At 38.3% G+C, this 230,686-nt stretch carries 184 protein-coding genes, 2 tRNA genes and 18 pseudogenes (2 of these 204 only partly in view); 78 read left to right on the top strand and 126 right to left on the bottom strand.

Annotated features, from left to right (window positions below; genetic code table 11):
* Both N824_RS06925 and folK read right to left on the bottom strand, forming a co-directional pair.
* Nucleotides 1-297, bottom strand: the 5' portion of a protein-coding gene (locus N824_RS06925) for a histidine phosphotransferase (protein WP_048904397.1). Its footprint begins 81 nt before the window's first position; 297 of the gene's 378 nt are visible here — the first part of the coding sequence; its start codon is at nucleotides 295-297; its stop codon lies beyond the left edge, outside the window.
* 16 nt (nucleotides 298-313) lie between these two features.
* A complete protein-coding gene (folK, locus tag N824_RS06920; protein ID WP_255327418.1) occupies nucleotides 314-781 on the bottom strand; it encodes a 2-amino-4-hydroxy-6-hydroxymethyldihydropteridine diphosphokinase in 468 nt (155 codons plus the stop codon).
* Between the two features lie 85 nt (nucleotides 782-866).
* On the opposite strand from folK, the gene sppA reads away from it, so the two are divergent.
* Nucleotides 867-2,639, top strand: a complete 1,773-nt coding sequence (gene sppA, locus N824_RS06915) for a signal peptide peptidase SppA (protein ID WP_048904395.1) — start codon at nucleotides 867-869, stop codon at nucleotides 2,637-2,639.
* Between the two features lie 79 nt (nucleotides 2,640-2,718).
* On the opposite strand, the gene N824_RS06910 is transcribed toward sppA, so the two are convergent.
* A complete protein-coding gene (locus N824_RS06910; RefSeq protein ID WP_152542004.1) occupies nucleotides 2,719-3,360 on the bottom strand; it encodes a hypothetical protein in 642 nt (213 codons plus the stop codon).
* 129 nt (nucleotides 3,361-3,489) lie between these two features.
* Here N824_RS06910 and N824_RS06905 point away from each other — a divergent pair, with 129 nt between their 5' ends.
* Genes N824_RS06905 through N824_RS06880 form a run of 6 tightly spaced genes read left to right on the top strand, consistent with a single transcriptional unit; the run spans nucleotide 3,490 to nucleotide 8,767 of the window.
* The gene (locus N824_RS06905) at nucleotides 3,490-5,175 is read left to right on the top strand and encodes a DNA polymerase/3'-5' exonuclease PolX (RefSeq protein WP_048904393.1); all 1,686 of its coding nucleotides are present in this window, start codon (nucleotides 3,490-3,492) and stop codon (nucleotides 5,173-5,175) included.
* 44 nt (nucleotides 5,176-5,219) lie between these two features.
* Nucleotides 5,220-6,200: a D-glycero-beta-D-manno-heptose-7-phosphate kinase gene (rfaE1, locus tag N824_RS06900; RefSeq protein WP_048904392.1), complete on the top strand. Its 981-nt coding sequence runs from the start codon at nucleotides 5,220-5,222 to the stop codon at nucleotides 6,198-6,200.
* 5 nt (nucleotides 6,201-6,205) lie between these two features.
* Nucleotides 6,206-6,760, top strand: coding sequence for a D-sedoheptulose 7-phosphate isomerase (locus N824_RS06895; protein WP_048904391.1), 555 nt, complete (start codon nucleotides 6,206-6,208; stop codon nucleotides 6,758-6,760).
* Nucleotides 6,761-6,762: 2 nt separating this feature from the next.
* Nucleotides 6,763-7,263 carry a D-glycero-beta-D-manno-heptose 1-phosphate adenylyltransferase gene (gene rfaE2 / locus N824_RS06890; RefSeq protein ID WP_048904390.1) on the top strand — a complete coding sequence of 167 codons (501 nt, stop codon included), beginning with the start codon at nucleotides 6,763-6,765 and terminating at the stop codon, nucleotides 7,261-7,263.
* A gap of 12 nt (nucleotides 7,264-7,275) precedes the next feature.
* The gene (locus N824_RS06885; RefSeq protein ID WP_235207014.1) at nucleotides 7,276-8,256 is read left to right on the top strand and encodes a glycosyltransferase family 9 protein; all 981 of its coding nucleotides are present in this window, start codon (nucleotides 7,276-7,278) and stop codon (nucleotides 8,254-8,256) included.
* Between the two features lie 10 nt (nucleotides 8,257-8,266).
* Nucleotides 8,267-8,767, top strand: a complete 501-nt coding sequence (locus N824_RS06880) for a histidine phosphatase family protein (protein WP_048904388.1) — start codon at nucleotides 8,267-8,269, stop codon at nucleotides 8,765-8,767.
* On the opposite strand, the gene N824_RS06875 is transcribed toward N824_RS06880, so the two are convergent.
* From N824_RS06875 to N824_RS06850, 6 genes and pseudogenes are all read right to left on the bottom strand, one after another.
* Nucleotides 8,764-9,627, bottom strand: coding sequence for an AMP nucleosidase (locus tag N824_RS06875; protein WP_048904387.1), 864 nt, complete (start codon nucleotides 9,625-9,627; stop codon nucleotides 8,764-8,766). The genes N824_RS06880 and N824_RS06875 overlap by 4 nt on opposite strands.
* Before the next feature lie 252 nt (nucleotides 9,628-9,879).
* Nucleotides 9,880-11,122: pseudogene (gene clpX, locus N824_RS06870) on the bottom strand (ATP-dependent Clp protease ATP-binding subunit ClpX).
* A 2-nt stretch (nucleotides 11,123-11,124) separates the two neighbouring features.
* On the bottom strand, nucleotides 11,125-11,820 hold the full coding sequence (clpP, locus tag N824_RS06865) for an ATP-dependent Clp endopeptidase proteolytic subunit ClpP (RefSeq protein WP_048904386.1): 696 nt from the start codon (nucleotides 11,818-11,820) through the stop codon (nucleotides 11,125-11,127).
* Nucleotides 11,821-12,038: 218 nt separating this feature from the next.
* A complete protein-coding gene (gene tig / locus N824_RS06860; RefSeq protein ID WP_048904385.1) occupies nucleotides 12,039-13,385 on the bottom strand; it encodes a trigger factor in 1,347 nt (448 codons plus the stop codon).
* 70 nt (nucleotides 13,386-13,455) lie between these two features.
* A tRNA-Leu gene (locus N824_RS06855) sits at nucleotides 13,456-13,537 on the bottom strand.
* Between the two features lie 456 nt (nucleotides 13,538-13,993).
* Nucleotides 13,994-16,132 carry a prolyl oligopeptidase family protein gene (locus tag N824_RS06850; RefSeq protein WP_084498218.1) on the bottom strand — a complete coding sequence of 713 codons (2,139 nt, stop codon included), beginning with the start codon at nucleotides 16,130-16,132 and terminating at the stop codon, nucleotides 13,994-13,996.
* A 131-nt stretch (nucleotides 16,133-16,263) separates the two neighbouring features.
* On the opposite strand from N824_RS06850, the gene N824_RS06845 reads away from it, so the two are divergent.
* Entirely contained in the window at nucleotides 16,264-18,723 is a 2,460-nt protein-coding gene (locus tag N824_RS06845) for a M1 family aminopeptidase (protein WP_084498217.1), read from the top strand.
* A gap of 45 nt (nucleotides 18,724-18,768) precedes the next feature.
* Nucleotides 18,769-19,293, top strand: a complete 525-nt coding sequence (locus N824_RS06840; RefSeq protein ID WP_048904383.1) for an OmpA family protein — start codon at nucleotides 18,769-18,771, stop codon at nucleotides 19,291-19,293.
* A 41-nt stretch (nucleotides 19,294-19,334) separates the two neighbouring features.
* Here N824_RS06840 and N824_RS06835 read toward each other — a convergent pair whose 3' ends face one another.
* The 14 genes and pseudogenes from N824_RS06835 to N824_RS06765 form a co-directional block, all read right to left on the bottom strand.
* Nucleotides 19,335-20,132 (bottom strand): ABC transporter substrate-binding protein, encoded by a 798-nt coding sequence (locus N824_RS06835; RefSeq protein WP_048904382.1) that lies wholly within the window; start codon nucleotides 20,130-20,132, stop codon nucleotides 19,335-19,337.
* A 68-nt stretch (nucleotides 20,133-20,200) separates the two neighbouring features.
* Nucleotides 20,201-22,579 (bottom strand): ABC transporter permease, encoded by a 2,379-nt coding sequence (locus tag N824_RS06830; RefSeq protein ID WP_048904381.1) that lies wholly within the window; start codon nucleotides 22,577-22,579, stop codon nucleotides 20,201-20,203.
* A gap of 16 nt (nucleotides 22,580-22,595) precedes the next feature.
* Nucleotides 22,596-23,285, bottom strand: coding sequence for an ABC transporter ATP-binding protein (locus tag N824_RS06825; protein WP_048904380.1), 690 nt, complete (start codon nucleotides 23,283-23,285; stop codon nucleotides 22,596-22,598).
* Nucleotides 23,286-23,310: 25 nt separating this feature from the next.
* Nucleotides 23,311-25,707: pseudogene (locus N824_RS06820) on the bottom strand (ABC transporter permease).
* 20 nt (nucleotides 25,708-25,727) lie between these two features.
* A complete protein-coding gene (locus tag N824_RS06815) occupies nucleotides 25,728-28,100 on the bottom strand; it encodes an ABC transporter permease (protein ID WP_048904378.1) in 2,373 nt (790 codons plus the stop codon).
* Between the two features lie 148 nt (nucleotides 28,101-28,248).
* Nucleotides 28,249-30,612, bottom strand: a pseudogene (locus N824_RS06810) (ABC transporter permease).
* A gap of 25 nt (nucleotides 30,613-30,637) precedes the next feature.
* Nucleotides 30,638-32,998 (bottom strand): ABC transporter permease, encoded by a 2,361-nt coding sequence (locus N824_RS06805; RefSeq protein ID WP_048904376.1) that lies wholly within the window; start codon nucleotides 32,996-32,998, stop codon nucleotides 30,638-30,640.
* Nucleotides 32,999-33,014: 16 nt separating this feature from the next.
* The gene (locus tag N824_RS06800) at nucleotides 33,015-34,004 is read right to left on the bottom strand and encodes an ABC transporter permease (protein ID WP_052334071.1); all 990 of its coding nucleotides are present in this window, start codon (nucleotides 34,002-34,004) and stop codon (nucleotides 33,015-33,017) included.
* A 28-nt stretch (nucleotides 34,005-34,032) separates the two neighbouring features.
* A pseudogene (locus N824_RS06795) lies at nucleotides 34,033-35,385 on the bottom strand (ABC transporter permease).
* A gap of 17 nt (nucleotides 35,386-35,402) precedes the next feature.
* Complete coding sequence (locus tag N824_RS06790; RefSeq protein WP_048904375.1) at nucleotides 35,403-37,775, bottom strand: ABC transporter permease; 2,373 nt, start codon at nucleotides 37,773-37,775, stop codon at nucleotides 35,403-35,405.
* A gap of 16 nt (nucleotides 37,776-37,791) precedes the next feature.
* A complete protein-coding gene (locus tag N824_RS06785) occupies nucleotides 37,792-40,170 on the bottom strand; it encodes an ABC transporter permease (RefSeq protein ID WP_048904374.1) in 2,379 nt (792 codons plus the stop codon).
* Between the two features lie 5 nt (nucleotides 40,171-40,175).
* Complete coding sequence (locus N824_RS06780) at nucleotides 40,176-42,254, bottom strand: FtsX-like permease family protein (protein WP_048904373.1); 2,079 nt, start codon at nucleotides 42,252-42,254, stop codon at nucleotides 40,176-40,178.
* 339 nt (nucleotides 42,255-42,593) lie between these two features.
* Nucleotides 42,594-43,292 (bottom strand): annotated as a pseudogene (locus N824_RS06770) (ABC transporter ATP-binding protein).
* Between the two features lie 133 nt (nucleotides 43,293-43,425).
* Nucleotides 43,426-44,670, bottom strand: a complete 1,245-nt coding sequence (locus N824_RS06765; protein WP_048904717.1) for an efflux RND transporter periplasmic adaptor subunit — start codon at nucleotides 44,668-44,670, stop codon at nucleotides 43,426-43,428.
* Nucleotides 44,671-44,852: 182 nt separating this feature from the next.
* Between N824_RS06765 and N824_RS06760 the strand changes: the two genes are divergently transcribed.
* From N824_RS06760 to N824_RS28900, 3 genes and pseudogenes are all read left to right on the top strand, one after another.
* Nucleotides 44,853-46,223 carry a sigma-54 dependent transcriptional regulator gene (locus tag N824_RS06760; protein WP_048904370.1) on the top strand — a complete coding sequence of 457 codons (1,371 nt, stop codon included), beginning with the start codon at nucleotides 44,853-44,855 and terminating at the stop codon, nucleotides 46,221-46,223.
* Nucleotides 46,223-47,230, top strand: a pseudogene (locus N824_RS06755) (PAS domain-containing protein). The gene N824_RS06760 and the pseudogene N824_RS06755 overlap by 1 nt, the downstream one beginning before the upstream one ends.
* Nucleotides 47,170-47,589: pseudogene (locus N824_RS28900) on the top strand (ATP-binding protein). The pseudogenes N824_RS06755 and N824_RS28900 overlap by 61 nt, the downstream one beginning before the upstream one ends.
* Here the strand turns inward: N824_RS28900 and N824_RS06750 are convergent.
* The 8 genes and pseudogenes from N824_RS06750 to N824_RS06715 all read right to left on the bottom strand — a co-directional run bounded on the left by N824_RS06750 (nucleotide 47,590) and on the right by N824_RS06715 (nucleotide 58,002).
* A pseudogene (locus tag N824_RS06750) lies at nucleotides 47,590-48,855 on the bottom strand (glucose-1-phosphate adenylyltransferase).
* A 12-nt stretch (nucleotides 48,856-48,867) separates the two neighbouring features.
* The gene (locus tag N824_RS06745) at nucleotides 48,868-50,274 is read right to left on the bottom strand and encodes a glycogen synthase (protein ID WP_048904368.1); all 1,407 of its coding nucleotides are present in this window, start codon (nucleotides 50,272-50,274) and stop codon (nucleotides 48,868-48,870) included.
* 450 nt (nucleotides 50,275-50,724) lie between these two features.
* Nucleotides 50,725-51,975 (bottom strand): sulfate adenylyltransferase subunit 1, encoded by a 1,251-nt coding sequence (locus N824_RS06740; RefSeq protein ID WP_048904367.1) that lies wholly within the window; start codon nucleotides 51,973-51,975, stop codon nucleotides 50,725-50,727.
* The gene (gene cysD / locus N824_RS06735; RefSeq protein ID WP_048904366.1) at nucleotides 51,975-52,880 is read right to left on the bottom strand and encodes a sulfate adenylyltransferase subunit CysD; all 906 of its coding nucleotides are present in this window, start codon (nucleotides 52,878-52,880) and stop codon (nucleotides 51,975-51,977) included. The genes N824_RS06740 and cysD overlap by 1 nt, the downstream gene beginning before the upstream one ends.
* A 14-nt stretch (nucleotides 52,881-52,894) precedes the next feature.
* Nucleotides 52,895-53,599: a phosphoadenylyl-sulfate reductase gene (locus N824_RS06730; RefSeq protein ID WP_048904365.1), complete on the bottom strand. Its 705-nt coding sequence runs from the start codon at nucleotides 53,597-53,599 to the stop codon at nucleotides 52,895-52,897.
* A gap of 2 nt (nucleotides 53,600-53,601) precedes the next feature.
* Complete coding sequence (locus N824_RS06725) at nucleotides 53,602-55,116, bottom strand: TSUP family transporter (protein ID WP_048904364.1); 1,515 nt, start codon at nucleotides 55,114-55,116, stop codon at nucleotides 53,602-53,604.
* 5 nt (nucleotides 55,117-55,121) lie between these two features.
* Nucleotides 55,122-55,913 (bottom strand): uroporphyrinogen-III C-methyltransferase, encoded by a 792-nt coding sequence (gene cobA / locus N824_RS06720; protein WP_048904363.1) that lies wholly within the window; start codon nucleotides 55,911-55,913, stop codon nucleotides 55,122-55,124.
* A gap of 4 nt (nucleotides 55,914-55,917) precedes the next feature.
* Nucleotides 55,918-58,002: a HEPN domain-containing protein gene (locus N824_RS06715; protein ID WP_048904362.1), complete on the bottom strand. Its 2,085-nt coding sequence runs from the start codon at nucleotides 58,000-58,002 to the stop codon at nucleotides 55,918-55,920.
* A 404-nt stretch (nucleotides 58,003-58,406) separates the two neighbouring features.
* On the opposite strand from N824_RS06715, the gene N824_RS06710 reads away from it, so the two are divergent.
* Complete coding sequence (locus N824_RS06710; RefSeq protein WP_048904361.1) at nucleotides 58,407-58,718, top strand: hypothetical protein; 312 nt, start codon at nucleotides 58,407-58,409, stop codon at nucleotides 58,716-58,718.
* Nucleotides 58,719-58,832: 114 nt separating this feature from the next.
* Here the strand turns inward: N824_RS06710 and N824_RS06705 are convergent, their stop codons facing one another.
* On the bottom strand, nucleotides 58,833-59,831 hold the full coding sequence (locus N824_RS06705) for an alkaline phosphatase family protein (RefSeq protein WP_048904715.1): 999 nt from the start codon (nucleotides 59,829-59,831) through the stop codon (nucleotides 58,833-58,835).
* A 227-nt stretch (nucleotides 59,832-60,058) separates the two neighbouring features.
* Here N824_RS06705 and N824_RS06700 point away from each other — a divergent pair, with 227 nt between their 5' ends.
* From N824_RS06700 to N824_RS06645, 12 genes and pseudogenes are all read left to right on the top strand, one after another.
* The gene (locus N824_RS06700) at nucleotides 60,059-61,000 is read left to right on the top strand and encodes a metallophosphoesterase (RefSeq protein ID WP_084498239.1); all 942 of its coding nucleotides are present in this window, start codon (nucleotides 60,059-60,061) and stop codon (nucleotides 60,998-61,000) included.
* Between the two features lie 110 nt (nucleotides 61,001-61,110).
* Nucleotides 61,111-62,307 carry a metallophosphoesterase gene (locus tag N824_RS06695; RefSeq protein WP_048904359.1) on the top strand — a complete coding sequence of 399 codons (1,197 nt, stop codon included), beginning with the start codon at nucleotides 61,111-61,113 and terminating at the stop codon, nucleotides 62,305-62,307.
* A gap of 49 nt (nucleotides 62,308-62,356) precedes the next feature.
* Nucleotides 62,357-63,052, top strand: coding sequence for a hypothetical protein (locus N824_RS06690; protein ID WP_048904358.1), 696 nt, complete (start codon nucleotides 62,357-62,359; stop codon nucleotides 63,050-63,052).
* Nucleotides 63,052-63,462: a GtrA family protein gene (locus N824_RS06685; protein ID WP_048904357.1), complete on the top strand. Its 411-nt coding sequence runs from the start codon at nucleotides 63,052-63,054 to the stop codon at nucleotides 63,460-63,462. Before N824_RS06690 ends, N824_RS06685 begins: the two co-directional genes overlap by 1 nt.
* A gap of 272 nt (nucleotides 63,463-63,734) precedes the next feature.
* Complete coding sequence (locus N824_RS06680; RefSeq protein WP_084498216.1) at nucleotides 63,735-64,538, top strand: alkaline phosphatase; 804 nt, start codon at nucleotides 63,735-63,737, stop codon at nucleotides 64,536-64,538.
* 300 nt (nucleotides 64,539-64,838) lie between these two features.
* Nucleotides 64,839-65,423: pseudogene (locus N824_RS06675) on the top strand (helix-turn-helix domain-containing protein).
* 252 nt (nucleotides 65,424-65,675) lie between these two features.
* Nucleotides 65,676-68,843 carry a SusC/RagA family TonB-linked outer membrane protein gene (locus N824_RS06670; RefSeq protein ID WP_084498215.1) on the top strand — a complete coding sequence of 1,056 codons (3,168 nt, stop codon included), beginning with the start codon at nucleotides 65,676-65,678 and terminating at the stop codon, nucleotides 68,841-68,843.
* Between the two features lie 11 nt (nucleotides 68,844-68,854).
* Nucleotides 68,855-70,345 (top strand): SusD/RagB family nutrient-binding outer membrane lipoprotein, encoded by a 1,491-nt coding sequence (locus N824_RS06665; protein ID WP_048904354.1) that lies wholly within the window; start codon nucleotides 68,855-68,857, stop codon nucleotides 70,343-70,345.
* 134 nt (nucleotides 70,346-70,479) lie between these two features.
* Complete coding sequence (phnA, locus tag N824_RS06660) at nucleotides 70,480-71,721, top strand: phosphonoacetate hydrolase (protein ID WP_048904353.1); 1,242 nt, start codon at nucleotides 70,480-70,482, stop codon at nucleotides 71,719-71,721.
* A gap of 35 nt (nucleotides 71,722-71,756) precedes the next feature.
* Nucleotides 71,757-73,205, top strand: coding sequence for a phosphonoacetaldehyde dehydrogenase (gene phnY, locus N824_RS06655; protein WP_048904352.1), 1,449 nt, complete (start codon nucleotides 71,757-71,759; stop codon nucleotides 73,203-73,205).
* Between the two features lie 2 nt (nucleotides 73,206-73,207).
* Complete coding sequence (locus N824_RS06650) at nucleotides 73,208-74,368, top strand: TIGR03364 family FAD-dependent oxidoreductase (protein WP_048904351.1); 1,161 nt, start codon at nucleotides 73,208-73,210, stop codon at nucleotides 74,366-74,368.
* A 32-nt stretch (nucleotides 74,369-74,400) separates the two neighbouring features.
* A complete protein-coding gene (locus tag N824_RS06645; protein WP_048904350.1) occupies nucleotides 74,401-75,702 on the top strand; it encodes a DUF5690 family protein in 1,302 nt (433 codons plus the stop codon).
* Nucleotides 75,703-75,819: 117 nt separating this feature from the next.
* On the opposite strand, the gene N824_RS06640 is transcribed toward N824_RS06645, so the two are convergent.
* The 11 genes and pseudogenes from N824_RS06640 to N824_RS06595 form a co-directional block, all read right to left on the bottom strand.
* On the bottom strand, nucleotides 75,820-76,572 hold the full coding sequence (locus N824_RS06640; protein WP_048904349.1) for a phosphatase PAP2 family protein: 753 nt from the start codon (nucleotides 76,570-76,572) through the stop codon (nucleotides 75,820-75,822).
* Between the two features lie 67 nt (nucleotides 76,573-76,639).
* Nucleotides 76,640-77,893: a HAMP domain-containing sensor histidine kinase gene (locus tag N824_RS06635; RefSeq protein ID WP_048904348.1), complete on the bottom strand. Its 1,254-nt coding sequence runs from the start codon at nucleotides 77,891-77,893 to the stop codon at nucleotides 76,640-76,642.
* The gene (locus N824_RS06630) at nucleotides 77,890-78,567 is read right to left on the bottom strand and encodes a response regulator transcription factor (protein WP_048904347.1); all 678 of its coding nucleotides are present in this window, start codon (nucleotides 78,565-78,567) and stop codon (nucleotides 77,890-77,892) included. Before N824_RS06630 ends, N824_RS06635 begins: the two co-directional genes overlap by 4 nt.
* Before the next feature lie 44 nt (nucleotides 78,568-78,611).
* Nucleotides 78,612-81,635: an efflux RND transporter permease subunit gene (locus tag N824_RS06625; RefSeq protein ID WP_048904346.1), complete on the bottom strand. Its 3,024-nt coding sequence runs from the start codon at nucleotides 81,633-81,635 to the stop codon at nucleotides 78,612-78,614.
* Nucleotides 81,632-82,600 (bottom strand): efflux RND transporter periplasmic adaptor subunit, encoded by a 969-nt coding sequence (locus N824_RS06620; protein ID WP_200869826.1) that lies wholly within the window; start codon nucleotides 82,598-82,600, stop codon nucleotides 81,632-81,634. The genes N824_RS06625 and N824_RS06620 overlap by 4 nt, the downstream gene beginning before the upstream one ends.
* A complete protein-coding gene (locus tag N824_RS06615) occupies nucleotides 82,588-83,850 on the bottom strand; it encodes a TolC family protein (RefSeq protein WP_048904344.1) in 1,263 nt (420 codons plus the stop codon). Before N824_RS06615 ends, N824_RS06620 begins: the two co-directional genes overlap by 13 nt.
* An 89-nt stretch (nucleotides 83,851-83,939) precedes the next feature.
* Nucleotides 83,940-85,700: an ABC transporter ATP-binding protein gene (locus N824_RS06610; protein WP_048904343.1), complete on the bottom strand. Its 1,761-nt coding sequence runs from the start codon at nucleotides 85,698-85,700 to the stop codon at nucleotides 83,940-83,942.
* The gene (locus tag N824_RS34055; RefSeq protein ID WP_235207012.1) at nucleotides 85,690-86,646 is read right to left on the bottom strand and encodes an ABC transporter ATP-binding protein; all 957 of its coding nucleotides are present in this window, start codon (nucleotides 86,644-86,646) and stop codon (nucleotides 85,690-85,692) included. Before N824_RS34055 ends, N824_RS06610 begins: the two co-directional genes overlap by 11 nt.
* 13 nt (nucleotides 86,647-86,659) lie before the next feature.
* Nucleotides 86,660-87,442, bottom strand: a pseudogene (locus N824_RS34050) (ABC transporter transmembrane domain-containing protein).
* Nucleotides 87,443-87,539: 97 nt separating this feature from the next.
* Nucleotides 87,540-88,205: pseudogene (locus N824_RS06600) on the bottom strand (DUF1080 domain-containing protein).
* A 19-nt stretch (nucleotides 88,206-88,224) separates the two neighbouring features.
* On the bottom strand, nucleotides 88,225-89,532 hold the full coding sequence (locus N824_RS06595) for a Gfo/Idh/MocA family protein (RefSeq protein WP_048904342.1): 1,308 nt from the start codon (nucleotides 89,530-89,532) through the stop codon (nucleotides 88,225-88,227).
* 194 nt (nucleotides 89,533-89,726) lie between these two features.
* Here N824_RS06595 and N824_RS06590 point away from each other — a divergent pair, with 194 nt between their 5' ends.
* On the top strand, nucleotides 89,727-90,068 hold the full coding sequence (locus N824_RS06590; protein ID WP_048904341.1) for a YciI family protein: 342 nt from the start codon (nucleotides 89,727-89,729) through the stop codon (nucleotides 90,066-90,068).
* A 92-nt stretch (nucleotides 90,069-90,160) separates the two neighbouring features.
* Nucleotides 90,161-91,408, top strand: a complete 1,248-nt coding sequence (locus tag N824_RS06585; protein ID WP_048904340.1) for an RNA polymerase sigma factor — start codon at nucleotides 90,161-90,163, stop codon at nucleotides 91,406-91,408.
* 28 nt (nucleotides 91,409-91,436) lie between these two features.
* On the opposite strand, the gene N824_RS06580 is transcribed toward N824_RS06585, so the two are convergent.
* The gene (locus N824_RS06580; protein WP_052334070.1) at nucleotides 91,437-92,654 is read right to left on the bottom strand and encodes a VCBS repeat-containing protein; all 1,218 of its coding nucleotides are present in this window, start codon (nucleotides 92,652-92,654) and stop codon (nucleotides 91,437-91,439) included.
* Nucleotides 92,655-92,806: 152 nt separating this feature from the next.
* Between N824_RS06580 and N824_RS06575 the strand changes: the two genes are divergently transcribed.
* The 3 genes from N824_RS06575 to N824_RS06565 all read left to right on the top strand — a co-directional run bounded on the left by N824_RS06575 (nucleotide 92,807) and on the right by N824_RS06565 (nucleotide 96,923).
* Entirely contained in the window at nucleotides 92,807-95,200 is a 2,394-nt protein-coding gene (locus N824_RS06575) for a TonB-dependent receptor (RefSeq protein WP_084498213.1), read from the top strand.
* A gap of 2 nt (nucleotides 95,201-95,202) precedes the next feature.
* Nucleotides 95,203-96,345 (top strand): PepSY domain-containing protein, encoded by a 1,143-nt coding sequence (locus N824_RS06570; protein WP_048904339.1) that lies wholly within the window; start codon nucleotides 95,203-95,205, stop codon nucleotides 96,343-96,345.
* Between the two features lie 62 nt (nucleotides 96,346-96,407).
* Nucleotides 96,408-96,923, top strand: coding sequence for a cupin domain-containing protein (locus N824_RS06565; protein ID WP_235207011.1), 516 nt, complete (start codon nucleotides 96,408-96,410; stop codon nucleotides 96,921-96,923).
* 52 nt (nucleotides 96,924-96,975) lie between these two features.
* Here the strand turns inward: N824_RS06565 and N824_RS06560 are convergent, their stop codons facing one another.
* The 5 genes from N824_RS06560 to N824_RS06540 all read right to left on the bottom strand — a co-directional run bounded on the left by N824_RS06560 (nucleotide 96,976) and on the right by N824_RS06540 (nucleotide 103,075).
* Nucleotides 96,976-99,606, bottom strand: coding sequence for a carboxypeptidase-like regulatory domain-containing protein (locus tag N824_RS06560; protein ID WP_048904338.1), 2,631 nt, complete (start codon nucleotides 99,604-99,606; stop codon nucleotides 96,976-96,978).
* Nucleotides 99,607-99,611: 5 nt separating this feature from the next.
* Nucleotides 99,612-100,388 (bottom strand): GLPGLI family protein, encoded by a 777-nt coding sequence (locus N824_RS06555; protein WP_048904337.1) that lies wholly within the window; start codon nucleotides 100,386-100,388, stop codon nucleotides 99,612-99,614.
* 162 nt (nucleotides 100,389-100,550) lie between these two features.
* A complete protein-coding gene (locus N824_RS06550; protein WP_152542003.1) occupies nucleotides 100,551-100,817 on the bottom strand; it encodes a hypothetical protein in 267 nt (88 codons plus the stop codon).
* Nucleotides 100,818-101,225: 408 nt separating this feature from the next.
* Nucleotides 101,226-102,170, bottom strand: a complete 945-nt coding sequence (locus N824_RS06545; RefSeq protein WP_048904335.1) for a nitrilase family protein — start codon at nucleotides 102,168-102,170, stop codon at nucleotides 101,226-101,228.
* 98 nt (nucleotides 102,171-102,268) lie between these two features.
* Entirely contained in the window at nucleotides 102,269-103,075 is an 807-nt protein-coding gene (locus tag N824_RS06540; protein WP_048904334.1) for a helix-turn-helix domain-containing protein, read from the bottom strand.
* A 136-nt stretch (nucleotides 103,076-103,211) separates the two neighbouring features.
* Between N824_RS06540 and tnpB the strand changes: the two genes are divergently transcribed.
* The 3 genes from tnpB to N824_RS06530 are packed head-to-tail and all read left to right on the top strand — an operon-like array spanning nucleotide 103,212 to nucleotide 104,788.
* The gene (gene tnpB / locus N824_RS38245; RefSeq protein WP_084498212.1) at nucleotides 103,212-103,406 is read left to right on the top strand and encodes an IS66 family insertion sequence element accessory protein TnpB; all 195 of its coding nucleotides are present in this window, start codon (nucleotides 103,212-103,214) and stop codon (nucleotides 103,404-103,406) included.
* The gene (locus tag N824_RS06535) at nucleotides 103,388-103,615 is read left to right on the top strand and encodes a hypothetical protein (RefSeq protein WP_048904333.1); all 228 of its coding nucleotides are present in this window, start codon (nucleotides 103,388-103,390) and stop codon (nucleotides 103,613-103,615) included. The genes tnpB and N824_RS06535 overlap by 19 nt, the downstream gene beginning before the upstream one ends.
* Before the next feature lie 36 nt (nucleotides 103,616-103,651).
* Nucleotides 103,652-104,788, top strand: a complete 1,137-nt coding sequence (locus N824_RS06530; RefSeq protein ID WP_048904332.1) for a hypothetical protein — start codon at nucleotides 103,652-103,654, stop codon at nucleotides 104,786-104,788.
* Nucleotides 104,789-105,570: 782 nt separating this feature from the next.
* On the opposite strand, the gene N824_RS06525 is transcribed toward N824_RS06530, so the two are convergent.
* The gene (locus N824_RS06525) at nucleotides 105,571-106,320 is read right to left on the bottom strand and encodes a hypothetical protein (RefSeq protein ID WP_152542001.1); all 750 of its coding nucleotides are present in this window, start codon (nucleotides 106,318-106,320) and stop codon (nucleotides 105,571-105,573) included.
* A 169-nt stretch (nucleotides 106,321-106,489) separates the two neighbouring features.
* Here N824_RS06525 and N824_RS06520 point away from each other — a divergent pair, with 169 nt between their 5' ends.
* On the top strand, nucleotides 106,490-106,681 hold the full coding sequence (locus tag N824_RS06520) for a hypothetical protein (RefSeq protein WP_048904330.1): 192 nt from the start codon (nucleotides 106,490-106,492) through the stop codon (nucleotides 106,679-106,681).
* A 242-nt stretch (nucleotides 106,682-106,923) separates the two neighbouring features.
* Here N824_RS06520 and N824_RS06515 read toward each other — a convergent pair.
* From N824_RS06515 to N824_RS06475, 9 genes are all read right to left on the bottom strand, one after another.
* Nucleotides 106,924-107,003 (bottom strand) — tRNA-Leu (locus N824_RS06515).
* A gap of 45 nt (nucleotides 107,004-107,048) precedes the next feature.
* Nucleotides 107,049-107,348: a DUF3817 domain-containing protein gene (locus N824_RS06510; protein WP_048904329.1), complete on the bottom strand. Its 300-nt coding sequence runs from the start codon at nucleotides 107,346-107,348 to the stop codon at nucleotides 107,049-107,051.
* Between the two features lie 85 nt (nucleotides 107,349-107,433).
* Nucleotides 107,434-107,967 (bottom strand): iron-sulfur cluster co-chaperone HscB C-terminal domain-containing protein, encoded by a 534-nt coding sequence (locus N824_RS06505; RefSeq protein ID WP_048904328.1) that lies wholly within the window; start codon nucleotides 107,965-107,967, stop codon nucleotides 107,434-107,436.
* A 6-nt stretch (nucleotides 107,968-107,973) separates the two neighbouring features.
* The gene (rseP, locus tag N824_RS06500) at nucleotides 107,974-109,305 is read right to left on the bottom strand and encodes an RIP metalloprotease RseP (protein ID WP_048904327.1); all 1,332 of its coding nucleotides are present in this window, start codon (nucleotides 109,303-109,305) and stop codon (nucleotides 107,974-107,976) included.
* Between the two features lie 39 nt (nucleotides 109,306-109,344).
* Entirely contained in the window at nucleotides 109,345-110,496 is a 1,152-nt protein-coding gene (locus N824_RS06495; protein ID WP_048904326.1) for a 1-deoxy-D-xylulose-5-phosphate reductoisomerase, read from the bottom strand.
* The gene (locus tag N824_RS06490; protein WP_048904325.1) at nucleotides 110,493-111,992 is read right to left on the bottom strand and encodes a GH3 auxin-responsive promoter family protein; all 1,500 of its coding nucleotides are present in this window, start codon (nucleotides 111,990-111,992) and stop codon (nucleotides 110,493-110,495) included. Before N824_RS06490 ends, N824_RS06495 begins: the two co-directional genes overlap by 4 nt.
* A 9-nt stretch (nucleotides 111,993-112,001) precedes the next feature.
* On the bottom strand, nucleotides 112,002-112,790 hold the full coding sequence (locus tag N824_RS06485; protein ID WP_048904324.1) for a hypothetical protein: 789 nt from the start codon (nucleotides 112,788-112,790) through the stop codon (nucleotides 112,002-112,004).
* Nucleotides 112,787-113,755, bottom strand: coding sequence for a glycosyltransferase family 2 protein (locus N824_RS06480; RefSeq protein WP_048904323.1), 969 nt, complete (start codon nucleotides 113,753-113,755; stop codon nucleotides 112,787-112,789). The genes N824_RS06485 and N824_RS06480 overlap by 4 nt, the downstream gene beginning before the upstream one ends.
* Nucleotides 113,756-113,758: 3 nt before the next feature.
* A complete protein-coding gene (locus N824_RS06475) occupies nucleotides 113,759-114,712 on the bottom strand; it encodes a glycosyltransferase family 2 protein (RefSeq protein ID WP_048904322.1) in 954 nt (317 codons plus the stop codon).
* Nucleotides 114,713-114,957: 245 nt separating this feature from the next.
* On the opposite strand from N824_RS06475, the gene N824_RS06470 reads away from it, so the two are divergent.
* Entirely contained in the window at nucleotides 114,958-115,728 is a 771-nt protein-coding gene (locus tag N824_RS06470) for a DUF1080 domain-containing protein (RefSeq protein WP_084498238.1), read from the top strand.
* Nucleotides 115,729-115,836: 108 nt separating this feature from the next.
* Here the strand turns inward: N824_RS06470 and N824_RS06465 are convergent, their stop codons facing one another.
* From N824_RS06465 to N824_RS06410, 12 genes and pseudogenes are all read right to left on the bottom strand, one after another.
* Nucleotides 115,837-116,724 carry an AraC family transcriptional regulator gene (locus N824_RS06465; RefSeq protein WP_048904321.1) on the bottom strand — a complete coding sequence of 296 codons (888 nt, stop codon included), beginning with the start codon at nucleotides 116,722-116,724 and terminating at the stop codon, nucleotides 115,837-115,839.
* Between the two features lie 8 nt (nucleotides 116,725-116,732).
* Nucleotides 116,733-117,737 (bottom strand): aldo/keto reductase, encoded by a 1,005-nt coding sequence (locus N824_RS06460; protein WP_048904320.1) that lies wholly within the window; start codon nucleotides 117,735-117,737, stop codon nucleotides 116,733-116,735.
* A 197-nt stretch (nucleotides 117,738-117,934) separates the two neighbouring features.
* Nucleotides 117,935-118,480, bottom strand: a complete 546-nt coding sequence (locus N824_RS06455; protein ID WP_048904319.1) for a DUF4199 domain-containing protein — start codon at nucleotides 118,478-118,480, stop codon at nucleotides 117,935-117,937.
* Between the two features lie 52 nt (nucleotides 118,481-118,532).
* A complete protein-coding gene (locus N824_RS06450; RefSeq protein ID WP_048904318.1) occupies nucleotides 118,533-119,210 on the bottom strand; it encodes a hypothetical protein in 678 nt (225 codons plus the stop codon).
* Nucleotides 119,203-120,465 (bottom strand): dihydroorotase family protein, encoded by a 1,263-nt coding sequence (locus N824_RS06445; RefSeq protein ID WP_048904317.1) that lies wholly within the window; start codon nucleotides 120,463-120,465, stop codon nucleotides 119,203-119,205. Before N824_RS06445 ends, N824_RS06450 begins: the two co-directional genes overlap by 8 nt.
* A complete protein-coding gene (locus tag N824_RS06440; RefSeq protein WP_048904316.1) occupies nucleotides 120,462-122,507 on the bottom strand; it encodes a BatA domain-containing protein in 2,046 nt (681 codons plus the stop codon). Before N824_RS06440 ends, N824_RS06445 begins: the two co-directional genes overlap by 4 nt.
* Before the next feature lie 21 nt (nucleotides 122,508-122,528).
* On the bottom strand, nucleotides 122,529-124,106 hold the full coding sequence (locus tag N824_RS06435) for a L,D-transpeptidase family protein (protein ID WP_235207010.1): 1,578 nt from the start codon (nucleotides 124,104-124,106) through the stop codon (nucleotides 122,529-122,531).
* 81 nt (nucleotides 124,107-124,187) lie between these two features.
* Nucleotides 124,188-126,812, bottom strand: coding sequence for an outer membrane beta-barrel protein (locus N824_RS06430; protein ID WP_048904314.1), 2,625 nt, complete (start codon nucleotides 126,810-126,812; stop codon nucleotides 124,188-124,190).
* 183 nt (nucleotides 126,813-126,995) lie between these two features.
* Nucleotides 126,996-127,574 carry a hypothetical protein gene (locus tag N824_RS06425; RefSeq protein ID WP_048904313.1) on the bottom strand — a complete coding sequence of 193 codons (579 nt, stop codon included), beginning with the start codon at nucleotides 127,572-127,574 and terminating at the stop codon, nucleotides 126,996-126,998.
* Nucleotides 127,562-128,488 (bottom strand): annotated as a pseudogene (locus tag N824_RS27860) (carboxypeptidase-like regulatory domain-containing protein). Before N824_RS27860 ends, N824_RS06425 begins: the two are co-directional and overlap by 13 nt.
* The gene (locus N824_RS06415) at nucleotides 128,489-129,637 is read right to left on the bottom strand and encodes a FecR family protein (protein ID WP_161662268.1); all 1,149 of its coding nucleotides are present in this window, start codon (nucleotides 129,635-129,637) and stop codon (nucleotides 128,489-128,491) included.
* A 108-nt stretch (nucleotides 129,638-129,745) separates the two neighbouring features.
* Nucleotides 129,746-130,366: an RNA polymerase sigma factor gene (locus N824_RS06410; protein WP_235207009.1), complete on the bottom strand. Its 621-nt coding sequence runs from the start codon at nucleotides 130,364-130,366 to the stop codon at nucleotides 129,746-129,748.
* 449 nt (nucleotides 130,367-130,815) lie between these two features.
* On the opposite strand from N824_RS06410, the gene hisG reads away from it, so the two are divergent.
* The 10 genes from hisG (at nucleotide 130,816) to N824_RS06360 (ending at nucleotide 139,639) form a co-directional block, all read left to right on the top strand.
* A complete protein-coding gene (hisG, locus tag N824_RS06405; protein ID WP_048904310.1) occupies nucleotides 130,816-131,667 on the top strand; it encodes an ATP phosphoribosyltransferase in 852 nt (283 codons plus the stop codon).
* 68 nt (nucleotides 131,668-131,735) lie between these two features.
* Nucleotides 131,736-133,025 (top strand): histidinol dehydrogenase, encoded by a 1,290-nt coding sequence (hisD, locus tag N824_RS06400; protein WP_048904309.1) that lies wholly within the window; start codon nucleotides 131,736-131,738, stop codon nucleotides 133,023-133,025.
* Nucleotides 133,026-133,145: 120 nt separating this feature from the next.
* Nucleotides 133,146-134,186, top strand: coding sequence for a histidinol-phosphate transaminase (gene hisC, locus N824_RS06395; RefSeq protein WP_048904709.1), 1,041 nt, complete (start codon nucleotides 133,146-133,148; stop codon nucleotides 134,184-134,186).
* Nucleotides 134,186-135,319: a bifunctional histidinol-phosphatase/imidazoleglycerol-phosphate dehydratase HisB gene (hisB, locus tag N824_RS06390; protein WP_048904308.1), complete on the top strand. Its 1,134-nt coding sequence runs from the start codon at nucleotides 134,186-134,188 to the stop codon at nucleotides 135,317-135,319. The genes hisC and hisB overlap by 1 nt, the downstream gene beginning before the upstream one ends.
* Nucleotides 135,320-135,377: 58 nt before the next feature.
* On the top strand, nucleotides 135,378-135,971 hold the full coding sequence (gene hisH / locus N824_RS06385) for an imidazole glycerol phosphate synthase subunit HisH (protein ID WP_048904708.1): 594 nt from the start codon (nucleotides 135,378-135,380) through the stop codon (nucleotides 135,969-135,971).
* A gap of 1 nt (nucleotide 135,972) precedes the next feature.
* Nucleotides 135,973-136,722, top strand: coding sequence for a 1-(5-phosphoribosyl)-5-[(5-phosphoribosylamino)methylideneamino]imidazole-4-carboxamide isomerase (gene hisA / locus N824_RS06380; protein ID WP_048904307.1), 750 nt, complete (start codon nucleotides 135,973-135,975; stop codon nucleotides 136,720-136,722).
* A gap of 3 nt (nucleotides 136,723-136,725) precedes the next feature.
* Nucleotides 136,726-137,481, top strand: a complete 756-nt coding sequence (hisF, locus tag N824_RS06375) for an imidazole glycerol phosphate synthase subunit HisF (protein WP_048904306.1) — start codon at nucleotides 136,726-136,728, stop codon at nucleotides 137,479-137,481.
* Nucleotides 137,482-137,612: 131 nt separating this feature from the next.
* Nucleotides 137,613-138,203 carry a bifunctional phosphoribosyl-AMP cyclohydrolase/phosphoribosyl-ATP diphosphatase HisIE gene (gene hisIE / locus N824_RS06370; protein ID WP_048904305.1) on the top strand — a complete coding sequence of 197 codons (591 nt, stop codon included), beginning with the start codon at nucleotides 137,613-137,615 and terminating at the stop codon, nucleotides 138,201-138,203.
* Entirely contained in the window at nucleotides 138,203-139,105 is a 903-nt protein-coding gene (locus N824_RS06365; protein ID WP_048904304.1) for a WD40 repeat domain-containing protein, read from the top strand. The genes hisIE and N824_RS06365 overlap by 1 nt, the downstream gene beginning before the upstream one ends.
* A 57-nt stretch (nucleotides 139,106-139,162) precedes the next feature.
* Nucleotides 139,163-139,639 (top strand): OsmC family protein, encoded by a 477-nt coding sequence (locus N824_RS06360; protein ID WP_048904303.1) that lies wholly within the window; start codon nucleotides 139,163-139,165, stop codon nucleotides 139,637-139,639.
* 27 nt (nucleotides 139,640-139,666) lie between these two features.
* Here the strand turns inward: N824_RS06360 and N824_RS06355 are convergent, their stop codons facing one another.
* The gene (locus N824_RS06355) at nucleotides 139,667-140,446 is read right to left on the bottom strand and encodes a C40 family peptidase (RefSeq protein WP_048904302.1); all 780 of its coding nucleotides are present in this window, start codon (nucleotides 140,444-140,446) and stop codon (nucleotides 139,667-139,669) included.
* Nucleotides 140,447-140,528: 82 nt separating this feature from the next.
* Between N824_RS06355 and N824_RS06350 the strand changes: the two genes are divergently transcribed.
* A complete protein-coding gene (locus N824_RS06350; RefSeq protein WP_048904301.1) occupies nucleotides 140,529-140,984 on the top strand; it encodes a universal stress protein in 456 nt (151 codons plus the stop codon).
* Nucleotides 140,985-141,039: 55 nt separating this feature from the next.
* On the opposite strand, the gene N824_RS06345 is transcribed toward N824_RS06350, so the two are convergent.
* Nucleotides 141,040-141,390 (bottom strand): 4Fe-4S dicluster domain-containing protein, encoded by a 351-nt coding sequence (locus N824_RS06345; protein WP_048904300.1) that lies wholly within the window; start codon nucleotides 141,388-141,390, stop codon nucleotides 141,040-141,042.
* A gap of 77 nt (nucleotides 141,391-141,467) precedes the next feature.
* Here N824_RS06345 and N824_RS06340 point away from each other — a divergent pair, with 77 nt between their 5' ends.
* Nucleotides 141,468-142,487 carry an acyl-CoA reductase gene (locus N824_RS06340; RefSeq protein ID WP_048904299.1) on the top strand — a complete coding sequence of 340 codons (1,020 nt, stop codon included), beginning with the start codon at nucleotides 141,468-141,470 and terminating at the stop codon, nucleotides 142,485-142,487.
* A 71-nt stretch (nucleotides 142,488-142,558) separates the two neighbouring features.
* On the opposite strand, the gene N824_RS06335 is transcribed toward N824_RS06340, so the two are convergent.
* From N824_RS06335 to N824_RS06315, 4 genes are all read right to left on the bottom strand, one after another.
* Nucleotides 142,559-143,545 carry a DUF5007 domain-containing protein gene (locus tag N824_RS06335; RefSeq protein WP_048904298.1) on the bottom strand — a complete coding sequence of 329 codons (987 nt, stop codon included), beginning with the start codon at nucleotides 143,543-143,545 and terminating at the stop codon, nucleotides 142,559-142,561.
* A gap of 27 nt (nucleotides 143,546-143,572) precedes the next feature.
* Entirely contained in the window at nucleotides 143,573-143,755 is a 183-nt protein-coding gene (locus N824_RS06330) for a hypothetical protein (protein WP_048904297.1), read from the bottom strand.
* Nucleotides 143,756-144,256: 501 nt separating this feature from the next.
* Nucleotides 144,257-145,789 (bottom strand): RagB/SusD family nutrient uptake outer membrane protein, encoded by a 1,533-nt coding sequence (locus tag N824_RS06320; RefSeq protein WP_048904295.1) that lies wholly within the window; start codon nucleotides 145,787-145,789, stop codon nucleotides 144,257-144,259.
* Between the two features lie 39 nt (nucleotides 145,790-145,828).
* The gene (locus N824_RS06315) at nucleotides 145,829-148,990 is read right to left on the bottom strand and encodes a SusC/RagA family TonB-linked outer membrane protein (protein WP_048904294.1); all 3,162 of its coding nucleotides are present in this window, start codon (nucleotides 148,988-148,990) and stop codon (nucleotides 145,829-145,831) included.
* A gap of 852 nt (nucleotides 148,991-149,842) precedes the next feature.
* Here N824_RS06315 and N824_RS06310 point away from each other — a divergent pair.
* From N824_RS06310 to N824_RS06285, 6 genes are all read left to right on the top strand, one after another.
* Nucleotides 149,843-151,762: a gliding motility-associated C-terminal domain-containing protein gene (locus tag N824_RS06310; protein ID WP_048904293.1), complete on the top strand. Its 1,920-nt coding sequence runs from the start codon at nucleotides 149,843-149,845 to the stop codon at nucleotides 151,760-151,762.
* 48 nt (nucleotides 151,763-151,810) lie between these two features.
* Nucleotides 151,811-152,014 carry a hypothetical protein gene (locus N824_RS06305; RefSeq protein ID WP_048904292.1) on the top strand — a complete coding sequence of 68 codons (204 nt, stop codon included), beginning with the start codon at nucleotides 151,811-151,813 and terminating at the stop codon, nucleotides 152,012-152,014.
* A 2-nt stretch (nucleotides 152,015-152,016) separates the two neighbouring features.
* The gene (locus N824_RS06300; protein ID WP_048904291.1) at nucleotides 152,017-152,700 is read left to right on the top strand and encodes a cell division ATP-binding protein FtsE; all 684 of its coding nucleotides are present in this window, start codon (nucleotides 152,017-152,019) and stop codon (nucleotides 152,698-152,700) included.
* A gap of 129 nt (nucleotides 152,701-152,829) precedes the next feature.
* The gene (locus N824_RS06295; RefSeq protein ID WP_048904290.1) at nucleotides 152,830-153,429 is read left to right on the top strand and encodes a nucleotide exchange factor GrpE; all 600 of its coding nucleotides are present in this window, start codon (nucleotides 152,830-152,832) and stop codon (nucleotides 153,427-153,429) included.
* 4 nt (nucleotides 153,430-153,433) lie between these two features.
* Nucleotides 153,434-154,597: a molecular chaperone DnaJ gene (dnaJ, locus tag N824_RS06290; RefSeq protein WP_048904289.1), complete on the top strand. Its 1,164-nt coding sequence runs from the start codon at nucleotides 153,434-153,436 to the stop codon at nucleotides 154,595-154,597.
* Nucleotides 154,598-154,695: 98 nt separating this feature from the next.
* Nucleotides 154,696-155,589 carry an exopolyphosphatase gene (locus N824_RS06285; RefSeq protein WP_235207008.1) on the top strand — a complete coding sequence of 298 codons (894 nt, stop codon included), beginning with the start codon at nucleotides 154,696-154,698 and terminating at the stop codon, nucleotides 155,587-155,589.
* On the opposite strand, the pseudogene N824_RS06280 reads toward N824_RS06285, so the two are convergent.
* The 13 genes and pseudogenes from N824_RS06280 to N824_RS06220 form a co-directional block, all read right to left on the bottom strand.
* Nucleotides 155,578-156,147, bottom strand: a pseudogene (locus N824_RS06280) (Maf family nucleotide pyrophosphatase). The gene N824_RS06285 and the pseudogene N824_RS06280 sit on opposite strands and share 12 nt — an antisense overlap.
* A gap of 68 nt (nucleotides 156,148-156,215) precedes the next feature.
* The gene (locus N824_RS06275; protein WP_048904288.1) at nucleotides 156,216-156,617 is read right to left on the bottom strand and encodes a periplasmic heavy metal sensor; all 402 of its coding nucleotides are present in this window, start codon (nucleotides 156,615-156,617) and stop codon (nucleotides 156,216-156,218) included.
* 116 nt (nucleotides 156,618-156,733) lie between these two features.
* On the bottom strand, nucleotides 156,734-157,261 hold the full coding sequence (locus tag N824_RS06270; RefSeq protein WP_048904287.1) for an HAD family hydrolase: 528 nt from the start codon (nucleotides 157,259-157,261) through the stop codon (nucleotides 156,734-156,736).
* 6 nt (nucleotides 157,262-157,267) lie between these two features.
* Complete coding sequence (gene iscX, locus N824_RS06265) at nucleotides 157,268-157,510, bottom strand: Fe-S cluster assembly protein IscX (RefSeq protein ID WP_048904286.1); 243 nt, start codon at nucleotides 157,508-157,510, stop codon at nucleotides 157,268-157,270.
* A gap of 27 nt (nucleotides 157,511-157,537) precedes the next feature.
* Nucleotides 157,538-157,870, bottom strand: a complete 333-nt coding sequence (locus tag N824_RS06260) for a 2Fe-2S iron-sulfur cluster-binding protein (protein WP_048904285.1) — start codon at nucleotides 157,868-157,870, stop codon at nucleotides 157,538-157,540.
* A 40-nt stretch (nucleotides 157,871-157,910) separates the two neighbouring features.
* On the bottom strand, nucleotides 157,911-158,672 hold the full coding sequence (locus tag N824_RS06255; RefSeq protein ID WP_048904284.1) for a Rossmann-like and DUF2520 domain-containing protein: 762 nt from the start codon (nucleotides 158,670-158,672) through the stop codon (nucleotides 157,911-157,913).
* Nucleotides 158,672-161,143: a cytochrome c biogenesis protein CcsA gene (ccsA, locus tag N824_RS06250; RefSeq protein WP_048904283.1), complete on the bottom strand. Its 2,472-nt coding sequence runs from the start codon at nucleotides 161,141-161,143 to the stop codon at nucleotides 158,672-158,674. The genes N824_RS06255 and ccsA (N824_RS06250) overlap by 1 nt, the downstream gene beginning before the upstream one ends.
* Before the next feature lie 5 nt (nucleotides 161,144-161,148).
* Nucleotides 161,149-161,559: a cytochrome c maturation protein CcmE gene (locus N824_RS06245; RefSeq protein WP_048904282.1), complete on the bottom strand. Its 411-nt coding sequence runs from the start codon at nucleotides 161,557-161,559 to the stop codon at nucleotides 161,149-161,151.
* 124 nt (nucleotides 161,560-161,683) lie between these two features.
* Nucleotides 161,684-162,343 (bottom strand): peptide-methionine (S)-S-oxide reductase MsrA, encoded by a 660-nt coding sequence (msrA, locus tag N824_RS06240; protein WP_052334069.1) that lies wholly within the window; start codon nucleotides 162,341-162,343, stop codon nucleotides 161,684-161,686.
* Between the two features lie 129 nt (nucleotides 162,344-162,472).
* Nucleotides 162,473-163,894, bottom strand: coding sequence for a Glu/Leu/Phe/Val dehydrogenase (locus N824_RS06235; RefSeq protein WP_048904281.1), 1,422 nt, complete (start codon nucleotides 163,892-163,894; stop codon nucleotides 162,473-162,475).
* 149 nt (nucleotides 163,895-164,043) lie between these two features.
* Nucleotides 164,044-164,262 carry a CcmD family protein gene (locus tag N824_RS06230; RefSeq protein WP_048904280.1) on the bottom strand — a complete coding sequence of 73 codons (219 nt, stop codon included), beginning with the start codon at nucleotides 164,260-164,262 and terminating at the stop codon, nucleotides 164,044-164,046.
* 1 nt (nucleotide 164,263) lies between these two features.
* Entirely contained in the window at nucleotides 164,264-164,923 is a 660-nt protein-coding gene (gene ccsA, locus N824_RS06225; protein WP_048904279.1) for a cytochrome c biogenesis protein CcsA, read from the bottom strand.
* Between the two features lie 52 nt (nucleotides 164,924-164,975).
* Nucleotides 164,976-165,638, bottom strand: a pseudogene (locus N824_RS06220) (heme exporter protein CcmB).
* 101 nt (nucleotides 165,639-165,739) lie between these two features.
* On the opposite strand from N824_RS06220, the gene N824_RS06215 reads away from it, so the two are divergent.
* Complete coding sequence (locus N824_RS06215) at nucleotides 165,740-166,255, top strand: DUF421 domain-containing protein (RefSeq protein WP_048904278.1); 516 nt, start codon at nucleotides 165,740-165,742, stop codon at nucleotides 166,253-166,255.
* A gap of 4 nt (nucleotides 166,256-166,259) precedes the next feature.
* Here the strand turns inward: N824_RS06215 and N824_RS06210 are convergent, their stop codons facing one another.
* The 3 genes from N824_RS06210 to N824_RS06195 all read right to left on the bottom strand — a co-directional run bounded on the left by N824_RS06210 (nucleotide 166,260) and on the right by N824_RS06195 (nucleotide 168,624).
* On the bottom strand, nucleotides 166,260-166,673 hold the full coding sequence (locus N824_RS06210) for a hypothetical protein (protein ID WP_048904277.1): 414 nt from the start codon (nucleotides 166,671-166,673) through the stop codon (nucleotides 166,260-166,262).
* Between the two features lie 5 nt (nucleotides 166,674-166,678).
* Entirely contained in the window at nucleotides 166,679-167,014 is a 336-nt protein-coding gene (gene gldC, locus N824_RS06205; RefSeq protein ID WP_048904276.1) for a gliding motility protein GldC, read from the bottom strand.
* A gap of 287 nt (nucleotides 167,015-167,301) precedes the next feature.
* A complete protein-coding gene (locus N824_RS06195; RefSeq protein ID WP_048904274.1) occupies nucleotides 167,302-168,624 on the bottom strand; it encodes a DEAD/DEAH box helicase in 1,323 nt (440 codons plus the stop codon).
* Nucleotides 168,625-168,793: 169 nt separating this feature from the next.
* On the opposite strand from N824_RS06195, the gene N824_RS06190 reads away from it, so the two are divergent.
* From N824_RS06190 to dnaK, 4 genes are all read left to right on the top strand, one after another.
* On the top strand, nucleotides 168,794-170,128 hold the full coding sequence (locus N824_RS06190) for a dihydroorotase (RefSeq protein ID WP_048904273.1): 1,335 nt from the start codon (nucleotides 168,794-168,796) through the stop codon (nucleotides 170,126-170,128).
* On the top strand, nucleotides 170,128-171,201 hold the full coding sequence (locus N824_RS06185) for a DUF3810 domain-containing protein (protein WP_048904272.1): 1,074 nt from the start codon (nucleotides 170,128-170,130) through the stop codon (nucleotides 171,199-171,201). The genes N824_RS06190 and N824_RS06185 overlap by 1 nt, the downstream gene beginning before the upstream one ends.
* A gap of 39 nt (nucleotides 171,202-171,240) precedes the next feature.
* On the top strand, nucleotides 171,241-172,425 hold the full coding sequence (locus tag N824_RS06180; protein WP_048904271.1) for an ATP-binding protein: 1,185 nt from the start codon (nucleotides 171,241-171,243) through the stop codon (nucleotides 172,423-172,425).
* A 92-nt stretch (nucleotides 172,426-172,517) separates the two neighbouring features.
* The gene (gene dnaK, locus N824_RS06175) at nucleotides 172,518-174,377 is read left to right on the top strand and encodes a molecular chaperone DnaK (RefSeq protein WP_048904270.1); all 1,860 of its coding nucleotides are present in this window, start codon (nucleotides 172,518-172,520) and stop codon (nucleotides 174,375-174,377) included.
* A 17-nt stretch (nucleotides 174,378-174,394) separates the two neighbouring features.
* On the opposite strand, the gene N824_RS30065 is transcribed toward dnaK, so the two are convergent.
* The 9 genes from N824_RS30065 to N824_RS06135 form a co-directional block, all read right to left on the bottom strand.
* Entirely contained in the window at nucleotides 174,395-174,655 is a 261-nt protein-coding gene (locus tag N824_RS30065; RefSeq protein WP_152542000.1) for a hypothetical protein, read from the bottom strand.
* 13 nt (nucleotides 174,656-174,668) lie between these two features.
* Nucleotides 174,669-175,325: a DedA family protein gene (locus N824_RS06170; RefSeq protein ID WP_048904269.1), complete on the bottom strand. Its 657-nt coding sequence runs from the start codon at nucleotides 175,323-175,325 to the stop codon at nucleotides 174,669-174,671.
* An 81-nt stretch (nucleotides 175,326-175,406) separates the two neighbouring features.
* Nucleotides 175,407-176,090: a DUF4397 domain-containing protein gene (locus N824_RS06165; RefSeq protein ID WP_048904268.1), complete on the bottom strand. Its 684-nt coding sequence runs from the start codon at nucleotides 176,088-176,090 to the stop codon at nucleotides 175,407-175,409.
* A gap of 75 nt (nucleotides 176,091-176,165) precedes the next feature.
* On the bottom strand, nucleotides 176,166-177,290 hold the full coding sequence (dnaN, locus tag N824_RS06160; RefSeq protein WP_048904267.1) for a DNA polymerase III subunit beta: 1,125 nt from the start codon (nucleotides 177,288-177,290) through the stop codon (nucleotides 176,166-176,168).
* A gap of 34 nt (nucleotides 177,291-177,324) precedes the next feature.
* On the bottom strand, nucleotides 177,325-179,007 hold the full coding sequence (gene gldG, locus N824_RS06155; RefSeq protein ID WP_048904266.1) for a gliding motility-associated ABC transporter substrate-binding protein GldG: 1,683 nt from the start codon (nucleotides 179,005-179,007) through the stop codon (nucleotides 177,325-177,327).
* Nucleotides 179,001-179,729 (bottom strand): gliding motility-associated ABC transporter permease subunit GldF, encoded by a 729-nt coding sequence (gene gldF / locus N824_RS06150; RefSeq protein ID WP_048904265.1) that lies wholly within the window; start codon nucleotides 179,727-179,729, stop codon nucleotides 179,001-179,003. Before gldF ends, gldG begins: the two co-directional genes overlap by 7 nt.
* A gap of 10 nt (nucleotides 179,730-179,739) precedes the next feature.
* Complete coding sequence (locus N824_RS06145; RefSeq protein WP_048904264.1) at nucleotides 179,740-180,261, bottom strand: hypothetical protein; 522 nt, start codon at nucleotides 180,259-180,261, stop codon at nucleotides 179,740-179,742.
* A gap of 428 nt (nucleotides 180,262-180,689) precedes the next feature.
* Nucleotides 180,690-181,211, bottom strand: a complete 522-nt coding sequence (locus N824_RS06140; protein WP_048904263.1) for an outer membrane beta-barrel protein — start codon at nucleotides 181,209-181,211, stop codon at nucleotides 180,690-180,692.
* A 119-nt stretch (nucleotides 181,212-181,330) separates the two neighbouring features.
* The gene (locus tag N824_RS06135; RefSeq protein ID WP_048904262.1) at nucleotides 181,331-182,038 is read right to left on the bottom strand and encodes an ATP-binding cassette domain-containing protein; all 708 of its coding nucleotides are present in this window, start codon (nucleotides 182,036-182,038) and stop codon (nucleotides 181,331-181,333) included.
* 105 nt (nucleotides 182,039-182,143) lie between these two features.
* Between N824_RS06135 and N824_RS06130 the strand changes: the two genes are divergently transcribed.
* The gene (locus tag N824_RS06130) at nucleotides 182,144-183,625 is read left to right on the top strand and encodes a glycine--tRNA ligase (RefSeq protein WP_048904261.1); all 1,482 of its coding nucleotides are present in this window, start codon (nucleotides 182,144-182,146) and stop codon (nucleotides 183,623-183,625) included.
* Nucleotides 183,626-183,699: 74 nt separating this feature from the next.
* Here the strand turns inward: N824_RS06130 and N824_RS06125 are convergent, their stop codons facing one another.
* From N824_RS06125 to N824_RS06075, 11 genes and pseudogenes are all read right to left on the bottom strand, one after another.
* Entirely contained in the window at nucleotides 183,700-184,446 is a 747-nt protein-coding gene (locus N824_RS06125; protein WP_048904260.1) for a succinate dehydrogenase/fumarate reductase iron-sulfur subunit, read from the bottom strand.
* 8 nt (nucleotides 184,447-184,454) lie between these two features.
* Complete coding sequence (locus N824_RS06120) at nucleotides 184,455-186,371, bottom strand: fumarate reductase/succinate dehydrogenase flavoprotein subunit (RefSeq protein ID WP_048904259.1); 1,917 nt, start codon at nucleotides 186,369-186,371, stop codon at nucleotides 184,455-184,457.
* Nucleotides 186,362-187,045 carry a succinate dehydrogenase cytochrome b subunit gene (locus N824_RS06115; protein WP_048904258.1) on the bottom strand — a complete coding sequence of 228 codons (684 nt, stop codon included), beginning with the start codon at nucleotides 187,043-187,045 and terminating at the stop codon, nucleotides 186,362-186,364. The genes N824_RS06120 and N824_RS06115 overlap by 10 nt, the downstream gene beginning before the upstream one ends.
* Nucleotides 187,046-187,055: 10 nt before the next feature.
* Nucleotides 187,056-188,486 (bottom strand): anion permease, encoded by a 1,431-nt coding sequence (locus tag N824_RS06110; protein WP_048904257.1) that lies wholly within the window; start codon nucleotides 188,484-188,486, stop codon nucleotides 187,056-187,058.
* 29 nt (nucleotides 188,487-188,515) lie between these two features.
* The gene (locus tag N824_RS06105; RefSeq protein WP_048904256.1) at nucleotides 188,516-189,634 is read right to left on the bottom strand and encodes a porin; all 1,119 of its coding nucleotides are present in this window, start codon (nucleotides 189,632-189,634) and stop codon (nucleotides 188,516-188,518) included.
* 203 nt (nucleotides 189,635-189,837) lie between these two features.
* A complete protein-coding gene (locus N824_RS06100) occupies nucleotides 189,838-192,282 on the bottom strand; it encodes a PQQ-binding-like beta-propeller repeat protein (RefSeq protein WP_048904255.1) in 2,445 nt (814 codons plus the stop codon).
* A 10-nt stretch (nucleotides 192,283-192,292) separates the two neighbouring features.
* A complete protein-coding gene (locus tag N824_RS06095) occupies nucleotides 192,293-194,092 on the bottom strand; it encodes a RagB/SusD family nutrient uptake outer membrane protein (RefSeq protein WP_048904254.1) in 1,800 nt (599 codons plus the stop codon).
* 17 nt (nucleotides 194,093-194,109) lie between these two features.
* Nucleotides 194,110-195,993: pseudogene (locus N824_RS06090) on the bottom strand (SusC/RagA family TonB-linked outer membrane protein).
* Nucleotides 195,994-196,158: 165 nt separating this feature from the next.
* Nucleotides 196,159-197,553, bottom strand: a pseudogene (locus N824_RS06085) (carboxypeptidase-like regulatory domain-containing protein).
* 131 nt (nucleotides 197,554-197,684) lie between these two features.
* Nucleotides 197,685-198,599, bottom strand: a complete 915-nt coding sequence (locus N824_RS06080; RefSeq protein ID WP_048904253.1) for a FecR family protein — start codon at nucleotides 198,597-198,599, stop codon at nucleotides 197,685-197,687.
* Between the two features lie 54 nt (nucleotides 198,600-198,653).
* Entirely contained in the window at nucleotides 198,654-199,196 is a 543-nt protein-coding gene (locus N824_RS06075; protein ID WP_048904252.1) for an RNA polymerase sigma-70 factor, read from the bottom strand.
* A 533-nt stretch (nucleotides 199,197-199,729) separates the two neighbouring features.
* Here N824_RS06075 and N824_RS06070 point away from each other — a divergent pair.
* From N824_RS06070 to N824_RS06045, 6 genes and pseudogenes are all read left to right on the top strand, one after another.
* Nucleotides 199,730-200,236: a CAP domain-containing protein gene (locus N824_RS06070; protein ID WP_235207006.1), complete on the top strand. Its 507-nt coding sequence runs from the start codon at nucleotides 199,730-199,732 to the stop codon at nucleotides 200,234-200,236.
* A 98-nt stretch (nucleotides 200,237-200,334) separates the two neighbouring features.
* Nucleotides 200,335-202,263, top strand: a pseudogene (locus N824_RS06065) (LTA synthase family protein).
* A gap of 4 nt (nucleotides 202,264-202,267) precedes the next feature.
* On the top strand, nucleotides 202,268-202,750 hold the full coding sequence (locus N824_RS06060; RefSeq protein ID WP_048904250.1) for a GtrA family protein: 483 nt from the start codon (nucleotides 202,268-202,270) through the stop codon (nucleotides 202,748-202,750).
* 85 nt (nucleotides 202,751-202,835) lie between these two features.
* Nucleotides 202,836-204,623 carry an aromatic amino acid hydroxylase gene (locus N824_RS06055; RefSeq protein ID WP_048904249.1) on the top strand — a complete coding sequence of 596 codons (1,788 nt, stop codon included), beginning with the start codon at nucleotides 202,836-202,838 and terminating at the stop codon, nucleotides 204,621-204,623.
* The gene (locus N824_RS06050; RefSeq protein ID WP_048904248.1) at nucleotides 204,623-205,324 is read left to right on the top strand and encodes an SDR family oxidoreductase; all 702 of its coding nucleotides are present in this window, start codon (nucleotides 204,623-204,625) and stop codon (nucleotides 205,322-205,324) included. The genes N824_RS06055 and N824_RS06050 overlap by 1 nt, the downstream gene beginning before the upstream one ends.
* 62 nt (nucleotides 205,325-205,386) lie before the next feature.
* Nucleotides 205,387-205,929: a C40 family peptidase gene (locus N824_RS06045; RefSeq protein ID WP_048904247.1), complete on the top strand. Its 543-nt coding sequence runs from the start codon at nucleotides 205,387-205,389 to the stop codon at nucleotides 205,927-205,929.
* On the opposite strand, the pseudogene N824_RS06040 reads toward N824_RS06045, so the two are convergent.
* Nucleotides 205,924-206,760: pseudogene (locus tag N824_RS06040) on the bottom strand (flavin reductase family protein). The gene N824_RS06045 and the pseudogene N824_RS06040 sit on opposite strands and share 6 nt — an antisense overlap.
* Nucleotides 206,761-206,857: 97 nt before the next feature.
* On the bottom strand, nucleotides 206,858-207,856 hold the full coding sequence (locus tag N824_RS06035; RefSeq protein WP_048904245.1) for a fumarylacetoacetate hydrolase family protein: 999 nt from the start codon (nucleotides 207,854-207,856) through the stop codon (nucleotides 206,858-206,860).
* A gap of 330 nt (nucleotides 207,857-208,186) precedes the next feature.
* Between N824_RS06035 and N824_RS06030 the strand changes: the two genes are divergently transcribed.
* Genes N824_RS06030 through N824_RS06020 form a run of 3 tightly spaced genes read left to right on the top strand, consistent with a single transcriptional unit; the run spans nucleotide 208,187 to nucleotide 211,483 of the window.
* Nucleotides 208,187-209,353 (top strand): homogentisate 1,2-dioxygenase, encoded by a 1,167-nt coding sequence (locus N824_RS06030; RefSeq protein WP_048904244.1) that lies wholly within the window; start codon nucleotides 208,187-208,189, stop codon nucleotides 209,351-209,353.
* 38 nt (nucleotides 209,354-209,391) lie between these two features.
* Nucleotides 209,392-210,522, top strand: a complete 1,131-nt coding sequence (gene hppD / locus N824_RS06025) for a 4-hydroxyphenylpyruvate dioxygenase (protein WP_048904243.1) — start codon at nucleotides 209,392-209,394, stop codon at nucleotides 210,520-210,522.
* A 34-nt stretch (nucleotides 210,523-210,556) separates the two neighbouring features.
* Nucleotides 210,557-211,483 carry a YihY/virulence factor BrkB family protein gene (locus N824_RS06020; protein WP_235207005.1) on the top strand — a complete coding sequence of 309 codons (927 nt, stop codon included), beginning with the start codon at nucleotides 210,557-210,559 and terminating at the stop codon, nucleotides 211,481-211,483.
* On the opposite strand, the gene N824_RS06015 is transcribed toward N824_RS06020, so the two are convergent.
* Complete coding sequence (locus N824_RS06015) at nucleotides 211,480-211,761, bottom strand: hypothetical protein (RefSeq protein ID WP_048904242.1); 282 nt, start codon at nucleotides 211,759-211,761, stop codon at nucleotides 211,480-211,482. The genes N824_RS06020 and N824_RS06015 overlap by 4 nt on opposite strands.
* A gap of 111 nt (nucleotides 211,762-211,872) precedes the next feature.
* Nucleotides 211,873-212,460, bottom strand: coding sequence for a porin family protein (locus tag N824_RS06010; RefSeq protein ID WP_048904241.1), 588 nt, complete (start codon nucleotides 212,458-212,460; stop codon nucleotides 211,873-211,875).
* A gap of 155 nt (nucleotides 212,461-212,615) precedes the next feature.
* Here N824_RS06010 and N824_RS34045 point away from each other — a divergent pair, with 155 nt between their 5' ends.
* Nucleotides 212,616-213,632: a histidine kinase N-terminal 7TM domain-containing protein gene (locus N824_RS34045; RefSeq protein WP_235207004.1), complete on the top strand. Its 1,017-nt coding sequence runs from the start codon at nucleotides 212,616-212,618 to the stop codon at nucleotides 213,630-213,632.
* 155 nt (nucleotides 213,633-213,787) lie between these two features.
* Complete coding sequence (locus N824_RS34040; RefSeq protein WP_235207003.1) at nucleotides 213,788-214,387, top strand: sensor histidine kinase KdpD; 600 nt, start codon at nucleotides 213,788-213,790, stop codon at nucleotides 214,385-214,387.
* 35 nt (nucleotides 214,388-214,422) lie between these two features.
* Here the strand turns inward: N824_RS34040 and N824_RS06000 are convergent, their stop codons facing one another.
* Nucleotides 214,423-214,722, bottom strand: a complete 300-nt coding sequence (locus N824_RS06000) for a hypothetical protein (protein WP_048904240.1) — start codon at nucleotides 214,720-214,722, stop codon at nucleotides 214,423-214,425.
* A 181-nt stretch (nucleotides 214,723-214,903) separates the two neighbouring features.
* Between N824_RS06000 and N824_RS05995 the strand changes: the two genes are divergently transcribed.
* Nucleotides 214,904-216,049, top strand: a complete 1,146-nt coding sequence (locus N824_RS05995) for a tetratricopeptide repeat protein (protein ID WP_048904239.1) — start codon at nucleotides 214,904-214,906, stop codon at nucleotides 216,047-216,049.
* Nucleotide 216,050: 1 nt separating this feature from the next.
* Here the strand turns inward: N824_RS05995 and N824_RS05990 are convergent, their stop codons facing one another.
* The 3 genes from N824_RS05990 to N824_RS05980 are packed head-to-tail and all read right to left on the bottom strand — an operon-like array spanning nucleotide 216,051 to nucleotide 219,175.
* Nucleotides 216,051-216,635, bottom strand: coding sequence for a riboflavin synthase (locus N824_RS05990; protein ID WP_048904238.1), 585 nt, complete (start codon nucleotides 216,633-216,635; stop codon nucleotides 216,051-216,053).
* A 5-nt stretch (nucleotides 216,636-216,640) separates the two neighbouring features.
* On the bottom strand, nucleotides 216,641-218,125 hold the full coding sequence (accC, locus tag N824_RS05985) for an acetyl-CoA carboxylase biotin carboxylase subunit (protein WP_048904237.1): 1,485 nt from the start codon (nucleotides 218,123-218,125) through the stop codon (nucleotides 216,641-216,643).
* Nucleotides 218,126-218,134: 9 nt separating this feature from the next.
* The gene (locus N824_RS05980) at nucleotides 218,135-219,175 is read right to left on the bottom strand and encodes a low specificity L-threonine aldolase (RefSeq protein ID WP_048904236.1); all 1,041 of its coding nucleotides are present in this window, start codon (nucleotides 219,173-219,175) and stop codon (nucleotides 218,135-218,137) included.
* A 433-nt stretch (nucleotides 219,176-219,608) separates the two neighbouring features.
* Here N824_RS05980 and N824_RS05975 point away from each other — a divergent pair, with 433 nt between their 5' ends.
* On the top strand, nucleotides 219,609-220,466 hold the full coding sequence (locus tag N824_RS05975; RefSeq protein WP_048904235.1) for an N-acetylglucosamine kinase: 858 nt from the start codon (nucleotides 219,609-219,611) through the stop codon (nucleotides 220,464-220,466).
* A gap of 82 nt (nucleotides 220,467-220,548) precedes the next feature.
* Here the strand turns inward: N824_RS05975 and N824_RS05970 are convergent, their stop codons facing one another.
* Nucleotides 220,549-221,238: an NUDIX domain-containing protein gene (locus N824_RS05970; protein ID WP_048904234.1), complete on the bottom strand. Its 690-nt coding sequence runs from the start codon at nucleotides 221,236-221,238 to the stop codon at nucleotides 220,549-220,551.
* A 422-nt stretch (nucleotides 221,239-221,660) separates the two neighbouring features.
* On the opposite strand from N824_RS05970, the gene pfkA reads away from it, so the two are divergent.
* From pfkA to gap, 3 genes are read left to right on the top strand one after another with little or no spacing between them, the layout of a single operon-like run.
* On the top strand, nucleotides 221,661-222,647 hold the full coding sequence (gene pfkA / locus N824_RS05965) for a 6-phosphofructokinase (RefSeq protein ID WP_048904233.1): 987 nt from the start codon (nucleotides 221,661-221,663) through the stop codon (nucleotides 222,645-222,647).
* A 2-nt stretch (nucleotides 222,648-222,649) separates the two neighbouring features.
* Nucleotides 222,650-223,492: a hypothetical protein gene (locus tag N824_RS05960; RefSeq protein ID WP_048904232.1), complete on the top strand. Its 843-nt coding sequence runs from the start codon at nucleotides 222,650-222,652 to the stop codon at nucleotides 223,490-223,492.
* 4 nt (nucleotides 223,493-223,496) lie between these two features.
* On the top strand, nucleotides 223,497-224,495 hold the full coding sequence (gap, locus tag N824_RS05955; protein WP_048904231.1) for a type I glyceraldehyde-3-phosphate dehydrogenase: 999 nt from the start codon (nucleotides 223,497-223,499) through the stop codon (nucleotides 224,493-224,495).
* 100 nt (nucleotides 224,496-224,595) lie between these two features.
* Here gap and N824_RS05950 read toward each other — a convergent pair whose 3' ends face one another.
* The 3 genes from N824_RS05950 to N824_RS05940 are packed head-to-tail and all read right to left on the bottom strand — an operon-like array spanning nucleotide 224,596 to nucleotide 225,900.
* Complete coding sequence (locus N824_RS05950) at nucleotides 224,596-224,949, bottom strand: DUF6717 family protein (RefSeq protein WP_048904230.1); 354 nt, start codon at nucleotides 224,947-224,949, stop codon at nucleotides 224,596-224,598.
* The gene (locus N824_RS05945) at nucleotides 224,946-225,443 is read right to left on the bottom strand and encodes a GNAT family N-acetyltransferase (protein WP_048904229.1); all 498 of its coding nucleotides are present in this window, start codon (nucleotides 225,441-225,443) and stop codon (nucleotides 224,946-224,948) included. Before N824_RS05945 ends, N824_RS05950 begins: the two co-directional genes overlap by 4 nt.
* A 10-nt stretch (nucleotides 225,444-225,453) precedes the next feature.
* A complete protein-coding gene (locus N824_RS05940; RefSeq protein WP_048904228.1) occupies nucleotides 225,454-225,900 on the bottom strand; it encodes a protein-disulfide reductase DsbD domain-containing protein in 447 nt (148 codons plus the stop codon).
* A 100-nt stretch (nucleotides 225,901-226,000) separates the two neighbouring features.
* Between N824_RS05940 and N824_RS05935 the strand changes: the two genes are divergently transcribed.
* Nucleotides 226,001-226,810, top strand: coding sequence for a hypothetical protein (locus tag N824_RS05935; protein ID WP_048904227.1), 810 nt, complete (start codon nucleotides 226,001-226,003; stop codon nucleotides 226,808-226,810).
* A gap of 92 nt (nucleotides 226,811-226,902) precedes the next feature.
* Complete coding sequence (gene dcp / locus N824_RS05930; protein WP_052334067.1) at nucleotides 226,903-229,047, top strand: peptidyl-dipeptidase Dcp; 2,145 nt, start codon at nucleotides 226,903-226,905, stop codon at nucleotides 229,045-229,047.
* A 21-nt stretch (nucleotides 229,048-229,068) separates the two neighbouring features.
* Here dcp and N824_RS05925 read toward each other — a convergent pair whose 3' ends face one another.
* Nucleotides 229,069-229,704 carry a Pr6Pr family membrane protein gene (locus tag N824_RS05925; RefSeq protein WP_048904226.1) on the bottom strand — a complete coding sequence of 212 codons (636 nt, stop codon included), beginning with the start codon at nucleotides 229,702-229,704 and terminating at the stop codon, nucleotides 229,069-229,071.
* Nucleotides 229,705-229,853: 149 nt separating this feature from the next.
* On the opposite strand from N824_RS05925, the gene N824_RS05920 reads away from it, so the two are divergent.
* A protein-coding gene (locus N824_RS05920; RefSeq protein ID WP_048904225.1) for an alpha-L-fucosidase crosses the window boundary here: on the top strand, nucleotides 229,854-230,686 show its 5' portion. Its footprint extends 955 nt past the window's final position; only the first 833 of its 1,788 coding nucleotides appear in the window; the start codon lies at nucleotides 229,854-229,856; the stop codon falls past the right edge of the window.

The raw sequence follows: 230,686 nt of genomic DNA, 5'->3' as shown, positions 1-230,686 counted from the left end.
TGCCTGAGGCAATGCCTCTACATCAATAAGCTCGCGGGCATTATGTTCAATCATTTGCATGTGCAATTTAGCATCTTCCCTTCCAATATAAGCAAAGGTAGGTTTCATTCTATGTGCGCAGGTTGATACCAATGGCCAGTTTCTAGCAGCTACGGCGCTTTCAAGCTCAGAAAGGTATACTGGCGTTTGAACTTTAAAAAGGTCTATCATCTCTATGATAAACTCCGCATTATCTGCAGACATCTCTCTTAAGTAAGAAAGATCTAAAGGTTCATCATTTTTATTTACGTTAATCATTGGAACAAAAATATAATTAAATTTTAGATACAGATAAATTATCACGTAATCTTTCTAATACTTCGCTAACTGTCATTTTTAAAACCGGATGCACGTAATCAGGCGCTATCTCAGCCAAAGGCTCTAAAACGAACTTTCTGTATTGCATTTGAGGGTGAGGTATTTGTAATTCAGCCCCCATGTCTACAACAATATCATCATAAAAAATGAGATCAATATCGATTAAACGGGAACCCCATTTTTCATGCCTAACCCTTCCCAGTTCCAATTCAATTCCCAAGGCTTTATTTAGCACCTCAGTGGGTGTAAATTTAGTTTCAACCCCTAATGCGATATTCAAAAAAGAGGGCTGATCTTCATTGCCCCAGGCTTCAGTTTCGTAAACTGATGATCTTATCAACACCTCTCCTATTTCATTAGCAATTTGTTTAATGGCATCTTCAATCAACTGTTCCCTATCGCCAAGGTTGCTACCCAGTAACAAATAAACTTTTTTAGTATCAAATATCATATAAAAGCCTCAGGCTATTTTTTTACTTATATTTACAAAATAAATATTAAACCACCACATGAGAGAATTTTTCAAGTATGTTTTTGCAACCGTTGTTGGAGTTATCATTTCACTTGTCCTTTTTACCCTGTTATTTGTAGTAGTTATTGTTGGTGTTGTTTCCTCTCTCGAGAGTGATAAAACTGTTAGTGTAAGCAGCAATTCTGTACTTTATTTAAATATGGATCAAGCAATTAAAGAGCGAACTCCAGATGATACTTTTTCAAATCTACCGATTGTTGGTGGAGATGGCGAGAAAAGTATAGGATTTAATGATATTCTTAAATCTCTTAAAAAAGCAAAAACAGACGATGATATCAAATGTATTTATCTTAATGTAACCTCTCCAAATGCGGGCTTTGCAACATTACGCGAGGTAAGAAATGCTTTAATAGATTTCAAAACCAGCAAAAAGAAAATTATAGCTTATAGCGAGGTTTATACTCAAAGTGCTTATTACCTGGCCTCTGTGGCCGATAAAGTTTATCTGAACCCTGAAGGTGCGCTTGAATTTAAAGGTTTAAGCTCTCAGATCATGTTCTTTAAAGGAGCACTGGATAAATTAGGCATTGAGGCACAAATTATAAGAGTAGGCTCTTACAAAAGTGCAATTGAGCCATTTATTAACGATAAAATGAGCGATAAAAATCGTGAGCAGGTTACTGCTTATTTAACCGGAATGTACAATACATTTCTTGACGGAATCGCTGAAAGCAGACACATCAGTACGCCAACCTTACATCAGATTGCGGATGATTATAAAATTCAGCAACCCAAAGACGCACTTGCTTATAAGCTGGTTGATGGTCTTAAATTTAAAGATGAAATTCTTGATGAGCTTAAATCTTTGACAGGTAAAGACAAGAAAAGCAATATCAGCAGCATAACCATAAACGATTATGCTAAAAATATAAATGCAGATAAAAGTGAAAGTGGCAAAAACAAAGTAGCTGTAATTTATGCTGATGGAGATATCGTTGGCGGAGAAGGCTCTAATGAACAGATTGGTTCTGAGCGCCTTTCCAGAACCATTAGAAAGGCCAGATTAGATTCAAGCATCAAAGCTATTGTATTGAGAGTAAACTCACCGGGGGGCAGCGCACTTGCTTCTGATGTGATTTGGAGAGAAATCATTCTGACCAAAAAGGTTAAACCGGTAATTGCCTCATTTGGTGATGTGGCGGCATCCGGAGGTTACTATATTGCCTGCGCAGCAGATTCAATTTTTGTTCAGCCAAACACAATCACTGGTTCTATTGGTGTATTTGGTGTGATCCCTAATTTCCAGAAATTACTGAACTCCAAACTAGGAATTACATTTGACGGTGTTAAAACCGGAAAGTATGCTGATATCATGAGTACTAACCGCCCCTTAACTGATGGTGAAAGATTAATTATCCAAACTGATGTAAATAGAGTTTACGATACGTTTATTACTCATGTATCCCAAGGACGTAAAAAGTCTAAAGCATATATTGATAGCATTGGAGGTGGCCGTGTGTGGGTAGGTACTGATGCAGTAAAAATAGGACTTGCAGATAGAACCGGAAGCTTTAATGATGCAATTGTTTCTGCAGCAAAAAAAGCAAAAGTAAAAGAATACAGAGTAGTGGAATATCCTGAAATGATAAGTCCATTAAAATCATTTATGGAAAATAGTACCGATAAAGTAAAAACCTATTATGCTAAGCAAGAACTTGGTGATGGCTATCCAATTTATCAGCAAATAAAATCAGCCATTTCAAAATCGGGCGTGCAAACGCGTATGCCATTTGAAATTAAAATAAATTAAAAGATCATCAGCTTTATTCTATAGAATATGCCGTCATCTCTCCTATCGAGATGACGGATGGCTTTAAACAAAGCGCTCATTACTGAACTTTATTCCAACCCGGATGTATCGTTAAATATGTACTATTTACCGATACTTTTTTTGGATGCACTGTAATAGCAGTAGTAAAAAAATGATCTCCTTTATTCCTTACATCAAATGCAATTCCTTCATCTTGTGCATCATAAACAATTAGAGTATCTTTTTTAACTGTACTCACATAAATCTCTGCCTTTTTCACATTCGGAAAAACTGCTTTGATCTCGTCAAGAGATACTCCAATCCTCAAACCCTTATCAGTCCTGTAATTGGAAGCACTTACCACGATCTGTTTTACATCTTTGGTAACCATCGTACTATCCTTGTAAGAAGAATAAACAGACAACTCCCCTTTTTTGGTATCAGTTGAATCTCTAAGGTACCAGATACCCCATGCCTTTCCCATGGCAGCATCACCATCATTTGGATTCCCTAAAATCTTAAAAACCTCCTGCATATCCTGCCCTAAAAACACTTTATCAATCGACTGGCCCGGAACAATCATCAGATCTCCGGAATACTCGGGAAATGCACCGGCAGGAAGACGGGCCTCTTTGTCCTCTTCTGTCTTTTTTTTATTTGGTTCATTGCAGCCCAAAACCACAGCTAGCAAAAAAACACTTAAAATATTGAATTGTCTCATAGTAACATAAGGTAAAAAAACCATGCCAATAATAGTTTAATCAAAAAACCGAGCGTTTTTATTTAATTTAGCAACGATGGAATTATCCTAAAAAATAGCTCCATTACTGTTAAGGTAAAAAATAACTCAATGGAAAACAAGACCATCGCCCGTACCCTCCGTCTCCTGTCTCAATTGATGGAACTACATAATGAAAACCCTTTTAAAATTAAATCAGTAGCTAATGCCGCTTTTAAGGTAGATAAACTGCCCTTTGCCATTAGAGATAAAACGTTCGAGGAAATTGCACTTATAGATGGCCTGGGCAAAAGTATATCGGCAAAAGTATGGGAGTTGCTGCAGACGGGATTCATGATTGAACTTCAGACCATCCTGGCCGAAACACCCGAAGGAATTGTAGAAATGCTTGGCATTAAAGGTATTGGTCCTAAAAAAATATCAGTTATCTGGAAAGATCTCGCTATCGAAAACATTGGCGAGCTTTATTATGCCTGTAATGAAAACCGACTGATTGAAGCAAAAGGCTTTGGTCTGAAAACACAGGAAGAGATCAAGAAAGTCATTGAATTTCAGATGGCAGCGCATGGCAAGTTCCTGTATGCCCAGGCAGAAGGTTTTGTTAACACACTATTTGAAGACCTTGCCGTATGGCTTAGAAGCATCAGTGGAGAGCCGCTTTTAGGCGTTGCAGGAGCATACCGACGCTGTCTGGAAATTATCGAAGAAATAGAATTCGTAATTGGTGCCGAGAGCATCGACGAAATAGTTACAAGAATATCAGAATTTGAACCTTTACAATTTGAAGCGCAGGGCGATGATGCACTTATAGCACACAGCCCCACAGGCCTTAAAATCAAACTTTATGTGGTAGCCAAACACGATTTCCACCTCAACTGGTTTAAATTAACCGGCAATGAAAAGCACGTCACCGAAGTTTTAGCTTTAGCAGGTAACGGCCCCTTTAATGATGAGCAATCTATTTATCAAAAAGCTGGTTTGGCATTTGTTGAACCGGAACTTAGAGAGGGATTAAATGAAATAGAATTGGCAAAGGCAAACAAACTGCCTCATTTAATTACATACAATGACCTGAAAGGAAGTTTACATAACCACTCTACCTGGAGTGATGGAGTGCACACCCTGGAGCAGATGGCACTTTATTGTAAAGACAACCTGCAATTGGAATACCTGGGAATTTGCGATCACTCAAAATCAGCATTTTATGCCAATGGCCTAAATGAACAACGTGTGTACGCACAACACCAGGAAATTGAGGCATTAAATGCTAAACTTGCTCCGTTTAAAATATTTAAAGGAATAGAAAGCGACATCCTTTTTGATGGTTCATTAGATTATAGCGACGACATCCTTAAAACATTTGATTTTGTAGTCGCATCGGTACACAGCATCCTGCGTATGGACGAGGAAAAAGCTACTTCCAGATTAATAAAAGCGATAGAAAACCCATATACTACCATATTAGGACATCCTACCGGCAGATTATTGCTTAGCAGAAAAGGCTACCCAATAGATTATGCCAAAGTAATTGATGCCTGTGCTGCAAATAATGTGGTTATAGAAATCAACGCAAACCCTTTGCGCTTAGATCTGGATTGGCGCTGGCATCGCTATGCGCTTGAAAAAGGCGTTATTTTGTCTATAAATCCGGATGCCCACAGAACAGAAGGCTTCCATGATATGAAGTACGGCGTGTTAGCAGGCAGAAAAGGAGGCCTGCAGGCTAAACAATGCTTAAATAGTTATTCTGTAAATGAAATAGCAGATCATTTTAAAAACAGGATCAACAATATTTAATCATTATAAAAGCCATTATGCTTACCTTTGACCTATAATAGAGCATGCTAAAAGAAAAACTACATAATGCACATCACAATAATCCCGCTCCGGATATATTAGTTATAGGCGATCTCATGTTAGATCATTACATCTTCGGGTCGGCCACCAGATTATCACCAGAAGCACCAGTACCGATCCTAAATGCCCATAGAGAATCAAAAATTATTGGTGGTGCAGCAAACGTAGCCAGCAACCTGATTGATCTTGGAGCTAAAGTTCATCTTGCCGGAATTGTTGGCAATGATCTGTTTGCGGCCGACGTAATAGAGATATTAACAACAAAAGGCATAGATAATCGATTGATTTTAAAAGATGACAGCAGGGTAACCACTGTAAAAACACGGGTGATTGCCGGCAATCATCAAATTGTTAGAATAGACAAAGAGGATATCCATAACATCTCTACTGAACTGGAAGAATCTTTTTTTGCTTTCATTACCCCTTATATAGAAAAAGCAGATATTGTAGTCCTTTCAGATTACAACAAAGGCTTACTTACCCCAACCCTATCCTTAAGAATCATTGGTTACTGCCAGTCGCTTGGTAAAAAGACCCTTGTAGATCCAAAAGGAATGGATTATAGTAAATATGAAGGTGCTTTTCTTATTAAGCCGAACAAAAAGGAACTGGCAGAAGCTGCTAAAGCAGAAAAAATCAATTCTGATGAGGATTTAATTAAAGCGGCTCACGTTATTTTGGATGCCACCAAGGCGACCTATCTGATTGTAACACTTTCGGAAGCGGGAATTGCGATTATCACTAAAGAAGACTATAAAATCATACCTGTAGCCGCTACCGAAGTTTACGATGTTACCGGAGCCGGCGATACTGTAATAGCCACTTTAGCCTATTGCCTTTCATTAGGCTTTAGTGTTGAAGAAGCGGCAACTATCGCCAATTACGCGGCATCAATTGTGATCAAACATATTGGCAGTGCAACTACCAGCATTGAAGAAATCATTGCATCTTTAAAAACCAATTAACATTCATGGTATTAGACGAATTAAATCATCATAAGCTAACCATTGAGAAAGTCATTTCCAACCTTGTACCTCAAATAGAGAGCAGCTGTAAACTGATTACAGATACCCTGCTTTCAGGTGGTAAAGTATTGTTAGCCGGAAACGGGGGAAGCGCTGCCGATGCACAGCATATTGCCGCAGAGTTGACCGGCAGGTTTGTTAAAGAGCGCAAGGCACTGCCTGCAATTGCACTTACGGTTGATACTTCGGCACTAACAGCAATAAGCAATGATTATGGTTACCATAGCGTATTTGAACGCCAGTTGCATGCGTTAGCCAACCCTTCAGATCTGTTTATTGCGATATCTACAAGTGGCAACAGCGCAAACATTATAAACGCCTTAAAAGCAGCAAAAGAAATTGGTTGTAAAACACTAGGCCTTTCTGGCAGAGACGGTGGCCAGATGAATGAGCTTTGCAATATAAATATTGTCATCCCCGAAGACAATACTGCCAGAATACAGGAAATGCATATCCTGATTGGGCATATTCTTTGCACCGCAGTAGATCAATCGTATTAATTATGGCAAAAGATTCAAAACAGACTCTTGTACAAAAAATAGTATCCAGAGCTACTTTAATTGATAAAGCCCATAAGTGGAAAACTGAAGGTAAAAAAATAGTATTTACAAATGGCTGTTTTGACATCATACACCCTGGCCATATCGCCTACCTTGGCGAAGCTGCCGATTTGGGAGACATACTTGTTGTTGGTTTAAATACCGATAATTCTGTATGCAAGCTGAAAGGAGAGAACAGGCCAATAAATAATGAATTTAGTCGCACACAACTTATTGCATCCATGTTTTTTGTTGATGCTGTTGTCCTTTTTAGTGAAGACACCCCACTTGATTTAATTAAAGTAGTTCAACCTGATGTATTGGTTAAAGGTGGAGATTACAACCTCGATAATATTGTGGGTGCAAAAGAAACAATTGCTAATGGAGGTGAGGTTAAAGTGCTTAACTTCCTGCCGGGTTATTCATCAACAAGTATTATAGAAAAAATAAAAGGTTCACAATAAGCAATTATTGATTTGAAAACACCTAAAAAGATTATTGTAATAAGGTTCAGTTCCATGGGGGACATCATTTACACAACCCCGGTAGTGAGGTGCCTTAAAGAGCAACTACCCGATTGCGAAATACATTTCCTTACCAAACCTGCATTCAAATACATATACCAGAACAACCCTTATTTAACTAAGCTTCATACACTTAAACCAAAGTTATCTGATACCATTAAAGAGATTAAAGCCGAGAATTTTGACCTGATTATAGACCTGCACAATAACCTGCGCACTTCCATTATCAAGTTCAAAACCGGGCTACCCTCTTCTACTTATAAAAAAGATAGAATAAGCAAATGGCTGGCATTAAAATTCAAGTGGAATAAGCTCATTTCTGGAAAACATCTGGTAGACAGATACCTTGAAACTGTGAAGTTTCTTGGTGTAAAAAATGATGATAAGCCTATTGATTATTATACCTCTAAAGAATATCATTTGTCGGAATTTCTACCTCCATCTCATCAGGAAAAGTTCGTTGCATTTGTTATCGGAGCAACTCATTTTACCAAAAGGTTGCCTAACGATAAGATTATTGAAATATGTCATGAAATAAATCTTCCGGTGGTTTTATTGGGAGGCAATGATGTAAAGGACAATGCCGATATAATTAAGGAAGCTACTGGCGATAATGTATACAGTACATGTGGGATTACAAACCTGGATCAATCTGTTTTTCTAATCTCTAAGGCCCATAAGGTAATTGGTTTTGATACCGGACTGACGCACATTTCAGAAGCCTTTGACAAGCCCTTGGCATCTGTATGGGGCGGTACCACACCTGATCTGCTAGGGGTGCATCCTTATAAAATATCACACTCATTAATTGTGGGAGAAGACCTATCGTGTAGGCCCTGTTCAAAGTTTGGTTTAGAGAAATGTCCACTGGGACATTTTAAATGTATGAAAAACATTCATACCGATAAGATTGTTAGTTTTATAAACTCATAAGAACGCTTATATGAAGCAATTGCTATTAGTAAGACACGGTAAATCAGACTGGGGCAATTCCCATCTTTCAGATTTCGACAGGCCATTAAATCCAAGGGGACACAGAAACGCACCAGAAATGGCGGCAAGGATATTTCAAAAAGACCTTGTTCCGCAATTATTGGTAAGCAGCCCTGCTTTAAGAGCAATTACTACCGCTAAACATTTCTCGCAAGTTTGGCACAAATCTCCCGATCAGATAAAAGAAGAAGCTGCTATTTATGAGGCTGATGTAAACACCCTTTTAAAGGTGGTGAACAAGCTCAATAATAAATATAACAGAGTAGCCATATTTGGGCACAACCCGGGATTTACAGATTTTGCAAACTACTTAAGTGATGCAAGTATCTATAATATCCCTACCTGTGGAATTGTAATGATAGAATTCCCTACAGATAACTGGGCTGAAGTTAGTCACTTTAGTGGAACGCTGATTGAATTCGATTCCCCCAAAAGTGCTGATGGGGACTAAAAATGAAGGTGCTTAACTGTAAGCCCGTTATTAACTAGTTGCATTAGCGAATCCACCCCTATTCTTAAATGAGTTTCCACATAATTGGTGGTTACACTGCTATCGCTTTCCGCAGTTTTTACACCTTCAGGAATCATTGGCTGATCGGAAACCAGCAGCAATGCTCCGGTAGGAATTTTATTGGCAAATCCTGTGGTAAAAATAGTTGCCGTTTCCATATCTACGGCCATTGCACGTAAGCTTTTCAGGTATTTCTTAAAGCTCTTGTCGTGTTCCCAAACCCTGCGGTTGGTGGTATAGCAAGTTCCTGTCCAATAATCTCTTGAGTGATCTCTTATTGTTGTTGATATCGCTTTCTGCAAAGCAAACGCAGGTAATGCCGGTACTTCTGCAGGAAGGTAATCGTTTGAAGTCCCCTCGCCTCTTATAGCTGCTATAGGCAAAATCAAATCGCCCAATTGGTTTTTCTTTTTTAGCCCTCCGCATTTTCCTAAAAACAAAACAGCTTTAGGGGAAATTGCGGTAAGCAGATCCATCATAGTAGCCGCCATCGGACTTCCCATACCAAAATTGATAATGGTAATTCCATTTGCTGTTACACTTTGCATCGGTTTGTCTAACCCTAAAATAGGTGCATTGCCGTTCCACTCAGAGAACATTTGCACATATTTACTAAAATTGGTGAGCAGGATGTATTGTCCAAATTCTTCTAAAGGTCTGCCGGTATATCTTGGCAACCAGTTCTTAACAATTTCTGATTTAGATTTTAAACCACCTTTTACAGGAGATTCAACTTCTTTAGTTCTTTTTGCTTTTGCTACTGCTTTTTCATCTTTTTTTACGTCTTTTTCTTCGTTCATATATTTATCCTTTCTTTATTATTCTTTTTTTGAGTTGTATGCTAAACTCCTGCTATTCATTTAAGTCTAAGCCCGTCATCTCGACGTTTGGAGAAATCTATTGAAGTAGCATGATCAAGATCTCTCCTAACATCGAGATGACGAATTCACTACTGCTTATGCATTCCCAATGCTCAAATCCCGGTATAACAAACCACTTACCTAAATAACAAGTTAAAAAAAAATNNMYRRTAAARCCGGGGATTTAAATTTCTAAGCAGCTTTTAACTTTTTAAAGTCTGCTTTCTCAAATTTCTCCACGGCGTAGTCGAGTGAAATACTCAATTCCTGGACGCTGGCGTCCGATGGCACTTCAAACATCGCATCAAGCATAATTGCCTCGCAGATAGAGCGTAATCCCCTTGCACCAAGTTTATATTCCATTGCCTTATCAACAATAAAATCTAAAACTTCATCTTCAAATACAAGCTTTACATTCTCATATTCGAATAGTTTCACATACTGACGCAACAATGAATTCTTAGGCTCGGTAAGTATGTTGCGTAAAGCTTGCTTATCTAATGGGTTAAGGTGTGTTAAAACCGGCACACGACCAATAAGTTCTGGTATTAATCCAAATGATTTTAAATCCTGAGGAGTGATATATTTGTACAGGTTTTTAAGATCTAACTCTTCGTCATCCTTTTTAACTTTATAACCTACAGCCTGCGTACGCAATCTGTTTGCTATTTTACGTTCAATACCATCAAATGCACCACCACAAATAAACAAGATGTTATTCGTGTTTACAGGAATCATTTTCTGATCCGGATGCTTACGACCACCCTGAGGTGGAACGTTTACGACAGTACCTTCTAAGATCTTCAGCAAGGCCTGTTGTACACCTTCTCCCGATACATCTCTGGTGATTGAAGGGTTATCACTTTTACGTGCCACCTTATCAACCTCATCGATATAAACGATACCACGTTCAGCCGAAGCCACATCATAATCAGCAGCTTGCAATAAACGTGTTAATATACTTTSGASAWSSTSTNMCANAYANGCCCGCTTCGGTAAGCACCGTTGCATCACATATACAAAAAGGCACATGCAATATTTTTGCAATGGTTTTAGCCAGTAAAGTTTTACCTGTCCCGGTTTCACCTACCAGCATGATGTTGGACTTTTCAATCTCAATCTCGTCGGCTTTATCAATCTTCTGACTCAACCTTTTATAGTGGTTATACACGGCCACAGAAAGTACTTTTTTAGCATCGTCCTGACCAATAACATACTGATCAATATGCGCTTTAATTTCCTGCGGTTTTAATAAGGTGATCGAAGGATCCAAAGCCTTACCTTTTTTGCTGCCCAACTCCTGTACCAGAAGCTGATTCGCCTGAGCCACACATTTATCACAAATGTATGCATCAAGCCCTTCGATAAGCATTAAAGTATCCTGCTTACCTGAGCCACAAAAAGAGCAACGCGATTCTTTATTTTGTTTAGCCATTTTTAATCTTTCTTACTACTGGCAACCAGTACTTCATCAATCATTCCAAAACCTTTTGCCTCCTCAGCTTTCATCCAGTAATCACGGTCTGAAGCCTTTTCTACCCACTCATAAGGTTGTCCGGAATGATTAGCTATGATATCGTACAGTTCCTTTTTTAATTTTAGCATCTCCCTAAGGTTGATCTCCATATCAGAAGCCACACCCTGAGCACCACCAGAAGGCTGGTGAATCATTACACGTGAGTGAGGTAATGCAGCACGTTTTCCTTTAGCTCCTGCTACCAATAAAACCGCTCCCATTGAAGCCGCCATACCGGTACAAATTGTAGCTACATCAGGTGTGATGTACTGCATGGTGTCGTATATACCTAAACCGGCGTAAACTGAACCACCTGGTGAATTGATATAAATCTGAATATCTCTATTGTTATCTGTCGATTGTAAAAACAACAATTGGGCTTGTATAATGTTTGCATTTCCGTCATAAATAGCATCACCTAAAAAGATAATCCTATCCATCATCAAACGAGAGAAAACGTCCATTTGCGCTACATTAAGCTGGCGTTCTTCAATGATATAAGGTGTCATGCTTTTTGGAGAGTTGTTTGTTGCTCCAATAAAACGATCAACATTTAAACCGTTTATACGGTGATGTTTAACTGCATATTTTCTAAACTCGTCTTTATCTATTTTCATAAGTTCTTATTTTTCTTTTTATCGGTTATGAAGCTTCCTCAGGAGGTTTCATAAGTTCTTATTTTCTAATATTTGTCACCAAAGTAGCTAAACTAAATTGGTAATTTATTGTGGCATTGTAAAATTTGAATATCTTTTATATAAATAAGGCGGCCTTAATAAAGCCGCCTTATTCTTAATACTATAAAATTAATTGTATTTGCTGTTACCAGCCTTTATTATTTTAATTCTATAAATTTATTATAAGCTATTTCTTTTTGGTCTAAAGTAGCAACCGATTGAATGTGTTCAAAAACTTTAATCGCTTTTACTTCATCAAAAATACGGTTAGCGTTGTCTTTCTCTTTAAGGAAAGTAGCAGTGTACTGAGCCAATTGATCTTCCGGCATCGGAGCTGGGCTGTACATTCTAAATTGTGCGTCTAAACGTTGTTTTGCTGTTTGGAAAACATCTTCGTATTTAATCTCGATGTTATTGTCTTTAATCAATTTGTTTTCGATTAAAGTCCATTTTAAGTTTTTAGCGAAATCGTCATAACCTTCAGCTAATTCTTCGTCAGTTAGTTTTTCGTTAGTAGCTTTTAACCATTTACGTAAAAACTCATCTGGCAAATCAATTTTAACACTGTCGGTAAGTTTAGTGTACATATCGTTTTGTAATTTACGATCTGCGTCTTGCTTAAACATGCTTTCGATTTCTTCTGTAATTCTGGCAGTAAAACCAGCCTCATCAGTTACTTCACCTGCACCAAATAATTTATCAAAGAACTCTTGATTTAAATCAGCTTCCTCTAAACGGTTTACATTTTTAACCGTTACCTGGAATTTAGATTGTAGGTCTTTGGCATCCTCTTCGCTGATGTTTAACAATTTGGCTATAATAACCTCATTTTTATCAAAAGCTTTTTGAACGTCAAGTGTAACTACATCATCCTTTTTTAAACCAATTAAAGATTTTAAAATCTTTTTATCAGTAACCTGATCTAAACGAATAGATCCTGTTTGTGTAATGCCACCTTCAAAAACTGAACCATCAGCAGAAAGTTGTGCTAATTCGGCATAAAGTACGTCTTCTTCTGCCGAAACTTCAGGGTTTGTCATTTTGCCATAGCTTTTGCGGATGTTTTTGATACGCGCAGCTAAAGTTTCTTCGTCAGCTTTTACAACATATTGAGTAAACTTATCTTTAGAAGAAAGGGTTAAATCAATAGCTGGTGCTAATCCTAATTCATAATCAAATTCAAACTCGTCTGTATAATCCCATTTGAATTCTTTAGAATCATCCATCACAGGTAAAGGCTGACCAAGAATTTCTACTTTATTATCAGTTAAGTGTTTGTTTAAAGTTTCGCTTAACAGATTGTTGATTTCTTCGACAAGAATACTTCTGCCATACATTTTTTTGATGTGAGCAGGAGGAACCATTCCTTTACGGAACCCAGGAAGGTTTGCTTTTTTAGCTTGTTCTTTTATAGTCTTATCAACCTTTTCAGTATAATCTTCAGGTGCAATTTTAATTTTTACAACTGCGTTTAAGTCGTTAATTTTTTCCTGTGTAATGTTCATCTTTCTGAATCAATATTTTTATAACCGTCTTTATATAAAAATTCCCCCGTGTTGCGGGGGAATTTTTGTGTGCGGAAGAAGGGACTCGAACCCCCACGCCGTGAAGCGCCAGATCCTAAGTCTGGTGCGGCTACCAATTACGCCACTTCCGCAGTTAGGATTGTTTTAGGACTGCAAAGATAGAGATAGTTTTCAATTCTCAAAACCCTTTTGAAAATATTTTCAATAAATATTTAATACCCCTCTGCCCTATTCTCATTACTTACTCACCATCAAAATTTCACCCTTCTGATAACCAGCAAAATACATTTAAAACTTTGAATGCATCAATAAATTTCATGAACGAAAAAAAATTAAAATATTTTTTCATTTTCCTGTTTTCCGGCAACGCCATTTCTAATTTTCGATCAAAATACCACAAAGACACTTATTATCCTGAAATCATGCTACTGCACTATCCTCGTGACGAGCGTATAAAAATGATGCTTATTAAATGCAATTCACCCGGACGTAACCGCGATATGACCCGGATATAAGCCGGGCATAATCCCTTTGAAATTTCATTGAACCAGGGATCAAAAACCCACGTTATATATTCACGTAATATATTACTTATATCCCAGGCCCATATTGTAGAATAAAAACGCCCATTTATCGGCAATCTCTTCAATAGCTTTATCTGTCGGTTTACCTGCACCATGCCCGGCGTTGGTCTGTATACTGATCAGCACCGGCGCATCACCTCCCTGCCGCTCCTGCAATGTTGCCGCAAACTTAAAAGAGTGCGCTGGCACAACCCTGTCGTCATGATCAGCAGTGGTTACCAATGTTGCAGGGTATTTACCTCCTGCTTTTAAAGCATGCACAGGCGAATATTGGTGTAAATATTCAAACATCTCTTTTGAATCTTCCGACGTTCCGTAATCATAGCTCCAGCCTGCTCCTGCCGTAAATTTATGGTAGCGCAGCATATCCATTACCCCAACGGCCGGAAATGCCACCTTAAACAGCTCTGGTCGCTGTGCCATGGTAGCCCCTACCAGCAATCCTCCATTTGAACCACCCATTATTGCCAGGTAATCTTTAGAGGTATATTTAGTTGAAATCAAATACTCGGCCGCAGCAATAAAGTCGTCAAATACATTTTGCTTTTGCAATTTGGTTCCTGCAAGATGCCATTTTTCGCCATACTCGCCACCCCCACGCAGATTTGGGACTGCATAAACACCTCCCTGCTCCAGTAAAACGACTATAGAAGTACTAAATGCAGGAGTTAAACTGATATTAAAACCTCCGTAACCATACAAAACAGTGGGGTTTTTGCCATTTAGCACAATTCCTTTTTTATAAGTAATGATCATTGGTACCTTAGTACCGTCTTTAGATGTGTAAAATATTTGCTTAGACTCGTATTTTGAAGGATCGAAATCAATACCTGGCTTTTTATAGTCTTCCGATTGGCCCGTAGTTACCGAATATTTAAAGATGGTAGTTGGGTAAACATAGGATGTAAAGGTATAGAATAGCTCCAATTCCTTCTTTTTACTGCCAAAGCCAACAGCCGTACCTATCCCGGGCAACTTAATTTCATGTTCCATTTTACCATCCATATCATATTGCAATACCATAGACACGGCATCCTTAATATAGTTCGCAAACAATTTGCCTCCTCCGGTTGATGGGCTTAATACATTCTCTGTTTCTTTAATCAGATCTTTCCAGTTTGCAGGTTTGGGATCGGCAGCGTCGACAGTAACGATACGTCCATTTGGCGCGTCAAGATTTGTGTATATGTATAATTTGCTGCCAATATTATCAATAATGCTATGGTTTTGTTCAAAATTATCAACCACCGGAATAATGTCAGAATCGGGAACAGAAAGATCTTTTATGTACAATTCATTGCCCGATGTAGAGTTGGCAGCAGAGATAATCAAATAATGTTCATCTTCTGTTAAGCCTGCACCGATATACCTGCGTGGGGTTTTTGCACCGCCAAATACCAGCTGATCGTCTTTTTGTGGTGTTCCCAGTTTATGGAAAAACAATTTGTGCTGTTCTGTTAAGCCTGACAACTGGCTTCCCTCCTTAGGTTTGTCGTAGCTGCTGTAATAGAAGCCGGTATTGCCTTGCCAGGCTATACCAGAGAATTTTACGTCAATAAGTGTATCCCCAATAATTGATTTGTCAGCCGAATGCATCACAACAACGCTGGTCCAATCTGAACCTCCTGCCGATAGCTGATATGCTACTAAACTACCATCTTTAGAAAAACTGATGTCTGCCAATGAGGTCGTTGCATCTTTAGAAAATGTGTTTGGATCAAGAAATACTTCAGGTTGGCCGCCTTCCTTTTGGCGATACAGAAGGCTTTGGTTTTGCAAGCCAGTGTTTTTATAGAAATAAGTATAATCACCTTCTTTAAATGGCTGAGAATACTTTTCATAATTCATCAACTTTGTTAATCGTTCTTTTATGGCTTTTCTGTAAGGAATTTGGCCCAGGTACTTTTGGGTTACTGCATTTTCTGCTTTCACCCATGCTTTTGTATCCTCGGCACGATCATCTTCCAGCCAACGGTAAGGGTCTTCTACTACGGTTCCAAAATAGGTATCTTTTATGTTTTCTTTCTTTGTTTGCGGATAAGTTATCGCCATTTTTTGTAATGTATTGGTTTTTTGAGCCTGAACAAAAATAGGGAACATAATGACAAGTGCGATCAGGCTGTTTTTAAATGTTGTTTTCATAGCCAAAATTGTTTTACCTAAAATTTAATATTGAGATTATGCTCATAAAAATAAACAAAAAATACGCACACAACACTGTTACTTTTCTTTATTACTACGAATACGTAACTTGGGCGCTTTAATTAGCTTTAATGAAGAACTTATTTTGCAAATCGGCCAGTGTTGGACTGGCACTCATGTTAACTTCCACTGGTGTTTGGGCCCAGGTAAATAAAGACACTCCTTACCATGCATCATCTACAAAAATAAATGCGCTGGTACATACAAAATTAGATGTAAAGTTCGACTACTCAAAACGCCATCTAATTGGTAAAGAATGGGTAACGTTAAAACCTTACGCCTATCCTACAGATTCGCTAACTCTGGACGCACAGGGCATGGATATCAGAACTATTGCTTTGGTAAATGGTAAAAACCTGCAAACATTAAAATACACTTACGATGCGGAGCAATTAAAAGTACAGCTGGGAAAGAAATTCTTACCAGGCGAAACCTACACCATTTTTATTGACTACACCGCAAAACCTGATGAATTAAAAGTAAAGGGCAGCGCTGCCATAACCGATGCAAAAGGTCTTTATTTTATTAATCCCGACAGTGCAGTTAAAGGGAAGCCGGTACAGATCTGGACACAGGGCGAAACAGAAGCTTCTTCTGCATGGTTTCCTACTATAGACAAACCAAATCAAAAAACTACAGCCGAAATTAGCATTACCGCGCCGGCTAAATACGTAACCTTATCAAATGGAAAACTGGTAAGTCAGCTAAAAAATGCAAATGGAACCCGTACAGATACCTGGAAAATGGATCTGCCACATTCTCCTTATTTATTTATGATGGCAGTTGGCGATTTCAAAATCTATCGTGATAAATGGAATAACAAAGAAGTAAACTATTATCTGGAACCTGCCTATGCGCCTTATGCTAAACAAATTTTCGGGCTTACCCCTGAAATGATTGGCTTCTATTCTAAAACGCTTGGTGTTGATTATCCCTGGAATAAATATAGCCAGATTGTAGTTCGTGATTATGTTAGTGGCGCAATGGAAAATACCACTGCTACCTTACACGGTGCTTATGTACAACGCACACCAAGAGAAATGCTTGATGAAAATTTCGGACAGGCAGAAAGCACTATTGCACATGAATTGTTTCATCAATGGTTTGGCGATTACGTTACGGCTGAAAGTTGGAGCAACTTAACTGTAAATGAATCATTTGCCAACTATAGCGAATATTTATGGGCGGAACATAAGTATGGAAAAGATGCTGCCGATGCGCACAATTATGAAGACATGAGCCAATATTTAGGTTCTAAAAAAGAAGCTTTAAAGAACCTGGTGCGTTTTCATTATGCTGATAAAGAAGAAGTTTTTGATGCGGTATCCTATCAAAAAGGCGGTCGCATTTTAAACATGATGCGCAACTATTTGGGCGATAAGGTTTTCTTTAAAGGTTTAAATATCTACTTGAAACAAAACGCCTTTAAAAATGGAGAAGCGCATCAACTACGCTTAGCTATGGAGGAGGCTAGTGGACAGGATATGAACTGGTTCTTTAACCAGTGGTATTTTAATGCCGGTCACCCGAAAATAAGTATAGATTATGCATGGGATGAAAGTGCGAAAACACAAAAAGTAACACTTAAACAAACTCAGACGGGAGATCCATTTACTTTACCTATGGCCATAGATGTGTATACCGGAGCCAATAAAAAGCGTTATCAGGTAACACTTAAAGATGCTGCACAGACTTTTACATTTGCCAGTGCAGCCAGACCTGATCTTGTAAATGTTGATGCCGACAAAGTTTTATTAGCCGAAAAAGACGATCATAAATCCTTAGCTGAGTTTGCATTTCAATATGCGCATGCTCCCTTATTTATGGACAGACTTGAAGCGATAGAAGCTGCAGGAAAAAGTAAAAAAGATACAGAAGGTGCAAAGGTTTTACTTTCGGCATTAAACGACAAGTATTACACGTTAAGAATGCAGGCGCTTGATTCCATCGCTGCTGATGATTCAGAACTTTTTAAAACTGCAATGCCTGCGATTCAAAAACTTGCTACCTCTGATCCGAATACCCTTGTACAGGCACAGGCAATTTCTATTATAGGCGGCAATAAAAGTGCTGCTGATTTAGCATTGTTCAAAAAAGGGCTTGAAAGTAAATCGTATGCCGTTCAGGGATCATCATTAATGGCCCTTGCTTTGCAACAACCTGAAGAGGCCCTCACTATCGCGAGAACGCTTGAGAAAGACAACAAAGCATCACTTACACAAGCAATTGCATTTGTCTATTCTAAATTTGGCACAGAGAAAGAATTGCCTTTCATTAATGAGAAATTTACAGCAATGTCTGCTCAGGAACAAATAGAGATGATTCCTGCTTATGTAAACATATTAGGCAAGGTTAGTGATATTAATGAGCTAAAAAAGGGAGTTGACCTTGTTAAAGCCATCGGATTGAAATACAAAAGCTATGGCTACAATAAATATGTAACTAACTTCCTGCTGCAACTTAAAAAGCAAAAACAGGGAGATCAGGCTGCCTCAAGCTATATTGACAGCGCAATTGATGAATTGAAATAAAGCGACAAATTGAATTAACACAAACTTTATATACAAACCACACAAATGACAAAGAAAACCATCTTATTCCTGGCGCTTTTAGTTAGCGTAGCACTCTCGTGTAAAACCGTTAAAAAAGTTATTCAGGCCCCTCCTTCCCCTGTAGAGAAACCAGCCGGCGACACTGAGCTTGACAACATTAAAAAGGACCTTCCTGAAAGTCAGGTAGAGCGTACAAATGCCGGAATTAAATTCACATTTAGTTCAGAGATATTGTTTCCTACCAACTCTTCGTATTTGAATGAAGGTTCAAAAAAGAGTATTGCTGATGTTGCACAAGTTTTAAAGCAGAAGGATGCCAACCGTCAAATTCTTATTGAAGGACATTCTGACAAAACGGGAACCGCAAAATACAATCAATGGTTATCAGAAAAACGTGCCGTATCTGTTAAAACTTACCTGGTTAGTTTAGGTATTAACGGAGACAGAATTCAAACTTCGGGATTAGGTGATACACAACCTATTGCAGATAACAAAACTAAAGAAGGACGTTTAAAAAACAGAAGAGTTGAGGTTACCTTGTTGAAGTAACGACAACTGTTAAAGATAAATAATTCAACCCAGCCGGCCGGTTAATAAAGTTCCTTTTGAAGCTGAAACAGATATTGAACTGCTTTAACCAGTCGGCTACCATACCAGGAGAACATTTCTCCATCAACCAGCATTACTTTAGCCTCAGGTATTACCGTCCTTATTTCTTCAAGGTGCGATTCCTTGAAAGGATAAGGTTCTGAGGATAAAAATATCAGATCTGGCTTTAATTTAGCCAGTTCATTCAGTTCAATTTCAGGATATCTTCTTTCCTTAATTACATTACTAAGGCCATTTATTGCTAATATATTATCTATAAAGGTATCTCTACCAGCCAACATATATGGGCTTTTCCAGATCAGATAGGCAACTTTTTTATTGATTCCGTTTTGCACGGCTAAAGTTTGAAGGTCATTAAAGCCTGCGTTGATCAGGTGATTTAAATAAGATGCTTCCGGCTGCCTGTCTACCAGTTCACCTATTTGGGCTATGGTTTTTTTGGCATCTTCCAGTGTATAAATATCGCTCATCCATACCGGATAATCCTCCATCAGTTCTTCGATCTGCGACTGCTCATTCTCTTCTTTATTACCGATGATGAGGTCGGGATTTAAATCCCTTATTAGCTGGATATTTAATTTCTTAGTCCCTCCTATTTTGGTACGCTCTGCAAACTTTTCAATGGGATGAATACAAAACTTAGTGAGCCCGATGATTTCCTGATCAAGCCCAAGTTCAAACAACAGCTCTGTTTGAGAAGGCACTAAAGAGATGATCCGTTTTGGTGGATAATTGATTAAAATTTCTCTGTTCAGCTGATCGGTAAAACTGCGTTGCATGATGCAAAGATAATTTCATTATGCGTAATTTAAAGCAATCGCCGAGGACCAGGCCGCAACAAAATGACTTATTCATATTTCAATGCGTCCACAGGATTTGACTTTGCAGCACGGTAAGCCTGCCAACTCACAGTAAACAACGCAATCAAAATGCTCGATACTCCGGTAAGAATGAATACAGCAGGGCCAATTGAAATGCGGTAATCAAACTGCATCAGCCAATTATCCATAATCAAATACCCTATTGGCATGGCCAACACCATCGCTATCATAACTGTTTTAACAAAGCTTACTGACAATAGGGCAATGATACCAGTAATGGTTGCACCCAGTACTTTGCGTATGCCGATCTCTTTTGTCCGCTGCTCGGCACTAAAGGCTGACAGTCCAAATAAGCCAAGACAGGAAACAAATATGGAAAGGCCTGCAAAGAGATTCGATATTATAGACAACATCTGTTCATGCTCGAATTTCTCGGCTACCAGGCTGTCTACAAATTTGATCTCTACAGGGAAATCAGGATTTAATTCTTTTGTAATTTTTGTGATCTGATCAATGCTTTCCCGTATATTCCTTGTAGTGTTTAACCGCATCGTGATTACATCGCTGTTTTCAGCATTGAATACAATGGCCATTGGGTGCAGCGTTCTGGTAGGTTCATCCCACAGTACATCGGCAAATATGCCCACTACTGGTCTTTGTTTCCCATTGAAAAGCACATGCTGACCAAGAGGTTCTCTAAGCCCCATTTGTTCTACAGCGGTTTCGCTGAGCATCAGTGCCGAAGAGTCTGAGGCACGGCCTTTACTAAAATCGCGTCCGGCAATTAATCTGATATTATTTGTTTTTAAGAAATCATAAGTGGTCTGAATAAGATCGAATGAAATTTTCTTATCTCCTTCTCTCATGCCCTGCCATTCAAGTCCGCTGGTATTTGAATTTTGAAAAGCTATACTTCCTGATGACTGCGTTACTGCAGTTACTGCCCTTGAGTTGAGCAGCCTGTCTTTGAAAAGGTCAAATTTAGGATACAGGTTGCCTTCATGAGGCATTTCGATCAGTGCATTGCTATCGTATCCCAGGGGTCTGTTCTTTAAATATTGTAACTGCTGATAAAGGATGAGTGTTGCCACGATCAGAACAATTGCAAAGCCGAACTGAATGATAACGAGCATCTGCCTAAAGCTGAGACTAAAATTGCTTTTAAATGCTATCGTTTTCTTTAAAGCCTGAACCGGGTTAAATGAAGAAAGGAAAAATGCTGGGTAGCTACCAGCAATCAAGCCGGTAAACAGAATCAGGCCGGTCACTGCCAGCCAGTTCCCTGGATGATCATAACTAATCTGCAATTTGGTATTCAGCAGACCATTGAATGCTGGCAGGAATAGTTCAACCAAGACTATTGCAAGTACCACACTAACTATGGTGAGGATAAATGATTCGAGCAGGAACTGCATTATTAATGATGTGCGACTGGCCCCTATTGTTTTCCTTATACCCACTTCTTTTGCCCGTTTTTGGGATCTGGCAGTAGACAGGTTCATAAAATTGATACAGGCTATTGCCAGGATACCCAAGGCAAGTATAATGAAAATGCGTACTTGTTCGATCTGACCGCCATCGGCTATACCGTTACTAAAATGGCCATATAGATGGTATTTTTCGAGAGGATATACAAAAGGGGCTGCCTCAATCGTTTTCGTTACCGTATTCCTGGCAATGGTGTTTTTTATCTTTTGGTTAAACGCATTTGGATCGGTGCCATTCTTAAGTGTAAGCAGTGTGAAGTAGGAATAATTGCCCCAATTAGATTCAGCCGGCCATCCGTTCAGGTTCTCGTAAAGTTTCCAGGATGTCAGACATTCGAATCCATAAGTAAAGTTTGGCGGAAGATCCCTTATTACCGCAGTAACCTTCAGGTTGGCCTGGTTCTCAAACCTAACCGTCTTATTGAGCACATCCACACTACCAAATAACCGTTTTGCAATGGTTTCTGTGAGTAAAATAGAGTTTGGATCGTCAAAGGCTTTTTCAGGATTGCCACTCAGATAGTCAAACTTAAATATTCTCAGCAGATCAGGATCAGCATAGCGTCCTTCTATCTTAAAAGAATTCTGACCATTGGCCACTAGTCGCCTGCTAGCCCATAACACCCTGCTGATGTTTTCTATCTCAGGACTTTCTTCTTTTAGCACCAATGGAAGCACATTGGAAACCTGTGGTGTGGTTCCGGTAATGCTCTTATCGGTACCATAAAAATTAACCATCAGGTGATAAGTGTTTTCACTATTCCCAAATTGCTTATCATAGCTCCACTGGTATTGTACGTACAGCAATAACAATAAGCTCGCTGCAAGACCAATGGCAAGCCCACTGATATTGATCAATGAGGCAGTCTTGTGCTTTAATAAGTTCCGAAAAGCAATTTTAAGATTGAGTTTAAACATCGCTACCAGTTATTATTTAAACCGTTTGCTGAACAGCGACATCTTCCTTTATAACCCCATCCAATAAATGCAGGATACGACTACCATAGCCGGCGTTAACTTCAGAATGGGTAACCTGAACAATGGTAATTCCCTCCTCTTCATTTAGCTTTTTAAACAGATCCATGATTTGCAATGCCTGGGTAGATTGCAAATTACCGGTAGGCTCATCAGCTAAAATAATAGACGGCTGTGCGACCAAAGCACGTGCAATGCCCACCAATTGCTGCTGACCTCCTGATAACTGATTAGGAAAAAGATCACTTTTGGCCACCATATTAAATCTGTCCAGAATATCAGCTACACGGCTTTTACGCTCAGAGCCAGGTACTTTTTTATACAATAATGGCGCTTCGATATTCTCGGCTACCGTCATTTCATCAATAAGGTGATAAGCCTGAAATACAAAACCAATATGGTTACGGTACAGCTCTATGCGCTTGCGTTCGTTTAGTGAAACCACATCTTCGCCCATAAACTCATACTGTCCGTAGGTTGGTTCTTCGAGCATTCCTAATATATTAAGCAAAGTTGATTTTCCGGCACCAGATGGCCCCATTATAGAAACAAATTCACCTTGTTTTATACTTGTAGTTACGTGACGAAGGATGTAACTTTTTACCCCTTTGTTAGCGTAATATTTCTCTATATTTTTTAATTCTATCATGAGATTATGTTTTTATGTTTTAATTCTATTCGTATTTTAAGGCATCAATTGGGTTGGTACTGGCAGCTTTGTAGGACCTCAGACTTACAGTGATAAGGRTAATGACAATGGAAAGCAGCATGGCGATCATAAAGGGCCAGACACTGAGTGGCGCTCTGTACTCAAAACCTTGAAGCCACTTGGAAACAAATATATAAGAAACAGGCCATGCGATGAGGTTGGCGATCAGTACCATCCAGAGAAACGARCTSTTCMGNNCWTNSCTAATGAGTTCTGCAGTGGATGCTCCAAGTACTTTTCGGATGGCTATTTCTTTGGTCCGCTGTGTGGCGATGAAGGAGATCAATCCAAACAGGCCTATGAAGGAGATGAAGATGACCACCCCTGCAAATACTTTAAAAAGTACGCTCATAACCCGCTCTGTCTCATAAAATGAGCTGATCTGATCGTCCATAAAGCTGGAGCTGTACACATAATCAGGAAATGTCCCGTTCCATTCGCTTTCAATGGTTTTCATGGCCTGAAGAAGCTGGCCCGGTTCCATTTTCACGGCCATAAGGTTGTAGACACTTTTGTAGGAGAACAATGCTGTGGGCTCTATTTTATCATGCAGGGAAAAATTGTTAAAGTCTTTAACGACACCAACAACCGGCATCCTACGGCCTTGAGTCTCTATAAATTTCCCAAGGATTTCATTGGGGTTGCTGATGTTGAGTTTTTTTAGCAGGGTTTCATTGACGACAGTTTCTTTAAGGGTATCTGTTTTGGACAGGGTTCTCCCTGCAATCAGTTTCAATGAAAATGTGTTGATGTAGTCGCGGTCTGTCGATTTTACGCACAGCTGGAAGTTTTCATCCTTGGTACTGTTGTATTTAAAGCTGGAGGTGTTGTTGCTGTTTGACGAAGGGGCTGCATTGCTAAAACTGACTGCTTTCACACCATTGATATGGAGTATTTTCTCCTTTAATGTGTTGAATTTTAGCTGGCTCAGACTATCGGATGGTACATCCACCAGGGCAATGGCGTTGGTGTCAAACCCTAAAGATTTGGCCCTCATGTAGCTCATTTGATTGATCACTACCAGAGTGCCTACGATCAGCACAGACGTGATGGCAAATTGGATAACCACGAGCGCCCTTCTGAGTCCGAGTGCTCCTGCATTCGCCGCACTGATCTTATTTTTTATCGCCAGCGCCGGACTAAAACCTGACACGATCATTGCAGGGTAAAAGCCAGCTAGGAAACTCACCACCAAAACCAACAGGGTCATGAAGATGAATATCACGGGATGCCCAAACAGGCTAAAAGAAATATCCCCACTGAACAGGTTTCTCATTCCCGGAAGGGCTAGTTCTGTAAGCACACTTGCAATAAGCAGTGCAATGATGGTGATCAGTGCGGTTTCACTTAAAAACTGCCATACCAATTGTTTCCGCCTGCTTCCCATTACTTTGCGGATACCAACTTCCTTAGATCTGCTCACTGCTTGCGCGGTAGCCAGATTAATAAAATTGATACAGGCAGTAAGCAATAAAAATGAACCAATAACGATCAACCCGATGATTTGACCCTCCGGCATGACCTTATTATTAAAGTTGCTGTATTTTTCATTGTAATGAACATCACTTAGGGGCTGAAAATAGTGATGTTCCTTGCCTACGTTTCCTTTTTCATAGTATTTATCGATAAGTTTCAATACAGGAGCTTTAAGCGCCGATGCATCGGCACCTTTTTTTAACAGTACATAGCATTCGGAACTCGAGCTTACAGATTGCCAGCTATGCAGGCTTTCGTCTTTGTAGGTCAGGTAAGAAATAACTACCTTGAAAGGGAAACTACTGTTATCCGGAAAATCTTCAAAAATGCCGGTGACTTTGAGGTCTAACCTGTTTTCAAACCTGATGTGCTTGCCAACGGCATCCTGCCATTTTCCAAAATATTTATCTGCCGTTTTTTTTGACAGGGTAACGGTGTTCGGGACTGATAGAGCCTTGCGGGGCTCTCCTTCAAGCCACTTGATCTTAACGATATCAAAGAACTGGGGTTCAATATAATAAACACTTGATGCTTCTTTGACTTCCGGTCTTGCACTGGTGGCCGCGACCCTGATGATACCTCCCGATTCCTGAACCGCAGCAACCCGCTCTGCTTGAGGAAAGTCATTACGCACTGCCGCTGCGAGTGGTCGTGGCACCCCTTTGGTATAAAATTCGTTTTCACCCGGATATGTCCAAGAAGTTACGACCCGGTAGATCCTGTCTTCATTTTCGTAACCCTTGTCAAAGCTCAACTGGTATCTTAAAAAGATAAAAATAAGCAGGCACGCGGCCAGTCCGATGGATAACCCTGCGATATTTATGAAGGTGTATCCTCTATATTTCCAAAGGTTTCTTAGGGCGATTTTTAAGTTCAGTTTAAACATCTCAATTCTTATTAATCTGGTTATTCGTATTTAAGTGCATTAATTGGATTTGATTTAGCTGTTCGGTAAGCCTTATAGCTTACAGTAAGCAAGGATATTGTTATTGTACCAAGGGCAGCCAACGCAATTATCCACCATGAAATTGTAGTATGGTATTCAAAATTATCCAACCATTTAATCATCGCATAGTATGCAATAGGTGCCGCTAATACAGTTGCGACAAGAATCATTTTCACAAACGACAGCGATAATAGCTGCATTAAGCTTGCTACCGAAGCACCCAGGACTTTTCTTATTCCAAACTCTTTAGTACGCTGCTCAGCACTGTAAGATAACAGGCCGAACAAGCCTAAACAAGATATAAAAATAGCCAAACCTCCAAACAGATTAGATAACAATCCCAAGGTTTTTTCCTTACTAAGTTTTTCGGCATATATAGAATTCATAAACTTGATTTCTACAGGATAAGCCGGGTTTATTTCTTTAGTAATGCTTGTAATGGTTTCTATGTTTTGTTGCAGGTTATTGTTCTCGTTTAAACGCATTGTAATTGCCCCTGTACCACCTTTGTTAAAATAAACGATCATAGGATTATTTGATTGATATGGCGAGTCCCATACATAATCGTCAAAAACGCCAATGATGGTGCAATTGCTATTAAACATTTTAACGATTTCGCCAACTGGCTTTTTCAGGCCCATTACTTTAACTGCAGAGGCGCTAACAAGAACTGCAGAAGAATCAGAAGCATATTTCTTGTTAAAATCGCGACCGCTGATCAGTTTAATTCCATTAGTACTGATATAATCGTAAGTAGTTCCAACTCTGTTGAACATCACTTTGTTTTCAGGATTTGGCATCCCGGGCCATTCTATACCAGTAAAATTAGACCCATGATGTGATAAGTTGACAGATGACTGATACATGTTTGTAACGGCCCCAGATTTTATTAATCTTGTTTTAAGCAACTCAAATTTCTCTTTCAGCTGCCCATCTTGTGGCATTTCAATCAATGCATTTACATCAAACCCAACTGGCATATTTTTTATAAACTGAATCTGCTTATAAATAACCAGCGTTGAAATGATGAGGATAATTGTGAAACAAAACTGTACAATTACCAACACCTTTCTTAAGCTCAGCGAAAAGAAGCTTCTGCCCTCTACATTTCTTTTGAGCGATTGTATAGGGTTAAAAGACGACAAATAAAATGCAGGATAACTACCCGCAATAAGCCCGGTAAGTAAAATAACAGATAAAAGTCCTAACCAGATGTAAGAGTTAAAATAAGGAATGCTCATTTTAATATTCAACAGGTTATTGAATATTGGCATAAACGCTTCAATTAATGCGATAGCAATGATTACACTAATGAATGTAAGCACCATTGATTCGGCAAGGAATTGAATAATTAAGGACCTCCTGTTTGCACCTATCGTTTTCTTTATACCAACTTCCTTTGCCCGTTTTTCAGACTTTGCTGTTGCCATATTCATGAAGTTGATACAGGCAATTAAGAGTATACCTATAGCCAAGGCAGTAAAAAGCCAGATCTGTTCAATATCTCCGCCTACACTTTTACCTTCTTCAAATTTTCCGTAGAGGTGCATTTTACTTAATGGGAAAAGAAAATTAGGCTGAGAGACCTCTTTGTTGTTTCTTTTAATGGCCTCATAAATTTTCTTATTAACCAGATCAAGATTTGCATCTGGCCTTAGGGTAACCAATGTTACGAAGCTAAAATTACTCCAGTTTAAATCTCTGGCGCCCTCATCTACTATTTCATACAGAGACCAGGGCATTAAATAATCAAATCTATTTGAGCTGTTTTCAGGAAGATCTTTTATAACTGCTGTCACGGTCAAATTCTCTTTTTCCTGATACTTAACAGTTTTGTTTAGTACATCAGTTGATCCAAATAAAGTTCTAGCCGTACTTTCTGTAAGTATTACCGATCTGGGATCTTTTAAAGCTGTTTTAGGATCACCATGGATGAATTTATAATCATACATTTTTAAAATGTCCGGTTCAGCAAACTTGGAATTCCTTTTAAATCCGTTCATTCCATTTGCAATCAACCCAGTATTACCATAGTCCATCCGGCATATGTATTTTACCTCAGGAATTTCTCGTTTAATCAGTGGAGCAAAAGCAGTTGTCGACCCATTAAAGGTTACGAAGACCTTTTCTTTGTCGTCAAGAACATTAGTCATCACTACATGTACATTTTTCGAATCTTTTGACTGTTTATCAAAGTTCAGTTCATACATTACATATAGCAATAGCATTAAACATGCTGCAAGGCCTATAGCTAAACCAACAACATTTATTATGGAAGATACCTTGTTCTTCCAAATACTCCGCAATATGATTTTAAAATTCAGTTTGAACATTTTGCCATGATTTCCTTTCAGGTTGCTAATCGTATGCCAAATTAAAAATAACCACTCATAAGGCTCATAATCAAATATTTAACATCTAAAAACAAGCTTCACCTGTCCATTATCGAACAGGCTTCGTACAATAATGAACAATATTCCGTTATTCGTATTTCAACGCATCTACAGGATTAGATTTAGCCACTTTAACAGATTGTATGCTCACGGTTAAAATGGCAATCAGAAACGATAAACCAATGGCAATAGCGAATGGCAATAYAGAWRKMRATMMTSKAAAACTATAAGCCGACAACCAGTGATTTATAATGATATAGGCAAGTGGAAAGGCGATGAGATTTGCCATAGCAACCAGCTTGATAAAATCTTTATTTAATAGCGTAAGGATATTTGCTGTACTGGCACCTAAAACTTTACGAATACTGATTTCTTTTTTACGCTGTTCTGCCATAAACAAGGCAAGACCTAATAAACCCAGGCAGGAAATAAATACGGCAAAGCCACCAAACCAGTTAGACAGCGTTCCTAACAGTTTCTCATTTTGAAGTTTTGATTCGAAATCATCATTAACAAATCTGTGGTCTACCGGAAAATCAGGGTTAAACTCCTTAATGATATTGTCTATGGTACTAACTGAAGAACTCAGATTCTGATCAGGATTTAGCCTTGCTATGATGTAATTATAATTGCTTGTTGGGTTGTACATCACCAGTGGATTAACTTTTTGATAGGGAGATTCCATTACAAAATCTTTCATTACACCAACAATTGTTACCGGAGTATCATCCCATTTTATTACTGTGCCCACAGGTTGTTTCAGCCCCATTATCTTCACTGCCGTTTCGTTAACCAGAACATTTACCGTATCGACAAACCGGGATGAAAATTCTCTGCCGGCAATAATTTTGGCACCAGTAGTTTGAGTAAAATCATAACCCGCGCCTCTGTAGTTAAATAAGATCAGGTCTTTAGGATTTTTACCTGGCCAACTAAAATCAAAGGTGGCATCGCCAAACTGATTTAAGCTATGACTAAAATAGGTGACTGAGGTAGCAGCACCTGATTTTAAAAGCTGMTMYWYKACRMTMTYCMGTTTTTCTTTTCCTTTTAGATTGCCCTGAACCGGTATTTCTACGAGGCCATTTCTATTGTAACCTATGGGTTTGTTCTTAATGAAATTTAACTGCTGATAGATTACGCCAGTACAAACAATTAAGCATGCTGCAAATACAAACTGAAAAACAACCAGCACCCTTCTTACCGAAAGTGATGAGCCGCCAATGGCAGCAAAACCCTTTAATACTTTTACAGGTTCAAATGAAGAAAGATAGAAGGCCGGGTAACTTCCGGCAATAAAACCGGTAATTATGGTTAGACCTACCAGCATACTCCAGAACTTCCAATCTTGATAATTAATAACCAGTTGAATATTGAGCAGGTTATTAAAATACGGCAAGCTTATCTCTATCAAGGTAAAAGCAACCAGCATTCCTATAAGGGAAAGCACCATAGATTCCAGAAGGAATTGCCCAATAAGTGATTTTCTTGAAGATCCAATAGCCTTACGTACGCCAACTTCTCTTGATCTTTTCTCGGACCTTGCGGTAGAAAGATTCATAAAATTAACACAGGCTATCAGAAGAATGCAAAAAGCAAGAACAATAAAAATTCTGATCTGATCTATTTTACCCCCGGTTGATTTCCCGTTTTCAAACTTATCGTACAAATGCCACTTAGACAACGGATGCATTAATCCCTCATTTTCGGAATTTTTCCAATTACGTTTATAAATGCCTTTTATCTGACCACTAACATTATCCAGGTATTTATTATCCCTCAGTTGTATTAAAGTAAGAAACGCATTGCTTCCCCAGTTGGCGTTTTTCACCCAGGTATTTAATTTTTCATTCAATGACCACGGCATCAGATAATCAAACTGAATGGTCGAATTTTTAGAAACATCTTCAATTACCGCTTCAACTTTTAATGGTTCATTGTTCTGAAATTTTACGATCTTATTAATCGGGTCTTCATCACCAAATAAATTTCTTGCCATTGTTTGGGTCAGTATAACTGAATTTGTCTCCTGTAACACCTTCATCGGATTGCCTTTGATAAACTTATAATCCAATATTTTAAGAAAGGAGGGATCTGCGAAAATAGCGGCCTTCTTAAAGTTGTTTTGCTTATAGCTTAATAATTCATTAGTGGGGGTTGAAGAATGTGAGGCATAAGCTACACCTTGAATTTTCTCTCTGATTTCCTTTGCCATTGGCGCCGGGGTGACACCATAACTAACGATATCAGTACTGCTTACCGAATTAAGATATACAACGTATGTTTTATCATAGTCCTTAAACTGCTTATCATAACTCCATTCATACGCAACATACAGTAGCAGTACCATACAGCTGGCCAAACCAATGGCCAACCCACCTACATTAATTAATGTATACCCTTTGTTTTTCCAAAGGTTACGTAGTGCTATTTTTAAGTTTAATCTGAACATGAGTTTAACATTTAAAGGTTATCTGTTATTCATATTTCAAAGCATCAATAGGATTTGCTTTTGCCACTTTAACTGATTGTACGCTGACTGTGAGTATGGCTACAATAAGGGATAGCACCGCTGCTATAACAAAAGGCAGAGCTGAAATACCAACTCTAAATTCATAAGCGGACAGCCATTTGTTAACGATGATATAAGCAAGTGGAAAAGCAATAAGATTAGCAATACTTACCAGTTTAACAAAGTCTTTATTTAACATCGTCAAAATATTTGCAGTACTAGCACCTAGAACTTTACGGATACTGATTTCTTTTTTACGTTGTTCTGCAATGAATAACGCTAAACCTAACAAGCCCAGACAAGAGATAAATATTGCAAAACCGCCAAACCAATTGGAAAGGGTGCCAAGGAGTTTTTCATTTTGAAACTTATATTCATAAGTATCTGCTACAAACCTCCTATCTATAGGGAAATCAGGATTTAAAGCTTTAACAATTTCATCAATCTTTTCAACGGAGGCACTTAAATTTTGGGCAGGATTTAGCCTGATGATAACGTTACTAAACTCTTCAGGCCTGTTATAAATAATCATCGGCTTCGATGTTTGGTAAGGCGATTCAGTTACTACATTTTTCATTACCCCTATAATCGTAACTTTGGATCCATTAAAATCGATCTTTGTACCAATAGATTGTTTTAATCCCATTACTTTTATTGCTGCCTCATTAACGAATACATTAAGTGAATCGGCTTTTCTTAAGAATTCCCTCCCACTAATCATCTGTGCCCCGAGCGTCTTAGTAAAATCATAGCCAGCACTACGGTAATTAAACAGCACCTTATCATTTACATTTTTACCAGGCCATTCAACACTGAATGTATTATTTCCCTCATCACCTAATGGGGTGCTGAAGTAAGTTACACTTGTCGCCGCCCCTGATTTTATAAGCTGATCTTTAAGAACATCCAGTTTCTCACTGTTAACGAAATTGCCCTGTGCTGGCATTTCTATTAACCCACCATTATTATAACCAATTGGCTTATTCTTAATGTAGTTTAACTGCTGATAAATAACTGCAGTGCAGATAATTAAACAGGTTGCAAAGCTAAACTGAAAAACAACTAATATTTTACGAATTGAAAGTGAAGAGTTGCCAACATTGCTAGCCCCTTTTAATACTTTAACCGGCTCAAAAGAGGACAGATAAAAGGCTGGATAGCTCCCGGCAATAAAACCTGTTGCTAAAGTTAAACTGACTAACGCCACCCAAAACTTCCAGTCCTGATAATTTATAGCCAAACTGATATTTAACAATCCGTTAAAGTATGGCAAACTGACCTCTATTAAAATAAAGGCGATAACCATACCCATTGTTGCGAGCAACATTGATTCTGTCATGAACTGACCAATGAGCGATTTTCGGGAGGAACCTATCGCTTTGCGTACACCAACTTCTTTCCCCCTTTTCTCCGATCTGGCAGTAGAAAGGTTCATGAAATTTACACAAGCGATTAAAAGAATACAGAAAGCAAGGATAAAAAAGATTTTGATTTGGTCTATTTTGCCTCCTATTGACTTCCCATTCTCAAATTCACCATATAAATGCCATTTTGATAAAGGATGAAGCAGAGCTTCGCCATTGGCGTCTTTTGAATTCCTGGAATAAATCCCCTTCATAAGCCCATTCGCTTTTTCGAAAAAACTGTTGTCTTGTAATTGCACCAGTGTTAAACAGAAATTGCCGCCCCAACCTGCATCTTTTACCCATGGGTTTTGATTGGCATAGAGTGCCCATGGCATTAAAAAATCGAATCTGATACTATTGTTTGCTGGGATATCCTCAATAACGGCTTCTACCTTCAGGATGTCTTTGTTGTTAAATTTTACCGTTTTATTTAATGGGTCTTCATCGCCAAACAGATTCTTCGCCATGGTTTCTGTCAGGATCACTGAATTAACCTCTCTTAGTACCTTATCAGGATTCCCCTTTATAAATTTATAATCCAATATTTTGAGAAAAGAAGGCTCAGAATAAACCGCACTTTTTTTGAACTTCTTTTCTCCGTTACTAATTAACTGATCATTAGGATATGTAGAATGCGAGGCATACGCTGCGCCAGGTATTTTTTCTTTAATTTCATTGGCCATAAGACCTGGTGTCCATGCCCAGCTAAATACCTGCGTATTGGCTTTGGAGTTATTATATACCACATAGGTTTTATCATAGTTCTTAAACTGCTTATCGTAACTCCACTCGTAAGCAACATACATCAGCAATACCATACAGCTTGCTAAACCAATAGCCAGGCCACCTACATTAATCAATGTGTAAGCCTTGTTTTTCCAAAGGTTTCTTAATGCGATTTTGAGATTGAGTTTAAACATTTTGGTTAAGTTTAGGTTATTCGTATTTCAAGGCATCAATTGGGTTTGCTTTTGCCACTTTTACTGACTGCACACTGACAGTGAGAATCGCTATAATAAGTGATAGAATTGCTGCTATTACAAATGGGACAACAGAAATAGACACTTTAAATTCATAGCTAGACAACCATTTATTAATAATGATATAAGCCAGTGGAAATGCAATTACATTGGCAATAGCTACCAATTTTATAAAATCCTTATTTAGCAGTGTTAGTATATTGAAATTGCTGGCACCTAAAACTTTACGGATGCTGATTTCTTTTTTACGTTGTTCTGCCATATAAAGTGCCAACCCTAATAAGCCCAGGCAAGAAATAAACACTGCGAAACCGCCAAACCAATTGGATAAAGTACCCAGCAATTTTTCATTTGCAAACTTATCTTCAAAAGAATCGTCCACAAATGTTCTGTCTACCGGATATTCAGGATTAAGTGTCTTTACAATATTATCTATTTTAGCTACCGAAGCACTAACATTTTGGTCAGGATTTAACCGCGCTATAATAAATCTGGCTGAACCTTCACTCATACCAATTAAGACCGGTTTAGCCTTTTGGTATGGAGATTCCATTACATAATCCTTAAGCACCCCAACGATAGTTACATCTGAATTACCCCATTGTATCTTGCTCCCTACCGGCTTAGACATCCCCATAATCTTTACAAGAGCCTCATTTACCAAAACATTGGCAGAATCAGCAAACTGAGGACTAAAATCTCGACCAGCCGCTAGTTCCATGGCAGTTGTTTTAACCAGGTCGTAATTTGTAAACCTAAAATTTATCAGGATCTTATCGTTTAAATTTTTACCTGGCCACCTTACATCATACCCGTTATTGCCACCACCAGTTAATCTTTGCGAAAAATTAGTTACTGATATTACGGCACCTGATTTAAGTAATTGGTCTTTGAGTATTTCTCTTTTAGCCGGAGTTTTCAAATTCCCCTGTATCGGAATTTCCACCAGGTTATTTTTATTGTATCCAATTGGCTTATTTTTWAWGWWMKKMAATTGCTGATAGATAACGATGGTGCAAACAATTARACRSKCTKCMRATMYWARCTNNAWARSYWCSAGNCMKKWRSGSMCWGRYARKGMAGNNWAYKAYSSRATMAANGNTWAWKSCCTTAANGNNYAYKYTWATTNGMSYWWRWGATGAAAGATAAAAAGCAGGATAACTACCCGATAACAAACCCGTTAAAACTGTTAAACCGAATAGTGTAGTCCAGAATTGCCAGTTGCTGTAATCAATGGATAATTGAATTCCTATTATGCTATTAAAATAAGGCAAACTAATCTCTATCAATACAAAGGCAATAAGCATACTCATTAAGGCCATAAGCATTGATTCCATCATAAACTGCCCTACCAGGGCCTTCCTGCTGGAACCTATAGCCTTACGTACCCCAACCTCTTTGGCTCTTTTCTCAGAACGGGCTGTAGATAGGTTCATGAAGTTTACACAGGCAATAAGGAGGATACAAAAGGCAAGTAAAAAGAAGATTTTCAATTGGTCAATTTTGCCTCCAACAGGCAAACCATTTTCAAATGTGCTATACAAATGCCATTTAGATAATGGGTATAAAAAAAGCTCACCATTGCTGGTTTTATCGTGAGATTTGATCATACGATGAAACTGTTTATTGGCATTTTCGAAGAAAGAATTGTCTTTAAACTGAACAAATGTTAAACAAAAATTAGTACCCCAGGATGCATCTTTTGTCCATTGATTTAGTTTTTCATACAAAGCCCATGGCATCAGAAACTCATATTGAATACTGCTGTTATTTGGCACATCAGCAATAACTCCTTCGACTTTTAACTCTTCGCTATTATCAAGCTTTAATGTCTTATTCAAAGGATCTTCATTCCCAAAAAGATTTTTTGCCAGTGTTTCTGTAAGCACTATGGAATTGGGGTTTTTCAGAAACTCAGCAGGATTTCCTTTAAGCACCTTTAGGTTGAATATCTTAGTGAAATCTGCATCTACAAACACGCTTGCTTTTTTAAAACTGTTTTGCTTATAGGTGACTAACCTGTCAGTTGGATAATCTAACCTTGCAATCTTTTCTATCCCAGGAACCGTTTGTTTTGCCTCAGATGCCAACACTCCGGGAGTAGCAGCAAAACTGAAAGTTTCGGTAGGTGTTTTCTGATTGTTATAAACAATATAGGTTTTATCGAAGTCTGTAAATTGCTTATCATACCCCCATTCATAGGCAACATAAAGTAATAAGATCATGCAACTGGCCAGTCCAATACCCAAGCCACCAATATTTATAAGTGTAAACCCCTTATTTTTCCAAAGGTTGCGTAACGCAATTTTTAAATTCAGTTTAAACATTTTAGGTTAGGTTTAGGTTATTCGTATTTTAATGCATCAACAGGATTGGCTTTTGCGGCTTTATATGCTTGAAAACTTACCGTTAAAAAGGCGATTAGGCTTGTACCAAAAATCGCTACGGCTATAATCCACCACGAAATTGGGGTGCGGAATTCAAAATGTCCTAACCATTTCTTCATGAGATAATAGGCAACCGGTACACCAATGATAACTGCTACCAAAATCATTTTCATAAACGATACGGAAAGCAGTTGCATGATACTGGCTACCGATGCCCCCAAAACTTTACGTACACCAAATTCTTTAGTGCGCTGTTCTGCACTGTATGCTGCCAGCCCAAATAACCCTAAGCAGGATATAAATATAGCCAGCCCGCCAAATAGATTCGATAAAATACCGAGAACTTTCTCTCCCTGTAGTTTTTTGGCATACAGATCATTAACAAACTTCAAATCAACCGGATAAGCCGGGTTTATTTGTTTAGTTACCTGGGTGATCAATTCAACATTTTTGGTCAAACTATTATCTGGGTTAAGGCGCATGGTAATCTGACCACCCCATCCCTGACTAAAAGCAACTACCATTGGCCGGTCAGTATAATATGGGGAGCCCCAAATGAAATCTTTGAATACACCAACTACAGTAAAATCATTCCCATGGTATTTTACAGGTGTACCAATTGGGTTTTTAAGTCCCATCAATTTCACTGCAGTACTACTCAACATCAGCGCGGCAGTATCTGAAGCAAATGATTTAGAGAAATCACGTCCGGCAACCAGTTGTATTCCATTTGTTTTGGTAAAGTCGTAGGTAGTAGCAATTTGGTTAAAAATTACATCCTTATCTGCCTTGGTCATACCAGGCCATTCAAAATTCCAAAAACTGGAACCACTATTGGATAAACTTCCTGATGATTGACATAGGGCCGTAACTGCGCCTGATTTTAACAGTTCTGTTTTAAAAAGATCAAACTTCTTGCCCAGTTCTCCTTCCTGTGGCATCTCAGCCAAAAGATTAAGGTCATAACCTACTGGCCTGTCTTTGATAAATTGGACCTGCTTGTAAATAACCAGGGTAGCAATAATGAGGATAATTGCAAAACTAAACTGACCAATAACCAGTACCTGCCTTAAACTAACAGGAATAGCTTTTGTTCTTGTAATTTTTCTTTTTAGGGTTTGTATAGGATTAAAAGAAGAAAGATATAAAGCAGGATAACTTCCAGATAATAACCCCGTTAACAGGATTATAGTTGTAATACCAACCCAATAGCCGGTACTGTAATAATCAATACTAAGTTTTATATTAAGCAGGTTATTAAATGTTGGGAGTAGGATTTCGACCAATACAATGGCCACCAATACACTAATAACAGTTAGTAAAATCGATTCTGTGAGGAATTGAGAAATTAAGGAAGCCCTGCTTGCCCCTATTGTTTTTTTAATACCTACTTCTTTTGCCCTTCTTTCGGATTTGGCTGTTGCCATATTCATAAAGTTAATACAGGCAATAAACAGGATACCTAACGCCAAGGCAACAAATAGATAAATGCGTTCAATATCACCACCCACACTTTTCCCATTGTCAAATTTCCCGAACAAATGTCTATCGGATAGTTTAAATATAAAGGATTCATCGGTTGAATTGCCGCTGTTCTTTTTTATAATTCCTTTCATCTTTGAATTTATCAAAGGAATGTTTGCCTGTTCATTTACCCGAACTACGGTTTGCCAGTTGTAATTGCCCCAGTCGGGTCTTTTTACCCAATCAGATAGTGCTTCAAATAAAGACCATGGCATCAGAAAATCGAATGTATTTGTGCTATTGGCGGGCAAATCCTTAACAATGCCTGTAACTGTTAAATCTGCTTCGTTGTTATAACGTACTGATTTGTTAAGTGCATCGCCATCCTTAAACAACAATTTTGCCATTCCTTCGGTTAAAACCACCGATTTAGGTGTATTTAAAGCAGTAAGCGGATTGCCAGCTATAAATTCATAATTAAATATTTTAAGAACATCCGGATCGGCATATTTAGATTCTTTTTTAAAGCTATTTTCACCATTAGCTATTAACTGTTGGCCATTATTACTGATACGGCTAATCGCCTCAACATCCGGAATTTCTTGTTTTATAACCTGGGCTATCGCATTGCTTGTTAGATCTACGGTCCCCTTGATGCTACCTTTAGCATCAACAAAATTGGTCATTACCTGATAAACATTTTCCGAGCGCTTAAATTGCTTATCAAAACTCCATTCATAGGATACATATAGCAGCAACAAAAGGCATGAAGCGAGTCCTATTGCTAAACCAACAACATTAATTATTGATGAGGTTTTATGCTTCCACAGGTTTCTTAAAGCTATTTTTAAATTGAGTTTGAACATTTTGTGTTATTTAAGGTTATTCATATTTTAATGCATCAGCAGGATTTGTTTTCACCGCCTTTCGGGCCTGAATGCTCACGGTAAGTACAGTGAGAACCGTGGATAATAATGCGGCAATAAAGAAAGGAAAAAGAGGAATGTCTATTCTATAGGCAAAGGTTTCTAACCATTTCTTTGCCAGTACATACGCCAGGGGCCAGGCAATAAGATTAGCAATCAATACTATTCCAATGAAAAAGGTATTTAGCATTTTAAACATCTGAAAATCTGTTGCACCAAGTATTTTCCTGATAGATATTTCTTTAATTCTATTGTTGGTTGTAAATGCAGAAAATGCAAAGAGCCCCAATACCGCGATAAATATGGTTAGCATTGCTGCAAAGAAAAATACGGACTGAAGTTGCTCCTGTTTTTTAAATAGCTTACCATACAACTCATCCAAAAATTCATACCTGAAATCTTCACCATCAAGCGTATTAATTTCAGACCATTGCGACTTAAGTGCTGCAAGCGCAGAAGTCATATTACTTTGGTCGATACTTACCATTATCTTTACTTTCTTGTCATTGCATGGATTCTTTATCGCATATATTGTTGGTGCTACAGCCGCTTCAAAACCCTGAGCTTTAAAGTCCTTTACAACACCAACTATTTTATAATCCATATTGCAACCTCTAATTATCTTACCTACAGGATTAGTTACTCCGTAACGTGCCACTGCAGTTTCATTCAGAACCGCCGAAACGGCTGTATCAGCAATAAAATCTCTGGAAAAAAAGCGCCCGCTTTTTAACTTAATACCCAACGTTTCAAAGTAATCAAAGTTCACATCCAGAAAGTCCATTGATAATTCCTTACTTTCTAATTTGTAATTATTTGTGCCGGGATTAGATCCATCGGGTATGTCTGAAGCTACAGTTACGTTGTTCACTCCAGGTATTTTCATTATTTTGTTTCTTGCACTTTCAAAATCTTTAGGCTTGTTATAGAACTGGATATTTTTAATAAAAACAACTTGAGATGGTTTAAATCCTTTATCTTCTGCTTTCATGTATTTTAGCTGATTATTTACAATCAGCAAACCGGCAATAAAGATGATGGCGATTACAAACTGACCTGCTAAAAGAGAATTCCTTAGCCAAAGCGTTTTGTAGCTGGTTTGTATATTACCCTTTAAAACTGATGCCGGTTTATAGCCGGAAAGTACCAGTGCAGGATAAATACCGGAGATCACCGTAACACCTAGTAATATTAATAGAAGTTGGCCAAAAAGAGTTGTATTCCCATACCAGATAGACAATGGAATACCAAATAAATTATTAAACAAAGGGAGCAGCATTTCGGCTAGAATAAGCCCTAATATTAAAGCCAGCAAACATTGCATAAATATCTCTGTAAGAAACTGAAACGTAAGGTTAAAGCGATAAGCCCCCAGCACTTTTTTTACTCCAACTTCCTTTGCCCGTTTAGTAGCCTGAGCAATAGTAAGATTTGTAAAGTTGATGCAGGCTATAATGATAATCAGGATACCTAAGCCAAAAAGTGCGACTACAATCTTATAATTAGTATCGTTGCCCGCCATTGGTTTTAAATGCAGGTTCTTTAAAGGATCCAGAAAGATAACAGAACGCCCTGCAATTCTACGGTCGTTTGCAGGCATACCTCCTTTAACAAGCTCTGCCTTGTATAGCTGATCTATCTTTTCCTGAAGTGCTTCAATATTTGCTCCATCTTTAACCTGTATAAAGGTTTTAAAATTATTTGTGCCGTAATCCTTATTGCCAAAACCTATATCCTTTGAAAGCGATACAAGATCAAATTTTATATTAGAATGTTCATCTGTCCTTTCTATTGTACCAAATAATTTAGCTGATTGTGCAGCGTTTTTGGGGCCAAGGCCAACTATTATAGGAAATACCACTTTCTGGTTTGGAAATAGCTGCTGAACAAATAGCTTCGGCATATATGCCTGCAACCCGGGGTCGTTCTCATCAACTGACTTTGTATCTGGCCAGATGTTAAACATCTTTGCAACTTTAAAATCCATCAACAAAGCTTTAGTAGACCAAATCCTGCCCTTGTCTGTATTGAGCGGAAATTCAAACCAAGTAGGAGTCATTTTTCCAGCGACCTCTACTTCCGGAAAATTATCTTTAATTAATTTCGCCAGAGGTGCAGGTGTATATTCGGTTTTAAAATCGGGCAAGCTTCTGCCTACCTGATAAATTCTGTCATAGTTTGGCACGTCTTTATCATAGCTCGTTTCATAAGTAACATATAGAATAACTAATATAAAAGCCGCCAAAGCAATAGCAAGTCCGCCAATATTAATTGCGGTATAAACCTTGTTTTTCCAAAGGTTCCGTAGGGCTATTTTGAGGTTGAGTTTAAACATGCTGATTATTCGTATTTAAGTGCATCAATTGTGTTTGCCACTGCGGCCTTATATGATCTTAAACTCACAGTAATTAGGGTAATCAGCATGGAAATACTCATGGCCAGCACAAAAGGCCATATCGTTAGATCCATACGGTAGGCAAAACCAGACAACCATTTATTGACAAATAAATAAGCCAGTGGCCAGGCAATTAGATTTGCAATGAAAACCATAATCAAAAAAGAGCCGTTCAACATTTTCACTAATTCAATGGTCGAAGCACCTAAAACTTTTCTGATTGCTACTTCACGAGTCCTTTGGGTAGCGACAAAAGAAATTAAGCCGAACAAACCGATAAATGAGATGAAAATAATTACGCCTGCAAAAACTTTAAACAATGCACCGGTTACTTGTTCGCTCTCATAATATCCGTTTATTCTGTCGTTAACAAAACTTGCCTGATAAATACCGTTTGGAAAAGTGTTGTTCCAAATTCTTTCTACCTGTTTCATTGCAGGCATAATTTGTTTAGCATCTATTTTAATAGCGACATTCCAATATTCTTGTTTGCCAGGAAAAATTGCAATTCCTGAAATACTTTCTTTTAGTGATTTATCATTATAATCTTTAATTACGCCGGTAATTGGTAGGATGTTGCCGCTTGCATCTATAACTTTACCTATCACCTCCTGAGGGTTTGTGACATTAATTTTTTTCAGAAATGTTTCATTTACCACACATCCATTAGCCGTATCACTTTTCAGAAAAATCTTACCTGCAATTAGTTTGAGGTCAAAAAGCTTGAAATAACTTTCATCTGCTCTTACAGTTCTTAATTCAAAATCTTTATTTTTTATTCCGTTATAGGTGAAATCAGTTGAATTTACATCGCTTGATAATGGTGCTGACTGGCAAAAACTAAGGGACTCAATCCCAGGGACCTGCAATATCTGCTCTTTAAATGTATTATATTTAGTCTTGCTTGTGCTATCGGTCAAAATGCCAACCATTGCAACTGCGTTCGGGTCAAAGCCTAAAGATTTTTGTTGCACATATTTCATTTGCCTGATGATTACCAATGTCCCGATAATCAAGACCACAGTTATTGAAAATTGAACGACAACTAAAATTTTACGAAGGCTTAAACTGCCACCATTTAAAGAAATTTTATTTTTTATAGCCAACACAGGGTTTAATCTGGAAATGATAAGTGCAGGATAAAAGCCTGCAAGAAAACCCACAAAAACAACCAAAAGCGCCATGAATACTAAAATGCTCATGTGGCTGAAAAGACTAAATTCAATTTGGTCTTTAAAAAGATTTTGCATTGACGGTATTGCCAGTTCGGCAATAACACAGGCAATTAACAACGCCATTAAACTTTGAGCAAAGGTTTCGGTTAAAAACTGTGCAATAAGTTGTTTCCGCTTGCTACCCATAACCTTGCGAACACCAATTTCTTTTGAGCGATTTACCGATTGAGCAGTGCTTAAATTTACAAAATTGATACATGCTGTTAGAATAAGGAACAGGCCAATTATTGCTAACCCATAGATTTCGCTTTTACCAATAGTAGATTCAAGGAAATTATCATATTGTGTACTAAAGTGAATATCTCTTAATGCCTGAAGTTTATTGTTTTGATTACCAGCAATTTTTTGAATCGGATAATACTTTTTATTAAACTTATCTAAAGGCACCTGCATATCAGCAAGGCTTACTCCGTCTTTTAAAAGAACATAACTTGATGAGCTGGAATTAACAGAATCCCAGTTCGTGATATTCCGGCCGTAATATGTCTGATAACTGATAACGATCCCAAGCGGAAAACTGCTATTTTGAGGCATGTCCTGTATTACGCCTGTTACCTCAAGGTTTGTTTTGGTACCTAATGTAATGGTTTTGCCAACGGCATGTTCTGCTGTCCCGAAAAACTTAATTGCAAATGCTTCGGATAAAACGACGGTATTAGGCTTAGATAGTGCTTGTTGGGGATTGCCATATTGCCATCTGATATCATTAAAAACTTCAAAAAAATCAGGGTCCGCATAATATACCGCTTCCTGTGTTTTAATGACCTCTCTTCCTGTCTGGTCTTTCACATGCAAAATACCACCACGCTTTANTNYCGARSCNANNTTTKCNAANYYWRSWWTTTCRKKWNNNNCAGCAGNANNAAAAGGAACAGGAACTCCTGCAGAGTAATCATCAAANNGGCAKTNTNNTTCCRMTTGGKWWCNRYTMTSARWWWTMTTTCTTCATTTTTATATCCCTCATCAAAACTCAGCTGGAAACGGATAAACATAAAAATAAGGATACAGCTGGCCATTCCAATTGAAAGACCAAGCACGTTTATAAAAGTATATCCCTTGTTTTTCCAGAGGTTCCGCAGTGCTATTTTAAGATTCAGTTTAAACATAGTAGCCTAATTGTTAAGGTGATTAGATCAATTCCTCCGTGCGCCCTTTATTTATTTTTTCAGAAATAACATGTCCATCTTTTAAGTTGATGATCCTGTTAGAAAAACTGGCATCATGTGAAGAGTGCGTTACCATTACAATGGTAGTTCCTGTTTCGTTCAGCTCACACAATAACTCCATTACTTCATTCCCATGAGAGCTATCCAAATTACCCGTAGGCTCATCGGCAAGTACCAGTTTAGGTTTGGTTACCAATGCTCTGGCAACAGCAACACGCTGTTGCTGTCCTCCAGAGAGTTGTTGTGGGAAGTGTCCGCTTCGGTTTACAATATTCATTCGTTCTATAATCTCATTTACAAGGCGCTTGCGTTCGCCCGCAGCAACTTTATTATAGATCAGCGGCAGTTCAATGTTTTCAAAAACTGTCAGTTCATCAATCAGGTTAWASYTCNRKMWTACGAATCCCATATTGCGTTTTCTGAAGTTAGAGCGTTCTCTGTCGTTCAGTTTCAAAAGCTCAGTATCAATAAATTTATAACTACCACTTTCCGGCTTATCCAGCAAACCCATTACATTTAATAAGGTAGACTTGCCGCAACCGGAAGGCCCCATTATAGAAACAAACTCTCCTTCTTTTACATGAAGATTAATACCATTTAAGGCAGTTGTTTCTATTTCTTCAGTTTTGTAAACTTTTTCCAGATTTTCAATTTTTATCATGGTTATATTTTTATGGTGTTAATCTATTTTATTTATGCTATTTTTTCATTTTAGTAATAGAAAAGTTTCTCTGCTCCTCGCACAGATCCAGAGAAGGTCTTTTCTATTTAACTAACTAAAACTAAACTAATTTCTATTTACTAACTTCAATTATATCGTACTGATTGAACTGATCGTAAGATGAGGTAATTACTTCCTCATTCTTTTGTAAGCCTTCCAGTACCTCATAATACAAGTGGTTTTTACGTCCAATCTTTATATTTCTTTTTGTTGCTTTTCCATCCTTAATTACAAATGCCCATGATCCACCAGTACTTTGAAAAAACTGTCCTTGTGCAAGAAGTAACGATTTACTGTTGTCAGACAAAGTTAGTTTTACCTGCAACGACAAACCTCTTCTTAAGCCATCTGGCGATGCACCATCAAATGTTAATTCAATCTGGAACTGGCCGGCAGTTACCTCAGGGATTACCTTTTTAACCGTTAAGCGGTAGGTTTTACCGTTAAATTCACAATTTGCAGACTGGCCTTCTTTTACCCTGTTAATGTAATATTCGTCAACGCCGGCCTGTAATTTATAACCCTGTAACACATCAATTTTACCAAGCATTTCATTGGCATTATATGATTTACCTGTTACCGGATCATATGATGATAAGCGACCGGCAACGGGAGCTTTAATGGTCATATTCTCAATGTTCTGCCTAATGGTTTCTAAACTTTCGTTCATTCTGCTTATAGAGAAATCTATTTGTTGCAATTGCATCGTACGACTCTGGTTCTCTTGCTTTACAGCTTCTCTCAGGATTTTTTTACGACCTTGATAATATTCGTAATCCTGACTTGATATATTAAACTCCTGCAAAGTGATCACCTTTTTCGAAAACAATACACTGTCTATTTTATACTTGCGGCTTGCTGTTCTCAAACTATTTTCAATTTCCATCATATCCTGGCTCATCACCCTTTGGTTCTGTTCAAGGTCTAACCTAAGCTTGCGCAGCTGATTGATCTGTTCAATTATGCTGGTTTCACTCGAAGTGTAATTAGATAATGCATTAGGGTTTGTTATTCTTAAAAGGGGTGTTCCTTTTACTACACTGGCTCCATTTTCAGTAAAGATCTCTGCAACAGTACCACCTTCAGGAGAACTGACAATTACTGAAGTTAAGGGAACAACACTGGTATTTAATAAAACTACATCTTCAAAATCTCCATAAAGTACTTTATTGATGGTGATCTTATCGGGATCGGCATTGTATACTTTGTTTAAAGATAAACTGTAACCATATGCTACAAGACCCACAAAGATCACTCCTCCTACCAGCATAAGGATTGTTTTCTTATTGAATCTTTTTTTCTCTATTTTCTTATCCATTTTATTTTCTACGCTTAACACTTACCGCTAAGCCAAGTATATGCCAACTGCTCAAATAACTTTTACATACCTGTAAATCAACCAATTAAATATAACACAAAACAAAATATGTTCAAAATCGGACACTCGATGTACATCATCGAACACTTTTACTATTTTTGGTTAACAAATTTTTTATTACAATGATAGATGCAACCGTTTTAGTCATTGATGATGATGATGATATCCTTTTAAGTGCAAGATTATTTTTAAAGCAGCATTTTAGTCAGGTAATCACTTGTAAATCACCAAAAGAAATTAATGTATTATTAAGCCGTAATGAGGTAGATATTATTCTGCTTGATATGAACTATCAAAAGGGGGCAAGTGATGGACGAGAAGGAATTTACTGGCTGGAACATATTCTTTCTATAGATAAAGACTATGTAGTAATATTAATGACGGCCTATGGCAATGTTGAACTCGCTGTACAGGCCATTAAAAAAGGTGCCACAGACTTCATATTAAAGCCATGGGAAAATGAAAAGCTGTTTGCCACACTATCTGCCGCTTCAAGGTTAAGGCAGTCTAACAAAAAAGTAAAGAAGCTTGAAAGAATTCATTCTTCTTTGCAAAAGGACATCAACAGGCAATTTGAAAATATTGTAGGAAATTCAGAACCTATAAAGCATTTACAAAACACGCTTGTAAAAGTAGCGCCTACAGATGCCAACGTTTTGATTCTGGGCGAGAATGGTACAGGCAAACAGGTATTTGCCTATGAATTACATAAACTCTCGCACAGGAAGAACCAGATATTTATGCATGTAGACCTTGGTTCTTTGAATGAAAACCTGTTCGAAAGTGAATTATTTGGCTATGCCAAAGGCGCCTTTACTGATGCAAAAGACGACAAGCCAGGACGATTTGAAATGGCTGAGGGTGGAACAATATTTCTGGATGAGATTGGCAACCTATCCTTGCCCTTGCAAGCAAAGCTGCTAAGTGTAATTCAGAACCGTACGGTTAACCGTTTGGGCGAAAGTAAGGAGCGTAAAATCAACGTGCGCCTGATCACGGCAACCAATATGCCACTTAATGAAATGGTCTCAAAAGGTACATTCCGTCAGGATTTACTTTTCAGGATAAATACAGTTGAACTGCTTTTACCAGGATTGGCACAACGTGGAGATGATATTCTGCTTCTGGCAGGCCATTTCTTAAATACTTTTAGTACCAAATACCACAAAAGCATTCTGGATTTCGAAGCCAAGGCCGAAGCGATGTTACTAAGTTACCACTGGCCAGGCAACGTTCGTGAGTTGCAGCATGTAGTTGAGCGAGCTGTAATCATGTCCGACAGCCTTAAAATCGGAGTAAACGACCTGCAGCTTAGTCCACAGAAATTTGGTAGCAACACACCTATCCAATCGGACATGGGATTGGAAGAAATGGAAAAATTAATGGTGCAAAAGGCAATAGATAAACACAAAGGAAACATATCAAGGGCCGCAGCAGATCTTGGGCTAACACGTGCAGCACTTTACAGGCGCATAGAAAAATTCGATTTATAATGTTTTACAACCGTTTTACTTTCCGTTTAATAAGTCGCCTGCTGATCATCAATGCACTGGCCGTTCTGTTGTTTTTTCTCATCAAAAAAACGGAACTATGGTTTACCATAATAGGCTTAAGCATCATATTAATTGGCACAATGTTAAGCCTTTACTATTACATTAACCAGATCAGGGATGATATCAACAGGTTTATTCTGGCAGTAAAAACGCGCGACAATACCTTAAATTTCAAAAACAAAGCAACCAGAGGTAGTTTTCCGGAATTGTATGAATCATTTAACGATATCATACAGGTCCAAAAGGATATACAGCTTGAAAAGGATTCTATGTTTCAGCTTATAAAAACAATTTTGGAGCAGGTTCCTGTAGGTGTGATTGTGATAAAAGATGAAAGAGAAGACACCAAACATGAAGAAATTGTATTCTTTAATCAGGCTGCTGCCCAGTTATTAAATGTACCTGCATATAAATACTGGCATAGGTTAAAACAACATATCCCCCAATTTGCCACCGAGATAGAATCCATTGGCAAAGGTGGTAAACGGTTTATGGAACTTAAAATACAGGATAAGCTAATCCAGTTATCTACAGAAGTAATCCCATTAAACCTTTACAATACTGACTACACCATCATATCCTTCCAAAACATTAAGGACGAGATTGAGCAAAAAGAATCAGAAGCATGGAACAGGCTCATTGGGGTTATCTCACATGAAATACTGAATTCCATTACCCCTATCAGTTCACTTTCTAATACGGTTGACGGTATGATTGCCGATAAGCAGAGCTTAAATTTTGAAGAACTGGAAGACTTAAAGCCTGCAATAAAAACCATAAGGAGAAGATCGGAAGRKYKKCNTGKANNKKGWAARAGWKTASMKYTYRRTRGYYGMSSTRYCMWYAMMARAAWWAMAWAACCWTACCAWTNSMRWAWTCNTRYWKYATAKTWRMGNSTTNANNNAGCCTKTWRYSAKWGKSMRGRWYAWYMYWCNNTTWAANNGTAGAACAAACATCGTCAAAAATCAGTATAAACATAGACTTAAAACTGGTAGAGCAAGCATTAATCAACCTGGTTACCAACAGTATTTATGCACTTGAGGGTACAATAGATCATCCGGTTATTGAAATTAGCTACAGGCTTGATCAGAATAAGCTATATTTTGAGGTTAGTGATAATGGTAAAGGCATTGAACCAGAGCTATTGGAAAAGATCTTTGTACCCTTCTTTACCACCAGGAAAAATGGTTCGGGTATTGGCTTAACCATTACCCGAAACATTATGAAAATGCACCAGGGAAGCTTGGAAGTAACGTCGGTTCCTTTAGAAAGAACTACTTTTTCTCTGGTGTTTAAATATCAGTAATTAAATTACGGTCCCGTCTGGTACTATAGCGCCTTTTTTCACTACTACGATACCATCCTTAACAGTATAAAGTGCATGATCGCCATCAGGTAAATGTGCCCCCCCAATAATCGTCACATTGTCACCTATCCTGCTGTTTTTGTCAATAATTGCGTTTACAATTTTACAGTTGTCGCCAATACCTATTAGTGGCTTTGTACCTTTTTCTTTCTCTATTTCTATCAGGGTCTGGTACTTATCACTACCCATTATGTAACAGCTTTCTATGTGGGTACCAACGCCGATTCTTGAACGGATGCCAATTACAGCATGTTTTATACATTTAGCCTGTAAAATACAGCCTTCGGCAATAATGGTCTTATCTAAAGTTGTACCTAATATCTTTGATGGCGGCAACATACGGGCACGTGTAAAAATACTGTGGCTGCTATCAAATAAATTGAATTTAGGAATGTCATCAGTTAAGCCCAGATTAGCTTCAAAAAACGAAGATATATTACCTATATCTGTCCAGTAGCCATCGTATTGATAGCTTAACACGTCATATTCAGTAAGCATTCTTGGGATGATCTCTTTTCCGAAATCTTTCTCGTCTTCATTTTCTGCAAAAATCTTAATTAAAAGATCCTTATTGAAAATATAAATACCCATGGAAGCCAGATAATCACGACCCTCCGCATGCATCTCCGGACCCGTATCTGAAACCCAGTCTCCCAGATTAGTTTTAGGTTTTTCAATAAATGAAGTGATGATATTTTGTTCATTTGCCTTAAGAATCCCAAAATCAGGAGCGTCTTTAGCATTTACAGGTATGGTTGCAAGGGTAACTTGTACCCCACTATCGATATGTGCCTGCACCATCTCTTTAAAGTCCATCTGATATAACTGATCTCCCGATAAGATAAGTACATATTCAAAGTCGTGGTTCAACAAGTGATGCATGGTTTGTCTTACCGCATCAGCAGTTCCCTGAAACCAAGTTGGATTCTCGGGCGTTTGCTCAGCTGCCARRWTAYCNMYWRMRRCCAKACTAAAGTGGCTAAAGTGATAAGTGTTTTTAATGTGTTTATTTAAAGATGCAGAGTTGAACTGCGTTAAAACAAACATGCGGTGAATACCGGAATTTAAGCAATTGGAGATTGGAATATCAACCAATCTGTATTTCCCTGCAATAGGCACAGCAGGTTTAGAGCGAGTTTGTGTAAGAGGGGCTAACCTAGAGCCCTGGCCGCCGCCAAGAATTACACCCAATACTTTGTCAGTCATGTTCATTCATATTTAAATTTGGTAAAGATCAATATACTGTTGTGCCGCATTATCCCAGGAATGATCGAGCTGCATCATAAACTTACGAATTTCTTTCACTTTTTTCTTATCCAAATATAATTCATACGCACGCCCCATAGCATGGTTCACATCCCATACACTGGTTTGGTCGTGGCATATCCCAAAACCGGCATCACCAATATCGATTACCGTGTCTTTAAGCCCTCCAATGCGCCTTACAATAGGTATTGTACCATATCTTAAAGCATACATCTGATTTAAGCCACAAGGCTCCACCCTACTTGGCATAAGCAAAAAGTCTGCTCCCGCATATATTTGATGAGAAAGTTGTTCATTATACCCTATATAAGCATTGTAATTTCCGGGAAAAACATCTTTTAAATGATTTAGTCTTCCCTCAACCTGTGGATCACCGGAGCCTAATACCAGTACATTTATATCACCATTTGCCTGATGCAAAGCGTTGTAAAATATATCTGGCAACAGATCTGCTCCTTTTTCTCCAACCAATCTACCAATAAAGGTATACAAAGGTTTTTCCGGATCCAGGTTAAAAACACTGCAAAGTGCTGCTTTGTTTGCCTTTTTACCAGCTTCAACTGTTTTAACTGAAAATTGCTTTTCGAGCATGGCATCTGCCGAAGGATTCCAAACATCATTGTCAATCCCATTTAAAATCCCTACAGATTTCCCACGCTCCTGCGCCAGCAAATCCTCCAATCCGTTTGCCCTAAAGCTTATTTCGTCAAGGTAACTTGGAGATACGGTAGTTACCCTCCAGGAGCATTTAATTGCTGATGCCAGTGGGTTAATAGCGCCTCTCCAATCAAGCTGACCTGATTTCCATAAGTCGAAGGACGGAATGTAATGAAGTTTGTCCCAGCCAAACTGCCCTTGATATTGGGCATTATGAATGGTTAATACAGTAGGTACGTTACTAATATTTCTAAACTGTTGGCAGTATGCCATCATAAAAGGAACCAGTCCGGTATGATGATCATGGCAATGAATAACATCGGGACGGTGCTCCCATTGGCAGATCCAATCTAAAACGGATATCTGGTAAGCTAAAAAGCGCTCTGTATCATCGTCATAACCGTAAACCTTTTCCCGGTCCATAAGGCCGGAAATGTGTACCAGATAAAGATCAAAACCAAGCTTGTTGGTTTTCTCTCTGAAGATTCTTACAGGAAAGTTATGGAAGCCCAATTTACTCCAGCCATCATACACCACCTCAAACTCATTCTCCTGCATAAATTTGGTCTGATAGGCAGGCATAACAACCTTAGCTACATGTCCAAGTTTATTTTGATACTTAGGCAAAGCGCCAACAACGTCCCCCAAACCACCTACTTTCGCAATAGGATAGCATTCGGCACTAAGGTGTATAATTTCCATAATCTGAGGTTTTAAAAATCACTCTCAAATTAGCGATTACAATAGGGAAAGCAAATAATTAAAGGAAAAAAATTTAATAAAAATGAAGTTGGTTAGTTTTTAAAAAAAATAGCATACTATTCATAGTCTGGAATCAGTTATGCTGAAGAAGCGTAAATAATTCCCAGGTCTCTTCAGCGCATATCCATTTTTTTCCAAGCGCAAAAACCAAGCAGCATTATTTTTATTGAATTTATAGAGGGGGAACGTAAAGGTATAGAGCAGAGAAGGGAGAGAGTAAGAGGCCTGATAAAGGAATGGAGGAAAAGCGAGGGAACATTTGCCAGGGTAAGTGTCTGGCAAAAAAATCAATTGTACTGCGAGGAGACCTAGGAACTTTTACCCTTTTTCAGGGCAAAAGGTTCCAGACTCTCAGTAGTATATTATTTTTTTTAAAAGCAATTAAGAAAACTAATCTGCAATTGCTCTGAACATCAACGCAGCAACGGTTAAATTAGTTCTGCTGTCAATTAAAATGGCGGCGCCATTGGCTTTGTTATCCGTGTAAAAGTCAAAAGCAAGCGCATCAGCAGTTTTGATTACAATACGGCCTATGTCGTTTAATTTAAAGTCGTAAGCTTCCTGTTTTTCAAGAGTATTGATATCAACTTTGTGTATGATCTCACGAACTTTACACTTGGTAACTTTGCTATTGTGTTGTAATAAATAAGTAATACTCTCATCAAGAGGACGTTTATCCATCCAGCATACATCAGCTTCGATCAGCTGAGAGTTTTGAGGTAAATGATCAGAATTTACCAATACATCACCGCGACTAATATCAATATTATCCTTTAGGTGAAGCGTTACCGACTGACCTGCATGAACTTCTGAAGGAGTTTGATCAAATATCTCTATACGTTCAATAACTGAACTTGTACCTGAAGGCAATACCGTTACTTTATCATTTACGTTAAATGAACCACTAAGCACGCGACCAGCGTAGCCCCTGTAATCATGAAGCTCATCGGTCTGTGGTCTAACCACCCATTGCACAGGCATGCGGGCAAGGTTATAATCCGGTCCGGTCTCTACATCAACATTCTCCAGGAAATGAAGTAAGCTCTGGCCTTTATACCAAGGCATGTGTTCCGATTCATTCACTACATTATCGCCTTTTAAAGCACTAATAGGAATAAAAGTAACATCCTTTAGGCTCAAATCAGCAGCAAGTGTTTTATACCTGTCAGTAATCGTGTTAAATACCTCTTCACTAAAATCAACCATATCCATTTTGTTCAGGCATACCACAACATGCTCAATACCCAATAAAGAAACCAGGTAAGAGTGCCTGATGGTTTGCTCAATCACACCATTACGTGCATCAATTAAAATGATGGCAAGCTTGGCGGTAGATGCACCGGTAATCATGTTACGGGTATACTGAATATGTCCTGGGGTATCAGCTATGATAAACTTACGTTTCTCCGTCTGAAAATATTTATAAGCCACGTCAATGGTAATTCCTTGCTCTCTTTCAGCTCTTAGGCCGTCAGTTAAAATAGCAAGGTCGATTGATCCATCATCGTTTTTACGGTTAGACTGCTGTAAAGCCTCTAACTGATCAGCTAAAATGGAATCTGTATCATACAACAACCTTCCAATAAGTGTGCTTTTACCATCATCAACACTACCGGCTGTAAAAAATTTAAGTAAATTCATTAAAAGTATCCTCCTTTTTTGCGGTCTTCCATTGCAGCTTCCGATACCTTATCGTCCATGCGGGCTCCGCGTTCACTAATCTTTGATGCGCTGATTTCAGCAATGATATCTTCCAGTTGATCTGCGTCAGACTCAACCGCAGCAGTACAGCTCATATCACCAACCGTACGGAAACGTACTTTTTTGTGCTCAACAATGTCCTCTTCATCCATATTTAGGAACGGAGAAGCAGCCATTAGCTGACCATTACGTGTAATTACATCTCTTTCATGAGCAAAATAAATAGAAGGCAGTTCAATGTTCTCACGACGGATGTAATTCCAAACATCTAGCTCAGTCCAGTTACTGATAGGGAAAACACGAACGTTCTCACCTTTGTGGATTTTTCCATTATAGATGTTCCACAGCTCCGGGCGCTGACGCTTCGGATCCCATTGTCCAAACTCATCCCTTACCGAAAAGATTCGTTCTTTAGCGCGTGCTTTTTCCTCATCTCTGCGGGCCCCACCAATACAAGCATCAAAACCATGTGCAGCAATGGTATCCAAAAGTGTAACTGTTTGCAGAGAATTTCTGCTGGCATTTTTACCTTTTTGCTCTACCACTTTACCCTGATCTATAGAATCCTGAACTGAACCAACAATCAGCTTTTCACCAATTCGTTCAATCATTTTATCCCTGTAGGTAATGGTTTCCTCAAAGTTGTGCCCGGTGTCAATATGCACCAAAGGGAAAGGAAATTTACCTGGTCTGAAAGCCTTTTCAGCTAAACGTACCAATGTAATTGAATCCTTACCTCCCGAAAACAACAAGGCAGGTTTTTCAAATTGCCCTGCAACTTCACGTAAAATGTGAATTGCCTCGGCCTCTAATTCGTCTAAATAATCTAAATTATACTTACTCATTTTCTTTGTTGCAATTACGAAGTGGCATGTAAACCACATTCTTTTTTTGATTGATCTTCCCACCACCAGCGGCCAGCTCTAAAATCCTCGCCTTCTCTTACTGCTCTTGTACAAGGAGCACATCCTATACTAGGGAAACCCTTATCATGTAAAGTGTTGTAAACAATATTATTCTTTTTAATGTATTCCTTCACCTCATCAAGCGACCAGAAAAAGATCGGGTGAAACTTGATCAACTGATTTTGCTCATCCCACTCCAGGTTGGTCATATCGTGCCTGTTTACAGATTGCTCAGATCTGATCCCGGTAACCCATAGCTGATTACCGTTTAAAGCACGCCTTAAAGGCTCCAGTTTACGAATCCCACAGCATTCTTTCCTATTCTCTACTGATTCATAGAAACTGCTCGGACCTTTTTTATTCACCATTTCCTGCACAGCTTCTGCCTGCGGGAAATAAGCCAGTATTGGTTTCTTATAAATTTCTAAAGTACGGTTCCACACATAATACGTTTCTGGAAACAACCTTCCGGTTTCCAATGTAAAAACCTCAATAGGAATATCATTTGCAAAGATCATGTGTGTAATCACCTGATCCTCCCAGCCAAAGCTGGTAGAAAAAACAATCTTACCAGGATACTCGCTTGCAAAAAATTTAAGTGCATCAACCGGATCAAGTCCTTTTATTTTTTCTGCTATTTCTTCTAATTTTTCCTTCATGACTAAACTAATTTGAGGATAAAGTTGATGATGCTTCTTAAACTTACCAGAATGACAAGAATACCTACCGAAACCATAATAGTTTTAGCAGAGATCTTGTTAGATACCCTTGCCGCAATTGGCGATGCAAGTGCACTACCGATAACCAAACCTCCTACCGCTTCCCAATGTGCCCCATTTAACATGGTTATAAAGGTTAGCGAGCTCATCAACGCAATAAAAAAGCGCGTTATCTTTACTGTTCCTAATGAGAACCTGGCATTTCTTCCGCCGGCTATTAAGCTCGACAAAACAATAGAACCCCAGCCTCCGCCACCAACAGCATCAATAAAGCCACCAAACAAACCCAATAAAGAAACCTTCTTTATCTTTTTCTTTGGGCCTGTTGTTTTGGCATTTGCTTTATACGCTTTAGAAAGGATTACAAACCCCAGTATTAAAGTATATAAAGAAACCACCGGCTTGGTATAATTGCTATAATGCTCCAATGATGATAATAAGTATGCTCCTGTTACCGCACCCACAATTCCGGGAAGAAGCAATAACCTAAACAATTTCCAGTTTACATTACCAAAGCGATAGTGCATCCAGCCAGCTATACCGTTACTCAAAATCTCCGAAAGATGGACCCCCATACTGGCCGAAGCCGGCGGAACGCCCATTGCCAAAGAGAATGAGGTGGTAGTAACACCATACGACATTCCAATCGCACCATCAATCATTGCAAAAACAAAACCTCCCAGCAAGAACCAGTAGAACATCGGGTTTAGATTTTCAATATAAGCCTGAAATTCCGGTTCTTTATGCCAAAATGCAGTCACAACAATTACAAAAGAAAATACGATTGCCAGCCATATCAGCCATTTCATCTTACCCCTTTTGCTTTTCTCTTCCTTATCTTTAACTAACGACGATTCTTCATCTTTGGTTAAAGACAATTTTTCAGTAACCAATAATGATGTTACTTCATTCAGTTTTTTAACCTTCGAAGCAAAATCACCATTAAGCGTATTTCTAAGTGCCTCCATTTGCTGCAAAGTATCATTCAACTCCTCAGGCAAACTATCATTTAACACTTCTTTCAACCTTTTTGCAATGGTTGGCGATTTACCGTTGGTTGATATTGCTATCTTAAGGTCGCCCTTTTTAACAATAGAACCCAGGTAAAAGTTACACAGGTCAGGTTTATCAGCAAAGTTAACCAGCAAATTACGCTGGTCGGCCTGTATCCTGATCTCCTGATTCAGCAATTCATTATTTGTAGCTGCCACAACCAGATCTGCACCATCAAGATCGGTGGCAACAAACTCTTTTTGAAATACTGTTACACCCTCATGCTTATCAGCAAGTTCCTGCAGTTCAGGTAAAATCTCCAACCCTATAACGGTAATCCTGGCATCAGGACTATTACCTAATATTGCTGTTAACTTTTCCAAACCAACCGGGCCGGCGCCAACAAGTATGGTATGTATGGTATTCAATTTTATGAAGACAGGAAATAACTGATTGCCTTCCATAAAAACTACAACTCTTCTTTTAAAGCCTGATAAAAATTCTTGATTGGCTGAAAAGAAGGATGTAAAGAAACCACCTGACCAAATATCAATAAAGCCGGTGCCTCAATACCTTTTTCTTCTACCAGTTCCACAATCGTATCTACAGTACCCACGGCTAATTTCTCATTCTCTGTTGATCCGCTTTGAATAGCAGCAACAGGCAATAAGTTCTTACCCTCGTTCTGAAACAGCTTTACAATCTCTTTAAGCTTACCCAATCCCATCAAAACCACTACGGTAGCTTTTGATCGTGCAGCCTCATAAAGGTCATTAGATATTTTTCCGGAAGAAGTAGTACCAGTTACCACCCAGAAGCTTTCGCTAAGTCCGCGGTGTGTAACCGGGATTTGCTGCAAACCAGGTACAGATATGGAGCTGGATAAACCAGGCACAACCGTTACCGGCACACTATAACCCACAGCAAAGTCCAATTCTTCGTATCCCCTGCCAAACACAAACGGGTCGCCACCTTTTAAACGAACCACATGGCCGTAATTAAGCGCATAATCGATCATCAGTTTGTTTATTGCATCCTGACCATATGAATGTTCACCAGATCTTTTACCAACATATACCTTAATGGCATCAGGGTTGGCATAATCTAAAACTCCTTCATTAACCAATGCATCATACAAAACCACATCAGCAGTTTTAAGTGCATTGGCACCTTTCATTGTGATCAGTTCCGGATCGCCGGGACCAGCGCCAACAAGCGTGATTCTGGGCTCTCTGTTATATATATTTTTGTGAGTGATCATTACGTTACTCCCCTCTTGTTCCTTTAATTGAGTTATAAAAACGCTCAACATCAGCTAAGTAAGCAGTTGCGAACGCTTCTGTAGGCTCGTTTTTATTAATTTGAAGTACCAGGTCGTTAAATGAGCCTTCAAGTACAACTTCTCCGGTTTCAACATAGTTTTTATCGAACTCTCTGATCACGCCAATCTGAGTGCTGCTGTTCACACCTTTATCAAGCAATAAAGCTTTGGCTGAACCCACAAATACCGCATAAGTGTGATAAATGGCATCAGACCATGCCCCGGCTTCGTACGATGCTTTGGCCCAACCTAGTTTCTCCTCGGATTCTAGTAACAAAGTAGCCACAAGATCTATTACTACACCGGCACATTCACCAACACCAATAGCAGTTTCAAAAATTTCTTCATGGCCCCAATCTACATACTCTTCATCCTTAAGATTGGTAAGATCAGCAAGTGGTTTCAACAACTGGTAAAAATAATCTTTACCGTTTCTGTCATAATACTTATTAAAGCCTTCTTCTTTTTCAGCTTTAGCGCCAAAGTCATTTAACAAGGTTCTTAAGACATCGGTAGCACGTTTAGATGGCGCTTTAATTACACGCTCAGCTACCCGGCCTTCGCCGTTACCAACTGTACCGCCGCCAAGCATTACCTGTACTGCAGGTACAACTTTGCCATTAGCCTTTACCGAGCTGCCATGAAAACCAATGTGGGCCAAACCATGTTGTCCGCAAGAGTTCATACATCCACTGATCTTTATTTTAAGGTCTTTGTCGTAAATCAATTCCGGATATTCTTCATAGATCACATCTTCCAGCGCAACAGAAAGCGACATACTATTCGATATGCCAAGGTTACAAGTATCTGTACCAGGGCAAGTAGTTACGTCACCTACACTATCAAATCCAGGTTTGGCAAAACCTAAAGCTTTAAGTTCAGCATACAAAGAAGGTAAAGCTCCTTCTCTGACATATTTCAATAATAAACCCTGATTCTGGGTAACACGGATCTCATCAGCGGCAAAAGGACTAATTGCATCAACCAGCTTACGGGCAAGATCTGTTGGGATATCACCTTTAGTTACTTTGATGTACGCACCATAAAAACCTTCTTGCTTTTGAGCAAAAACGTTAGTAGCGCGCCAGTGTCTGTAATCCAATGAATTTACCACATCATCCAAAGCAGGATAATCCAATAATTCAGGCACCTGAGGATCAAGTACAGCATCACGGTCTATTTTAAAAGACTTTGATTTATTGGCAACACGCTCTTCTTCAATAAGCCTTACCACTTCTTCTAGGCCAAGTTTCTGAACCAGGTATTTTAAACGCGCTTTATTTCTGTTGGTTCTTTCCCCGTAACGATCAAACACCCTGAGCATTGCTTCAGCATAAGGAATGATCTGGTCTTCGTGCAGAAAATCGTGAACAGGTTCAGCTAAAAATGGCTGAGCTCCTAACCCACCACCTAAAACAACTTTAAAACCACGCTCGCCCTGTCCGTTAATTTTCGGAATAAAACCAAGGTCATGGATGTAACTAAATGCCGTATCGGTTTCATCAGATGAGAAAGAGAATTTAATCTTTCTGCCCATCTCCTGGCAAATAGGGTTACGTAAAAAATATTTAAAGAATGCATGCGCATAAGGCGATACATCAAATGGTTCTTTTGGATTTATACCTGCATCCGGAGAAGAAGTCACGTTACGAACAGTGTTTCCGCAGGCTTCGCGAATGGTAACATCATCACGTTGAAGTTCTTCCCAAAGCTGGGGAGTCCTATCTAAGCTTACATAGTGAATTTGAATATCCTGGCGGGTTGTCAGGTGTAAGTTCCCGCTTGCATATTCATCAGATACATCTGCAATACGTAAAAGCTGATTGAAAGTTACTTTACCAAATGGCAGTTTAATACGTACCATTTGAACGCCAGGCTGTCTTTGGCCATAAACACCACGTGCCAAACGCAAGCTTCTAAATTTCTCATCATGGATTTTACCCTCGCGGAATTCCCGGATCTTCTTTTCAAGATCGATTATATCTTTTTCGACAATAGGATTTTCTAACTCTGTTCTAAAGCTCTGCATCTTTTGTTAGGTCTAATTTAAAAAAAGCTTCTTTGTCGGGGAGACTGAAGAAGCTTTTAAAAGTTTTGTTCCAAACAGTCTGTAGCACTACCCTTTCATGCATTGCATGATCATGTAATTAAAGCTACAATTCACTGTTTTCATAAAGCAAATATATAAAGTATATAGGTTTGGTAGTACATAGAATTGTAAAAAAAGAATTAATACACTAATTATCAATCAGTTATTTTGCAATTTAAAACCATTCAAGATTAGCTAAGTAAGTGCATCATAAAAGGTTACGCCGCTACAAATAAACATACCCAGCTTTACTTCGTGTTAAGCAACGAACAAATGTTAACATAATGATAATATGAAATTTACACTATCTTTATGTTGTTTTGTAATTCTTAAAAGAATATGTCATGAAAGATAAAAAAAAGGGATCTGCTATCAAATCTGCAATCAAGGAACTTCGTAAATCACTAAACACTCAAATAGCCACAGGAATTGAAGCAGTAGTTACAGGATTGGACTACAACCCTAAAGATGCCAAAAAAGAAATCAATAAAGCAGCAGCTAAATTAGCCAAAAAACTGTCTAAAAAACTTAAAGTAAGCAGCTCTGATCTAATTGAAGCAAGCACTGTAGCTAAAAATGCAGAGGCCCCAGTTAAAGAGACCACTACCACTGCTAAAGTTAAAAAAGTTGCTACCAAAGAACCTGCTAAAAAATAACGCTGTATTTAAGCGTTATTTAAAAGAGGAAACAGACTCAACTCTCTCTCCTACCGGGTGATTGGCAGTAAACTTAAAGCCAAGAAGATGAGCTAACGTTTGCGCAAACTGTTCCTAGTAAATTTGCCCTTCAGCATTCATTTCTCCTTTAGGAAGAGTATCTGGCCCTATAACAGCAAACCAGGTTTCATTTGAATGAGCAGTTTCTGATCCATGACTAACCCAGCCTTTATCTATGCCGCGACCATGATCCGGACAGATCATAATAGTGGTATTATCCTTATAGAAAGGATCGGCCTGAAGACTTGCCCAAAGACTTGCAATCATTTTATCCAGATAATGACCAGCATCAAGGAAAGAATCATATTGTCCGGAGTGTCCAAACTCATCAGTATCTATAAAATCTATATAAACCAGTCGTGGGTGATTCGCTGCTATATAGGTTTTAGCCAGCGCATAAGTTGTTAAATCGAAGCGTTCTGAGGAACCAAATGTATTAGGTAAAAGGTATTGCAATTCATTAGCCAGCTTTTGAGCTTCAGTTAAGCTTGCACCTTTTACATCCTCGTAAGGATTATACAAAGGCATTTTATTCCTATTACGGTTCACTATGTTTCCTACCGCAGCCCAACCTGCAAAAGTTACCACCTTATTTTGATAGCCTTCTTGTTTATCCACAAACTCAAGCACGTTTTCATTTGGATTATCCGGGTAGCTGTTCGAATTAATTGCCGGATCATAGTAACCACAAAGTGTTTCACTCCTGCCAGGGTAAGAGAACCAATATTTGTTTTTAACATTCACATAATTCTTTAGGTCGCGGTTGCCGTATAGTTGTCCTTGCTTAGCAATGGTATTCCAAAAAAAGGGCATCAACTTTTGCCGCCGCTCATTTGCGGTAGCTGCCCAATACTTTTTAACAAGTTCTGCTGAATCCTGCTTGCGATATTTTTTTTGAAACAACAACGAAGAGTCTGCACCCTTGAAAATTTCCTGCCAACGATACCCATCAATAGAAATAAGGATCACATTTTTTGTCTTACCTTTTTGAGCAAAGGAAGAGGCAATTCCAGTGATAAAAACCAATGCAAATACAAATAATTTTGCTTTCATAATTTTTAGTATATATAAACTTTAAGATTTAATAACAATAATTTAACAATTAGATATTCTTAAATTAAAATCACACAAAACACACTATATTAATTAGATACAGATGCAAAACAAACATACTTATATTTTAAAATGTTTACAAATATTAAAAATATGCTTCATTTATTGCAATTTTTATTTTACAATTGTATTCTAAGAAAAACCGTCCCGAACTTCAACTTACAGACATGAAAAGACGCAACTTTTTAATCAGCACATTGATTGGCACTGGCAGCCTTTCCGGAATACAAAATCTGTACGCAAAAACAGAAGCCTCCGCAACTTTATCCAGCAAAAAAACTTTGGTGCGTATCGGTATTTGCACAGACCTTCATCAGGACCTGATAAAGGATGGCGAAAAAAGATTACATTCTTTCATCACAGAAATGAACCAGAGCAAGCCTGATTTCATTATTCAAATGGGAGACTTTTGCGTACCCAAGGAAAAGAACAAAAATCTCATGGAAATCTGGAACCAGTTTACCGGGCCAAAATACCACGTAATCGGAAATCATGATACTGATGGCGGTTTTACGCATGACCAGGTTGTTGATTTTTGGAGCGCCAAAGGAAAATACTACTCCTTTGATCACAACGGCTACCATTTTGTAGTACTAAACGGCAATGAAAGACCTGATGGGGACACTTCTAAAGGATACCCAAGATCTATGAATCCAGCGCAGACAAAATGGATGAAACAAGATTTGGAAGGAACCAATTTACCAACCATTGTGTTTTGCCATCAAGGTATAGATAATGATCAGGATGGCCTAAAAGAAGGAGCCTTGACCCGTTTGATATTTGAAAGAATAAACAAAAAAGCAGGATTTAACAAAATTCAGTTTGTTTTTAGCGGCCACCATCATGAAGATGACCACAATGTCTACAATGGCATTAACTATGTGCAGATCAACAGCATATCATACCAATTCACCCACCCCGTTACAGGCTACGATTTTGCACATACAAAAGAACCACTGTGGGCATTCTTAACAATTTACACTAATGTCACTGCGGAGATCAAAGGTCGAAAATCGGAATACCTGGGGCAACAAGCCGCACAAAACGACCCCGACTACAACGGATACCCCAATGTACCCTATATTTCAGACAGGGTAATTAAGGTTTAATTTGCTAAACCATTCTTAAAAGCTCCAACAATACATAGTAATGTCATATTGAGTAACATACCAAACACTTTGGCATCCAAGCTGTAATTTTAATTCGTTTATAAAATTACATGAAGAGAAGAATCAGTGTTTTACCACTAGCTATAATAGCAATACTACTTTTTGTTCTGAATTGGTACGTGCTTTCGGGCATCAGAACAATAAGCTCAAACTCGTTTACCACTCCACTTTTCTGGGGTTTTATCGCCCTCACCACTGCAGCCCTTATTTACTCCATTATAAGAATGCGCGACAATGGAATGGATTTGCTCTTTAAAATAACCACCCACGTTTTTCTGATCCTGTTTGTCACAGAGGTGATATTTTCCGCATTCTTGCTGTTGGGAGATATATACAGATTAATAACTCAAGGCCCTAGAAATGTATATTGGGTAGAATTTGCCCTGCTGATTGTCCTTCTTGTCATCCTGATATTCATTTACGGCATAGTTAAAGGGAAATACGCCTACAGGGTAATTAAACACACCTTATTTTTCGAAGATCTGCCTTCAAATTTTGATGGCTTTACCATCACACAAATCTCTGATATACATGCCGGAAGCTTTAAAAATCCAACAGCAGTACAAAAAGGCATCGACCTGGTCAAAGCACAAAATTCTGACCTGTTTGTATTTACAGGTGATCTTGTAAATAACAAAGCTGAAGAAATTAAACCCTGGATTGATCATTTCAAACAAGTAAAGGCACCATACGGACAATTTTCTGTTTTAGGAAATCATGATTACGGTGATTATGTACCCTGGAAAAACGATGCTGAAAAGAATGCAAACCTGCAACAACTAAAAGAATACCATAAAGAGCTAGGCTACAAATTACTGCTCGACGAGGATGTAACCTTACATAAAGACGGACAAAAAATAGTGTTGGCCGGAGTAGAAAACTGGGGAATCGGTTTTGGCGAAAGAGGGGACTTAAACAAAGCTTTAGCAGGCACCGAGCTCAATGACTTTAAAATATTACTTTCACATGATCCATCACACTGGGATGCAGAAGTAGTAAAACACCCTTCAAAAGTACACCTTACACTCTCGGGACACACACATGGCATGCAATTTGGAATAGAAGCATTTGGCATCAAATGGAGCCCTGTAAAGTATCGCTACGCACATTGGGCTGGTATAACAAGCAGAAATGGTCGGTTTTTAAACATCAACAGGGGCTTTGGCTTCCTGGGATTTTCTGGCAGGATTGGCATATGGCCAGAGATAACTGTAATAGAATTGAAAAAATCGTCCGAAATAAGTTAAAATACCTACTTTTGTACCTCGTTATAAAAAGCATATTTGCAACCCCTGAATGGAAGAAACACAAGATCTGAAAAGGATATTTCAAGACAGAAAAAGAACTAACATCTTAAGAAATGCCGAGCAAAACACCATTTCTTACCTCGTAAAACGGGTTCCTTCATTCATCACCTCAGACATGCTAACCTTTGCCGGTACTTTTGGATCATTACTGGTTCTTGCCGGTTTTATTTTAGCGACATACGACAACCGCAGCTTTCTATTACTTGGTATATTAGGCTTAGCGATCAACTGGTTCGGCGACTCGCTTGACGGAAGGATAGCCTATTACAGAAACATTCCAAGAAAATGGTACGGTTTTTCTTTAGACATCATAATGGACTGGGTAAGCACGGTACTTATTGGACTGGGCTATATGGTATATGCCAGAAACGAATACGAACTTATCGCATTCGTTTTTGTGGTTTTATACGGCTGGGCAATGATCATTTCGCAGTTACGTTATAAGATCACAGACATCTACAGCATTGATTCGGGCGTTGTAGGACCTACCGAAATCAGAATTATACTAGCCCTAATCCTTATTGCAGAGGTTCTTTTCGGGCACTTAATAGAATATTTTGCGGCAGCAATCTGTATCACGCTCTTTATCATTAACTTTTTAGATACTAGAAAACTGCTAAAACTTGGCGATATTCGTGACAACGCAGAGCGAGAAGCTCGTTTAGCTAAAAAAGATAGTGTTTAATGAGTAAAAAGAATGCCGTATTTGTTTTTGCCAAAGCCCAGCTTTCTGCCTTTACCGGCGGGATAGTTGACTATCTGGTAATGATATTATGTACAGAACTATTAGGCATTCATTACACCATTTCTATTGCTATCGGCGGAATAGTTGGGGCGGTGGTTAATTTCTCTGTAAACCGCTACTGGACTTTTACCACCGCAAATGCGAACAAAGCCCCGGTTGGACAACAACTGGCTAAATTTATATTTGTTGTTGGCGGCAGTATTTTATTAAAATCATCAGGCACCTATCTATTTACCACCTGGCTAAAGATAGACTACAAAATTACCCGAATCATGGTTGACATCATTGTATCTCTAGGCTTCAACTACGTTTTACAGAAATACTGGGTATTCAGACGAAAGTCTCTTTAGGGCACCAAAATCAATCTTATCTCTTCATTAAGAATTTGTAATATTTTAAATGTTTAGTTTTACTAAACAAATATTTACATATATTTAACGCCGTCATCTGGGACGTATGTGAGATGACGACAACCTTAAGACGACAGATTGTTTCAGTAAAATTTTAAASSWYWRRYANWYWARCAWMKGRWANNRSATWARYTNYYRMMTTCRGYYTRTTNSYATYTWWYKKTRSWGNTSANMWGMGNNCAGRWAAAAANAGRTNRRAACASRYTGTTTTAATTGGATGCGACGGATTTGGAGCTTATGCAGTACCCGATGCTAAAATGCCAAACCTGAAAAAGTTAATGGAAACAGGATCATGGTCGCTAAAAGCCAGATCCGTACTGCCTTCTTCAAGTGCGGTTAACTGGGCATCTATGCTTATGGGTGCCGGACCAACTGAACACGGCTTCACAGAATGGGGCAGTAAAACTCCAGAAATTCCTTCGGCTACTACTACAAAATACGGTCTGTTCCCATCTATTTTTAGTGTGATCAGAGATCAGAAACCCAACGCTAAAACTGCAGTAATCTATAGCTGGCCGGGCATCGGACCACTAGTAGAAAAAGATGCCATCAGCATTGTTGTGCCAGGCAATGATAATGATGATTTTTGTGCAGATACTGCCGCCGCTATTATCAAAAGAGACAAACCTTATTTCACTTTTGTACATCTGGATGAGCCAGACGGCACAGGCCACGGCATTGGACACAGAACCCCTGCCTATTACGAGCAGCTTCAAAAAGTTGACATAAGAATAGGCAAGATTGTACAGGCAGTAAAAGATGCAGGCATAGAGAACGAAACCATCATTATATTATCTGCTGATCATGGCGGAACGGGCAAAGGACATGGCGGAAAATCTTTAGACGAGGTACAAATTCCATGGGTAATAAATGGCGCAGGAGTTAAAAAGAACCACGAGATTAAAGATGTAATCATTACTTATGATACCGGCGCAACCATTGCCTGGATACTTGGCTTAAAAGCTCCTCAAAGCTGGAGAGGAAAAACTGTGGCAGATAGCTTTTCAGGGATATAATATCTTCACATCCCAGTTCATATAACCGTATTGTAATAAGGTATAAGTACATAATGAACACATAAGTACAGGGTTGGAATACCCTTGCATCACCCTTGGGATACCCTAAGATGCCGTTGAATTACTGTTCAGGTATTTCAACGGTATCCCAAGAGTATCGTATAGTAACTTAATTCTGCTTTTATACCGTATGCATATAGTTACTATAATATATTCAATAGTAACTACACAATAATTGATGGTAAGTTACACCCCTGTGAATTCCAAATTTTATTTACTTTTGGATAAAACGCGAAAACCATGGAAGACGATATTATCCTAAAGATCAGCTACAGAATAAAAGAAATACGAAAAGAAAAAAACATCACCATACAAGAGCTCGCCAATAGAGCCGGAGTAAGCAAGGGTTTGATCTCACAGATTGAAAATAACCGTACCATTCCATCGTTACCTGTTCTAATGAACATTGTACACTCTTTAAATCTTGATCTGACTGGTTTCTTTAAAGACATCTCCCCTGCCAATCACCAGGAAAAGGTTTTTGTAATTCGCGCCAACGACTATAAACCACTCAAAAAAGAAGCAGCCAAGGGATTTAACTATCAGCGCATACTTGCCCGCAACATTCATGGMSGCYCTKYMGATYTTNGYWKTRYWSSWWYTTWAARWWSSWRYAMKWCRWAATNWAMAKGGYMRCCAYSRAYGNYSYKKGMANASWAATACCTGATAAAAGGAAAAATTGAATACCTGATAGAAGACAAGAACTATATCCTGGAAGAAGGAGATTCTATTTTCTTCGATGGGAGGCTAGGCCACAACCTATCTAATATTGGCGACTCTGACGTGCTCATGTTGGTTGTTTATTATTTCATCACAAACGACTAATCAACAAGCCCTTTCTTATAAATAGTTTATAAATACTAAATACAAAATCAGTGTATTTAAGCTATTGTGAACTATTTATCTTGGAATATATCGTTTAAATACAATAAATGACATAAGTAGTAACTTTTATATAATTTTTTGCCTAAAATTATATATTTAAAAGTTTAGCATTTCTTAACATATTGTTTATATAAAGTATTTACATTTGTATAAACACTAAACAATAGTATAGCCAAACTAAACTTTTAAAACATGAAAATTTGTTACTTATTAAAAAAGACAAGCCTGCTCACGATAGTGATGTGGCTTTTAACTTTTGGCGTTACCTACGCTCAAAGTACAATTACAGGTTCTGTAGTTGATGAGAACAACCTGCCACTGGCTGGAGCTTCTGTAAAGATTAAAGGCAATAAAAGTGGAACGACTACAAACACTGAGGGTAAGTTTAGCATTTCTGCGCCCTCAAACACCATTCTTGTAATTAGCTTCATTGGCTATGCACCAAAAGAAGTTAATATTGGTTCGCAAAACTCAGTAAACGTAAAGCTTGATCCTGACCAGAGTGCTTTAGATGAAGTAGTTGTAACCGCTCTCGGAATTAAAAAGGAGAAAAAGCGGGTTGGTTATGCTGTACAAGAGGTGAAGGGGGAATCTTTACAAAAGGCGATTGCACCGAATGTGCTGGAGTCGCTTACAGGAAAGGTAGCCGGCCTAACCATTACCAACAATGGTGGCGACTTTTTCTCTGATCCTGGTATTTATTTAAGAGGCCGCAAACCGCTACTGGTTGTTGACGGGGTTCCGAATGATACCGATATGTGGAATATAAGTTCGGACGACATAGAAAACGTTACTGTACTAAAATCTGCAGCCGCCTCGGCGCTTTATGGTTCCCGCGGAATCAATGGTGCAATTCAGATCACATTAAAATCCGGAAAATCAATAGATAAAGGCACAACAGTTTCTATCAATTCCTCTACAACCTTTCAGGGCGATTTTATCCGTATTCCCAAAGCACAAAGTCAGTATGGTCCAGGAAATGCCGGACAATACTCGTTTGGTACAGGAGCCGCAGGTGGCGGTGGTACAAATGATTTCGATTATTCCATCTGGGGACCAAAGTTTGATGGCAGATTAATTGCTCAATATGATTCGCCAATTGACCCTAAAACAGGTAAAAGAATTCCTACCCCATGGGTTGCCAGATCAACTGATAATCTTGGTAATTTCATGGAAACCGGAATAGTAACCTCAAATAATTTCTCAGTACAAAATCAGGGCGAGCACGGAAACTTTGTAATCTCTAACACCTACAAGTATTCAAAAGCTTCTCAACCAGGGTCTAAATTAAATATTAACATTACCCGTTTACGTGGCGAATTTAAAATATCTAAATTAATTAGTCTTGAGGGCTCATTACAATATGACTACCAAAACTCAAACAATCGCTTACGGGCCGTATACGGGCCAACATCGATCATTTACAACCTTGCTATTTGGGGAGGTGCTCATTTTGATGTAAGAGACTTTAAGAATTACTGGGTACCGGGCAAAGAGGAAGTTCAGCAATACTTCGTGGAGAACTGGAGATACAATAACCCTTACGCCTTAGCTTATGCATGGCAAAAACCTTATGAAAAGAACGACATACTTGGAAACTTAAAACTAAACTTCAACATAAACAGCAAGCTTAATGCGTTCATTAGAACCACATTAAATACATATTCATTAACTGACGAGGAGAAAATAGCCGTAAGTATTTACAACTATGATATTGGTGACCGCGGCGGTCGTTATCGTTATAGCCACGACAAGATAGCGGAATCTAACACTGACTTTTTACTTAGCTACTCGGACAATTTTTTTAACAAAGACTTTAGTGTAGAAGCTACCCTTGGTGCAAATCAACGCTTTCACAATGCAGATTTCTACGATGCTTCTACTACGCAATTGGTAGTACCTGGAATCTATAAATTAAGCAATTCTGTTGATCAGGTTACACCAACCAGCTCAAAGTATAAAAAAGGTGTATACAGCGGCTATGGATCAGTTGATTTAGCCTATAAAAATTGGGTTTTCTTTGGATTTACCGGCCGGGTTGACAATTCATCTACACTACCTAAGAAAAATAGCACTTTCTTTTATCCATCGCTTTCACTCAGCACAGTGCTGACAGATGTTTTCACCTTTCCTAAGGCCATCAGTTTTTTAAAGCTCAGGGCTTCATATGCTAAAGTGGGCGGCGATTATGACATCAGCGGCGGTACTTATCAATTTTATAATGCTACCAATGCTTATACTACCGGAAGCCGGTATCGTAATTTGCCAACAGCAACATATCCAAATATACTGGACAATCCTGATATTTCACCTGAATTCAACAAGACCTATGAATACGGAGCAGAAGCACGCTTCTTTAATAACAGGTTCGGCTTTGAATTCTCTTATTATGAAAATAATTATGGCCCGCAGATCTTTACACAACGCTTTTCTGAAACCTCTGGATATACCGGAATTCAATTAAACGGAAGAACCACCCAAAGAAGAGGAACCGAAGTTTCTATAAACGCTATACCTGTTAGAACAGACAATTTCACCTGGTCAACGCTTGTAAACTTTGACATGGGAAAAAATTATCTGACCTCATTACCGCCCCTACCTGACGGCTCCCCTCAAACTCAGGAAGGAAGAACTAAGGTAGGTGCACGATTAGATGATTACTGGTATAATGAATGGGAAAGATCTCCGGATGGTCAATTAGTTATTCAGCCTAATGGCTTGCCAAGAAGAACAGATGTAGTGCGCTTGGTAGGAAACACACAAGCCAATTTTACATTGAGCATGGGTAATACATTTACCTACAAAGATTTTTCACTTAACTTTTTAGTGGATGGCAGATTTGGCGGGATAACTTACGATAGTTATGAAAGGGATCTATGGAGATCAGGCTCACACCCGGATGCAATACATCCTGAAAGGGAACTTTCGAACATCGCGTATGCAAATGGTGGGGATCCTAAAACCATGCAAATACCAGGTGTAAAAATAGTAAGCGGAGAGATTACTTATGATCCGGAAGGAAAAGTTTTGACAGACACCAGAAAATTTGAGGCCAGCACTTATAAAGTAGATTATCAAAACTGGGCAGGTAGCTATAAAGGTGCCTGGGAAAATAATGTTATCGAAAAAACTTTTGTTAAACTGAGAGAGCTGACATTAACCTATAGCTTACCGGCCAAGTTCTTAAAACAACGCTTTATCAAAAAAGCATCATTATCACTTGTAGGCAGAAACCTGCTGTACTGGACCAAGGATAAGACCTATGGCGACATGGATACCTATACGTTGAGCACAGGAGATACTGCTCTACAGCATCCGGCACAGCGGACATATGGTTTCAATTTAAACTTTAATTTCTAAAACTTTTGATGATGAAAAATTATATAGCAAAATCAATAGTAGTATTGATAATCATAAGCCTGACAAGTGGCTGTAAGAATTTCGACGACCTAAGGGACAACCCTAACAATCCAAATAAGGTTCCACCAAGTCTACTGTTTACAGCAGTTATACCGACACCCGTATCGTCTTTTTCTGATGAATACATAAATGCCCAGTACCACCTTTGGTCGGCTGTTGATAATGCCTCGGCAGTAAGTTACCGTTTTGGCAGTGGAACATTTAGCTATTCCACACTTCGTAACATTGACAAGATGGAAAAGGAAGCGGCAACAACAAATGCACCAGTTTACAGTATTATGGCCAAGTTTCTGCGGGCTTATAACTACGTAGAAATGACAACAAGGCTTGGAGACATCCCTCTCTCAGAAGCCATGAAAGGGGCTGAGATACCACAGCCAAAATACGATACACAGAAGTCGGTATATATTCAATGCCTGAACTGGCTAACAGAGGCCAACAATGAATTAGGTGCGTATATCAGCACACATCCAGGAGAAAAAATAGCCGGCGATTTCTACTATAACGGCGATTTAAAGAGCTGGCAAAAAGCAATAAATGCTTATACCATAAGAGTATTGATATCTCTTAGTAAAAAAGCAGATGACGCGGATCTAAAGATAAAAGATCGTTTTTCAGCGATCATCACCAACCCAGCCCAATACCCACTAATGAATGGTCTGACTGACAATATGCAGATTACTCATAGAGATGAAGATGGTTTTCGAGGAAATTACAATCCAAATGCAGCAGTTTATAGAGTAAGTGTGGTTTTGGTTGATACTTATGTAAACTTGCTGAAAGCTTATATGGATCCTCGTTTACAAAAAGTAGCAGATCCAACACCTAAAGCATTGGCTGCAAATCCAACAAACGAAACAGCAGTAAGAGAAGATTTCAACTCCTATGTCGGCGCTGATATCTCTGCAAGCGGGGCAACGAATGTTTCCCGAAAGCTGAATGGAGAAATATCTTATCCTAACGAGAGGCGCTTTTGGAATTTTATAGGACAGCCATCTATTTTAATTGGCTATTCTGAACAAGAATTAAACATTGCCGAAGCCGCACATTTGGGCTGGATAGGTGCTGGGGCAAAAACCCATTACGACAATGGCATAAAAGCATCAATGGAGTTTTATGGTGTGGATGGCAGTGTAGCCGCTACTTATTTGGCAAACAACGCTCCATATCTGTTAGGTGCTGCCGGTTTAAAAAGAATACATGAACAAATGTATTTGGCCCTTGCAGAAAACTCGGGCTGGGAATCATTCTTTATGACCCGTAGAACAGGAGTACCTACATATAAATTCTCAACTGAAAATAGTGTCACCAAAATTCCGGTTCGATGGGCATACCCTACTGCGGAAGATACGGACAATAGAGAGCATTACCGAGCAGCGCTAAGGTCACAATTTGGGACAGAAGTAGATGACAGAGACCAAATAATGTGGTTGTTAAAATAATGGTTGGTTAGTTGATGAAGGGCCGTTTAAAAGCGGCTCTTTTCACTAATTTTATATAAACCAATACAACCATTTAAACAGCAACCCAAACAACGCCTTGAAAAACAGATAAAAACAATAAAAACAACGTAATAATGAATAATATATCAACTCAGCCCTTTTCAGTTAATGGTAAAACGTATACACCACCGGCAAAACCTATTGTGGTAATTTGCATGGATGGTTCTGCAGATGAATATCTGGATACTACTATGGCTCACGATCGAATGCCTAACCTCAAAAAAATGGCCTTACAAGGCTACAGAGGCATGGTGCGTGGAGCATTGCCATCATTTACCAATGTAAATAACTCATCCATAGTTACAGGTGTTAGCCCTGCAGTACATGGTATTTGTGGTAACTTCTTTTATGATACGGCAAAGGATCAGGAAGTGATGATGAATTCATCGGAATACCTTAGAGCCGAAACGTTACTTGCCGCAGCTGCAAATGCTGGCCGTAAGGTTGCAGTGGTTACTGCAAAGGAAAAACTGCGCGACATCCTTTCTTATAAACTAAATGGCATCGCTTTTTCAGCAGAAAAAGCAGACCAGGTAAAACTGGATACCCATGGTATTGAAAATGCAGAGCAGGTTATTGGTCACAAAACCCCTGCTATTTACAGTGCTGAAGCCAGTTTATTTGTATTGCGTGCCGGGGTTGCATTAATACAGAACGGAATGGCCGATTTCTTATACTTATCCTTAACTGATTATATGCAGCATACTTATGCACCTGATACTGAAGAATCATTGGCATTTTATGAAGCACAGGATGTTGAACTAGGAAAAATGCTTGAGCTTGGTGCTGTTATTGGTGCCACAGCAGATCATGGCATGAATGCAAAAGTTAAAGCCGATGGCACGCCTAACGTATTGTTTATTGAAACCATGCTTACCGAGAAATTTGGCAGTGGCTTTAGGGTGATTTGCCCAATTACTGATCCTTATGTAAAACACCATGGCGCTTTGGGTTCTTATGTGGCCGTGCATATGGAAGACACATTGAAGGTTAACGAAGTAAAAAACTGGCTTGCTGTACAACCGGGAATTACCGAGGTATACGACAAAGAAACTGGATGCCGCATATTGGAGCAACCTGCCGACAGAACAGGAGATCTGTTTGTATTGTCGGCCCGCGATGTGGTTGTTGGTAAAACCGCAGCTCACCATGATTTAAAAGCACTAGATGGCACACTGCGCTCACATGGCGGCAGGTACGAAGAAATGGTTCCACTGGTTGTTTCTCATCCGCTAAATACGACCTACAAAATGAAAACACAGGGCGATCCCCGCAATTTCGATGTGTTCGATTTCACCGTTAACGGAACCCACTAAATACACGTACTTACAGTTGAATTTATAGCAGTAAAATGAAAGAAGAAGATATTAATAACGCGCGCAATATTTTAAAACTGGCATCACTAGTTGCCGGCAAGCCTGTTTTGTCAGGCAATCAATTGGCTGTACACAATCCTTACAATGGCGAACTGGTAGGAACTGTGGAAACAGCTGACTTAAATGACACCAATAATGCTATTGAAACCGCCCTTAAAGGTGGTGTTGCGATGACCCGTTTTGAAAGATACACTGTGCTTGACAAAGCCAGAACATTGCTTTTAGAAAGAAAGGAAGAATTTGCACAACTGATCACTTCCGAATCTGGCCTTTGTATCTCTGAAAGCACTTATGAAATTGGAAGGGCGCATGATGTGCTGCTGTTTGCCGCTATTGAATGCCTTAAGGATAATGGACAAATCTATTCATGCGACATATCGCCCAACGGCAAACAACGCAAAATATTTACGACTTACGAGCCCCTAAAACTGGCGGTAGCCATCACCCCTTTTAATCACCCGCTAAATCAGGTTGCACACAAGATTGCTCCTGCCCTTGCAGCCGGAACTCCGGTAATTTTAAAGCCATCAGAAAAAACACCTTTAACGGCCATTCGCTTTGTGGAGTTATTGTATGAAGCGGGCTTACCTCCGTATATGTTAAGTGTGCTTTTAGGGGACACCAAAGTGGTTTCAGAAATACTGGTACAAGATCCAAGGATTGATGTGGTTTCTTTTACCGGGAGCGTTGCTGTGGGTAAACTGATCGCCAAAACGGCCGGCTACAAAAAGGTAATTCTGGAGCTCGGCGGAAATGACCCACTGATCGTTCTTGAAGATGCCGACCTTGAATTGGCCGTAGAACTGGCCGCTGAAGGATCATTTAGAAACTCAGGTCAGCGCTGCACCGCAGTAAAACGAATTCTGGTGCACGAAAGCATATCTGAAGAATTCACCAAACGTTTTGTCGAAAAAGCTAAAGGATACACCTGTGGCAATCCTTCTAGTCCGGCAACCAGAGTTGGGACAGTTATTGATGAGCAATCGGCCATGTACCTGGAGGATGTTGTAAACAAAGCAGTTGCTCAGGGTGCAAAAGTTCTGCTTGGTGGTAAACGTACCGGTGCCTTATTGGAGCCAACCGTAATTACCAATGTACCAAGAGACGCTCAAATGGTAGTACAGGAATCTTTCGGCCCCCTTGCTCCTATTTTAACTTTCAAAGATATAGCCGATGCAATTGAACTTTCAAATTCTACTGCCTTCGGCTTGTCATCAGGAGTGGTGACCACAAACATGGAGCATGCCATCCGTTTTGTAAAGGAACTTAAAGTAGGTACAGTAAATATTAATGAAGTACCCGGATACCGCATAGAAAACTCTCCGTTTGGAGGAATTAAGGATTCGGGTTTAGGTATAAAAGAAGGAGTAATTGAGGCCATTAAGTGCTTCTCTTATGTAAAAACATTTTCAATGCCCTGGTAATTATGACAAAGAATATTCAATATGATTTAATAGTGGTGGGCTCAGGTATACTGGGTACTTTTCACGCGTTACATGCTTTGAGGTTAGGTAAGACAGTACTGCTTACAGAAAAGGATCAATATCCTGTAAATGCTACGGTACGGAATTTTGGACAGGCAGTAGTATCTGGTATGTCGTCTGATTGGTTTGACTACGCCAGAAGATCAACCGAACTGTATCAGGAAATTCAGCAGGAAGCCGACATCAGTGTTCGGAACAACGGCACTGTCTATCTTTCTTCTGATGACGATGAAACCCAATTACTGCACGAGCTAAAAGACAGGATGGACGCCATAGATTATGAGGCTGATATGTTATCTGTCGATGATTGTTTAGCGAAATGGCCTTCATTAAAAAGAGAATACTGTAAAGGTGGGCTGTTCTTTCCACAAGAAGTAAGTATAGAACCAAACAAGCTGATTTACCGGTTAATTGAATATGCTGTTGCTAAATATCCTAAACTTACTTACATGCCTTCAACAGCAGTTTTAGATTGCGTTGTGGCAGGTGATCATGTTGAAATTACCACTGCTGCACGGCAGACTTTTACTGCAGAAAAGGCTATCATTTGCAATGGAGGGGAGTTTAAACTGCTGTTTGCAGACCTGTTTAAACAAAGCGGGATCATACTAAGCAAACTTCAGATGATGAAAACTGTACCAATGCCTGAGGTACAACTGGAAGGAAATATCTTAACAGGGTTGTCTATCCGCAGGTATGAATCATTTCAGGAATGTCCATCGTTCTCCGGAATTTCTACTCCTGAACATTATAAAGAATGCCATAAATGGGGAATTCATATCCTGTTTAAGAAAGCAGTAGACGGGTCAATTATAATTGGCGATTCTCATGAATATGCAGACGTAAACCATACAGATGATCTTGGTTTTGGCATTAACAGCCACATTAACGAACTGATGTTAACCGCAGCACAAGAGATTGTAAACTTTGATGTACGTAAAATAGCATCGACCTGGGCTGGTTTTTACCCTCAGCATGACAGCAAGCATATTGTGGAATATGATCTTGAAGACCGGATACATATCCGAACTGCTATTGGAGGCAAGGGCATGACGTCCTCGGCCGGATATGCAGAGGCAAGTATAAAAAAGATTTACAACTAGGCAGGCTCAGATAAACTCTACGATCAATCCTTATGAAGCGAATAAACCATTTACTGGCCAACTCGAAACTCTTCTTTATTATCTGGTGTATGCTTGCCGCTTTTGGCACTTACTTTTGCATGTATGCTTTTAGAAAACCCTTTACCAATGGAACCTATACAGGGATAACACTTTGGGATCTTGATTACAAAGCGATCTTAATAATTGCGCAGCTTATGGGCTATATGCTTTCTAAGGTTATGGGCATAAAGGTAATTTCGGAACTTAAGGCATCGGGGAGAAAAAAACTAATCATTTTCCTTATTCTTTTTGCGGAGGTGGCACTCCTTCTTTTCGGAGCAGTACCGCAGCCCTACAATTTCTTTTTTCTGTTTCTAAATGGCCTTCCACTCGGAATGGTTTGGGGAATTGTGTTTAGTTATCTGGAAGGCAGGCGCTTTACGGAAACACTGGCCATGGGATTAAGCATTAGCCTGATCTTTTCATCAGGGATGATCAAAACAATCTATTTTACCGTACATGAGTGGGTGCCTCTGGTCTCAGAATTCTGGATGCCTGCATTGATAGGCATACTTTTCTTACCGCTGTTTCTCACTTTTGTCTGGATGCTTTCGGTGATTCCCGAACCCACTGAAACGGACAAGCTATTACGTGTTGAACGTTTACCGATGAACGCTGAGGATAAACGCTCGGTGATGGCAGAATTTGGCTTCGCGATTTTTGGCATCGGTTTGATCTATATGATGCTCACCACCATGAGGGATTTTAGGGATAATTTTTCTGTCGAGATCTGGAATGAAATAGATAGTCATTGGGATAAGGGTGTATTATCATTAACAGAAACGATTTCGGGAATTATCGTTTTAATTGCCATAGGGAGTCTTTCGATGATACGCAACAACATACGCGGTTTTTGGGCTACCCAATATCTGATTGCCCTTGGCCTTGTACTTAGTGGTGGTAGTACCCTGTTTTTCCAACTGCACCTGATAAGTCCTTTTTGGTGGATGTTACTGGTAGGAATGGGAATGTTTTTAGCTTATACCCCTATTCAGGTAGTGCTGTTCGACAGGATGATTGCTTTATTTAAGATTAAGGCCAACGCGGGATTTTTTGTTTACATCTGTGACTCGGCAGGATACCTGGGCAGTGTATTCTTACTGCTTTACAAGGAATTTTTCATGAAGGATTTAAGCTGGTGCAAGGTATTGATTCGGTTCAGCTATGCACTTACCGTGATTTGCCTGATCCTATTGGTTATGGTTTCTATATTTTTTAACCGTAAAATTGGCATTAAAGGTCCGATTACCGGGGTATTAGACAGAAAGGTTTAAAACTGGAACACAACTCCTCATTCCTAGGAACCGAGTGATCTCTTGGTTATGCAAATTGCGTAATAGCTAATTCATAGTCAAGAGGTCTCTACTGTTCTCGAGATGAAGACAGCTTATTTAAAACTGCCCAGATAAAGAGAAGCCGTAAGCCTTGTTCTGGTACATGGGCACCACATTAAAGTTAGAAGCTTGCTTACCCATGATCAGCTTTTTTAAATGTGGGTATACCAGGTAACTTATTTTCGTTGACAAAATACCGAAGCCTGCTCCTGCTACCACATCACTAACCCAATGCCTGTTGTTGTATAATCTAAAAACACCTGTAGCACCGGCAACGGCATATCCGGCATACCCTATCCAAGGCGATACATCTTTATATTCCTGTTTTAAAAACTCTGCTGCCGCAAATGATGTTGCGGTATGCCCCGAAGGGAATGAGTTGTTGGTACTACCATCAGGGCGAAGTCTATCGGTACTAGATTTAACAATAAGTGTAGACGCTTTCATTAAGCCAAAAGATATTGCATAAATACCTGTAGCATCTGCAAGATTATGTCGTCCTTTTACACCCGATAAATTTAAAGCATAAACAGCCGCTGCGGGAGCATATTGCATAAAATTATCGGCATGTACGGAAAAGAAAGGATGATCTTCCTGTAATTCATTACGGGTACTTACATCCAGATCGTGCACAAAATTATTACCACCTCCCATTGCTCCGTATGCAAGAAACACCGCAGGAATAATAAAAGGTGCGACTTTGAAAGTATTCTTTTTTTGAGTCAGCGAGTCTGTTGGACCGGTGTACTGCGCGAAACTGCAAAAAGGTAAACAAAGGACAATTAAAAAGCCATACCTCATCTTAAACATCTTCTTATTTATTAAATTCTTAACCAAAACTAACCACCAAATTTGGAGTAACTCTGAAGTTCTCCTTCTAAAAACTCACCGTAAAAAAGTGCCGTAAATTTTGGTACGCATAATTTAACTTAAAATGATATAAGTTACAAATTTGATTAGATATCGCAAGGCCCAGTCCCATTCCTTCTGAGGCTGCATTTTTATAGAATCTTTCAAAAACCTTATCGGCAATCAGCGCGGTGTCCGAGCTGGTATTACTAACAATAAGTTGGCTATCATTTAATTGAATAGAGATTTCTCCATCTTTATAGTTATGACGGATGGCATTACTAAGCAGATTATTGATCAACATATCGGCAAGATGCTTATTCATGTTAATTTGCTTGTTGGCTAGCTCTGTTTTAAGGTTTATGTTATGCAACTGAAGCAGTTCCTGAAATTGCCTTGTTTTTTGCCTGATTAAGTTATCCAGTTCAATTGTTTCCTGATCTCCAATCAGGTTATTCTCTATTTTCGCAAGCATCAGCAAGGACTGGTTAAGTCGGGATAACTTGCCCACCGCAACATAAATATCTTCTATGAGTTCGCCTTGTGAATCACTGAATGTTTCTGTTTGGATCAGTGTATCGAGTTTCGAGTTGATTACAGCCAAAGGAGTCATCATTTCATGAGATGCATTGTCTGTAAAACTCTTCAACTCCCTATAATCTTGCTTAACCCTTAAAGACATGGTTATCACTGCAGCATTTAGCTCGGTAAACTCATCGATTTTGGTTGACTCTATTCTGATATCATTTTTATCTGCCAGATTAAAGGCTTTCATCTGTAGCAGTATTCCATAAAAAGGCTTCCATATGTTATTGAGAATAAACCTATTGATCAACAACAGGGTGATTAGAAGCAAAATAGTTACGCTAAGGGTTATTAAAAATATTATTCTGACCAGATCTTCAGACTCTACTCTTGATTTTGTCACCGTAACAGAATGCCGTTTCCCATTTACTTGTACTGTATAAATGAGGCTTCTTCCTGGCTCAACCTTTTGTTCTGATTCGTTAAAATAATCATTGTTGAAGTACCTGCGTTCAACGTTACGATTAGCCTCAATAAGGCTATAGCTTACCTTTTGCTCTTTAAAACTGCCAGCTTGCGGCAATTTACCATACGTTTTTACATAGGCAGTTATTTCATCTTCTTCAATAGCCAAATCCCTGTCCAACTGACCCGTTAGGATATAATGAATTACAGCATAATAGATAACGCCTGTAAATATGAGCACAATAATAGAGGCAATTAAGGTAACTCTGTTATATTTTGCAGCCAGTTTCATATATTTTCGAATTTGTAGCCAACACCATACATAGATTTGATGTAATCTTTACACCCGGCTTCAATCAGCTTTTTCCTTAAGTTTTTAATATGAGTATAAATGAAATCGAAATGATCGGAAAGATCCATTTCATCTCCCCACAAATGTTCTGCTATTGCACTTTTGGTAATTACCTTGCTATGATTGGCAATAAAATAAACAAGCAGATCGTACTCCTTACGGGTAAGGGTTAGCGCATTATCTCCTATTTTTACACTCATCGCCTGGGTGTCAATATGTATTTCATTAAAAGTGATAATGTTACTGCCATCATAACTTTTTCTGCGCACTATTGCTGTTACCCTTGCTTTAAGCTCAGAAAGATGGAAAGGCTTTACCAGGTAATCATCAGCGCCGAGGTTCAATCCATCAAGCTTATCGTCAAGCGAATGCCTTGCAGAAATGATAAGTACACCATCTTTTTTCTTTATCTTTTTAATGCCCCGCAGAATCTCCATCCCATCACCTCCCGGTAGGGTTAGATCTAAAAGAATACAATCATAATTATAGATGTTGACTTTCTCTATTGCCGATTTATAGTCTACTGCTGTTTCACAAATATTACCTTCATCAGTAAAATAAGTGATAATACTTTCGCGCAATGAACTTTCATCTTCTATCAATAGTATTTTCATTTTGGAGATGTTAAAAAATTAAATGTAGTAAATTAATAAGGCAGTTAATGGTCTTTATAGAGTAAGTTTATCATGCTCGGCAAAACGATAAGCAGCAAGGGCATAGCAGCAACAAAACCACCGATAACAGCTATTGCTAATGGTTGATGGAGTTGCGCGCCGGCTCCAATACCCAATGCAAGAGGCATCAGTGCAATTATTGCTCCAAGAGCCGTCATTAATTTTGGGCGTAGCCTTGTAGAAATGGCATAAACAATAGCTTCCTGAACATTATTTTCCTTACAGGATTCTTTAAACTGCAGGAAGGTAAAAATTGCATTTTCGCCTATTATGCCTATGATCATGATTAAGCCAGTATAGCTCCCCACGTTTAGCGCAGTATTGGTTAAAAACAAAGCCAAATAACTTCCCGAAATACCCAAAACGGCTATAAATAATATAAGAGCAGCAATTTTAAAATCTTTAAACAGAAATAAAATAACAGCAAATACAAGCAAACTTGAAGAAACCAGGATCATGAATAGTTCTTTAAAAGATTGCTGCTGTTCGGCATAGGCCCCACCATATTCAAGATGATAGCCCGAAGGCAAATGAATACTGTTTGAGACCTGTCGCTTAATATCCTGAATTGTGGTTCCAAGATCCCGGTTTTCAAGACGTGCTGTAACTACACCCATTGCCTGCAGGTTTTCGCGCTCAATCTCGGCATCTCCAGTATTTATATCAATAATCGCCAGATTAGTGATTGGCACCAACTTACCATTGGGCAAGAACAGCTGCATTGATTTAATTCCTTCTACATTATATTTTCTGCTGGCTGGGTAAACAAGCCTGATGGTTGAGAGTTGCTCTTTTTCGAGAACAGTGCCAGCAGGGTTTCCTTCTAAAGCCATTTGCAATTGATACTGAAAATCGGCTACGCTAATGCCATATTGAGCAAGCTGGCTATATATGGGTTTGACATTAATAGATGGCCCTGCTATGACAACACCATCAAATACATCCGCAGCACCACTAACTTTGGAGACAATAGCAGCGACAGCTTTTGAAAGGGCAGTAAGCTTTAAGTGATCATCTCCAAAGATTTTAATCTCTACTGGCTGAGTTGAGCTCATAAGATCGCCCAGCATATCACCAATTACTTGTCCGAAATCTATTTCAAGTGAGGGCTGGGTAGCAGTTATCTTATTACGGATTTCGCTGATGACCTCTTCCGTTGTTCTGCTGCGCTCTTTTTTAAGCTGAATAAGGTAGTCTCCATTATTTGGTTCTGTAATAAAGAAGCCCATTTGAGTACCTGTTCTTCTGGAATAAGTTTCTACATCGGGGATTTTTATAATGATTTGCTCTACTTCTTTCAACATCCTGTCAGTTTCCTGAAGAGAGGTTCCCGGTGGAGACTTATAATCGAGCACAATACTACCTTCATCCATTTCAGGTAGAAATCCTGTTTGGAGTTTTGGTAATACGAGTATAATAGCTAGAATAAATAGCACTACAGCTCCAAAACTAAACATCGGTTTTTTGATAAACCACATTACCCATACCTGATTTCTTACAGTATGGACTTCGGTTTGTTTTCTTTTGAAAGGTTTTACCTTTTTACCTAAAAGCAGGTATACTACAGGCAAACAGATCCAAGTAACAAAAAAGGAGCAAACCAAAGTGATGATCATGGTATTTGTCATCACTTTAAAATAGGCACCTGCTACCCCTGTCATCAATAAGAAAGGAATAAAAATAACTATCGTACTAAGTGAAGAGCCCAGCATCGCCTGAAAAAGATACCCAATCGCTTTATGTACCAGATCATCGCTTTCCAGATCCGGATATTCTTCGTGCGTCCGATGAATTTGCTCTACTACAACAATTGCATCATCTATAATCAAACCTATTGCAGCAGCAATAGCCCCAAGAGTCATTATATTTAGGGTATAACCAATGCCATACAATACCATTACCGCTAAACAAAGCGTGAGTGGAATGGTAATCAGAATGGTACTACTAGCCCTTAATGACCTCAAAAAGACGACTGCAACAATAATTGCAAGACCTAAGCCTATCCATAGGCTATCGGTTACACTTTTCACAGAATCATTAACAAAATCAGCCTGTATATAATAAGGCTTTACACTTACTCCCGCAGGTAAAATGCCTTGTAAAAGCTTAATCTTTTTCTCCATTTCCTGAGTAAGGGTAATCAGATTGGCTTCGGGCTGTTTGATAACTGCAATCAATACAGCATCATGACCATTTGCATTGATTTTGGTGTACTCTACCCCTTCCTCTATGCTCACCCTTGCGATATCTTTAATTTGAAGAACCCTATGTCCGTTATTGCTAACAACAACATCTTCCAAATCTGACTTGGTTGTTACCGCCGCATCTGTAATGGTTAAGTACAATAGTTTATAGTCCGAAAGATATCCGTTTGAGCGGATGAAATTGGTTTGACTTAAAGCATTATTTACCTGTTGAGGGGTAAGGTTGAGCGAACTCATTTTATTTTTATCCAGCTCAATCCAGTACTCCTTGGCCTTTCCGCCGCTCACGCGTACTTCGGCGACTCCCTCGACCTGAGAAAGGAAAGGTTTGATGGTATAAGTGGCTATTTGACGAAGTTCAATTGGAGACTTACTATGACTTTCGAGCGTATAACCCATTACCGGTAATATGGAAGGGTTCATTTTCTCAACAGATATGTTGATATCAGGAGGCAGTGCGTTCCTGATCTGATTGATTCTGGATTCTATGCGTTGCTGACTTAAATCAATATCTGTATTCCAGTTCATAAAAGCAGATATTTCGCAACTGCCTCTACTTGTAGTGCTTCTTACCAACTTTAGTCCAGGCACTTGCTTAACAGCATTTTCAAGAGGCCTGGTAACTGTTACCATCATCCTTTCTACAGGCTGAAGGCCGGCATCAGCAATTATCTTTATTTTAGGAAATGTAATCTCCGGAAAAAGTGAAGTCTTTAGATTCTCATAAGCAATAACACCCCCAAAAATGATTATGGCCAGAATTATTATAATTGGGTTTCTATGAGTCAGAAAGAAATTCTTCATTTGTGGTTGATAATAATTTTAGCCGTATCAGGTAATCCGTAATTACCAGTAAGAACGAACCTTTCATCAGGTTTAAATAAGGGAGATTTTATTTCAATGTAATTTCCTGTTTCTATCCCCTTCTGAATAGTTATTTTTACTGCCACAGTATCATTAATTAGCTTCATTACCCAAAATTCATCCTGTGTTTCATTAGCAAGAATGGATTCTTTGGGCAAAGCAATTGGATTTGGCGATTCTGATCGGATTAATTTTACCTTAGCAATAAGCCCCTCTGGAATTAACCGTTGTGTTTTTACCTGAATGATGACCCTTTGAGTTTGCGAGATTGAATCGACCAAAGGAATGGCAGGCCCCAGTTTTCCAGCTAGTTTTTGTCCATCAGGCAGGGTTACCTCTAATGTTTTTTGATTTTTAATGATCCCTGTTAGCTCATAAGGCAGATCCATAAGAAAAACAAAACTATTTAGGTTAGTGATTACGGCCAACTGTTCCCCTTCCTGTACATAGTCGCCTTTTTGGTGACTTACCTCTCCTGCGAAACCAGCTGTATTTGCGGTAATTCGGGTTAGGCCGGTAAACTTAAAACTAGGATCAAGGTTATTAATGGCATTCCCTATGCTTCTGGCCTCTTTGGTAATCACCGTAAATAAGGTTTGTCCCCCTTTCACATAGTCACCTTTTTTTACATTTACAGCTTGCACATAGCCATTTGAGCTGGCCTTTATTATCCCTTTCTGTTGAAATGTCGCTGTTGCGTTCAATTCAATGTAGTCACTTAATGGTACATTGCTTATACGGGTAACACTTACCGGAGTTTTCGGCTCTGGTGTTTTCTCCAACGCCCTGTTGCCCGGTGTAGTGCCTGAGTTGCATGCGCCCAGAATCAAGAAAATTGAAGCTAAACCCAATGTTGCTTTATAATATGGCTTGCTGCTCATCTTTTTGTTTACTAATTGTTCCAATAGTTTAGTTGATTAATTAGCTGAAGCCTGAATACATTAACCTGCCGAAGCATATATTGGGTATTGAGGTAATTATTTATGGCTATTACATAATCTGCGATAGTGATGTCGCCTGTTTGCAGCAATTTGCTGTCTACATTTATCAGGCCCTCAGTGAATTTAATTTGCCTGGTAATTTTAGCCTGCAGCTCCTGAGTACCTTGTAGTTGTTGAACAAGCTGATTAACCTGCTGTTGATACTGGCGGGTAAAAAATTGCAGATAACCCTGCCTCGTGTTTTCCTGTATTTGGAACTGTGTATGCTTCATTTTACGCTGACCACCATCATAAATAGGTACAGAAACACTAAAACCTACACTTGTTCCAAAATTTTTATAAGGCTGTAGAATGAAGGATGAATTGTAGCCTCCATTTATATAAACACTTGCCTGCGGTTTGTAATTCAGATCAATCTGCTTTTTATCATTCAGCAGCTTTAAGCTATCTATTTTATAGCCTTGGATAAAAATACTGTTACTTAATCCGGTAAGCGGTGTGGCTGTTAGTACGGGCTCTTCCAATGCTATAACAGTAGTATCTACAATGCCACTCAAATAATTTAAACGCGCAAAATCATTCTTTAACTGGATGCTGGTTTGGCTGAGCTGCAATTCCTGCTGCTGCAGGGTAACCAGAAACGCAAGGTAATCTGCTTGTTTGTACACACTCTTTTGAGCAAGTACTTTTAACGCCTTTTCTTCTTTTTGCAGGAGCTGATAAACTTCAAGGTAAAAATCTCTTTGCTGCTGATCCGTATAGGTTGCGATGTATTGTTCGGTGATAGATTTTCTAATGTCTTGCCGGGAGATATTTGAAGCCGCATTTATAGAATCAGCATGCAATACAATTCCCTCTAACTGAATATCTCGTCTACTTTTACCGATAATATTCTGGTTTGCAGTGATCAGCGCATCGAATGTTTTGCCATTACTAAGTGCATTATCATAACCATAACCGTTAATAACAGGCGCATAAGTTCCTGTAGAACTGGCCGTAACCTGAGGCCTGTATCCGGCTCTTAATATGGCACTGTCCATTTTATCAGAAAGCAGTTGATTCTTAAAATCTTTGAGCAAAGGACTATTGATCAATGCTTTTTGAATGTAATCATCTACTTTCCTATACTGGGCCTGACATAAGAATATACTTCCGCTGTGACTTAAGAGTGTTAATAGCAAGATCGAAGATATTTTCCTTATGCCTTTTATCATTTACAACCAGATTTTTCACTGTATGAATATGATATAAAAGTAAAATCAGACTTTGAAGAAAATCTGTAGAGCTACTGGCAATATCCAGACTAGCTTTTTCTTTTATGATGGATAAGCTTATCCATGGCCTCCTGAAATGATCCTGCCCTGGTCACCTCTCCGCTATTTACAAAGAAGATTTCATCGGCATTCTCGATCGTATTTAAACGGTGGGCAATAATTACCAGGGTAGTTTCTTGTGGCAATTTGTATAATATCTCACCCAGTAGTTTTTCTGTTATGGTGTCAATATTTGCTGTCGCCTCATCAAGAATTAGAAGATCCGGCTTTCTGAGCACTGCGCGCATAAAAGCGATCAATTGTTTTTGACCCAGACTTAAGCTGTCACCTGAAGAGAGAATCTTTGTTTCTGCTCCATCATCAAAAACTGAAAGTAACCCCTCTAGTCCGGTAGCTTTAATTACAGCCAAGAAACTTTCCTGATCATATTCATGATATTGTTCATTGCCGTATAAGATATTCTCTCTAACCGTTCCTGTAAATAAGAATGGTTCCTGAAGTATAAAGCCAATTTTCTTACTCCGCTCTTCGGAAGTATAAGATTTGATGTCTTTTCCATCCAAAAGGATCGAACCACTAACCGGATCGTATAAGCGTGCCATAATGGATGCTGTTGTGGTTTTACCTCCACCTGTAGGACCTACCAACGCATATGTTTTTCCTTTTTCAAGCTTAAAATTCACATTGTGAAGTATCTCATTACTTGTTGTATATCCAAAATGTACGTTCCTAAATTCAAGTAACGAATCTGAAGCTTTTGCAACACTACCCTTAACAATATCCAGATTACTTTCCAGAGATAACATACGGGAGATCCTTTCCCAACCGGCAAGTGCGACCTGGAAACTTGTCCACAGAGCAGCCAATTGCCTTAATGGGTTATAAAAGTTAGTGGAGTACGCCAGATAACTTACCAGCAAGCCTATACTGAATTCCGATTCAGTGATCAGGTAAATCCCATAACTCAACACAATTAATTGTGCTAAAGCAGAGAACAAGCCAAATACAGGCAGGAACATGTTGTTTGCCATTCCCGTACCCATAGCCGTCTTATAATTATGCTGGTTGGCTACATCAAACTTCTTCCTAAAATAATCTCTTCTGTTAAAAGCAATTATTACCTTAAAGTTGTTCAGGCTTTCCTGTATTTCGGCGCTTAGTCCGCCAGAGCTTTTTAAACTTAAGGCATTCCTTTTTCTTACCCAGGGCGAAACACTTCTTGTAAAAATCAGGATAACCAAGGCTGGTACCAGGGTAGCTAGCCCAAGTTTTATATTGATAGATAATAAGAATACTCCGGAACCGATCATAGTAATGATACTACTGATGAACTGCATTAGCGCCTGAGAAAAGAATTGACTCAATTTATCCGTATCATTATTAACCCTTGAGATCAGATCACCTGCTTTGTTCTCATTAAAGAAGGCTACCGGTAATTGCTGGATTTTATTAAAGATTACGTTTCTTAATTTGAAGATGGCACGCTGGGCTACCCCTCCCATCCATTGCGTTTGTAGATAACTGCTTACAAAAGCGATAGAATACATGCCTAATAAAATACCTGCAAATACCAAAACACCATGATATTTTCCGGTTTGCACGTAATGATCTATCGTATACCCTATTAAAAACGGGCCAAGGAGGTTAAGTGACGCGCTGACAAGAATTGCAGATAAAGAAAGAAAAATACGCTTCCTCTCTTCCGCAACCAGGTTCAGCAGGTTTTTAAGACCTGCCCATGATGAACTTTTTTTCTCCTGCTCGGCTATGCTGTTCAGATTATAATTCATAGTTGCTTGTGCTTTTTTGTGAATTAAAAATCTGTACATATTCAGGGCTGGTATTCATAAGCTCTTTGTGGGTTCCGGCAGCCAGTATTTCGCCCTGCATAAGCAAAATGATCTGTTCATAATGTTCAACCGCAGCTATTTTCTGAGTTACCGATATAAGCGTTAAATTAGGGTAATTGCGTTGAATATTTTCAAGTATGCGCGTTTCAGTCTGATTATCTACCCTGGCCGTAAAATCATCGAGCAGCAATACATTTGGATTTATCGCCAATGCGCGTGCCAGCATAATTCGTTGCTTTTGACCACCGGAAAGACTCAATCCCCTTTCGGAAACGCTGGTATCTAAACCATCTGGCAATGATTCCATAAAATCTTTTAATTCGGCGGTTTCAATTGCCCTTTGTAAAGATTCGTCCGTTACCGTTTCACTAAAAGTAATATTTTCACGGATGCTCATATTGAACAGGATACTATCCTGAAAAACAAAACCCAATTTTTGGTAAAAAGATTCACTCTTATATTCATCAATTTGATGTCCGTCGAATGTTAATACACCGCTATCGGGTTTAATTAAACCACTAAGCAAATAGAGCAATTGTGTTTTACCCGCTGCTGTAGGGCCAATTACCGCGGTACGCGATCCAGGACGTACAGAGAAATCGATATGCTTTAATACAGGTTTTTCACCGTAATTAACATTTACATCCTTCATTTCTATAGCTCCGGTTAAATTAGCTGCCAGCTGACCTGTTTCAATTGTATCTGGTCTTTCGAGCATTTCGCTGATCCTGCCATATGAAGCAGTAGCCTGAGCGATTACGTTACTCATAAAACCTATGATCAGAATCGGAAAAATTAGCAGTGCCAGATAACTGTTAAAAGCAGCAAAATCACCCAAGCTCATTTTACCGTTAATTACATAATGGCCGCCTAGTACCAGGATCATCAAACCCGCCATATTAGCAGTGAATACAATTATGGGGATTAACCAGGCAAATAACCTGAGGATTGAAAGTCCGATATMKYTRRSMTYRKWANMKCGCCTCAAAAAACTTATCATATTCCAGTTGCTGCGAATTAATTACACGAATTAACATGGCCCCAAGGATACTTTCATTAATTACTTTATTTAACCAGTCTATTACTTCCCTGCTTTTTTTGAATAGCACACGCACCTTCCCCAATACGATAAAAAACGTACCTCCAATAATTGGAATGATGGCCATTACAATTAAACCAAGTTTCCAGTTGATGCTAAGTAGTAAAATACTTGCGCCAATAATGATGAACAGGGAAGAAACGATAGAAACAATAGCTTGCGACACAAACAACTTTATTGAATCTACATCGGAAGTGAGATTGGTAAGTAAACGCGATGGATTGGTGGTTTGTATGTAAGCAAAGCTTTGTCTGGATATTTTATCGGCTAACCGCGTTCTCAAGTCTCTTGCGACCTTTTCTGAGGCATAGGTTTGCATTAAACTCTGCAGGAAACTGAATAGAAAGATAATGAGCACTACAACTATAAACTCAGTAGCAATGGTTTTATATGAAAATTTGCCTGCGCTATACGCATCTATACCACTACCAATAAGTTTTGGTATCCAAAGATTGAGACCATTGCTGAGCAATGCAAACAAGATGAGTAGCATAATCAGGCCTGAATACGGTTTAAGCAAACTAAAAATGCTTTGACCCTGCTTCGTTTTCTGTTTTGGACCCTGAGTATCTGAATTTTTCATTTTCAACTTACGAAATTGGGATTTTTTTTCAATACTATAACCCAATCTCAATTATAATTCAGTTATTTTTAAGTTACGAAAATGAATCTCAGCACCCTCAGATTCTAAACACAGATATCCCTTCTTTACGKTWGAWNTNSKWAKCMYATNKWASSWRSTKGMMATTCACTGATAATTTGATGGTTCCATCCACACAAACCACTGTATAACTATTCCATTCACCTTTTCCTTTGCAACGATTCTCTACAGATTTACTGCGTTCGCCCCTCGGATTATCCGGAACTGTTTGTACGCCCCCAACCCCAAAAAGTTCGCCATGAACATATGCAATAGGTGGCTTTTCGCCATTGGTAATGTTTTGGTTTACCCAGTCAAGCTCAAGCATCTGCACCTCTACTCCCCCAGGCAGGCGATTTTCAGCGCCTGGTTTTGCATCACTCCACACAAATACTCCTGAATTTCCACCAGCTTCCATATGCTTCCATTCTACCTGAAGTATAAAATTCTCATACAATTTTTCTGAGCGCATAACACCAATGGGCTTGCCTTTGCAAATGAGCAGATCTTTGTCTACTCTCCAGGTATCAGGATCTGTATTTACATTTATCCAATTAATCGACTGTCCCTTCGCTTTACCACCACTGGTTGTTTGCTCAAATTTTAACTCATTCCCAAATTTAATAGATTTTGGTTGTGCGTATAATGATGATTTGCAAAGTAAAAGAAACAGAAAGGTCATACCTATCCGACTTAACATTTTCATATCTATCGTTTTAGGTAGGTTAAATTACTTTGGTAATACCCGGCAAAGCTACCGGATGGTCTTCCCATTTAAGATCCCAATGATAATCCTCTATTTTTGGGCCTAGCGTTTCGGTAGATTTCATGACCTGTTCTAATGTCAGCGTTTGGCCACTATATGCAACCATACGCCCCCAAATGGCCAACAGGGTGCTGTTTGCCATTTCTTCGCCCTGGTTTATTGGATTTCCACTTCTTATACCAGCAAAAAGCTCATTATGTTGAGTTTGGTACATATTGTTTTTCTCTCCGTTATAAATCCACTTATTTTTTCCGGTGATTTCATATTTACTGCCAACATTAATAACTGCATTTCCATCTGAGCCTAAAACATCTACGCTGTTGCGATGCGATGTCCCCTCCTGCTGTCTGCAGAAGTGATAACCCTTAACTCCGTTGGCATACTCATACTCGATTGCAAAATGGTCATATATGTTACCAAAAATTTCATCAACGCGAACTTGTCTGCCACCGGTTCCTGTTGCACTAACCGGCATTTTTCCGCCCATTGCCCAGGACATCAAGTCCAAGCTATGAACAGCCTGTTCTGTGATAAAATCGCCCGAAAGCCAGCTGTGGTAATGCCAGTTACGCATTTTATAGGTAAGATCAGTCCAATCCGGCTGACGAGGGTTTGACCAATTTCCTGCACCATTCCTGAATGTAGAAACCGTTCTGATGTCTCCAACATCGCCATTTAAAATCCTTCCGAAAGTAGCCCTGCTTGGCAGGTCATAACGGAAACAAAAACCAGACACCAAAGAAAGGTTTTTCTCGCGGGCTTTTTTTGCTGCATCTAAAACCTTACGTATCCCGGGCACATCAACGGCAACAGGCTTTTCACAAAAAACATGTTTATCTGCATTTATTGCAGCAGTCAGATGGTCGGGCCTGAATGCCGGCGGTGTTGTAAGTAAAACTACATCAACACCAGAATCTATTAGCTTTTGATAAGCGTCAAACCCAATAAATTTATTCTTTTTATTTACTTTAACCCGGTCACCTGCAATTTCTACAAGGGCCGTATATGCACCTTCCAATCTATCCTCAAAAACATCCGCCAATGCTGTAATTATAACATCAGGATCAGCTTGCAATGCTTGCGCAGCGGCACCTGTACCACGACCACCGCAGCCTATTAAACCTACTTTAAGCTTAGACTTCGCTGAAGAAAACAATGGAGAAGCAAAGCCCGACTGATAAGCTAACGTACTTCCTACAAGTACCAGACCCGATTTCTTTAAAAATGATCTTCGATCTGTTAAATTTGGAATTATAATTTTAGTCATAATATTAGGTTCATTTGTTTGGTTGTGTTCTCCCTGGCAGGAGTAGTTTCATTTTGTACTAAATTTATGTTAAGTTATTTAAAGATGGAATTATTCACAAAAAGATTACCTAAAAAATAAAGAAATTGCATGATGATGTCCAATTTCAGAAATTACAATCGTCATCTGTTTTTAACCATTAAAACTTAAGCAAAATGAAAGAGTTCTTATTTGTATTTAGAAACGATTATCAGGCTGTACCCAAAGGTTCTCCTGAAGAAATGCAGGCCGAGACTAAAAAATGGATGGATTGGATTGGCGGTATTGCTGCACAAAACAAACTGGTTGACCGAGGTAATCGCCTGGGATCAGAAGGCAACACTGTAAAACCAGGAAATGTAGTTACCGACGGTCCATTTATGGAAATAAAGGAAGCCATTGGAGGTTACACCCTTGTCAGAGCAGAATCATTGGAAGAAGCGACAGAAATGGCAAAAGGCTGCCCTATTTTTCAAAATGGTGGAAGTGTAGAGGTTAGAGTAATTAACCCTATGTAAGCTATAATCCTACGATTAGTTTAAAAAAATGAAAAGCCTTTGTAATTTGCAAAGGCTTTTCATTTTTACGCATCTAACCTATCAGTTTTATTATGGAACAAACAGAAGAACTAATACCGCATTTATTTAGAACCGAATACAGGAAATTAACTGCTGTACTAACTAAAATATTTGGTTTGGAACATATCGAAATTGCAGAGGACATTTCGAGCGATACTTTTCTGATGGCTTCTGAAACCTGGGGAATAAAAGGTTTGCCCGAAAACCCTGTTGCCTGGCTCTATACTGTAGCAAAAAACAAGGCTAAAGATTATTTGAAAAGGAATACGCTGTTTGATCAAAAGATTACCCCGCACCTCCAAAACAATAGCTCCGAAATTCAGGAATTTGAAATTGATCTGTCGGAACAGAACATTACAGATTGCCAGCTACAAATGATGTTTGCCGTGTGCCACCCATCTATATCATCTGAAGCACAGATAAGTTTATCACTCCGCGTGCTCTGCGGCTTTGGAATTGATGAAATAGCAAATGCCTTTTTAACCAACAAAGAGGTTATTAACAAGCGATTGTTTCGGGCTAAAGAAAAACTTAGGCTAGAGCAGGTTAAAATCGAATTCCCTAGCCAGGGCGCAATTGAAGGTAGATTAGAAATGGTTCTAAGAACTTTATATCTTCTTTTTAATGAAGGTTACTATTCAGCCGGAAAAGATGTAACCTTAAGAAAAGAGGTTTGCCTGGAAGCGATGCGTTTAACTAATTTGCTACTTGAAAACAAAACAACGAATAAACCCGCCGTAAATGCCCTCATTTCTCTAATGTGCTTTCATGCCTCCCGCTTTGAGGCAAGGGTGGATGTAAAAGGGGAAACCATACTTTATCAGAATCAGAATGAAAACCTTTGGAACGAAGAACTCATTACCCAGGGCGAATGCTTTTTAAACCAGGCTTCGGTAGGCGATAAACTTTCAAAGTACCATCTGGAAGCAGGCATCGCCTATTGGCATACCCTTAAACGAGACACAGCAGAAAAGTGGGAAAGCATTTTACAACTTTATAATAAGCTGCTCCAATTAGAATACTCGCCAATTGCAGCACTGAACAGAACCTACGCCTTATCTAAAGCCAATGGTAAGAACGAAGCAATTATAGAGGCTGAGAAGCTAAATCTAAAAGACAATCATCTATATCATGCCCTCCTGGGTAATTTATATACGGGGATTGACAACGTTAAGGCACAATTCCATTTTCAAAATGCATTAAAACTAGCTAAATCAAAAGCCGATAAAACGATAATATCCAAAAACATAAGTGATCTTGGCTCTGCTAAGAATCAATGAGTTTTATTTTCAGGCTGATCCTCTGTTCTTATTTTCCCAAGAGCAATCTGGCCTGTGTTCCCCATTGACCAATAAAAAGATCTTGTTTACCATCTTTGTTTACATCACCAATGGCAATCCCCCAACTTCTACCTACAGTAGATTCCGGAATGACCTCACTGGTGACTAATTTAAAATTGCCTTTACCATCATTTTGCAATGCCTGAACCTGCATCGGCTGAAAAGGAGGAATCTTGAGTGCGCTTAAGATAATGTCCGGATGTCCATCATGGTTGAAGTCAAAAATTGCCCCTGCATAAGTAGAGTACTCCTGCTTAGGAATCCTTTTTGCCGTTTCATCTTTAAAATTTCCCTTACCATCATTAATCAGTAAACGGGCAGTAGGATCTTTCTCAAATGCACCGCCATTGCTTGTTAGGTTAAGAAATAGGATATCAGGGTGTTTGTCTCCATTTGCATCAAATACTAAAACTTCTCTTGTATGTAAAGGAACCAGAAGCTCCAGCTTTTCCGCGTGTTCGGTGAAACGTCCTTTTCCATCATTAAAGAATAAACGATTGGGAGGAACTTCATTTCCGGTAATTAAGTCCAGATGCCCATCGCCGTTTAAATCAGTCAGCTTAACTGATTGTGTTTCCCACCGGAGTGCAGGAAGCCCTTCTTTTGTATAATCAATAAAGTGTCCTGGCTTTTCCGGGTTGTTTAACCACAGGAAATTCTGAGGTGTAGGTCCGGTATTTCCAACAATAACATCCAATAAACCATCTCCGTTTACGTCTCCGATATCCAGTCCATTCGCTTCACTTTTTGCAGGCAGTCGCTCGCTCACATTTCTAAAAGTTCCATCTCCATTTCCTAAATAGAACTCATGATTTTGATCATCTTCAGCAACGAAGATGACATCCAGGTTCCCATCTTTATCAAAATCTCCTGCACGCACGTGTTCGGTATCATGCGATTTTTCTGCAAAAACACCTTTATTCCAGGTAAATTTCCCTGTACCATCGTTTATATACAATCGGTTAGGCAAATTTTCCAACGCTAGTATAGCATCCAAATGGCCATCTTTATTCATATCAGCCAAAACCACATCCAAAGCATGTGCTTCTGCATCTATGGGCAAATGAGTTAAAGTAACATCTTTGAAATGCTTGGTTTCCACACTTTGTGAACAAGCATTATTAATAACGACAAGGTTTAGTAAAGCCGAAATCGTATAGAATTTTCTGAATGGAGAAAGCTGCATAACTAAAGTTAATCATATTTTCATTATTCCATTCCCTGGAGCAGATCAAAAAAAGAAAATCAAAACAAAATGATTTTTCGTCAAAAGCTGTTTGTATTAAATCTAAATAAGAATACCTTTGCGGCAGTTTTAATCTTTACACGAATAATTATATGCCAGATTCCCAAATCAAAACGCATGCAGAAAACTTATCTTCTTTATTAACATATAAATTATTACTGATTTTATCAATCTTGCTTCTTATTGCAACCCCTTTTATCTCATTTGCGCAAAACGGCAATTCAAAGGGTTCGCTAACAGGCATAGTCAATGACACTGAGGGTCAACCGCTGAAATATGCAACTGTTGCCGTGAGTGGAGGTAAAAGCATACCGACAGATAAACTCGGCAGATTCCTGATCAAGGATCTTTCTGCCGGTGCTTATCGCGTTAGTGTCAGCCTGGTCGGCTATCAGACTTCAGTCAAAGAGGTAACGCTTATTGCCGATACCACCACCGAAGTCTCTTTTGTGCTTGAAACAGGAAACGACCTTTCTGAAGTAGTTGTTACTGCCGGTAGAAAACCAGAAAGCCTGAAAGATGTTCCCTCTTCAGTTACGATCCTTACCGCGAGAGATGTAAAGGAGCAGCTAAATGTTAACCCTTCAGTTACCGCCATCCTTGGAAATACCGTACCGGGACTGGGAACTTCGAGTAATAAGGCAACCAATTCAGGACAGACCCTACGTGGCCGTCAGGTATTGGTACTGATCGACGGTATTCCACAATCTACGCCACTTATGAACGGGAGTCGTGATATCCGTACACTTGACCCGGCAGCTATTGAACGCGTAGAGGTCATTAAGGGTGCAACTTCTATTTATGGTAATGGATCTGCAGGTGGTATTATTAATTTCATCACTAAAAAACCAACTGCTGATAAAACGTTTAGCGGCACCAGCAGTGTGGGGTTAAATGGTAACCTGGCACATCCGTCAAACACAACTGGATACCGATTTTCGCAAACTTTTTCAGGAACGATAAATAAGTTTTCCTACGTGGTCAATGGCACTTATAATTATACCGGGGTGTTAAAGGATGCTAAAGGAAACGTGAATGCCCAGCCTGATGGACTTGGTGAGAATTCACTTTATAATACCTTTGTTAAACTTGCGTACAAACCAAATGAGCATAGTGAAATTATTGCTTCTTATAACCTGTTTAGAAGCGTACAAAGCAGCGATTATATCAACGTAACGGGTAAATACGGAGAAAACCCTTCGGTAGGTAAAAAAGGAGATGATCCGGGAGAAGCTGCGGGTACACCGTATAACCACAATGCCTTGGTTTCCTATCATAATGATGCGCTGCCTTTAGCCAGTTCTCTTGATGTTTCGGCTTATTACAATAGCTTTATTTCTATGAACAGATATGTGGAGAAAGCAACGGCCTGGTACGGCCCGGGGCAAACCAAGATACAATCGTTCAAAAAAGGTGTTCGCTTAACATTGAACACACCATGGAAAATGGGTGCTTTTGGCGATGGAGAGCTGACTTACGGACTCGATCTGCTAAGCGACAGAACCAATCAGGTTCTTACCGATGGCAGGGTATATATTCCGGACATGAACATGCTTAATCTTGCACCATATGCCCAGATGAAGATGGACATAATGACAAATTTTGTTTTGAAAGCCGGAGTTCGTTATGAAAATGCACGTGTTAAAGTACAGGATTTCAAAACCATTGCCAGAGGTCCTAACGGCGAAGGGAGCATTGCTGTTACCGGTGGTAAAATTCCTTATCATAGCACTACTTTCAATGCTGGCTTACGATACAACAAATATGATATCTTCAATCCTTTTGTGAGTTTCTCTCAAGGGTTTGCAATAAACGAACTGGGTCGTATATTGAGAAGTGCAACCAGCAATACACTTGAAAGCATTGCCACAGATCCTATTATTACCAATAACTACGAAGCGGGTTTCAGCAGCAGGCTAGGCATCGTTAATTTAACCGCGTCTTATTATATCAGTACATCTAAACTGGGGGCTAACCTTGTTGATGTTGGAGGGTATCTTGTCCCTCAACGCGAGCCGGAACGAATTCATGGCTACGAGATTTCAGCAGATGTTTACTTCAGTCAGCAATGGACAGTGGGAGGCAGCTACTCTTATGTGGAGGGAAAAGCAGAACAAACAGGCGGCACAAAAGTATATATGAATGGCTTACGCATTGCGCCACCTAAAGCAACTGCTTACCTGGGCTATCGCCCGTTGAGCTCGCTTGATGTGAAACTATATTGGGTATATACCGAAGGTCGCGATCGTTTTGATGTGCGCTCTAATGGTTTGTATGCCAACAGTGAAGGTCCGGTTAAACCGGTAAGTCTTTTCAACCTGTCGGCCGGTTACCGTTTTAACAGTAAATGGTCAGCCGGAATGGGTGTGGAGAATTTGCTGAATAGTTCTTACTACCCGGTAGTAAGCCAGTACCGTGCCATTGATGCAGAATATGTACGTGGAAACGGTGCAACGATGAGTCTGAATCTTTCTTATAACTTTTAATAATGCTGCGGAAACTCTTTTTCTGGCTGCATAAATGGCTGGGTCTGATTACAGGCCTGGTTGTTTTGATTGTTAGTATAACCGGTTGTATAAATGTCTTTTCGGATGAGCTGAAAGAATACTTTTATCATAAGCGATATTATGTAGAAGCCGAGGGAAATCGCAACTTTTTAAATTTCAGTGAGCTGCGCAATCAGGCGCAAAAGGCTCTTGGGCCGGATGTTAAGATTACCCGCTGCGAGATCTATCCCGCTAAAGGCCACACCTGGATATTTCGGGCATCGCTAACGGATAAGAAAGCCATCGGACACTGGAATTATTACAAATATTACTACCGGGTCTATGTAAACCCCTACAATGGAAAAGTGGTATACGTGGAGGACACGCGAAACGAATTCTTTCAACTGGTGTTGAACCTCCACATGAACCTACTATTGGGCGACTCAGTTGGCGGCATGGTAACAGGAATTTCGGCGCTATGTTTTTTTGTTTTATTGTTGAGCGGTTTGATTCTGTGGTTTCCCCGAAAATGGAAAACAAAAGCCTTCAAAAAAGGGCTTGTAATTAAACGTGATGTGGGAATAAAGAGACGGATCTATGATTTGCACAATGTATCAGGCTTTTATATCCTGATTCCAGCGATTTTGATCTGTGTAACAGGTTTGGTCTTCGCTTTTCCCTGGGCTGACCAGTCTGTCCAGTTCCTTGCCAATGGCGGAAAAGCCGCTGAAAAGCGGGTTATTCCATTATCTACCCCCAACGAAACCTACCATCCTCAATCGACCGATAGTGCCATTACTCATCTCTTTCAGTTGCATCCTCAAGCCGATATATTATCGATCCGCTTCCGCGAAAAGAATACAGATCCCATGGATGTTCAGGTACGCCTTGCCAAAAATCGCACACACGTGTTCGAATGGTATTATTTTGATCGTAACAACGGCAAACTGCTGATGAAGTATGGCGATCAGGACGTAAAGGGTGGTGAGAAATTCAGGAGCATGAACTACGACCTGCATACCGGAGCCTATGCGGGCATCCCAACCAAAATACTTGCTTTCTTTGTTTCGTTAATCTGTGCCAGCATGCCCATCACAGGCTTTTTAATGTGGTATAACAAAGGGAACAAAAAGCGTTCGGTATAAGGTTAGTTAATTTGGTTGATTGCCACCTGGTAGTAAGTAAAACATTTGTTAACTTTAATCAAATGTTAGTGGAAATCAAAGATAATATGGATTCTAACGTAAAGATTATCAGTAGCGATGAAGGAGAAACATTAGCGATAGCTGGTGGCAATTACAGAATTGTGATCTCCGGAGATCAGACCAATGGCAACTATGCTGTTATTGAAATGACAGTTCCTCCAGGAGGAGGCCCACCGCCACACTCCCATCCAGAAACTCAGGAAATGTTCCATGTCCTGGAAGGAGCAGTGGAGTTTAAAACTGAAGCAGGTAAGCGAACTGTCGGTAAAGATGGCTTTGTAAACATACCTTTTGGTGGGGCCATACATTGCTTTAAAAACATTTCTAAAGACTACGCACGTTTACTCTGCACGGTAGTACCGGCAGGATTGGAAAATCTATTCAAGGAAATAGGCGTACCTGTGCTGCCGGGCCAGATTTTGCCGGTTCCTGAATTAAACGACAAGCGAAAAGAATTTTTAAAAGAAATGGACCTGAAATATAATCAGAAAACCTATCCTCCAGACTTTCTAGGCTAATAGCCAGGGATAGAAGTCTGCAATACCGGAATCGTAGAACATCACTGTTACACTATTGGCCAATGGCCAATGAAAGATTAAACATTACGTGCCTGCCCAACAACGAGGCACTACTCGTAGATTTTACAACATTGCTTACATAACTATTAACTAGTGTTTTTACATCTAAAAGGTTTTTACCGATAATGCTGTATTTTAAGCGTGTGTTTTTAGGCTGATATATAAGCTCCGAATTTAATATATGATAATTCGTTTTGTTAAGCTGATACAGGTCAAAAGAAACCAATTGTGTTAAACCACCACCAAATTTAATCCTTGAAGCAACAGAATATTTACGGACAATGTTATTGTTTATCTTATTATCGGCTATATAAGTGGCGTCTTTGATATATTGAAATTGTCCCGAAAAGTTCAATGGAAATTTAAACCCCGTAGATAGCTTAAAATCGAATGCGCTATTGAAATTAGTATAATTATTTATTTGATTACTAATAGATGCGTAATAATTTGTTTTGGATCGACCAAAATTTAAGGTGAAATCTGTAGAAATAACTGGGATAAATTTTTGAAAAACAGCATTTCCTCCTAACTTTTTTATGCCCTTATAAAAAGCCAGTTGCGTGTAAAACAAGGTATTATCAAAATAATTAGCTGTCAGAAAACCTGATGCACTATAGCTTGCATTGCCCGATAACTGAAATGAAAAATATTTATCAGAAAAAGATCTGTTGTTATAGTATGCCCGTATGATGTGGCTGTTAAAGTAATATATACGGTTTAAACCCGTATTAATATTCCTAACATCTGTTACCAAACTGTTTTTGTAATAATCAAAATCATCCGAGGAAGTATTCTGAATTTTATAATTTAAGGATAGCTGCTGATAATCACTTAATTTAGCAGTGATGTTGAGTTCTGGCTGTACGTAAAAGTAGGTGCTATCCTGCTCGTACACGCTAATATGTTTTATGTTTCCCCTTATTAACCCCTGCACTTTGATAATTTTGTTATCAAAAGTATATTTCGCCGCTAGATAAAGTAACCGACTATCCGTAACAACATCATTTTGAAAATCTTCTCCAAGAAGGGTTTGAGTAAAATCATCTACCCTATAAAGATTAGTAAAGGTTTGTGTTTGTTTAATGTTACCTCCCCCATTTAAGTAGAAATAGTTGAATCCCGATTTTTTTAGCAGTTGAGCATCAATGGTAACTGTATTTAGTGTATTCGAAGCATTTTGAAGCAGGTTTTTGGCACCGTTAAATAAAGGAATTTGACTGTATAGATCAGAAACTGATCCATAGCTTTGCTCAATTTTCTGGTTAAGGGTAGTCATTGTAGCCACAAATGCAGTAGCTGCATTGGCTTTTTGAACGTAACTTATTTCTCCCTTAAATGATTTAACCTTATCCTCCTGACTTTGCTTGACCAGGTTTTCTGTTTCAGTATTAAAAAAAGAAGTATCTAGAGAGGAATAAGTTGAGGGTTTAAAGGTATAAGATATGGCGGAGGATAAGCGAGAAGCCCTGCCAATTCTTTGTTGTGCACCCAACTCTATTTGATAATTCCTGTCATTAGAAGACCTTGTTTCCCGGTCTTCGGTAGTTATAGGTTCTGGGCCAAAGAAAACTTGCTTGTTAGATCGTTCATCAGAAAGCTTATTACGGATTGCATAAACACCCAATGTAAGTTTAAGGTTTTTATTAGCATGGCTCACAGCAGAAAGACTTCCTGAAAGCGTGTTATTAAGACGAAAGTTATTGTTGTCGAATGGGTTAGTATCCCCTATAGCGTGATTAATTAACTTGCCGTCTGAGTTGCTGTGTGCTGTTTTACTATTAAGGCTTAACAAATCTTCCTGGTATTCGCCCGTATTGTTATTGCTTATGTAAGAGAAGGCCTTAATTCTCTTGTATAGAGAAACCACATTGGCAGACACATCGTTTCTTTTATTGATGCCAACCCCCAGATCCGCACTCCCTAAAATACTTTTATTGTTTTTTAATTTAAGATTTAAGACAACCTCATCAGAGCTTATTATTCCATTCAATAGGTCATCTTCGATATAATTCTCTATTGCTTGTACCTGTTCTACAAGCTGAGGTTTCAAATTTTGGGTTATGGTTTTATAATTCTCACCCGTCATATCGTCCCCCTCTAATAAAACCTTGGTGATTTTTTGCTGGTTATAAGTGATCGTGCCATCTTTACTAACAGACATGCCTGGCATTTTTCTGATCACACTTTCAATGTTTTTATCCTCCGCAGTTGTTAATTTAGCTACGTTAAAACTGGTCGTATCATTATGAATTGCTACAGTCGGTTTTTCAGCATTAATGTTTATTTGATCTAATTGTTTTGGGTCGTCAAGCAATTCGAAGTTATGACTAATTACATTGCCGTTAAAAGTACTTGACTCTAACTTCAGCGTATCGGTTTTTAGACCGATGTAACTGGCTATTAAATGTACAAATTTCGCACCGCCTAAATCCGCTTCTAAAACGAAGAGCCCATTGGTATTGCTATTTGTATAAGAAAGGATAGTACTGTCTGCTGTTTTTAACTGCAAAGTTGCGTATGCAAGCGGCTGCCCCCCAGAAGTGACCTTACCATTTAAAGTAATTTTTTGCCCGAAAGCGGCGAAAGAAATTAAAATAAATAAGAGTGGCAATATAGATTTCAAAACAACTAAAGTTTTTCCATTTTGGGCGGTAAAGTTACTACGAACGACGAGCTCCCCCCACTGCTATTCTGCTGCTCGCTAGCCCGCGATAACGCTGCATTTTGGGCAACACGTTTTTTATAAGCTGCAATAAAGTGGCCATGGCTTACAGCCTTGTCTTTTGAATAAGAAAAGGGAATGCTGATTATTTTGGGGTCGAATACTGCTTTAAGATTAATGCCAGTAAGTTCATAATTATATTTTCCTTCTAAATCTTTTGCAACAATGATTAAACCGGGCAGTCCGCAGAACTTCCATGGGCCATTTGGTACAGAAATGGCGTCAGTAAACCAAACTTCAAATTGACGCCCTCTAAAGGTGGTAGTTGCCCTTGTACAGCTATAGTTTAATATTTTTTTCTTTTCCTTAGTTATTGTCCACTTAAAATTAGCCAGTGTATCCTTAATCAAATAAATGTTACGCTCTATAAAGTCTGAAAGTTGAAGTTCATTTTTGCTGAAATCTTTATAAACAAATATGGGCTTGCTATTTTTCAGAACTTTCGTTTCCACGAAACTATTATCTCCGTCTGCTATTATAGTGTTAGATAAATTCTTAGGTAAGTTTATCTCAATAGACTTGTTTCCGGAAAAATAAACTATACTGTTGATCTCTGTGGAGCTACTAACACCATCGTTTTTTGTTAACTTATAATTTATCGTTCCTTTAACTTGTGCGCTTATATTAAACGTTAAAAAGCACAATATAAAAGCAAAGCCTAGAGCCGTTTTGTTTCGATACATAAATCGTGAAGATATGTTATAAAGAAATGAGAGGTCGATTTAATTTAAAAAAAGATGAGTTCTCCTTTTAAAAGGCAGGACTCATCTTTTGGTTTCAAACAGTAGAATAAAGCCTAAATACGTTTTATAATAACGGTAATTAAACCGTTAAGGTTTCTTGGATTAATAAACATGAATAGGGCTTGATGGATCGTCATTTACCGCTGCCTCTACGGCATTTTGACGTGCTCTTGCAGCATCCATTGCAGCTCCGCAGGTTGCCCCACTACCATAGTAAGTATAAGAGCCGTAAACAGAACCGTCTGGATACACATAAGTTACTGTAAGTGCTGCGTTACACGCCTTCTTAGCAGCAGTAGAAATTAAAGGAGAAGCGAATGTAGCAATGCTGATTAAGCACAACGCTACGAAAGAAGAGGTTTTTTTCATAAAAATAGATTGAGGATTAATTTTTTGATAATAATTTACACTTATCATGCCAATCGAGCAGCTTTAAAAGATAAGGCATTTTTTAACCCTCAAAAACAGAAATAGAGTTGGCAAGTACTGATTAGATAATATCGATAGCTCCCAGATATTTGTATGGTAAATTGTACATGTCTGTAAAATAAATGTATTAAATTTTTAAGTAAACACTGTTGCTCGTATCCTTATGATAGGCGGATGCAACTACGAGGTAGCGATGCAGCTCTTCGTCTATATAGACTCGAAGAATTTAATCCCGGTATCCAGTTAGACACCACGTTATGGTTCGGCAGTGCTTCTGGGATGCTTCTGACTTGCTTCTGAAACAGTCCAGAAGCAAGTCAGAAGCATCCCAGAAGCAAAGGACAGGATTTATTTCAGCCATGAAACTTTATGTTCACTTTTATGTTTTTTACCTATGATGTCCGCATATAGCGCCGGTCTTCTGGCCATAATGTATCTTGAACCGCCCGCATTGGTAAGTTTTTCAGGATCTAATTCCGCGACTGAAATTTCATTATCTAAAGATCTGCATTCCGCTATGATCTCGCCAAACGGATCCAAAATCATTGAACAACCATTTTTCAACTGATCGTCGTCCATTCCAATAGGATTTGAAAATACCGCGTAAACAGCGTTATCATACGCTCTTGCAGGCAACCACTTCATCAACCATTTCCTGCCTTTATCACCATCAAATTCTTTCCTCAGTAACTGGGCGTTCACATTTTTATCCCTCCACAGGCTAGCGTCAACAAATCCCGCCCCAGGTCTGCTTGATGGTGTACACATCGTTACATGTGGCATAAAAATCACCTGAGCTCCTAAAAGTCTTGTTGCTCTTACATTCTCAATAATGTTATTATCGTAGCAAATTAAAATCCCACATTTCCAGCCATGCAATTCAAATACAGTATATGCAGATCCCGGCTTGATATAAGGGTTAATAAACGGGTGTAACTTGCGGTGACTAGAGATTAAGCCATTTCCATCTACACATACATATGCTTTATAGAGTTCATTATTTTCATCCTTCTCAAATAGACCTGCAAGAATAACAATTCCATATTTCTTTGCAAATCCAATGAGAGCAGCTACGCTCGGTCCGTTTGGTATGCTTTCACTAAGCGCTAACATTTGCTCATGGCTAAGGTTCCGTGCAAACGTGTAACCTGTAATTGAACATTCATGAAAGCTAATAACATCAGCCCCAGTCTTTGCTGCCTGTTCGGAAAGCTGTTCAATCATTTTAAGATTATATTCCTTGTCGCCACTTCTGTTTTCAAACTGTGCAGCAGCTATTTTTATTTTTTTCATGACACAAAATTATCCCTGCGCCTTCAACAATGATTGGAAAATTCCGACAACTGTATATATATGACTAAAAACTATATTGATGGAAATAAAGATCAGCCCTAAAACCGCATAAAATTAATTGCAAGCTTATTTACATTTAACCTGTATTCCAGCGGTGTAATACCCGTCATTGTCTTGAAATAATTGTTGAGATGAGATTGATCATAATAACCAGCTTGATAAACCGCCCTAGTCAGTTTGCTCTCTGCAGAAAGATCTCTGAAAACCTTTAAAAAGTGCTGGAACCGGATTACATTCATGAACTTTTTTGGTGAAACACCAATCTGCCTGCGATAGAGTCTTTCCAGCTGCCGCTCACTCACTTGCAGTTCTTTCAGCAAGTTTTCCATTCTAATAAGCCCCTCATGTTTGTCGATGAGTTCAAGACTAAAAAGCAGATCATGATTCAAACCGCTGCTCTTTTGGAAACGCTCAAGGAGAAAGCTTTCGACGGTGTTAATCACCTCATGAAGACTTTTACTTTTAGCCACCTTTCGTTCAAACGGAATCGCCTCAGCTCCGATAAGATCAGTGGGAAGAAATATCCCATCATTTAGCTCATCAGCAGACATCCCAAATAATAAATTAAGTGCAAATGGGCGTAATACAACAACCAATAAAGCCATTTGACCCTGAATTTTAAGATCTCTATAGGCAGACATTTGGCCATAAATAAACATCGATGGCAATTGTTCTCCAAATGGATAATCACTCGTGCTGATCAGCATATTTTTAGTCAGCGGAACGACTATACCTGGTTGCCCATCAGAAAACAAACGATATGTCATCTCGGCCATCTCATTGGCATGTAATAATAAATAATGCCTAATAAATGGCACTAGCTTTTTACTAGGTTCAAACTGCATTTAACTTAATCTACACAATAAGTTTATTCCATCTCTTTTGTAAAGATAACATGATTGAACCAAACTATTTATAACTGGCAGTACATAGTATAGAAAAAATCAATGGCTTCTAAATACGAAAAAGCTTTAACGGGCTGTGTGGATTCATGAGTTCAGGTATGCGACTCATTCCCGCCAGCGGCGAAGTATTTGTTTTTTGAGCCACAGTCGTACCCAAATCAAACTACTACACTGGGAAGAAGTTGGCTTTTTACGCTATTATAAGCGGCTGGAACAAGAGACTTTCTTGCTCCAAAAGGCAAGGGAAAGGAAATGTTATGGAGCTATCTGACACTAATGGTAGAAGGTATTCATGTTAAAATGAGTGTTCAAAAAACTGTAGAAAGAATAGCCAGCGAAGAACAGCTAGATACAAACAAAGGAGTTGCGCCACATGATAACAACAAGTTAATGGAAATCTGCCAGCGCAAGCGGTTTACTTCTGAGGTTGTCGTCTCGGAAAGGAATACCTGGAGGTATATTATTGAATCATCAGGGTGATAAATTCAATTTATTGTATCTTTCTAAAAAAAATAAATGAAGAAAACCAGACTACTAATTCTAACTCTGTTTATTGCCAATTTCAGTTACGCACAAACCACTCTGATGGATAGTTTAATTCAAAAAAACTACTCCACCTTTAAAAAAAACAATAACAACACTTTCGAAGGGAAAGGATGGATTACCCTACAGGATGAAATCAGCAAAAACAATTCTGTGTTATTGGGCGAGCTACATTTCACCAATGAAGTCCCTTACTTCACAAATGCGATTATTAATAACATTAAGTTCGACAACTATATTCTGGAAATTGATCCATATACAATCAACACAATATCAACAAAAATTAAATCCTTATCCCCTGCTGAACTGGACAAATTCCGTAATGAATCAGGTTCAGCTTTATCTTTTTTACAAGGTGAAGCTGAGTTTGATTTATTCAAAAACATACTTCAGCAGAATATCAAACTATATGGAGCTGATCAAATTAGTTTATTTTCCGACCGATTACTGCTTTCGGAATTGAGGAAACAATCCAAAAATGCTAAAGCAAAAGAAATTTATAAGCAGATGATCGCTAATTCCGCTGCTTATGACACAAAAAATAACACCACATTCTATTTGTTCTCTGATGATTGTCTGGCAAAAATGAACGCATTGAGCGCTCTGAATTTATCAGCCAACGAGAAAGAGCAACTTGAAGCACTAAAATTAAGCAGGGAGCTATATTTAAGTCGAATTCATCCTTTAAGAGTTCAATACATGAAGCACCTAGTTCTTGAAAAACTACCTGAATGGAAAGACAAGAAGAACCTTTTCAAATTTGGTGCTAATCACCTGCCTAAAGGAGAGAGTTTAATGGAAGTTTTCGATATTGGCAACCTGATTTCCAACATTGAAGAGGCAAATTACCGGAAGTCATTACACATTATGCTCATCGGAAAGGAAGAAGGTGAAGCATTGGCTGATTTAGATCAATATAAATCTTTCTTAACCGTCGTAAAAGATGACAATTGGTATGTCTATGATTTAAGACCCTTGAAACAAGCAATCTCTAAAAAGAAGCTTAAAGTAGTGAATTTGGAGCTGGAAAGAATTATAAAAGGTTACGACTATTTGGTTTTCATTCCAAACATAACTAAAACCCCAAAAAGAGGCAAAAAAGACTATTAAATATGATCAAGAGCCGGCTGTTTTATAGCACAGACGGCTTACTTGTATGATTACCTACTATATTTACAACTGCATAGCACTGAAAAAGATATTATCCAGCGTGATTTGAAAGTAAAACACTTTTGAGGGTTGTCATTCCGTGACTAAAATTACTAATGAAGAGAGGAGAATATTACCAATACTCGGCGTAAGTCTTTATTTTTTTTTNTYTGGGKKTWYARTKWYRWYKRKACGACAATTGGTCTAACGTATTTTTGAACGAAACTTATTTGAAAAGACTCATCGACCTCTTAGGGAGGAAATATTTCGAAGAAAACATCTCGACAAATGTATTGAATTGACTAGTAAAAGCTGTGAACTAACTGAATAGGTTTCTTACAAAAGAATTTGGCGATGTGATTCAAAGCAAGCCCGCTCATAACACTCAAAGAAAATGAGGTTCAGCAGAAATACTTTGAACACAGTTTGAAGAATATTTAGCGTTAGAAAGATATAAAAAAACCGGAATCGAAGTATTCGATCCCGGTATGTACCGTTCAGCAGGAATACTTTCAACATTTAGAGAGTTATTTACGGCTTATTGAGCCAATAATTCAAGATTTAAAGATGAAAGGATTCATAAAATAGCAATGAATTTTAAATAGTCGGGCAACATGGTAAAGCCTTCAACACACCAATTTTCAACCAAAAAGTTGGTAAATGTCATATGGAATAACTGTAAATCATATCCGGGTTGACGTTAAATTATCCCGCCAATTTTGTAAAACCCCTGTCAGTGGCAGTTATTTTCTTAGTTGCTTGAAAATGCCTTCGTTTGTTAATGTGCTTGATTTCAATAGTTTTTTCGGAATGAAATAGAAAGTCGCAAATCCAATAATTGCTTGATCCGGAACTATTTCTAAAGGTTTTGTTGGTTTGTAGATTTCTCCTTTCATTCTTATGAATTTTTCTATAATTATATGATGGACCCTCCCTGTTGTATCCTCAAATACAGTTATATTACCTTTTGGAAAAGACACTTTTGAGGGCCATTCTATGCCGCCGGACTTATGAACTACATTTTCAAATGTTAAGCCGTCATTTGTTTCTTTTATCGCTCCGAATTCATATTCCATTAGTCCCGTATTCATAGGACTACTACCATAGGTATCATTATATTCGGTAATCTCAAATTTTATCCCTTGGATGTTTTTGAAATAATGTTTGACTGGGTTTAGAATAGTATCTTTTGCGGTAGTTGGATTTTCACCATTGTTGACTAGGATTAATTTTATATAACCTTTTCTTGGTGTTTCTGCAAAATAGGAGCCGGGTAAAGAAGTGATTTTGGACATATTGAATTCTTCTGCAGAGTCCAGAATTGCAAAGCCCGATTGATGAGAATCTCTGCCTCCCCATGCATCATATTGATATATAATTTTATTACTTCCTCTGATTTTTTGTGAATATAAGGTAACATCCCAAGATGGATTACAGCCATAGTACATTATAAGGCTACCTAGAAAAAGAAATGATTTTTTTATTCTTTTCATTTCGCTTATGCATCAGGTCTGTTTGCGCCCTGCATTGCCACTAACTCAAATATAGACGAAAGTTTAAAATAAATCTAACAAGCAGATATTAATGTAGTTATTTAACGTTCACTGAGCACAAAGKAKATAAACAAACTGCATATTAGTTTTTGTATTTGAAGTTGTACTGATGGCAAAGAGAAGAGCTAAAAGAATAGCAGACCAAAAAGTGAAAGGTGAAATTTCTGAAGAAGAGAAGCCGGCTTTGACCCTGATCGCTAATATAATTGCTCAGATTGCAGTCAGTGAAATGGCACGTGTCGAAGAAATTGAACGTAGCTATGATACGTCATCTAGATCGAGTTCATCTCCCAAAAACTAAAAGAAAAAATTAAGACTTAAGTAGTTGGAACAGGTATAGTTTCAACCGTAAGAAAATCAATACCCTACATAATTTTCAGATTAAAATTTCTAACAACTCCTATTTCAATAAACTACTGATTGTCAACGTTTTGGTAAAATTAGGAACAGCTATTATTATTGATTTTGTAACGGTTCAAAGATATTCTTAAAAGAGTAAAGCCTTAACAATCAATACGTTAAGGCTTTGAATTTTACTCTCTGTACCCAGCGCCGGAGTCGAACCGGCACGGTTTCCCACAGGTGTTTGAGACCAGCGCGTCTACCAATTCCGCCAGCTGGGCATTTGCTTATTCAGCGGGATGCAAATGTATTAATTGAATAACTAATTACCAAGACTTATTTAAATTATCTTCTTTAAGTTTTTTATCTACCCAAAAAGGGGCAAATGGCACTAATGATGCAAACCCTATGAGTACCACCTTTTTAAAGCTCCATTTATACTCTTGCCATGCCATAATTAAAAAAACAATGTACAGCACGAATAAAAGGCCATGAGCCCAACCTGTGTATTTCACAGCCAAAGGCATATCGGCCCAATACTTTAGGGGCATAGCAATAAATACCAGCAAAATGTAAGAAATTCCCTCAGCAACGGCGACTTTTCTAAAAATGGATAATGTGTTCATATATATGGATTTGCGGCAAAGGTATCCAAACAATCATTGTAAAAAAGTAGCATTTTACTTTTTTACAATGATTTAACAGCCGGCCCTACAAATTGGCAGCTTTAGCAATACTTTCTCTAAGTCTTAACAAATACTTAGTACGATAATACAAGTCCTTTATTGCAACAAGTGTTTTATACTGCTCCACTGAAGTCTCACCTTCAAAAGAAGTTGTAAGTGATAAAATTTCATTCGACAATCCCTTCTCTACTCCATTAACATCGTCCTTTAGACTTGCCAGCTTCACAGGGTCAGGATCAAATTGCAGATCCATCAGTGCCTCATTGATATCCATCATCTCCATTAAAAAACTTTGGGGCAGAACATAGTTCTCACCTTCCTTTAACAAGCCTTTTAATTCCAGAACATAATGTAATCGCTTCTGTGGATCACTTAGAATCTGATATGCTTTATTATTTACCGTACTTAATTCCAATACTTCAGCCTGTTTCTCATCGCTTTCGTTAATATAAAAATCAGGATGATACTTTTTGCTAAACTCATAAAACTTTTGCTTTACAAGGGCCACATCAGGATTAAAGCTTACTGGTAAGCCATAAAATGCAAAATAGTCTGTCATAAGGGCTTAATGCATTATGGCCTTAAATATGTCGTTGCCGAGCACAAAAACCATCAATGATAGCAACAGAACAAAACCAACTATCTGGGCACGCTCCATGAACTTGTCACCAAGAGGTTTTCCTTTGATCATCTCTACAATCAGGAATACAACATGTCCCCCATCCAAAGCAGGTATAGGCAACAGGTTCATAAATGCCAAAGCGATCGAAATAAAGCCAGTTGAAGCCCAGAATCTGGCCCAAACCCACTCTCCGCCATAAACTTTGCGTGCGATCTCTACAGGGCCAGAAAATGCTTTGTTTGCCTGAATTTTACCAGTAAGCACTTTCCAAATTCCTTTACCGTTGTCACTAAAAACTTTCCAGGCCTGGTTTGCACCAACTGGAAGTGAAGCAAAAAGGCCATAATTAATGGTTTCTTGTTTAATTTCACTTGACGTAAATCCAATACCTACAGTACCGCTGGTATCTATAGGAACTTTAACAGACAGCTTCTCTGCACCTCTACTGATGCCTACATCTATCGTTTTACCTTTATATTTTGGAACAAGAGATCTGAAATCAACATCATACTTCATAGGTATGCCGTTTACAGAAGTAATTTTATCGCCTTTTTTTAAGCCTGCTTTCTCTGCAGCCTTTCCTGTAACAATACTGTCTATCCTGGTGCTTAAAAGCGGTATTCTGCTAATAAACGCTTCGATCGTTAAATCAGAAACCTTATTTAAGATATTCTCAGGCACCTTAATATCTAAGGTTCTGTCTCCACGGATAACCGTTAAATTTGTGTTCCCCAGCAAAACTTTTGAACTGATCAACTCATCAAAACGAATCACCTTGTTTCCATTAATAGCAATTACCTTATCTCCTTTTTGAAGTCCGATTTCTTTACCGATACTTCCCGGATTAATGCCATTCTGTACAGAACTGTTTGGAATAAATGTTTCACCGTATTTAAAGGTAAGCATCCAGAAAATCAGGATACCAACAACTATATTAACAATAACACCACCAAGCATTACTATTAAACGTTGCCAGGCTGGTTTAGATCTAAATTCCCATGGCTGTGCCGGCTGATTCATTTGTTCGGTATCCATAGATTCATCTATCATACCTGCTATTTTAACATAACCACCTAATGGTAACCAACCAATACCGTACTCACAATCCCCCTTCTTAAAACTAAACAACTTAACACCCCAGGCATCAAAAAACAGGTAAAACTTCTCTACCTTAATCCCAAAAGCACGTGCCGCAAGAAAATGTCCTAATTCGTGTAAAATAACTAATATCGATAATCCCAGAAGTAACTGGGCCGCCATAATCAATCCGCTCATATATGATTTTAAATGTTTCTAAATTTGACTGTAAAAAACTTATTTTGTTACCAGCTCGCCCGCAAATATACGTGTATGCTGGTCGGTTTCTAAATAATTATTAAGAGTTGGTGTAGCTATAAAGCTGATATCAGACATACATTGTTCTATTATATCGCTCATTTCCAGGAAACCAATCTGATTTTGTAAAAAGGCATTTACCACCACTTCATTGGCAGCATTAATGATGCAAGGCATATTTCCTGCTCTGCGTAAAGCCTCAAATGCGAGGTCAAGATTTCTAAAGGTACTTCTATCAGCCTTTGAGAACGTAAGCTCCGGATAATCCATAAAGTTGAAACGTTTAAAATTGCTGCTTATTCTTCCAGGGTAGGCAAAAGCATAATGAATTGGTAATTTCATATCAGGAAGCCCCATCTGGGCCTTCATAGAACCGTCATTAAACTGCACCAGCGAATGTACGATAGATTGAGGATGTACAATCACATCAATCTGATCTACATTCAAATCAAACAGCCATCTTGCTTCAATAACTTCGAGGCCTTTATTCATTAAAGATGCCGAATCAATAGTGATCTTAGCACCCATTACCCAGTTGGGGTGTTTAAGGGCCTCGGCTTTGGTAACATTGGCTAAAAAAGCACGCTCCTTCCCTCTAAATGGCCCACCTGATGCAGTTAAATAGATCTTTTCAATTGTATCAACTGCCTCACCTACCAGGCACTGGAAAATTGCAGAATGCTCAGAATCTACAGGTATAATTTTTACCCCATGTTGCTTTGCTAAACTAGTTATCAAATCACCGGCAACTACCAACGTTTCTTTATTAGCCAGGCCAATATCTTTTTTAGCTTCAATAGCAGCAATAGTTGGTTTTAAACCAACAGAACCTACTATTGCAGTAAGTACTAAATCCGTCTCTGCTAAACTAGCTGCTTCACACAACGCTGCTTCACCTGCCAAAACCTTGATACCTGTTGCTGATAAAGCCGCTTTTACGGATTGATATTTATGCTCATCGCCAATAACAACCATCAAGGGTTTAAACTTTAATGCCTGGGCAATCAATAAATCAGCATTTGATTGTGCTGTAAGCGCTGTAACCTTATACAACTCCGGATTTGCCTCAATAACTTCTAAGGCCTGTGTTCCTATTGAACCGGTTGCGCCTAAAATGGATATGTTTTTCAATTTATAAAACTACTTAAATTATCAGCAATCTTCCTGTCGTTCGATAGTCTTGGAACCTTATTCTGTCCGCCAAGCTTACCCTGGCTACGCATAAAATTCACAAAGGCATCTTTCTGCAAAGAACGAATGATCAGTGGTTGCAGTATTTTCCCCTCAATGAGGTCAAAATAGTAAATATTCTTCTTTTGTAGGGCTTCATCTACTTTTTTACTGAAAGCTTCAATATCTTTAGGAGGATTAGAAAACTCCACAAACCACTCATGGTAAGGCAATTCGCCTTGTTTTGTTTCTACCTGAGGGGCTACAGTAAATTCGGTGATACCAATACCTTCCTGGTTAGCTACTGTAAGTAAAGCGTGTTCTACCTCTTCACCAATTACATGTTCTCCGAAGGCCGAAATAAAATGCTTTATACGTCCTGTCACCAATATTTTATATGGGTTTTTAGATACAAACTTAATCGTATCTCCAATGCTATAACCCCATAACCCGGCATTTGTATTGAGTATCAGAGCGTAATTCTTTTCCAGCTCCACATCTTCCAGACTTACTCTCAAAGGGTTATCATTATAATACTCATCTGCAGGAATAAATTCATAAAATATGCCTGCATTTGCCAGCAGCAACAGACTTTTATCCTGCTGACTATCCTGATAAGCGATAAATCCCTCTGAGGCAGGATAAGTTTCAATTGTATCTATTTTCTTGCCTATGCTTTCCTCAATTTTAGCCCGATAAGGTTCGTAATTAACCCCACCATATACAAACAGGCTAAAGTTTTTAAAAATATCCTTAATCTTTTTGCCTCCGGATTTCTGTGCAAGCCTGTCAAAATACATTTGTACCCATGGGGGTATGCCCGAAATTAGGGTCATATCTTCGTTAATGGTTTCTTCTACTATTGCATCAACCTTTTGCTCCCAATCTTCAATACAATTTGTGGCATAAGAAGGCAGGCGGTTTCTCTGTAAATAACCTGGAACAAGATGGGCTACAATGCCTGATAACCTACCTACATTAATTCCATTTTTTTTACTCAGCACAGGGCTTCCCTGCAAAAAGATCATCTTACCATTAACAAATGCGGTATTACCGGTTTCGTGAATATAAGTAAGTAAAGCATTACGGGCAGCTTTAACATGCTCGGGAACCGATTCTTTAGAAAGTGGAATGTATTTAACGCCCGATGTGGTGCCAGATGTTTTAGCAAAATAAAGTGGTTTACCTTTCCACATTACATCAGGTTCACCTGCAACAACCCTTTCAATATAAGGTCTTAACTCTTCGTAATCCCTAACAGGCACCGCCTTTTTAAAGTCTTCATATGTTTTTACAGCGGCAAAACCATGATCCTTACCGAAAGCCGTACTTTTTGCAGCATCAATGAGTTGGCTTAAAGTTTCCTTCTGTGCTCCAACTGCATTTTTTTTCCATTTATTGATGCCTTTTACAATAAAGGCTGCAAACGGTTTACTTAATGCCGCTTTTAATCCCATAAGTTCTGTTTAAACTATGTTATGTATAATATCAGGCTCAGCATCTCCCTTGTATTCACTCATCATTTTACGATAAGCAATAGTTAAAGCCACACTTGATAGCGGAACAATAATAAAGGAGCTTAAAATATTTATAAAGAATGAGAACACCGGCCAGTGTATGTAACTAAAAAACAAATAAAGCAGGTGAAAACTTAATAGCACCAACAAAAGCAGAAAAATCTTTGTAAAGTTGCCTTTTGTAGTGGCTAAGCTAAGCTTTATAGATAGAAATGGAGGCAAATCTTTATCGATTATAAAAAACGGGAAGAAAGAAATACGGATCCATGTAATGAATATTGCAATTACACCAACAGAAATGGCCACATTGGTTATAACTTCCATTTTTATGCCTGTGTATATAAAAGGAAAAGCGATTAATATGACTATCGAATACACACCCACAATACAAAGCATAAAGTAAAGCGTTGCCACCAGGAATCTGATAATTTGTTTCCTGGTAGGAATGGTACTTACAATACTTACATCATGCTCTTCATCGTCCAGTAAATGAAAAATATACTTAAACAGTGATAGATTGATTGTAAAATAGAACATCACAAAGATGAAAGCCATCAATATGCTCAATCCCTTACTCACATCCTTTAAAAAGAATGCCATTAAGCCCGAAGCATTGGAAGTAATAAACATCAAAAAGCACAGTGTGGCAATAGAAAAGTAATTCCTTTTGGTTACTGTCCAGGCCTTGCTAATCACCTCATTTACAGCAAATGTACTCTCCTTTAAAAATTCTATCATTGTTGTTTAAATACTACTCTTTTAATAAAATCCTGCATAAAACCCAAACCGTAGGCTGTTAGCTGAATGAACGCCGCAATAATGCTCAAAAATGCAACTTTTAATGACTTATTAACCTGCCACGAGTGAAAAAATATCAACATAAAGTATATCAGCATTACAAAGTTACAAATGAATGCTAAAGGCCAATAAAATATATTAATAAGCACAGTAAATATTACTGCACACGTAAATGCTGCCGGAAAGAAATGCACCAATTTTAATTCGGAAGGGAAATGTTTATAAATATTTATCCTGGCCCTACCAAAAAAGTGCAGCTGCTTGTAGAACTGGCTAAAGCTTGTGCGTCTTTTATGAAAAACTCTGGCTGCCGGAATTAGACCGATCTTAAAGCCGTGCTCGTGGATACGAATACTATATTCGATATCCTCTCCCAATCTTGTTAATATAAAGCCTCCAACTTTTTCCCATACTTCTCTGGATACCCCCATGTTAAAACTACGGGGATGAAATTGTCCGATGTGCTTTTTATTGCCTCTTATTCCTCCGGTTGTAAATGGCGAAGTCATGGCATAACTGATGGCCTTTTGTACCGGAGTAAAACTTTGGTGTGCAGCATCGGGCCCACCATAAGCATCCAGCTTATGTTCAAAAAGATAATCCTTTACTATTTCAAGATAATCCTCAGGGATCAGACAGTCGGAATCAAAAATCACAAAGAAATCGCCTTTGGCTCTTTCAAACCCATAATTACGCGAAAATCCTTGCCCCTCGTTCGGTTTAAAGAAATATTTTACATCAAGTGAGTTGGCATATTTATCAACAATAGCCTTAGCGTCGTTTACAGAACCATCCTCAATTACCAATACTTCGAATTGGGTATAGGTTTGCCTGGTAAGCGTAGTGAGCAATTCATCAATCTCCTGTGGGCGATTGTAAAGGGGGATTATAATCGAAAAAAACATTTCCTATAAAATCTCCTTTTCTATTAAATATTGATTACGCTCTGGTGCATTTCTGGTAACCAGTTCTGCAACAAAACCAGTTAAGAACAATTGAGAACCAAGTATTATGGCCACCAAGGCAATATAGAACAATGGTTGATCGGTTACATCTCTTTTATACGGAATGGCCATAGATATATGATATAACTTAACGCCAATAAGCCATAAGGCCATAAATGTTCCTAATACAAAACTCAGCACCCCTAATGAACCAAAAAAGTGCATTGGACGTTTGCCAAATTTACCCACAAAAAAGATAGACAAGAGATCTAGAAATCCGTTAACAAAACGGCTCATTCCAAACTTGGTAACCCCATATTTACGTGCTCTATGTTCAACCACCTGTTCTCCGATATTCTTAAATCCTGCCCATTTTGCAATTACAGGAATATAACGGTGCATCTCGCCATAAACTTCAATGGTTTTAACCACATCACTACGGTAAGCTTTTAAACCGCAATTAAAATCATTTAATTGAATGCCTGACATCTTGCGGGTGGCTGCATTAAACAGTTTGGTGGGTATGGTTTTGGTAATCGGATCGTAACGTTTCTTTTTCCAGCCGGATATAATGTCAAACTTTTCCTCTTTTATCCGACGGAAAAGCTCGGGTATCTCATCCGGGCTATCCTGTAGATCAGCATCCATGGTAATTATTACCTCACCCTGTGCCGCCTCAAAAGCAACATTTAAAGCGGCAGATTTACCATAGTTTCTTCTGAATTTAATTCCTTTTACTGAACTGTATTGTTGCTTTAAATCTTCAATTATGCTCCAGGAGGCATCAGTACTTCCATCGTCAACAAAAAGAACCTCATAACTAAAGTTATGCTCCTGCATTACCTTAGCAATCCATGAAGTTAATTCAGGTAAAGACTCTTCTTCATTATATAGGGGGATTACAACAGAAATATCCATGTGTGATTACAACGCTTAAAACTGTGCAAACTTACTTAAAACTTAACAAATATGCATATATGCAATATTGATAAGTTCAGCCACCATCTGAGCCCGCTTATAGGCATCATGTTCTTAATGCACCAGTTAGAATGAAACTGTAACAATATTAGCCGTTCCCAATAAATACTTAGAGAATTACTATAATTAATCCCATTTAATTATAAATTTGAATAGTTATTAAATTAAATCACACAATGATAAACATGCGTAAATCAGTTATCCTTGCTACATTAATGATGGCAGGAATTAACATTGTTCAGGCTCAAGATGCAAAACCTGAAGACACCGAAGTATATACTCCAGTTCCTAAAGTAGTATCAACACCGGAGCTTACGATAGCCCCTCCTTCTGATGCCATTATACTTTTTGACGGCAAAAACCTTGACCAATGGGTAATGACTGAAGACAGATCAAAACCTGCTGCATGGACGGTTGCCAACAAAGTATTTACTGTAAACAAAAAATCGGGAAACATAGAAACCAAAGAATCATTTGGTAATTATCAGTTACACCTGGAGTGGCGTGTGCCTGCAAACATCACTGGCAAAGGACAAGGCAGAGGTAATAGTGGACTTTTCCTTGCTTCTATTGGTAAAGGTGATGCTGGTTACGAATTGCAAATTCTTGACTCTTATAAAAACGACACTTATACAAATGGACAGGCTGCAAGTATTTACAAACAATTCGTACCTCTTGCCAACCCAACCCGCAAACCTGGAGAATGGAACAGTTACGACGTAATCTGGACTGCTCCTACATTTAACGAAGATAAAACTGTAAAAACGCCTGCCAGAGTTACCGTGTTATTTAACGGAGTATTGGTTCAGGATAATACTACATTATTGGGCCCAACACAATATATCGGAGCTCCTGCATACAGACAAGCTCATGGCCCTGCGCCAATTAAGTTACAATCTCATGGAGATCCTAGCGAGCCATTGAGTTTCCGTAACATTTGGATCAGAAATCTGTAATATCCATTAGTGTATCTCATAAGAAGAGGCCGTATCACTTCTTATGAGATATGTATTTCTGGGATATTATTAGTTTTGATATTTCCCGACACAGCCTGTCCCTGGTAATCAGTTAAAAGCCTGACGAAATTCCAGCGGCGATAAATTTGTCTTTTTTTTGAAAAGCGTGCTAAAAGATTGTGCGTGCTCAAAGCCCAAGGCATAGGCGATCTCGCTGACCGAAAGACTGGTCGTGGAAAGTTTTTCTTTGGCTTTCGCGATCAGTTTTTCGTGAATATGCTGCTGCGTGTTCTGTCCGGTATGAACCCGAAGCAGGTCACTCAGGTAGTTCGGCGACAGGTTCATCTGCGCCGCAATATATTGTACCGTGAGCAAACCCTGTATGTCGCTGTTGAAGTAGTCATCTATTAACTGCTCGAACCTGGTGAGCAGCGCTGAATTATTATTCTTGCGGGTCAAAAACTGCCGCTCATAAAAACGGTTGGCGTATTTTAGCAGGCTCTCTATCTGCGTCAGAATGATCTCCTGGGTATGCTTATCGATGTGCTGGCACTCCTTATCAATTTTATGGAGGATTGTGATCAGGTCATCTTCTTCCTCGGCCGACAGGTGCAGCGCTTCGTTAACCGCGTAATCGAAAAAACCGTAATGATGAATGCTGTTCGCCAGAGTATGCTGCAACAGGAAGTCCGGGTGGAAGATCAGGAGATAACCTGATCCGCATTCCATATTTTGGAGATCCAGTTGCTGCACCTGATTAGGCGCGGTAAAACTCAATACTCCTTTATCGTAATCATAATGCTGCTGTCCGTACCTGATCTTGCCCTTGGTTTCGCGTTTGAGCGCCACGCAATAAAAGCGGTTAACGAAACCTTTCCAGATCTCGTCTTCCAAAAAAATACTTTCCGCCAGATTGATCACGCTCACCAACGGGTGGCGAGGTTCTGTCAAGGATAGCAAACGGTGAAATTCCGATATGGAGTTAATGGCGTTCATAAACAAAATTAATCAATTAAGCCCATACTGAACTCATCAAAAGGCGCGCCGGTATCCGTACCTAAAGGCACGATGCTTTCCAGCTGTGATAGGTCCGCCTGATTTAAAACAATAGTTGTTGCCGCAATGTTTTGCTCCAGATACTTCCGGCGTTTGGTGCCCGGGATCGGCAGGATACCTTTGCTCATGATCCAGGCCAAAGCCAGCTGCGACGAAGTGACCTGCTTGGCTTCAGCCATTACTTCGATAGCTTTCACCAATTCGATATTCTTGTCGAACTGTACGCCCTGGAAACGCGGAATTGCCCTGCGGAAATCATCCTCAGGCAGGTCATTGATGCTTTTGATCTGTCCAGATAAGAATCCACGGCCCAGCGGTGAGTACGCTACAAAACCAATACCCAATTCCTTTAAGGTTGCCAAAATCCCACGTTCTTCCACCGTCCGCTCGAACAAAGAGTACTCGCTTTGTACGGCAGTAATCGGGTGCACGGCATGCGCCCGCTTAACCGTTTCAGACGAAACTTCCGACAAACCAATATACCCCACTTTACCTTGTTGAACCAGCTGAGCCATCGCCTCAACCGTTTCCTCAATCGGCGTATTTTTATCCAGGCGGTGCAGGTAATACAAATCAATGTAATCCGTATTCAGATTTTTGAGCGAACGCTCCAAAGATTTCTTTACATAATCTTTCTTACCATTGATGGCCCAGGTTACCTTATCGTTATCATCGATCTCCCAGCCAAACTTGCTCGCCAAAATATACTGATCACGTTTACCACTGATCGCTTTAGCGATCAACTGCTCATTCTTTAGCGGTCCGTACAGATCGGCAGTATCTAAAAAATTACCGCCTAACTCAGCCGAACGTTGGATCGTCGCGATGGCTTCCTGCTCATCCGCAGGACCATACATATGCGCCTTTTCAAAACCCGTCATGCCCATACAACCCAGGCCGATCACAGGCACAACCAAACCCTGGCTGCCCAATGCTATTTGCTTTATTTCCATGACCCAAAGGTCGGTAAGCTAAATCGCGCGCGTGTATGCAAACCCCTGAAGCTTGTAAGCAAATCAAGGAATGATTTTTTAAACCTCTATAAACGTTCCGATTTATAGAAGGATCTGACTTACTATGAAATAGAGTTATCTCAATATTTTGGTAAAATTGGGCTAGAGATAATTATTTAATATGAATTTACCACAGCTTACTCCTCGTAGAGCGGTTGTTCCTTTTTAATAACAGCTGCGCCAATTAAACTGATAATCAAACCATATAACGTATAACTCACTGCTACTCCAAATCCTATAAAAAAGATCATATAAGGTCTCATCATCTCTACACCTTTAACCTTGTTTTCATCATCACCAGCCGCAGCTTTTGCTGAATCCATTAGCTGATTAAATGCATTCGTATCTAAAACCTTATAATAAAGGATAGTAAATACAGCTATAAACAACCCTGCATATGCGGCTACTTTAAAGCCCGAAGAAAAAGCTTTACCAAAGCTTATATATCCACCCAATTCCTTTTTGTATGTAGTTTGCACAAATACAACAGCCATAATAAATGGAATATAGGAAGCTAGCGAGTATATAATTTTCTCTGCTACACTGGTATTTGGGTTGTTCTGATCAACTCCTAGCCACTTCATCACAAACATAAGCACAAGGAAATAAACAGAATATGCTATTGCGCTTTTAAACGCCAGCATATTTGGATTCTTTTTGGGTTCAACTACTATTTCTTCCATTTGAAAGTTTTAAATAAACGTTAATATATAAGTTAATAATAAAAGCAATTGCCTAAGCTGTAGCTGCATTAAAATTAGCGATTAAGGTATACACCGCAATATCAAACTCCTTGTTTGCACTAAAATCCTCAAGCTCTTTAATTATCTTATCATTGGCCTTAGGCTGATGGAAGAAAACCATAAAAGGAACAAAAAGATCTTCCATTTCTTCACCCAGGTCTATCATTCCGGCATGACTGCAGATATCTTCAACACTTCCTTCAATCAATTGCTGATTGCTGATCAGGTCTTCATAAATATGGAATTCATCCTGAAACTCGTCTTCCTCAACCAATAAGAATTCTTTAAGGAAATCACCTAATTCAGGTTTTATACGCTCATCATGACATTCATTGATATACAACAAAAGGTTTAATAATTCTGTTCCTCTGTCTATTGTTTCTTCTTCAATCCTTAGCCACTCTTCAGAGTCAAGATAGTCTTCTTCAAGTTTTTTAATGTCAATAGAAAAGAAATTAATCATCAGCAAATCAAAGAATACTTCTCTAAGCTCCTCAAATGATGGATGCTCATCAAAAACTTCATCAAACTCTTCAACTTTCTCTATAAAGCCAAGGTCTTTGTTAAACACTTCTACAAGGCTTTCCTCTAACTTAACCGAGTCATTACCAGATACTGCAGCAAATTTATCTAACGATGCAATTAGTGCGTCTTTTACATGATTATCCATATGATTGTAATTGTTTGTTATTAAATACCAGTTGAACTTTACCGGTCAGTTTTTTATTTAACAGAGGAGAATTGGCAGATTTTGAATAGTTGCTTGCAACATTATACTCCCATTGTAAAGCAGGATTATACACTGTAAAGTTAGCTTCAGCACCTTCTTCAATCACAGGAACTGCAAGTCCTAATAATTTACGGGGATTTATAGAAAGCTTCTCGGCGATCTGTGTTGCATCAAGCCCGGCTTTAATAAGCAAAGGTAAAACCGTTTGCAGGGCAATGATACCGTATGATGCGATTTCAAATTCGACATCTTTAAATTCAATCTCGTGCGGGCGATGCTGTGATCCTACCGCATCAATAGTTCCATCTTTTAAGCCTGTAAGCAATGCCTTCACATCAGTTTTACCACGCAAAGGTGGCTTAACTTTATAATTACTATCAAAATCATTCAGCAGCTCTTCTGTAAACACCAAATGATGTGCAGCTACATCACAACTGATTTTAACACCATCCTTTTTAGCTTTCTTTATAAGCGCTACAGAACCTGCTGTTGAAATATTACTAATATGTACAGGAGCATTGTGGTAAGTAGCTAAAAAGATATCGCGGCTAATGTGCATTTCTTCTGCCAATGAAGGTAATCCTTTCATACCCAACAATACACTGGTTTTGCTTTCGTTAATCTGCGATTTTCCTGCGATGGATTTATTCTCAGGGTATACCATTAAAAGTCCGTTAAAGCCCTGGGTATATTGTAAAGCGCGACTCATAAAGCCATCGTCAACAATTGCCTTTCCTCCATCAGAAAATGCTACTGCACCGGCCTGTTTCATGTCGTACAATTCTGCAAGCTCTTTACCTTCCAGTCCCTGACTAACCGCTCCTATTGGCAGCACATCTACCAGGTTGTTTTTTGCCCTGTTAATAATATATTCCACTTCCGCCTTAGATTGTACTACAGGCTTAGTGTTGGGTAAAACTGCGATCCCTGTAAACCCACCCGCTTTAGCAGCTTCAGTTGCGGTATTAATATCTTCTTTGGTTTCGAAACCAGGATCACCGATTGAACAGTTTAAATCAAAGAAACCCGGAGAAAGAACAGCATCTTTGCCATCAAACACCTGCTCATTTTTGGAGGGCGCCAGGTGGTTTCCTATAGCCGTTATCTTTCCTTGTTCTACACGAACATCACATTTCTTTTGATTGAACTGGCTGTTTGGATCGGCAATAACTATACCCGTGATAAGAAGGTTCATGATATTTCTATGTTTTTTATGTTATTAAAGAATCTAATAAGTAGTATTTCACCGGCTAAAAAAACAATAGCTAAAATTAGGCAAAGTTTCCATAATTCACTGCTGCTATTTTTTCCCTCGATATTTAATGATTGTGCGTCCTTTTTAGAATTAAATACTGCCACTTTTTGTTTGCCAAACAAGTTGTTAAGCTCCTTTTCTGCAGTATAATGCATATCAGACTCTGTGCGGTTGTCATTAAATGCTACAACGGCTAAAACAGAATCTGTTTTTTTTAATTCATAAAAGCCCGATTTCTTTACCTGATCTGCTACATATAATAACGTTTTTCCGGCAGTTTGTCGGACTTCAGGAATAACTTCAAAGTTATCCGACACCAATTTTAATGACTGAGTAGCCAGAAGACTAATTTTTTCACTTTCTAATAGATTATTGAGGCCTATTGTATAATACAATGGCTGCTCTTTTGCACTTGCAAAAGCAATCTTATACATTAATGGCACAAAAACCGGATGCTTAGGCAGGTTGCTATCCTTAATATCCAAAGAACTGGATGAAAGATATATTTTACCGGCCCCTGCAGTATACTTTGCAAACAGGAACCTATTTAGAGGCAATTGTAAAATGCTTTCTTTAGCACTTGTATTCTGTTCAGTATAACTAAAATACCTGTTTACCAAAGGCAGATCTATGTTTTTAGGAATCTGATCGAACACATCTTTAAAAACAGAGTTCTTTAAATCCATACTGCTTGCTAAAGGTGGACCCGAATTGAGTTGTTGAACCGCAGGCAGCGACAAACCGGTTAAGAACGAAGTGTAAACACTACTATTTGCATCAAGATCAGGGAAGATAACTACTGATCCACCATTTTGCACATATCCTTTTAATTGCTGAGCGAGGCCGGACGATGGTTCTTTCAGTCCGTTAAGCACTATTAGACTGTAATCGGAAAAGCTGGAATATTTAATGTTTGACTCAGGCATTTCCGTAAGTTTAAAATAACTGTCGGATGCAAAGAGCGCCTTTATAAATTTATCAGAAGAATTGCCTGAGATGTTTAGCACCTTTAGCTCATTACTTACCTTAAAGCTAAAATTCAGATCATCATCAAATGTTAAAGGAAAGTCCTTAATACTAATAACACCTTTTTGCCATCCGCTTTTTAATCCGCTAAAAGATAAAGTGTCATTAACTGATTTACCTGTCCCAACATTTACATTACTGATAGCTTTTTGCTGCTTGTTTATGGTTAGCTTTAAGGCTATACCCGAAGCATCCTCTTCACCATAATTCCTTAATTGAACTACAACCTTCTCTGCTTGCCCTGGTTGGTGTACCGGTGAAAGGCTCCAGACACTATCAACCGAAATATTCGGAAGGCTGTTGGCATTTAGCTTAATTACAGTATAACTGATCTCTTTATTTGCAGCTAAAGGTTTATTACCCGTAAAGCTATTTTGAAAGTCGGAAAGCAGATAGCAGATTTCGTTCCTATTGGCCGAAAAACCAGCTTGTTGTCTATTGAGAATCTGTTGCAAAGTCTTATTTGCTGGTGATATCTTAATTTCATCCAGCAACTGAATAAACTCTTCTTTATTAACCAGTCTTTGGTGCTTTCCTTCAAAATCGTTTGTAATTAATTGAAACTGATCATTAATGTCGTATGATCTAACAATTTCCTTTGCCTTTCTTTTAGCTTCGTCAAGTAAACTTCCTTCCTTGTTTACAGTCTCCATGCTATAAGAGTTATCAATATATATACTGATAACATTTCTCTGTCCCGGATTATGTTTGTTGCCCGAGGGGATAAAAGGTCTGGCAAATGCCAGCACGAGAAATACAATGGCCAATATCCTGCACAAAAGCACAAGCAAATTTTTAAGCTTTTCTCTTGAAGAATTTTGCTCCTTTGCCTCTTTTAAGAATTGTACATTGCTAAAATATACTTTCTTAAATTTCCTAAAATTGAATAAGTGAATTACAATAGGTATGGCTATTGCCAGCAGTGCGAAAAGAAAACCTGGGTATAGGAAATTCATTAAAAACCAAAGGTAGAACTTTTACATGAATTTTTTCATAGCATCCCATAAAGTTTCATCTAAACCATAAACATCTGGTCGGAACTGCAGACTACCGTTTTGCGACCATGCGGTTATGTAATTGATGATCAAGGGAACGGGCTTTTTAACGCCAAACCATTTAGGCTTTAATTTATAAACATTTAGTGTATCGGCTTTTTTAGCCATTTTTTTCCGGTAAACTGCCATTCTATTGGTGTCTATTGGCGGCAGGTTTACTTCCATCCTTAACTGATCGTATTCGTACTTATCTTTAACCAGCGTTTCGGCAAATTGTAACGGTTTTTCTACACGAACACAACCATGGCTTATTGCACGGTTAGCTTTGGAAAACGCACTTTTATTGTTTGTATCGTGCAGGTAGATGCTCGAACCATTGTCAAATATAAATTTAAACTTACCTAAAGCATTTCCCTCTCCTGAGCCTTGTTTGAATTGGAAAGGCAACTTTTCTCTGGAATACTTACCCCATTGAATGGTATCGGGCTCCCCTATTTGTTTACCCTTATAATACACTTTGATGTTACTGTTAGAAAGGTAATACGGATCTCTAACTGCCTGCCAGTAAATTTCACTTTGCGCGATGCTAACTGGAATATTCCATATCGGATTTACCTGTATAGAGTTCAGTTTACTGTATAGTAACGGTGTTTCATGATTTTTTGGCTTATCATCAAGATTTCCCGATTTCAGATACTGCTTAATTTTATCAGCATAACCTTCCTCGCGTTTTCCTCCAACACAAACTTTCATCTGGGTAAGCGTGTCCTGGTTCTTAAACCAGGTAAGCGAAAAATCAGGAATATTTACCTGCACATACTCGTCGCCAAGTTCTGGCAATTTCCAGCGCAAGCGCTCCATATTTACCATAATGGTTTTTACCATATAGCTTTTACTGCCAGAGTCGGCCTTATATTCTGAAAGTTTATGTTGGAATACCTGATAATCCGGAGAAGAAGGTTGGATGCTTGTTAATAGTTTCTGAATGTCCTTTGTCTGCAAAACTGCAGTTACACTTAAGCTATCAGGTCTTTTTACCGGCACATAATACCGGCTAAATAATTTCCTTGGATTGATGCTACCGTAATAAACAAAATTATTGTATTTGATCAGACCCTCTGCAGCATTAAGCTCCAGATCAGCAATTACAAGATAAACTTCATCTATGGATTTGAATTTATTGGCATGTAATGTAGCCAACAGCGATTCTATTTGCTTATACCTAAATAGATTTGGGCTAAAACCATGTTGTTCACTCCTGCCTATGTAGCTTTGCAAACTATCTAACCCGCCATTTACAAAGAATTTGGTAACCAGTTCAGGTTTATACTCATTCGTATAATAATAATTTGTTAACGTATTGGGATTCGAAAATTTAGATTTTAAAGAATCAAGATGTTTTTTAAAAACAACATTATATACAGCAGTATCAAATTTTTTGTACAGTTTATTTTTGAAATGATCTGACAGTACCACACCCACTTCAGGCACATCTTTAAACCAGTTACACGATGAAAGCATCGTTATTAATAGAACAACAAGTAGTACAGTTTTTTTCAAAGCAAGTGAGTTAGCGACAAATTTAGGCGTTTTTTTATACTTAATGCTTACCTAAACAAATTAAGTGCCACTTACTACTTCTTAAGCTCCAAACTTCCTTACTTTAAATATAAACGAAAGCATAAAATATCGTCCTAATCTGTTTACTTGTCTGTCTACAATTACGTTATCGAAGACATCTCTGGAGATACCCGAATTTTCATTAAATAAATCAAAACCATCCAGGCGTAAGGTGCCCATGTCTTTTTTAAGAAACTTATACTCCATAAATAAGCGTAGTATAGTAGGGTTATTCACAAAAGAATTATCATACCCAGAATTGATCTGTTTAGTAAAGTCGTAACCAAGGGTTAGATCTTTAAAAAAATAATTACGCCCCTCTATTCCGTATTCAAAGCGATTGGTCTGCCGATCTTCGAAATTGTCTTGCGAATAGGTGGTCCTATTTTGCATATATGAGGTCTCTATTTCCAAATTAACAATATTTTCCAGGTCTACTCTAAATTCCAATTCCTGTCTCCATACCGCATTTTTTGCAACGTTTTTATTTTGATCTACAAAAGCAACATTGTTATTTAATGAACCCCATCCGGAAAACTCTAGTGTAAACTTACGTTCAAAGAACGGCTTGGAATAGTTATAGTCTCCACTTAAATTATAAAAACCGTCGGTATTGGTGTAGCTGGTTATCTGATTTACCGTATTTGGGATCAGCACTTTAGTAGTTACGATCTTATTTTGTGTTTGGTTATAAGAAATGTTGGCTGATAGCATGTGCCCACGGTTCCAATCTGATTGTTTGTAGCGGGCATTTACACTGTGAATAAACTCAGGCTTTAAGTCGGGATTACCAATCACTACGTTCTGAAGGTTAGAATTATCAGCAATTGGCTGTAGTTGTAAAAAACCGGGTTGGTTGTTACGTCCCCAATAATTGAACTCAAATGACTCCTGATTTGAAAATCTATATACCATTCTGGCCGAAGGAATCAGATTAAATGTTCTTTGTTCTGTACTGATATCTTTACTGATATTTTGTCCTTTCAGTACGGCTGGCTGGCCATTTACACCTAAAGTATAATTAAACTTTTCACTGATAAAACGGTAGTTTACCCCTACTTTATTGGTAATAAACTGATAATCGTAGTTATTACTTAAATCAGGATTAAATACTTCTTCCCCGGTAAGTACATCACGGGTATCTCTGTTACTGGAAGTGGCAGATCGGCTATAATTGTAATTGAATTCTATAAATGTTTTACGCCACAAAGGTTCCATGTAAGAAAACCCAGAGTAGGTACCAAGGGTGTGGCTATTCTGATCGGTAAGTTGATTCTGGAATCTTGTCGAATCAACCCCGCCCTCAGTAATCAGGTAATCGTTAGACACATCCTTAAAGTTATCACCATTAGAATAGTTAAAACCACCCCAATAACTAAAATTCCTGCCTTTCTTAGAAAATTTATGATTGTAAAACAAGTTGGTTTTCATGAACAAGGAACTGGCATTATTCAGATTTTTACTGTTGCGGTTAGTGATCAGATCCTCTTGAGTAATAGTAGAAAGGCCACCACTGCTACCGCTATTTGTATTATACGTAAATTGTGGGGATACTTTAAGGTAATTCATCGTATCCCTCTTATATTCTACATTACCATTAAACTCATGATTATATCTGGTGTTTAAATTATCGTTTCTTGAATCCTCTAAACGGGTATAACTGTCAAGAAAGTTCTGGGTATGCGAAGTACTAGCAGTATTGTTTTTAGTGTTATCAAAGTTATAGCTTGCATCAGCAGAAAGTTTTGGGCTCCACTCATTTCTATAATTCAATCCACCTGCATTTCGCGTGGTTATTCCATCACCTCCGCCCCCTCTCATGTTCGCATTATTTACTGTACCATCAAAAGAAACCTGACGCTCTCCCTTCATGCTATTGCCTCTAAAGCTGGTATTGTATCTGTCGGAATTTCCTACTCCTCCCTGAGCCCGGGCAAAGTATCCCTTTTTTTTATCCTCCTGGATGGTTAGGTTCAGTATTTTTTCGGGCTCGCCTGTTTTTATACCTGTTAATTTAGCCTGATCACCATAGTCATCTATAAACTGGAGATTTTTAATGATATCAGCTGGTAAATTTTTAATGGCAGTAGCCACATCTGTACCAAAGAAATCCTTTCCATTTACTTTTATTTTGGTTACTGGCGTCCCTTGGTTAGTTACATTTCCGTCTTTATCAACCTTTATACCGGGTAGCTTTTTCAATATTTCATCTACAGCGTCCCCTTCTCTCACCGGAAAAGAAGCCGCATTAAAGCTTACCGTATCTTCGGTAACTTTTACAGGGGGAACTCCCGAGATAACTACCGCATCCAGGGTATTGGAAGTTGGCTTTAGTTTAACATTAGGGATTACCAGGGTATTGCCTTGTGTAATGGTGTACTGTTTGGTAAAAGTATCAAACCCAATAAATGCGGCAGTTAAGGTAAATTGTTTAGCCTTAACCTTGGTAAAACTGAAGCTTCCGTCTGTATTGGCTGAAATACCCAGGCTATCTTTAACCCAGTTAATTCTAACGATGGCACCGGGCAATGGCAGCCCTGCCGTATCTAATATACTTCCTTTAACCGTGTAGTTTTGTGCTTTACTGGTTAAAAAAGCACCAGTAAGTGCTACAAGTAAAAGAATTGATTTAATAAAATGGTTCATTTGGTTGTGTGTGTGCCATAAAGGTACAATAAGCTTTGCTAAAGCGTTTTAAGCGTAATTAATATGTTACAACAAACACGCTCACTAAATTCAGAATACCAAGATCGGGAAGCCCATGTTTTCACATGGGCACCGATCATTTCGATTGAGAGTCGCTGGGCTTCTTTGTATGAGTATTCACCATTAGTCTTTTGTTTTTGGCAAGATATAATCCATTGGCACCATATCTGCAACCTTTTCATAACCCCAAAAACCTTCATAGAGCAATGATCCGGGATCATAAATACCCCCGTTCTCATAAAAGTTGATGGACGATTTTAGCTGATAAACCAAGGAGATCTGAAACCTCGAATATTCTGGTGGTCTTTCAATCTTATAACCAGAATAATCTGCATAGTTCCTTGTCTCCCTTTCCTTTTTAAAAACGATGTAGAGTGCATCTTTGTAATTGAGGGTTTTGAGGCTGCTTAATTTTTGTTTAACCAAAGTATCTGTTAACACCTTTCCCCTGGTCAGCACTTCCAAAGTATCCGGCTTATTCTTCATCATAGTCCAGTAACTCAAAGAATCTTTTCTGGTATTTAAGCTGATTTGTTTCCCTCTGATATCAGAAAAGAAGTTGATCTTCGCATCAGTTAGTGTATCCGGTCGTTTATTCTTATTTGGAGCCTTTACCAGTTTATTAATAATAAAGCCATCTTCCTCAATTGAGTTGCTGTATAAGGATCTGAAAAAATGTTGAGGAGAACCTAGGTAGGCCACTTTTCTTTTHTCMWKWKARSMWSWTRKYTTTRWTMTTNRTRMMCTKGNAWWKSCTCSAARTAAGRATAAMCNAYMRRATNASACKAMCTNNTKSKWWSWTCAWCTTCTTCAAAGTATTTAAGCAGATATTTAATCCGGTACCCCAATGCTTTATTTTCTACAACAATAAATTCATCAGCCATCGCTTTCAATATGTGCTTTTCATCATCATAATCAAATTGTATTACCTCAGGGTTAGTAATTTCGCACTTTTTAGAATTTGGAGATGTGCCAATAAAGCTTTCTTTAAAAGTCTTAAGGCGCTCTTCACGATGTGGGTCCAATGTAATTACAACCTCTTTTAATTGCTTAACGTTTTCCTGAAGCCTAATTTCGATATCGGCAGATTTGCTGATAATTGTTACATTCTGGTTTGCGGGCAAATACCCAATCATTTGAACAAGCACATTGTAATTTCCTTCCTTTAAATTTCGAATCACAAACTTCCCTTCATTATCCGCCACAGTTCCTGTCTGGTATCCGCTAAGCAAAATTCCTGCACCCGGTAATGTTTCTCCATTTTTATCTTTAACCACCCCAGAAATAGCATACAAACTCTGTGGAGGTAAAACTTCATTCTTATTCTTAGCAATAATCATTACAATTTTATTTTCGACAATATAGGTTACGGGCAACTCTTCAAAAACAGAACTTAATACCAAATCAATACCCGCATTTTTAACCGTTATACTTACGGGTTTTAAACCCTGAAGTAAAGAGTTATCGTACAGAAAGTCATAATTACACTGTTTTCTGATCTCCTTAAAAACTGTCGGTAATTCGGTGTTTTTTAGCGACAGGGTGATGCCCTGCGCCTTCGCATTAGATGTGGTATGCAGAAATACAATCAAACAAAATGCGAATATCAATCTCATCTACTCTGTAACTATAACTCTATTTCCGTCTATCTTAAATTTAACCTTACCCGTTACTTCTAATGCTTTTAAAACAACCGAAATATTTTTTGAGCGGGATACCGTACCACTTAAATGCAGGTTTTTATGATTTCCATTGTCAATAATTTCCACATTATACCATCGGGAAACCTGGCGCAGAATACTACCAAAATCTTCGTTATTAAATATGAAATCTCCGTTTTTCCAGGCTACGGCCTCCTCTGTATCGGCTTTGCGAACACTCAGATTATTTTTGGCTAACAATGATTCCTGTCCAGGCCGTAAAATCTTTTGTTCATTATGGTTCGAGACCTTAACAGATCCTTCTAATAATGTTGTCCTGGTGGCATCTTCATCACTATAAGAATTTACGTTGAAATGGGTACCCAATACTTCAACCTCCTGTTTATCTGTTTTTACAATAAAAGGATGGGCTTTATCTTTCGCAACTTCAAAATAAGCCTCACCCATAAGTTCAACTTTACGCTGGTGGAGCGAGGTAAAAGTTGCTGGAAAGGTAAAGGTCGAAGCGGCATTTAACCAGATCTTTGATCCATCGGGCAAAACAACCTGATATTGTTGCCCTCTTGCCGTGGTTATACTATTTAGTTCAGAATTCTCTATAGTTGTTTTCTGCTCAGTGTCTTTTAAAGGTTTGGCCTTATAGACCAATTTCCCGTCTGCAGTTTTGAAAATAGATACATTTGTTTGTTCAGCAATCAGACCTATTGGCGCATCAGATAAAATTATCTTTTTTCCGTTTACAAGCGTTAAGGTAGCTGTATTTTGAGCGGGCAGTACATCATTAATGACTTTTGTTACTCTGGCAGCCTTAGGCTCTGGACGGATTTGCTGATTGTAATAAAACAACCCACCACCAATAACCACTAAAAAGCATGCAGCGGCAACAGCCGGATACCATAAGCGTTTTACTTTTACAGGGGCCTTCTCTTTCATCAACGATTGGTAGATTGATTCAGTTTCCTGATTCAGCTCATCTTCAGAAAGTACAGGAATATCATTTTTAGAAAAATAATGCAGCCAATATTTAGCAGTCTGCTCTTCCGCGGGAGTAGCTGTACCAGCACTCACTTTATCCAAAACTTTTTTAATATCTTTCTTTTCCATTGGCATATTAGAATTTCCGCTGATTTAAATTTGGAACTCCGCTCATTGTAGGTATAGACAACTCAGGAATACCAAATGGGGACAGTCTGTGATTTTTTTTTTTACAAATCAGGAGTTAATGATAAAAACCAAGTAAATAACAAGTCCTAATTTTAGTTTCAAGTGTTTCATTGCCCTTTTAAGCTGGGTATTTACCGTTGATTCAGCCACACCTAAGTGTTCAGCTATATCTTTTGCAGACATATATTGCTTGCTTCGCAACTCATAAACCTTTCGCATTCCTGGTGGCATTGCGGCTATTTCCTTTTCTATCATCGCCGTAATATCCTTCTCTCTTATCAGAAAATCAGTTTCCTCACTATCAACATCTATGTAATGATTTCCTTCATCAGCGTATCTGCGTAAAACATCTCTATGTTTAAAAACGTTAAAAATTTTATTAAGAACAGATTTATAGAGATAACCAGAAAGGGTGGTTTTCAGATCGAGCGTTTCACGATTGTTTAACATCCATGCAAAAACATCCTGCACTATATCTCTGGATTCTTCTTTATTACCAAGTTTGTGATAGGCATAGAGATAAAGTGGCTTATCATGCCTCAGGTAGATTTCCCTAAACGCGGCATCATCTCCTGACTTAAATAGCCGGATCAATTCACCTTCGTTATATTTGGTATAGTCTAACATATTAACAACTTCTCTAAAGTTAACTATTATCTGAATACTCAAAATCAGAAAATATCCCCGTATTGAGAAAATTACAATGAGTCAATAAGAGAGGGTTCAGCTGCTAATGGTTTTAGGGCCTTGCTAGGGTTCCCCTAGGGTCTCGGGGGGTCAATTACCCGGACAATACCCCAGTAAGGGCTTTTCAAAGCTCCGCCACACTTGCAGCAAGTTTGAGGCTGTTTTAACACTGTTTTTATTTGGTGCGACCGCTAGATATTAATTTTAAACCAAATTTTATTTGGAATTGCGATTTCAATCTATATATTTGCATCTCCTCAGGATGCTAGTCATTGTTGATAAGGAACTTAAATAATATTATGAACACTATTTTGAACCATCATTTACATTTGCACCATCGCCAATTGGCGATGTATATGTAATGTTTTGTACTTCAAAACTTGTTTCCGACCTTATTTTCTTGTTCAATTCAATAATAATCAAAAGCACATTTGAAAACACTTAAAATCGCTATCCAGAAATCGGGTAGATTAAACGAAAAATCAGTAGAAATCCTTAAAAATTGTGGTCTCTCTTTCGAAAACTACAAAAGCTCATTAATTTCAACCGTCACAAACTTCCCACTGGAAATCCTTTTCTTAAGAGATGATGATATTCCGGAATATGTACAGGATGGAATTGCCGATCTGGGTATAGTTGGCGAAAACGTAATTGTAGAGTCGGGCTCTGAAGTTACTTATCTTCAAAAATTAGGCTTCGGTAAGTGCACCCTTAAAATCGCGATCCCTAACGAAAGTCACATTACAGAAATTGCACAATTGGAAGGAAAAGCCATCGCAACGTCTTACCCTGTAATCCTTGAAAAATACCTTAAAGACAATCATGTAAATGCTGAGGTTCGTACCATATCAGGATCTGTAGAAATTGGTCCGGGTTTGGGATTAAGCGACGCAATTTGCGACATCGTTTCAACTGGCGGAACATTGAAAAGTAATGGCTTGAAACCATTCTCAGAAGTGATGAAATCTGAAGCTGTTTTGATTGGAAAAGAAGGCTCAGAATTACTACCAGAAGTTCAGGAATTGCTGCAAAGGATTCGTTCGGTACTGCGCGCAAAAGAGACCAAGTATGTTGTGCTGAATGTGGCTAAATCTAACCTTAAAAAAGTTGTGGATCTTTTGCCTGGTGTAAAAAGCCCTACTGTAGTTCCATTGTTCGATGAGGACTGGGTTGCTGTACATTCGGTTATCGCAGAACACGATTTCTGGGAAAAGATCAATAGCCTTAAAGCAGCCGGCGCACAAGGAATTGTTGTTATGCCTATTGAAAAAATCATTGCTTAATTATAAGATTACAATAGAAAAACGCTTATTTTATCATTAACTAATAGTTAAACTTAAAATATAACAACTTGAAAATCTACAGTTATAAAGATTTATCTAAACAAGAGATTGAATCTATCTGTTTAAGACAGCTGGAAGACGACACTACAATACAAGACCGTGTAAAAGGGATAGTTGGTGCTGTGAAAACTGATGGGGACAAAGCCTTGTTTAGCTTTGCCAAACAGTTTGACCAGGTTGAATTAACACAGCTGTTCATCGGCAAAAAAGAGATTGCAGAGATTGCTGCATCAATTCCTGCAGATGCAAAAGCGGCTATCGACACGGCCTACCAAAACATCCGAACCTTCCATGCGGCTCAGGCCAATAAAGAAGAAAAGATAGAGACAATGCCAGGTGTAACCTGCTGGCGAGAAACAAGAGCTATTGACCGTGTAGGCCTTTACATCCCTGGTGGATCTGCTGTTTTGCCTAGTACTTTTTTGATGCTTGGGATACCGGCTATACTTGCAGGATGCAAAGAGATCGTCGTATGTTCTCCCCCTCAAAAAGATGGAAAAACAAATTGCTACCTGGCCTATTGCGCTTTGAAATTGGAGATTGAAAAGATCTATCTTGTTGGCGGCGCACAGGCAGTTGCTGCAATGGCTTACGGAACAGAAAGCGTACCTAAGGTATATAAGATCTTTGGTCCGGGTAACCGTTATGTAACGCAGGCGAAACAGTTGATTCAGTCGACAACCATGACTGCGATTGATATGCCGGCTGGTCCTTCAGAGGTTTTAGTGCTTGCTGATGAGACTGCCAATCCGTCATACGTTGCTTCCGACCTACTTGCACAGGCGGAGCATGGAGCTGATAGTCAGACCATACTGGTATCTACCTCAAACGAAATCATAACTAAAACACTTGAACAAGTTGAAATTCAACTAAAAGAACTTCCACGAAAAGACGTAACCGCCCTTGCAATAGCAAATTCGTACGCCGTACTGGTAAAAGATCTGGAACAAGGCATGGAATTTAGTAACACCTATGCTCCGGAACACCTGATCCTTTCTACAGATCATTTTGAGTCAGTTATACCGCTGATAGCTAACGCAGGATCTGTATTTTTGGGTAATTTAACCCCGGAAAGCGCTGGAGATTATGCTTCGGGCACGAACCACACTTTGCCTACAAGCGGCTTTGCAAAAGCTTATTCCGGTGTTTCACTTGATTCGTTTGTCAAGAAGATTACCTTCCAGCACATCAGCCCCAAGGGTTTAGAAAATATTGGTAACACTGTTGAGGTGCTTGCAGAGGCAGAAGGCTTAAGGGCGCATAAGAATGCGGTGAGTATTAGATTAAAGAACAATTGAAATTAGGTTAAGCATTACGTCATCCTGAATTTATTTCAGGATCCCGCATTGGAAGGGTCTTCCTTTCTAATCCGGGATACCGGCCTTCGCCGGCATGACGGCCGCTTTAAAAAAAGCAAAATGGATATTAATAAATTACAAAGAGAAAACATTAAAAACCTTCGCCCCTATTCTACGGCAAGGGATGAATATAAAGGGCAGGCCAGCATATTTTTGGATGCCAATGAGAACAGCTATGGCTCTCCACTAGATCAGAATTACAACCGCTACCCTGATCCTTTACAGCTTGATCTTAAAGATGCGATCAGCAAAATCAAAGGAGTTCCAATCGAAAATACCTTTCTTGGAAACGGAAGCGACGAAGCGATAGATCTTCTTTTCAGAGCTTTTTGTGAGCCGGGAATTGATAACATCATCATCCTTCCTCCTACCTATGGCATGTATGAAGTTTCGGCAAATATCAACAATATTGAAATACGTAAAGTCGATTTACTACCTAGCTTTCAGCTGGATCTTGAAGGCATTGCAGAGGCTATTGATGAGCACACTAAACTGATCTTTATCTGTTCGCCAAACAATCCCACCGGAAACTCAATTATCCGTACAGACATTGAAACCGTACTGGCTAATTTCAATGGCCTGGTGGTGATAGATGAGGCATACATTAACTACGCAAAACAGCGCACATTTATTAAAGAATTAACGGAGTATCCAAATCTTGTGGTATTACAAACGTTCTCTAAAGCCTGGGGGCTGGCAGCACTGCGTTTGGGTATGGCTTTTGCCGCCCGTCCGGTTATAGATGTGCTGAACAAAGTTAAACCTCCGTATAATATCAACCAAGCTACTCAGGATATCGCCTTGAAAGCTTTAGAGAATATAGAACAGGTAAATGACTGGATTAAAATTACTGTTGAAGAAAGAGATAAATTAAGTACAGATCTGGCTGCATTGGCCATGGTTAGAAAGGTATATCCATCTGATGCTAATTTTATACTAATACAGGTTGATGATGCGTTAAATACATACAACGCCCTGGTAGACCAAGGTATCATCATCAGAGACCGATCTAAAGTATCATTGTGCGAAGGATGCCTGCGCATCACTATTGGAACCACCCAAGAAAACGAAATCCTCTTAAAAGCCCTAAAAACACTGTAATGAAGAAAGTATTATTTATAGACCGTGATGGTACACTCATTAAAGAGCCCGCGGATGAGCAGATTGATTCATTTGCCAAATTAGAATTTTACCCAAAAGCACTATACTATCTTTCAAAAATTGCAGCCGAGCTGGATTATGAACTTGTAATGGTTACTAATCAGGATGGTTTAGGCACGGATTCTCACCCTGAGGAACACTTCTGGCCGGTCCATAATTTCATTATGGATACTTTTGCCGGTGAAGGCGTAGAATTTAGTGAGGTAATTATCGACAAAACCTTTGCCCATCAGAATGCAATAACGCGCAAACCCAATACAGGTTTACTGCAACACTATTTTACTGATGCTTACGATCTGGACAATTCATTTGTAGTTGGCGATCGTATAAACGACGTTATCCTGGCTAAAAACCTTGGTGCAAAAGCCATATGGCTCTGCAATAATGATCAGCTTGGCGCGAATGAAAAGCTTGAAAAAGCGGAGCATTTAACTGAATATATTGCTTTAAGAACCCAAAATTGGGTGGATATCTATACCATGCTTAAAGCCGGAACAAGAACAATTACTCATGAACGCAATACCAATGAAACCAAGATTAGCATTAGCATTGATCTGGATGGAACAGGTAAAGCTGATATCGACACAGGGTTAAATTTCTTTAACCATATGCTTGACCAGATTGCGCGTCACGGAAGTATTGATTTACGCATCAAGACCAACGGCGATTTGCACATAGATGAACACCATACTATTGAGGATACCGGTATTGCACTTGGAGAGGCTTTTGCCAAGGCTATAGGAAATAAACTTGGCCTGGAACGTTATGGTTTCTGCTTGCCTATGGACGATTGTTTAGCTCAGGCAGCAATAGACTTTGGCGGGCGTAACTGGATTGTTTGGGAAGCAGATTTTAAACGTGAAATGGTTGGCGATATGCCTACCGAAATGTTTTATCACTTTTTTAAATCATTCAGCGATGCAGCAAAATGCAACCTGAACATTAAAGCTGAAGGCGAAAACGAGCATCATAAAATTGAGGCTATATTTAAAGCATTTGCAAAGGCAATTAAAATGGCCATTAAACGTGATGCTGAAAAGCTGGTTTTACCCAGTACTAAAGGAGTATTGTAATAGAAAGCCGTCATCTCTCCTAAGTCGAGATGAGGGAACGAGAAATAAAAAGATAATAATGATTGGAATAGTAAACTACGGCGCTGGCAACATCTTTTCCCTTACTTCTGCATTGGAAAGGTTAGCCATACCCTTCGGAATGGTAAACACAGAAGCTGATCTGGACAAATACACCCACATCATTATTCCAGGTGTAGGACATGCAGGAGCTGCAATGAGTAAACTGGAACAAACAGGACTAGTTGAGCCAATAAAAGCATTAAAAAAACCAGTGCTAGGCATCTGTGTTGGTATGCAATTACTTACCGAACATTCGGAAGAAGGAAATGCCAGTATGATGAACATCGTACCTGTTAAAACAAAACTATTCGATAAGGATCAAGGGATTAAAATCCCGCACATGGGTTGGAATAATATAGATCATAAAAACAATTCTTTGTTTGAAGGTGTTGAAAATCTGACACAATTTTACTTTGTGCATTCGTACTTTATTGAATATAACCCTACTTTTGATATCGCGACTGCAAATTATGGCAAACCATTTTCCGCAGCAGTGCAAAAGGATAATTTCTATGGCGTACAATTTCATCCAGAGAAATCTGGTATCGCCGGAGAACGTTTATTAAAGAATTTTTCAAACTTAAAACAGTAAAATGTACATAATTCCCGCAATTGATATTCTAGATGGTAAGGTTGTTCGCCTTAGAGAAGGTGATTATAACCAAAAGACAGTATATGATGTTTCCATCGCTGAAATGATAGACACTTACCGGTCTAATGGTACAGAATTCATACATATTATTGACTTAAATGGAGCAAAAGGAGATTTCAGTAATCAGGCAGCGCTTTTTGACATCATCAGAAAAACCGACATGCGTGTTCAGTATGGAGGTGGCATACGCACCATTAAGCAAGTTACGGATTTGCTTGATGCAGGTATTCATCGTGTTATTGTTGGTACACAAGCCATTACCAATCCTGATTTCTTAAAAGACCTTAGCACTGAAGTAGGCAAAAAATATGACTATGCCAACCGTATTGTGATTGCTATCGACGTTTTAGACGAAGTAATTAAATATTCAGGTTGGATGGAAAGTTCACCAATTAAGCTAATGGATTATGTTGACAAGTGCTTACAACTTGGATTTTTCAGATTCCTGTGCACAGATATTAACAAAGACGGCAAACTAGGTGGTGCAGCCGTAGATTTGTATAAAAAACTATTGGAGCACTCTCCGTTTATTAAACTGATTGCATCTGGTGGTATCAGTTCAATGGCCGATATTGAAGAACTGGCAAACCTGGATATCCGTTCAGTAGTTGTTGGCAAGGCCATATATGAAAACAGGATTTCTATTGATGAAATTAAGCAATGGAATTTGAAGCAAATGACTTCTCTTTAATCGATGTTAAGCAAACGTATTATTCCATGCCTGGATGTTAAGGATGGGCGCACGGTTAAAGGTGTAAATTTTGTTGACCTGAAAGATGCCGGGGATCCGGTTGAACTTGCCTGGCAATATGCACAGCAAGGAGCTGATGAACTGGTATTTTTAGACATTACCGCTACACATGAAAGACGTGGTACCACGATAGAAATGGTGAAGTCGGTGGCCCGTCAGCTGAATATCCCCTTTACCATAGGTGGGGGCATTACTACCATTGCCGACGCTGAAGCGCTGCTGAATTCAGGTGCGGACAAGATCAGTATCAATTCTGCTGCAGTCAGAAACCCTTCGTTAATTGAAGATCTGGCTAAAGCATTTGGTGTTCAGTTTGTGGTGGTGGCTGTTGATACCAAGTTGGTAGATGGTAAAAATATGGTTCACCTTAATGGCGGGCGATTGATTACTGAACTGGAAACAGAAGACTGGATTCTTAAGGCTGAAAGCTTAGGGGCAGGAGAAATTCTATTGACTTCAATGGATCACGACGGCACTAAAAACGGCTTTGATTGCTTATTACTGGATAAAATAGCGCGGTCTATCAACATCCCTGTAATTGCCTCTGGTGGTGCAGGTAAGGTTGAACATTTTACAGAGGTATTTTTAGAAACAGGTGTTGACGCTGCTTTGGCAGCCTCGGTTTTTCACTTTGGTGAGATTCCTATCCCCTATTTAAAAAACGAATTAAAAAAACACAATATACCGGTAAGGTTATAGCAAAATCTTGTAACTAAAGCGGCCATCATGCTGAATTTATTTCAGGATCCCGTAAGAGAAAGATAAATAACCTAGCCGGGATGCTGAAATAAATTCAGCATGATGAGATCGCATAAAGAGTTAAAAACGATATGAACATAGATTTTGAAAAAACACAGGGTTTGGTACCTGTAATTATACAGGATGTACATACCCTGGAAGTTTTAATGCTGGGTTACATGAACCAGGAAGCATGGGACAAAACGCTTGCAGAAGGGAAAGTTACTTTCTTTTCGCGCAGTAAAAACAGGCTATGGACTAAAGGCGAGGAAAGCGGAAACTTTCTTTTTGTAAAGGAAACCCATATAGATTGTGATAACGATACAATCCTTATAAAAGCTACGCCAGTTGGCCCTACTTGTCATACAGGTTCCCGCAGCTGCTTTAAAACTGATTACAACCAGAACTTTATCTTTGAATTGGAGCAGATCATTGCCGATCGTTATGAGAACCCGTCTGAGGAATCTTATGTAAATAAGCTTCGCGCAAAAGGTCTTAATAAGATTGCACAAAAAGTAGGTGAAGAGGGTGTTGAAACTGTTATCGCTGCTTTGGCCGAAACTGATGTTGATTTTGTTAACGAAAGCTCCGACCTGATCTTCCACCTATTGGTTTTACTTAGAGAAAAGGGTAAAACCCTTGCGGATATTGGCTTAAACCTTAAAGGCAGACACAGTAAATAATGTTAAAGCATTTACATACACTTAGCGGTCACCAAAACCCAATTTATGCGCTTGCAAGTCCTGCGGTAAAAAAAGATGTCTTTTTTAGCGCAGGCAATGATAAAGGCGTTGTGGAATGGTCATTAAAAACAATGACGTTCGTTAAAGTTCTGGTGCCCGTACAAAGTTCCGTGTATGCTTTACATAGTTATAAAGATTTACTCTTTATCGCACAAAGGAGTGGGCTAATTGTTGTATTTGACATAAAACTGGAGAAAACAATTGCTACTTTAAGTCATCACCAAAAAGGAGTGTTTGATCTAAAGACCATTGCTTATAAAAACGAACTTTTAAGTACCGGGGAAGATGGAACAGTAGCTGTATGGTCACTCAGTGATTTCTCCTTACTTTATAATTTCCCTGTTTTACAGAATACAGTTCGTACCATTGCGGTAAGCAATTCAGAAGAAGAAGTTGCTTTTGGATGTAAGGATGGAATTATCAGAGTTTATAATTCTTTGGATTATAGCTTAAAGATCGAGTTGAGCAGTCATAAACTCCCAATTACTGCATTACAGTATGCTCCGGATGGAGCATCATTGATTTCGGGTGGCCGGGATGCACAGTTAAAGGTATGGAACTTACCAGACTATGAATTGGTAAATAACATAGCCGCACATATGTTCAGTGTTTACACTATCGCCTTCCACCCTACTCAGCCTTATTTTGCGACCTGCAGTCAGGACAAAAGCATTAAGCTATGGGGAACCAATGATTTTAAACTATATAAGATCCTTAGCTTAGAAAAAAATACTGAGGGTCACTTTCACTCTATCAACAAACTCATCTGGAGTTCAGATGGTAAATACCTGATCTCTACAGGCGACGACAGACAGGTAATGGTTTGGGAGTTTAATTCTTAAAGTATACTATTTTTTTAAGGAAAGTTTGTTTAAATTGGAGGCTACTAAGTATAAGTTATGGCCAAAGAACATCTATATCAAACGAGTTTAACATGGACGGGTAATAAAGGTTCAGGAACAATGGACTACCGGTCTTACGAAAGAAGTTATATCATATCAATAGACCATAAAGCAGACATCCAGGGATCATCAGATTCGGCATTTTTAGGGGATAAAACTAAACACAATCCAGAAGATTTGTTGGTTTCATCATTATCATCATGTCATATGCTTTGGTTTTTACACCTATGCTCTCAAAACGAGATCATCGTATTGGATTATACCGACAACGCAGTAGGAAAAATGGCCGAAGAACCTAGTGGAAGCGGTCATTTCACTGAAGTTATTTTAAATCCCGTGGTAGTAATTAACAATGAAGACCACGTAGAAAAAGCGAATTCATTACACGAACAGGCAAACAAGATGTGCTTTATTGCTAATTCATGCAATTTCCCTGTTACGCATAGCCCTAAATGCATCGTAGAAAAGGGTTAAATTCATCAAAATTTTAACTTAGAATCATTAAGTTAATCGCTTAATGATTCTAAGCTTATGAGAATATCTTCCTAATTCAGCATTATAAATACCCTGATTATCCATTGGATCTATCCTGACTTTTCCGGAAGCATGAATAATATCGGTTGCATTTAGCATAATACCAACATGAATAATGCGACCTTCTTCATTGTCAAAAAAAGCGACATCCCCTGGTTTTACTTCAGGTAAAAAATCAACTGTGGTGCCTTGTTCCGCCTGTTGCCAGGCATCTCTGTTTAGTTGTATTCCGTTCAGTTTAAAAACGATCTGCACAAATCCTGAACAATCCATTCCAAACAAATTCTTGCCACCCCATAAATAAGGAACATTTTGAAAGAAAAGTGCTGTATTTATAACATCGACTTGTTCAGAAGGAGAAACTAGTCTTGGACTAAACAAAACCTGATACTTTTCACCCCCTATACTGCAATAGCCATTATTAAACAAAGGAAGATTGCTTCCTGGAGAGATATAATATTTACTACCCTGCTCATCTGTTATTACATTACCTATTTCGGCCGGAGCCAGGTATTTGCAACTATGGTTACTTACGAACTCTTCTAAAGGTATTTCTGTTAACTGCTTAAAGTCTATCCATCCTTCATATCCATCATAGGCATTACGTACTTGCCACCACTTTTCATTTCGTTGAAGGATCTCCACATGATCTCCAAAAAGCAATTGGGATGCAATTTCGGCTCTGTCTGATGGTTCAGATCTTAAGGGTGCTACTGCCACCCTACATATTCCATAGTATTGTTCCATAGCATAAAATCNWYGGWANRARYGTMRWSTTTTGCACAGTTATTTTGTTATTTTTATAGTATAAACCTTAATCTATAAGACGATGAACCTCAAAAAAATTTTAATTGCTGTTGACAATAGCACCTGTTCAGAAAAAGCAGCAAAAGTTGGTTATGAAGTAGCGAAGACATTTGGCGCAGAGGTTGCACTTGTCAATATTATAGAACCCGTGCCTGCAAACATCAGCCCTGATTTAACACTAGCACCTGTTTTTTTGGAAACTTACGACAACAGTGAAGAAAACAGCCACTTATTACTAAAAGAAATTGAAACTAAATTTAGTCACGGCATAACTACCACATATTTAAGTGTGGTTGATAGCGCTGCACACGGTATTATACAGCAATCTGATGAGTACGGCTCTGATCTTATTGTAATTGGAACTTACGGCCGCACAGGTCTGTATCACTTTTTAATGGGAAGTGTTGCTGAACATGTAGCAAGAAAATCAGCATGTCCGGTTTTAATTGTCCCAAACAAGTATGAAGAAAAAGCTTAAATAAAAAAGGACACCCTTTGGGTGTCCTGTATAAATTTGATTATAAAAGCTAAAACTAATTCTCTTGGTGTAACCAAGCTTTTTTAGCCAATAATTCCTCCTCTGTTTCGCGAACATCCTCGTCATCAACGCAACAATCTACCGGACAAACCGCAGCACACTGAGGTTCATCATGAAAGCCTTTACATTCTGTACACTTATCTGAAACAATATAATAGACCTCATCAGAGGCTGCATCCTGTGCAGCTTCAGCGTCTATTTGTTTGTCGCCAAAGTCGATAATACCATTTAAATTAGTACCATCAGAAAATCTCCAGGCAGTGCCTGCATCGTAAATTGCATTATTTGGGCATTCAGGCTCACATGCTCCGCAGTTAATACATTCGTCTGTTATTTTAATAGCCATGTCTTCGTGTAAATCTATTGCTAAGGGTTACCTTTGCATTGCAAATATAACACTTAAACTTTAAAATTGTTGGAAATATGCCAATCCTTACTGCGGAAAAACTAATTATTGCTTTAAAAAAACTTAGTGACTATATAGCCAATCCCGATCAGGGATTCAAAAACCTGATTTTAACGGCTCAAAACAGCAATGCCTGGTTTACTATAGATGAGGTAGAAAGATCATTAAATGCCCTGCATAAAATGCTTAACCAACAAGATCTGGAGACCTGGTTCAAAAATATTACGATTAATGAACATCCTAAAAAAGTTGGGTTAATATTGGCTGGAAATATCCCTCTTGTAGGTTTTCATGATGTATTATCTGTTTTGGCAACCGGAAACATAGCGCTTATTAAGCTATCATCATCTGATGACAAATTGCTGCCTGCCCTACTCACTCAGCTAATTGTTATTGAGCCGCAACTGGCAGATCATATTGTCTATGTTGAGCGTTTGAAAGATTTTGATGCGGTGATTGCTACAGGTAGTAATAATACCTCGAGATATTTTGATTTTTATTTTGGTAAGGTCCCAAACATCATTCGAAAAAACAGAAATAGTGTTGCGGTATTAAACGGACAAGAGAATCCTTCCGAAATTGCCTCGCTTGGTCATGATATATTTGATTATTTTGGCTTAGGTTGCAGAAATGTTTCTAAACTATTTATCCCGGAGGATTACAATATCAAACATTTTTTTGAGCCGATAGAGCACTTCAAAGAAATTATTAATCATTTCAAATACAACAACAACTACGATTATAACAAATCTATTTACCTGGTAAATATGGCTGAGCATTATGATAACGGTTTCTTATTGCTAAAAGAAGATTCAGGAATGTCATCGCCATTAGCTGTATTGTATTATGAGCGATATAAAAACATCGATGATGTAGCAACTAAGCTAAAGGCTGAAGAAGAAAACATTCAATGTGTGATAAGTAATATTCCTTTTGAACTAAAAACCAGCGTACTAGGATTTGGAGAAAGTCAGGTTCCAAAACTATGGGATTATGCGGATAATGTGGATACCATAGCATTCCTTAAAACGATATAAAAAAAGCCGGCATATTTGAACCTAATTAAATAGGTTAAATATGCCGGCTTTTGACACCAAATACAGGTCAGTTATTTATGTATAACCCCATTTAATTTAATGGTGATCAAATAAGTACCGAGTTGTTTAATCTGGAAGCCAAATCTTGGATTGATACTAAATGTTGTTCCAGGAGGATGATTTGCCGGGAATGTAGTTAACGACGCAAACTTACTTGGTATTCTGTAGTACATTAGAAAATCTCCATATCCGCTAATTCTCTTTATCGGGAAAGGTGTAATCTCAAAATTACAAACCATCGAAGTATCTGTATACGTTACAGGGTTAAATTTCGCATAGGATTCAAAGGTAGGCCTATCTCCTCTTTTGATGATCTCTCCTGTCTTAGGGTTAAATGGAACGCCATTTTGATCCACAATCTTTACAATTGCATTTGTACCCTCGTCACTAATTTTTTCAATGATCATTTCTGGATTAGCAGACAATGCGCCATTGTCAGTCGCAACTCCATTATCATTAAACCAGCTTGCTGCTATTGCATAAGGCTTAAACAACTCCGGATCTCTAAAATGAATTTCGCCAATGTTTTTAAACACCTTTGTTCCACTCTCATTACTCACTTCCACGTCAAATTCATATTCAGATCTTGCTGGCAAAAATGCCGTTCCCGCATTAAAGAGAAATTGTCCGCTAGGCAAAAACTCAAAGGGAGGCAGCATTTTTTTCTCTCTTTTTGCATTTACCTGGGCAATGGTAGTATCTACATCCGGATCAATTGGTTGTTTGTAAACATAAACCTCATGTTCTGCATAAAATTCTTCAGCCTTTTGGCTTGTGCCCTTTTTTCTTACTTCAAGCAGTTTAACTAAAACAGGAAGTGTTGAGCCATCTAAATTTAATGAGCTTGTTACCACTTTTACATTACCCTGTTCAATAGAGAAGGGGCTGTCTTTATAATACATTGTTTCTCCAATAAAACCTACAGGGATCTTTTTACACCCCACCCAGGCTAAACTTGCGCATACAATTAGTATTAGTGCATATCTTATAATTTTCATTTCTTTCAATTTAATTGAGTAAAAGATTTACCAGTAAAATTTGTGTGTATTATTTAATACATGGAGCACCCCATTGGTAGTTAAAATCCCTGAGGTCTGAACCAGCTCTATTATATCCCTGTCCTCATCCAGATAATCATCAGGAATTGGATTTGGATCCAGGCCATTTCTGATTTTAGTCAGAAAAAGATACTGTGGTTTAGTGGTCACAAGCCCAGTATAGCTATCAACTTGTTTTAATAAAATAGAGAAATCCTCACCAGACAGGCTCTTGAAAACTTTATTTTCTAAAGAAAGCTGCTCGCGATTAATCTTACCGGCAAAAAGGTGAKMTYTTWMTGAMTNMWMTYARWWMTGGNMSWGGMAAACTATCCAATGTATACTTGATATTCTCATCCTGATATTTCTGTTGAATAATCAGTGTCCTTCTTTCCAAAAGAGACTTAATTGAATAATCTGTAGGAGCAAAAAAGGTATTATTTCCGTTGATTTCATCTTTCAATCCTGCTTTATCAATAAGGACTACCAGCGTGTCAAATAGAGGCCTGGTTTTAAGAAAATCATAAGTTGTCATATTTACATGTGGATCATGTAAATCGCCCCCAATGATATAATCATTCTTTTTACAGGCAGTAAATGCTAAGCAAAAAGAGAATAGAGTTAAAATGTATGATAATTTAATTTTCATGATATTTAATTTAAGTGTCCCGGTTATCTTAATTTTCCGATCCAGTATTTATTTTGTGTCAGTACTTTATTATCAACAAACAATCCTCTGTTAATAGGCCATTTCCAACCTTCCTCATCATATCTTGATTGAGGGAAACGATCAGCCCCAAGATAATCTACAACCATTTTGTTACGCACCATATCATACCAGGTATGACCTTCACAAAATAATTCGCGAAAAGTTTCATCAAAGATTTCATACCTAAGGTCATCCCCACTTCCAGCATAATTGTCAAGATTAGATCTTCTTTTGACTGCATTTAAGTCAGTAAGCGCCTCTCCGCTCTTATTAAGCAAAGCATTGCACTCTGCTCTCAACAATAACATTTCTGCCAATCGGAAAACACTGATATTACAATCTATTACCGCACCTGTTTGAGCATTTGGATCTTTAAAAACCAGATTTTGTTTATTTTTACCGACATATTTCGTGAGGATCATATCCTCAGGTTTTGTTCTATCGAAATAGTAATTATACCTTGCATCAGCAGGATCAGCAAAAATGGCATCAACCATATCCTTATCAAAAATTGTAGACCTTACTTTATTTGGAACATAGGGAATACCTAGAGTATACAAATAAAAACCGCCGTCTACCTGGTATTCACCTTGTGAAAAGCTGGTACTGATCTCAAATATGCCTTCTGATGATTTCCCTTTAAATAGTTTAGCAAAACTTGAAGCAGGCTCTAACTGATATTTCCCAGATGTTGTTATTGAATCAATAGCAGCAACCGCATTATTCAATAAAGTCTGGTCCGTTTCTTTAGTTACAAAATATTTCCATCTGTTTAAATGTGCTAACAGTGCAAAGGCAGCCCCTTTATCAGCTCTTACAATTTCTTCATTACTGGTTTTCCAGGCTAGAAGCTTTGCAGCTTTATTCATATCTACAACACAAGAATCTAAAACTGTAGCTTCAGCAGTACGTCCAATGTTTTTAGAAGATACCGGATCTGGATCGTACTGAAGCACCAAAGGCAAATCTCCCCATATACGAACCATGTAAAAATAGGTATAGGCACGAATAAAATAGGCCTCCCCAATAATCTTCCTTTTATCAGCAGGGGTCTTAAATACATTATCCGGCATTTTGCCTACTTTTTCGATTACGGTATTTGCTTGTGTTATTGTTTTATAAAAGGGAGTCCAGGTTTGGAAATCATCCAGATAATCACCTCTAAAATCATTCACATTTAGTCCTGTACCATAATACTCATCGCCTCTAACAAGGAAGTTTAAGGCATAATCTCCTCCTTGATTAAAAACTCCGGCAGTAAAATCGCCAAAAACAAAATTCGACATACCGCTACCGCCAAGAGTAAGTGACTTACGCAATAGAGAGTAAGCTCCCATTAAACCAGAAGTTGCATCATCCTGAGTTTTCCAATACACTCCTTCGTATACCGAACCCTCTGGCTTTAAGTCTAATAATTTTTTGCAGGAAAATAGTCCTGTGCAAAGCATCCCTCCCAAAAGAAAAATACTTAATGCTTTATATTTTGATAAAATCATGATCTATGTTCTAATTATTGATTATTTATTTAAAGCAACTTAAAAAGATGCCTGAATACCAAAAGTGAATTTTCTAGGTACCGGATAACTATCTCCTGTGTATATTCCAAGCTCATTCACTGCTTCAACATCTGGTAATGTTGATTTCTGGAAAGAGTAAACATTATCTATGATGGTATAAACCTGTAAGCGTTTCATTTTTAATTTCTCTAACCACTTGGTCGGAACATTATAAGCTAAATTGATGTATTTAATTTTCGCATAAGATCCATCTTCCATATAGGCCGAAGAGAAATTATTAAATTGATAATAATAATCGCCATAAGGATTTAAGTCGGCGTAGGTAGCCTTATCTCCCGGTTTACGCCATATAGGCAATTTGTCAAGATTGATAAGCCCTGTATTTGGGAAGCTTCCCAGTTGTTTGTATTGATCCAGTAAACTTGAGATATAAGTGTTATACACCTCTCTGCCTAGTAGGAACGTTGTAAAAACTTCAAGAGAGAAATTTTTATAAGTAAAGGTATTACTTAAACCACCTGTAACTCTTGGATTCGGATTACCAACCCTTACTTTATCAAAATGGTCCCATACATCATAGTCAAAGTTTTGATCTATCCATCTGTATGAGCCAGGTTTTGCAGTCTGTGATCCATTCCAATAAGTAATCAGATCACCGGTACGCGGATCAAAAGGGATTTCATTTTTATCTGTATATACCCCGGCCGATTTAACCAGGAAATATTCATAAATAGGACGTCCTTTAGTAAGTATAAAAGTAGTACCAGTATTACCATCGGTAACCATAATGTCTCTATTACCATTAGGCAACGACATGATTTGATTTTTGTTGAATGACATTACCAATCTTGGATTCCATTGAAATTTGCTCTCAGGGTTAAAGACTCTTCCGGTAACATTTAAATCGACACCCAGATTCCTAACATCAACCGCATTGGTTCTAACTTTATCATATCCACTGGTAACCGGCATGATTAAATCGAAAATAAGATCTGAAGTACCGCGATTGTAAGCGTCAACTGATAAATTCAGTCTACTTTTAAAGAATTCTGCATCAATACCAATATTTGATTGGATTGACCTTTCCCATGTTAAATTATCTTGTGTAATTGATCCTGGATTATAAGTAACGGAATTTACACCATTATAGGTGTTTGTGGCTGCGGAGCCTTGATACCCGGCCCCACCATTTCCGGTAATGTATGAGTTAAATGGCGCATAGTAATCGGCAGGTAAGTTACCCGAAACGCCGTAACTACCTCTTATTTTCAATAATGATACCCAATTCTCTGCCGATTTCATAAATGGCTCGTCAGATATTACCCAACCTGCCGAAACAGAAGGAAAGTGAGCCCATCTGTAATTTTTACCAAAGCGAGATGAGGCATCGGCACGGAAACTAACTGAGAAAAGATATTTATCTTTATAATCATAGCTTGCTCTTCCAAAGAAAGACAGCATACCCGAAGCTTCACGCTTGGATCCTGTTATCATATTACCATACGGATCGCTGAATACATACTCATTGATGCCTTGGACCGTAGAAATTACATTATTACCTTTTCCAATCCCTCCGATTCCTGTATATTCTCGTGTCAGGTAGTTTATGGTATTTCCACCAAGTACTGTAATATGGTGATCCGAATTTACAGAAGTAGTGTACGAAAGAAGGTTATCTATATTAAAGTTATCAAAATTCGATTTCGATGATTGAGCATAGAAATTACCATCTGCATCCAAAATACTTGGCCTGAAGATATCTCTGCCTCCCCTACTTGATTGTAATGACCCTTGTGTTTGGAAATGAAACTTTTTACTGATATCGTAATTAAGTGTTATACTGGAAGTAATATCATCATTGATATTCTTATCCTTCACCTGATCAAGCACACCTGTAAAGTTTTGCATATCCACATCACTTATATATAATAGTGAAGTTGGGAATGTTCCTGCATTTATTGGAAGTGGGTTTTCCCAAGGTGCTTGTCCACGTCCCCTGGCACGATCTCCTCTGGACAATCTAAATAAGGCATCAAGTTTAAGACGCTCTGAAAGCTTAACTCCCATTGATCCCGACATGGTATAACGCTTAAACCCTGTTCCTTTGATAATACCACCCTCGTTGTAATAGTTACCACTAAAGCGATAATTCATAGTCTCTGAACCACCAGAAGCAGAAGCATCATAATTTTGAATGATACCTGTGCGATAAAATATTCCCTGCCAATCGTTCGCATTATTAAATGCAGGATTTAAACTATCTGTTAGTATCATTGGGTATAAAGCCTGCTGCGCATGGCTGGCATACTTGTTCAAATAATCCATTTTGTACCTACGTTCCTGAGCACCTGTGATATACTCCTGCATCTCACCTTGTTTGGAAACACCGGTATATGCACTTACATTAATTTCAGGTTTACCAGACTTACCACGCTTAGTTTTAACAACCACTACTCCGTTTGCACCTCTTGATCCATAAATTGATGCGGCTGCCGCATCTTTCAAAACATCAATGGATTCTATATCATTGGGATTTATTCCCGCAATAAAATTAGTTCCTGTCAAATCTCCAAATGAAGTAACATCCTCACTCGAAATAGGAATTCCATCTATCACAAATAACGGGCTGCTTAACGCACGTGCTGCATTTACCGCTCTTCCGATCGACGAATTACCACGTACAACAAATGTTGGTGTACCACCAGGCTCACCAGAGAAAGCCTGAACATTTAGGCCCGCCACCCTACCTTGCAATAGTTTATCAAATGTTGGGGATGGTAAATTTTCTATATCCTTTGCCTTGACAGTAGATACTGCCGCGGTACTTTTTTTCCTTGATACTTCCTGGTACCCGATAACTACTACATCCTTAAGTGCATTTGCTGAAGGGGTCAATTGAACATTGACTTCACTTTGCCCGCCAATGTTTACATCCTTGGCATTATATCCTATATATGAAAAATGAAGCACACCTTCGGCAGGTGCGTCAATTGTAAATTTTCCATTTCCATCTGTACTAACCCCTTTCGAGGTCCCTTTTAATGTAACAGATACTCCTGGAAGAGGACCACCGTCATCTGATCCTTTAACTGTTCCGCTAATCTTTTTTTGTGCGAATGCAATTACAGAAAACAGCAGCAACAGGCAGGTAAAGAGTTGCTTCTTGTAAAAATTATTCATAAACATTTTTTTAGTTTAAAATCAAATAGTTGAATTCAATGAAGAGCGGTTTTCTTTCAATCTGTTAAGTGGCTAGACTATTCCTGGATAGCCATATTCACCAATTGTAATTAGGTGACTTGATTTTTCATGGTTTGGTTAGTTGTTTAGTTTAAGTCAGTTTGTTAATACAATTAAGGCATAGGAATTCCCCGGCTATATTTATTGTAAATAGCTAATTGAGGTTTGCCTAATTCCCTCGTTTAAAATTATATGTGGTTATTTGTTGTTCTGGTTTGATGCCCTAAATCAAATCCTGGTTAATGGTTAATAATTAATTCTCAAGCTTTTATGTGCTAAAAATATTATTGCTGTTTTAGTTGATAGCCCTAATCTAGTGTTATTGAAATGTCATTTAACAATCTTTAACAACGCAACCGTTTGCATTAACCAAATAAGATTATAAAGCGTCCTCATATCAAGGTATAAGTCTTAAACAATATTGGAAATATTTTAACTATAAAGATATATTCATTCACAATTCATTATATATACAAATGATAGGAAAGTCAGATAAGTTAGCTATGTCAATAATTCAACACAAACGGTTGCTTTAAATAAAAAATGTTATTTAAAGGCCTTCAAGAGGGTTTTCAGCAATAAGCGCCCCTCTTGTGCTTTCCTTTAAAATACACCTCAAATAACTAATAATGAGTCATTTAAATAAAGCATACATTTTAGCTGTTAAAATTTGTTTCGCCAGTCATTATCGTAAATGCCACGATCAAAGATTTCAATGGCTCCATTAGGGGCTATAAGATTATTTAAAATACAGAGAATAAGCAGTATATTGTATTAGCTTAAATCAATGTATTGACCTGGGGATATACAAAACTTACCGCATTATTTTTACTTCTGGCCTTTAATACTGCAAAGGTGATGGCACAGGTATGTACCGGTTCGCTAGGTGATCCTGTGGTCAACATAGATTTTGGACGAGGGACTGCGGATGCTGGCCCGGATCCTGGTTTTAGTAGTTACACCTATGTAAACGACAGGAATGTACGGGATGGCACCTATACTATTGCAAAAACCACTATAGGGATGAACAGGAACTGGTATGCAGTAACCAACCACACCCCTGATGATGTAGATGGCTATATGATGGTTGTGAATGCAGACCGCAATCCAGGTATTTTTTATGAAACAGAAGTGCAGGCCAATCTTTGTTCAAATACAAAATATGAATTTGCTGCATGGCTGCTGAATATGCTGGACTATTCCGGCTTAAAACCAAATATCACATTCGTTATATTGGACATGAATAATACAGTACTCCGTACCTACAATACTGGTGACATTCCTGATCAGGATCGCAATTGGAGACAATATGGCTTTATTTTTGAAACTACGACGTCCACCCGTGTAAAGATCAGAATGATCAATAACGTATTTAATGCGAATGATGCCGGCGGGAATGATATTGTGATAGATGACATCACATTCAGAGCCTGCGGTCCAGACATTAAAGCTGGAATAGGCAGCAGTTTTAACCGAATTCAAGACATTTGTGAAGGAACAACCACTACCTTAAAACTATCGGCTCAGATAGTAGGTTCCCAAACCCTCCGATACCAGTGGCAAAAAGACAATGGGGGCAGCTGGACTGATATTCCAGGGGCTACAAATCCCTCAAGCTATGATGCTCCATTTTCTAATGCAATCCCCGGACTGTACAATTACAGGCTAACTGCAGCCGAACTTGGGAACTTTAATTCGCCAGGTTGTCGTACAGCTTCCCAAACTATAACCATCAGGGTTAATCCTCCACCGGTAGTAAACCCCATAAGTAATGGGCCTGTATGTGTGGGAGATGCGATCATGTTACATGTAGATAATGAAGGGACCTATGAATGGCGAAGGCCTGACGGCACACCATTTTCGACAGATAAATCGCCAGAAATCCGAAGTGCAACCGTTGATATGTCTGGCACATATACCGTTACTGTAAAGAGCCTGGGATGCGAGGTTACCTCGGCAATAAATGTGAGCGTTATTCCACCACCGGTACCAGCGGTAGATCATCCGGCACCTCAGATTTGCGAGGGAACAAGTGTGCAATTGAATGCTTCAGGAGGCACAACTTACACCTGGTCGCCAACAACTGGACTCTCAGATCCAAATATTGCAAATCCCATAGCGTCGCCAACTATAACTACATTATATACAGTTCAAGTAAAAAGTGGTACGTGTTATAGAGAGACCCAGGTAAATGTGATTGTTAACAAAGTGCCAACCGCCGATGCGGGTCCCGATAAAAAAATATTACGCGGATACGATGTCAAACTAAACGGAAAGGTATCCGGCGATGGGATAAGGTATTTCTGGACCCCAAACGCCGACATTGAAGATGAACACTCCCTTACCCCCAGGGTATCGCCTAAAGAGGATACAGACTATATCCTGCATGCAGAATCGACTCTGGGCTGTGTAACCGCTCTGGATACGGTATTTGTTAAGGTCTACAACGGGCTTACTGTCCCAAATGCTTTTAGTCCGAATGGAGACAATATAAATGACGTGTGGAATATCACCGCCATAGACGCTCTAGATGTTCCTGTGGTAAAAGTCATGAATCGTTATGGCACCCTCATCTTTGAAAGTACCGGCTATGAAAAGCCATGGGATGGAAAGTACAGAAATGAGGATGTTCCCGTTGGTGTCTATTATTATATCATTGATCTGAAAAATGGCATGAAACCAATTACCGGATCCCTTACCCTGATTAGATAAATACATCACATGCCTTATTTCTCAATTTGAAATACTATTTTTGACCTAATGTATGTTATTAAAGTAAAAGGCATTGCCAAGATTCCTGATTATGTACAATTAAGGGATGATAAATTTACCTTATTGGCCTACTTTAGGGTAGACAGGCCTGATAAATCGCTTGAAAAATTGGGCTTAGGTGATAAATTGCCTTACATTATGAATTTTGTGAATGATTTGCCTTTTGGACAAATTGCTAAAATAGATATCTAAAAATGACAGGAAACGCAGTTATAAATCTAAAGAATGTAGATGTATTTCAACAAAAACATCTGGTTTTATCAGATGTAAATTTAAATGTTGATAAAGGAGAGTTCGTTTTTTTAATTGGCCAAACCGGTTCCGGTAAAAGCAGTTTGCTTAAAATCATTTATGGAGATCTTCATATCGGTAATGGAGACGGACAAATAGCTGGTTTCGATTTAAAAAACCTGGCCATTAAAGATGTACCCTATTTACGCAGAAAATTAGGAATTGTATTCCAGGACTTTCAGCTGCTTACAGACAGAACGATTGAAAAAAATCTTGAGTTCGTATTAAAAGCTACAGGGTGGAAAGATCAAGCCTTAATTGAAGAGCGCATAAAAGATGTTCTTGAAAAGGTAGGCTTACGTTCAAAGATCAGAAAAATGCCGCATGAGCTTTCGGGCGGGGAGCAGCAACGCGTTGTAATTGCACGTGCGTTATTAAATAACCCAGAAATAATACTTGCTGATGAGCCAACAGGGAACTTAGATCCTGATACATCTGAAGAAATAGTAATGCTGCTTAAACAGATTAGTCAGAGTGGAACTGCTGTACTTATGGCTACCCACGATTACCATATTATAAGAACTTTCCCTTCAAGAATCATCAAATGCGAAGGTGGTATTGTGCATGAAGATGCACAAATTGTTTAACCGCCAAAATCTGACAAAACATTCCTTTTCAGTCATTCGCGTCAGTTTATTCTAAATAAAACTGACACCATGACTGATATATTTCATTGGCAAAACTTTTGAGTTTACAATCAAAAATTCTACTATACCATGTTTAGCAAGAAGAAAAAGAACGATAACACAGATCCAATTGTGAAAAATAACGCTGAAGAGCAGATGAATAATACCGAAGATCAAATAAATACTGAAGAAGTAACTGCGGAAAATCCAGTTGCTGAAACCGAAGTTGTGCCAGAGCTTTCTGCCGAAGAAAAATTACAACAAGAAAATGCAGCTTTAAACGATAAATATCTACGCTTGTTTGCCGAGTTTGACAACTTCAAACGTCGTACCCAAAAAGAGCGTAGTGAGCTTTTACAAACTGCTGGAAAAGATGTAATAGTTTCACTTTTACCTGTTTTAGACGATTTTGATCGTGCCACCAAGGCTATAGAAACTGCTACTGATATAAATCCAATTCGCGAAGGTGTTGCTTTAGTGCATAGCAAGCTGAAAAGTATTTTAGCTCAGAAAGGTTTAAAAGAAATGGAAAGCATCAACAATGTTTTTGATACCGATAACCATGAGGCCATTACTAAAATACCTGCGCCAAATGAGGAGTTAAAAGGAAAAGTAATTGATGAATTAGAGAAAGGCTACACTTTGAATGATAAAGTAATTCGCTTTGCTAAAGTTGTAGTAGGTAGTTAAGATTATGAGTAAGAGAGATTTTTATGATGTACTTGGTGTAACCAAAAGCGCATCTGCGGAAGAGATTAAGAAGGCTTATCGCAAACTGGCTATCAAATTTCACCCTGATAAAAACCCTGGGGATAAAGCTGCTGAAGATAATTTTAAAGAAGCTGCAGAAGCCTATGAAGTGCTAAGCAATCCGGAAAAGAAACAACGTTATGACCATTACGGTCATGCTGGTGTTGGTGGCGCTTCTAGTGGTGGATATGGCGGTGGGGGCATGAACATGGAAGATATCTTCAGTCAGTTTGGAGATATTTTTGGTGGTGGTGGCAGTCCTTTCGAAAGTTTCTTTGGAGGTGGCGGTCAGCAGTCACGCGGCGGCCGACGTGTAGCTAAGGGAACTAACCTGCGCATCAAAGTAAAACTCACTCTTGAGGAAATTGCCAACGGTACAGAGAAAAAAATCAAAGTAAATAAACAGATCAGTTGTAAAACATGCGACGGAACAGGGGCGAAAGATCGCTCATCGGTTAGTACATGTAAAACCTGCGGTGGAAGCGGTGCAGTTCGCAGAGTGACCAATACAATTCTTGGTCAGATGCAAACTACCTCTACCTGTCCTACTTGTAATGGTAGCGGACAACAAATTACAGCTAAATGCACCTCATGTCATGGTGATGGTATAGTTCGTGGCGAGGAAACCATTACCATCAATATCCCGGCTGGTGTTAGTGATGGCATGCAATTAAGCATGAGTGGAAAAGGAAATGCAGCACCTAGCGGTGGTATTCCCGGAGATCTGATCATCCTGATTGAAGAAATACCTCATGAAACTTTAAAACGTGAGGGGAATAATGTGGTTTATGATTTACACGTTTCTATAATTGATGCTGCATTAGGCTATAGCGCTGAGGTTCCAACTATTGATGGTAAAGCAAAAATCAAAATTGAACCAGGTACCCAAAGCGGAAAGTTATTGCGCTTAAAAGGTAAAGGTATCCCTGAAATCAATTCATACCACAGAGGCGATGAGATTATCCATGTAAACATATGGACTCCAAAAGCACTAAGTTCTGAAGAAAGAAGCATGCTCGAAAAATTAAGAGACTCTCCTAATTTTAAACCACAACCCGGTAAACATGATAAGAGTTTCTTCGAAAAAATGAAAGAATATTTCGAATAATAATTAAATAGTTTTTTAAAAAGTCATCCTATTGGATGGCTTTTTTTTTGCACTTTTACCATCAAATAAACCATTGATGAGAGCCGCAGTTATTGACCTTGGTACAAATACCTTTCASSKANAYAATAGCAGAAATATCCGCTACAGACGTTCAGATAATCTACAAAACAAATGTACCGGTTAGGCTTGGTCAGGGACGCATCAATGAAAACATCATTATACCAGAAGCATTTGAACGTGGAATTGAAACGTTAAAAACCTTCAAACAAGAAATCGACAAACATCAGGTTCAACAAACACATGCAATTGCCACTTCGGCAGTAAGGAGTGCCGCCAATGGAAGTGATTTTGTGGATGCAGCAAAAAAAAAGGCAGGCATCAATATCGATGTTATTGATGGTGATAAAGAAGCCGAATACATTTATAGGGGGGTAAAAGCCACAGGTGCAATCAACGGAACCTCGTTAATTATGGATATCGGCGGAGGAAGCACCGAATTCATCATCTGTAATCGTAAAGAGCTCCTGTGGAAGAAAAGTTACAACATAGGTGCAGCCAGATTAATGCAGGCTTATTTCCATTCAGATCCAATTAGTGAGCTGGATAAATCAGCTATTATTAACCATTTAAACAATGAACTCACAGACCTAAAAGAAGCTTGTGTATTGTATAAACCTGATCAATTAGTTGGTTCTGCAGGAGCTTTTGAGACTTTTGCTGGTATGCTCTTAAAAGAAGTGGATATAGCGCATATAAAATCAATACCCATTGAATTTGCGGCGTACAGCAGTCTCTCAGAAAAACTAATTAAATCTACCCATGCGGCGCGCGAAAACATGCCTGATCTAATAAAATTAAGGGTTGATATGATTGTCATTGCTGCAATTCTTACAAATCACATTCTATCAATGTCTGAGATCAAACAGATCCGTTTATCTACTTACGATTTAAAAATGGGCGTTCTATATTCTTTATCAGAATTAAAATTCTGACAACGCTTTATATAGCTTTTCAGTTGGCAAACCCATCACATTTGTATAAGAACCAATGATCTTATCGACCGCAACAAGGCCTATCCAATCCTGAATTCCATAAGCACCTGCTTTATCAAAGGGATTAAAATTGGCAATATAAAATTCAACCTGTTCTGATGTAAGTGGATTAAAAAATACTTCTGTAACATCGTAAAAAGAATGCATTTTACCCGCATGAGCAATGCTCACACCAGTATATACCTGATGGTTTGTACCAGACAATTTGGTTAGCATTTCAGTAGCATGGGTTACATCTTCTGGTTTACCCAATATTTCATTATTATAGGCCACAATAGTATCTGCAGTAATCACTATACTTTCATGGCTATCATCGGCAAAGGCTGCTGCTTTCTTCTCGGCGATATAAATCGCAATTTCGGCTGGGAGTAAATCCTCGGGATAGCTTTCATCAACTTCCTTCAACACTACWYKAMRMTCWWSMKNCATCGATTTCATCAATTCTTGTCTGCGCGGAGATTTTGAGGCGAGTATTATCGGAAGTGTCTGTCTATACATAATTAATATTTGCTCAAAAATAATAAAAGCGACCATATGCCGCTTCTATTATTTAAATGTTTTTATAATTATTGCCCTCCGCCATTACCGTCTTGTCTTTTTTTCATCGCTTCTTTTCTCTCTTCTTTCCAGGTAGTGTAAGCTTTTTTCTGATCGTCGTTTAGCAAAGCATTAATCTTAGTGTCGCTTTCCTCGTTAGATTTCACCATTGCGGCCCGCATTGCATCCCTGTCTCCTGCCGCATCTTCACGCAGTTTTTTCATCCCCTCAGCTTGTTCCAGGTAAATGGCAGAAACTTTGGTTTGCTGATCTGCTGTAAGGCTAAGTTTTTTAGTCAGCATTTCGGTATTTCTTTTTGCTCTCTCTTCAGGTGTTCCTCCTCTACGACCACCTTGACCCTGACCCTGTTGTGCTTGTGCAAATGTTATTACACTAAATAACAATCCGCAGATAATCAATAATTTTTTCATACTCTTTTACAATTTTTAATGGTTATAAAGCTTTTAGCTTCGGTTTTGTAAAAGATTGGAGTACAAACAGCGGAATAGGTTTAATCTAGCAGAAGTAACATAATTGTTGCAGGCTATCACTTGCCGGAATCGGCTGCAGAAGGATTCTCATCGAACCATCTTTGCTGTACTTTAAGTACTTTCTCAATAATATCCCGAACCGCAGTTTTACCTCCTGAATATGGAGAAATGTATTCAGAAATTGCTTTTATTTCGGGTACAGCGTCTGAAGGGCATGTTGGCAACCCTACCAGTTGCATCACGCTAAGATCGGGAATGTCATCGCCCATATACAATACTTCCTCGGCCGTGATGTTATGCTTAGTTAAAACAGAATTAAATACATCTACTTTATCTGAAACACCCAGAAATACTTCTGCAATGCCTAAACCTTCAAAACGTCTTTGCATTGCCAGACCCCGTCCTCCTGAGATGATACAAACGAGATATCCCCTTTTTACGGCCAACTGTAAAGCATAACCGTCTTTAATGTTAAATGTGCGCAGAAACTCCCCACTGTCTGATGCTATAATATCACCATTTGTGAGCACACCATCCACATCAAAAATAAGGGTGGTAATGTTTTTAAGTTTCTGCAGGAACATATCTTACTAATCCTGGTTATCTCTCCATTCGTAAACCCAGGCCGATTGGATTTGTTCCAAATGACCTTCACTACTTTCTTCTCTGGTTCCTTTAAAATTAGGTAATTCTAGTACCCATTCTATTAGCTCAGTGAATCTGATACGGTATATTTTGGCTTCATTAAAATCGTCACCAAATTTCTCATATAACTCCTGGGCTATATCTTCATGGTCATTCCAGTATATTGGTAAAGCAAATTTATCTTGCATGTTTTTGTATAATTTATTGATTTATCATTAGTGACCTAAAAATTCTGACTGATCAGGGATCGTTACTTCTATATCTCCATCTATAACAACACACTGGCAACCTAATCTTGAAGTAATTCTAGGACGAACAGCTCTGTCAATAAAATCTTCTTCTTTATCAGAAATTTCCTGGATATTATCCATTCCCTTTAATACGTAAACATGACATGTACTGCAGCCGCATACTCCGCCACAGTTATGCTGTAATTCTATTCCGTGATCTAAACAAGCATCAAGAACCGATTCTCCACTTACAATAGGTAATTCAAGAGGTTCTTTTCCTTGTTCTTCAAAATTTATCTTTAATTTAAAAATACTCATAATTGTGTCCAAAAATAAGCACGAAAAACGGCATTTATAACTATAAATGTGTTTTTTTAATGCTTTTACTTAAAGTTTGATAGATTTCTTTTAATTCAGGCATACCGTTTAGTAAATCCTGATGTTTAATCATAGTTTGCTCATCATTCCGAACGGCCGGTCCGGTTTGTACATTTATAGGTAATTCAGTCTGTACTTTTAAAGCTGTTTCCATTATTAATGGCTTAAGCATCTCAAAGTCGAGCTCAAAATGTTCCACTATTTTATCACTTAATGTGTAAAGATGGTTGACAAAATTACAGGCAAAAACTGCCGCCAAATGCAATATTTTCCTTTTCTCACTATCAACCTCATAGACCGGGGACGAAAGCTTACCCGCAACACTTCTTAAGACTTCCAAAGAATTTACGTTGTTTGTTTCAATGCATAAGGGAACATTAACAAAATCAATTGGCTTGGCTTTAGAGAAAGTTTGCAGAGGATATAAAACACCATAATTTTTCAATGCCGATAAGGCGTCTATTGAGGTCGCTCCAGAGGTATGAACTACCAATCCATTTATATCTTTTAAGCTACCAGATACTGATAAAATGGCATCATCTTTCACTGCAATAATGTACAAATCAGCAAAACGGTCAATTTCATCCAAATTTGAAATCGCTAATGAGTTTGTGCGCTTTGCAAGCTCAGCGGCATTCGCCAAGTCACGGCTCCATACCTGAATCAGATCTACGCCCTTTGCTTTTAGCGCATTAGCCAAATGCGTTGCCACATTACCAGAACCAATACAGACTACTTTCATTAAACAGCTTTAACTTCTTTTTGTCTCCTGAAAATGGAAATTAAAAATCCTGCAACCATTACTATGGTACCAATCCAATATAAATTGATGTAAGGGAATTCAATAGATTTAAAGACAACCCAGTCCTTAGCCTGCTGAGGTTTTTCAAAAACCTGCAATTCTACTTTACCTTGATCAGGAATTACTTTTGTAAACCTAACCCTTAATCCCAAATCATCAATATTACGGGCAAAGTCAAACACGTTATTTCCTTTAACCAAAAAGATGGGTTCAGTTTTATATATTTTACCGTTTACATCAACCTCAATTGGCATGCCTACAGCTAAATCTTTAGGACCTAATACTAAATCTTTTGCCTGAGGTTTTGGATTTAATGCTTTAACAGTAAGCACCCCACTACTTGTATGCAAAGTATCACCAACGCTGAGTGTTACAATCCTTGGAGCCTTGTAGTTCTCTTCTTCACTATGTCCTTCATGGTCACCATGCTCTTTATCTTCTTTCAAAGGAGCGCTGGTAACGTGAGTATAAATATCGTAGGTTAAGTAATGTTTTGTATCTGGAGAGGCAATAAGCCCCATTTTCTCGTTCGACTGAATATGAGGATTTACTTCAAAATCTTCTTTAACCTTGCCCGTACTTTCATCATAAACTTTGAAGTTCAATTTGTAAAAAGTATTTGGAGCAACCGTTGTATCGCTAATATAGGTAACAGTGTACTTACCCATTTTCTTTGGTTCATTTTTGTAGAGAACAATGTTCTCCCCAGGTTTCTCAGCCTTCTCGAAATCTTTAACCGGTATAAAGTTAGATGCATTTAAAGAGATTGGTTTGTTAGTCGCTGCGGCTACTAAAGCGCCAAGCAACAACAAAGCAAAACCAATGTGTGCAACAGCCGCACCTACCAATTTCCGTTTACCTCCAAAACCCTGTCCCAGAATCTTCGCGTTCGACATAACTGCAAACACACAACTGAAGGTTAAAAGAATATACATCAGGTTATGATATACATTGGTGACATACACAAAACCGGCAGTAATTACTATTGAGAAAACCACAGTAGCCGCAAGACTGCTATAGAACTTACGGATATCAGTTCTCTTGTACTTCATGAACTGGGTGAATCCTGATATGACCGTTACTAAAATAGCAAATGGAGCCTGCCATTGGTTGTAATACTTAATGGCATCTATAGGCGGTGCAAAGTTAGTTCCAAATGCTGCGTTAAACACAGGTACCGAAGTAGAGAAAATCACCTGAATACAAGCTACAGTAATTACAAGTGCACCTATAAACATCCAGAATTCTCTTGAATAAGTTTCTTCGTCTTTATTGGTAATTGGCAACTCTTTCCATCTTACAATCAGTAAAATTACCGGTAAGGCCAAAAAGACAACATTATATAGTATAAGGTGGCCAAACATACCCAGATCTGTAAAAGAGTGTACAGATGTTTCGCCTAAAATACCACTTCTGGTAAGGAATGAAGCATATAGTACCAGTACAAAGCTGAGAAAGATCAATACAATTGCAGTAAAGAATGCGTGCCCTGTATTTTTAAAGGCAATCATTACGTGTACACCCGCTATAAGGGTTAACCAGGGAATAATAGAAGCGTTTTCTACTGGATCCCAAGCCCAGAAACCACCAAAGTTTAGTGCTTCATATGCCCAAAACGACCCCATAATGATCCCTGTTCCCAGAATCATGACTGCAAACAATGCCCATGGCATTGCTGGCTTTACCCATTCTTTATATTTCTTTTGCCACAATCCTGCAATTCCATAAGCGAATGGCACAACCATGCTGGCAAAACCTAAAAACAAGGTCGGAGGATGTATAACCATCCAATAATTTTGAAGCAGCGGATTTAGCCCGCGTCCGTCGGTTATAAATTTAAGGTAGTTTTTAAAGTTTTCAGGATCAGCAAATACAACCGGGGCCATCTCTTTAAGGTTTAAAGCATCTCTTAAAAGGATGAATGGAGAGCTGCCTATTCTTTCGCCGAAGATTTCAACACCCAATAACATTGAAGTTAAAAATGCTTGTGAGAAAGCTACAATAGTCATGACGCCAGTTTCCCAGGTTCTGGCCTTCCACATTAATATTACGCCCAGCAATGACTGCCAAAATGCCCAAAGCCAGAAACTTCCCTCTTGTCCCTCCCAAAATGCTGACACGATATAATATACAGGCAGTTCTTTTGAAGAGTGTGAATAAACGTAATAGTATTCGTTGTAATGATTTAATATCAGAAAAAATAGTGTGGCTCCTATACCTATCACACTAAGCCAGTTTATTAGAAATGAGATGCGTCCGATGCGTTTCCATGATTGATCTGCAAGATCCTTGTTTTGGGTAGCAAAAAAATAAGAGATGGCTGATAGTAACGACGCAGCGAATGCTAAAACAATAAAGAATTGCCCGACTTTACCCGGAAGGAGGTTCTCTCCAATAAATTGTATATCCATTAAGATTAGTTGTATTTTTCCACTTTACCGTCCTTCTTGACTTCTACAAGATCGTTATTATATTTAGATGGACATTTCATGAGTATTTTAGAAGCGTAGAAGGTATCATCTTTCATCTTACCGATTAATACCAGTTTTTCGGAGCGTTCAAAGTCTTGAGGTTTAGTACCATTGTAAACAACTTTATTTACACTGCCTTTTTGATCCTTCATATAAAAAGCAAAGTGGTTAGCATCTTTCTGAGCGTCGTAATATGTACCCTTTTCTTTTTCCCAGTATCCCATTACGTGAAATTCCTTAGGATCTTTTGCAGCTTCAGTAAATGTAGAATAGCTATTTGTATCAGCGTTTAGACTAACTAAAAAACCTACACATATCGCTATAGTAATTAAACCAACAATTGCACTTTTTCTCATGGTCGTAATAAAAATAAATTGAACCCTACAAAGATAAAAAATATAAGTACCTAAAGTCTTTTAGCCACATCCAATTCGGGATGATGACAGTTTATTGATAGTTCTCTGACAAAAAGTGCATTTTTTAGTCTTTATATTCAGATTTTATGAGGTAACGCATAGTTTTTCTGAGTTTTAGCACTTTTGGGCGAGAAACATTTCTAATGTATGGCTCCCAGCTACGCCTCCTGTAATAATCCTGATGTTCAGTTTCGGCTGGATAGATGACTTTAAATGGAATCACCTCAGTTGCCACCGGCCTGTTGTAACCATTTATTGAGTCAATTCTACTAATTAGGTTGTGAATTATTATTTTCTCTGAGGGTGATCTATAAAAAGCGATCGAACGATAATCAGGGCCCAGATCAGGTCCTTGTCCATCTTCCTGGGTAGGGTCGTGTGCATTGAAAAATGCTTCGGTTAGTTTTTCAAAGGTTATCACTTTGGGATCATAATAAACCTGCACGGCTTCTGCATATCCGGTAGTTTTAGATAATACTTCATTATAATCCGGGTTTGCCTTGGTACCACCCGAATAACCACTTATAACCTTATTTACTCCCTTTAATTCCAGCATACATTCCTGCATTGCCCAGAAACAGCCACCAGCATATGTTGCTACAGCTTCTCCCTTTTTTGCTGCTGTTATTACTGCAAATCCATTTTTAGTTTCCAGTTTTTGTGCCTCATTACAAGCACAGAGAAAAGTAGTCAGAAGTATCAAAAATATTAGCTTAACTTTCATAATCAGGCTTTATGCAATATACGCTGATAAACGCATTTTGATTTTAACACCTGGTTTAATTAGCAAACGGATGACAAAAAAAATCCGCATCACTATTTGTGATGCGGATAAAATAGCTGTCTTCAAAACCTATGGCCAAATGCCAAGGTTCATGTAAGAAACCGCGATCTTGTCAATTGAACCAACAAAAGCGGCAGTCCTTAATGTTTGAACACCAGGTTTAGTAATTAGATTCTCTCTGATCTCATGATAAGAATGAATCATTGTATCCTCTAGTCCTGAATTTACAAGCTCCATCTCAGAAGCTCCCTTAACAATCATTAAACGATTCTCGGCAGGAATCTTTTTACCAGTAAGATTTTCTAAAGTATTAATTAAATTGGCATTAGAATTCTCTGCATAACGATTTTCCATACGCCCAAATGCTACGTGCGAAAGGTTTTTTAGCCATTCAAAATAAGAAACAGTAACACCACCTGCATTACAATACATGTCAGGAATAATGATCCCTCCCATTTCCGTAAATATTTCTTCAGCTTCGGGCGTAGTCGGCCCGTTTGCACCTTCAGCAATAATTTTTGCCTTTATATTACGAATGTTGTTTACAGTAATTTGATTCTCCAAAGCTGCCGGAACTAAAATATCACATGGTTGTTCTAATCCTTCCATCGAATTTTTGAAATCAGTAGCCCCTGGGAACCCTAATATCGATCCCGTATTTTTACGATGAGCAAAAACCTCATCAATATTTAATCCGTTTTCGTTGTAAATTGCCCCCTCGTACTCGCAAAGACCAACAATTGTTGCTCCGAATTCAGAAAGGAATTTAGCTGAATGATAACCCACGTTTCCTAAGCCCTGAACAATAACACGTTTATCGCCTAATCCTGCTTTAAATCCAATCTTTTGCATATCCTCGGCAACATTAACACATTCCTTAACAGCGTAAGCAACACCACGTCCAGTAGCTTCTTTACGACCGCGAATACCATGTAAGGCAATTGGCTTTCCTGTAACGCAACCCAAAGCATCAAGCTGACCAGGATTCATAGTCATATAGGTATCTGCAATCCAGCTCATTTCACGTTCACCAGATCCATAATCAGGAGCCGGAACATCAATACCAGGACCAATAAAATTCTTCTTTATTAACTCAGTTGTGTAGCGGCGGGTTATGGTTTCCAACTCTGCCACCGAGTAGTTTTTAGGATTAATACAAATACCACCTTTTGCCCCACCAAAAGGAACATTTACAATGGCACACTTGTAGGTCATTAAGGCCGCCAGAGCCATTACCTCATCTTCATTTACCATTTCACTGTAACGGATACCACCCTTGGTAGGGCTCATGTGATGAGAGTGTTCTACTCGCCATGCATCAATAACTTCAAATCCATTTCCTCTTCTAATCGGGAACTGGAAACGATACACACTGTTACAGGCTTTAATTTGATTTAATAATCCCTCGGGATGGGATGTGAACTGCGCTGCACTGTCAAAATTTTTACACACGTCTGCGAAAAATTTTGTCTCATTTGCTGAATTAGCCATTATTTGTTTTTTATGAATTTTGAATAAGTTCTCAGTTATGAGTACAAAATTGCACTAAAAAAAACGATTAATACAAATGCTGAATTACTTAGTGTACGCCACACACTAGCCTTAAAAGGGCATAAAAACGATGATTAAACGATTTAAAATTAGTTTTTGTCAGAAGATTTCTTTTCTATTTTTTTTAATCTTTTATCGAGAGAGAATAGATAAATCAATAAACCAACAAGAATTATGACAATACAGATAACAACAACATATATCTTTCCGTCGCTGCGTAAAGCGTCAGCCATCTCCACATCATTAGATTGAGCAAATAATTGCACTGAACTTAATAACAGCATTAAAGCAAATATGATCTTCTTCATCTTAGGAATTTTGTTTGTTTTCTATTGTACGAATTCTAAATCTAATGGTATAAATCCAATACCCTATTATTGACCAGCCAATGAATGCCGGATATAAAACAGCGCGCATACGGCTATCTAAATCGTAGCTGTTAAAGCCGGGATTACCACCGTTTCCGGGGTGTAATGAGTCTGACAAACGAGGCAATACCATTATAAGCACCACCATCATCGGAAAGGCAAAAATATTATAAATAGCAGATATTTTGGCTCTTTTTTGTTGCTCGTCAATAGCATTCCTAAGTACCAGATAGGCAAAATATAAAAGTATGGCTACTGCTGTAAAATTCTGTTTCACATCAAAACTCCAGAACTGTCCCCAGGTAAATTTAGCCCAAACTGCACCTGTAATTAGGCCCAGTATACTAAAAATGATCCCCACATTTACACTCTCTATTGCTCGGATATCATCAGATTCCTTTCCGTATAATAAATATTTAACACTGTAGAATACCGAAATAGAGAACAGTGTAAGCATCGCGAACCACATAGGCACATGAAAATACAGGTTACGAATTGTCTCATTTAATATGGCCAAATGCGGTACTCCAAATAGTAATCCTGCTATGGCGGTATACAAAACTAATACCGACCCTAAAATCTTCCACCAAATCTTGTTCATTATATAGGCTTAATTGTAACAAAGGTAATAACTGGGCAGGGGATTTTAAAGCTCAATCTCTCCATAAATAAGGGAATAGCAGTAATGTTACTGCCGCAACCAGTGCATTTATAATCAAAAGCAGACCAATTTCATCTAAACTAACACTTCTGTCCAGGCCGTCAATTGCATTTTTTGTAAGCTTAATCAGTACAATTAGCACTGGTATAATAACCGGAAAACTAAGTATCGCCATTAGCATCCCTCCGTTACCTGCTTTAGATGCAATTGCTGAAATCATTGTGAAAATGGTAGAAAAGCTTAAACTACCCAATACCGTAGCGATGATGTAAAGACCAAGATCCTGAGGCACATAATCGAAAACCATCATGTAAAAAAACAATGCAATAAGGGTAAGAAGCATCATCAAAAGTACATTATATACTGTTTTAGAAATGATTAGTGCCAGGGGACTTGCAATGGTATAAATGTACAACTGCTGTCCTTTGCTTTCATGCAAAAAACCTTTTGAAACTGCATTTATGGAAGCAAAAAGCATGATAATCCAAAACAATGCATTCCAGGTAATTGGCACAATGCTTACAAACGACAAAAAACAAACAAAAACAGTTGAAACTACATAAAGCAACACACCATTAAGTGCATATTTAGAGCGCCATTCCAGCAGTACTTCTTTCTTAATTAAATATTTTACCTGNANTGYAWTRWTTNGSATKCTGTGGCAAMKWTAWTWWKKMATMNGTTNTTWWSSAWWCAAAWSRGYNTKYTGYNAACTAAWYMKSNNAATAATATTGTATTAATAAATGAATCCTGATCATGAACCAATATCTTGACATCATTTTAAGAAGCCTTGCAGTTTATGCTTTTATGCTTGTTGCAATTCGCTTAACCGGTAAAAAGGAGCTTTCGCAGCTCAACACTACTGATGTGGTATTGATTTTACTGATCAGTAATGCCGTTCAAAACGCTATGGTTGGCAATAATACAAGCTTATTAGGCGGATTAGTTGCAGCAGCTGTTTTGTTTGCTTTAAACTATGCCTTAAAAAAGCTCATGTTTAAAAACAAAAAGCTGAGAGACTTTATCTCTCAGCATCCTGAAATCCTTATCCACAATGGTAAATTTAATTTCGACAAGCTTAGCAAGTTAGATATCACCAACGAGGAACTTGAAGAAGCCATGAGAGAGCATGGAATTGAAAAATATAAAGATGTAAAATTGGCTATTCTTGAAGTTGATGGGAACATCAGCATCATTAGCGGTGACGAACACCTAAAGCAAACTCAGTTTAAAAGGAAAAGGAAACGCAAATCGTTAGGCGATTTGAATTAATTACCTACTTTACCTCAACCACTTCAGTTGCCAAAACGACTTTTGGCTTTCTTACCGTTATCAATATAAATACTCCAGCGGCAATAACATACCAACCCCATTTTAATTTTACCATACCTGCACCAAAGTTTATTAGTTTTTTAAAATGAAGAAAACTAAATGAATCATGTGCCTTAAAGTATATGCCGGCCAGGGTAATTAGCACTAAAATAATTCCTCCCCAACCGGCCAATTTTATGAGTCCGGCTTTATTTGCGAAGGCCCCTATCAATCCAATTACCACCAATACATAAAAAGCAATGGCTAACCTCTGGTCTATATCAAAATAATTCCAGCTGCCAATAATTGGAATACGCATTAACGGGCACATCCCTCCTACGGCCATAAGTGCTGACCCTATTATTCCCTGCAGTCTCATTTTACTTATCCTTGAGTATTGATCCCCATTTTATCAGCAAAATGCGCACAGTAATCACGCAAATCTTCCACTATAAGTGTTTCTCCGGTAGCTTTTAAAAAACTATCACCCATAGTTTGCAACGTTTCATAAAAAAAACGCTTCATCTCATCAACAGGCATGTCTTTAGTCCAAAGATCAATGCGCATTGAGTTCTTATAGTTGTGATCCCACAATGCCAGCATCATAGACTTAACCGGAACTTGTTCCTGAGTTTGTGCATCTGTAGATTCCCAAAGGATATTATCAGGGACATTATTATCGTCTAACTGAACGGTGATTTTAATTTCTGCTTGCTTCATTAACTTATACTAGCTTTTATTATAAATATTAAAATGATGATGAAAATAATTAACACGCCTTCTACAACCCATAGTTTCTTTAGGTTTAAAATAAACCTTCTAAAAATTTGATCTGATATGAAAGCAACAATTGCGGTCAAAAAGCTAAACCCAATAAGGATTCCCGTAATATCCACATATTTGGGATTCCCCTCTTCTTTCTTATTTATCAGCAACATGATGGCAATAACCAGGCAGATGGCTGAAACAATATTAAGCGGGGTCAGTTTTACTTTCAATGTCTTTAACTATTTTTTGAATTTCTTCTTTTTCCATGCAGGCTGCTTATTTGTTTTATTTCTTGCAGCAGCTGCAATGGCGACAGCATGTTTTTTCTCGTGGAAAGCACCTTTAAAATCAGGATCTTCTTTACGCTTTTGATCGTCAATTGCACGATTTATAGCCTGTTTCTCCTCATAAGGGGTTTCTTCCACAAAAACTTCGGCTGGCAAAGGTACAACAGGAATTTCTTGTCTTATTAATTTTTGTATTTTCTCAATGTAATATTTTTCGGCTGGTGTACAGAAAGTAAGCGCATCTCCTTTTGAATATGCTCTTCCGGTGCGACCAATTCTATGCACATAATCCTCAATGATAATTGGAACATCAAAGTTAATCACATGGCTTACTTCCGAAACGTCAATACCACGCGATGCAACGTCAGTTGCTACCAATACCCTGATATTCCCTTCTTTAAAATTATTTATAGAATTAATCCTTGTGTTCTGGCCTTTATTTGCATGAATTACCCTAACCGCCTCTGGCCCAAACCTCCGCTCAATGAAACTAAAAATGTTGTCCGCTACTGTTTTGGTTTTACAGAAAATGATCAGTCTTTTAAACTCCTCATCATTTTTCATTAAGTGTTGCAGCAGGTTAATCTTGGTTTTAAAGTTTGGCACTTCGTACAAGGTTTGAGTAACCGTCGCAGCTGGAGTAGCTTGCTCTGCCACCTCAATTAACGTTGGGTGTTTTAAAAAGTCGCCCGCAATCTTTTGTACAAGATTACTCATCGTAGCCGAGAACAAAAGGTTCTGTCTTTTACGAGGTACAATCTCCAAAATCCTATGAATAGAGCCAATAAAACCCATATCCATCATTTTATCTGCCTCATCTAGCACCAAAAACTTTATGTATTGGGTATTGATATGACCGGCTAAATAAATATCTAAAAATCTTCCTGGCGTAGCCACAATAATATCAACACCGGCTTTAATCTGTTCGATCTGAGTTTTAGGCCCTAGTCCTCCATAAACCACAACAGTACGCAGATCGGTATATTTAGAGAAAATCTGGATATGCTCAGTAATTTGCATCGCCAACTCTCTTGTTGGGGCTAATATTAATGCACGTGCAGAGTCTCCCTGTGCATATTTCAATTGCATTAGAATAGGCAAAACATAAGCAGCAGTTTTACCTGTTCCAGTTTCGGCAATACCGAAAATATCCTGACCAGACAATACAGGGGCTATTGCTTTTTCTTGTATAGGAGTAGCAACAGTAAAGCCTGCATCAGCTACAGCATTTAAAATCTGTCGATTTAGGTTAAACTCTTCGAAATTCTTGGCCATTCGGCAAAAGTAGTCAAAATTTATTTCCTAGCCTTTGTATTTAACCACCACGTCATCCTGAATTTATTTCAGGACCTTTAAAGAGAAAGGAGGCATTGCAGGTGCGAGGTGCTGAAATAAATTCAGGATGACATAAGCTGAAAAGAATATTTTATTTAAGTTTGACACCATGAATACCATACTTATAAAAGCTGCTTCAATTGTAAATGAAGGCCAAATAGTAGTCGCCGACGTACTCATAAAGGCTGGGTTTATTGAAAAAATTGCACTAAACATTGATGAACCTGCAGATCAGGAAATCAATGCGGAAGGATTACATCTTTTCCCGGGAATGATTGATGACCAGGTACATTTTAGGGAACCTGGCCTTACAGACAAGGCAGATATCTTTTCTGAAAGTATGGCTGCAGTAGCAGGTGGCATTACTTCTTTTATGGAAATGCCCAATACCATTCCCAATACACTAACGCAACAATTACTTGCAGATAAGTATCAGATTGCGGCTGAAATGTCTCTTGCCAACTACTCTTTCTTTATGGGTGCATCAAATACCAATATTGAAGAAGTACTAAAAACAGATCCTAAAAACGTTTGTGGGATTAAAGTTTTCATGGGTTCATCAACCGGCAATATGCTGGTCGACAATGAAAAGGTATTAGAAAATATCTTCAAAGAGGCACCAATGTTAGTGGCAACTCACTGCGAAGATGAGCAAACCATAAGAGCCAATATGGCCTTATTTAAGGAAAAGTACGGCGAGAATATAACCATTGACATGCACCCTCTTATCAGAAGTGCAGAGGCCTGTTATATTTCTTCATCAATGGCCATAGAGCTTGCTAAGAAACACGGAACCCGCCTACATATTTTACACATATCAACCGCCAAAGAAATTGCATTGTTCGACAACATAACTCCTTTAAAAGATAAAAAAATCACTGCAGAGGCCTGTATTCATCATCTTTGGTTTGATGACAGGGACTATGCTACCAAAGGAAACTGGATAAAATGGAATCCTGCTGTAAAAACAGCAGAAGATAAGGAGGCTATTTTAAAAGGAGTACTAGACAATCATTTAGATATTATAGCGACAGATCATGCTCCGCATACCATAGCAGAAAAGGAACAACCTTACCTGAAAGCCCCTTCCGGTGGACCATTGGTGCAGCATGCCTTACCTGCTTTATTTGAAATGTACCATCAAAAAAAGATCACTTTAGAAAAGATTGCCGAAAAAACTGCGCATAATGTAGCTATTTGTTTCAATATCGACAGAAGAGGATTTATTAGAGAAGGGTATTGGGCAGATTTGGTATTGGTGAACCTGAATGATCCATTTAAAGTGACCCGACAAAATGTGCTTTATAAATGTGGTTGGTCTCCTTTTGAAGATCAAACATTCCAAGCCGAAGTAACACACACCTTTGTATCGGGCAATCTTGCCTATCAAAAAGGACGATTTACAACAAGAGAAAACGGAAAAAGATTAACCTTTAACAGGTAATGAATGCAGCTTATAAACCTGAAATACGAAAATTTGTTATCCTCTTATCTCTTTCAGTAATTGTTTTTTTAACTGGCTTTTTCAGCCGGTTCGTTGAAAACATTTATTCAGAAGGGCTTTATCAGGTCAGTTCTGTTATTCAGCGCTTTATAAGCTCATTAGTTCCCTTTGCACTTGGCGACTTTCTTTACCTGCTGCTCATACTTTTTGTAATCAGAAGCTTATTTCTGTTCTATAAAAGGGTAATCCAAAAATCATTAAAAAAAGCAGATCGGGTAAAAGTGCCCCTACAGGTAATTAACTTTATTCTTATTCTTTATTTGATTTTTAAAATCCTTTGGGGCCTAAACTATTCGCGCCCTTCAGTTTCTAAACAACTGGGCATCAACGATGAAAAATACAATACACCTGAGCTGGTTTTACTTGGTAAGTTTTTCATCAATAAACTGAACCATCTCCAAAAAGTAAAGAAAACAAGATATAACATTAAGGAATTAGAAATTAGGGCTAAAGCTGGTTATGATAAGATGGAACAAAGAAATTCCATTTTCAAATACCGTAGCCCTGCGGTAAAACCTGTATTAAATAGCTGGATAGTTACAAAAATTGGCATCGAAGGATATTATAATCCACTCTCTGGAGAGGCAAATGTAAATATGAGATTACCGGCTATAGCCCTACCCTTTGTTACCTGTCACGAAATAGCCCATCAGCTGGGCATTGGTCGCGAAGATGAAGCAAACCTTATTGGTTATCTTGTAGCCGCAAATAGTGCCGATCCAAATTTTCAATATTCCGCCTCCTATGCGATGTTAAAAAGCATACTGTTCGAGATCAGAATCAAGTCTCAGGAAGATTATGATGCTTTGTATGCTACCATTAATCCTGGCACTATACAAGACTTTAAAAACGACCGTGATTTTTGGCGCAAGTACAATAGCGAGATGTTTGGATATATGGATGTTGCTTTCGATAGATTTCTAAAACTAAACAACCAGGATAAGGGAACAAACAGCTATCAGGATATTGTGCTTTGGCTCTATAACATTCATAAAAAGGAACTTGCCCCATAAAAATTAGTGGTTCAGTTAAAATAATTCTTTAGAGATTACGTGTTTCAAAGACCTCATATTAAAGAACTTACATCTCGAATCTTAGAACAAAGAAAGCACATTCAAGTAGTAATGGGTCCACGTCAGGTAGGAAAAACTACATTAGTTAATCAAATAACTAAACAAATAAACATCCCATCCTATTTCGTTTCTGCCGATGCGGTAGCATTTTCTGATAAAGCATGGTTATCTCAACAGTGGGAAGTTGCACGACAACGAATGGCTGTTAATACATCTTCAGAATTTTTACTTATTATAGATGAGATTCAGAAAATAAATAACTGGAGTGAAACCGTAAAATTGTTATGGGATACTGACACAAGAGAAAATAGACCGCTAAAAGTAATTTTATTAGGTTCGTCAAGGTTACTCCAACAACAAGGCCTCACAGAATCACTTGCCGGTCGATTCGAAACCACCTATATGTCCCACTGGTCCTATACAGAAATGAATAGAGCCTTTAACTGGACACTTAATCAATATATCTGGTTTGGAGGCTATCCCGGATCAGGAAATATTATTCAAAATGAAGAACGATGGAAAAACTATATTAATCAATCGCTCATAGAAACAAGCATTTCCAAAGATATTTTGATGCTCACACGCGTTGATAAACCTACACTGATGAGAAGGCTATTTGAACTCGGATGTTTGTACTCCGGGCAAATTCTGTCATTCACAAAGATACTAGGCCAACTACAAGATGCAGGCAATACGGTAACATTATCGCATTACCTTGAACTGCTTGATACTGCCGGTCTATTAGGTGGAATTGAAAAATATGCTGCCGATATAATTAGAAAACGTTCTTCGAGTCCTAAATTCCAGGTTCACAATACTGCATTAATTAGCGCACAGCGTAATGAGCTATTTGATGAAGTCAGGCAAGACCCAAAAGAATGGGGTAGAATGGCAGAATCTGCCGTAGGAGCTCATTTAGTTAATTCGGCACTCACCGAAGGCTTTAAAGTATATTATTGGCGCGAGCGCAACAACGAGGTAGACTTTGTACTGGAGCGTAGGGGAAAAGTAATTGGACTTGAAGTAAAAAGTGGTCACGATTCAAGTATTTCCGGCTTAAACGAATTCCAAAAACAGTTCAATCCTGAGAAGATATTGCGCATTGGAAAAAGCGGACTGAGCATAGAAGATTTTTTGAAACTTAATCCTGTCTCTTTGTTTTAACCTCCTGGCAGAACAAGTTAATTGTCATCATCTGAAAAACATTACAACCTTAAAACAAAAAAACAGCTAAACATTCCTAAATTTGCCGGACTATGGCAAAAATATCCATCAACCTGGCAACAGGCTCATTTCAGCAAGAAGAAATCATCGTTGGAATCGATTTAGGGACAACAAATAGTTTGGTTGCCTTTATCGATCCAGATAAGAACCCTAAAGTGATAAACGATACTGGTAAGGGTTTACTGGTTCCTTCTATTGTACATTTCAATGCGCAAGGAGATGCTTTGGTTGGAAATGAAGCCAAAGAATTTTTAATTACAGATCCTTCAAACACCATATTTTCCGTTAAGCGCTTACTGGGCAGGTCATACAAAGATGTAGCTAGTCATCAGGATACTTTCTCTTATAGAATAATTGATGATGAGAACGATTCCCTGGTTAAAATTAAAGCCGGCGATAAGTTTTATACACCAATTGAATTATCGGCTGAAATACTAAAAGAGCTCAAGGCCAGGGCGGAGCACGCACTTAAAACTCCCGTAAACAGAGCGGTAATAACCGTTCCTGCGTATTTCAACGACAGTCAGCGACAAGCAACCCGCGATGCAGGGAAACTGGCTGGGCTCGATGTTTTAAGGATTGTGAACGAGCCAACGGCAGCTAGTTTGGCTTATGGGCTTGGGCTGGATCCTACTCAACAAAAAACAATAGCCGTTTATGACCTGGGTGGAGGTACTTTTGATGTCTCTGTACTTTCTATTCAAAACGGGATATTTGAAGTTTTATCAACTAATGGCAATACCTTTTTAGGTGGCGACGATTTTGATCGTGCCATCGTTCATTACTGGATAGACAAAAACAAACTGAACAAAGAAGACCTTGCTGCAGATTCAGGTTTAATGCAAGCTTTAAGGTTAAAAGCAGAAGAAGCTAAAAAAGCTTTAACTACTCAAAATCTATTTAATGAAAAGCTTGGCGAAATCTGGTGCTCAATAGATAAACAAACTTTTGAACAACTAATTGCACCTAAAGTTCAGGAAACCATAAACTCGTGTAAACAGGCCTTAATTGATGCTAAATTAACCATCGAAAATATTGATGAGGTAGTTTTAGTTGGCGGGTCCACACGTACTCCTTATGTGAAAAAACAAGTTGCGGATTTCTTTGACCGTGCCCCACACGATCAGATTAACCCTGATGAGGTAGTTGCTCTAGGAGCAGCCATACAAGCCGATATCCTTGCCGGAAACAGGTCAGACATCCTTTTATTAGACGTAACTCCTTTATCACTAGGGATTGAAACTATGGGTGGCTTAATGGATGTCATTATTCCAAGAAATGCAAAAGTTCCTACAAAGGCAGGCAGGCAATACACTACTTCAGTTGACGGACAAGTAAACATGAAAATATCTGTATTCCAGGGGGAACGTGACCTTGTTCAGGAAAACAGAAAATTAGCAGAATTTGACCTTAAGGGAATCCCATCTATGCCGGCTGGGCTACCAAAAGTAGACATCAACTTCCTTTTAAACGCCGATGGGATTTTAACGGTACAAGCGGTAGAATTACGCTCCGGTGTAAAACAGGAAATAGACATCACTCCTAGTTACGGTCTAACCGATGAAACTGTCGAAAAAATGTTGATCGACAGCATTACTCATGCAAAAAGTGATGTAGAACAAAGGATGCTGATTGAAGCCAGAAGTGAAGGCGAACAATTGGTTTACACGGCCGAACGTTTTATCGAAAAACATGGAACTTTCCTTACCGCAGATGAAATCGAAAGCACCAACATTCATATCCTGGCACTCAAAGAAGCACTTGCCAAAGCAGAGAAAGATGAAATCCTTAAGAAAGCCGACCAATTAAATGAATTTACACGCCCATTTGCCGAGAGGGTTATGGACGTGGCTGTTTCTTCAGCCATGAAGGGAAAAAGCATCGATAAATAACCGCCTTAAAGGTTTCTTTATAGAGTTTTACGGAAATGGAATATATTTTTATTTCCGTAACGCTTATTGCGGCGACTATTCTGTTCAGCTCGTGTGGGTCCCTTACTCAAATGACAATTAACCACCTGACCGCTTTCACGCCCTGTCCCGGCATCAATAGGTTCTACAAAGCGAACATAAACTATGTTTGCACCATTCAGTTCCAGATAAACGTCGATACACAGTACTGCAGAAGCACGGGCTGTTTCTGCTACCCGGCATGGGTTGATGCGGGTCAACCCTGCTACTAATCTACTCTTTTACTTCTTTCTTTTTAAACTTAGATCTTAAAGCTGCAAATATTGCAGGGAAAAAAGTAACAACAGCAATCACTACAATTACGATATCAAAGTTCTTTTTAACCACTGGAATTTGTCCCAATAAGTATCCTGCCATAAGTAAACTGGTTATCCAGGCCACCCCTCCGATAACATTAAAAAGAGTAAATCTTCCAAACGGCATTTTTGCCACACCCGCAACGAATGGAGCTATTGTCCTGAAAATAGGCAGGAAGCGACTAAAAATAATGGCTTTACCGCCATGCTTTTCAAAAAACATATGCGACTGGTTATAATATTCAAGTTTTAGTATTCTGTTGTTCTCTTTAAACACCCGGACACCAAAATAGCTACCCAATTTATAATTTAAGGAATTACCCAATATAGCTGCCACAATTAAGAGGATCAGCATCACCCAAATACTCAAACCCGTATTTTCTCCGGCAATTAAAGTTCCCATGGCGAACAGTAAGGAATCACCAGGTAAAAAGGGAGTAACTACAAAACCTGTTTCGGCAAAAATGATTAAAAAAAGAATGGCATAAGTCCAATTCTGATAATCTCTGATGATCTCCTCCAAATGTTTATCAATATGAAGAAGAAAGTCTATTAAAAAAGTGAAAAATTCCAAGTTTTATAAATTAAGCCCAAAAATAAAAATATCATGCTTATTACCATGATATTTTTAAACTTAGAAATGTCATTTAATTAATTAGTGTGCGATAACGTGTCCTGTAAGTTCTGTTGCGGTCACTCCATCAACCCAGATGGTATAATTTTTATTTGCTTGCAAATTCGGATCAAGTTCAACCGAAGCAGGTGAATCTACGATATCTGCAACAAATTTAAATTTGGTGCCTGGATCTAAATCGATATAAGACGATGAACTTTTAAAAGGTATTTTTTCTACGATTTTAGTTGTTCCAGATAAAACTGAAATGGTATTAAGTAATAAATAATTTAAATTAATAAATCTTACCTTGGCCTTACCTGCAACCGCTGATGGCTTCATATCATCATTGATAATAGTAGCCATATGCAATTCCTCCTGAGTGCTTTGACTCTTCGATTCGGTATAATAAAAAACCGTTGCATTAACACCAATTGGAACACCTACAACTTGCGTAGCCGCATTAGCTGTTTCCGAACTTACATTACCAAAAGCAAACTGACTATTTCCCGAAGTAACAGTAATATAGCCACTGGATGCACCATAAGGAATAGGAACAGAATTTTTCTTACTTCCATTCAAATAAAACTCCTGCGGGCTTGACCCTCTCACCGCGTTAACAGCATTAATATATGCGTCTCCAACAGGTTCTGGTTTGGGTTCTTTAAAACAAGAGCTCAGCAGTACAACACCCAGAGTTAAGCATAAAAAGAATGATTTTTTCATAGTAGTATTATTAAAATTACACTAAACAACGATGACCTGGTCAAAACCAAGCCACCACAAATATTTAAATAAGTATTAATTATAATTATTCAACATTACCGGCATAACCAGCATTAAAACATCTTCATTCTCATCATTAGTCTGTGGAATTAACAATCCAGCGCGATTTGGGGTAGAAAGCTCCAATGTAACTTCCTCTCCACTCAAATTGCTTAACATTTCGATTAAGAAACGTGCGTTAAATCCTATTTCCAGATCTTCTCCTTCGTACTGGCAACTTAAACGCTCATGCGCTTCATTCGCAAAATCTAAATCCTCAGAAGAAATATTTAATTCACTTCCATTGATTTTTAACCTTACCTGATGAGTGGTTTTGTTAGCAAAAATAACTACCCTGCGTAGTGTATTCAAAAACAAAGCTCTGTCAATCACTAATTTATTCGGGTTATTAGCCGGTATTACCGCCTCATAATCTGGATAACGCTCATCAATCAAACGACAAACCAGGTTTATATTCTCAAATTTAAAGAAAGCGCTTGTTGCGTTATAATCAACAGAAACATTCACATCTGTTGATGGTAATGCTGCTTTCAATAAAGTTAAAGCTTTTTTAGGAAGAATAAAAGAAGATGTTTTATCTGCTTTACTATCCATACGTCTGTACCTCACCAACTTATGTGCATCGGTTGCTACAAAAGTGATGTGTTCTTCAGACAATTGACAAAAAACGCCAGTCATGGCCGGTCTTAACTCATCATTACTTACTGCAAAAATAGTTTTAGTAATGGCCTCAGTCAATACAGATGCAGGTAAGTTTACAGATGATGCATTTTCAACAACCGGTATTTTTGGAAAATCATCTCCATTTTCACCACTCAGTTTATATTTACCATCTCCTGCACTAATCTCAATAGAGAATGATGCATCGTCAATATTAAAAGAAATAGGTTGATCTGGTAAAGTCTTTAAGGTATCTAACAGTATTCTTGCCGGCACAGCTACTTTACCGCCTTCTTTAGATTCAACAGCCAAAGAAGTGGTCATGCTGGTTTGTAAGTCCGTTGCAGATATCGTTAAATTTCCGTCTTTAATTTCAAATAAGAAATTTTCCAGTATAGGCAAAACAGTACTGCTGCTTGATGCACCATTTACTGTTTGCAAATGTTTTAATAACGTTGATGTGGATACAATAAATCTCATAGTATGATCTTGTCAGTTCTCAAAAATATAAAAATTACCTTGCATACTTATGTTTGCGGTAATAATGTTGAAAAATTGCGAACGATATTAACAATAGTAAAGGAAAAACAACATTGATAAGCTGCCATTGTAGCTTTTCGGTACGTAAACGTACCTTATCCAACAACCTGATCTTAACTTCTTTATTGCGCAAAGAGATCAAATTATCATCATTAGATAAAAAGTCGGCAATATTTAATAACAATGCCTTATTTCCATAGTTTCTTTCCGTATATCTGTCAAAACCCAACGGAAAAACAGATCCGTCTCTGGCACTGATCTGATTTTTAAAGACATCTCCATCCCCAATCACTATCATTTTTGTAGGCTTACTCTCTGCAGTTACACCATATTGTTCAGTAATTCCGGTGGGAATGGGCCTGTTTAAAAATACAGATTGAAATTTACCCTCCAATAGCACACCCACAGTTCGCTGAACGCTGGCATACTCTCGCGGATCCGGCTGTTCAGCAACCATTTGCAACGAAAGCATCTTTGGTGTAGGATGCACTTTATTATAAGCTGAGCTTTGTAAAATCACTTTTTTGCTAATTCCTTTCACCCCGATAGTATCAACAGTACTAACAAACTCACTTCTTACTCCATCAATATTTTTTACTAGGCTATTTGCTGTGTCAGGCATCAGGATTGGATAAAACACCCAGGGTGCCATTTGAATCTGCCCCTGCTGTCCACCCATACTTAAAGGAATTTCAGCACAATTAGCGTCAGCTATAAGATCATAGTTAACCCTTGCGCCATATATAAACAGCATATCATCAAGATTCAGTTTTTTGTTAAAAGCCAGTTGCTCTCCTGCCCCTCTTAAACTATCTAAACTGGCGCTCACCTGATCTATACTCCAAACTACCCTACCGCCGTTCATTACAAAATAGTTGATCTTATATTTTTCGACTTCAGTAAATTCCTTTTCAGGTTTTGCAATTATCAATAGCTTTAGTTTATCTAAGCCGGCCTTATCAATTTGGTTGAGGTTTACCCTACCAACATCATAGCTATCCGACAAACTTTTTATCGCATCATTCAACAGCAAATCAGAAAGTTCACCATTTCCTTCCGTAAAGCCAATTCTTGGATGCTGTCCGCTCAATACCTTTTGAATGGCTGATGTAAAGACATATTCCAGATTTTGGATAGAATTATTGATATTTTCTTCGTAATTACCTGATGCATCCAGGTTTTGCAGCAATTTTAAGGCTAACTGATTCCCATTCCCTTCAACCATTGCCATTGGAAATATGGTTTTCTGTGCAAATCCATTGTCGTTCTTAATATTTAAAGTAGTAGGCTCTATTCCTACCTGATATAAGTGATTCATAACTGTATCCTGCTCGGCTGCAGACAGCCCGGATATCGGATCCACAAATTCAATGGTAATATCAGTACCTGCATAGGCTTTGTAGTCGGTTAGCAGATCTTTTGTAGCATTCTTCAACCGCTTAAAAGCTGACGGTAAATCGCCCTCTAGAAAAACAGTAATTGTTATTGGCTTTCTAGCTTCTTTTAAAATCGTTTTAGATTTTGGCGTTAACGTAAAACGTTTCTCTTTTGTAAAGTCTATCCGGGTATAAACGTACTGTGCTGCCATATTTAGCAACACCAGTCCTGCCAAAAGAACAAGAAATCCGATACTTTTGCTGCTCTTTAACTTTACCATTTTCTACCTCCTATTACCAGCTTGGTAATTCCCAAAAAGAACAATACAAAACTGACAAAATAAACAAGATCACGAGTATCCAAAACGCCTCTGCTTATAGATTGATAGTGCTCATTTACACTTAATCCTAAAAAAATAGTTTCCAGGTACCTCATCGCAAAAATCTTGCTCAGTGCATCAAAACCGCTGTACGCTACAAAGCAGATAAATACTGCAACTGCGAAGGCAATAACCTGGTTTTTAGTGATGGATGAAGCAAATATCCCAATACCAGTAAAAGCGCTTCCTAGCAGCAATAAACCCAAATACGAACCAATTACCGCACCAGTATCAATATTCCCGGCTGGCAAACCCAGCTTATAAATAGAGTAATAATAAATTAGTGTGGGTATTAATGAAAATAAAACCAATACCAAACATGCAAAATACTTTGCCAGAATAATTTGCCAATCTGTTAATGGCCTGGATGCCAATAGAACATAAGTACCTTCTCTCCTTTCTTCAGCAAACGAACGCATGGTAATTGCAGGAATCAAAAACATGAATAGGAATGGTACCAGACTAAAGAACCCAGTGAGTTCAGCATATCCATACTCCAGTATCGAGGTATCCGGAAAAAACCAAAGCAGCAAACCTGAGGTTAGTAAAAACACACCAATGGTAATATAAGCCATTAATGAATTTAACAAACTGAATAATTCCCTTTTAAAAACTGCGTACATTCATTTGCTTTTAAAAATTGTATCCGGCTCTTAAACCAATAAATGATAAAGTTCCCGTATTTTTTGTCCACCCCTCATATCTGGCTCCAATATCTAAGGAACCTGTACGTGAAACAGGAATTTCAACGCCCAAACCAGGTGTATAAATAAAAGAAACTCCACTGCCGTTAGCTGTCGCGATAGACGATCCAACTTCAGCTGTGCCGTAAATATTTTCGGTGATGAAATATCTTACTCCAACTTTAATCGGAATAAAACTTTGCCTGTATTTCAATGTACCAATCGTTTCTTTGCCATTGAATCTGATATAGCCTACATTTCCAGTAATGTTTAATGATTTTGATACCGGATGCTGATAAAGTATAGAACCACCTGTTCCATAATTTGCAAAGTCTCCAAAGTCGCCGATAGGCAAGCCTAGGTCAAATCCAATTCCCAACCTCGGCTCTGCAATTTGAACGCTGGATTGTGCTTTAGCATCAACAAACTGGAAAAGTCCCGAAGTAAGAATTAAGAAAAATATTTTTTTCATTAGTTAAATTTCAATGAGCTGCAATATTATAAAATATAGCTAGTATAACAAAGCTTTGGATGATTACCAGGTTGTCTTCTTTTCTAACATAATAACACCGCTACTATATACAAAGATGCTTTTAAGAAAATATTCGGGTTATACCTAGCTAAATAAGATTACAGAATAACCTCATATTAACAACATAATGAATACATAGTTGAAATATACTTATATTGTGGTTATTATATTTTCATTATCAGCCTAGCACCAACTGCATATGATTGACTGCAATATCTTTCTTATTTACAATGAATTGGAGTAACAGGGATTTGCAGGGCAATAGTTTGTATGTAAGCGGAAACGGTATAATGATTAACAATAAAAGCCGCTTGAACTTAATCAAGCGGCTTTTTTATATTCGTTTAAACGAACCTTTTGGTTTTTGATTATAAACCGAAATTATATGCTAATCTTAATCCTATAAAAGACCTAGTAACTGAATTAGCTGACCATCCTTCATAACGTCCACCTAATTCGATAGCACCGCCATCAGAAACAGGAAACTCTATACCAATTCCAGGAGAATAAGCAAAAGCAGTTTTTCCCCCTGATTCTGTAGAGAAAGCCGCACCAAGCTCACCGCCTATATAAAAATTCTCAGCTACAAAATATCTTGCACCTGCTTTAACGGGAATTGAACCAGAAGTACCACCACCAAATTCATCCTTAGCTTTAAAAGTCAAATAGCCTGCGCTACCAGTTAAATTCAAATTAGCAGCTACTGGATGTTGATACAACAATGAACCACCGTAGCCCAATTTACTTACATCACCAAAGTCACCCATTGGAAATGCAAACTCAGCTCCAATACCTAACTTTGGACCTGTCATAGCAACATCTTTTTGAGCTTTAACGCTCGAGAATGCAAAAAGACCTGCAATTGCTGTTAGTAAAAATACTTTTTTCATTTCTGTTTAATTTAAATTGTGTAATTATAATCCTTAGATACAAAAACTTGGCCAATCGTTACAAAAAATAAAACTCTACAGTAAATAATTATTAACAAACGCACAATTGACTTATCATATTAAGAAGTCAGTTTTCTAAAAATATCTTCAAGAGACGAAGATTGGTGTTGTTTTTTAAGTTCAGTAATTTCGGAATTTGCTACAATCTTTCCTTTATTGAGGATGATAACTTCGTCGCAAACTGCCTCTACTTCTTGCATAATATGTGTCGATAGGATAACAGTTTTGTCCTTTCCCAGCTTCTTAATCAGTTCCCGAATGTCGGTAAGCTGATTTGGATCTAAACCTGATGTAGGCTCATCAAGGATTAAGATCTCCGGATTATGAATAATTGCCTGAGCCAGTCCTACCCTTTGCTTGTAGCCTTTGGAAAGCATATTTATTTTTTTGTGTTGCTCGGCCCCTAAGCCGACAGCCTCTATAGTGTCCCTAACTTTTTGTTCAGGGTGCTGAAGGTTATAGGTATTGGCAACAAACAATAAAAACTCTTTTACATACATATCGGTATATAATGGCGTGTTTTCTGGCAGGTAACCAATAATACGTCTAACGTCTAAACTCTGGGTTTGCGAATCGAAACCGCACAACTCCGCAGAGCCTGAGGTTGGCTTCAGATAACCGGTAAGCATGCGCATGGTGGTAGATTTTCCGGCGCCATTAGGGCCAAGGAAACCTAGTATCTTACCGGGTTTAACCTCAAAACTTACTTCATCGACAGCCTTTTGCTTATCGTAATACTTAGACAAATACTGTACTTTAATGCTCAATTTATTTAATTTTTAGGTTTGCCGGAGTGCTCATTTTCAAAAGTAGAAAAAACACCACTGCATTCATGAAAACCATTAAAATATTTTATCTAAGTTTGCATCATTATGGCAAAAAACACTAACGACGAGCAATTTAAAAATGTAATATCACACGCCAAGGAATATGGTTTTGTATTCCAAAGCAGCGAAATATATGATGGACTAAGTGCTGTATACGATTACGGGCAGTTAGGAGCAGAATTAAAAAACAACATCAAAACTTATTGGTGGAAAGCCATGGTACAAATGCATGAAAATATTGTAGGTATTGATTCTGCAATATTTATGCATCCAAAAATATGGAAAGCAAGTGGTCACGTTGACGGATTTAACGATCCTATGATCGATAATAAAGATTCGAAAAAACGCTACCGTGCTGATCAGTTACTAGAAGATAAAATTGCACGTTACGAAAAAGACGGCAAAACAGATAAAGCTGCAAAGTTGCAGGCTGATATGGATGAGGCTTTAAAATCTGAAAACCTACAGCAACTAAAAACATTAATTGAAGAACACGAAATTGCATGCCCTGTAAGCGGCACAAAAAACTGGACCGAAGTACGTCAGTTTAACCTGATGTTTAGTACCCAGTTTGGTGCTATGGCCGAAGGTGCTGAAGAAATATACTTACGCCCTGAAACTGCTCAAGGTATTTTTGTAAACTTCCTTAACGTTCAAAAATCAGGAAGAATGAAAATTCCTTTTGGTATTGCACAGATAGGAAAAGCCTTTAGAAATGAAGTAATTGCCCGTCAGTTCATCATGCGTATGCGCGAGTTTGAACAAATGGAAATGCAATTCTTTGTACGCCCGGGTGAAGACAAAAAATGGTTTGCATATTGGAAAGAGGCCCGTTTAAAATGGCATTTAGCTTTAGGTACCTCTGCAGAAAAGTACAGATACCACGACCATGTTAAACTTGCTCACTATGCAAATGCAGCTACCGATATTGAATTTGAATTCCCGTTTGGCTTTAAAGAAGTTGAGGGTATCCATAGCCGTACGGATTTCGATCTGTCACAGCACCAGGAATTCTCTGGCAAAAAAATGCAATATTTCGACAATGATCTTAATGAAGAAGGAAAACCATATGGCAACTATGTACCTTATGTAATAGAAACTTCAATAGGTTTAGATCGTATGTTCCTTTTAACCATGATCAATGCTTTTGAAGAGCAGGACCTTAGTGATGGAGAAAAACAAGATAGCAGAACATTATTGCGCTTGCATCCTTGCCTTGCTCCCGTTAAAGTAGCGATATTCCCGCTTACTAAAAAAGATGGTTTACCGGAAAAAGCAAGAGAAATTATGAACAGCCTGAAGCTGGATTTCAACTGTGTATATGAAGAAAAAGATGCTATTGGTAAGCGTTACCGCAGACAGGATGCTATTGGTACTCCTTTCTGCTTAACAATTGACCACCAGACATTGGAAGATAATACCGTAACCATTCGTCATCGTGATACAATGGAGCAGCAACGTATTGACATTAAAGATCTTCAAACATTAATTGAAAGCAAAACGAGCTGGAAAAACTTGTTAAGATAGTATTTTGGAAGCTACCGTCAGCTCGACGGTAGCTTTAAGACTACAACTTTAAATGCGTGCTATATAATAGACCCCTATTTTTTTAAAACACTACTCAGTGAATACTCCCAATTCATTCTTGCAATATTAAGAACTGAAATCTGTTGCGGACATTCTACCTCGCAGGCCTCTGTATTACTACAGTGTCCAAAATTCTCTTCGTCCATTTGTTTCACCATAGAAAGCACCCTTTTGCGCGACTCCATTTTACCTTGAGGCAATTTTGCCAGATGGGAGATTTTAGCTGAGGTAAATAAAGCTGCACTTGAGTTTTTACATGTGGCAACACAGGCGCCGCACCCTATACAAGCTGCAGAGTCAAAGGCAGACTCGGCCTGTTCATGTGTAATGGGTATTCCATTTGCCTCAGGTGCCTGACCGGTATTTACTGAAATAAATCCACCGGCCATAATGATCCTGTCAAATGCTGATCTATCAACCCTTAAATCCCTTTTTATAGGAAAAGCCAAAGCTCTAAATGGTTCAACATAAATGGTGTCGCCATCTTTAAACTCACGCATATGAAGTTGGCAGGTAGTTAGATTTGCTATTGGGCCATGTGCTTGTCCGTTAATCATCATTCCACATTGCCCGCATATTCCCTCTCGGCAGTCATGATCAAATTCTACAGGGCGATCGCCTTTTAAAACCAGCTCCTCATTTAGAGTATCCATCATCTCCAGAAAAGACATATGAGGAATCACATTATCCAGTTCGTAATCTACGAGCTTGCCTTGGCTGGCAGCATCACTTTGTCTCCAAATTTTTAGATATAACTTCATATGCCTATTTATTTATAGCTTCTTACTGCTAGTTCAACATTTTCAAAATGTAATGGTTCGGGGATCAGCAGTTCTTCTTGTCCCTCTCCCTGCCATTTCCAGGCTGATACGAAACAGAACTTTTCATCATTCCTTAAAGCCTCTCCTTCCGGAGTTTGATATTCTTCCCTAAAATGGGCGCCACATGATTCGTCGCGCGTGAGGGCATCCAGGCACATCAACTCTGCAACTTCGAGATAATCCCCAATACGACCTGCCTTTTCCAATTCTCCGTTCATCTCATCTTCATCGCCAGGGACTTTAAGGTCTTTATAAAAATCAGCCCTTAGCTTTTTTATTTCCTCTATGGCGTGGATTAATCCTTTCTTACTTCTAGATAACCCACAATAATCATATAACAGTTTGCCCAGAGTTTTATGGTAATAATCGGCCGTTTTAGTGCCATTTGTTTCCAATAATTTACTTAGTTGCGCCCTTACCTGAACCTCGGCATCAATAAATGCCTGATGATCTATCAACACCCTTTCTGACTTAATTTCTCCGGCCAGATAATTTGACACTGTATATGGCGCAATAAAATAACCGTCTACACATGCCTGTAATAAAGAATTGGCACCTAACCTGTTGGCTCCATGATCAGCAAAGTTGGCCTCACCAAGTGCAAACAATCCTGGTATGGTAGTCATCAATTCATAATCAACCCATAGGCCGCCCATAGAAAAGTGAGCCGCAGGAGATATCATCATAGGTTCTACATAGGCATCGGTAGCCGTAATTTTGCGGTACATATCAAACAGGTTGCCATACTTCTCTTTAATTTGTCCTTTTCCCTGCTCCTTAATCGCCTTAGAAAAATCCAGATAAACGGCATTCCTTTGCGGCCCTACTCCAAATCCTGCATCTATGCGTTCCTTTGCCGCTCTAGAGGAAATATCGCGTGGGGCAAGGTTACCGAAAGCCGGGTAGCGCCTTTCCAGGTAGTAGTCGCGTTCTGATTCTGGAATATCATTAGGTTTTCGGTCTTCAGAAGATTTTAGGGGTACCCATATTCTCCCATCATTCCGCAGCGACTCAGACATGAGTGTGAGTTTAGATTGGTAATCGCCAGATTGTGGTAAGGATGTAGGATGTACTTGAGTCCAGCTTGGACATGCCATTAATGCACCCCTTTTATGCGCACGCCATATGGCCGATGCATTACAACCCATTGCAAGGGTTGATAAATAATAGATTTTACCAAAGCCCCCGGTTGCCAAAATTATCGTATGAGCACTATGTCGTTCTATTTCACCTGTATCGAGATTTCTTACAATAACACCTCTTGCTTTTCCATCGATAACGACCACATCCAACATTTCATGTCTTGTGTAAAGCTTAACGGTTTTGGCAGCAACCTGTCGCATCAAAGCCTGATAAGATCCTAAAAGCAATTGTTGTCCGGTTTGCCCTCTTGCATAAAAAGTCCGGCTAACCTGTACACCACCAAAAGATCTGTTATTTAGATATCCCCCATATTCTCTTCCAAAAGGCACACCTTGTGCAACCGCCTGATCAATTAACTGAGCAGAGCACTCTGCCAGCCTATAAACATTAGCTTCGCGTGACCGGAAATCGCCGCCCTTTATGGTATCGTAAAACATGCGATAAACGCTATCTCCGTCATTCTTATAGTTCTTAGCCGCATTTACCCCACCTTGTGCAGCTACTGAGTGTGCTCGCCTTGCCGAATCCTGAAAACAAAAAGATTTAACATTGTATCCCATCTCCGCTAATGACGCCGCAGCAGCACTACCTGCCAGGCCCGTACCAACGACTATGACATCCATTTTTTTTCTGTTGGCAGGATTAACCAGCTTAGCATGGTCTTTATAGAAACTCCATTTATCCTTTAATGGTCCCGGTGGTATTTTAGCGTTCAGTTCCATAAAACATGTTGAGTTAAATAAATATAAATTGGAATAATAGCAAAACCGATAGTGATGATATAGCTATAGCCTGTACCAAAAATCCTTACCCAAGAAACATATTTAGGATGATACAAACCCAGCGACCTCGCTGCACTATAAAAGCCATGCAGCAGATGATAACCCAGCGCGAACATAGAAAACACATAGAAAAGTACGTACCACCAGTCCTGATAGGCAGCAACGACTATTGCATACAGGTCTTTATGCCCACTTTCATCTTTTGGCAGGCTTCCAAACTTGTACTGATACCAAAAATCCCTGAAATGAAATACCAAAAATATCAGAATTAGTGTGCCAAGTATCCCCATATTTCTAGAATACCATTTACTGGCCTTCCCCCTATTGTCCACGGCATACTTACCTGCTGTTTTTTTATTTTTAAGCGTAATTACCAATGCATCCAGGCAATGAACAATAATAGATGCATAGAGAATATAAGAAATGACTTTTATAAAAATATTGCCTGAGAGTATTTGAGAATAACTATTAAAGCTCACTTTTGCCTGTTCAACGGGTAATAATAATTGCAGGTTTCCAAGCAAATGAATGACAAGAAAAAAGCAAAGGAATAATCCGGTAAGTGCCATTAGCGTTTTTCGCATCAACGTAGATGCTCCTTTTTTACTATCCATAAGCTTTAAATTAATATAAGCCGATCATCTTCCACCAGAGTCCGCCTATTCCCATCCAGATCACAAGAAAAACGATACTCAAAACAAATCCTTTTGACCACCAGTCTTTGACATCAACGAATGTACTCCCAAAAAATACCGGTGCCGGACCATGCCCATAATGGGTTAATGTTCCAAAAATACCACCACAAAAACCCAGGGACAATGCAAGCAACATAGGCGGAATGCCAATTGTAATACCCACACCAAGCAAAGCTGCATACATAGACGCAACGTGCGCTGTTGCACTTGCAAACATATAATGACTGTAAAAGTAAACGAGAACAATTATAGGAAAAGCCATTGTCCAGCTCAGCCCTCCTATTTTTGCCCTTACTAATTCACTAAACCATGGAATCAATCCCAAGGAGTTTAAAGAACTTCCCATCATTACTAAGGCAGAGAACCATACAATTGTATCCCATGCGCCCTTTTCACTTTTTACATCCTCCCAGGTTAAAACTTGCGATAACAACAAAAATACCAGACCAATGAAGGCGGTGGTAGTGGCATCGATTTTAAAAATATCTCCGGTTATCCATAAAAAAAGTAAGACAAAAAAAGCAGTTAACATCAGCCATTCGTTCCGTGTTACTGCCCCCATCTCCTTCAATTTTTCTGAAGCCATTTTAGGTGCTCCTCCTGTAGATTTTATTTCAGGAGGATAGATCTTGTACAAGATATATGGCACTAAAATTAAAGAGACTATCCCCGGAATAATGGCGGCCCACATCCACGACATCCATGTGATATTTATACCTAGATCTGCCGCAAATTTCTGACACATAGGGTTACTAGCAGTACCTGTAAGAAACATTGAGGATGTAATGAGGTTGATGTTATAACAACTTAATGTTAAATAGCCCCCTAGCTTACGGTGCGTTTCCGGCTTTTCGGGGACTGATCCGAAATTAAGTGCCATTGACTTCATTATTGGATAAATAATACCTCCGCCTCTTGCTGTATTACTTGGAATAGCAGGTGCCAAAACCAGATCTGCCAGGCCCAGTCCATACCCCAAACCTAGAGAGCTTCGGCCAAACACTCTGATAAAAAGATAGGCGATTCTGCTTCCAAGACCAGTTTTTATAAAGCCTCTTGCTATGAAGAATGAAATGCCTATTAGCCAGATAACTTTATCTCCAAAACTACTTAATGCCATTGAGATCGACTTACCAGGATTCCCTGGGGCCAGCACGCCTGTTAAAGCAACTAATGCGATAGCGATCATAGACATGGTACCCATGGAAGCCGCTTTTAAGATGATACCTAAAATAGTTGCTAAAAAAATAGCCAGTAAATGCCATGCTTCGGGTTTTACACCTTCCGGTATTGGTAAAAACCATATTAACAACCCAAAAGCCAATGTAGCCAGCATCATTTTGTAGTTGATCTCTTTCATAATTTAACGGATTAGAGTGAATTAGATAATTAAAATCTTGCCTGAACCTGGCAAATAATCCTGTTTGTATTGTATTGGGTTGTATTGGGTATATTTCTTTCGTATCTGTCCATTAAAAGTCCCAATTGAACTCTAATGGCGTATGCTTCAGCAAAAGCTGCACTTATCATTGGGATATAACTTTGTCTGGAATTCCCCGCTTGCTTAAAATCTGAATCGAGGTACTCATATCGCATTGCAAATTCCAGACTTTTAAGTCTTGCATTTTTAATGCTGTAAGCCACATTTGGTAATATATAGATTCCGCGCATTGCGTACTCACTTACAGGTATTACTGGGTTTTCCTGAGCAAAGAACGCTACACTGTTTATACCTTGTTTGTACTCAGAAACAAGTTCTATACCCCACCTCTCATTAAGTTGTTTTTTAAAGTCAACATCGGCACCATAGGCCCATATTTTCTGGCCCATGTTTTTACCAACCCCGCCACTGGCACCCAGCTGAGTCGTTTTACCGAGACCAACTACAATTCGCGCAGGAATTATTTTACCGTCATCATTATCACTCACCTGATTTCGGTTGTTGCCATTAAAAATACCTATATAATATTTTACAGGAACATCGGCATTTTTAATCTCGCCAAAATAAGTGGCGCCTATCTGAAAGCTCTGCCAACTGTTTGAACCAAAGAGATAGTATTGATTAGAATAATCAATGGAACGCACAAAATCAACAGGATAATTATCTTCCTGACCAAACTGAGGTCTAAACTGACCAAACTGAAAATTCACATAATCATTAATACTATACTTGATGTATGCGTTTTCAAGCACCTTGTTTTGAGGGTTACCAGTAAAGTCACCAAAGTTGACTAGGATAACAGCATTAATACGATCATTTATAATAGCATTTAATTGTAGACGAGCTCGCTTTACAGAAAAAGAATTTCTGGAAAAATGCTCATCACCGGTATGATGCATGCCGGCAATATCAATATCGTCGTCAAGAGAATAGTTAAATTGAGTTTGCAGCATTCCTGAAAAATTGATCTTGGCTTTTTCTGAAACAGGAACATCTATTCCTTGTGCTTTAATGAAAAAGGGGCTGCAAAATAAAAATACGGCGATGATTTGAGAACGACATTTCATAGGGGCGATTTGTAAGTATTTCCGTTAAAGCAAATTAATGAAAATTTAAGGTTAAAGAAAGTGTTCAGAGTTATTATTTTTAATAATGTATATCATTTTATTATAGAATGTTTCATTTTATAAAATGTACAATCTCATCTAAAGTAAAACAGCCTCGTCGCTATTTGCAACAAGGCTGTTCCTGAATTTAGCAATTGTTATTTCTAAATATTTGTGAGCGCAAATACATTGCCTGCAAAATCTGCTACATAAACTGTGTTTTCAACAACTGATAAATCCGCAAATATGGGAGCGCCAAGATTAATTTTCCTTAGTACCTTTCCAGAATTTTCCTCTATAACATAGATAAATCCATCAGAAGCTCCAAAAAGAAGCTTATTCTTATACCTAATTACCGAACATTCAACAGTAGCTGATTCTGGCCCTGCATACGGAGCTGAATAAACAAGCGCATTACCGGTAGTGGTATCCCATACCTCTTTCAAAGTATTAACATCATATGCAACAACTCCATGTTTGGCCGTCGACATAATAATATGCCTATCGGTCACTAAAGGTGTTGCCATTACCTTAAATTCATAATCTGCATCAATTTTCTGTAGTGTTTTTCCAGTTTGCGGGTCTATCACAAAAATGGAGTTCAGGCCGGTGATGTACAATTTACCATTTACATATTTCCCGGTACTACTTCTAAAACGCAGACCTTCATCACTTCTTTTCCACAGTAATTTACCAGTCTTTTTATCGTGTCCAAACAGACTTTGCCAGTTACTCCCAGTAATTATCACTTCACCGGCAATTGTCATCTTTTCGGGTGTACCTTCCCCTCCACGCCATTCTTTATTTACCCAGATAGTTTTACCTGATTTTACCTCAAGCGCTTGAAAATAGCCTTCTGCTCCGGTATAATAAATACCGTTCTCTGCTACCCCGGCGGAAATGTAGCCTGGCAGGCTTTTCATACCCAAGTCTTTTTTCCACACCAATTCACCAGATGATGCTTTTAACGCATAAGTAAAGCCTTCCATATCTGTGCATAATATCAATCCACTGTCATAAGCCATTTCATGTTTGATCGAGTTACGGGTTTTATAATGCCATAAAACTTTCCCACTCTGCGGATCAAGCGCTGTGATTCCGCAATTGATATTATTACCATCATCAATTGTCGCTGCAAATAATCTTCCTTCAGCAAACAACGGTGCAGTTTTCCATATATTTCCTTTTATGTTACTTACCCATTTTAATGATGCTTTTTCAGTATTGGTGCCAATTGTAAAGGTCTGTTTCTGTATGTGCTGCTCACCATCAGCAAAAACAACCTCAGTCTGAATTGTTAATTGTTTTTCTTTTCCCAGCTTAGCAGTGGCGATTTTCCCTTCCCAATTCCAATCAGTATTTGCGGTTAAAGCTGTTTCGGCTACCTTATTCCCTTTAGTATCGTAGATTATACTTTTAACATTCTTTACGGTAGTCTCACTATCATACACATTGGCATTTATGATTAGTGCGCCATTTTTCACTTTTACCATATCCAACCCTGATGGCGTACTAACTACCAGGTGTTTGTGCAGATAAGTGTAATGTGGTTTTACTTCTTTTACGCCATTTTCATCAATTTCAATTGACAGGAATTGTCCTGCTGAGTTGTCTATCCCTCCTTTATCAGGTGGCGCAGATGAGATGTAATGAATTCCTGTATTTTCACTTTTCCTTACAAAATTATTATGCCAATGACCATAAACCCATGCTTTTAAATTATTATCATTTAAATTGATGGAATCCTTTTTACCTTTTAAAATGAACTGATCGTTGTAAGTGAGAAGATCATGATTAAAGATAATTACGGGCTTATTTTTATCGACCGCAGCAAGGTCGTTTTTCATCCAGCCGATCACCTCATCTACAGTATAAGATGGCTGAAAATCGCCGGACCTCATTGGAGTTACAATAAAATGTGCTGGTCCTGCATCAAAGGAATAATATACCGGGCCAAACAAATTTTCAAACAACTCTTCTCCGTAAGCCCCTTTAACCAAATCATGATTGCCGATGCAGTAAAAGATTTGTTTACCAAGTGCTTCAGATGTAATCTGATTTGCATGGAAATTTAATCCCTTTTCGTAACAGATGTCGCCAGTATGAACAATAAAGCTGATGCCTTGCTTTTTTGCATAGTCCTTTACATTCACAATCCAGTCGTTATACTTATCGGTTTCAGTATCGGTAATCTGAAGCATCTTAACAGATGCCCCTGCACTTGTAGGATCTTCAACAATCCCAAAATTATAAGCCTTATCCGTAGCGCCTACTTTAATATAATGCTTATCGGTAAGTTTATAACCCGAAGGAACCGTGATAAATATAAACCTGTTTTTTGAATGCCCAGGTAAGCTGAAGCTACCTTCTTTATCTGTACGCAGTACATTTTGGCCATCAGATACCGCAACATTTGGCATGCCTTGTTCACCTGTATCAGCAAGTTTGTTCTTGTTTTTATCTAGAAAAACCTTTCCCTTAAACTGAGCATTTGCTGTGCCGACTAAGGATAAGAAAAAAAATAAAATCATTAATAATCTCATGGCTTGTTTGTGTGTAAACTTAAAAAGCAGCAGGCGGTTAAACCTGCTGCCGGAGCGCGCTATCATTTTACTACTGTTACCAACCGAATACTTGTTTTAAGGCAGGGTTAACTACCGTTTCACTTATTGGTATTGGCCTGTAATAATATTTTGGTTCGATAAATGTTCTTGGCTGATCTCTGTCGCGCGTAAATGCTACAAAACCAGAGGTGCCATTAGTAAGATAAAAATTCTGATCCTTACCGTCTTTATCTTTTAAATAGTATTTAGATAGATTCTTTTTCACATCCTCAGGAAGGTTTGCTATTGCAGATTCATCATTAGGAGAGGTTAGAATTGCAATATCAGGTACACCATCGCCTGTCACATCCATTCCACCCATTGCCGGAACATACATCCCTTGCTGACTGTTTTGTAAAACTTTACCTACTTTCCAACGAACTATATCATCATACCTTAAACCTTCGCAAGCCATCTCCACTCTTCTTTCCCGGCGAATTTCAAGTAATACCGCTGTAATTGATCCCATGGCATTCGGATAAGTGGCTGCAAGTACCGGATCTAATGCTACCCCCATACTTAATGCAGGCATTTGCACCCTTGCTCTTAACTTGTTAACCGTTTGATCAAGATCAGTTTGAGTAATTGTCCCAGATTCAGCCTTTGCCTCGGCATTTATCAATAAAACCTCAGCATACCTAAATATTGGCAGGTCAGTATAATTCATTACCCAACCTTGCATTAAATCAGCAGAACGCGGATAAAATTTAATTTGATTATAACCGCCAAGCGTTGGCTTTATTCTATATGGCGCTGTAGCGTTATTTGGCCCTCTAAATGCCGGATTGACAATAGTTTCAGCCATACGCGGATCGCGGCCTGTAAAAACTTCCGTATATAATTTGGTATTATATCCTGGTGTTGAAGTGAATGGGGTACCATCTGTTTTAAGATAGGTATCAGCCAGATTTTTACTAAGAGACCAGGTATAGTCTAATACTGTATGGGTATTGTTACCAACTCCAAGTTCCTTTCCGTAATCAGCCCACATAATCATTTCTTTATTTGCAGCTAAATTTGCACTTGAAAATAGGGCCCGATAATCTTCACCCGCCTTTCCGGTATTGTAAATAGCAAAGCCGCCGTCTTTTATAATTTGGGCTGAAGCAGTTATAGCAACATCAAGAAAACGTTGATAATCGTTTGTTAATGCTATCTCATCATGGTATTTCCTAAAGGTACCTTCATGAAGAGCAAAGCGTGCCAACAATGTAAGTGCTGCCCATTTGGTAACGCGGGTATTAGTTCCATCTGGTTTAATATTATTTGAGGCATAGGTAAGGTCGTTTAAAACCGAATCGGCAACCATTGTTCTTGGATCCTGACCTTTGAACAAGGCGGGATCATCGGAACCCAATACTTTATTAAACCAGGGAACATTGTGGTATTTTTTAATCTTGTTAAAATAATACAGCCCTCTGAAGAAGCGGGCTATGCCTACGTAATGGTTAATTAGTGTTTGATCACCTTTTACCTGATTAATATGGTCAAGCATATAATTGATACGTCTCAAATTACCCCAATCAGCTTTATCCCAGCCACCGGTATTTGCTGATGACAGTCCTCCCCGTACCAATACATCCACTTCGCCACTGGCGTTATAATTTGCTATATTATCAGAGTTAATATCGTCGTAAGATGGAGACAATTGTCCGTAAAATCCATTGCTGTAAGTTTCAAGATCAGCAGCAGATTGAAAAAAAACAGCATCAGTAATTTGCGTTTGAGGATTTCTCTGCAAAAACTCTTTTTTACAAGACGTTATTGCAATAGTTATAAATCCGAGTATAAGGATATATTTTATTTTTAGTTTCATGATACTTCCTACTTGAGTTAAAAATTAAAATTCAAACCAAAAGAAAAGGTTTTTTGGAAGGGATATATGGTTCCGTCCAATCCTTCCGGATCCAGATTTGCTTTAATATGTGACACACCAAATACGTTCTCTGCACTGAAATAAACGCGCACTTTATCTATTTTCATTCTATTAGTGAGTGTTTTTGGCAAGGTATAGCCAACAGTGAGATTCTTCAAACGAAGGTAAGATGCGTCCTGAAGATATTTGGTTTGTGGATTACCAAGTTCTGTTCCATCTTCTGCAATGTAAGCTTTAACTCTTGGGAAGTAAGCATCTGGTGTCTCAGGTGTCCAGTGATCAAGATTGTGTACCTGAACGTTTGTCCAAGGCTGAGCATATACGCCCCAGAAATAGTGGTTACCTGCATTTGGGTACCAATCCCTTTTACCTACACCTTGAAAAAATAAACGTATATCAAAACCTTTCCAACCTGCATTAAGATCAGCTCCATAATAATAACGTGCTCTGTTATTACCTATGATCTTCTGATCACCATGATCTGCTAGTGTATTTTTACCTTTATCTACCTTGCCATCACCGTTAATATCCTTAAACTTTAAATCTCCTACATCAAACTTATACCCCGTATCATCAGCGCCAACAGCAGTCTGATCAGCATGGCTGGCTAATTCCTCTTTATTCTGAAAGAAGCCTTCTGTTTCCAAGCCCCATATCTCGCCTATTTCCTTACCCACATAATGATCAGACAAAAGACCATTCGGATTGTCATATTTAGTGATGTATGATCTGCTGTCAGCAAGACTTAGCTTTAACCCATAATAGAACTGACTATTATCCATCGTAAAGGTATCATTCCATCCAATTCTAAATTCCCATCCTTTGGTTTTCAGATTGGCCGCATTTACACTTGGTTCCGTTACACCAAACGGGCCAGGCAACGTTTTACCTTTGGTAAGCATCCCTTCAGTATACCTTGTATAAGCATCAAAGTTTATTTCAAGTCGGTTTTTAAAAAAACCCAGATCTCCACCAAAATTAATGGTCGACACCTTCTCCCAAGTTAAACTGGAAGCCACTGCTCCGGGAGGATTTACACCAATAGGTCTTTTACCATCCAGAATCTGGCCAATCTGACCTGAGCCCATTCCTGGAATATATGAATAGGCACTTACATCTTGATTACCAAGCGCGCCATAAGAAGCACGTAGTTTCAACAATTCAAGGCCTATACTTTCGGCTAAAGGCTCAAAAAATTTCTCTCTGTTAACGACCCAAGCTGCAGAAGCTGAAGGAAAGAAGCCCCATCTATCGTCTGTAGGGAAACGAGATGTACCGTCATAGCGACCATTCAGCTCAAGTATATATTTATCATCATAAATGTAATTTAATCGATAAAACCAACCTCTTACCGCCCAGTCAGTAATAGATTCACTTCCTGTCATATCGCCGGTTGCCAAAGCCACTGAGGACAATGTGTTACTGATTAGATTTTTGCGATTTACCCAATTACTGTTCTCATATCTATACTCCTGGTTAAAACCTGCTAATACTTGTACATAATGCTTTTTAGCAAATGTCTTATGAAAATCAGTGTAGACATTGAAAATGTTATGCCTTACTAATCCATTGTCATTCTGTGCCCAGGTAGGGTTCGCCCCTGCATAACCTATCGTTGAGTTTGGCCCATTTTTATAGGGAACAAGGATATCAAAAGATCTTCCGCTAGAATTTATTCTCCTGAATGTTGCATCAGCCTTTACATCCCAAACTCCATCAATAATCCCTGCAGTTGCATTGAAAGTTGTTTSANNAWGTTSTYTRWWSWNGNAAYAWNAYGRCYWSCWTCWWRAASWMWRMMSNAATNGTRSWWRYCYNTGNTGAWSTSYWWYKMMSNTCAGKWWWTKKWRNTACRTYYAAAGAACTCTGTCTGTTTATATTATGAAAAAGGTCAAACCCACTTAAAACAGAGGCGTCGTAAGTATTAGACATGAATGAAGTATTGTTTCCAACATTTAGCCATTTTCTGACCTGGTAATCAGCTTTAGCTCTAAGGTTGTAACGGTCTAAAATATCATTTCCGTATTGCAACATCCCATCMKWTCTWARNNATACTCCGAAGACATATAGTAGCTCAATTTATCATCACGCTTAGAGAGGCTCATGTTGGCACTGTAAGTGGGTGCGTTCTTGTTGTAAACCTCATCAAGCCAATTTGTTGATCCATAATACATCCATGCATTAGGATCTGTTGGAGAAACAATTACTGATGGTAAGGACAGATTTTCAGATCTTTTCTTGGCATATTCTCTAACATTGTCAGGATACAGGTTGTACAATGGATAAGCTGCATCATGCTTATATTCCATAACCAGAAGCGGATCTGTGACGATCTCAGGTACATTACCCAATGTTCTTACAGCATAGTAAGCATTGGCAGATACTTTCAACTGATCACTTTTTGCTTTTTTTGTCGTAATTAAAATTACCCCAAAAGCTCCTCTAGCACCATAAATGGCAGCAGACGCTGCATCTTTAAGCACGGAAACACTCTCAATATCATTTGGGTTTAAAGCCATTAATTCATTGGCTGTAAACGGCACATTGTCTACAAGAATATATGGAGATCCACCATTAAGAGACGTATAACCCCGAATGTTAAAGGTAGGCGCACTATTTGCCTGTCCGCTTGTTATGTTTACATTGAGGTTGGGTATTAAGCCTTGCAGACCTGCACCAATATTGGGGAAAGGTCTGTTTTCAATTTCTTTACTCGTTATACCATCAACTGCACCGCTCAAATTTACTTTTTTCTGTGTACCGTAACCTACAACAACAACCTCGTTCAAAATCTTCTGATCATCTTTTAAAATGATATTGATTTGCTGCTGTGTGCCTGTTACAACTTCCTGGGAAGTTAAGCCCATATAAGAAAACACTAGTATGTCGGAAGAAGAATTAACATTGATCTCAAAAGCACCATTAGCATCAGTAGTGACAGAACTAGTGGTCCCTTTAATTTGTACTGTTACTCCAGGCAATGGCATGCCTTTTTCATCGGTTACTTTTCCTTTAATCAATTGTTTCTCACCCAATAACTCATTTCTCTTTCTAAAAATTACAATGTTCGAATCCATCTCCCGGTACGAAAAGGGAGTATGGCCAAGTAACTGTGTCAGTACCTCACTAAGTGGCTGATTGGCTACATCGATTACTATTCCCTTTACCTTTCGTAGTTCGTTGTTGTTATAAGAAAAGTCAAGCTTACTTGTTTTACTGATCTTTTCAATTGCTCTCTCTAATGATTCGCCTTTAAGGTTGAGAGTTACCTTAACATCTTTAAGATTCTGGCTAAAAACAGTCTCCGCTAAAAGAGTACCTGCGGAGGTAAGTAAAGAAGCAAACACTATTAATCCTACCTTCATTATCTTAAGAATTAGTGTAGTAATGTTTTTTTTCATATTTTTAATCGTTTTATAGTTTAAATGAAACACAAAACAGCGAAACGGAAGATTTTTCGACGAACTACCCGCATGCTGTACATTTAGATCAGTATCTGCTCCAACAGGTACTGATCATTATTTTTTCTGAACTAATTACATCCGTTTCCTGTTATCAGCACCTCCTTTTCTTTAATTTTATAAGTAATACCCTGAATCATGGCTATCAGGTCTAAAGTTTCTTCAAGGCTTTGCTTCGCGTTGATATTGAAGGTATTCTGACAATTCTTAAATATTTCCTTGTCATAATCTATTTTAACTCCGTATGCATTTTCAACAGCGAGAACAGCCTCCTCAAAATACACTCCGTTTAAATTAACCTTGCCATTATTCCATTCCGTTTTTTCAACGGCCTTAGTCGTAAGTGTTTTCGGCTTGCGGGTAACTTTGTTATACACCACCTCTTGATTGGGGATAAGTACACTGATCTGTTTCTGATGATCGCTTACCGCTACCTTTCCGGTTACAACAGATACCGAGGCAGTAGAGAGGCTTTTATAAGATTTTACAATAAATGATGTTCCCAGAACAAATGTTTTTAACGATGAGGACTCAACAATAAACGGTACTTTTTCATTATGTACCACATTAAAGAACCCCTCTCCGTCTTCCAGATAAACTATCCTTTTCGCGCCAAACTTTTTAGGGTATTTTAGAGTACTCGCGGCGTTAAGCCAAACGGTTGAACCATCGGGCAGGGTAACCAATTGGGTTTTGCCCATCGGCACTTTGACTATAACAAAGTCGTTGGCTTTAAAATGGGAATTGTAATAAAACAGGATACCTGCCGAGAGCAATATGAAGCTAATGGCAGCCGCCATGGACATCATCAATTTCTTACTTATGCCTTTTTTGTTTGCAGATTGCATGTGAGCATGCCTGCTTGCAGTAATGCGCGCAAGCATTTCCTGGCGTAACTGCTCTTTGTCATCCTGATCTTCAAAAAATTCTGAAGGATCAGAAATGCCAAATTCTTTATAGATTTCTTTTTTATTCTTAGCGTCCATTCTAAATACATAACGAACAGGAATTAAAGAGGTACTATGTAAAAATAAAATATTTTAATTAGCCTGGTATTTTGACCTAAGCCTTTTAAGAGCACTCGTAATTTGATTTTTTACGGTTTGGGAAGAAATGGATAATTTACCCGCTATTTCATTAACCGAAAGCTGTTCTTCCCTACTCATTAAAAACACCTTTCGCATTCCGGAAGGCATATCTTGAATTTCTAATTGTAGTTGCTGAGCCATGTCCTTAGATACAAGTTGGTCAAACACATCATTATCTGCGAAAGAATGGGTCTTTATTGCCTCGTCGTCGTGCTTAATACGAAGCGTTTGCCTGCGATTGAGGTCGGTAAGCTTATTTTTAAGGATCACGTAAATGTATCCAACAAATGTAGTGGTAATATTGATTGAATGACGTTTAACCCAGATGAGCATAAACAGATCATGTACAACATCCTTTGCCTCTTCACGGTCATTTAGTTTTTTACATGCAACAGCATATACCAAATCCCAATAGCGTGCATAAATTTCATTAAATGCATCATCGCTATCATCCTTTAGTAAATCTAATAAAGCTAAATCAGTCAGGCCCTTCAAAAGATGTTGGTTTTAAAATCGTTTGGTCATCACAATGTATTAAAAATTTCAACAAAAGTAAAACTCTAAAAAAGGTTAAAGACTAACAATACATTAACTTTTTATTAACTTATGGAAACTATTTAAAATTTCGCATCGCTTTCGATTTGCCCTGATTCTTAAGCTAAAACGGATGTGCTTTAACTTTAATACATTGCACTTACTGCATAAACAGAGATTGTTCTATTATTTAAATAGTCCTAAATAAATTTACTCAAATGATATACCCACATCAAATGCTGGCATAAACATGATAGCATTACTTATTGTAACCCCAAGTATGGCCTGGCTTTTGCTATTTGTCAAAACATGAAACTGTTTTCGATATCTATCCTTTTTCTATTTTCTATTTTCACAAATACACAAGTCAAAAACACATCCGACGACTACACATGGTCTAAAGAGGAGCTAAAAATGGCAAATACCNGCNARGNAKCKSCAGTTACCTTACCGGGGAAGAAAAGGATCTGGTTATCTATATGAATCTGGCACGTATGGATGGCGAAAAATTTTTTAATACTTATTTTCAGGATTTTGTGGAGGCATACAACAAAAAGGCCATGAAGTATAGCAACTATGATGAGCTTAAGATAACCTCAAGTAACAAGTATTACAGGAGTCTGGCGCAGCAGATTAGAGCGGTAAAAGATCTTCCAATGCTTTGGCCAGATGAAGCTTTAAGCATAGTAGCCAAACAACATGCAAGGGACATGAACCGCAACAATTTTAGTGGGCACAATTCTAGTGACGGAAGGTCGGTTAAAGACAGAATATCAGAGATTTATCCTAAAAGATCCAATGGTGAAAACCTTGCATTTGGCTTTTCTTCCGGTCTCGACAATATTTGTATGTTATTACTTGACAAAGGTGTTCCAGATCTTGGACATAGAAAAATGATCTTAAATGATTCTTATGGGTTAAACTACATTGGTGTTAGCATTCAACCTCACAGAAAATACGGCTATTGTGCGGTAATCGATTTTGTGGCATTACCCAGGTAATTCCTCGTCATCAATATTTCAAAAAGAACATATCGTAAATTTATTGTTAACAAATCGTTTCCAAAATACTTAGTTTTACTGCCTCTAATTAAAGGCAGTTGAAAATTAAGAACACAAAAGAGGTAAACCTTTACCTGGCACTGGCATATCGGTTTTTTATTGTATTGGTTTTATATACGCTTTGCAGATTGGGCTTTTATGCCTTTAACCATGGCTTATTTCAAGGCATTACATTTCCTAAATATCTTGTTATCCTATATGGAGGTGTCAAGTTTGATGTCTCTGCCCTGCTGTACATTAACCTTATATTTATATTATTACATGTTATCCCCTTCCCTTTCAGGTACGAGGAAGGATATCAAAGGTTCTGCAAATGGCTTTTCATTATTACCAATAGTATAGGTATAATGGCCAACTTTGCTGATTTTGCCTATTATAAGTATACCTTAAAGCGTACCACAGCAACAGTTTACAGTCAGTTTAAAAACGAGCAAAACAAGCTTAAACTATTAGGTGACTTTCTTGCCGACTATTGGTACCTTCTGATCCTTTTTGCAGTGTTTGTATGGTTATTTGTTAAGCTCTACGAGCTTGTTAAAATTAACAAACCGCCACGTTTCACCTGGCCTGTATATTTGTTACATACCGCACTTATGTTCGGTGTAGCGTTGGCCTGTCTTACAGGAATAAGAGGTGGCTGGGGTTTTGGAACAAGGCCAATTACCCTAAGTAATGCCGGTGAATTTGTGGATACACCCGATCAGATGAACCTGGTTTTAAACACGCCATTTTGCATTTTCAGAACACTCAAAGCTTCTAAGTTAAAACCGGTTCATTTTTATGATGAACAGACATTAAACTCTATTTACAATCCGGTTCACATGCCGGCTGATACAGGTAAGTTTAAGCCACTCAATGTAGTTTTTCTAATCATCGAAAGTTTAGGCAAAGAGCATGTCGGAAGCCTAAATACTGATCTGGACGGAGGAAAGTACAAAGGCTACACTCCTTTTCTTGATTCTTTGATTTCGCAGAGTTATACCTTCACCCATACGTATGCCAACGGACGCAAATCTATTGATGCCCTGCCTTCTGTTATTACTGGCGTTCCAAGTATCAGAGAGCCCTTTATTCTTTCCATTTATTCTGGCAATAAAACTACCAGCATCGCTAAATTATTAGGCGACAAGGGCTACGAAACGGCATTTTTTCATGGCGCCCCAAATGGATCAATGGGTTTTTCATCGTACACCCACCTTGCAGGTATAAAACATTACTTCGGGCAAAACGAGTATAAAAAAACTGGTGATACTGATGGTACCTGGGGAATTTGGGATGATCCTTTTATGCAGTACATGGCGCAAACCATGAATACTTTTAAACAACCATTCTTTTCAAGTTTCTTCTCGTTATCATCCCATCATCCTTTTAGATTACCTGACGAGTATAAAGGTAAATTTCCTAAAGGCCCTCTTCCTGTACAAGWMWTYYKWKSTTATACCGATATGGCTTTACGTAACTTTTTTAAAACGGTGTCAACAATGCCTTGGTATAAAAACACGCTGTTTGTTCTTTGTGCGGACCACGCAACGGTGTCTTACTTCCCAGAGTATCAAACAACACCGGGATATTTTTCAATTCCAATTGTGCTGTATTATCCAGGCGGAAACTTAAAAGGAAAGGCCGACAAAGTTGCGCAGCAAATAGATATTATGCCGACAGTATTAAACTATTTACATTACGATAAACCATATTTTGCATTAGGCTTTGATGCATTTAAAGAAGGGAATGATAATTTTGCTGTAAATAATAACGATGGCACTTTTAGCTTCTACCAGGGCGATTATCTGTTGATTAATGATGGGAAAGAAAATAGCGCTTTGTATAATTTAAAAACAGATCGTTTAACAAAAAACAACATTCTGGAAAAAGAACCGTTAATTGCAGAGAAAATGGAAAAATACCTGAAAGCATTTATCCAGCAATACAACAACAGGATGATTGAAAATAAACTAACAGCAAATTAATTGCATGCGGAAAGCCTTATTAAAAATAATAGACTTCTTTTATCCCCCATTTTCTCGTTGGTTACCGATTCATACATTCAGATACATGGTGTCTGGTGGTACTACTGCGGCCACTGGAATTGTAGTATATTATATTTGCTATAACTGGATATTGCATCAAAAAGATGTTCATCTATCGATACCATTCTTTCCGAACTTAATAACCGCACCAACAGCAGCTTTGGCCATAGAATCTGTAATTACTTTCTTTATTGGTTTTGTATTAAATAAGTATCTGATTTTCACAAAATCAGATTTAAAAGGCCGGATCCAGTTGTTTAGATATGGTTCAGTAGTAGCAACAAATATTCTGCTTAATTACGCCTTACTTAAGGTATTTTTATCTTTCGGGTTCTATCCAACCATTTCAAAGATTATCATTACCACTATTCTAACTGTTTTCAGTTATTTTTCTCAAAAGCATTTTTCGTTTAAAGCAAAAAAGTAGACCATAATATCTATTATTCAATTAATTTTACTTGTTTAAAGCGCGTTATACCATTAACTTAGTCAATTAATACAAGAATTTAGTAATGAGTAATTTTAATGACTTTAATAATCCACAAGTAGCTAAGTTGCCAGCGCATCTAAAGCAATTTATTGTAGAACAACACTACGAGAAATATACGCCGGTAGATCAAGCAGTTTGGCGATATGTGATGCGTCAAAATTACAGCTATTTAAAACATGTTGCTTATTATCCGTATATAAAGGGCTTACAGCGGGCAGGCCTTAGTATCGAACATATACCTGATTTACAAAACATGAACGACAATCTTGGCAAAATAGGTTGGGGTGCAGTTACTGTTGATGGATTTATCCCTCCTTCGGCGTTCATGGAATATCAGGCATGCCGTGTACTTGTCATTGCAGCTGATATTCGTCAGATTAACCATATAGAATATACTCCTGCTCCCGATATTATTCATGAGTCAGCAGGTCATGCACCAATTATTGCAGATACTGATTATAATAATTACCTGAGTTATTTCGGCTCTATTGGTGCAAAAGCGATGTTCTCTTCAAAGGATTTTGAATTGTATGAAGCCATCCGACACCTCTCTATATTAAAAGAGGCTGCTGATGTTCAGGAACAGGAAATTGCAAAGGCTGAACAGCGCTTACAGCAAATCTCTGAAGACATGGGCGAGCCTTCAGAAATGGCTTTGTTGAGCAGATTACATTGGTGGACCGTAGAATATGGCCTGATAGGCACTTTAGAAAACCCTAAGATTTACGGAGCTGGTCTGCTATCATCAATTGGAGAAAGTTCCTCGTGCATGAAGCCTGATGTACAAAAATTATGGTATAATAAAGACACCATAAATTACCCATATGACATTACTAAGCCACAGCCTCAGTTATTTGTGACGGAAACTTTCCAAAATCTGATTGATGTTTTAGAAGATTTTGCCGATACAATGGCGTTCAGGCGCGGAGGCTCAGAAAGCATTGTTAAAGCTATTGAATGTAAAAACCCTGCAACTGCTGTTTACAGTTCTGGTTTGCAAGTAACGGGTGTATTTACAGACATGGGTATCGACCAGAATGATGAGCTTACTTTTATAAAAACTACCGGACCATCTGCACTTGCTTTTGAGGGTCAACAACTTGAAGATCATGGCAAATTTCATCATAAAGATGGTTTCTCATCGCCAGTAGGCAAACTAAAGGGCATGGATACGCCGCTGGAAGATATGGATATGTTAGAATTATTGAAATGCGGGATCAAACCTTTTAATCTGGCCATTCTGGAGTTTGAAAGTGGTAATACCGTAAAAGGCATAGTCAAGATCATTCATCAGAAAAATAAAAAGACTTTCCTTATCAGGTTTGAAGATTGTACAGTTAAGGAAAGTAATGGAAATATACTTTTCCAGCCAGACTGGGGCGTATATGACATGGCCGTTGGAGCAACCATTGTTTCTGTATTTAATGGCGCTGCAGATAAAGGTTCTTATGAGGAAATCACCCATGTTAGCGATAAGCAAACTCATAAAATAAATTATGATGAGAATACGCAAAAGCTTCATAACATCTATAAAGGTGTGCGCTCAATAAGAGAAAATGAGGTAGGCTTTGAACAATTACCTGTTTTATTTGAAAAAGTAAAGACAGAACATCGCCAGGATTGGCTTTCTGCGCTTGAAATTCTTGAAATTTTACRSYATNWAAARCTWWKMYCKGAATTGGAAAAAGCGGTTCGCAATTATTTAGAGCTTAAGTCTGAGAACGAAGCTGAACATAAAAAACTGATTAATGATGGATTACATGTCATCGAAAATCCTGTTAGTCAATTAATCACTGAAGAAGATAATTAATGAATATAGTATTAACCGGCGCAAGCAGCGGAATTGGCTTTGAGGCCGCTTTAGAATTTACATTGAATAGTGAGAACAAGGTAGTATGTATTGCCAGATCTTCTGATAAGTTACGTAAACTTTTGGAAATAGCAAAAGGCATCAATCCTGATTGCACGCTGCTACCAGTAGAGTTTGATATTGTAAATGATGACTATGCAGCCCTAACCCCCTTTTTAAAAGAAAGGCTTGGTAAGATTGATATTCTAATAAATAATGCTGGTGCATTAATTAACAAACCATTTCTGGAAACTACTCATGCTGATCTTTATGAGATGTTTGAAAGCAATGTGGTTGGGCATTTTAGCATGATCCAAAACCTAATTCCTTTAATGGGCGAGGGTAGTCATATCGTAAATATTGGCAGTATGGGTGGATTCCAGGGAAGTGTTAAATTCCCGGGGCTTTCAGCCTATTCTTCGAGCAAATCTGCTTTACATACTTTAACTGAATGCCTTGCATTTGAATTGGCAGAAACTGGTATTAAAGTGAACTGCCTGGCGCTTGGTTCTGCACAAACAGAGATGCTTGAACAAGCATTTCCGGGTTACCAATCGCCGGTTTTAGCTTTCGAAATGGGCAAGTATGTGGCTGATTTTGCAAGAACCGGACATAAATTTTTCAATGGAAAAGTAATCCCTGTTGCAGTAACAACGCCATAATCAACAACTTATCAACATTTTCAGGGTTCAAAGATAATTTTAATATCTTTAACCCGATTGATATGAAGAAAACCATTATTCTATTCAGTGTAATACTTTTAAGTTTTACGGCAGCTAAGTCGCAAACTTCTATACCCGTTCAATTTCAGGAACTGGTGCATAAGCTTAGCCAGGAAGTACCAGAACAGGATAAAAAATCAACCATCACTACTTCGCCAAATCGCCTGTTGGAATTTGCAAGATCAATGCTTGGTATCCGATACCGGTCGGCTTCCAGTAGTCCTAGCAAAGGTTTTGATTGCTCTGGTTTTGTGAATTACGTTTTCAGCAATTTTGGTTTTAAAGTGCCCCGCTCATCCAGAGAGTTTGCGACAAGTGGTGAAGCCAAACAGCTAGAGGATGCAAAAATTGGAGATGTGATCCTATTCACTGGAACTAATAGCAGATCAAGAACCCCAGGCCATGTGGGGATTATCTATTCTATAGATGGAGATGAAATCAAATTCATTCATTCTTCTTCAGGAAAGAAAAGAGGAGTAACCATTACCAGTCTCGATGACGGCTTTTACAAAAAACGCTTTATAAAAGTAATCAGTATTCTATAACAGTACTATTTTTAGTGCTTCGCTTATGTTTCCCTGTGCCAACCAGTCCCTAGCAAGTTCATGTAGCTCCCGCTCGCGATTATTAGCATCACCAATAGTTGCGTCTAAAATCTCTTTAACTTCGGCAACACTTCTTACTGCATCAATCTCATCGTCTGTTGGCAAATGCTCTACATTACCAAGTTTTCCAAGATCATTACCCGTTAGTACAATTGAATTACGAACTGCTTTTGGTAATGCATCAACCCCTATTCCAAGTGTTGTCAGTGGCTTAGCTACTTTAAACAAATTTTCTGGTGTAACCCTGCAATACCAATCGCCCCCTAAACGTGCTACAAGATCAATTTTCGCCTGATCAATTTTTCCCTCTTCATCTAATATCTCTTCTTTAATGTGAATGAGCTTTACCTCAGCCAGTATAAGGTTACCTGCTCCTGGGTTTTCTCCCAGATGAATTACTTCCCTAACCACACACTCCATCTGCACAGGAGCCTCTGCAACCCTTGGCGGCTTAACCAATTGTGAAGGCAGCATGCTAAATCCGGCCTTTTCAAATTCATTTACTCCTTTTGGGTATTCAGTACTCGCTAAACTGGTTTGCTGTACCATTGGATAATTTACAATATTGATAACACACTCTTTTACTTCTAATATGTTTTCGAGCGTATGTTTGGTTGTATTATCGCGTACCCTTCTCGCCGGAGAAAATATACATAATGGCGGATTGGTACTWWMCMTAYWSRAMRMWCTNWMSGRKCTYAAATTGATATTTCCGGCCTGATCGATAGTTGTAGCAAAGCAAATTGGTCTGGGTGCAATTGCATACTGCATATAGTTCTGCAATTGCATAGGACTTAAATCTGAAGTATTGAGGGTAAGCATAAGGTTATTGAGGGTATATACTCCGTCATATCGACGAATGATTCATTTACTTCTTCTTCAAGGCCAAAATAGAAAAATCCGTATCGATCTTCTTAATGGTATTGCTTAAATGACCAAGACCGGTGATTTCCATTTCCACTACGTCACCGTCCTGCAGCCATTGAGGATTAAAATTTGGGTCATTTAATAAACCTGTACCGTTTAATTCAAGAAAACATCCAGTTCCTACAGTACCAGATCCTATTACATCGCCTGGTAAAATATCTACACCATAAGCACAGCGTTCAATAATTTCAGCAAAAGTCCAGTCCATATCTGCCATGTTCCCGGCAGAGACTTGCTTGCCGTTTACAGTACAAGTCATTTCCAGGTTATAAGCATTACCAGTATGCCCTGATTTTGCTGAGGTTTTGTATGCTAACAATTCATCAGGAGTTACCAGCCATGGCCCGATTACGGTGGAAAAATCTTTGCCTTTAGCCGGCCCGAGATTTAACAGCATTTCTTCCATTTGTAATGTCCTGGCACTCATATCATTCATAATGGTAAAACCAGCAATATAATCATCAGCCTCTGCAGCTGTAATATTTCTTCCTTTTTTGCCTATTACTATGGCCACCTCCAATTCAAAATCAAGTTTTTGGAAATGATCAGGCATACATTCAATTTCACCGGGGCCCTGAATGGCATTATGATTAGTGAAATAAAAGATTGGATATTGGTCAAATTCTGCAATCATATCAACTTTACGGTTCCTGCGGGCAGCGGCTACATGCTGACGAAATGCATAACCATCTCTGCACGAGGTTGGATGAGGTACCGGAGCAAGTAATTCAAAAAAGGCTTCCTGCTTTGGCGACAGCTCTCCGGATTTGATCTGAGTGTCAACTTTTTTTGCACGTTCCATCAAAACCTCACCACCTTGCAAAAAGGCATTCATCTCATCAGGTAATTGTTTATCACATGAATTTAAATTGTAAATGTGTCCGTTTACAAAAACACCAAGGTGTTCTCTGTCTTCTGTTTTATAGGATACCAGTTTCATAGGATCAATAGTTTTTTGTAGTTATTCAAATCTATATAAAAAATAAGGCAAACAGACTAAATAATTTTCTCAGAGAATTATCATCTACAATTTGTTGATTAGCAGATTAAATACTTAATTTAGCCACTGCAAAAGAAAAATGATACAAAGCAATTTTATATATCAGAGTCAGATCGCCAGGCAAGCATTGGCTTCATTTAGATATGCAATGCTTTCCAAAATCATTTTTGCGCAATATTCCCTTTAAGCTCCCCATCATCCGGCTTTATTTAAAACGTTTTGCACGTTTTAATCGTTATTAAATTACATTTTAACCAAATACCTACTGCTATGCCTATATATCATACCTTAGGAACTATACCTGCTAAACGCCATACTGTTTTTCGTAAACCAGATGGTAAATTATATGCAGAAGAATTAGTCTCTACTGAAGGGTTTTCAAGCTTATATTCACTTGTTTATCACTGCCACCCACCTACTATTGTAAAGTCACTAGGAGAACCATATTCTGTAGAGCCTAAGATTGCCCGTGAAAAACACTTACGCCATACCAGTTTAATCGGTTTTAATATCAAACCTGAAGATGATTATTTACAAAGCCGTAAACCCGTATTGGTAAACAGTGATTTACACATTTCTCTGGCTGCTCCGAGAAAATCAATGACTGATTATTTTTATAAGAATAGTCAGGCAGATGAGGTAATTTTTATTCATGAAGGTACTGGCACTTTAAAAACAGGCTTCGGTAAGATACGCTTCGAATATGGCGACTACCTGGTAGTACCACGGGGAACCATTTATCAAATGGAATTTGATGATGAAAAGAATCGTTTGTTTATTGTAGAAAGCTTTAGCCCTATCCGGTCGCCTAAGCGCTATCGTAATGAATATGGACAATTAATGGAGCACTCCCCTTATTGCGAGCGCGATATTAAACGACCAACAGATCTGGAGACCATTGATGAATTCGGTGATTTTAAGGTGCTGATTAAAAAACAAGGCCTAATGTATCCATATACCTACGGCACACATCCTTTTGATTTTATAGGATGGGATGGCTTTCATTACCCATGGGCATTCTCGATTCATAACTTCGAGCCGATTACTGGTCGTTTGCATCAGCCACCACCTGTTCATCAAACATTTGAAGGACACAATTTCGTAATCTGTTCTTTTGTTCCCCGCAAATACGATTATCATCCGCTTTCTATACCTGCGCCTTATAATCATAGTAATGTAGATAGTGATGAAGTTCTTTATTATGTCGACGGAGACTTTATGAGTAGAAAGAGTGTAGTTAAAGGCCAGATCACTTTGCATCCGGGAGGTATCCCTCATGGCCCACATCCAGGTGCAGTAGAAAAATCTATAGGCAAAGAAAGTACAGATGAGCTTGCTGTTATGATAGATCCTTTCAGACCGTTAATGCTTACTGAAGATGCAGTTAATATTGAGGATGAAAGTTATCATAAAAGCTGGCAGGAAAATATTGAGTAAAAAAACTGAAACTAACTTATTATTCAAATCATAGTAAAATGAGTACACAAACATTTGCAGAAAAGATTGCTAAAGCGCAAGATTTTCTTCCTATAAATGGAACAGATTATATAGAATTTTATGTAGGAAATGCCAAACAGGCTGCACATTTTTATAAAACAGCATTTGGCTTCCAATCATTAGCGTATGCAGGGCCGGAAACAGGGGTACGTGATCGGGCATCCTACGTACTACAACAAGGAAAAATCAGGTTGGTATTAACAACTGGGTTAAAATCTGACAATCAGATTTCCGAACATGTAAAAAAACATGGCGACGGAGTTAAAATATTAGCCCTGTGGGTAGATGATGCTTACAGCGCTTTTGAAGAAACCACCAAACGTGGCGCTAAACCTTATTTGGAACCTGTTACTAAAACTGATGAGCATGGTGAAGTACGTATGTCTGGTATTTATACCTACGGCGAAACTGTACATATGTTTGTTGAACGTAAAAACTACAATGGCTCCTTTTTACCCGGATATCGGGACTGGAATAGCGATTATAACCCTGTCGATGTGGGTTTACTTTATATCGATCACTGTGTAGGCAATGTGGGCTGGAACCGAATGAATGAAACCGTTAAATGGTACGAAGATGTAATGGGTTTTGTAAACATTCTTTCGTTCGATGACAAACAGATCAACACAGAATATTCTGCCCTGATGAGCAAGGTGATGAGTAATGGGAATGGCTACTCTAAATTTCCAATCAATGAACCAGCAGAAGGCAAAAAGAAATCGCAGATCGAGGAATATCTGGAATTTTATGAGGGCGAAGGGGTGCAACATATTGCTGTAGCAACGAAAGATATTTTAGCTACAGTAAAGGAATTAAAAGCGCGAGGGGTTGAGTTTTTAAGTGCACCACCTGAGGCCTATTACAGTATGATGCCGGATCGTGTTGGAGAAATTGATGAAGAAATAGTACAACTAAAAGAACTTGGAATTCTTGTAGATTGTGACGAGGAAGGCTATTTACTCCAAATATTCACTAAACCGGTTGAAGATCGTCCGACTTTATTCTTTGAAATCATACAGCGCAAAGGGGCTCAATCCTTTGGTGCAGGAAATTTCAAAGCATTGTTCGAGTCTCTGGAACGTGAACAAGAACTCAGAGGAAATTTATAAAAAAATAGCTACTTTCGGGGTTTAAGGCTATAATGTGGAAATAGAGATTACTAAGGTTAACAGGATAATGTTGTTTTGTACACACTTCAAAGCAGCATTTAAATTATTTCAGAAAAACGATCCATTGCGTTTAGCTGGAGCCACAGCCTTTTTTGCGAATTTTGCACTACCCCCTATCCTAATTATATTAATTAGACTTTTTGGGTATTTTATTGACAGAAAAATACTCGCTTCGAGAATGTTTGAACGCTTAGCCAGTATTTTGGACGATACCAGTACGGGACAAATCAGACAGACCTTAAGAAACATAAGAGGAATTGACCACAAATGGTATGCGACCTTACTCAGCTTTATTTTCTTCTTATTTGTAGCCACGACACTATTCACTGTAATTAAGAATTCTATGGATCAGATATGGTCCATTGCAAATAAAGAACATGCGGGTTTTATGTTTAAAATGAAGTTAAGAGCACGCTCAATGGTAATTATTTTACTGGCCGGACTTTTATTTACTATGGGCTTTATAACCGACAGTATTCAGGCATTTATAGGCTCATATATAAACACAGCAGCTCCTACTTTTGGAAAAATATTTCTATCGATATTAAATCAGCTTTTATTTATAGCTATTGTAATGATCTGGTTTACGGTATTATTTAGATTTCTAACGAATGGTAGGCCAACCTGGAAAGTAGCGCTAAAAGGTGGTCTGTTAACAGCCGTATTATTTACAATTGGTAAGTATATACTAAGAATAATGCTTCCACTTAGTGGAATAGGAAACATTTACGGTACTTCCGGTTCTATTGTTCTAATTATGTTGTTTGTATTTTATTCGTCTTTTATATTTTATTTTGGGGCCTGCTATATCAAGGTATTAAGCGACTCCAAAGAAACTCCCATACGCCCCATAAAAGGGGCGTTTGAATATGAGATAAAAGAAGTGTTAAAAAACACCTAGCATACCTGAGGTTTGGAAATCTGCTCGAATCCATGCATTTCAAATACTGCCAGCTTATTTAATAAATTGTAATGTAAAGTACCAAAGAAGTTAACAATCCCATCTTTGTTTTTACCTTCAATACAGATGTTTTCTTTAACAATCTCCTGGTGTTCTAATTTATGATCAGCAAGAAGGACATCTTCATCCTGAATTTTCACATCATCTGCCTCAATTGAGAACTGATTTAGCAGCTTAGAGAAGCTTTGGCCATTTAGCAATAGTTCTTTAATATTCATGATCAATTTGATTTAAGTAGGGACGGAAGCATCATCAATTTTAAAGCCAAAAAGAAAGGGTAAATGATTTACATTTACCCTTTTGCATAAAATGTGGAAAACTTTTGTTTACTAGAACAACCTGTAAGCCAGTCCGAAAGTAAAAAGGCTCAGTTTGGTATCGTCATAGCCATCTTTTCCGATTTTAGAAAGTCCGGCTTCGTACCTTAGATCAAGACCTAAATTACCAATATCGACACCTGCGCCAAATTGCCAAGCGAAATTTTGTCCCTTAAAATTACCTTCAAATACGTTTCCTGCAGCCTGTCCAAATGACTGTTCATCATCCAAAATAAAGGAAATTACGGGGCCTGTATTTAATCTTAGGCCAACACCAGCTGCGCCAAGTTTTGTACCCACAAGTATAGGTACGTCTAAACTGGTAAATTTGACTTTATTTTCTTCGCCTGAACTCGCTTTTAATGTGGTATTTTTTCCACTCAAATAAAGCTCTGGTTGCAAATGAATACCTGCTGCACCAATGCGGGTCCATATACCAGCGTAGTAACCTGCCCTATTGTCGCTGCTAAAAGTATTTTCGGTACTTAATTWKSWAAGRTYRGNWMSRGCSTYKWRCCCCATTTGGAAGCTAGGCAATACCTGACTAAAAGCAACCAGGTTAAAGCAAACAAATAATGCAGATAAGATTAATTTTTTCATATTAGAATGATTAGTATTTTATTAATTAAACGACTATTATTATGTAAAACTAAGAATATTTTTAATTTGTATCTAAATTACGTAGTTTTATCTTAAAAGATCAACACAATATCATTGTCGTCCCCTTACCCGCATTATTATTACCCTACTGTTTAATGGATTTTACATTTAATTTATACTCGATTGTTCTAATTTTATTTGGCACAGCTACTCTCCTGCTGTCTTACTATATCTATAGAAAAGAAGGTGGGGCTGTTCGCTTTTTTGGTATTATGATGTTCTCAAGCGCGTTATGGTCATTAGCTTATGGCTTTGAATTGGCTAGCACTACAATTGAACAAGCAAAACTTTGGATAAGTATTGAGTATATAGGGATCTCCATTCTTCCATTATCCTGGCTTCTATTCTGTTTAAAGCTATCAGGAAAGGATCATTGGTACCGGAATAAAATCAATATGTCTTTTCTAATTGCCACAGCAGTTATTCCAATATTAATGGTTTGGACAAATGATTATCACCATTTGCATTTTAAAAGCTACCATATGGATTCCACGGGCGATTTTCCAATGGTTGCACTTGAAATGGGACCATCATTTTGGATATTCACTTTATATTTCTATCTGTTATTGGCCACTGGAAGCTATTTATTAATCATCACATTCCGTAAATCAGACCCTATTTACAAAAGTCAAAACTATAGTATAATAGTAGCGGCATTTATACCATGGATAACAAACCTCACTTATTTTTTTGGGTTTAGACCTTTCGGCCAACTCGACATTACCCCTTTTGCCTTTATTATTACAGTATTTTTAATCACCATTGCCATCTATCGCTTTAAGCTCTTCGATATTTTGCCCGTTGCGAGAGAAAAAGTATTAGAACTAATGCAAGATGGTTTCGTTATCCTGGATAGCAAAAACAGGGTAATTGATTATAACTCCTCTTTCAGAAGATACTTATCAGATATTAAGAAAAATAAAATAATAGGAACCCAGATTGAAGCACTTTTTCCCGATCATAAAAAACTTGCAGCATTGATAAATGAAAGACAATCGGGAAAAATAGAATTAAAAATAGAAAACCATAACGGATCATTTGAACTGGAAGCAGAAATTAGAACTTTAAATGAAAATCAGCYKAWMTTANNWATAGCGAGGCAGTCATTATAAAACTGCAGGACCTTACTACACTAAGAAAGGAAGCGCTACGCTCTAAATCACAAACAACAGAACTCCAACAACTCAATCAACTCAAAGACAGGGTATTCTCCATAATTGCGCATGATTTAAGAGGACCTTTGGTCAACCTTGGAGAAATTCTTAAAATGACATCGGAAGATGTCATTACAATTGAAGAATTCAAAGCACTGTCACCCACTTTAAGCAGAGACATTTCATATACCACAGAACTTTTAGATAATATTTTGCATTGGTCTAGAAGCCAGTTAAAAGGTTACGGAATCGACAGGGACCTCTTTGATCTAAAAAACATCCTGGTCAATGAAATCAATTATCATTTACCAGCGGCAGAGGCAAAAAATATTCGAATAATACAAGATGTTTTTCCAGGTGAGATGGTTTATGCTGATAGATTGATGATACAGATTGTGGTTAGAAACATATTAAACAACGCCATAAAATTTTGTAATGAAAATTGTGAAATACATATTACAGCTGTATACAAAGACGGATTTATTGAGCTTTGTATAGAAGACAACGGTGTTGGAATGTCAGAAACAGCGCTCCAAAAAATACACAACGGAGACAACATATCCACAAGGGGTACAATGAATGAGAAGGGCACAGGATTAGGCCTGGTGATATGCAAAGAGTTTATGGAGAAAAATGACGGCAAACTTATAGTTAGAAGTGAAGTAGGCAAAGGATCTTCTTTTTGCATATATCTACCTGTAGATGTAAAGTAAAATGCCCACAAGTTGCGGGCATTTTGTTTAGACTTTTATTTACCTGTGGCGTCGTTTATAGCTTGCTGCTCTTTTAATGCGTCAACATTATTTTTGTTACCAAAGTTTTGAGTTTTATCAGCAAAATAGTCTAGTATACCGACAATAGTGTCCAAGTTATCTGAAACTCTTTGATGCATATCAGGCAAGTCTTTCTCTAACCTTTTATCTCCAAGCTCTATGTTATCAACTTCAATTTTCCCTATTTTTTGAATTATTGCCTGTTGTGAGTGCTGTAAGTCTTCTAATTCCCTTACGATTTTCTGCATCAATTCAAACTTCTTTAAAGTATCCATATTCGTATTTTAATTAAGATTAATATTCATTTTATATTATAATTCAACCAATTACCCTGCCAATATGTTTTGATTTTTTACAATGAGATCATCCAGTCATCGTTATATACGTAAAAAAATAGGGACAAAATTTGCAATACCAACAAATAACTAATACTTTAGTTGTTTAAATATTACCCGTATGAAAAGAGCACTTCTTGTATTTTTTGCAGTTATTTCTTGCCAGATTACTTACGGACAGGGTAAAGCTGTCCTTGATAATGAGAAACTCCTGGAATATTACCAAACACAAAAATATATTGATGCCGCTCAATATTTAAAAAGCATTTATGCTGAGGATACTCAGGATGAAAAAGAAATATCACAGCTTGCATATGCCAATATGATGGCCGGCAAACTGCCCGAAGCAGAAAAAAATTATTTAAAGCTCCACGATAAACAACCTCAGAATTTGCCTGTATTGTTTAGCCTTGCAAACATCAACCTCAGAAGAGGTAACGATGAAAAGGCCAAGGCTTATTACGTGGATATACTTAAAATTGACAGCACAAATTTCACTGTATACAAGCAGTTAGCAAGTTTAAATAAGGGTGAAATGAACCTGGCTAAAATAGGTTATCTTAAAAAAGCGAATGAAATAAACCCTATTGACCCGGATGTGGTATTTGATTTATGCGAACTATATTTTAAAATGAACTTTTTTGACAAGGCAAGTAATATATTACAACCCGCCTTAGCTGCCGATAGCACAAATCTGCAACTGCTCAAAATGAAAATGCCTATTAGTATGGCGAATAAAAAATACGATGAAGCCATCAGCACCGGAGAGAAATTATTAAGTTATGGTGATAGCTCGACCTTTGTCCTAAATAATCTGGGAAAATCTTATTTTTTCATTCTTGATTATAAAAATGCTTTAAAGAATTTTTTAACGATAGAAAGCAAGTCGATGGATAGCGAAGCGCTATATTATGCCATTGGACTTAGCTACCGAGGACTTAAAGATTATAAAAATGCTATCCCCTACCTCGAAAAAGCAATACAAGATGGCATATCAACCAAAATTGCCAGTTATTATGGTTTACTTGGAGATTCATTTGAAGGTGTAAACAAGAATACTGAAGCAAATGCAGCTTACAAAAAAGGCCTCCAGTTCGAAAATAATGGAAGCCTATTGTATAATATTGCCCTTGTTTATGAAACAAAGCTTAACGACAAGAAGAATGCAATTGACTATTACGAGCAATACTTAAAAACAATCAATCCTAAGGAGCAAACAAAGCTGATCGGATTTATCAAAAACAAGATTGCCGAATTAAAAAGATAAGCTATCTGCTTACCAGTCTTGCCACATATTTACCTATAATATCAAACTCAAGGTTCACTGTGCTACCTACAATAACCTCATGTAAATTAGTATGTTCAAAAGTGTAAGGTATTATGAATACAGAAAATTCATCGATACCTGAATTCACTACTGTTAAGCTGATCCCATTCACAGATACTGATCCTTTTTCTACAGTAACATTCCCACTATTAGAATTATACTTAAACCGAAACTCCCAGCTTCCATCCAGCTCAGCTCTGTTAATGCACACTGCTGTTTGATCTACGTGGCCTTGAACAATATGTCCATCCAATCTTCCATTCATTAACATACAGCGCTCCAGATTCACTTTATTACCTATTCTTAGCTCATTAAGATTGCTTTTTTGAAGTGTCTCCTCTATTGCTGTAACAGTATGGGTGTTTTCTGACAGTGCGACCACCGTTAAACACACTCCGTTATGCGAAACACTTTGATCTATCTTCAGCTCATTACTTAAATTTGATTTTACGATATAATGTTTGTTTGTTCCTTCCGATATTATATCCGTAACCTCCCCAAGTGTTTCTATTATTCCTGTAAACATATTTATTAATTAAACTTAACTCTATTCTTCCTCCAGTTGCTTACTACTTCTACCTGGTTTTGCGCCGGTATCACATCTGATTTTTTCAATGAAACTACTGCAATTAAAGCCGCCATCAGCGCCTCATCCTCGTCTTCTTTTTTCAAACTTTCGGCACTAAAGTATTTACTTACAAAATGAGTATCAAAGTTACCCTCTCTAAAAGCTGTGTGCTGCATTACAAATTTCCCAAAAGCAAGGGTAGTTTTTATACCCGTAATGTCATATTCATCAATGGCACGGATCATCCGTTCAATTGCCTCGTCCCTATTCTTACCATATGTGATTAATTTGGCAATCATTGGATCATAATAGATCGGAATTTCCATTCCTTGTTTAAAACCATCATCGACACGTACTCCATTCCCCTTTGGTGTATGGTATGTTTGCAGTACACCTATATCCGGCAGGAAATTGTTTTCCGGATCTTCAGCATAAACCCTCAGTTCAAGAGCATGCCCATTGATCTTTAAGTCCTCCTGTTTATAAGAAAGTTTTTCACCTCTGGCAATTTTAATCTGCTCTTTTACCAGATCCAAACCGGTTATCATTTCCGTAACGGGGTGCTCCACCTGAAGTCTGGTATTCATTTCAAGGAAGAAGAAATCAAGATTTTCATCCAGAATAAATTCAACCGTTCCCGCTCCTACATAACTCACTGAACGCGCCACATCTACTGCACAAGCACCCATTTTTCTACGCGTTTCTTCGGTTAAAATACTAGATGGCGCCTCTTCAATTACTTTCTGGTGTCTTCTTTGAATAGAGCATTCGCGCTCAAACAAATGAACAATATTACCATGAGTATCACCAAGAATTTGAATTTCTATATGCCTTGGTGATGAAACATAGCGTTCAATAAATACAGACCCGTCACCAAAAGCTGATGTAGCTTCGCTAACCGCCAATTGCATTTGTTCCTGAAAATCAGCGGCTTGCTCTACTACTCTCATCCCTTTTCCACCGCCACCTGCAGCGGCTTTAATTAAAATGGGGAACCCAACCTCTACCGCTCTTATCTTTGCCTCTTCAATATCGGTAATTGCTTCTTCGGTCCCAGGAACCATCGGAATATTATATTTCAAAGCAGCTGCTTTAGCAGATAATTTATTACCCATAATTTCCATTGCCTCTGGAGTGGGGCCTATGAGAATTAATCCTGATTCTTTAACCATTCTTGCAAAGCCAGCATTTTCTGATAAAAAACCATATCCAGGATGTATTGCTTCAGCCCCGGTAACCTTACATGCTTCTATTATTTTTTCTCCTAATAAGTAGGATTGATTTGACGGAGCCGGCCCAATGCAAATGGCTTCATCAGCATAAAGTACATGTAACGCTTCTCTATCAGCTTCAGAAAATACAGCAACTGTTTTTATTCCCATTTCACGTGCCGAACGCATAATGCGCAATGCGATCTCACCTCTGTTGGCTATAAGGATTTTATTCATCTATAAAAGTTATTTATGGGCAATTGGATGCAAATGTATTATGTTTTCGATTGCCATATCTATCATTTCCGAAGAAACATCTAAATGCGTAACCATTCTGATTGTATTTGGGCCAGTAGTACTACAGGCAATGCCCTTTTCGGCCAAAAGATGAACAATATCGTTAGCTTTAAACCCAGGTGCTACATCAAACAGTACAATATTTGTTTGGACAGGTAATACAGACGACACATAATTAACTTCATTTAAAGCACCTGCCAATGCTGCAGCATGCTGATGATCGATGGCTAAACGCGCAACATGATGATCTAATGCATAGATACCTGCTGCTGCTAAAAAACCTGCCTGTCTCATCCCGCCACCAAATGCCTTACGTATCTTCCTTGCTTTTTTAATTGTCTCCTGAGATCCAAGCAGCACAGAGCCCACGGGAGCACCTAGTCCTTTTGATAAGCAAACCGATATTCCATCAAAATATTTCCCATAATCCTTTGCATGGTCTCCGGTAGCAACCAAAGCATTAAATATCCTTGCGCCGTCTAGATGAAGTTTCAACCCTTTAATATTACATAATGTGTGAATAGGCTCTATTTGATCTAAAGTATAAGCAATACCTCCACCCTTATTTACTGTATTCTCTAAAACTACCAGGCTTGAATTTGGATAGTGAATATTATTTTCATTTATTTCAGGCTCAATTAACTCTGGTGTTAATATCCCCCTGTTTCCATACAACAGGCGAACAGAAGCCATAGAGTGATAAGCAATACCACCGCCCTCATAACGATACACATGAGATGTTTGGTCACATATCACCTCGTCCATAGGCTGAGTAAAACATTTAATTGCAATCTGATTGGTCATTGTACCTGATGGGCAAAACAATCCGGCTTCCATATTAAATATGTTTGCCAGTTTTCTTTCCAATTCGTTTACAGTCTCATCTTCGCCAAAAACATCATCACCTATTTTTGCACTCATCATAGCCGCTCGCATTTCTGCCGTAGGTTTTGTTACCGTATCGCTTCTAAAATCAACTTTTATTGCCATGTTATTTTTTACTGAATACAAAGATTTATTTTTAATGTTCTTAATGAAAGAAAGATTGATAATATTACAAAATACGATATAAAACAACGCTTTTAGATAAAAAAAGAATTAACAGCGGCTTTGAACAGAGAAAAATCACATTATCGTTCATTTTTAACCAAAAAACTACTATTATAGCGGCTGCAACCTAAATTCATAAAAACAGGAAATTTTATAATTTGGATTTTAAAATAACAAGTGTATTTTAGCCTTAGTGTTTATTTAACAATATGGTAATCTAAAAATCACGAGCAAAATTAAAAAAAACACTGTTTTTAAGCATTTAAAGGCAGAAAACTAACAACTAACCAAAACTAAAAAATTAAATTTATGAAAAAAAACCATACGAAAGTTGTAGGATTATTTACTTTTATCCCGAAAAAATCAAATTAAGATGATAGTTATTGCAGATGGTGGTTCAACTAAAACCAATTGGTGTTTAATTAATGAGGCTGGTAGAAAAATTCATTTTAATACAGAGGGCTATAACCCGTACTTTTCGAGCACAGAGTACATCGTAGAGTCATTAAGAAAAACCTTACCTGATCACTTGGAAACTGACAAGTTGAAAGAGGTAAATTATTATGGAGCGGGCTGTTCTACAGACGCCAAACGTAAAATTGTTGCTGATGCTATGAAGCAGGTTTTCCCTAATGCGGAAATCAATATTGGTCACGACTTATTAGCTTCATGCAGAGCATTATTAGGTGATGAACCTGGTTTTGCCGCAATTTTAGGAACGGGAACAAACTCTTGTTTATACGATGGAAAAGACATCACCCTAAACATTGATTCACTTGGATATTTCCTTGGTGATGAGGGAAGTGGTTGTTTCATTGGAAAAAGAATTCTTTCAGACTATATGAAAGGTTACATGCCAAAAGGACTTAGAGAAAGCTTCTATGATAACTTTGCATTAACCAACGAAGATATTTTTGATCATATTTATAACAAACCATTGCCAAATCGCTTCTGCGCAAGCTTTAGTAAGTTTTTATACGACTTCAAAGACAATTATGAGGATTATACCTTCTCTACTGTTGAATATGCATTTACTGCATTCTTTGAAAACCTTGTAATTCATTATCCTAACTATAAAGAGCATTCGTTAAACTGCGTAGGTTCAGTTGGTTATAGCTTTAGAGATATATTAAGTATAGTAGCAGACAGATATGAAATGGGTGTTGGTAAAGTTATCCGCTCACCTATAGATGATCTAGTTGATTACCACTTGTTAGTAGCCAACAAGTAATAGCTATAAATAAGCACAATAAAAAGGGCCTGTATCACATCATTGATGTGTAATGCAGGCCTTTTTATTGCATAGCATATGCTTAAAAAGAAATTTCCTTTTCAAACAATTTGGCATATTTTCTCTTGTCAAATTTATACAAGGTGGCCGCTCTAAAGGAAACACCCTGTTGCTTTTCCTGAAGGTCTCTTAACACGCCAAAGCTTAACATTTTCTTTCTGAAATTTCTTTTATCCAATTTCTTGTTCAGGATAATTTCATAAACATTTTGCAGCTGTGTTAGTGTAAACTTCTCTGGCAAAAGCTCAAACGCGATTGGCTGATGTTTAATACGACGCTTTATCTTTTCAAGCCCTTTATCAAAAATCTGCTGATGGTCAAATGCCAGCCTTGGTAAATCTTTTACGTTAATCCAGTGTGCCCGTTTTGCATAGGTACTAATTGGCTTTACAGCCTTATCTCCACCTAAACGCAAAAGTGCATAATAGGCGATACTTACTACCCTTCCTTGTGGATGTCGGTTAACATCGCCAAAAGTGTAGTACTGTTCCATATAAATGTTACTTAGTCCGGTTAGCTCGTTTAAGATCCTGGAGGCCGATTGGTCTAAACTTTCAACTTCTCCAACAATATTACCTGGCAATGCCCACCAGTCTTTAAACGGTTCTTCATTTCTCTCGATTAAAAGGATCTTTAATTCTCCCTCGTCGAATCCGAACACCACACAGTCAATCGAAAAAGTGGAATCAAACTTTGGTAAGACTTCTTTCAAAATATTAAATATTAATTACGCTAATTACTCGTTATACAATACCTCTAAATATAATTAAAGGTGGTTTCATTTGTTGTAAAATCCAAATTACAATCTCCTCTTTTATCAAAAACTGTATATGAATTTCTCCATAAAGATAGATAAGAATCCCAATTTAGCAATACATAACGGTTAGTGATGGATTTATTTTCGAACTTCCCCTTTTATTAAATAATCCGTTAAGTAAAACAATAAGTATGCTTCTATTTTACTTTTTTTCCATTCCTTTGAAACCGGGTTCAAGCTAGACACTGCTTTTCTGTTTCTATATATTAAATTTTTAAATATTAAAGCAAATAAATATACTTGTCCCCAAATTACACAGAAAATAAAAAATAAATTACTTAGTGTAAAAAATACACCCTATATTCGTATAATAAATCATGAAACCAAATATCAAAAATATCGCTGTGTTGACATCTGGAGGAGATGCTCCGGGAATGAATGCTTGTATTAGAGCTGTAGTAAGAACCGGAATATACAATGGTATAAATATGTTTGGAGTTTTGCAGGGATACCAGGGATTAATAAATAACAATATTAATCCAATGGATGCAAGGTCCGTAAGTAACATTATCCACCTCGGAGGAACAATATTAAAAACAGCACGTTGTCTGGATTTCAAAACTGAAGAAGGATTAGATGTTGCTTTTGAAAATTTAAAAGCAAGAGACATAGATGGACTAATTGTCATCGGTGGAGATGGAACTTTTACTGGAGCTCTGAGATTTGCAAAGAAGCACGGCGTAAAGGTTATAGGTATACCAGGAACTATTGATAACGATTTATACGGATCAGATTTCACTTTAGGATATGATACCGCAATAAATACAGTTATTGAAGCCATAGACAAAATCAGAGATACAGCCGATTCACATGACAGGTTGTTTTTTATTGAAGTAATGGGTAGAGATTCTGGATGTATCGCCTTAAGAAGTGCAATTGCCAGTGGTGCAGAAGCTGTTTTGCTACCTGAAAGAGAAACTAGTGTTGATGAATTGGTCGCTCAACTGGAAGCAGGTGCATCTACTAAAAAATCATCGAGCATAGTTATTGTTTCTGAAGGACATAAAGACGGTGGAGCCTATGACATTGCCAAAAAAGTAAAGGAAAGATTTAATCACTATGATACAAAAGTGACTATCTTAGGCCACCTTCAACGAGGAGGCAGCCCAAGTAGTTTTGACAGGATACTTGGAAGCAGACTTGGCTTTGCTGCAGTAAATGAACTTTTAAAGGGGAACACCATGCGAATGGTTGGCCTGCGTGGTAATGATATACATACAACCACTATTGAAGAAGCACTTACGAAGCACAGCTTTAAATTGGAAAGTGATTTATTGGAAATGACTAAAGTCTTATCAATATAAATATGATTGCAGTAGTTTATAGCGGATCAAAAACAGCGTTCTGGAAAATTGCACGGGATGGTAAAACCATTGCCGAATGCACTATGCCCGGTATTAATCCTTGTTTTAACGATCAAAAAGCAATACTGCAATTTTTAAATAAAAAGGCTACACTGATTAATCATGCCGAAAGCATAAAGAAAATATATGTGTTTGCCGCAGGAGCTTCCTCAGTAGAAAGAAGAAACGAATTGGCAGAAACACTTGGTCTGTTCTTTAAGTATAGCAAGATCACCGTTAAGGATGATCTGTATGGAGCAGCAATTTCAGCGTGCTACAATAACAGTGGCATTGTTGGAATATTGGGCAGTGGTGCCAACTGTGCATATTTTGATGGTAAAAGTCCTGAGAAAAACAACTTTGGCCTTGGATTTATTCTAGGTGACGAGGGCTCAGCAACTTATCTGGGAAAGATTCTGGTAAAGGCCTTTCTTCAGGAAAAATTACCAAAAGATTTACAAAGTGAGTTTGAGGTTAAATATAATCTTGACAGACCGCAAATACTTGAGCGTGTGTATAAAAAACCAATGGCTCAGCAGTTCTTCAGTTCTTTCTTCGATTTTTTCCTTGAGAACCGCAACCATAAATATATACTAGATCTAATAGATAAAGCGTTTGAAAGTTACTTCAAAATATATCTGTTGCCAACAATAAAGCTACATCCTGGAAAGGAAATACATTTTGTAGGTCTTGTTGCAGGTACGTTTCAGGAGCAATTACGGGAAACAGCAGAAAAACACGGATTAAAAATAACATCAATTACTAAAGAACCAATATATAATTTACTAAACTACTATTCAAATTAATAAGATGAGCAAAATTGGAATAAACGGCTTTGGCCGTATCGGCAGACTGGTTTTTAGAGCTGCTTTAAAAAGAGGATTAGATATCGTTGCAATCAATGACTTAGTTGAGCCTGATTACATGGCTTATATGTTAAAGTATGATACTACACATGGTCGTTTTGATGGTACTATCGCTGTAGAAAATGGAAATCTTGTAGTAAACGGAAAAACCATCCGTATCACTGCTGAAAGAGATCCGGCAAACTTAAAATGGAATGAAGTTGGTGTAGAAACTGTTATTGAGTCAACTGGTTTATTCTTAACTCAAGCAGACGGTGCAAAACACATTGCTGCAGGTGCAAAAAGAGTAGTATTCTCTGCTCCGGCAAAAGACGATACCCCTACTTATGTAATGGGTGTAAATCATCATAAATTAACTGCAGACCAAACTATCGTTTCCAATGCATCTTGTACTACTAACTGCTTAGCACCAATCGCTAAAGTATTAAATGATAATTTTGGTATCGTAGAAGGTTTAATGAGTACTATTCACGCGGTAACGGCAACTCAAAAAACAGTTGACGGTCCTTCAGCTAAAGACTGGAGAGGCGGACGTGGTGGTTTCTCTAATATCATTCCTTCATCAACAGGTGCTGCTAAGGCTGTAGGCTTAGTACTTCCTGAATTAAAAGGTAAATTAACTGGTATGTCTTTCCGCGTTCCTGTAGCCGACGTTTCTGTAGTCGATCTTACTGTACGTTTGGAAAAACCTGCTACTTACGAAGACGTAAAAAAAGCCATGAAAGCTGCCTCTGAAGGTGAGTTGAAAGGCGTATTAGCATATACTGAAGACGAAGTAGTTTCTTCTGATTTTATCGGCGATGAGCATGCATCAATTTTTGACGCTAAAGCTGGTATTTCATTGAATGATAACTTCGTTAAAGTGGTTTCTTGGTATGATAACGAATGGGGCTATTCTAATGCATTAGCTAAATTCGTAGAGTACTACGGAAACTTAAAGTAAAACCCGTTCATACAGGTTTATATTTGGTTAGAAAAGGGATGTGCGTGGATGCGACATCCCTTTCTTTTTACCAATCTGTTTTCCAATTATATTTTAGAATTTATAAATTAACCGGGGCTATAAAAATAGCTTTAGGCAATTTATAGAATACATCAACGGTAACCTGGCAAAGCCACATTTCATGATTGTACAATTCACCCCTATAAGTTTCCATAATATAATTACCACCGCCAATAGTATTAGTTAAGTCTTGGACAAGTTTAATCCTGTCGGCACCCTCAAACTGTTCATCACTCATTTCCAAGTAGCATTCATTACTATATCCACTAACTTTATCGAGCATGGTATCTGCGCCGTCTACCATTTGCAGATCATCAATTGAACCGCCCCATTCAGGCAGATCAATGAACCACTTACCGTCAGCCGTCTTGTAAAATCTAAATGTGTCCTTCATATCTTATCGGGTGGGGAAATAAAGATCATTTTATGAATATCGTAATTTATGCCTTTATGGATCATCGTTTTACTTTTCTCTGTTAAGAATTTGAAACCAACTGATTCATAACACCTAATTGCTGCATAATTCTTTTCCCAGGTAAAAAGTTCAACGGTATTTGTTTTGTAAAGTCGCTGGGATTCTTCCAGCAGCAATTTAATAAAATACCTTCCTAGTCCCTGGCCCCTAAGGGATGGTTCTCCCACAAGAATCCTGGCCAATCTTGGGTAGCCACTTTCTTGAGGAATGATCTCTCCAAAAGCAAATGGAAGCTTTTCTAAGGTATAGCCTATGTAGAAATGACGATCGGGGTAAGTTTTCCGATAATCTTGAATTTGGTGTTCCGTTAAAGGATAAGAAAAATCTGTCCCAGAGAATTGAAGCAAAAGCGCCGCATCGATTACCCAATTCTCCAGTAATTTAAAATCTGAACTCTTATACGGTTTAAGCATTTCTTAACTTTTACTTTACAGGAATAGAAAACTTTAATGTCTCTCTTGGCAGGCATTGCTGATCATTGCAGACCATAAACTCGACCTCCCCTTTAACCGTAGCAGTTGAACCTGCAAGTTGTATTTTTTGGTTAAACACTACCGATTTCTCAAAGTAGCTTACATTTATGTCTAACGTTTTTTCAAATTTAGTAATCGGCTTGGGTTCCAACGTCTTGCTTTTCAACTTATACGTTTTTTCGGGAGAAAAAGTAAATATTGTTTTTAATTGATCTCCTTTTGGGATGTTCAGAGCATAAATATGCCATCCACTTTCCAGGGAGGCCTTTATGTATAAAATTGCTTGAGTGGAGGATGTCTTTTTTGCAGCATAACTCCATTTTACTGGCTTCAATATCTGGCTTTTCACTGTTGTGGTAAATAGTGATACCATCACAATTAGAATTATTTTTTTCATTAATATTTTCCTCATACCAATGTTACGAAGATATATTTGGATATTTAATGTCAGAATTTAACTTTGTTTAAACCAAATATTTCTCTTATCTCAAAATTTTATGAAAACTATTTTTTACGCCCTTTTAACAACCGTTGCGTTCTCTGCTTGTCAAGGCAATAAGGAAAATGCCGCGACTTACACTCCGCGAGTGCTAACTGCAACAGAAAAATTCAACTATTATCCTGAAACCAGAGGCGACACCTTAGCGCTTATTACTGCCCAAGGTGACAAAAAAGCGGCTGAAGAAGCAACAGAGGTGTTTAGTGTAAAATACAAGGATACGGTTATTCAAATCCAAACAAATCCGGCAGACAAAGCTTCTGCTATAGGTAAATTTTCTACTGCTGAATATGTAAATACTCAAAAAACTGCTTTACTTGTCCAAATTGCAGACAACTCAGGTCTGGTTGCTCCTGTATATTTAATCACAATAACAGATAAAAAACCAGAAGTGATTAGCCTTTACAGAGCATCTAAAGGTAAAGAGGATAAAAAATACACCAAGGGAATTATTAAAACCGGAAGAGATGGTTATTTAGTTAATAATGATTTCTTTGTTGCCAATGTTAACGCTAAGGTTTTCTTAATTAAAAGACAAAATCCGGATGAAAGAATCCAGGGAGAATTCATGTTAAAATCTCCGGACAAACAAACTTTTGCATTTCTAGGCGAAAAATCTTTTTTCCAGGTGCACTATCCTACAGGAAAAGTATATGATCAACCTTTAAAAACTTTACCAACAGCAAAAGGAAATGATCTGTTTGTGTGGATTCAGGAAAACTATAAATGGGATAGAGATAAAGAAGGTATTTCACACTTAATCCCTAGCGACAACGATAAGATTGTCGATTTAAAATCATTCAAGTAAACATTACAAATTGCGCATAAAAGCGCCTGTATCAACACCTATGATACAGGCGCTTTTTTATGTACATTAGATCAACAAAATAAAAAAACTGCATGAAAACATCATTTAAGGTTCCTTTATTTGCAATGTTTGCAATTCTAACCTCCTGTCAAAATACCGATAAAAAATCGACAGCAGACGGCACGGGTTTATCACCCTCAAACCCCTTCCTTAACCAGAGTAAACTACCTTACCAGGCGCCTGATTTTGACCATATAAAAGATAGCGACTTTAAGCCTGCCTTCGAAGAAGGGATGAAAATCCATTTGGAAGAAATCCAGAAAATTGCTGGCAATACTGAAACGCCGACGTTCGAAAACACGCTTGCAGCAATGGAGAAATCAGGTGAAATGCTAACGCGGGTAAACCGGATATTTGGCCTCCTTACAGGTGCAAATACAAACGATGATCTACAAAAATTACAAGAAGAAATTGCACCTAAACTTGCTGCTCACCAGGATGCGATATCATTAAATCCTGAGCTATTCAAAAGGATCGGGTCCATTTATAATACAAGAGAAAAGTTAAAATTAGATCAGGAATCAAAACGATTAATAGAATATTACTATCAGACATTTGTTTTAGCTGGAGCCAAACTTTCAGAAACAGACAAAACAAATCTTAAAAAGCTGAATGAACAGGAAGCCTCTTTAAGTGCTAAATTTTCTAATCAGCTTCTTGCTGCTGCCAAAGCAGGAGCTTTAGTTGTCAATGACAAATCACAACTTGCAGGCTTATCAGAAGGTGAGCTTGCTGCTGCTGTCCAAACTGCGAAAGCAAATAAGTTAGAAGGCAAATGGATGTTATCTCTTCAAAATACCACCCAACAACCTTCGTTACAAATGTTATCAAACCGTACAACCAGACAAAAGCTCTTTGATGCTTCCTGGAACCGTGCTGAACGAAACGACACAAATGACACCAGAAAAGCTATTGTAGAAATAGCAAAAATCAGAGCAGAGAAAGCAAAACTTATTGGCTTTCCTAATTATGCTACATGGAAACTGCAGGATCAAATGGCTAAAACTCCTGCCGCAGTAGAAACCTTTTTTTCAAAACTAGTGCCCTCCGCAACAGCAAAAGCGAAAGCTGAAGCTGCTGATATCCAAGCTGTAATTGATCAGCAAAAGGGTGGTTTTAAAGTAGAGCCATACGATTGGAATTACTATGCAGAACAAGTTCGTAAAGCGAAATATGACCTCGACGAAAATCAGATAAAACCTTATTTCGAATTAAACAAGGTACTTCAAAATGGTGTATTTTATGCGGCCACCCAACTATATGGCATCACTTTTAAAGAGCGCACAGATCTTCCGGTATATCATAAAGATGTTAAAGTATATGAGCTATTTGATAAAGACAATACTACCATAGGCTTGTTTTACTGTGACTATTTTAAACGTGACAACAAATCTGGAGGCGCCTGGATGGACAATATGGTTGGTCAATCTAAGCTATTGGGTACTAAACCAGTAATTTTCAACGTATGTAACTTCACTAAACCTGCAGCCGGTCAGCCTGCATTAATCAGCTTTGATGATGTAACTACAATGTTCCATGAGTTTGGTCATGCGCTACATGGTTTCTTTGCGAACCAACAATACCCAAGCTTATCTGGTGCTAATGTTGCCAGGGATTTTGTGGAGTTTCCATCTCAGTTCAACGAACATTGGGCAATAAACCCAATGGTATTTAAAAATTACGCTGTTCATTATAAAACAGGTGAACCAATGCCACAAACATTGGTTGATAAGATCAAAAAGGCTGGCACATTTAATCAGGGCTATGCATTAACAGAAGTCCTTGCAGCCGCTGCACTCGATATGCAATGGCATAAGCTATCAGCAACAGATCCTTTGCAGGATGCAGATAAATTTGAAACCGCAGCCTTACAAAAAACACATCTTGATTTATCTTATGTTCCATCGCGCTACCGCTCTTCTTACTTTTTACACATTTGGGGAAATGGCTATGCAGCGGGCTACTATGCTTACCTGTGGACTGAGATGTTAGATCATGACGCATTCTCCTGGTTCGAAGAAAACGGAGGATTAACCCGTGCCAATGGTCAACGCTTTAGAGACATGATACTTTCAAAAGGCAATACAGAAGATTACGGTAAGATGTTTAGAGATTTCCGCGGACATGATCCAAATATTTCGGCAATGCAGAAATATAGAGGCTTAATTACAAAATAACATATAAAGGGAACCGGTTAATTAACCGGTTTTCTTTTTTAACCTTCCTCCTATCCAAACCGATAAAAAAGACAACACCAGGAATACAACAAGCACATAAAAACAGTTGACGAATACTGTTGCGTATCCATATTTCGCCACGTCCACAAAAGGGTAAGGGTAAAATCCTGATGCAGACCCTCTGTATAAGATAAACATCAAATAAATAAAAGGATAAATAAGCCAGCTAAAGGTATCATTCCATTTCAATGAATCTTTAGGAACAAATAAGGACCAGTACGCTACAAATGCAATAGGAATAATTAAGTGAAGTAACTCGTCAACTACCAGTTGTAAACCCTTTGGCTCCCATGTAAACCTCAATATCAGATTATAAATTAAAGCCACTACGGTAATATAAACTGCGGTTGCAGTTAGGGTGGTCGGCTTTGTAAAGAACCCGCCTTCCTTTCGTTTCAGCAAAAGTGAAGTAAAGCACAATGCGACAAGAATATTGGTTAAAACTGTAAAATAGCTGAAATACCTTATAACTGACTCATCAACCGGTACAATGTTGCTTTGCGTAGTAAGATAAAGCTGTGCTATTAGTGCGAACCAGCTTAATACAACACCTGTTGTTAACAACCAATTACCGCCTTTGACATTACTTTGCTCCATACAAACACCAAGTTACGGAAAAAGGAATACATAAATGCAAGGCCAAAAAAGTTTAATCATTAGCTATTAAGGGAGAATAATCTTAATCCCTATGCCCTATCTTAGATATTGTTAACCAAATCCATAAACTTCCAATAAACGAAGCATTCATGTCCATTTTAAAAGCATTTATAACCACTGGTATTTTCGCGGCATTAACATTTAGCTCATCTATGGCACAAGACATTGACCGATGGGACAAACAAGCCAATGAAAAAGAAAATCCTAATGCCAAATGGTTTAAAGAAGCAAAATTTGGCATGTTTATTCACTGGGGCTTATATTCAAAACTGGGGGGTGTATGGAATGGCAAAGATTATTATGGCAGTGGTGAGTGGCTAATGCATCAGGCTAAAGTACCTGCAGCTGATTATGCAAAAGTTGCTAAAGAATTTAATCCCGTAAAATTTAATGCAGATGAATGGGCCGATCTTGCAAAGGATGCCGGCATCAAGTACATGGTAATTACTGCTAAACATCACGAAGGTTTTGCAATGTACGATTCAAAAGTTAGTGATTTTAATATCGTAAAGGCCTCTCCTTACGGAAAAGACCCCATGAAAGCGCTTTCAAACGCCACAAGAAAAAGGGGTATACAATTTGGCTTTTACTATTCTCAATTTCTGGATTGGCATGAGCCAAACGGCGGTGGGAACAAATGGGACTTTGACGAAACAAAAAAAGACTACCTAAAATATTATAAACAAAAGTCAATTCCGCAGCTAAAGGAACTGCTTACCAATTACGGTGATCTGGGTATTGTTTGGTTTGATATGCCAGGCGGTCTGGACAAAAAACAAACTCAGGAGCTGGTAGACAGTATGCATGCTCTGCAGCCTAAGAGTCTTTTTAGCAGCAGAGTTGGGCAAGGCCTGGGAGATTACCGCACCTTCGGTGATTCCGAAGTTCCTGCAACACCAATTAAAGGTGCCTGGGAATCCAT

The sequence above is a fragment of the Pedobacter sp. V48 genome, from assembly GCF_000523515.1.
Taxonomy (GTDB): Bacteria; Bacteroidota; Bacteroidia; order Sphingobacteriales; family Sphingobacteriaceae; genus Pedobacter.
The sequence above is the reverse complement of the archived record's forward strand: the minus strand, read 5'-3'. Positions and strand labels throughout refer to the sequence as shown.

Excerpts from the sequence above, each read along its gene's own strand:
- N824_RS06790 (WP_048904375.1), bottom strand. The coding sequence starts at position 37,775 with ATGTTCAAACTCAATTTAAAAATAGCTTTAAGAAACCTGTGGAAGCAT.
- N824_RS06445 (WP_048904317.1), bottom strand. The coding sequence starts at position 120,465 with ATGAACCTTCTTATCACGGGTATAGTTATTGCCGATCCAAACAGCCAG.
- N824_RS06825 (WP_048904380.1), bottom strand. The coding sequence starts at position 23,285 with ATGATAGAATTAAAAAATATAGAGAAATATTACGCTAACAAAGGGGTA.
- N824_RS06255 (WP_048904284.1), bottom strand. The coding sequence starts at position 158,672 with ATGAAAGTAGTCTGTATTGGTTCTGGTAATGTGGCAACGCATTTGGCT.
- phnA (WP_048904353.1), top strand. The coding sequence starts at position 70,480 with ATGAATAATATATCAACTCAGCCCTTTTCAGTTAATGGTAAAACGTAT.
- hisC (WP_048904709.1), top strand. The coding sequence starts at position 133,146 with ATGGATATTAATAAATTACAAAGAGAAAACATTAAAAACCTTCGCCCC.
- hppD (WP_048904243.1), top strand. The coding sequence starts at position 209,392 with ATGAGTACACAAACATTTGCAGAAAAGATTGCTAAAGCGCAAGATTTT.
- N824_RS06530 (WP_048904332.1), top strand. The coding sequence starts at position 103,652 with ATGAAGAAAACCAGACTACTAATTCTAACTCTGTTTATTGCCAATTTC.
- N824_RS06520 (WP_048904330.1), top strand. The coding sequence starts at position 106,490 with ATGGCAAAGAGAAGAGCTAAAAGAATAGCAGACCAAAAAGTGAAAGGT.
- hisH (WP_048904708.1), top strand. The coding sequence starts at position 135,378 with ATGATTGGAATAGTAAACTACGGCGCTGGCAACATCTTTTCCCTTACT.
- N824_RS06050 (WP_048904248.1), top strand. The coding sequence starts at position 204,623 with ATGAATATAGTATTAACCGGCGCAAGCAGCGGAATTGGCTTTGAGGCC.
- N824_RS06690 (WP_048904358.1), top strand. The coding sequence starts at position 62,357 with ATGGAAGAAACACAAGATCTGAAAAGGATATTTCAAGACAGAAAAAGA.
- N824_RS06305 (WP_048904292.1), top strand. The coding sequence starts at position 151,811 with ATGTATGTTATTAAAGTAAAAGGCATTGCCAAGATTCCTGATTATGTA.
- N824_RS06895 (WP_048904391.1), top strand. The coding sequence starts at position 6,206 with ATGGTATTAGACGAATTAAATCATCATAAGCTAACCATTGAGAAAGTC.
- N824_RS05995 (WP_048904239.1), top strand. The coding sequence starts at position 214,904 with ATGAAAAGAGCACTTCTTGTATTTTTTGCAGTTATTTCTTGCCAGATT.
- N824_RS06535 (WP_048904333.1), top strand. The coding sequence starts at position 103,388 with ATGTTATGGAGCTATCTGACACTAATGGTAGAAGGTATTCATGTTAAA.
- N824_RS06450 (WP_048904318.1), bottom strand. The coding sequence starts at position 119,210 with ATGGATAATCATGTAAAAGACGCACTAATTGCATCGTTAGATAAATTT.
- N824_RS06625 (WP_048904346.1), bottom strand. The coding sequence starts at position 81,635 with ATGAAGAATTTCTTTCTGACTCATAGAAACCCAATTATAATAATTCTG.
- N824_RS06215 (WP_048904278.1), top strand. The coding sequence starts at position 165,740 with ATGAACCAATATCTTGACATCATTTTAAGAAGCCTTGCAGTTTATGCT.
- N824_RS06335 (WP_048904298.1), bottom strand. The coding sequence starts at position 143,545 with ATGAAAATTATAAGATATGCACTAATACTAATTGTATGCGCAAGTTTA.
- N824_RS06540 (WP_048904334.1), bottom strand. The coding sequence starts at position 103,075 with ATGCAGTTTGAACCTAGTAAAAAGCTAGTGCCATTTATTAGGCATTAT.
- N824_RS06715 (WP_048904362.1), bottom strand. The coding sequence starts at position 58,002 with ATGCAGAGCTTTAGAACAGAGTTAGAAAATCCTATTGTCGAAAAAGAT.
- N824_RS06910 (WP_152542004.1), bottom strand. The coding sequence starts at position 3,360 with ATGAGACAATTCAATATTTTAAGTGTTTTTTTGCTAGCTGTGGTTTTG.
- N824_RS06455 (WP_048904319.1), bottom strand. The coding sequence starts at position 118,480 with ATGGAAGAAATAGTAGTTGAACCCAAAAAGAATCCAAATATGCTGGCG.
- N824_RS34040 (WP_235207003.1), top strand. The coding sequence starts at position 213,788 with ATGACATCGGAAGATGTCATTACAATTGAAGAATTCAAAGCACTGTCA.
- N824_RS06030 (WP_048904244.1), top strand. The coding sequence starts at position 208,187 with ATGCCTATATATCATACCTTAGGAACTATACCTGCTAAACGCCATACT.
- N824_RS05950 (WP_048904230.1), bottom strand. The coding sequence starts at position 224,949 with ATGAAGGACACATTTAGATTTTACAAGACGGCTGACGGTAAGTGGTTC.
- N824_RS06320 (WP_048904295.1), bottom strand. The coding sequence starts at position 145,789 with ATGATTTTATCAAAATATAAAGCATTAAGTATTTTTCTTTTGGGAGGG.
- N824_RS06110 (WP_048904257.1), bottom strand. The coding sequence starts at position 188,486 with ATGAAAGAGATCAACTACAAAATGATGCTGGCTACATTGGCTTTTGGG.
- N824_RS06745 (WP_048904368.1), bottom strand. The coding sequence starts at position 50,274 with ATGGAAATTATACACCTTAGTGCCGAATGCTATCCTATTGCGAAAGTA.
- N824_RS06545 (WP_048904335.1), bottom strand. The coding sequence starts at position 102,170 with ATGAAAAAAATAAAAATAGCTGCTGCACAGTTTGAAAACAGAAGTGGC.
- N824_RS06695 (WP_048904359.1), top strand. The coding sequence starts at position 61,111 with ATGAAGAGAAGAATCAGTGTTTTACCACTAGCTATAATAGCAATACTA.
- N824_RS06415 (WP_161662268.1), bottom strand. The coding sequence starts at position 129,637 with ATGGAAAAGAAAGATATTAAAAAAGTTTTGGATAAAGTGAGTGCTGGT.
- N824_RS06345 (WP_048904300.1), bottom strand. The coding sequence starts at position 141,390 with ATGGCTATTAAAATAACAGACGAATGTATTAACTGCGGAGCATGTGAG.
- ccsA (WP_048904279.1), bottom strand. The coding sequence starts at position 164,923 with ATGAACAAGATTTGGTGGAAGATTTTAGGGTCGGTATTAGTTTTGTAT.
- msrA (WP_052334069.1), bottom strand. The coding sequence starts at position 162,343 with ATGAAAGTTAAGCTAATATTTTTGATACTTCTGACTACTTTTCTCTGT.
- N824_RS06270 (WP_048904287.1), bottom strand. The coding sequence starts at position 157,261 with ATGTTCCTGCAGAAACTTAAAAACATTACCACCCTTATTTTTGATGTG.
- rfaE1 (WP_048904392.1), top strand. The coding sequence starts at position 5,220 with ATGCTAAAAGAAAAACTACATAATGCACATCACAATAATCCCGCTCCG.
- N824_RS06630 (WP_048904347.1), bottom strand. The coding sequence starts at position 78,567 with ATGAAAATACTATTGATAGAAGATGAAAGTTCATTGCGCGAAAGTATT.
- N824_RS06340 (WP_048904299.1), top strand. The coding sequence starts at position 141,468 with ATGCCAATCCTTACTGCGGAAAAACTAATTATTGCTTTAAAAAAACTT.
- N824_RS06685 (WP_048904357.1), top strand. The coding sequence starts at position 63,052 with ATGAGTAAAAAGAATGCCGTATTTGTTTTTGCCAAAGCCCAGCTTTCT.
- cobA (WP_048904363.1), bottom strand. The coding sequence starts at position 55,913 with ATGATCACTCACAAAAATATATATAACAGAGAGCCCAGAATCACGCTT.
- N824_RS06480 (WP_048904323.1), bottom strand. The coding sequence starts at position 113,755 with ATGTTTTTTTCGATTATAATCCCCCTTTACAATCGCCCACAGGAGATT.
- N824_RS06585 (WP_048904340.1), top strand. The coding sequence starts at position 90,161 with ATGGAACAAACAGAAGAACTAATACCGCATTTATTTAGAACCGAATAC.
- N824_RS34055 (WP_235207012.1), bottom strand. The coding sequence starts at position 86,646 with ATGATCCTGGTACTAGGCGGCCATTATGTAATTAACGGTAAAATGAGC.
- accC (WP_048904237.1), bottom strand. The coding sequence starts at position 218,125 with ATGAATAAAATCCTTATAGCCAACAGAGGTGAGATCGCATTGCGCATT.
- N824_RS06710 (WP_048904361.1), top strand. The coding sequence starts at position 58,407 with ATGAAAGATAAAAAAAAGGGATCTGCTATCAAATCTGCAATCAAGGAA.
- N824_RS06430 (WP_048904314.1), bottom strand. The coding sequence starts at position 126,812 with ATGAACCATTTTATTAAATCAATTCTTTTACTTGTAGCACTTACTGGT.
- N824_RS06650 (WP_048904351.1), top strand. The coding sequence starts at position 73,208 with ATGACAAAGAATATTCAATATGATTTAATAGTGGTGGGCTCAGGTATA.
- gap (WP_048904231.1), top strand. The coding sequence starts at position 223,497 with ATGAGCAAAATTGGAATAAACGGCTTTGGCCGTATCGGCAGACTGGTT.
- N824_RS06640 (WP_048904349.1), bottom strand. The coding sequence starts at position 76,572 with ATGTTTAAGATGAGGTATGGCTTTTTAATTGTCCTTTGTTTACCTTTT.
- N824_RS06210 (WP_048904277.1), bottom strand. The coding sequence starts at position 166,673 with ATGAGACTGCAGGGAATAATAGGGTCAGCACTTATGGCCGTAGGAGGG.
- N824_RS06505 (WP_048904328.1), bottom strand. The coding sequence starts at position 107,967 with ATGACAGACTATTTTGCATTTTATGGCTTACCAGTAAGCTTTAATCCT.
- N824_RS06815 (WP_048904378.1), bottom strand. The coding sequence starts at position 28,100 with ATGTTCAAACTGAATTTTAAAATCATATTGCGGAGTATTTGGAAGAAC.
- dnaK (WP_048904270.1), top strand. The coding sequence starts at position 172,518 with ATGGCAAAAATATCCATCAACCTGGCAACAGGCTCATTTCAGCAAGAA.
- gldF (WP_048904265.1), bottom strand. The coding sequence starts at position 179,729 with ATGTACGCAGTTTTTAAAAGGGAATTATTCAGTTTGTTAAATTCATTA.
- N824_RS06000 (WP_048904240.1), bottom strand. The coding sequence starts at position 214,722 with ATGGATACTTTAAAGAAGTTTGAATTGATGCAGAAAATCGTAAGGGAA.
- N824_RS05960 (WP_048904232.1), top strand. The coding sequence starts at position 222,650 with ATGATTGCAGTAGTTTATAGCGGATCAAAAACAGCGTTCTGGAAAATT.
- N824_RS06765 (WP_048904717.1), bottom strand. The coding sequence starts at position 44,670 with ATGGATAAGAAAATAGAGAAAAAAAGATTCAATAAGAAAACAATCCTT.
- N824_RS06260 (WP_048904285.1), bottom strand. The coding sequence starts at position 157,870 with ATGAGTATTTTTAAATTAAAGATAAATTTTGAAGAACAAGGAAAAGAA.
- N824_RS06440 (WP_048904316.1), bottom strand. The coding sequence starts at position 122,507 with ATGAATTTCCTATACCCAGGTTTTCTTTTCGCACTGCTGGCAATAGCC.
- N824_RS06300 (WP_048904291.1), top strand. The coding sequence starts at position 152,017 with ATGACAGGAAACGCAGTTATAAATCTAAAGAATGTAGATGTATTTCAA.
- N824_RS06805 (WP_048904376.1), bottom strand. The coding sequence starts at position 32,998 with ATGTTTAAACTCAATCTCAAAATCGCATTAAGAAACCTTTGGAAAAAC.
- N824_RS06465 (WP_048904321.1), bottom strand. The coding sequence starts at position 116,724 with ATGAACGCCATTAACTCCATATCGGAATTTCACCGTTTGCTATCCTTG.
- N824_RS06700 (WP_084498239.1), top strand. The coding sequence starts at position 60,059 with ATGAAAAGACGCAACTTTTTAATCAGCACATTGATTGGCACTGGCAGC.
- N824_RS06835 (WP_048904382.1), bottom strand. The coding sequence starts at position 20,132 with ATGCAACGCAGTTTTACCGATCAGCTGAACAGAGAAATTTTAATCAAT.
- N824_RS06510 (WP_048904329.1), bottom strand. The coding sequence starts at position 107,348 with ATGAACACATTATCCATTTTTAGAAAAGTCGCCGTTGCTGAGGGAATT.
- N824_RS06525 (WP_152542001.1), bottom strand. The coding sequence starts at position 106,320 with ATGAAAAGAATAAAAAAATCATTTCTTTTTCTAGGTAGCCTTATAATG.
- N824_RS06740 (WP_048904367.1), bottom strand. The coding sequence starts at position 51,975 with ATGAATTTACTTAAATTTTTTACAGCCGGTAGTGTTGATGATGGTAAA.
- N824_RS06670 (WP_084498215.1), top strand. The coding sequence starts at position 65,676 with ATGAAAATTTGTTACTTATTAAAAAAGACAAGCCTGCTCACGATAGTG.
- N824_RS06575 (WP_084498213.1), top strand. The coding sequence starts at position 92,807 with ATGCCAGATTCCCAAATCAAAACGCATGCAGAAAACTTATCTTCTTTA.
- N824_RS05990 (WP_048904238.1), bottom strand. The coding sequence starts at position 216,635 with ATGTTTACAGGAATAATAGAAACACTTGGGGAGGTTACGGATATAATA.
- N824_RS06070 (WP_235207006.1), top strand. The coding sequence starts at position 199,730 with ATGGATGGCGAAAAATTTTTTAATACTTATTTTCAGGATTTTGTGGAG.
- N824_RS06015 (WP_048904242.1), bottom strand. The coding sequence starts at position 211,761 with ATGAATATTAAAGAACTATTGCTAAATGGCCAAAGCTTCTCTAAGCTG.
- N824_RS06850 (WP_084498218.1), bottom strand. The coding sequence starts at position 16,132 with ATGAAAACAACATTTAAAAACAGCCTGATCGCACTTGTCATTATGTTC.
- N824_RS06550 (WP_152542003.1), bottom strand. The coding sequence starts at position 100,817 with ATGAAAAAAACCTCTTCTTTCGTAGCGTTGTGCTTAATCAGCATTGCT.
- N824_RS06880 (WP_048904388.1), top strand. The coding sequence starts at position 8,267 with ATGAAGCAATTGCTATTAGTAAGACACGGTAAATCAGACTGGGGCAAT.
- N824_RS06350 (WP_048904301.1), top strand. The coding sequence starts at position 140,529 with ATGAACCTCAAAAAAATTTTAATTGCTGTTGACAATAGCACCTGTTCA.
- N824_RS06195 (WP_048904274.1), bottom strand. The coding sequence starts at position 168,624 with ATGGCCAAGAATTTCGAAGAGTTTAACCTAAATCGACAGATTTTAAAT.
- N824_RS06315 (WP_048904294.1), bottom strand. The coding sequence starts at position 148,990 with ATGAATAATTTTTACAAGAAGCAACTCTTTACCTGCCTGTTGCTGCTG.
- N824_RS06120 (WP_048904259.1), bottom strand. The coding sequence starts at position 186,371 with ATGGAACTGAACGCTAAAATACCACCGGGACCATTAAAGGATAAATGG.
- N824_RS06100 (WP_048904255.1), bottom strand. The coding sequence starts at position 192,282 with ATGATAGCGCGCTCCGGCAGCAGGTTTAACCGCCTGCTGCTTTTTAAG.
- N824_RS06470 (WP_084498238.1), top strand. The coding sequence starts at position 114,958 with ATGCGTAAATCAGTTATCCTTGCTACATTAATGATGGCAGGAATTAAC.
- N824_RS06360 (WP_048904303.1), top strand. The coding sequence starts at position 139,163 with ATGGCCAAAGAACATCTATATCAAACGAGTTTAACATGGACGGGTAAT.
- N824_RS06230 (WP_048904280.1), bottom strand. The coding sequence starts at position 164,262 with ATGAAGAAGATCATATTTGCTTTAATGCTGTTATTAAGTTCAGTGCAA.
- N824_RS06565 (WP_235207011.1), top strand. The coding sequence starts at position 96,408 with ATGTTAGTGGAAATCAAAGATAATATGGATTCTAACGTAAAGATTATC.
- N824_RS06570 (WP_048904339.1), top strand. The coding sequence starts at position 95,203 with ATGCTGCGGAAACTCTTTTTCTGGCTGCATAAATGGCTGGGTCTGATT.
- tig (WP_048904385.1), bottom strand. The coding sequence starts at position 13,385 with ATGAACATTACACAGGAAAAAATTAACGACTTAAACGCAGTTGTAAAA.
- N824_RS06245 (WP_048904282.1), bottom strand. The coding sequence starts at position 161,559 with ATGAGAAAAAGTGCAATTGTTGGTTTAATTACTATAGCGATATGTGTA.
- N824_RS06840 (WP_048904383.1), top strand. The coding sequence starts at position 18,769 with ATGACAAAGAAAACCATCTTATTCCTGGCGCTTTTAGTTAGCGTAGCA.
- N824_RS06580 (WP_052334070.1), bottom strand. The coding sequence starts at position 92,654 with ATGCAGCTTTCTCCATTCAGAAAATTCTATACGATTTCGGCTTTACTA.
- N824_RS05975 (WP_048904235.1), top strand. The coding sequence starts at position 219,609 with ATGATAGTTATTGCAGATGGTGGTTCAACTAAAACCAATTGGTGTTTA.
- N824_RS05925 (WP_048904226.1), bottom strand. The coding sequence starts at position 229,704 with ATGGAGCAAAGTAATGTCAAAGGCGGTAATTGGTTGTTAACAACAGGT.
- N824_RS06185 (WP_048904272.1), top strand. The coding sequence starts at position 170,128 with ATGAATGCAGCTTATAAACCTGAAATACGAAAATTTGTTATCCTCTTA.
- dnaJ (WP_048904289.1), top strand. The coding sequence starts at position 153,434 with ATGAGTAAGAGAGATTTTTATGATGTACTTGGTGTAACCAAAAGCGCA.
- hisA (WP_048904307.1), top strand. The coding sequence starts at position 135,973 with ATGTACATAATTCCCGCAATTGATATTCTAGATGGTAAGGTTGTTCGC.
- N824_RS06490 (WP_048904325.1), bottom strand. The coding sequence starts at position 111,992 with ATGGGATTAAAAGCGGCATTAAGTAAACCGTTTGCAGCCTTTATTGTA.
- N824_RS06725 (WP_048904364.1), bottom strand. The coding sequence starts at position 55,116 with ATGGAAGGCAATCAGTTATTTCCTGTCTTCATAAAATTGAATACCATA.
- N824_RS06645 (WP_048904350.1), top strand. The coding sequence starts at position 74,401 with ATGAAGCGAATAAACCATTTACTGGCCAACTCGAAACTCTTCTTTATT.
- N824_RS06125 (WP_048904260.1), bottom strand. The coding sequence starts at position 184,446 with ATGAAGTTATATCTAAAAATTTGGAGACAAAGTGATGCTGCCAGCCAA.
- N824_RS05980 (WP_048904236.1), bottom strand. The coding sequence starts at position 219,175 with ATGGCAATAAAAGTTGATTTTAGAAGCGATACGGTAACAAAACCTACG.
- N824_RS06105 (WP_048904256.1), bottom strand. The coding sequence starts at position 189,634 with ATGAAATGTCGTTCTCAAATCATCGCCGTATTTTTATTTTGCAGCCCC.
- pfkA (WP_048904233.1), top strand. The coding sequence starts at position 221,661 with ATGAAACCAAATATCAAAAATATCGCTGTGTTGACATCTGGAGGAGAT.
- N824_RS06730 (WP_048904365.1), bottom strand. The coding sequence starts at position 53,599 with ATGAAGGAAAAATTAGAAGAAATAGCAGAAAAAATAAAAGGACTTGAT.
- N824_RS06610 (WP_048904343.1), bottom strand. The coding sequence starts at position 85,700 with ATGAATTATAATCTGAACAGCATAGCCGAGCAGGAGAAAAAAAGTTCA.
- N824_RS06275 (WP_048904288.1), bottom strand. The coding sequence starts at position 156,617 with ATGAAAAAATTATTGATTATCTGCGGATTGTTATTTAGTGTAATAACA.
- N824_RS06590 (WP_048904341.1), top strand. The coding sequence starts at position 89,727 with ATGAAAGAGTTCTTATTTGTATTTAGAAACGATTATCAGGCTGTACCC.
- N824_RS06485 (WP_048904324.1), bottom strand. The coding sequence starts at position 112,790 with ATGATAGAATTTTTAAAGGAGAGTACATTTGCTGTAAATGAGGTGATT.
- N824_RS06035 (WP_048904245.1), bottom strand. The coding sequence starts at position 207,856 with ATGAAACTGGTATCCTATAAAACAGAAGACAGAGAACACCTTGGTGTT.
- N824_RS06845 (WP_084498217.1), top strand. The coding sequence starts at position 16,264 with ATGAAGAACTTATTTTGCAAATCGGCCAGTGTTGGACTGGCACTCATG.
- N824_RS06875 (WP_048904387.1), bottom strand. The coding sequence starts at position 9,627 with ATGAACGAAGAAAAAGACGTAAAAAAAGATGAAAAAGCAGTAGCAAAA.
- N824_RS06130 (WP_048904261.1), top strand. The coding sequence starts at position 182,144 with ATGGCAAAAAACACTAACGACGAGCAATTTAAAAATGTAATATCACAC.
- rseP (WP_048904327.1), bottom strand. The coding sequence starts at position 109,305 with ATGAGCGGATTGATTATGGCGGCCCAGTTACTTCTGGGATTATCGATA.
- N824_RS06095 (WP_048904254.1), bottom strand. The coding sequence starts at position 194,092 with ATGAAACTAAAAATAAAATATATCCTTATACTCGGATTTATAACTATT.
- gldG (WP_048904266.1), bottom strand. The coding sequence starts at position 179,007 with ATGGTAAAGTTAAAGAGCAGCAAAAGTATCGGATTTCTTGTTCTTTTG.
- rfaE2 (WP_048904390.1), top strand. The coding sequence starts at position 6,763 with ATGGCAAAAGATTCAAAACAGACTCTTGTACAAAAAATAGTATCCAGA.
- N824_RS06115 (WP_048904258.1), bottom strand. The coding sequence starts at position 187,045 with ATGGATAGTAAAAAAGGAGCATCTACGTTGATGCGAAAAACGCTAATG.
- ccsA (WP_048904283.1), bottom strand. The coding sequence starts at position 161,143 with ATGGATATACAATTTATTGGAGAGAACCTCCTTCCGGGTAAAGTCGGG.
- N824_RS06760 (WP_048904370.1), top strand. The coding sequence starts at position 44,853 with ATGATAGATGCAACCGTTTTAGTCATTGATGATGATGATGATATCCTT.
- sppA (WP_048904395.1), top strand. The coding sequence starts at position 867 with ATGAGAGAATTTTTCAAGTATGTTTTTGCAACCGTTGTTGGAGTTATC.
- N824_RS06905 (WP_048904393.1), top strand. The coding sequence starts at position 3,490 with ATGGAAAACAAGACCATCGCCCGTACCCTCCGTCTCCTGTCTCAATTG.
- N824_RS06830 (WP_048904381.1), bottom strand. The coding sequence starts at position 22,579 with ATGTTTAAACTCAATCTTAAAATTGCTTTTCGGAACTTATTAAAGCAC.
- N824_RS06295 (WP_048904290.1), top strand. The coding sequence starts at position 152,830 with ATGTTTAGCAAGAAGAAAAAGAACGATAACACAGATCCAATTGTGAAA.
- N824_RS06060 (WP_048904250.1), top strand. The coding sequence starts at position 202,268 with ATGCGGAAAGCCTTATTAAAAATAATAGACTTCTTTTATCCCCCATTT.
- dcp (WP_052334067.1), top strand. The coding sequence starts at position 226,903 with ATGAAAACATCATTTAAGGTTCCTTTATTTGCAATGTTTGCAATTCTA.
- N824_RS06145 (WP_048904264.1), bottom strand. The coding sequence starts at position 180,261 with ATGAAAAAAATATTTTTCTTAATTCTTACTTCGGGACTTTTCCAGTTT.
- N824_RS06165 (WP_048904268.1), bottom strand. The coding sequence starts at position 176,090 with ATGAAAAAATCATTCTTTTTATGCTTAACTCTGGGTGTTGTACTGCTG.
- phnY (WP_048904352.1), top strand. The coding sequence starts at position 71,757 with ATGAAAGAAGAAGATATTAATAACGCGCGCAATATTTTAAAACTGGCA.
- N824_RS05945 (WP_048904229.1), bottom strand. The coding sequence starts at position 225,443 with ATGCTTAAACCGTATAAGAGTTCAGATTTTAAATTACTGGAGAATTGG.
- N824_RS06705 (WP_048904715.1), bottom strand. The coding sequence starts at position 59,831 with ATGAAAGCAAAATTATTTGTATTTGCATTGGTTTTTATCACTGGAATT.
- N824_RS06045 (WP_048904247.1), top strand. The coding sequence starts at position 205,387 with ATGAAGAAAACCATTATTCTATTCAGTGTAATACTTTTAAGTTTTACG.
- cysD (WP_048904366.1), bottom strand. The coding sequence starts at position 52,880 with ATGAGTAAGTATAATTTAGATTATTTAGACGAATTAGAGGCCGAGGCA.
- N824_RS05940 (WP_048904228.1), bottom strand. The coding sequence starts at position 225,900 with ATGAAAAAAATAATTCTAATTGTGATGGTATCACTATTTACCACAACA.
- hisIE (WP_048904305.1), top strand. The coding sequence starts at position 137,613 with ATGAACATAGATTTTGAAAAAACACAGGGTTTGGTACCTGTAATTATA.
- N824_RS06555 (WP_048904337.1), bottom strand. The coding sequence starts at position 100,388 with ATGTATCGAAACAAAACGGCTCTAGGCTTTGCTTTTATATTGTGCTTT.
- iscX (WP_048904286.1), bottom strand. The coding sequence starts at position 157,510 with ATGCAAGATAAATTTGCTTTACCAATATACTGGAATGACCATGAAGAT.
- N824_RS06460 (WP_048904320.1), bottom strand. The coding sequence starts at position 117,737 with ATGGAAATAAAGCAAATAGCATTGGGCAGCCAGGGTTTGGTTGTGCCT.
- dnaN (WP_048904267.1), bottom strand. The coding sequence starts at position 177,290 with ATGAGATTTATTGTATCCACATCAACGTTATTAAAACATTTGCAAACA.
- hisB (WP_048904308.1), top strand. The coding sequence starts at position 134,186 with ATGAAGAAAGTATTATTTATAGACCGTGATGGTACACTCATTAAAGAG.
- N824_RS06080 (WP_048904253.1), bottom strand. The coding sequence starts at position 198,599 with ATGGACGCTAAGAATAAAAAAGAAATCTATAAAGAATTTGGCATTTCT.
- N824_RS06355 (WP_048904302.1), bottom strand. The coding sequence starts at position 140,446 with ATGGAACAATACTATGGAATATGTAGGGTGGCAGTAGCACCCTTAAGA.
- N824_RS06635 (WP_048904348.1), bottom strand. The coding sequence starts at position 77,893 with ATGAAACTGGCTGCAAAATATAACAGAGTTACCTTAATTGCCTCTATT.
- N824_RS06785 (WP_048904374.1), bottom strand. The coding sequence starts at position 40,170 with ATGTTTAAACTCAACCTCAAAATAGCCCTACGGAACCTTTGGAAAAAC.
- hisF (WP_048904306.1), top strand. The coding sequence starts at position 136,726 with ATGTTAAGCAAACGTATTATTCCATGCCTGGATGTTAAGGATGGGCGC.
- N824_RS06595 (WP_048904342.1), bottom strand. The coding sequence starts at position 89,532 with ATGACTAAAATTATAATTCCAAATTTAACAGATCGAAGATCATTTTTA.
- N824_RS06615 (WP_048904344.1), bottom strand. The coding sequence starts at position 83,850 with ATGATAAAAGGCATAAGGAAAATATCTTCGATCTTGCTATTAACACTC.
- N824_RS06140 (WP_048904263.1), bottom strand. The coding sequence starts at position 181,211 with ATGAAAAAAGTATTTTTACTAACAGCAATTGCAGGTCTTTTTGCATTC.
- clpP (WP_048904386.1), bottom strand. The coding sequence starts at position 11,820 with ATGAAAATAGATAAAGACGAGTTTAGAAAATATGCAGTTAAACATCAC.
- N824_RS06665 (WP_048904354.1), top strand. The coding sequence starts at position 68,855 with ATGAAAAATTATATAGCAAAATCAATAGTAGTATTGATAATCATAAGC.
- N824_RS06190 (WP_048904273.1), top strand. The coding sequence starts at position 168,794 with ATGAATACCATACTTATAAAAGCTGCTTCAATTGTAAATGAAGGCCAA.
- N824_RS05935 (WP_048904227.1), top strand. The coding sequence starts at position 226,001 with ATGAAAACTATTTTTTACGCCCTTTTAACAACCGTTGCGTTCTCTGCT.
- gldC (WP_048904276.1), bottom strand. The coding sequence starts at position 167,014 with ATGAAGCAAGCAGAAATTAAAATCACCGTTCAGTTAGACGATAATAAT.
- N824_RS06365 (WP_048904304.1), top strand. The coding sequence starts at position 138,203 with ATGTTAAAGCATTTACATACACTTAGCGGTCACCAAAACCCAATTTAT.
- N824_RS06475 (WP_048904322.1), bottom strand. The coding sequence starts at position 114,712 with ATGGATATTTCTGTTGTAATCCCCCTATATAATGAAGAAGAGTCTTTA.
- N824_RS06235 (WP_048904281.1), bottom strand. The coding sequence starts at position 163,894 with ATGGCTAATTCAGCAAATGAGACAAAATTTTTCGCAGACGTGTGTAAA.